This is a genomic window from Tabrizicola soli (assembly GCF_015999335.1).
Lineage (GTDB): Bacteria > Pseudomonadota > Alphaproteobacteria > Rhodobacterales > Rhodobacteraceae > Tabrizicola > Tabrizicola soli.
Genome location: NZ_JAEACP010000006.1, coordinates 1 through 210,069 on the forward strand (window position 1 = coordinate 1; position 210,069 = coordinate 210,069).

Here is a 210,069-nt window from a genome sequence, read left to right on the forward strand (position 1 = left end):
GGCCGGCTGAAGGACTGGAGACGCGTTGCCACCCGATACGACAGATGCCCGGAAACCTTCTTCTCCGCTATCGCCCTCGCAGCAACCGTCATGTTCTGGCTCTGAAACTCAATGAGTCTGGAGCCTAACAAAGTTACGCAGGTTACAGGATTTTCAGATATAGACAGAAAGAGGGAGGCAGAATTTAGGGTGTGGGCGGCTACATATCTTGATGCCGCCCAGCGCTGGCAGGTCACCGTTTCCGATGCAGCGGCACTACTTCCGCACCGCCCTCCGGGCCTTTCAGGTGCGAGGCCAGGACACCCCCGACCTGATCCGCGGCCACCCGCAAGGGGTCTGTCGCGAGATGGGCATAGCGGGCGGTTGTCTTGACGTCCCGATGCCCCAGAAGCGCCCCGATCACCGGCAGGGACGCACCGCCCGCCACCATCACAGACGCGAAGGAATGGCGAAGGTCATGCGGGCGCACATCGGCCAACCCTGCCGCTTTGCGGATGATCCCCCAGGGGTCTTTCAAGTTCACCAGCGGGACTTCGGGGTCGCTGTAGTCCCCGCCTCGGATCACAAAGCCCTTGCCCGAGTCCGGACGCTCTAGCCCTTCCAGGACTTCCAGCGCGGCCGGGGGCAGCATAAGCGGCTTCCGGCCCGTCTTGCTGTCTGGCAGGTTGGCCCGTCCGGCCTGCCAGTCGATCCACTCCCACCGCAACCCGAGGATTTCACCGCGGCGGGCACCCGTGAAGATCAGAAGGCGGATAGCCGCCACGGCCCATTTGCTTACGCGTACGGGCTTCACCTTCCCGTCCTCGATCAGCACCAGCTCAGCCCGGTCAGCCGCGCCCAGCGCCTCGCCCAGCGCTGCAAACTCGGCCGGGGAAAGAAAGCGCTCACGTGGGGTTTCCCGGTACTTCTCGACTTCCCCGCACGGATTGGAATGCTTTTCCCGGTAGCCCCAGGTTTCGGCCAGGGTAAAGGCCTTGGACAGGGCGGCGCGGGCGCGGTTCGCCGTGGTCGGCTTGCTGGCCAAGCGCGCATGAAAGCGGGCAATGTCCGCCTCGGCCACGTCAGACACTTTCAGCTTGGCCAGAGGGTCCTTGCAGATGATCCGCTGCACCAGGTCAGACACATAGGCAACCGTGCTGGGCTTGTTCCGCACCTTCACATGGCTTTTCAGGTACTCGCCCATCAACTCAGCCACGGTCAGGGACTTGCGCTTGACGATCTTCTCCCCCGCAGGATCGCCACCGGCTGCCACCTCGGCCGCCCAGCGCTGGGCAACCTCGCGAGCCTGATCTGGGGTAAGCGCTCCGTGCTGCCCGATCACGCCCCAGCGGACCCGTCCAGCTCGGCCACCGCCAACCCGATACTTCAAGACATAGGTCTTTCCGCCTGTCGTTCCGACCCGAATCCCGAAGCCGGGCAGGTCTGTATCCCAGGCCACATAGCGGATGCCCGAGGGTTTCAGGGCGTCAACCGTCCGTTTCCCGATCTTGATGCTCTCGGCCATTGCTTCCCTCTGGCTACCACCGGGCTACCACGGGGCTACCACCGAAGGTGAAATCTGATGCAACCCCATGCAAGATAGATGGGCTCTAATCGTAGGTTTTGCAAGGCAAAATGCAACTCGGTGCAGTATGCGGCAAGACGGCGAAAGACTGTAACCCTAAGATTGTGGATCTGGGGGTCCCCCGTTCGAGCCGGGGAGGCGGTACCATCCGAAACAGGGCCCGGGCAACTCGCCCGGGCCCTTTTCCTTTGTCGGTCCGCGGCGGATATGCTCATCTGGCCAAGGCAGAGCGGGGGCCTTGCATGAATGCACAGGGGCAGGATTGGGACGACCTTCGGCTCTTCCTCGCCGTGGCGCGGGCCGGATCGCTTTCGGGCGCGGCGCGGGCCCTGGGGGTTACTCATTCCACCGTCTTCCGCCGCATCGGCGCCTTCGAGGAGCGGCTGGGCGTGCGGCTCTTCGACCGGCTGCAGGGCGGCTATGACCTGACCGCCGCTGGCGAGGAGATGCGCGAGTCGGTCCTGCGCATCGAGGAGGAGATCGCCGCGCTGGCGCTCAAGGTCACCGGGCAGGACCAGCGGCCGACGGGGACGATCCGCATCACCGCCACGGATTTCCTGGCCCAGGCGCTGCTGCCGGCGCATGTCGCGGCGTTCCGGGCCGAACGGCCGGGGATCGAGATCGAGGCCATCGTCTCGGACACGGTGCTGGACCTGACCCGGCGCGAGGCGGATATCGCGCTGCGGATCGGCAATCCGGGGCAGGAGGCGCTGGTCGGGCGGCGGATCGGGCAGCTGGCCTTTGCGGTCTATGCCGCAAGGGGCAGGGCGGGCGATCCCGGGACCGGGGACTGGGTGGGCTATGGCGCCTCGCACGGGCCGCTCAGCCGCGCGATGGCGCGGTGGTGGCCGGGAATGCGGCAGGTCTACCGGACCAATTCGATCACGGCGGCGCAGGCGGCGGCACGGGCGGGGATCGGCATGGCCGCCCTGCCTTGCGTGCTGGCCGACCGGGATCCGGGCCTTGTCCGCCTCTGTCCCTTGCCCGAGCCCTTTGCCCTGGACCTGTGGCTCCTGACGCATGAGGACCTGCGCCATACCGCGCGGATCCGCATGTTCCTGGATTTCATGGGCACGGCGGTTCAGGCCGAGGCCGACCTCCTGGAGGGCCGCCGCCCCCTGGGGCAGGTGCCGGCCGTGGATTGACGGCCGGCGCTTGCGATCACTCCAGCGCCTGCCAGTCGGGGTGTTCGAAATGCTCGCCATAGGCGTTCAGCGCCTGGACGATCGTCACTGCGCCGGGCTCGATCTCGCCGGCTTCCAGCGCCGAGGTGCCGACGGCCATCTCGGCCAGCACGCCGTGGAACTGCTCGTCCACTGCCGGGTCCAGCTTGCAGTTCTCGATCATGAAATCGACCTGGGTCTGCACATCGGCGGCAAGGGTCCTGGCGGCCTCGGGCGTGAGCGAACCGCCATGGATCGCCTCGAGGTTCGCGGCCATCGCGCCGCGGATCGCGCTCATGCCCTTCACCATGTTCTCGTCGCCCTGCCATTTCGCGCCGTTGTTCAGCACGAGCTCAAGGGACGAGGCCGAATGGCCTTCGTGGCCGGCGGTCTGCGCCGTGGTGAGGCCGGGGGCGGCCAGCGACAGCGCAAGGGCGGTGGCCAGGGCGGCAAGGGATCTTCCGGGTTTCATGGGTCTCTCCTCAGGGATGCAGCGGATTTGCTGCATGAGAGGAAGATAACCTGTCCGTCCGCGCACAGGGATTGGCCAATGCCGCAAGTGGTCTTTGCAGGAATGTTCAGGAAACGGCGAGCCGCCCGGTCAATCCGGGCGGTCCTTTGCCGCGTCATGCGGCCTTTTGCAGAAGGCGTCGCGCAACACGGTGACGATCAGCGCCGCCTCCTCGCGCGCGAGGTGATAGATCACGCTTTTCCCCTCGCGGCGGGTGTTGACGATGCCTTCCGCGCGCAGCCGCATCAGCTGTTGCGAGACGCTGACCGGGCTGGCCCCCAGCGCCTCGGCCAGTTGGGTGACGTTGCGCTCGCCATCGACGAGCAGGCAGAGGATCTGCAGGCGCCCCTCGTGCGAAAGCGACTTCAGAAGCGCCACTGCCCGCGACGCCTGTTCGGCCGTGCCGCCGAAGCCTTCCAGGATCTCTGCCATGCTCATTCCACCTTATTCGAAAGCGCAGCCCTTCTTCAGCCCGAACGCCCGGAAGACCATCGCCGCGGGGCAGAAGCGGGTGAAGGAGGATTGCAGCAGGTTCAACCCGATGAAGACGGTGAACCAGACGAAGTAGGGCGAGACATAGGTCGTCAGCACGACGCTGAGAAGGACCATGACTCCGGCGAAACGCAGAACTGCAGCATCAAGCGACATTTTCGGACCTCATCCTTTGGTGGTTGCTTTCAGTTTGTCGATCCCCAGCGCCTTCAGCGCCAGGTGTTCGTAGAAGGGTTCCGACTGGCCCTTGCGGAGTTTGTGAATGAAGTATTTCTCGAACCCCGCCTTGGCCAGGTGGACCCATTTGCCCGACGAGGACCAGTTGACGTTCCTCGGCGGAATCTGCGGCTGCGCGACGAAGGCGATGCCCCCGTCGCCGAAATCGGCCAGGCAGACGGCATTCCAGGTGCCGATGCTGTCGGGCTCCTTCCCACGCACCAGGTTGCCGATGTTGTGCGCGGTGGCGGTGACCATGCTTTCGATCATGAAGCCGGTCTTCGGCACGCCGACCGGAACCGGAGTCGGACCCATGGGCGGGATCGCGACGCAGACGCCGACGGCGAAGATGTTCTTGAACTTCGGGTTCTGCTGGTGCTTGTCGACGATGGTGAAGCCGCGCGGGTTCGACAGTCCGTCGATCCCCGAGACCGCCTTGATGCCCCGGAAGGCCGGCAGCATCATCGAGAAGGCGAAGGGCAGGTCCTTCTCGGCCTTGACGGCGCCGTCCTCGCCCACTTCCTCGACGAACATGTGGCCGTCCTCGACCCGCTTGACGCGGGTGTTGGTCATCCACTTGACATGCTTCTCGCGCATCTCGGATTCCAGGAGGCCCTTGGTGTCGCCGACCCCGTCAAGGCCGAGGTGGCCGATATAGGGCTCGGGCGTGACATAGGTCATCTGCACCCGGTCGCGGACGCGGGCCTTGCGCAGCGCGGTTTCCAGGATGAACAGGAATTCGTAGGCCGGGCCAAAGCAGCTGGCGCCCTGGGCCGCGCCGATGATCACCGGGCCGGGGTTCTCGACCAGTTTCTCGAACACCGATTTCGCCGCCTCGGCATGGTCGATGTGGCAGACCGACTGGGTGAAGCCGCCATGCGGGCCGAAGCCGGGGATCTCGTCGAAGGCCAGTTCCGGCCCGGTGGCGATCACCAGGAAATCGTAGGAGACGGATTTGCCGTCCACCAGTTCGATCCGGTTCTCCTCGGGGTGCAGGCGCTCGGCCGCGACGGGGATGAAGTCGATCCCGCGCTTCGACATCGCGGGGCCGAGGTCGACGGTGATGTCGGCCCGGTCGCGCCAGCCGACGGCGATCCAGGGGTTCGAGGGCACGAAGTGGTACTTCGGGTCCTTGGTGACGACCGTCACCTTGTCCTCGGGCCTGAGCTGGTCCTTCAGCTCGTAGGCCATGATGGCGCCGCCAAGTCCGGCCCCCAAAACAACGACATGTGCCATTTCAGTCTCCTCGCTGATGGTTCATGAGCATAATCATCGGTCTGAATGGACTGGCCGTCCTTGATCCCGCGCATTTCCTCATGTCCGGAACACGCGATAGATGGCCGGGATGACCAGGACGGTCAGCAGGGTCGAGGTGAGCAGCCCGAAGAACAGCGACAGCGCGAGCCCCTGGAAGATCGGGTCGGCCAGGATCACCACCGCGCCGATCATGGCGGCGATGGCGGTCAGGAGGATCGGCTTGAAGCGGATCGCCCCGGCCTCGATCAGGAGGTCTACGGTCACCGGCTCGCCACCGGGCTTGCCGTGGCGGATGAAGTCCACCAGCAGGATCGAGTTGCGCACGATGATCCCGGCCAGCGCGATGAAACCGATCATCGAGGGGGCCGAGAAGGGCGCGGCGAACAGCCAGTGCCCGGCCATGATCCCCAGGAAGGTCAGCGGGATCGGGGTCAGGATCACCAGGGGCAGCTTGAACGAGCCGAACTGCGCCACGACCAGGATGTAGATGCCCAGCAGCGCGATGGCAAAGGCAGCGCCCATGTCGCGGAAGGTGACGAAGGTCACTTCCCATTCGCCATCCCAGAGCAGGGTGACGACATCCTCGTTCTCGGGCTGGCCGTTCAGGGCGATCACCGGCTTCTGGCCTTCGGGCCAGTCCATCTTCTCGATCTCGTCCGCGACGGCCAGCATCCCGTAAAGCGGCGCCTCGAAATCCCCGGCCAGTTCGGCCGTGACCATCTCGGCGTTGCGGCCGTTGTGGCGGAAGACGGGGAAGCTGGCGGCTTCCTCCTCGATGCGGATCACGTCGCCCAGCTCCACCACCCCCCGTGCGCCGGGCAGGGCGTTGGCGGGAATGGGCGTGGTCAGGAAGCGTTCGTCCAGCACCCGGTCGGCGGCATCGCGCTGCACGACCAGCGGGATCGGCAGGCGGCCTTCGCCGCGGTGGGAATAGCCGACCGTCTGCCCGCCGTTCAGCAGCGCCAGCGTGTCGAACACGTCCTGCTCCTGCACGCCATAGAAATCCAGGTTGTCGGTCGAGATCGTCGCCCGCAGCCGCCGGGCCTGGGTGCCGAAGCTGTCGTCCACGTCGACGACGAAGGGCACGGCCTGGAAGGCCTCGCGGATCTTCGCGGCGGCTGCGCGGCGGGTCTCGGCGTCGGGGCCATAGACCTCGGCCAGCAGGGTGGAGATCACCGGCGGGCCCGGCGGGGGCTCGACCACCTTCAGGCTGGTGCCTTCGGGCACGGAAAGCGCGGCCAGCCGCTGCCGCAGATCCAGCGCGATGTCGTGGCTTTCGCGGTCGCGGTCGCCCTTGGGGGTGAGGTTGATCGCGACCTCGCCCAGCTGCGGCTCGCTGCGGATGTAGTAGTGCCGCACGAGGCCGTTGAAGTTGAAGGGCGCGGGCGTGCCGGCATAGGTCTGCACGCTGGTCACTTCCGGCAGGCCCAGCACCACATCCGCCACGTCGCGCGCCACGCGGTCGGTCGCCTCGACCGAGGCGCCCTCGGGCAGGTCGATCACGACGCTGAGCTCCGACTTGTTGTCGAAGGGGAGGAGCTTGACCGTCACGTCGCGGGTGTAAAGCGCCGCGAGCGAGCCGAAGGAGAGGGCGGCCGTGACCAGGAGGAAGGTCAGGCTGCGGGCCTTCGAGGCCAGGATCGGCCGGGCGACGCGGGTATAGCTGCGCGCCAGCCAGCCGCCGTGGTGGTGGCCCGCAGCCGCCGCCATCTCGCCATGGGCGGGGCCGTGGTCGACCCGGCCCGCGATCTTGACCATCAGCCAGGGGGTGATGATCACCGCCACGAAGAAGGAGAAGATCATCGCCGCCGAGGCATTGGCCGGGATCGGCGACATGTAGGGGCCCATCAGGCCGGAAACGAACAGCATCGGCAACAGCGCCGCGACCACGGTCAGGGTGGCGACGATGGTCGGGTTGCCGACCTCGGCCACCGCCTCGATGGCGGCCTGCAGGCGGGGCTTCCTGCGGTCGAGGCCCCAGTGGCGGTCGATGTTCTCGATCACCACGATGGCGTCGTCGACCAGGATGCCGATACTGAAGATCAGCGCGAAGAGCGACACCCGGTTCAGCGTGTAGCCCATGATCCAGGCGGCAAACAGCGTCAGCAGGATCGTTACCGGGATCACGATGGCGACCACGACGGATTCACGCCAGCCGATCGCGAACAGGACCAGCGCGATGATCGAGACGGTGGCGAGGCCGAGGTGGAACAGAAGCTCGTTCGCCTTCTCGTTCGCGGTCTCGCCATAGTCGCGGGTGACGGTGACGGTCACGCCCTCGGGGATCAGCTTCGGTTCCAGCGCATGGACCCGGTGCAGCACCTCCTCGGCCACGACCACGGCGTTGGCTCCGGCGCGCTTGGCGATGGCCAGCGTCACGGCGGGGCCCCCCGTGGTGGCGCCGTCCACGGACGTCAGATGCGAGACGATGGTGTCCCTGGTGTTCTCCACATAGCGCACCGTCGCCACGTCCGAGACATAGACCGGCCGCCCGTCGCGGGTGGTCAGGAGGAGGTTCGCCACTTCCGCCGGCGCGGTCAGCGTCTCGCCGGCGACGAGGTCGATCATCTGGCCCTGGTCGCGCAGCTTGCCGGTGTTCAGCGTCCGGTTCGCCTGCGCCACCTTGCCCGCCAGCTGTTGCAGCGTCACGCCGTAAAGCGCCAGCCGGTCCGGGTCGGGTTCGATCCGGATCGCGTCCTGGGCGTCACCGACCAGGTAGGTCAGGCCGACATTCCCGGTCTTGGCGACCTCGGTCTGCAGGGTGCGGGCGATACGGGTCAGCTCGTTCGCGGTCAGATCCTCGGCCGACAGCGTCAGCGTCAGGATCGCCACGTCGTCGATGCCGCGGCCGACGATCAGCGGTTCGGGGATGCCGACCGGAATCCGGTCGATGTTGGCGCGCACCTTGTCATGCACCCGCAGGATCGCGTCCTCGGACCGGGTGCCGACCTCGAAGCGGGCGGTCACCATCGCGGAATCGTCGCGGGTCGAGGAATAGACATGCTCGACGTCGTTGATGCCCTTGACGATGACCTCAAGCGGTTCCGTCACCAGCTTGACCGCATCCTCGGCCTTCAGGCCCTGGGCCATGACGTGGATGTCGACCATCGGCACCGAGATCTGCGGCTCTTCCTCGCGCGGCAGCGAGATCAGCGCCACCAGCCCCGCCGCCAGCGCGGCCAAGATGAACAGCGGCGTCAGGGCCGAGTTGATGAAGGCGCGGGTCAGGCCGCCCGCGATGCCCAGGGGGTGCTTCCCTTCAGTCATGGGAGACCTCGGCGGCCGGAACCACATCGTCACCGGCGACAAGGCCGCTGATCACCTCGACCATGGCCACGCCGTCCACTTCGTGGGCCTCGCCGGGGATGATGGCACGAAGCGCGGTGCCCCCGGCGGTGCGCAGGCCGACGAAATCCAGCCCGGCGCGGGTGCTGATCGCCGAGGCCGGGACCAGAAGCGCCTCGCGCTCGCCCACCGGCAGGCGGACCAGCATGCGCGCGCCGATATGGGTGTCGGGCAGGCCCTCGACCTCGACATCGGCGACGACACGGCCGCCCTCGATCAGCGGATAGACGCGGGCCAGGGTGCCCTCGCGGTCGCCCATCCCGTTCGAGAGCCGGATCCTGTCGCCTTCGGCCAGCGAGGCGGCGTGCCGCTCGGGCACCGCGATGCGCAGGTAGGTGCCGCCGCCGCCGACGACGGCCACGACCTCACCCGGCATGGCGACCGCGCCTTCGGTCACCGGCACGTCCAGCACACGGCCCGCGACCGGGGCCAGCACCACGCCTTCGCGGCTTTGCTGGTCGATCACCTGCGACTGGGCGTCCAGTGCGGCGATCTGGCCCTTCAGCACGTCGACCTGGGTGCGCAGCGCGTCGACGCGCTGGGTGGTGGTGACGCCGTTCGCCAGAAGCTCCTCGCCCCGCTTCAGATCCGACTCGGCATTGGCAAGCTGGGCCGAAAGCGCCTTGCTCTGGGCGGCAAGAGCCGCGCGCTGGAAGTCGAGCTTGTCGTCCACGATCCGCGCCAGTTCCTGCCCGGCCGTCACCTCGTCGCCCTCGGTGACCGAAAGTTCGACCAGCGTGCCGCCAAGGCGGGCGCGGGCCGGAATGCGGTCGCGCGCCTCGACCGTGCCGTAGACGGCCTTCCATTCGGTGATGGTCGTCGGGGCAACGGGTTCGGCCAAGGCGGGCAGGGCGAATGTGGTAAGGAGGAGGGCGCGGAGAAGAGGCATGCGACTCGGGTCCTGATCTGTGTCTTGTCACTTATAAAGCTTTGAAGATGATAAAATCAAGAGCCTTGCCCGCGGATGGCCGGACAAGATGGTTGACAGTTTTTGGATCGTTCCATATCAAGTTTTGGAACGATCCAGAATCGATGGGGGAAAGATGCGCTGGGGATTGGTCGGGGCAAGCACGATTGCGGCCGAACATGTGATCGGCGCCCTGCGCGCAGCCGGGCAGCAGGTTTCGGCGCTGCACAGCGGCAATCCGGCCCATGCGCGGGACTATGCGGCGGCGCAGGGGATCGCGGCGGTCCACGACCGGCTGGAGGATCTGCTGGCCGATCCGGGGATCGGGGCGGTCTACATCTCCTCGACCAATGAAAAGCACCGGGATCAGGCGCTGGCTGCGGTCGCGGCTGGCAAGCATGTGCTGTGCGAGAAGCCCCTGGCGATGACGGTGGCCGAAGCGGCCGGGATGGTGCGCGCGGCCGAGGCGGCCGGACTGGTCTTCGCCACCAACCACCACCTGCGCTGTTCCGGCTCGCACCGGGCGGTGCGCGACCTGATCCGCGCGGGGCGCATCGGTCGGGTACTGTCGCTGCGCCTGTTCCACGCCGTACATCTGCCGCCGCATCTGCGGGGCTGGCGGATCAACGACGCGGGCGCGGGCGGCGGGGTGATCCCGGACATCACGGTGCATGACGCCGACGTGGCGCGGTTCCTGCTGGGCGAGGATCCGGTGGCCGTGGTGGCGCAGATGGGGGCCTCCGGCATGGGGCAGGGGGTCGAGGATTCGGCGATGTCGGTCTGGACCATGCCCTCGGGCGCGATGGTGCAAAGCCATGAAAGCTTCACCCATCCTTTCGCCGGCTCGGGCTTCGAGGTGCATGGAGCCGAGGGGTCGATCTTCGCGCGGGGGGTGATGACGCAGCTCCCGCTGGGCGAGGTTGAACTGGTGACGGCCTCGGGCCGCGCGGCGGTGCCGTTCCCGGCGCACAACCTCTACGTCCAGGGGATCACGGATTTCCTCTCGGCCGTCGCAGGCGGCGGCCAGCCCGCCGCGACCGGCAGGGACGGGGTCGCCTCGCTGGCCGTGGCGCTGGCGGTGCGCGAAGCGGCGCGGACCGGGGTCCGGCAGCTGGTGGATTACGGGAGGTCTGCATGAGCAAGGTCGTTTCAGCGTCCGAGGCCGCGGCGCGCATCGCGGATGGCGCGGTGGTGACGGTGTCCTCCTCCTCGGCCCTGGGCTGTCCCGACCTGGTGCTGCAGGCGCTGGGCGAAAGGTTCCGCGCCGAAGGCCATCCGAAGGCGATCACCACGCTGCATCCCATCGCGGCGGGGGACATGTATGGCGTCAAGGGCATGGACTGGATCGCGCAGGACGGCCTCCTGGCCCGGGTTCTGGCGGGGTCCTACCCCTCGGGATCGTCGAACCTGCCGATGCCCGAGATCTGGAAGATGATCGTCGAGGACCGGGTGGCGGCCTACAACGTGCCCTCCGGCATCCTGTTCGACATGCACCGCGAGGCCGCCGCCCGCCGTCCGGGCGTGCTGACCAAGGTGGGCATGGAGACCTTCGCCGATCCGGTCCGCGAGGGTTGCGCGATGAACCCCCGTGGCATGGCGGCGCCCATCGTGAAACGGGTGGAGTTCGGCGGCGAGACCTGGCTGCACTTCCCCAACATCCAGCCCGACGTCTGCATCCTGCGCGCCACCACGGCGGACGAGAACGGCAATCTCACCTACGAACACGAGGGGGCCTATCTCGGCGGCCTCGAACAGGCCATCGCGGCGCGGAACAACCGGGGGCTGGTCATTGCGCAGGTCTCGCGCCTGACCGCTGCCGGGTCGCTGCGCCCGCATGACGTGCGGGTGCCGGGGCATCTGGTGGACCTGATCGTGCTCGACCCCGACCAGAAGCAGACCTGCGAGACGCCCTACGACCCGGCGATCTCGGGCCAGATCATGCGGCCCTGGTCCAGCTTCCATCTGGCCGAGCATGGCGTCGAAAAGGTCATCGCCCGCCGCGCCGCGCAGGAGCTGGAGGGCGGGATGACGGCGAACCTCGGCTTCGGGATCTCGGCGATGGTGCCGCGCATCCTGCTGGAGGAGGGCCACCCCGAGGCCGTGACCTGGGCCATCGAACAGGGCGCGGTGGGCGGGATGCCCCTGACCGGCTTCGCCTTCGGCTGCGCGTCCAACGCCTGGGGCTACATCCCCTCGCCGCAGCAGTTCATCTACTTCCAGGGCGCGGGCTTCGACCTGTCGTTCCTGTCCTTCCTCGAGATCGACGTCGAGGGCAACGTCAACGTCTCGAAGCTGGGCAAGAAGCCCTATCTGACCGCCGGCTGCGGCGGTTTCGTGGACATCACGGCCCATGCGCGGAAGATCGTGTTCTCCGGCTGGTTCGAGGCCGGCGCGGATGTGCGCCTTGGGGCAGGGGGGCTGACCGTCGCGAGCCCCGGCAAGTTCTGCAAGATGGTGGAGAGGGTCGAGCATGTCACCTTCTCGGGCAGCCGCGCGCGGGAACAGGGGCAGGAGGTGCTCTACGTCACCGAACGCTGCGTGATCCGGCTGACGGACAAGGGGCTGGTGGCGACCGAGATCATGCCGGGCATCGACCCGGCCCGGGATATCGTCGCCGCCTCGCAGGGCCGTGTCATGGTGGCCGAGAACGCCGTCACCATGCCGCTCAAGCTGCTGGCCGAAGGTCCGATGGGGTGGCGGCCATGACCGGCGTCCGCCTGCATATCGCCGGGGGCCTGGCCGAGCTGCGGCTGGACAACCCGGCCAAGCTCAACTGCTTCACGGTCGGGATGCTGGGCCAGCTCGCCAGCCATCTGGAGGTCATCGAGGGCCGCCCGGAAGTGCGCGCCGTGATCGTGACGGGCGAGGGCGAGAAAGCTTTCTGCTCCGGCGCCGACATCAATGCCTGGGGCGGGCTTTCCCCCGCCGACTTCGCCCGGAACTGGGTGCGCGGCGGGCATCGGATCTTCGACCGGCTGGCGCGGCTGGCCAAGCCGACCATCGCGGCGCTGAACGGCCATGCCTTCGGCGGCGGGCTGGAACTGGCCGCCGCCTGCGACGTCCGGGTGATCACGCCGAAAGCCACCATCGCCCTGCCCGAGGCCGGGGTGGGGATCGTGCCGGGCTGGTCCGGCTCGCAGCGGCTGGCGCGGTTGATCCCTGAGGGGATGGTCAAGGAAATGGCCCTCTTCGGTCGCCGCATCGGGGCGGAGCGGCTTTTGTCCTGCGGCTTCGTCGCCGAGGTGGCCGAGGACGCCCGCGCCGCCGCGCAGGAGATCGCCGAAAAGGCCGCCACCCTGTCGCCCCGTGCGACCGAGATCACCAAGGCGATGATCCACGCCGGGCAGGGCGAGGACAGCGCCGCGCTGATCGAGGCGCTGGGTTCGGCCGCCATCGCCGCCAGCGCCGACCGGCAGGAGGGCGTCGCCGCCTTCCAACAGAAACGCAAAGCCGAATTTCCGGGAACCTGAGATGCTCGACCTGACCGTTATCCCTTCCACCGGCGCGACGCTTCCCGAGGTCCGGGTCAACCGGCACTGGATCAACGGCGCGTTTGCCCCGGAAGAGGCGGCAGGCTGGACCGAACGGGTCTCTCCCTCGCATGGGGTGGCGGTCAGCCGCTCGCAGCGCGGGACCGCGGAAGATGCCGAAGCCGCCATCGCCGCGGCCCGCGCCGCCTTCGACGACGGGCGCTGGAGCGGGCTGTCCGGCAAGGCCCGTGCAACCGTCCTCCTCAAGGTCGCCGAGCTGATCGAGGCCAACGTGGACCGGATGGCCCTGATCGAGACGCTGGAATCCGGCAAGCCGATCACCCAAGCGCGGGGCGAGGTTTCGGGGGCGGCCGACCTCTGGCGCTACGCCGCTTCCCTTGCGCGCACATTGCACGGCGACAGCCACAACTCCCTTGGCCAGGACATGCTGGCGGTGGTGCTGAAGGAGCCCATCGGCGTGGTCTCGATCATCACGCCCTGGAATTTCCCGTTCTGGATTCTCTCCCAGAAGCTGCCCTTCGCGCTGGCGGCGGGCTGCACCTGCGTGGTCAAGCCCTCGGAACTGACGCCCTCGACCACGGTGATCCTCGGCGAACTCCTGGCCGAGGCGGGCCTGCCAGCGGGCGTGGTCAACATCGTCCTCGGCTACGGCCAGCCGGTCGGCGCGACCCTGGCCAGCGATCCGCGCGTCGACATGGTGACCTTCACCGGCTCCACCGCCGTGGGCAAGGGGATCGCGGCGGCGGCCTCGGGCACACTGAAGAAGGTCGCGCTGGAGCTTGGCGGCAAGAACCCGCAGGTGATCTTCCCCGACGCGGATCTTGAAGGCGCCGCCGATGCCGTGGTCTTCGGCGTCTATTTCAACACCGGCCAGTGCTGCAACTCGGGCAGCCGGATCATCCTGCACGAGGACATCGCCGAGGCCTTCACCGCCCGCGTGGTGGAACTGTCGAAGCAGGTGGCTTTCGGCGATCCGCTCGACCCCGCGACGCAGGTCGGCGCCATCGTGACCCCCGAGCATGGCGCGAAGATCGACGCCCATGTCTCTGCCGCCCGCAAGGCCGGGGCGCGGGTCGAGATCGGCGGCGCGGGCCTGGCGGTGCCGGGGTTGGGTGCGCAGTTCTACCAGCCCACGGTGGTCACCAATGTTACCCCCGACATGGCCATCGCGCGGGAAGAGGTGTTCGGCCCGGTCCTCACCGTCCTCAACTTCCGCACGCTTGACGAGGCGCTGACCCTTGTGAACGATGCCGACTACGGCCTGAGCGCGGGCGTCTGGAGCGAGAATGTCCACACCTGCCTGAGCTTTGCGAGAGGAGCGCAGGCGGGCACGGTCTGGACCAACACCTGGATGGACGGCTTCCCCGAAGTCACCTTCGGCGGCGTCAAGCAATCGGGCCTTGGCCGCGAGATCGGCCGTTTCGGCCTGGACGAGTTCATGGAGATCAAGTCGCTGGTGATGCGGATCGGCCGCACGCGCGCGCCTTGGGTAAGACCCCGCTGACCGCGGGCAAGACATGCGCATCATAAGGGAGGAACCAACAATGCGCCTTTTCGGAAAGACCCTTACCGCTGCGGCGGCCCTGGCCCTGACTACCTCGGTCGCGCTGGCCGAGGATGTGGAAGTCCTGCACTGGTGGACCTCGGGCGGCGAAGCCGCTGCGCTGAACGTGCTGAAGGAGAACCTGGCCGCGGGCGGGACCGGCTGGGTCGACATGCCGGTCGCGGGCGGCGGCGGCGAGGCGGCGATGACCGCGCTCCGTGCCCGCGTCACCGCAGGCGACCCGCCCACCGCGGTGCAGATGCTGGGCTTCGACATCCTCGACTGGGCCGCCGAGGGCGCGCTGGCCGACCTGACCGCCACCGCGCAGGCCGAGGGCTGGGACAAGGTCGTCCCCGCCGCGCTGCAGGGCTTCTCGACCCATGACGGCAAATGGGTCGCCGCCCCGGTCAACGTCCACTCGACCAACTGGGTCTGGATCAACAAGGCCGCGCTCGACGCCACCGGCCTGGGCGAGCCGACCACCTGGGAGGAACTGGTCGCCGTTCTCGACAAGATGAAGGAAAACGGGATCACGCCCCTTGGCCACGGCGGCCAGCCCTGGCAGGAAGCCACCGTCTTCGACGGCATCGTCCTCGGCATGGGCGGCGATCTCTACAGGAAGGCCTTCATCGACCTCGACCCCGCTGCCCTGGGTGGGCCGGAGATGGCGGAGGCCTTCAACCGTCTGATCAAGCTGCGCACTTACGTCGACGACAACTTCTCGGGCCGCGACTGGAACCTGGCCTCGGCCATGGTGATCAACGGCGAGGCCGGGATGCAGATGATGGGCGACTGGGCCAAGGGCGAGTTCCTGAAGGCTGGCAAGGTGCCGGGCACCGACTTCGTCTGCATCCGCTTCCCCGGCACGCAGGGCTCGGTCACGTTCAACTCCGACCAGTTCGCGATGTTCAACCAGGCGGATGCCGCCAAGCAGGAAGCGCAGATCGCCATGGCCAAGGCGATCATGGACCCGGCCTTCCAGTCGGCCTTCAACGTGGTCAAGGGTTCGGTCCCGGCGCGGACGGACGTGCCGAACGACGCCTTCGACGACTGCGGCAAGAAGGGCATGGCCGACCTGGCCGAGGCCAATACCAACGGCACGCTCTACGGCTCGATGGCGCATGGCCATGCCGCGCCTGCGGCGGTGAAGAACGCGACCTATGACGTGATCACCGCGGCCTTCAACGGCGAATATGCCGATGGCGCCACCGCTGCCGCGGCGCTGGCCGAAGCCGTCGCCGCCGCGCAGTAATCGCACAAAGGGGGCGGCCCCGGTCGCCCCCCGCAAATTCCTTCGAAGGAATTTGGCAAAAGTTTTCGAAAACTTTTGGCCCCTGGATCAACGGGAGGGACCCATGGCCGCTACCGAGGCCGATTTCCGCACGAAGTTGCAGGACTGGCTGCCGAAGCTCGTCCTTGCACCCTCCTTCGCCGTGACGCTGCTCTTCGTCTACGGCTTCATCCTCTTCACCGTCGTCCTGTCCTTCACCGGCTCGAAGATGCTGCCGCGCTACGACTGGGTCGGCTTCGAGAACTACCAGAAGCTCTTCGCGCTGCCCGCGTGGAACACCGCGCTGGTCAACATCGCCATCTTCGCCACGCTCTATATCGTCATCTGTACCCTGATCGGCCTGATGCTGGCGATCTTCCTCGACCAGAAGATCCGGGGCGAGGGGATGCTGCGGCCGATCTACCTCTACCCGATGGCGCTGAGCTTCATCGTCACCGGCACGGCCTGGAAATGGTTCCTCGACCCCGGCATCGGGCTGCAGCGGATCATGCAGCAATGGGGCTGGGAAAGCTTCACCTTCACCTGGATCAAGGACGGCGAGATGGCGCTCTACACCATCGTCATCGCCGCCGTCTGGCAGACGAGCGGTTTCGTGATGGCGATGTTCCTCGCCGGCCTGCGCGGCATCGACAACGAGATCCTGAAGGCTGCCCAGATCGATGGCGCCTCGAACTGGCAGCTCTATCGCCGGATCGTGATCCCGCTCCTGCGCCCCGCCTTCCTGTCGGCCTTCGTCATCCTCAGCCACCTCGCGATCAAGTCCTATGACCTCGTCATCGCGCTGACCGGCGGGGGCCCGGGCCGGGCGACCGAGATGCCCGCGACCTTCATGTATTCCTACACCTTCACACGGAACCAGATGGGCATCGGCGCCTCCTCTGCCGTGATCATGCTGATGACCATCGCGGCGATCATGGTGCCCTACCTCTATGCCGAGCTGAAGGAGAAGAAGGCATGAGCGCCGTCACCCAGGACACCGCCGTCTCCACCGGCCGCGCGACACGGGTCTTCCTCTACCTGATCCTGATCCTTTTCGCGCTCTTCTACCTCCTGCCGCTCTACGTCATGGGGGTGAACTCGCTGAAACCCCTGCCCGAGATCACCGGCGGCAACATGATGGCGCTGCCCCAGACCTGGACACTGGACCCCTGGCGTTCCGCCTGGTCCACCGCCCAGATCGGGGTGGAGCCCACCGGCCTTCGTCCCTATTTCCTGAACTCGATCCTGATGGTCGTCCCCGCGGTCGCCATCTCCACCATCGTCGGCGCGCTGAACGGCTATGTCCTGACCAAATGGCGCTTCCGGGGCGACACCTGGGTCTTCGGGCTGATGCTCTTCTCCTGCTTCATCCCGTTCCAGATCATCCTCATCCCGATGGCCGTGGTCCTTGGCAAACTCGGCCTCGCAGGCTCGGTCCCCGGCCTGATCCTCGTCCATGTCGTCTACGGGATCGGCTTCACCACGCTCTACTTCCGCAACTACTATGCCTCCTTCCCGACCGAGCTGATCCGCGCCGCGCAGATCGACGGGGCCGGGTTCTTCCGCATCTTCTGGCGCATCCTCTTGCCCGTCTCCGGCCCCATCGCCGTGGTCAGCGTGATCTGGCAATTCACCAACATCTGGAACGACTTCCTCTTCGGCGTCTCCTTCGGCGGCACTTCGCAGCCGATGACGGTGGCGCTCAACAACCTCGTGCAATCCTCCACCGGCGTGAAGGAATACAACGTCCACTTCGCCGGCGCGATCCTTGCCGCGCTTCCCACCCTCTTCGTCTACATCGTCGCAGGCCGCTACTTCGTGCGCGGGCTGATGGCGGGCTCTGTCAAAGGATAACGCCATGGGCTTTCTCGACATCCGCAACGTCACCAAGTCCTACGGCCAGGTCGAGGTGCTGCACCGCGTCGACATCGCGGTCGAGGAGGGCGAGTTCCTGGTCCTCGTCGGCCCCTCCGGCTGCGGGAAATCCACGCTTCTGAACATGATCGCCGGGCTGGAGGCCATCACCGGCGGCGAGATTGCCATCAAGGACCGAGTGATCAACGGCGTCCACCCGTCGAAACGCAACATCGCCATGGTGTTCCAGAGCTACGCGCTCTACCCCAACATGACCGTGGGCCAGAACATGACCTTCGGGCTCGAAATGCACGGCGTCCCGAAGCCCGAGCGCGACAAGGCCCTCGTCTCGGTCGCGAAGCTCCTCCAGATCGACCACCTTCTCGACCGCAAGCCCGGCCAGCTCTCCGGCGGCCAGCGCCAGCGCGTCGCCATGGGCCGGGCGCTGGTCAGGAACCCCGATGTCTTCCTCTTCGACGAACCGCTCTCCAACCTCGACGCCAAGCTCCGCGTCGACATGCGGACCGAGATCAAGAAGCTGCACCACAACCTCAAGACCACCATCGTCTATGTCACCCATGACCAGATCGAGGCGATGACGCTGTCCACCCGCATCGCGGTGATGAACAAGGGCCATGTCCAGCAGCTCGGCACCCCGAAGGAGATCTACGACACCCCGGCCAACGTCTTCGTCGCGACCTTCATGGGCTCGCCCGCGATGAACATCGTCCCGGCCACCCTGGTCATCGAAGGCGGCCGGCCCCAAGCCGCCGTCACCGATGCCGAAGGCCAGGTCCGGCACCTCCGCTTCAGCCAGCCCGGTCTCGCGGCCTGGGAGGGCAAGCCGATCCTCCTCGGCATCCGCCCCGAGGCGATCACCGACCCCGAGGGCGCGGACCGCAAGTCCGGCAACATCGTCGCGCTGAGGAACCGCGTCACCGTCACCGAACCCGCCGGGGCCGACACCTTCGTCACCATGACTCTGTCGGGCAAGGATGCCATCGCCCGGATGCGCGCCGACGCCAATGTCGTGGCGGGGCAAGCCTTCGACTTCGCGGTGAACATGGAAAAGGCCGTCGCCTTCGACCCCGCGACCGAGGAGCGCATCGCCTGATGCAGCCTGACGTGATCATCATCGGCTCCGGCATGGGGGGGGCCACGCTGGCCGCCGCGCTCGCCCCCACCGGCCGCCGCATCCTGATCCTGGAACGCGGCGAGCGGCTGAAGGATTCGCCCGAGGCCCGCGACCCCGCCGCCATCTTCCAGCGCGGGCATTTCAAGCCGAACGAGACCTGGCGCGACATCTCCGGCGCGCCCCTGCATCCCGGCAACTACGCCTATGTCGGCGGCAACACCAAGTTCTACGGTGCGGTCCTCCTGCGCTACCGGGCCGAGGATTTCGCGCCGCTCCGCCACATCGACGGCACCACCCCCGGCTGGCCGATCGGTTACGCCGACCTCGAACCCTTCTACTCGAAGGCCGAAACCCTCTACCGCGTCCGGGGCGACGTCGCAGGCGACCCGACCGAGCCGCCGCATTCCGCCCTCTATCCCTTCCCGCCGGTCCCGGACGAGCCCGACATCGCCGCTCTCCGTGCAGCCTTCGCCGCCCAGGGCTTCCACGTCTCCGCGCTCCCCCTCGGGGTCGACATCGACGCATGGCTGAAACGCGCCCCCACCGGCTGGGACGCCTTCCCCTGCACCACCGGCGCCAAGTCCGACGCCGAAAGCTGCGGACTGGCCGAGGCGCTGAAACACCCGAACGTCACCCTGCAGACCGGCACCAAGGTCATCCGCATCCTGTCGCAAGGCCGCCGCGTGACCGGCGTGGAAGTCGAAAGGGCAGGGGCCCGCGAGACCCTTGCGGCCCCCCTCGTCGTCCTCTCCGCCGGGGCGATCCTCTCCTCCGCCCTTCTCCTCGCCAGCATGAACGACGACCACCCGAGCGGCCTCGCCAACCGTTCCGACCAGGTCGGCCGCAACTTCATGAACCACAACCTGACCGGCATGGTCGCCCTGAACCCCTTCCGCCGCAACCGCACCACCTATGAAAAGACCATCCAGGTCAACGACTTCTACCTGACCGGCGGCCCCAACGGCGAACCCTTGGGCAACATCCAGATGCTCGGCCGCATCACCGGCCCGATCCTTGCGGGGGAATCCGGCCTGCCGCTCTGGCTCTCCCGCCTGATGGCCGACCGCTCGATCCACATCATGGCCATGTCCGAGGACCTGCCCGACCCGAACTCGCGCGTGCTGTGGAAGAACGGCGAAGTCGTGCTGGACTGGAAGAAGACCAACACCCGCGCCCATGACCTGCTGGTGAGCCGCCTGAAACAGGCGATGCGCAAGGCGGGCTGGCCGATCACACTCGCCCGGGGCTTCCCGAAATCCAAGCCCAGCCACCAATGCGGCACCAACCGCATGGGCGCTGACCCCGCAACCTCGGTCGTGGACCCCAACCTCAAGGCGCACGACCTCGACAACCTCTGGATCGTGGACGCATCGGTCCTGCCCACCTCCGCCGCCGTCAACCCCTCGCTCACCATCGCCGCCCTCGCGCTCCGCGCCGGCCACCACATCGCGAGGATCGCATGAGCCCCCTCGCCCTCGTCACCGGCGGCCAGCAAGGCATCGGCCTCGGCATCGCCCAGGCCCTCCGCGCCCAAGGCTTCCGCCTCGCCATCGCCTCGCTCCCCTCGCCGGACCAAGCCGCCGAGGCGATGCGGACCCTCGGCCCCGAGGCGCGCTACTACCGGCACGACCTTGCCGATCTTGCCGCCATCCCCGCGCTGCTCGACCGGATCGCGGCCGAACAGGGCCCCGTCGACGCGCTGATCCAGAACGCCGGAGTGGCCGCCAGAATCCGTGGCGACATGCTGGAAATCACACCGGAAAATTTCGACTGGATCATGGGCATCAATCTGAAGGGCGGCTTCTTCCTCGCCCAACAGGTCGCCAAACGGATGCTGGCCAGCACCAGCCCGCACTACCGCTCGATCACCTTCGTCACCTCCGTCTCGGCCCGGATGGCCAGTCCCGAGCGCGCCGACTACTGCATCTCCAAGGCCGCCGCCTCGATGGCTGCGCAATCGCTGGCGCTGCGGCTTGCCCCGCACAACATCGGTGTCTTCGAGCTGCGCCCCGGAATCATCGCCACCGGCATGACCGAGGCCGTGCGGGACAAATACGACGCCCGCATCGCCGGCGGTCTCGTCCCCGCAGGTCGCTGGGGCCAGCCGTCCGACATCGGCCAGGCGCTGATCCCGCTGGTCACCGGCCGGCTCGCCTTCGCCACCGGCGCGGTGATCCCCGTCGACGGCGGCCTCTCCATCGAAAGGCTATGAGAATGCAATCCGCCCGACATCCCTCGCGCCGGACGGCACGAAGCGCCTCCCTCCCCCCACCGTGGGGGAGGGCCGGGGTGGGGGGGCCCCGCCACCGGCCACCGGGAGCCCGACATCCAACGGGGACCCCCCATCCCCTCCCCACGGGGGGGAGGGAAGGCGCTCCATCGAAACCCGGCGCCGGACGGCACACGGCGAGGGCGACATGACCTACGACTACATCATCATCGGCGGCGGCTCTGCCGGCTGCGTCCTCGCCGCCCGGCTGACCGAGGATCCCGCCGCAAGGGTGCTGCTGCTGGAAGCCGGGGGCCGTGACCGCCATCCCTTCTACCACCTGCCCGCCGGTTTCGCGAAGATGACCAAGGGCATCGGCTCCTGGGGCTGGCAGACCGTGCCGCAGCGCCACATGCGGGGAATGCAGATCCGCTACACCCAGGCCAGGGTCATCGGCGGCGGCTCCTCGATCAACGCCCAGCTCTACACCCGCGGCAATGCGCTCGACTACGAGGACTGGCGCCAGATGGGCTGCATCGGCTGGGGCTATGAGGACGTGCTGCCCTGGTTCCGCAAGTCCGAGTTCAACGACACCCACGCCGACCGCTACCATGGGCAGGACGGCCCGCTCGGCGTCAGCCAGCCCCGCGCACCCCTGCCGATCTGCGAGGCCTTCTTCGCCGCCGGGGCCGAAATCGGCATCCCGCGCAACCGCGACTTCACCGGCGCGGCGCAGGACGGGCTCGGCTACTACCAGCTCACCCAGCGCTGGTACCGCCGCTCCTCCACCGCCACCGCCTTCCTGAAACCGGCGCTGAAGCGTCCGAACCTCGCGCTGAAGACCGGCGCGCAGGTGCTGCGCATCGTCACCGAGAAGGGCAGGGCCACCGGCGTCGAGACCCCCGAGGGCATCCTCCGCGCCACGACCGAGGTGATCCTCGCCTCCGGCGCCATCGGCTCGCCGCGCCTCCTGCAACTCTCCGGCATCGGCCCAGCCGACGACCTGCGACGCCTCGGCATCCCCGTGGTCCTCGACCGCCCGCAGGTGGGCAGCAATCTTCAGGACCACCTCGACCTCTTCGTCATCGCCGAATGCACCGGCCCGCACACCTACGACCGCTACGCGAAACCCCACTGGTCGGCGCTCGCGGGTCTGCAATACCTGCTGACGCGCAAGGGCCCCGTCGCCTCCTCGCTTTTCGAGACCGGCGGCTTCTGGTACGCCGACCGCTCCGCGCGCAGCCCCGACATCCAGTTCCACCTCGGCCTCGGCTCCGGGATCGAGGCAGGGGTCGCCGCCATGCCGCAGGGTGGTGTCACCCTCAACTCGGCCTTCCTGCGCCCAAGGTCGCGCGGCACCGTCCGCCTCGCCTCCGCCGACCCGAAGGCCGCCCCCCTGATCGACCCGAACTACTGGCAAGACCCCTACGACCGCGAGATGTCGATCAAGGGCCTCAAGCTCGCACAAGAGATCATGCGCCAGCCCGCCCTGAAACCCTTCGTCCTCGCCGAACGCCTGCCGGGGCCGGAGGTCCGCAGCGACGAGGACTACATCGCCTACGCCTGCCGCAACGCCAAGACCGACCACCACCCCGCCGGCACCTGCCGCATGGGCAGCGATCCGGAGGCCGTGGTCGACCCGCACCTCCGCTTCAACGGCATCGACAACCTCCGCATCGCCGATGCCTCGATCATGCCCACCGTCGTCTCCTCCAACACCAACGCCCCGACGATCATGATCGCCGAAAAGGCCGCCGACATGATCAAGGAAGCCCGCAGATGATCCGCCACATCGTCCTGATGAAAGCCCGCCCCGAGGTCAGCGAAGCCCACATCGCCGCCATCTTCGCCGACCTCCATGGCCTGAAGCTCCCCGGCATCCTCGCCATCCACTCCGGCCGCAGCCATAGCCCCGAGAGGATCGAACGCGGCTACCTGCACGGCTTCACCGTCGACTTCGCCGACTGGGACGCGCTGGCCGCCTACCAGGCCCACCCCGACCACCGGCGCGTCGGTGCCGCCCTCGTCGCCGCGGCGCAAGGCGGGCTCGACGGCATCCTCGTCTTCGACCTGCCTGTGGCCGGGACCGGACCATGACCTTCCTCTTGGCCGAAATACTCGCGGGGGGTCTGGGGGGCGAAGCGCCCCCAGCGTCCGAGCCGGTTGCGCGCCCTTCGCGCGCAGAGGCGAGACAACGGCCTTGCGCGCCAGCGCCCATTCCGAAACCCGTCCGAGGAGCACCCAGATGCTGACCCTCCCCACCGCCGAGGCGCGGCTGGAACCCTACCGCCTCACCGGCGCCCCCCTGCTTCCGCGCGCGCCCCGCATCCCGCTCACCCGCACCGCCTTCGCCGCCGCCCATGTCGTCTCCGACCCCCTGCGCGAGCGCAACCCCTGGGACAGCCGCCCCGCCGTGGACTGGGAGACGACGCTGGCCTTCCGCAGCCGGCTCTGGGACCAGGGCCTGCACCTGGCCGAGGCGATGGACACCGCCCAACGCGGCATGGGGGTCGACTGGGCCACGGCGCTGGAGCTGATCCGGCGCACCCTGCGCGCGGCGAAAGACCATCCGATGCGCCCCCGCGTGGCCTGCGGCGTCGGGACGGATCACAAGACGGGCCTCGCCACCCCCGAGGCCATCCTCGCGGCCTACACCGACCAGGCCGAGGCGATCGAGGCGGCGGGCGGCCAGCTCATCCTCATGGCCTCGCGCGCCTTCACCGCCATCGGGGCCGGGCCCGCCACCTACCGCCAGGTCTACCGCCGCCTGATCGACCAGGCCGCGCAGCCGGTGATCCTGCACTGGCTCGGCGCGATGTTCGACCCCGCGCTCACCGGCTACTGGGGCAGCGCGGACCTGGCCCAGGCCTCCGATTTCGTCCTCCAGCTCATCGCCGAGAACCCGGCCAAGGTGGACGGCATCAAGATTTCCCTGCTGGATCGGCGGCATGAGGAACAGTTCCGCGCCCGCCTTCCCGAGGGCGTCCGGCTCTACACCGGCGACGACTTCAACTACGCCCCCCTGATCGAGGGCGACGGAACCCGCCATTCCCACGCGCTTCTCGGCATCTTCGCCGCCATCGCCCCCGCCGCCAGCCAGGCCCTCGAAGCCCTCGCGCAAGGCGACAGCGCGACCTACCACCGCCTTCTCGCCCCGACCGTCCCCCTCAGCCGCGAGATCTTCCGCGCGCCCACCCGGTTCTACAAGGCCGGGATCGCGTTTCTTGCGTGGCTGAACGGCCACCAGCGGCATTTCATCATGCCGGCGGGCTTTCAATCCAGCCGCGACATCACCCATTATGCCCAGGTGTTCCGCCTGGCCGACCAGGCGGGCCTGCTTGCCCGTCCCGACCTGGCCGAAACCCGGATGAAGACCCTTCTCGCCCTGCACGGCATCGATTCCTGAGCCATGGAAAAGCGGCCGACGATCATCGACGTGGCGACCCGGGCCGGGGTGTCGAAATCGACCGTAAGCCTGGTGCTGCAGAACAGCCCGCTGGTGCGCGAGGAGACGCGGCAGGACGTGCGCCGCGCGATGGCCGAGCTCGGCTATGTCTACAACCGCGCCGCCGCCACGCTGCGCCAGGCCAATGCCGGGCTGATCGGGCTGGTGATCAACGACCTGCGCAACCCGTTCTTCACCGAATTCGCCACCTCGCTGCAGATGGCGCTTTCGGCGGCGGGCTATGCCACCGTCATCGCCAACACCGACGAGGACCCCGCGCTTCAGGCCCAGGTGGTGGGGGCGATGCTGGAACATGGCGTCTCGGCCCTGATCGTCTCGCCCGCCTATGGCGACGAGGACCGGACCTTCGACGCCATCGCCCGTGCCAATGTCCCCGCGCTGCAGGTCCTGCGCCAGGTGGTCCCCACCGGCCGCTTCCCCTTCGCCGCGCCGGACTATCCCGCCGGCAGCCGCCTTGCGACCGAGCATCTTCTGGCCCAGGGCGCGCGGCGGATCGCCTTCGTCGGCGGGATCGCGGGCCGCGCCGTCACCGACTTGCGCATGTCGGGCTACCTCGCCGCCCTGGCCGGGTGCGGCCTGCCACCCCTGCACCTGCCCGGCCGCCCGGGCCGCGCCTTCGGCCGCGAGGCCGCGCGCCAGCTGGCGGCCCGGCATCCCTCCGTCGATGCCGTCCTCTGCTTCAACGATCTCACCGCGCTCGGCCTGCTCACCGGCTGCGCCGAGCTTGGCCGCCCGGTCGGTCAGGAACTGAAGATCGTCGGCTTCGACGACATCGAGGATTGCGCGCAAAGCTTTCCTGCGCTCAGCTCGGTACGCTGCGACATTGCGGGATTCGGTCGGGAAATGGCGAAAACGGTGCTGACCTGGCTGGAAAAGGACCAGCGCCCGCCGCCGGAAACCATTACACCCGTGACCCTGATCCCCCGCGCCTCCAGCCAGGTTCCATGATCCCAGATCCCGCCGCCTTTCTTCGCCAGCTCTTCGACCGCGCGGTCGAGGTCGCCGATCCGATGCGTTCGCTGGCCGGTTTCCTGCCGGAAAAGCCCAAGGGCCGTGTGCTGGTCATCGGCGCGGGCAAGGCCTCGGCCCGCATGGCCGAGGCGGTCGAGGCCGCCTGGGGCCCCTGCGAGGGGCTGGTGATCACCCGCTACGGCTACGGCCGTCCCTGCCGGGGGATCGAGATCGTCGAGGCTGCCCATCCCGTCCCCGACGCGGCGGGGGTGGCGGCGACGGCGCGGATGCTGGCGCTCCTGAGGGGGCTGGAGGAGGGGGATTTCGTCCTCGCCCTGATCTCCGGCGGGGCCTCCGCGCTGCTCTGCGCCCCGGCCGAGGGGCTGACGCTAGCGGAAAAACAGCAGGTCAATGCCGCCCTCCTGGCCTCCGGGGCGCCGATCTCGGCGATGAATACCCTGCGCAAGCACCTCTCGCGGGTCAAGGGCGGCCAGCTTGCCGTGGCCGCCTGGCCCGCAAGGATGCTGGCGCTGATGATCTCGGACGTGCCGGGGGACGATCCGGCCTTGATCGGCTCGGGTCCGACGGTGGGCGATGCCACGACGCCGCAGGATGCCGCCGCCGTGCTGGACCGCTGGCATGTCCCGCTGCCCGAAGCCGCCCGCGCGGCGCTGGCGCGCTCGGGCGTCGTCGCGCCGGACGACCCGCGCCTTGCCCGCACCCGGAACGTGATCTACGCCGCCCCGGCGCAATCCCTCGCCGCCGCCGCCGACCTCGCCCGCGCCTCCTGCGAGGTGCGCCTTCTCGGCGACCGGCTCGAGGGCGAGGCGCGCGAGGTGGCGGCGGGGCAGGCCGCCATGGCCCTTGCGCTGGCCGGGGGGATGCGGCCGGGCGACCGGCCGGTCCTGCTCCTGTCCGGCGGCGAGCTGACCGTGACCCGCACCGGCGACGGGGTCGGGGGGCCGAACGCGGAATTCTGCCTCGCGCTCGCCCTGGCGCTGCGGGGGCATCCGCAGGTCCATGCCCTCGCCTGCGACACCGACGGCGTCGATGGCGCGGCCGAGGTGGCGGGCGCGCTGGTCGGACCCGCGACCCTTTCCACGCCGGGCGCGGCCGGGTCGCTGGCGCGGAACGACGCGCATGGCTTCTTCGCCCGTGCCGGGACGCAGGTCGTGACCGGGCCGACGCTGACCAATGTCAACGACTTCCGCGCCATCCTGATCCAGCCGCCGGTCTAAAGGACGCGGGGCAGGGTGAAGCGGGCCTCGAACCCCTGACCGCTGCCCCCGCGCGGCGAGGCCAGGTCCAGGCGGCCGCCGGACCGTTCGGCGATCGCGGCGACGATCGCGAGGCCCAGGCCGCTGCCGTCGGCGGTCGCGCCCGCGCGCTCGAAACGGTCGGTCAGGCGGGCCAGCGCCTCGGGCGGGACGGTCGGGCCGTCATTTGCGACGATCACCATGCCATCCCCCAGCGCGACATCGACCATTCCCTCGCCATGCCGCAGCGCGTTTTCCACCAGGTTGCGGAACAGGATCGCGAAAGTATCGGGGTCGAGGTCCGACAGCACCGGCGCCTCGGCCAGCACCAGCCGGATCCGGCCCGAGGCGCGCGAGAGGTCATCGGCCAGGAGCTGCGCCACCGGCCGCAGGTCGGCGGCCGCATCCCGCCGCAGCCGCCCGCCCTCGGCCCGGGCCAGCTGCATCAGCCGCTCCGACAGCCGCGTCAGCCGCTTCAGTCCCGCCTCGATCTCGCCCGCGCGGCTGCGGGCCGCAGGATCCGCCGTCTCGGCCTTCAGCCGCTGGACCTGCGCCAGGGCCCCGGCCAGCGGCGTGCGCAACTCGTGCGCGGCATTGGCGGCAAAGCTGCGCTCGGCCTCGAAGGCGGCGGAGAGCCGCGCGAGAAGTCCGTTCATCGCCTCGGCGACCGGCGCGATCTCGATCGGCAGGCCCCCGGCCGCCACCGGCCCCAGGTCGCGCGGCCCCCGCGCCGCCAGCCCCTCGCGGAAATGGCGCAGCGGCGCCAGGCTGGTGCGCAGCGCCAGCACGATGGCCAGGAAGGCCAGCGGCAGGACGATCAGCAGCGGCAGGCCCAGCCCCATCAGCAATTCCCGCGCGACGGCGGCGCGCTGGTCCAGCGGCTCGGCCACGGTGATGCGGATCGTGCCGCGCACCGCCTCGTCGCTGTAGAAGCGGTGCGTGGCGGACTGGGCAAAGCCGGTGCCCGTCCAGGCGGGGAACAGGGCGGGGTCGGCGGCGTGGGATTGCAGCAGGATCCGGCCCTGCTCGTCGCTGACGACATAGGTGAAATGCTCGCCATGTTCGCGGATCGCGGCGATCCGCTGGGTCAGCCCCTCGTTCTCGCGCTCCAGGATGTCGACCACGGCCAGCGGCAAAAGGCGCTGCGCAGTCTCCTGCAGGGCGGAATCGAAGACCTCCTCCATCTCCTGCCGGGCGGTGAAGGCGGTCAGGCTGGCTGCGGCAAGCCAGATCAGCCCCAGCGCCAGCCCCAGCCAGAGGCCCAGCCGCCCCTGCAGGCTCCGCGGTCCCCTCATCCCCGGCCCAGCCGGTAGCCGAGGCCGCGCTCGGTCTCGATCACCCCGGGGCCCAGCTTCTTGCGCAACCGGCTGACATGGACCTCGATCGTGTTGCTCTCGACTTCGGCCCCGAAGGCGTAGAGCTTGTCCTCGAGCTGCGCCTTCGACAGAAGCTGGCCGGGGCGGGAGAGGAAAGCCTCGAACAGCGCCCATTCCCGCGCGGTCAGGGTGACGGGGCGGCCCTCGCGGTGGACGCTGCGCGCGGCCAGGTCGATCTCCAGCGCGCCATGGCTGACGATCGGATTCGGATTGCCCGCATAGCGCCGTGCGACCGAGCCGATGCGGGCCGAAAGCTCGGCCAGGTCGAAGGGCTTGACCAGATAGTCGTCCGCGCCCGCGTTCAGCCCGTCGATCCGGTCGCTGACCTGGTCCAGCGCGGTCAGGATGATCACCGGCGTCACGTCGCCCTGCGCCCGCAGCCGGCGCAGGAAGGTCAGGCCCAGCCCGTCCGGCAGCATCAGGTCCAGCAGCACCAGGTCATAGCCCGTACCGCCAAGCGCGTCCGAGGCCGCATCCAGCCGCCGCACCCAGTCGACCGACTGGCCATCGGCCGCGATCTGGTCGCGCACGGCCGCGCCCAGGACGGTATCATCCTCGATCAGCAGGATCCGCATCGCGCTTGCCGTTCTCCCGTTCCTGGCCCATCCTTCGCCTGTCCCCCTGACGCGGAACTGAAGCCCCGCACTCCCGGCCTTCAGGCTGGCGTCAGCTTCGGGGCGCATCCGGGCCGGGTGGTCGTGGCGTGGAGTGTGCCGCATGCGAAAGACACTGACAATTCTTGCCTTTGCCGCAGCCCTTCCGGCCGGGACGGCGCTGGCCGACGATGACTGCTTCGTGCCGATGGCCGACTGGCAGCCGCGCTCGGCGGTCGAGGCCCTGGCGCTCGAGAAGGGCTGGACGGTGCGCCGGATCAAGATCGACGACGGCTGCTACGAGGTCGACGGCACCGATGCCGCCGGCAAGGCGATCGAGGTGAAGCTGCATCCAGGGACGCTTCAGCCCGTAGAATTCGAATACGAGGAGGAGAAGGAGCACGGGAAGGGCCGGGACAGGAAACCCGAAAGCGACTGACCCGTCCCGCATCCCCCGATACAGCCCCGCCCCGCCCGGCGGGGCTTTTTGCTTCCTGACGGCAAGCTGAAGCGGAAAGACCCGCCCCGTCAGGAACCGCTCAGGTCCGCAGGCCAGACCGCTGGCACCTGAACAGCGGAGATCCTGCGATGAAGCCCCGTCTTGCCTTTCTCATCACCACCAGCGCCCTGACGCTGGCACTCGGCCTGCCCACGCTGGCCGCGATCCGTGCGGCCGAAGGCTGCGCCCCCGCCCTCTGCGCGGCCCCCGCCGACGGGACTGCTGCCCCCCTGATCCAGGTCGATGACGATCACAAGCGCGGCTGGATCCGCCTCTGGCGCGGCGGGCACGACGATGACGATGACGATGACGATGACGATGACGATGACGATGACGATGACGATTGCGACGACGACGATGACGACGACGATTGCCGCCGCGGCCGGGGCGGCAAGGGCAATCCCGCGCCCGCAGGCACCGTCGCCCCGCCCGCGAACGGGCTTTTCGGCAATGGCACGCCGCCCAAGGCCGTGACGAACTGAGGCCCCGAAGAAAGGAAGACCCGATGAAATCCCTGCTCTCTGCCCTTGCGCTGACCACCGCCCTGACCGTTCCCGGCCTTGCCCTGGCCCGGCCGGTGACGCTCAGCACCACGCTGACCGGCTATGGCGGCGACGGCGCCTATCTCGCGCTTTACGTCACCGATGCCTCGGGTGCCTATGTCGGCAGCCTCTGGATGGCTGGCGGCAAGTCGAAATACTATACCCATCTCAGCGACTGGTACGCCGCGACCGGCGGCGATCCGGCGCAGATCGACGGCATCACCGGCGCCAGCGTCGGCGCGGGCCGGACGCTGGAGATCACGCTCGACCTTGCCGATGCGCTGTTCGATGCGGGCTACACGCTCCACATCGACGCCGCGGTCGAGGAGATGCGCGACAGCCCGAACGAGATCGCCGTCCCCCTGACCACCGCGGGCATGGGCCAGCCGGTCAAGGGCCGGCGCTACATCGCCAGCTTCACCTACAAGTAAGGGGGGTCGCATGATCCGCGCGGCGCATCGCTGGCCGGGGCTCGCGGCCCTGGTCCTCGTCCTTCTCCTCGCGCTCAGCGGGGCGGCGCTTTCGGTCTTTCCGGCGGCCGAGCGCCTGGCCTCGCCCCAGGCCCCGGCCGGGCAGAGCGTGGCCGAACTGGCCGCGCTGGTGGCCGCCAGCCATCCCGGACTGGAGCAGATCCGCCGCGCGCCTTCCGGCAGGATCACCGCCTGGTGGTTCGACGACGGCACCCCCGGATCGGCCGTGATCGACCCCGCGACCGGGGCGGATGTGGCGCTTGCCGATCCCAACCGGGTCGAGCGGTGGCTGACCGGGCTGCACCGCTCGCTTTTCCTGGGCGATGCCGGGCGGCTGGCGATGGCGGCGGGGGCGGCGGCGCTTCTGGTGCTGGCGGGCTCCGGCGCGGCGCTGGTCGCGCGGCGCACGGGCGGCTGGCGGCGCTGGTTCGCCCCGCTGCGCGGCCCCTTCGCCGGGCGCCTGCATGTCGAGATCGCGCGCCTTGCGATGCCGGGCCTCGTCCTCTCGGCGCTGACGGCGCTGTGGATGACGGCCTCGACCTTCGGCCTCCTGCCCGACGGCGTGGTGGAGCCGGCCCGGACCACCGCCGCCAGCGGGCTGACCGGCCTGCCGCTGACCGAAATGGAGGCGCTGCGCCAGACCCCCGTCACCAGCCTGCGCGACCTCGGCTTCCCCCTGGCCGGTGATCCGCAGGACGTCTTCACCCTGCACAGCGACCAGGGCAGCGCCGTGATCGACCAGGGCACCGGCGCGGTGCTGGGCTGGTCCAGGCCCGGCGCCTGGCAGCAGGCCTCGGGGATCATCGCCATGCTGCATACCGGCCGGGGGGCGGCGGTGCTGGGGCTCATCCTCGGCCTGATGGCGCTGGCGGTGCCGGTCCTGGGTGCGACCGGAACCCTCATCTGGGCTTCGGGACGGCGCGGACGGGTCCGGGGCAACGACCCCGCCGCGCGCGCCGCGACCGTGATCCTCGTCGGCTCGGAGGGAGGCAGCACCTGGGGCTTCGCCGCCACCCTGGCGCAGACCCTGCGCGCGGCCGGGGAAAGCGTCCACGTCGCCCCCATGTCCGGCTTCGACCCCGCCCGCCATGCCAGGGCCCTGCGCTACCTGATCCTGGCCGCCACCTATGGCGAAGGCGGCGCCCCCGCCTCGGCGCGCGGCTTCCTCGACCGGCTCGCCCGGCTGAAATCGGCCCCGAAGGCCCCCTTCGCGCTTCTCGGCTTCGGCGACCGCAGCTTTCCGGCCTATTGCGCCTATTCCGACGCGATCGAGGCCGCCGCGCGCGCGAAGGGTTGGGCGATGCTCCTGCCCTCCGACACCGTGGACCGCCAGTCGCCGCAGGATTTCGCCCGCTGGGGCGCCGCTCTGGGCGCGGCGCTGGGCCTGCCCCTGACGCTGGCCCACCAGCCGCAGCCGCCGAAGGCCGATGCGCTGACCCTGCTGCAACGCCGCGACCACGGGGCCGAGGTTCAGGCCCCGACCGCGATCCTGCGCTTTGCCCTGCCGCGCGCCGGCCTCTGGGCGCGGCTGACCGGGCAGGGCTTCGCGCGCTTTCAGGCCGGCGACCTCCTCGGCATCCTGCCCGAAGGCTCGGACGTGCCACGCTTCTACTCGCTGGCCTCCGGCGCGCGGGACGGCTTTGTCGAGATCGTGGTACGCAAATATCCCGGCGGCCTCGCCTCGGGCCAGCTTCTGGCGCTGCACCCCGGCGAGAAGGTCCAGGCCTTCCTGCGCCGCAATCCCGGCTTCCACCCCGCGCGCGACCGGGCCGGGCTGATCCTGATCGGGGCCGGAACCGGCATCGGCCCGCTGGCCGGTTTCATCCGCGCCAACGGCCGCCGCCGTCCGATCCACCTCGTCTTCGGTTTCCGCCATCCCGACAGCGACTTCCTCTACCGGGACGAGCTTGCCGGCTGGCAGCGCGAGGGCCGGCTTTCCCGCCTCACCACCGCCGTCTCGCGCGGGGCAAGGCCGCACTACGTCCAGGACGCGCTGCGCCTCCAGGCCGCCGAACTGGCCGATTCCATCGCCAGGGGCGCGCGGATCATGGTCTGCGGCGGGCGCGAAATGGCCCGTGGCGTGGCCGAGGCACTGGAGGAGATCCTGGCCCCCGTGGGCCTCAGCCCCGCGCTCCTGAAGGCAGAGGGACGCTATGCCGAAGACGTCTATTGACCCCGGCCTCGCCCGCCACGCGCTGAACGGTCCGACCATGGGCACCCGCTGGTCGGCGCTGTTCTTCGCGCCGCCCGGCCTCGACCCCGCGCCGGTGCGGAAGGCGCTTCAGGCGGCGGTGGGGGCGGTGGATGCGCAGATGTCCACCTGGCGGTCCGACAGCGACCTGATGCGCCTGAACCGGATGCCGGTCGGGGAATGGGCAAGCCTCGCCCCCGACCTGGCGCGCGTCCTGGCGCTGGGGCTGGCCATCGGCCGGGCCTCGGGCGGGGCCTTCGACATCGGCCAGGGCGACGCGGTCCGCGCCTGGGGCTTCGGCCCCGACCCGGCCGACCCGCGGGCGATCCGCGCCGCCCTCGCCGTCCCCCGCACCCCCGCGCATGAGCGGCTGGAGCTTGACGGCAGCCGCCTGCGCAAGACCGCTCCGATCGCGCTCGATCTCAATGGCATCGCCAAGGGCCACGGCACCGACCGGCTGGCCGAGGTGCTGCTTGCCCATGGCATCACCGACGCGCTCGTCGGCATCGACGGCGAGATGCGCGCTCTCGGGCTGCGCCCCGACGGCCAGCCCTGGATCCTCGCGGTCGAGGCGCCGGACCCGGAACGCCGCGCGCCGCAGTCGGTCCTCGCGCTGCAGGACGCGGCGGCTGCGACCTCGGGCGACTACCGGCATTGGGTCACGGTCGGCGATCGCCGCCTGTCGCATACGATGGACCCCGCCCGCGGCGCACCGCTGCCCGCCCCGCCCGCCTCGGTCACCGTGGTCGCCCCCACCTGCGCCGAGGCCGACGCCTGGGCCACCGCGCTGATGGTCGCGGGCCCCCAGGTCGGCGCCGACCTCGCCGCCAGGGCCGGGCTCGACGCACTCTACCTCCTGCGCGGGCCGGACGGCGCGATTCGGCCGCTGCCCCTCGGCCGCCTCTTTGCGGCCTGACCGCCCCCTGCGACGATCTGTCCATCGACACTCCCCGCCATCCATGTTCCGATTTCGCCGACGATTGATCCGAGGGATGCCCATGTCCTCACGCGAACACCTGCCCCTGGTCTATTCCTGCTCCGGCTGCTCGAGCGCGGCGCAGATGGCGAACCATCTCGCCATCGCGCTGGACCGGCGCGGCCTGGCCGAGATGTCCTGCATCGCCGGTGTCGGCGGCGACGTGCCGAAACTGGTGCGCCTGGCCAAGTCCGGCCGCCGCATCATCGGCATCGACGGCTGCGCGCTGGCCTGCGTGCGCAACTGCCTGGCCCGGCACGGCGTCCAGCCCGACGACTACCACCTGCTGTCCGACCACGGCGTGCGCAAGCGTTACCAGTCCGATTTCGACACCGCCGAGGCCGAGCGCGTCCTCTCCGAAATGGCCGCCGCGCTGCAACCCGCGCCCGCCGCCGCAAGCTGACCGCGCCCTCGCATCGCGCCGCCTCCTGCGCCATATCCGGCGCTTCCCGCGCCTCCGGCGCGGCAGGACTGGGTCGGGGGCAGGAATGCGGGCTGAAACCGGAATGGGGAAGGATCAGGTCGCATCGCCTGTCCGTGGCGCCATGATGGACTGTGTGTTGACGGACACCGTGTGCAGCGGGTGTTCATGATTTGATGCAATGTCTCGCGCTCCTCAGCCCACCGTCGGCTCCCGGACCAGGACGAGCCGAACCACTCGGAGATCGGCTCCGCTTCTCGGTCAATTTTGGATCGCTACTTGGGCAAGCGGGGATGGATTTGCCACTGCCTTTGGTCTAGTTTCCGATCCATGAAGCGGCTGGAACGCAAGAATGTCCTGATCACTGGCGGGGCCAAGGGGGCCGGCGCGGCCAGTGTGCGGCTCTTCGCGCAGGAAGGCGCGCGGATCATGATCGCCGACCGCGACGGCGAGGCGGCGCGGCAGCTGGCCGAGGAACTGGTCGAGGCCGGGCACGAGGTCGATTGGGTCCATGCCGATGTCTCGCTGGTCGAGGGCGCCCGCAGCGCCTTTCAGGCCGCGAGCGACCGGCTGGGCCGGATCGACGTGCTGTTCAACCATGCGGGCATCATCCTGGTGAAACCCTTCCTCGACTGCACGCTCGAGGAATGGGACGAGCTGATGGACAACAACGCCAAGTCGGCCTTCCTGATGACCCGCCTCGTGCTGCCGCAGATGCTGGAACGCGGCAAGGGCACCCTGGTCTTCACCTCCACCACCGGGGTGCGGGCGGCGACGCATCTCGAGGCGCTTTACTGTGCGTCCAAGGCGGCGATGCATCAGCTGGCCCGGGCGCTGGCGGTGGAATACCGCGACCAGGGCATCCGCTGCAACCTGATCTGCCCCAGCTTCGTGCGCACCCGGCATGGCGAGCACGAGATCGCGCAACTGCGCAGCTATGGGGTGCTGGCCTCGGAAAGCGATGTGAACGTGATGCAGGGCCGGATCTGCGAACCCGAGGAAGTGGCCGAGGTGGCGCTGTTCCTGGCCTCCGACGCGTCAAGCTTCGTCAACGGGGCCGAGATCTTCGTCGACAACACCTTCACGGCGGTCTAGGCCGTGCTCTGGGGCCTGCGTCCGCTTGAACCCAAGGCCGCGCACGGCCTTGCCGTGGACCTGCTGCAACGCCAGATCCATTCCGGCCTGCTCTTGCCGGACGAACGCCTGCCCGCCGAACGCCAGCTGTCCGACCAGTTCGGCATCAGCCGCGTCACCCTGCGCGAGGCGCTGCGGGTGCTGGAGACGAACCGCTACATCTCTGTGCGTCGCGGGGCGCAGGGCGGGGCCTTCGTCTCGGATGCCGACCGGCTGGGCCAGATGGCGCGGCGGCGCATCGCGCGCGCGCCCGCGGCCTCGATGCGGGTGGTGGAATATCTGGTGGTGAACCAGAGCGCCGCCGCCCGCTTTGCCGCCCTGCGCCGCGGCCCGGCCGACCTGAAGAAGATGCGCGAGGCGCTGGCCCTGATGCGCGATGCGCCCGATGCCGCCCGCCGCAAGCAGGCCGAGACGCTGTTCCTGCTGGCCGTGGCCGATAGCGCGCAGAATCCGCTGCTGTCGCGCGGGGTAGAGGACGCCATTGCCGAACTGTTCCTGCCCTTCGAGACCGCACCCGAGGACGGGTCGGTCACGGCTGCCCTTGCCGCCTACCAGGCCCTGCTGGCGGCGCTGGAGGCCGAAAGCCCCGGAGATGCCGACCGGGCGATGGAGATGGTGAACGCCCGGTTCTGGGGCGCCATCCGCCAGATCACCCGTTCCGCCGCCTGAAACGCCATTCCCCCGCACGGAAATGCCTTGACAGACTCGGTCTCGCCCTATTGGTATGAAGGACATACCATTAAACCAATGGGGCCGGAATGAACATTGATGCCAAAGCCCTGACCCGGGCACCGCTGGCGGGACGGCTGGACGGACGCACCGCGATCATCACCGGGGGCGCGAACGGCATGGGCCTCGCCGCCGTGCGCATGTTCGCCGAGGCGGGCGCCAAGGTCGCCATCCTCGACATCGCCGCCACGGCGGGGCGGGCCGCCGAGGCGGAGCTGACCGCCCAGGGCCACAAGGTCATGTTCATCGAGACCGACGTCACCCGCTCCGAGGCCGTGCGCGCCGCGCTGGCGCAGGTCAACGCCAAATGGGGGCCGGTGGACACGCTCTTCAGCCATGCCGGCACCATCATCGTGAAGCCGCTGCATGACTCCACCGACGAGGACTACGACCGGCTGATGGCGATCAACGTCCGGTCCTCCTTCATCGTCTGCCGCGAGGTGGTGGCCCAGATGCGCCAGAACGGCGGCGGCTCCATCGTCATCACCTCCTCCATCGGCGGCGAGAAGGGCTTCGCGCTGGAAAGCATCTACTGCATGTCGAAGGGCGCGGTGCTGCAACTCGCGCGCTCCATCGCCATCGAATACCGCGACCAGGGCATCCGCGCCAACGCGGTCTGCCCGGCCTTCGTCAAGACCGCCCACGGCCTGCGCGAGATCGAGGAACTCGACGGGCTGGGGCAGAACTGGAACGAGGCCGACCTGCACGCCGTGCAGGGCCGGCTGTGCGAGCCGGAAGAGGTGGCCGCCGCCGCGCTGTGGCTGGCCTCGGACGAGGCGAGCTTCGTCAACGGAACCGCGCTTTACGTCGACAACGGCTGGTATGCCAAGGGCTGAGGCCCCGGGCGCCAGAAACAAGAGGGAGGAAGACCATGAAGACCATTCTCGCCACGGCCGCGGCCGCCGGTGTCGCGCTGAGCGCCCCGGCCATGGCCTTCGAGCCGGAATCGGACCAGACCATCAAGCTGATGCAGGCCGACTGGACCTCGATGCTGGTCAATACCGAGATTCTGAACATCATCCTGTCGACCTACGGCTATGACGTCGAGAAGGTTATCGCCGACGACAGCGCCCGCTATCCGGGGTTCGAGACCGGCGACCTGACCATGGCGGTCGAGACCTGGCAGACCACGCAGGACAAGGCCTTCAACGCCTCGGTCGGCACCGGCAAGGTGCTGGACATGGGCGAGCTTGGCCCCCATGCCCGCGAGGACTGGTGGTATCCGGCCTATATGGCCGACCTCTGCCCCGGCCTGCCGAACTGGGAGGCACTGAAATCCTGCGCCGAGGCCTTCTCCGCCCCCGAGACCGCGCCGAAGGGCCGCTATCTGGGCGCGCCGGTCAGCTGGGGCGGCTTCGACGAGGAGCGGATCGAGGCGCTGGACCTGCCGTTCGAGGTGGTCCATGCTGGCACCGACGCCGCGATGTTCGCCGAACTGCAATCGGCCTACGAGCGCAAGGCGCCGATCCTGCTCTGGGTCTACACGCCGCATTGGGCCCCCTCGGTCTTCGAAGGCTCCTTCGTCGAATTCCCGGCCTATGAAGAGGCCTGCTACAGCGATCCGGCCTGGGGCCTGAACCCCGACAAGGCCTATGATTGCGGCAAGCCGCAGGGCTGGATCAAGAAGATGGCCTGGGCGGAGGGCGAGAAGGTCTGGCCCTGCGCCTATGAGATCCTGCGCAACTTCACCATGGACGGGGATGAGGTCGGCAACCTGGTCTACAAGGTCGATGTCGAGGGCCAGACGGTCGAGGACGTGGCCATGGCCTGGGCGACCGAGAACGAGGCCAGGTGGCGCGAATGGGCGACCTGCGCCGCCAACTGACGCAACCTGGCCGGGGAGGGGCCGGAGTCCGGCCCTTCCCGCAGCGGAAGGCTGACCATGGCTGATGTTTCCCCCGCCGCCCGGCAGGGCGCGCCCGCCGCCCGCCCCTGGTTCGGCCTGCTGGTCGCGGCCGGCGTGCTTCTGCTGCTGATCGCCGCGCCACTGCTGCCGGCCGTCTGGCGCGAGGTGCCCGCCGCACTGCGCCTGCCGCTGTCGGACTGGATCGAGGGCGGCATGAACTGGCTTGCCCGCGATGCCGCCATCGGCGGGCTGGCTTTCTCCGACGTGACCCGGGCGCTGGCCGCCGCCGCGCAATGGCCGATCGAGGCCCTGCAGGTGCTGCTGGCCGAGGGCTGGATCCATGGCGCGGGCTTCAACAAGGTGCAACTGGTCCCGCCGCTCAGCTGGCTGGGGATCACGCTCGCCACCGCGCTGCTGGCCTGGCGCATCTCGGGGCGCGGGCTGGCGGTCATGACGCTGGTCGCCGGGCTCTATCTGGCGCTCTTCGGCCTCTGGACCTCGGCGATGACCACGCTGGCCTCAGTGCTGATCTGCGTCGTCGCCGCTTTGGTCCTCGGCTTGGCCATCGGCATCCGCGCCCACCGCTCGCCCGGCATGGAACCCGCCGTGCGCGCGGTGATGAACGTCATGCAGACGGTGCCGATCTTCTCCTACCTGCTGCCGACGCTCCTTCTCTTCGGCTACGGCCCCAGTGCGGCGCTGTTCGCCACCGTGGTCTATGCCCTGCCGCCGATGGTCCATGCCACCGTGCTGGCGCTGCGCTCGGTCCCGCCCGAGACGCTGGAACTGGCGCGGATGACCGGCTGTTCGCGCCGCCAGACGCTGTGGCAGGTGGAACTGCCGGTGGCGCTGCCGCGCCTTGCCATCGGCCTGAACCAGGTGGTGATGATGACGCTGAACATGGTCATTATCGCCTCGATGATCGGGGCGGGAGGCTTGGGCTACGACGTGCTGCGCGCGCTGCGCCGGCTGGATTTCGGCGCCGGATTCGAGGCCGGGATGGGTATCGTCGCCCTGGCCGTGGTGCTGGACCGGCTGACCCAGGCCGCCGCGCGCAACCAGTCCATCGGCCGCCGCCGGCTCTGGAGCCGCCGCGACAGCCTGATCGCGCTGGCCCTCCTGGCGGTGCCGACCGCGCTCAGCTACCTCCTGCCCGCGCTGGCGGTCTGGCCGAAGGGGTTGAGCCTGACCTCCGCCCCGTTCTGGAACGCCGCCGTCAGCTTCATCAACCAGAACTTCTTCGACCCGCTGGAGGCGATCCGCACCTTCATGCTGCTGAACGTGATGAACCCGTTCCGCGATGCGCTGGCGGCGCTGCCCTGGTCTGCCGCTGTCGCGCTTCTGGCGCTGGCCGGGTGGCGGCTCGGCGGCTGGCGCGTCGGCGGAGGGATCGCCGCCATGGCGATGTTCATCGTGATCACCGGCTACTGGCTGCCGGCGACCGGCTCGGTCTACCTGACGCTGCTCGCGGTCGCGGGTGCGCTGGCGGTGGGGATGCCCTTCGGCATCTGGGTCAGCGCCCGCCCGCGCTGGCACCAGCCGGTGCAACTGCTGCTCGACACGTTGCAGACCCTGCCGACGCTGGTCTACCTCTTGCCCGCCGTCATGCTGTTCCGCAACGGCGACTTCTCGGCGCTGATCGCGATCTCCAGCTATGCCGTCGCCCCCGCCATCCGCTATGGCATCGCGGGCATGGCCCATGTGCCTTCGGAGCGGGTCGAGGCCGCCGCCATGTCCGGGTGCAGCAAATGGCAGACCTTCGTCCATATCCGCCTGCCCGCCGCGCTGCCGACGCTGCTCCTCGGCGTCAACCAGACGGTGATGATGGCGCTGTCGATGCTGGTCATCGCCGCGCTGGTCGGCACCCGCGAACTGGGACAGGAGGTGTTCACCGCCCTGTCGCAGGGCCTGCCGGGGCCGGGGATCACCGCCGGTCTCTGCGTCGCCTGCATCGCGCTGATCGCCGACGCGCTGTTGAAATCCGGCGCGGCCCGTGCCGCCAGACATCAGGGAGAGGCCCATGCCTGACACCCCCGTTTCCCGTCCCGTCGCCATCTCGGCCGAAGGGGTCTGGAAGGTCTTCGGCCCTGACGCCGCCGGATTCCGCGCCCGCCCCGCAGGCGAACGCAGCCCCGAGGCCATGGCCCGCGACCATCTGATCGGCGCCGTCCGCGACGCCGGGTTCCAGATCGGCCGGGGCGAGGTCTTCGTCATCATGGGCCTGTCCGGCTCGGGCAAATCCACGCTCCTGCGCTGCCTGACCCGGCTGATCGAACCCTCCGAGGGCCGCATCCTGTTCGACGGGCAGGACATCCTGACCCTCGGGGAAAAGCCGCTGGCCGAGCTGCGCCGCAAGCGCATGGGCATGGTGTTCCAGCATTTCGCCCTGCTGCCCAACCGCACCGTGCTGGGCAACATCGCCTTCCCGCTGGAGATGCAGGGCATGGACCGCGACCGTGCCGAGGCCCGCGCCCGCGAACTGGCCGAGGTCGTGGGCCTCACGGGGCGCGAGCACCGCTTCCCGGCCGAACTCTCGGGCGGCCAGCAGCAGCGCGTCGGCATCGCCCGCTCCCTGACCACCGACCCGGAATTCTGGTTCCTGGACGAGCCCTTCTCGGCGCTGGATCCGCTGATCCGCGCCGACCTGCAGGCCGAGGTGCAGCGGCTGCAGCAGGAACACACCCGCACCACGATCTTCGTCACCCACGACCTGGACGAGGCGATCCGGCTGGCCGACCGGGTGGCGATCATGGAGAACGGCCGGATCGTCCAGATCGGCACCCCCGAGGAACTGGTCACCCGGCCCGCCACCGACTATGTCCGCCGCTTCGTCGCCAAGGTGCCGCCCGCGCGGGTGATCCGGGTCTCCTCGCTGATGACGCCCGCCGAGGGAGACATGGCGGGCGAGCCGGTCAGCGCCGACGCCACCATCGCCGAGATCGCGCCCCGGATCGTCGCCCCCGGCGGTCCGCTGCGCGTGCTGGACGGACAGGGCCGCCCGGTCGGCGCGCTGGACCGGCAGAGCGCGCTGCAAACGCTGGCCTCGGGGATCTGACGCCTCTCGTTGACAATGTCTGCTGTGTGATACCTTTGTATTCCGGCCGGAAGCGATGTTCGCGACCTCACGTTTCTCAGCTAGCTTGGGTCGGGGCACACCCAGCTAGCCTCCGCGATGGGCTGATCTGACGCTGACCGGCGCGCTCTGGATGGCGGCATCGCTGTAGTCGGGCCGCCGACCCCGCGCAACCGCCCAAACCATCGCTGGGGCGAACCAGATCGTCAGCGAACCACGGCGCTTGAGTGCGTTGTCGTACTGGCTCGGTTCCGAGCCATGTAATCGGCGGGGGGCATTGCGCCAGATCGCGTCGGGGGGCAGTGGGACGGCACAGGTCGACCTGCCGCCCCCCCACGATCAGGACGACGGAAGGGGGAACTCCATCCATTGGGAATAGTTGGTCCGCACCTCTTGCAGGGTGATCTTTCCGGCCTGGAGATCGGCATCTATTGCCGAGAGGGCGCGTTCTTCGGGCTTGCCGTAGCCGCCTGCGCCGGGCGTCTCGATCACCGCGCAGGTGTCCTCGCAAAGCGCGATCCGGGTGGCCTTCGACGACAGTGGCGTGCGTTCCCCGTCGGATGCCAGAAGGTAGAAGCGCCCGCTCGCGCCCGGGGCGCCGCCGAAGAGACCCCAGGGGGCATGATGGAACCGCTCGCCCACGCCGTTGAACTCGCAGGTATGTGCGACGGGGCGGATCACCCGGCGGATCCCCATGCCGCCGCGCTGGCGGCCGGCGCCGCCGGTATCGGGGATCAGCGAATATTCCTCGACCCGCAGCGGGTATTCCAGCTCGATCGCCTCGACCGGCAGGTTGGAGGTGTTGGTGATATGCACCTGTACCCCATCCTTGCCATCGCGGGCGTAGCGCGCGCCCATGCCGCCGCCGAGGGTTTCGAGATAGACATACATCTTGCCGGTGGCGGGATCCGTGCCGGTGAACACGGCCGAGGTATTGGCCCCGTTCGCGGCGGCCACGACCTGGGTCGGCACCACGGGGGCCAGCGCGCCCAGTACGCAATCGACCACCCGCTGGCAGGAGTTCGCGCGCATCGCCACCGCGGCCGGCGCGACGCAGTTCACGAAGCTGCCCGCCGGCGCGATGATGCGGATCGCGTCGAAGATGCCCTGGTTGGTGGGAATCTCGGCATCCAGCAGGGCCTTGAGCGAATAGCAGATCGCCGATTGCGTGGCGTTCCATGTCAGGTTGAAGTTGCCTTTCACCTGCGGGTCGGTGCCGGTGAAATCGAAGGTGATCTCTTCGCCCGACTTGGTGATGGCCAGGACGATACGGATGTCGCGGGTCCCCGCGCCGTCATCGTCCATCATGTCCTCGAAGCGGTAGGTGCCGTCGGGAAGCGAGGCGATGGCCTTGCGCATCCGCAACTGCGTCCGCTCGATCACGGCGTCGAAGATCGCATCCATCCGCGCGGCGCCATGCACCTTCAGCAGGTCCTGCAACCGGCCCTCGCCCAGGCGGCAGGCGGCGATCTGCGCGTTCAGGTCGCCCCGGCGTTCGTCGGGCAGGCGCATGTTCAGCAGCAGGAGCCGCAGCAGATCCTCATCGCACTTGCCGCGCCGGTAAAGACGCATCAACGGGATCCGCAGGCCTTCCTTGTAGATCTCGTCCAGCCCGCCGGACATGGAGCCGACAGCCGCCCCGCCTACGTCGGCGTGATGGATGATGTTGGCGATGAAGCCCACCAGCCGGTCCCCCTCGAAGACCGGGGCGGCCATGTTGATGTCGGGCAGGTGGGTGCCTCCCGCGACATGGGGATCGTTGGCGATGAAGATGTCGCCGGGACCGATGTCACCGGCATAGAGGGCGAGCAGTTCCTTCATCATGCCGCCCATCGAGGCGAGGTGCACCGGCAGCGCCATTTCCGCCTGCACCACCAGACGCCCGCGGGCGTCGGCAATCGCGGTGGAGTGGTCGTGGCGTTCCTTCACGTTCGAGGAGAAGGCGCTGCGCATGATGGCGGTGAAACATTCGTCAGCGATGGATTTCAGGCCGTTCCAGGCGATTTCCAGGCTGATCGGGTCGATCCCGTCCTCAGACATCGGCAAGCTCCATGATCATGTTGAGGGCTCCGTCCACGCGGACGGTCGCGTCGGGCGGGACCACCGTCGTGCTGTCGAGCTGGGTGATGATGGCAGGCCCCGGCAGGACGGTCCCCGCGGGCAGATGCGCGCGCGCCAGGATCGGGGTCTGCGCCGGGCCGGTCCGGTCGAACCAGACCGGGACGAATTGCCGCTCCGCGACGGAGGTGGCCTGCGGGGCGCCCTTGGCGGCGCTCTGGGTCAGCCGGGCGGTGGCGCGCAGGCGGAGGTTGACGGTTTCCACCGTCCCATCGGGGTCGCAGTGACCATAGCTTCGCCGATACTCGGCCAGGAACGCCTCCCTCAGCGTGGCGGCGTCGGGACAGGTGATGGTTCCGGTGCCGCTGGCCACCGGAACGGCCAGTTCGTAGTTCTGGCCGAAATACCGCATGTCGAAGCTGAGGTGCATGGTCTGCGCGGCATCGCCCACGGCCTCCTGGGCAAGCCAGTCCAGCGCCCGATCCACCAACCCGGCGCATTCCGCGCGAAGCTGCGGGATGGCCGCTTCGGTGACGATGCTGCGGCAGTTGGCGACGAAATCCTCCTGCAGATCGGCCATGATCAGCCCCTCGGCGCAGAGGATGCCGGGGGTGAGCGGCACGATGATCCGCTTCATGCCCAGGGATTTCGCCACATCGGCCGCATGGAGGCCGCCCGCCCCGCCGAAGGGCATCAGGGTGAAGAGCCGCGGGTCATAGCCCTTTTCGATGGAAACCACCCGGATCGCGCGCGACATGTTGGCATTGGCGATCCCGACGATGCCCAGGGCCGCCTCTTCCAGCGAGACGCCGAGTTGCTGCGCGACCGGCTCCACCGCCCGGACCGCCAGATCGCGGTCGATGGTCAGGCCGCCACCGGCCAGTTGGATGGGCAGGCGTCCGAGGATCACGTTGGCGTCCGACACCGTGGGCAGCGTGCCGCCCTTGCCGTAGCAGGCCGGTCCGGGCACGGCGCCGGCGCTTTCGGGGCCGACCTTCATCAGCCCGTCGCCGCCGATCTGCGCGATCGAGCCGCCGCCCGCGCCCACGGTATGGATGTCGACCATCGGCAGCCGGATGCGGAAGCCGGAAATGTCTCGCGTGCTGGCCAGCGCGGTCTTGCCGTCGCGGATCAGGCAGACATCGGTGCTGGTGCCGCCGATATCCAGGGTGATCACGTCGCCGATCCCGGAGCTCGCGCCCGAACCGGCCGCGCCCACGGCCCCGGCCGCCGGTCCCGACAGCGCGGTGCGCACCGGGAACTGGCCGGCCCGTTGCACCGACATCAGCCCGCCGCTGGACTGGAAGATGCCGAATTCCGCTTCCGGCGCCACCGTCTTCACCTCGGCCTCGAGCCGGGCCATGTAGCCGCTGACCTCGGGCTGGAGGAAGGCGTTGATCAGCGTGGTGGAGAAGCGCTCGAACTCGCGGAACTCGGGCTGGACGTCGGAGGAGACCGACACGAAGACCTGCGGCAAGGCTGCGCGGATCGCCTCCGCGATGCGCCGCTCGTGGTCGGGATTGATGAAGGCGAAGATCAGGCAGACCGCGACCGCGGTCACATCGGGCTGGGCGCGGATCGCCTCGATCAGCGCGTCGATATCCGCGTCATGGAGCGGGCGCAGCACCTCGCCCCTCGGGCCGATGCGCTCGTCGATCTCGAAGCGCAGGTGGCGCGGGGCAAGGGGGGCGGGCGCGTCGACCTGAAGGTCGTAGATCAGCGGCCGGGCCTGGCGGCCGATCTCCAAGAGGTCGCGGAACCCGCGCGTGGTGACCAGCGCCACCCCGGCACCCTTGCGCTGCAAGAGCGCGTTGGTCGCAACCGTGGTGCCATGGGCGAAACGGCCGATGGCGGCCGGGTCGATGTCGTGCAGCTGCGCCAGTTCCTTCAGGCCGTTCAGCACCGCGCGCGAGGGATCGTCGGGCGTCGAGGGGCGCTTGTGGATCACGGTCCGGCCGCTGGCCATCTCGCGCGCGCAGAAGTCCGTGAAGGTCCCGCCCACATCGCAGCCGACAATCCAGTTCTCCATGATCCCGTCCCCATCGATGGTGGTGAGTCTTCGTCTCCCCTAGATAAAATACATCGTGTATAAAAAGCAAGGGCAAAGTTGACAGGGCTCTGAAGGGTGCTGCCTCGGCCGGAAATTGTAGCGCTGCACGAGGCGTCGCGGAGCGCGGCCACCACTTTCACGGACCATGGAACGGAAGGGGCGCAAGCGTCGAATCACCGGCGGAGTCGCCGCCGTCCCGGCCAGGCCCCACCGGAAGGGCGCCGCCACGGAAGCGGGGCGCGACCCGCGTTGGCTTGAACGCGGGGCCGGCGCATGGAAACCGTGTTGGCATGGTCAGATAGCCCGGCCGCGCATGGCGCCAGCGTCGCGGGGCGAGGCCGGGTTCGCGGCGGAATGCGGTCCGAAAAACGTTCTTGCCTCAAAGAATACACCGTGTATAAAATTAATCCGCAGACTGGAGCATCACGTCGGCCCGCAGGAAAGGCGCTGGAATGACCCGCATCGCGCATCAGCCGCAGGATCTTCCTTCCTCCGCAGGGGCCTTGCAGCGGGCTGCCGCAGTCACCGACAAGGCCGGCACGCCCCAAGGCGCAGCCGCCGAAGAAAGCAACAGGGAAGCCAGCCATGAGCCAACTTGCGGAAGTGCCGTCGCAGCCTGAGCACCGGGAGTTCGACACCATCCTGGACGCCGTGCGCTTCTGGGCCGGCACCACGCCCGCCGCGCTTGCCGTCGAGACGCGGGACCACGGCCGGCTGAGCTATGCCGAGCTTCTGGACGATGCCGAAGCGCTGGCGCGCGGCTTCGCCTCGCTGGGGCTCAAGGCAGGCGACCGGGTGGCGATCCAGCTTCCCTCGATGCCCGAGTTCCTGACCACCTATGTCGCCTGCAACATCGCCGGATGCGTGCTGACCACCCTGCACATGCCCTATCGCCAGGAAGAACTGCGCCCGCTGATGGCCTTCGCGGCGCCGCGCGCGGTGGTCACGGCGCGCGTCGGCAGCTACGACGCCCCCGCCACCATGGCGGCGCTGGCGCGTGACATTGCGGCCCTCGACCACGTGATCGTGGTGGGCGACACCACCGGGCCGGGGCAGCTCTCGCTCTCTGCGCTGGTCGCGGCGCATCGGCAGGGCGTATTGCCGCCCCGCCCCGGCTCGGATTCTGACGCGGCGCTCTGCTTCACCTCCGGCACCTCGGCGGCGCCGAAGGGCGTGCTGCGCTCGCAACGCTGCTTTGCCCGCAACGCCGCGATCTTCGCCGGGATGCTGGACCTGACGCAGGACGACCGGGTGATGATCGCCCCGCCGCTGACCCATGTCTTCGGCCTGTCCTGCGCCGGCAACGCCCTGCATTCGGGGGCGACCGTGGTCCCGATCCCGGTCTTCAGCCCGGAAGTCTATGCCGAATACCTGTTCGGGATGCGCCCGACCGTGATCTATTCCGCCCCGGCCCACCTTGCGGCCACGCTCAAGAGCGGCGAGATGGACCGCCGGTCGGCCGATACGGTGCGCGACGTGATCGTCGGCGGCGCGATCTGCCCGCCCGAAGTCGCCGCCCGCTTCGAGGAAAAGCTGCCCAACGGCCGCGTCGGCTGCCTGTTCGGGATGACGGAGACGACGCTCAGCACCCAGACCGATCCGCGCTCGTCGGCGGCGGTGCGGCACGGGACGGTGGGCAAGCTGGCCTCGGGCCTTTCGGTCAGGATCGTCGACCGCGACACGGGCGAGCCGCTTCCCGCCGGGGCGGAGGGCGAAATGCAGCTTTCCGGCTATTCGGTGCTGGACCGCTATGTCGGCGAGCACGAGGCGAACCGCACCGCCTTCACCCCGGACGGCTGGTTCCGCACCGGCGACATCGCCTCGCTGGACGCCGAGGGCAACATCATGATCACCGGCCGGGTCAAGGACGTGATCAACCGGGGCGGGATCAAGATCAATCCGTCCGACATCGAAAGCCTGCTCGACGCCCACGAGGCGATCATCCAGTCGGCCGTGGTGCCGATGCCGGACGATATCCTTGGCGAACGCCTCTGCGCCTATGCGGTGCTGCGGCCCGGCACCGAACTGACGCTGGACGGTCTCTGCGCCTATCTGGCCGACCGCCAGGTCGCCAAGATGCGCTGGCCCGAACGGCTGGAGGTCATCGACGCCATGCCGATGACGCCGACCCGCAAGATCATCAAGCCCGTCCTGATCGCCGACATCCGAAAGAAGCTCGGCCACGACTGACCGCCGCCTGAAGCCGTTTTCCCGAAAGAGACACGCAATGCACGGATATCTCCTGACCGCCTACGGCCCGCCCACCTCGCACCGGATGAGCGAGATGCCCGATCTGAAACCCGCTCCGGGTCATGTGCTGATCCGCAACGAGGCGATCGGCCTCAACTATCCCGATGCGCTGATGGTGCAGGGCAAATACCAGAAACGCCCTGAGCCGCCCTTCGTCCCCGGGCGCGATTGCGCCGGGACGGTGATCGCCGCGGGCGAGGGGGTGGAGGGGTTCAATCCGGGGGACAGGGTGGTCGCCCAGGTGTTCACCGGCGCCTTCGCCGAGCAGGTCCAGGCGCCGCTGAACCGCGTCTTCGCCCGCCCGGCGGCGGTATCCTCGGCAGATGCGGCGGGTGCGATGACCGTGTTCAACACGGCTTATGTCGCCGTGGTGATCCGGGCCGGCGTCAAGGCCGGCGACCGGGTGGTGGTCACCGGGGCGGCGGGCGGCGTGGGCGCGGCGGCGGTGCAGCTTGCCGCCAATCTCGGCGCGCATGTCGTGGGCATCGTCTCCTCCGAGGAGAAGGCGGAACTCGCGCGGCAGTCCGGTGCCGAGAAGGCGCTGATCCTCACCGACCGCGAGGAAGAACCGCTGAAGGCGGCCTTCAAGGACCAGGTCCGCCGGGCCTGGGGCGACGACCGGGGCGCGCAGGTGGTGATCGACACCGTGGGCGGCGCGATGTTCCAGGCCGGCCTCCGCGCGCTCGGCTTTGCGGGCAAGCTGGTGATCGTCGGCTTCGCCTCGGGCGAGATTCCGGCGGCCAAGGCCAACTACCTGCTCTACAACAACCTTTGCGTCATGGGGGCGCCGCTCGACATCCATTTCGACGAGGCGCTGGACCAGATCCGCGCCGGCACCGCCTGGTGGCTGGGCCTGCTGGCCGAGGGCAAGGCGCGCGCCAACGTGACCGCGACCCTGCCGTTCGACAGGCTGATGCAGGGGCTTCAGGACATTCTCGACCGCAGGGTCACCGGCAAGCTTGTCGTCGATGTCGGTGCCCGCGCGTGACCCCGGCGCCCGATTTCGCCACGCTGGAATTCCAGCCCTTCCGCGGGGATGATCCGCTTCTTGCCGCACTTGGCGAGGTGCGGGTGGCACGCCCGGAGGGGGGGCTGGTGCTGCGGCTCGACTGCGGCCCGGCGGCGGCGAATCCGGGCGGCGTCATCCATGGCGGAACGCTCGCCACCCTCTTCGACGTGGCCTTCTACGAGGCGACGCGCGACGGCCGCTCCCCGCCGGCCGTCACCTCGGCGCTGGAGCTGAAGTTCCTTTCGCCCGGTCGGCCGGGCCTGCCGGTCGAGGTCGCGGTCGAGGTGCTGCGCGCGGGGCGCAGCACGGTGTTCCTGACCGGCTCGGCCTGGCAGCAGGGCCGCCGCATCGCCTTTGCCACCGGGCAGTTCAGCCGGATCGCACCGGCCGGGGCCGCCCCCACTCCAGACCGGGGGCCCGCATCATGACTGCCCTGATCCTCGAACAACTGCTGAACGGGTTGCAGCTTGGCGTGCTGCTGTTTCTCATCGCCGCCGGCCTGACGCTGATCTTCGGCGTCATGGACTTCATCAACCTCAGCCACGGCTCGCTTTTCATGCTGGGCGCCTATTTCGCCGTGCTGTTCCAGGGCCTGACCGGATCGTTCTTCCTTGCGGTCACGCTTGCCGGGCTGGGCGTCTGCGTCGTGGGGCTGATCTTCGAACTCCTGCTGGTGCGCAGGCTTTATCACCGCAGCCACCTCGACCATGTGCTGGTGACCTACGGCCTGATCCTCGTCGCCAATGAATCGGTCGCCATCCTCTGGGGGGCGACGCCGATCTTCTCGGGCCTGCCGGAGAGCCTCTCGACCCTCGTCGCACTGCCCTTCGGCATCTCCTATCCGGTCTACCGGCTCTTGGTGATCGGTGTGGGGATCGTGGTCGCGGCGGTGCTGTTCTGGCTGGTGAAATACACCCGCATCGGGATGCGCGTCCGCGCCGGGGCCACCAACCGCGCCGTCGTCTCGGTGATGGGCGTCAACATCAGCCTGCTCTTCACGCTGGTCTTCGGCTTCGGCGCCTTCCTCGCCGGACTCGCGGGCGCGCTCGCTGGACCGCTGCTCTCGGTGCAGCCGGGGATGGGCGAGACGGTGCTGATCCTCTCCTTCGTGGTGGTGGTGATCGGTGGGCTCGGCTCGATCAAGGGGGCGCTCCTGGCGGCCATCATCGTCGGGCTGATCGACACGATGGGCCGGGCCTTCCTGCGCGACTTCCTGTCGGCCTTCCTCTCGGCCCGGGTCGCGAGCGAAGCGGGGCCGGCGCTCGCCTCGATGCTGGTCTACATCCTGATGGCGCTGATCCTGTTCTTCCGACCCGAGGGCCTCTTGCCCATGCAGAAGCGGAGCTGAGCCATGCGGTCACCCTCTGCCCCCGCCCTCGTCCTTGCGCTTTTCGCGGTCGGCATCGGCCCGCTGGCCGCGCTCCTGGCCGATGATCCCTACCTGCTGTCGATCTTCGAGCGTTTCCTGATCTTCGCCGTCGCGGCGAGCAGCCTGAACCTGATCCTGGGATATGGCGGCATGGTCAGCTTCGGCCATGCGGTCTACCTGGGCGTCGGCGCCTATGCCACCGGCCTCCTCGCCAACTCCGGCTACGAGGCGCTGTGGCTTCAGGTGCCGGTGGTGGTCGTGGTCTCGGCCATCGCGGCCTTCCTGATCGGCAAGATCGCGCTGCGCACCACCGGCGTGCATTTCATCATGATCACGCTGGCGCTGGCGCAGATCCTTTACTACCTCGCCCAGTCCTCCTCGGCCTTCGGCGGCGACGACGGCATGGTGATCAGCGCCCGCAGCGCGCTCTGGCCGGGGTTCGATGCCTACGACCCCTGGCAGTTCTACGCCTTCGTCGCCGTGACCGCGCTGGTCCTGCTGGGGCTGGTCGACCTCGTGGCGCGGTCGGACTTCGGCCGGCGCCTGGTCGCCACGCGCGAGAATGCCCAGCGGGCCAATGCGCTGGGGTTCGATGTGACCGGCACGCGGCTGGTGGCCTTCGTCATCGCCGGGGCGGTCTGCGGCCTGGCGGGAATGCTTCTGGCCAACCAGAGCGAATTCGCCACGCCCGGCTACGCCGACTGGCGGCGTTCGGGCGAGCTGCTGGCCATCGTGATCCTCGGCGGCGTCGGCACCCGCTCGGGGCCGATCCTCGGCGCGATGGTCTTCGTCGTCGTCGAACACTACCTCGTTTCGGTTACCCCGCACTGGCCGATCCTGTTCGGCCCGCTGCTGATCCTGGTCGTCCTCTTCTTCCATTCCGGCCTCGCCGGGCTGGTGAAGGCGCTGGGCGGCAGGTTCCTTGCTCCCACGGCGGAGGACGGCCGATGACCCCCGCATCCGCAACCTCCGCGCTCGAGATGCGCGACATCACCGTGCGCTTCGGCGGGATCGTCGCACTGAACGGGGTCAGCCTCACGCTCGGGGCCGGCAGCGTCCATGCGCTGATCGGGCCGAACGGGGCGGGAAAGACCACGCTGGTCAGCGTCCTGTCGGGCGAGCGCCGCCCCAATACCGGCACGGTGCGGATGAACGGCACCGACATCAGCACCCTCAGCGCGCTGCGCCGCGCCCGGCTGGGGCTGACCCGGACCTATCAGCTGACCGCGCTGTTCCAGGGCCTGACCCTGCGCGAGAACCTGCTCCTGAGCCTCGTCGCCCGCGACCGGCCCGCGCTTTCGCCCGCCGACATCTTCCGCCGGCGCGACCGGACCCGCCATGCCGATGAGGTTGAAGACCTTCTCGACCGCTTCGCCCTGCGCGGCAAGGCAGGCGAGAAGCCGGCGGCGCTGTCGCATGGCGACCGCCGTCGGCTGGAGATCGCCATGGCGCTGGCCACCGGGCCCGAGGTGCTGCTTCTGGACGAGCCGCTGGCCGGCCTGTCCACCGCCGACGCCGAGGCGCTGGTGCGGTCCATCGAGGAGGGGATCAAGGGGCGGATCCCGATCCTGCTGATCGAGCACGACATGGACGCGGTCTTCTACCTGTCCGACGCGATCACCGTGATGGTCAACGGCACGGTCCTGGCCAGCGGCGCCCCCGAGGCGATCCGCGCCTCTCCCGAGGTCCAGGCGGCCTACCTCTCCGAGGAGGACGATTTCTGATGCTGATCTTCGACAAGGTCTCGGCCGGCTACGGGCAAAGCCCGGTCCTGTTCTCGCTGAACCTCGACCTGCCCTCGGGGGCGGTCTCGACGCTTCTGGGCAAGAACGGCATGGGCAAGACGACGACGGTGCGCACGATATTCGGCCTGACCAGCCGCATCACCGGCGACATCGTGCTGAACGGGCGGCGGATCAACGGACTGGCGCCGCACCAGATCGCGCGGATGGGCGTGGCCGTGGTGCCGGAGGGGCGGCAGGTCTTTCCCACCCTGACCGTGGTCGAGAACCTGATCGCCACCTCGCGCGACGAGACGGCGCGGGCGCGGTCGGCCGCGGTGCAGGCCATCTTCGAGATGTTTCCTCGGCTGGAGGAACGCAAGCGGTCCTACGCCAACCTCCTGTCCGGGGGCGAGCAGCAGATGCTCGCCATCGGCCGCGCGCTGATGACCCGGCCGCGGTTCCTGATCCTCGACGAGGCGACCGAGGGCCTTGCCCCCACCATCCGCCGCGAGATCTGGGCCGCGCTGCGCCGGCTGAAGGAGGAACACTACACGATCCTCGTGATCGACAAGAGCCTGAAGCCGCTGAGCAAGCTGGGCGACCGGCACAACATCATCCGCAAGGGCGAGCTGGCCTGGAGCGGCACCTCGGACGAGCTGATGCGGCCCGACGGCGAGGCGATGCGCCTGCTGGGCGTCTGAGGTCGAAGAATTCCCGGTCCCGGCAGGTGCCGGGTCCGGGCGCGCCGCCGGCGCATGCAGACCGGCTGCGATCGAACGAAGAAACCAAGAGGGAGATACACCATGCGGAAGACACTTGCGACACTCGCGCTCGGCACGGCGCTGACCACGGGTTTCAGCGCGCAGGCCGAGACGGTCGATGTCGGGCTGATCCTGTCGCTTTCGGGCTCGGGCGCCGTGCTCGGCACCGAGATGCAGAAGGGCGCCGATCTGGCGCTGGAAATGTCGGGCGGCAAGCTCGGCGGGCTGGAGGGGCACTTCCTCTACGAGGACGACCAGCGCAAACCCGACGTGGGCAAGACCGCGGCCGAAAAACTCATCCGCTCGGAGAAGGTCGATTTCGTCATCGGGCCGAGCTATTCCAACGTGATGATGGCGGTGCAGGCGCCGATCGTGCGGACCGGAACCATCCTGATCTCGCCCAACCCCGCGCCGGCCGAGCTGGCCGGGGCAAACTGCGATGCGAACTACTTTTCGATCCCGTTCCAGAACGACCAGCCCGCCGAGGCGCTCGGCCTGCATATGAACGAGAAGGGCATCAAGAAGGTTTTCGTGGTCGTGCCCAACTATCAGGCCGGCAAGGACGTGGTCGAGGGCTTCAAGCGCACCTTCAAGGGCGAGATCGTCTCGGAAATCTACACGCCGCTGGAACAGAACGACTTCTCGGCCGAGATGACCGAGATCAAGACCGCCGATCCCGAGGCGGTGCTGGCCTTCATGCCGGGTGGGCTGGGGGTGCAGTTCGTCAAGCAGTACGACCAGGCCGGGCTGAAGCCGATGGCCGACCTCTACACCGTCTTCACCGTGTTCAACGGCGTCTCGCTCGATGCCATCGGCGCGGCGGCCGAGGGGGTCTATTCGGTGGACCAGTGGACCTATGACCTGGACAACCCCGCCAACAAGGAATTCGTCGCGGCCTACAGCACGAAATACGGCACCCTGCCGTCGAACTTCGCCGCGATGGCCTTCGACGCGGTGCGCCTGATCGACGGTGCAATCACCGCGGCGGGCGGCGTCGAGGACAAGGAGGCGGTGCGCGCGGCGATGAAGGCGGCGAGCTTCCAGTCGGTGCGCGGCGACTTTGCCTTCAACACCAACCAGCATCCGATCCACGCGATGTATATCGCCCGCGTCTCAAAGGACGAGGCCACCGGCGCGCTTGCCGTGCGCAACGAGGGGATGATCGTCGACAAGATGGCCGATTCCTACGCGGCGGAATGCACGCTGGAGTGATCGTCCGCCCCGGAGGCCGCCGCAATGCGGCCTCCGGCCGGCGACGCCACTGGATTGCGGCACCACGGCAGGGTAGGACTGCGGCAGACCAGCGGGAAGGCCGATGATGGATATCGCCGACAAGACCGAAGCCGGACGCGGCAAGCGCGGCCGCCCGAAGGGCCAGGCGACGCAAGGCGTCTACAGCAAGCTGCGCGGCGAAATCCTGACGCTGGAACTGAAGCCGGGCCAGTATCTCGAGGAAACCGCGCTGGAGAAGCGCTTCGGCGTCTCGCGCACGCCGATCCGCGAGGCCCTGATCCGGTTGCAGGCGGATCGCCTGGTGCGGTTCTCTCCCAACCGGGGCCACTATGTCGAGACGGTGAGCTTCAACGACGTGCCCCGCATCCTCGAGGCGCTGGACCTGCAGCAGGGCGCGGTGCTGCAACTGGCGGCGGCGCGGCACGATGCGGCCGATCTGGCGGAACTGCGGAAGATCAACGAAGCCTATCGCGCGGCCGGCGAACGCGACGATCACAAGGCGATGGCGGAACTGAACCACGACTTCCACCTCGCCATCGCCGAGGCGGCGGGCAACTCCTTCCTGGCCGAATTCTACGGCACCATGCTGAATTTCAGCATCCGCCTGAGCTATCTCATGTTCCAGAGCGCGGCCCGGAACCGCGAGGATTTCGAGGGCTATTATATGCGGGTCTATGAGGAACATGCCGAGATGATCGAGATGATCCGCAAGGGGGACGGCGCGGGGCTGCATGTACTCAGCCGCAAGCATACCCAGCTTTTCACCAGCCGGGCAGTACGTTTCATGTCCGAATGGGCCGAGATCGATTCGTTCGTGGCAAGCTTCGAACCCCTGCCGCAGTGATCCGGTCGGAATACGCGCGGGTCAGGTCCCCGGCGTGTCCGGGGCGACCAGCCCGGCGCAGGTTTCCGGATGCTCCAGCTGCATGAAATGGGTGGCCAGAGGCAGCTCGACCGCCGAGAAACCGAAATCGCGCACCAGCGCGCGGCCGGCATCGAGCAGGACGTGCGCGTAGTGGATGCTCTCGTCGCCCAGCACCAGACGGACCGGGCAGTCGACCCGCCCGAGTCCGGGGCGCAGCGCCACGATCTCGTCGATGCGGAAGGTCGCGGCCTCGAACTCGGGCGGGCAGGACAGCTCCCACCCGCCCTGCGGCGCGGGGCGAAGCGTCGCCCGGGCCAGCCGCTCGAGGTCGGCGTCGGGGACGAGGCGGAACAGCGAGGACCGCCGCATCGAGGCGAACAGCGCGTCCGGCGTATCGAACTGCGCACGGCGGCGGCCGGCGCGCTCGCTGAGGTTCCTATGGTAGTCCAGGAAGACGGCGTGGGCCGGATCGTCGGCATTCGGCGGGACCGGGGGCTCGAACAGGGTCAGCGACCGCCAGGGATAGGGGGTTTCGGCCTGTGTCAGCAGGCAGACGGCGGAACTCAGGGAATGGAACGCGCCATGCGCCGGTTTTTCGCCGAATGCCGTGTCGATGCCGCGCAGGATTTGCGGCAGGTCGGCGATGAACCGCCGCCAGTTCGATCCCGCGGCCGGGTGGCGGGGATTGCGGCCATGGTTGCGCATGTCGAAGGCCACCACCTCGAACCCCCGTGCCGTCAGGGCACCGGCGAACCGCGCGAACCCGTCGATGGCCAGCCCGTTGCCATGCGAGATGACGACGCGCTCGGCGGCCGGAGGGCCCTGCCGGCGCAACAGGATCGTGGCGCCATCGTCCATCGTGGCCAGCGCCTCGGCGTGATCGTTATCCTGCATGGGTCACCCTCGTTGCACTGCCGGCAGAGCCGCTGGATGCCCGCAAAACCGGGCCATTGACATTGGAAGTGATTTTTATACAGGATGTATATAAATACAAGAGGGAGATTCGCCCATGGTGGGAGCCGCCGCTCACGCAGATGAGGACAAGTATGTCGGCAGGCGCATGTTGCGGGTCGAGGACCAGACCCTGCTGCGCGGCCGCGGCAAGTTCATGGACGACCTGCCCGTCGCCAAGGGCACGCTGCATGCCGCCTTCCTGCGCTCGCCCCATCCCCATGCGCGGATCGTCAGCATCGACGTCAGCGAGGCGCTGAAGCAGAAGGGCGTCAAGGCCGTGGTCACGGGCGAGGACATCCGTCCCTATACCAAGCCGCTGATCGTCGGCTTCGAGAACCCGATGGACTATCGCGGCATCGCGCTGAACAAGGTGCGCTATGTCGGCGAGCCGGTGGCCGTGGTCTGCGCCACCGACCGCTACCGCGCCGAGGATGCGCTGAAATACATCCGGGTCGAATACGAACCCCTCGCCGCTATCGTCGATCCGGTGGCAGCCTGCGCCGATGACGCGCCGGTGTTGCATGACGAGGTCGGCTCCAACCGCGTGTCGCGCCGGGTCTTCACCCATGGCGAGCCGGAAGCGGCCTTTGCCGCCTCGGACCGACAGACGGAAATCACCATCCGCTATCCGCGCAACTCCATCACCCCGATGGAGACCTACGGCATCGTCGCCGAATACCAGCCCGATACCGGCGGCTATGACGTCACCTCGAACTTCCAGGGGCCGTTCTCGGTCCATGCCGTGATGGCCATCGCGCTGAAGGTGCCGGGGGCCAAGCTGCGCCACCGCAGCCCGCCCAATTCCGGCGGCAGCTTCGGCGCCAAGCTGACGATGTTCCCCTATATCGTGGTGCTGTCGGTCTGCGCCCGTCTGGCCGGCCGGCCGGTCAAGTGGATCGAGGACCGGCTGGAGCATCTCTCCTCCTCCTCGGTCGCGCCGAACCGGGTGACGCGCATCCGCGCCGCCTATGACGCGGACGGCACGATCAATGCGCTCCGGATGGAGCATTTCGACGATCACGGTGCCTATCTGCGCGCGCCGATGCCGGCGCCGATCTACCGGATGCACGGGCTCTCGACCAACTGCTACCGCATCCCGAATGTCGAGGTCATCAACAACATCTGCATGACCAACAAATGCCCGACCGGCGCGGTGCGCGGCTTCGGCGGCCCGCAACTCTATTTCGCCATCGAGCGGGTGATCGCGCAGGTGGCCAAGGACCTGGGGCGCGACCCGCTCGACCTGATGCGGCAGAACCTGATCCAGGCCGACCAGTTTCCCTATCGGGCCCCCGCCGGCGCGCTGATCGATTCCGGCAACTACCAGCAGGTCGTCGCCGATACCGTCGATCAGGGCGGGCTCGAGGAGCTGAAGGCCCGCCGCGACGCCGCGCGCGCCGAGGGCAGGCTCTACGGCATCGGCTACGCCATGGCGGTGGAGCCCTCGCAGTCGAACATGGGCTACATCTCCACCCTCAAGACCAAGGAAGAGCGCGAGAAGGCCGGGCCCAAGGACGGCGCCGTCGCCTCCTGCACCATCAGCGTCGATCCGCTCGGCTCGGTCAGCGTGGTCGGGGATTCGACGCCGCAGGGGCAGGGGCACCAGACCACCCTGGCGCAGATCGTCGCCGACGAGCTGGGCGTGCCCTTCGAGATGGTCACGGTCAACCTCGAGACCGACACCCAGAAGGACAACTGGTCGATCGCCGCCGGCAACTATTCCTGCCGCTTCTCGCCCGCCTCGACCAGCGCGGCCAAGACCGCGGCGGAACGTGTGCGCCGCAAGATGGCACTGATCGCCAGCCGGTTCATGAACGTCCCGCCCGAGGACCTGCTGTTCAAGGACGGCTGGATCGCGGCCCAGTCCAACCCCGAGAACCGGATGGAATTCCGCCGCGTCGGCGGCCTGGCGCACTGGTCGCCCTCCAGCCTGCCCGAGGGCATGGATCCCGGCATCCGCGAGGTCGCCTACTGGAACGCGCCGGAACTGACGCCGACCACCGCCAAGGACGAGATCAACACCTCGCTCGCCTACGGCTTCGCCTTCGACTTCTGCGGGGTCGAGGTCGACCGCGACACCGGCGAATTGCGCATCGACCGCTACGTCACCGCGCATGACTGCGGCACGATCCTGAACCCCGGCCTTGCCGAGGGCCAGATCCGCGGCTCCTTCGCCTCGGCCCTGGGGGCGAGCCTTTATGAGGAATTCGTCTACAAGAGCGACGGCACCTTCCTGTCGGGCACCTTCGCCGACTACCTGATCGCCACCGCGCACGAGGCGATCGATCCGGTGATGGTCGATACCGTTGCCACGCCCTCGCCCTTCACCCGGCTGGGCGCCAAGGGGATCGCCGAGGGCAACCAGTACACCACGCCGGTCTGCCTGGCGAATGCCGTGGCCGATGCGATCGGGCGGCAGGACATCACAGTTCCCCTGACGCCGGCGAAGGTCTTCGAATGGGTGAACGGCGAGGAAGAGCCCGCGCCCCAGGCCGCGGCGGAGGACGAGGCCGAGGACCTGATCGACTATTCCGGCGACGCGCTGCGCGGGCAGGGGTCGACCTTCGTTCCCGCCTCGGCCGAACAGGTCTGGCAGACGCTGATGGACCCGGCCGAGATGGCCGCCATCATCCCCGGCTGCAAGTCGCTGGACAAGCAGGCCGACGACCATTTCACCGGCGTGGTGTCGATGGGCGTCGGCCCGGTCAAGGGCACGTTCGAGGCCGACATCCGGCTGGAGAACCTGAAGAAGCCGCGCAGCGCCGACATCACCGGCTCGCTGATCGGCGCGCTCGGCACCTCGCGCGGTCGGGGGCGGGTCACGCTGGTCGAAGGCGAGGGCGGCGTCACGGTCAGCTACGAATATTCCATCCACCTCAGCGGCACCGTCGCCTCGGTCGGCGGGCGGCTTTTGTCGGGGGCGGCGCGGGCGCTCGTCAACCAGTTCTTCCGCGCCCTCGTCCGCCGTGCCGCACCCGAGGCGAAATCCGAAGGCGGGGGCCTGATGCGGCGGCTCCGCGCCCGTCTGGGAGGCAAGAAATGAAACCCGCGCCCTTCGATCTCTGCATCGCCGAAACCGTCGAGGATGTGACCGGCGCCCTGGCCAGCCATGGCGAGACCGCGCGCGTCATCGCCGGCGGCCAGTCGCTGATGGCCATGCTCAACATGCGGCTGACCGAGCCGGACCTCCTCATCGACATCTCGCGCATTCCGGGGCTGGACCGGATCACGGTGGACCAGACCGGCGTGACCGTCGGCGCGACCGTCCGCCAGGCCGAGCTTGCGGCGCATGCCGAGGCGCGCGAGGCCGTGCCGCTCCTGGCCGAGGCGCTGTCGCATGTCGGGCATATCCAGACCCGCAACCGCGGCACGGTCTGCGGCTCGCTGGCCCATGCCGACCCCAGCGCGGAACTGCCGCTGATGCTGGTCCTGCTGGGGGGCAGCGTGACGCTGGCCTCGGCGCAGGGCCGCCGCACCGTCGCGGCCGAGGATTTCCTGACCGGCACGCTGACGACGTCGCGCCGCCCCGACGAGATGATCGTCTCGGCGCATTTCCCGCGGCCGCCGGCCGGGGCGAAGACCGCCTTCCGCGAGATCGCCCGGCGGCACGGCGACTTTGCCATCGTCTCGCTGGCCTGCATCGCGCAGGGCCGCAACCTGCGGCTTGCCGTGGGCGGCGTGGCGGACGCGCCGGTCGCGGTCGATCTGGCGGATGTGTCGGCCGAGACGCTGCCGGCGCAACTCAACGCGCTGGCCTGGCGGCTGCGCGGCTACGACGACATCCACGCGACGGCGCGCTACCGGCGCGAGATGATCCGGCGTCTGGGTCTGGACATGATCATGGAGGCGATGGCGTGAAAATCCTCAAGGACGGCAGCAAGACCCAGGTGAGCTTCACCCTCAACGGCACCGAGGTCGACGGCTATGCCGAGCCGCGCACGCTGCTGAGCGACTTCCTGCGGCACGAGATCGGCGCCTCGGGCACCCATGTCGCCTGCGAGCATGGCGTCTGCGGCGCCTGCACGGTGGTGGTGGACGGCAAGGCGGTGCGGTCTTGCCTGATGCTGGCCGCGCAGGCCGAGGGCAAGGAAATCCGCACCATCGAGGGGCTGGCCGCCAGCGACGATTCCTTCAACAAGCTTCAGGACGCGTTCCACAAGCGCTTTGCCCTGCAATGCGGCTTCTGCACGCCGGGCATCCTGATGACGCTGTCCTCGCTTCAGGACAGCGGCCGGCGCTATACCGAGCCCGAAATCCGCGAGGCGCTGAGCGGCAACATCTGCCGCTGCACCGGCTACCGCGAGATCGTCGACGCCGCGCTCGATGTGCTGGGAGACCGCGTTGTCGCCTGACCGTGGAGCAAAGCTTCCTTGACTTGCAATCTGCGGTCAGGAAAGGCCAGGCGCCGCGAATGGCGGTGATCGGTGCGGCCCGCCCGTCCGGGGACGGAAGCGCCAGTCGGGAGGGAGGCCGGAATGCCGGAAACGACCGGGGTCGAGAGCGCGACCCAGAGAGGCGGAACGGTGGAACGGATCGACCAGGCGACGGTGCGGGCTTCGGATCTGCCGCTGGCGCAGATCGCCGACCCGGCCGCCCTTGCGCTGATCCGCCGGACTGAGGGGCCGTCCTACCGGCCGCCGGGCGCCGCCATGGTGTTCGGCCGCGATGGCAGCGTCGCGGGCCATCTGTCCTCGGGCTGTATCGACGCCGATATCGCGCTCCACGCTGGCGCGGTGATTGCGGGCGCCGCCCCCCGGGCACTGCGCTATGGCAGGGGATCGCCGTTTCCCGACCTGATCCTGCCCTGCGGCGGCGGGCTGGACATCCGGATCCTGCCGGTCACGGAAGGCGCGGGGATCGCGGCTCTGCGCGCGCAGATCGCATCTCGCCGGCCTGCCGATCTCTGGGTCTCGACTACGGGGACCGGCGCCGCGCCTTTTCCGGGCGCCGATCTGCGCCTGCGCATCCTGCCCGACATCCGCTTCATCGTCTTCGGCAAGGGGCCAGAGGCGGTGGCCTTCAGCCGGATGACCGCCGGGGCGGGCTATGAGACTTTCCTTTCCTCGCCCGATCCGGAGACGCTGGAACTTGCGGGAGGCGGGCCGATCCTGCCTTTGCCCTTCCCGCTCCGCGGCCGACCGGCCGACCTTCCGGCCGACCGGCATACGGCCGTGGTGCTGTTCTTCCACGATCACGACCACGAGCCCGCGATCCTGCTCGGAGCACTGGCGACCGAGGCGTTCTACATCGGCGCCCAAGGCAGCCGCCGCACGGCAGAGAACCGGCGGGAGGGCCTCAGGCGGATGGGCGTCGACGAGGCGGGGCTGGCGCGGCTGCACGGGCCGATGGGGCTCATCCCCTCCACCCGCGATCCGCGGATGCTGGCGGTCTCGGTGCTGGCCGCTGTGTTGGCGGAAGCCGGGGCAAACTGAGGGCGCATCCGATGCATCACTGGCAGCTTGCAATCAAGCCGGATCGAGACTGACCTGCGGGTCAGCGGTCTCTTGGCGCTTGCCTGGGTGGATTCTGCGCTGCATGGCGCCTGCCATCCCGACGAGGGGCCGCTGCGCGTGGCCGAGATGGGCGACCCTGATGCTGCCCCAAGGGCGGCCAGATTTTGACACTCGGATGCGTCGCAACTGCCCCGCAGCACTCTGCAACCGGAGGCAGCCCGTCATCACCCTCCCGTCGGTCCGACGTGCGGCTCTGCAAAAGCAGAAAAATCATACGCGCCGACATAGTCGCGGAAGGCCAGTTGGGCACGGGAGGGGTTCTCCCGGCTGGGAAAGATCATCGACATCTCGTAGGCGGCCGGGGTCCAGTCCGGAAGGAGGCGGACCAGTGCTCCGGTCGCGAGGAAAGCCTGGCAGATATAGGCGGGCAGGAGCGCGATGCCGCCGCCGAGGAGGACCGATTGCAGCAGGAAGCCCATCGAATCCGAGGAGAGCGCGGCAGGCGGGCGCAGGGTCAGCCGTTCCCCGGCGGTGAAGGTCCAGTCGGGCTGGGTGTCGTGGATCAGGCAGCGGTGCTGCGCGAGATCGCTGGGGCGCATCGGCGCGCGGCAGGTCTCCAGATAGGCCGGGGCCGTGACCAGAACCCGGCGGATCGCCGAGATCCGGCGCAGGATCATGTCCTGCCCCTGGGGTGCGCCGACCCGGAAGGCGAAGTCGATCCGCTCGCGCAGCAGGTCGAGATGCCGGTTGGTGGCGATCAGCTCGACCGTGATCCCGGGATGGGCAGAGGCAAAGCCGCCCAGGAAGCCGGGCATGAAATGGCTGGCGGTGATCTCGGGGCAGGTGATCCGCAGATGGCCTTCCGGTTGCGTCTTCAGATGCCCCATCGCTGCGGCCGCATTCCGGGCCTCGTCCCTGACCCGGCGGCAATAGTCCAGATAGACCTGCCCCGCCGCCGTCAGAGTGACCTGCCGGGTCGAGCGGTTCAGGAGGCGCAGGCCCAGCCGTGCCTCCAACTGGGCGATGCGCTGGCTGACGGTCGATTTCGGCATGCCGAGGCGCTGGCCGCCCTTGGTGAAGCTGCCGGTCTCGGCAACCTCGGCCAGGAGGATCATGTCATCGAGACTGTCCATTGCTCCACCCGCAGTGTCCGGCGCCCGGAACAATATCCCGGCGTGGTCCGAGCTTTGCAACGGGTCGCATCCCGAGGGGTCAGACCTTCACCAGTTGCTTGCCGAAGTTCTCGCCCTTCAGCATCCGGATGAAGGCATGGGGCGCCGCCTCGATCCCCTCGGCCACATCCTCGCGCGCCTCCAGAAGCCCCTCCCGATACCACCGGGTCAACTGGCTGCGGGCTTCGGCATATTGCGCCTCGAAATCATCCAGCAGGAATCCCTCGATCCGGGCACGGGCCACCAGGATCCGGCGCAGGAAACGCGGGCCGATATCGGGCTGGTCGAACCTGTCCGCCAGCGCGACGGTGCCGACGACCACGATGCGGCCGAAGGTGTTGAGGTTCAGCATCGCCGCGTCATGGATCGGGCCGGCGGTGTTGTCCATGAACACATCGACGCCCGAGGGGCAGGCCCTCGCGATCGCTTCGATCAGGTCGCCTGCGGTCCGGTGATTGATCCCGGTCCGGTAGCCGATGCTCCTGCACCAGTCGATCTTCGCATCGGAGCCAGCGACCGCGACGGGATCGAACCCCTTGATCCGGGCGATCTGGCCCGCGATCTGGCCGACCGCGCCGGAGGCGGCCGAGATCAGAACCGTCTCGCCTTCCTTCGGCCGGCCGACATGCAGCAGCGCGAAATAGGCGCTGAGGCCCGGCATCCCGAGGCATCCGAGCGAGGTCTGCACCGGGGCCGAGGCCGGATCGAGCCGGATGGCCGTCTTCGCCGCGACCGTCGTGACGGGCTGCCAGCCGAAGTCGTCGGCCTGGATGATGTCGCCCGGCTGGAACAGCGGCGATTCCGAGGCGACGACCTCGCCCACCCCGCCGCCCCGCATCATCTCGCCGATCTTCTGGCCTGCGGCATAGTTCTTTGCCGGGCTCAGCCGGGCACGCATGTAGGGGTCGACCGAGAGCCAGAGCGTCCGGACCACAAGTTCGCCGGGCTTGGCCACAGGGGGGTCTCGATGTTCAAGGCTGAAGTCATCGGGACCGGGCATACCCTCCGGAAAGCGTTTGAGGACCCAGGTGGGATTCGACGTCATGGCATGGCCCCGCAAATTGAATGCTGGCGGGAGATTAGTCTGCGTCAGGGTGCTGACATAGATCCCTGATCAGAACTCAGTGTTCGGGTGACCGGACAGTGGGGGCATTGGACCAGATATCATGCTGCAGCCGATGAGCGGTGGGGATGGGCGGGCGCAATCGGGTCGCCGGTCGTTCGGATGGATCGGTATCCTGACCGATCCTTCCGTTCCGTATCCTCAACCGGCCGCGCCCCGCACCGTGTGCGGCTATGTCAATCGGGCCGCGAAGACCGCATCCGCCGCGCCGCTGGCCGAGCGGGACGGGGTGCCGCTCGAGCACCCTCATATTGTTCGGAGACAAGTCTCTTGGATCACCGTCGAAGCATCCGATCGGAGACCATGGCGAGAAGGGCAATGGCAACACCGGAGACAAGTCCGAGCCCGAGGTTTGCCTTGCCTAGCGCTATGAAGACCTGTTGGCCGAGGTCGCGAGTGCCAACAAGCGCGGCGATCACGAGCATCGACAGGGCGGCCATGATCGTCTGGTTGATGCCAAGCCTGATCACCGGCGCTGCGAGGGGGAGCTTGACCTGCCAGAGCATCTGCATCCGTGTTACGCCCATCTGCTGCGCCGCCTCGACCAGATGAGCGGGCACGGTGCGCAATCCCTGTTCGACATAGCGGACAGGCGGCACGATGGCGTAGAGCATGATGGCAATCAGTGCGGTGAACTCGCCTACGCGGAACAGCATCAGGGCGGGGATAAGGAACACGAATTGCGGCATGGTCTGCAAGGCGTCGTTGATCGGCCGCAGGATTCGCGACACGGTATCGCTTTCTGCGGCAAGAACCCCGAAGGCTCCGCCGATGGTGACGCAGAGAAGGACGGCAAGCCCGGTCAAATACAATGACTGTGTGAACGGCATCCACATTCCCGACAGCAGGATGAGGGCCATTGCTCCCGCAGTCAGGAGAAACAATCGCCCGCCGCCCAGAGCGAAGGACAGCAGCAGTCCCAGGGCGACGAAACAGGGCCAGGGAAACCGCGTAACCCCCGTGGCGAGAAACAGCGTGCCGAACAGCAGAGCTATCGCCCATTTCCAGTTGCGCCGCGCCAGAAAGGCCGCCGCTGCAAGCGTCACGATCACATAGAGCGCGACCATCCAGCCCTGCAGCGCGAAGCCCCAGACGGCAGGTGTCGCAGCGCTCTGCAATCCGATCCTGAGCGGGATCATCAGCCCGTAGTTCAAGCCATCGCGCAAAGCGGAGAACAGGTTTCCGGTCGCACCGACGAATTGCAGCAGTGTGGCATCGATGGATCTGGCAAGAGAACGTCCCAGCGTATCGGGTTGGAAGTCGACTTCCGGCACCAGAAGACGAAAGGCGATGCCCGAGATCAGGGCGGCCGCGACGATGGTCCAGAATGCGTTGCGCCCGATGGGACGCGCCTGTCCCGCGACCGTGGTCGCAAAGCCGAAGGTGATACGGTCAAGAAGGATCGCCATTGCGACGATGACCAGTCCCGACAGCAGGCTTCTGCCGAGTTCCGCCCCGCGCATCGCTGACAGGACTTCCCATCCGATGTCGTTGAACCCGCCGATCACCGCCACGATGATGACCATGCTGAGGGACGCCATCGTGGTCTGGTTCACCCCGACCAGGATTTGCGACTTGGCCACGGGAACCCGGGCCTGCCAGAAGAGCTGGAAGGGGGTCGCGCCACACATCAGGGCCGACTCCACCACGGCATCCGGCACGCGCTGCAGCCCGAGCATGGTGTTCCGCACCATCGGCGGGATCGAGAAGATGACGCCGGCGATCAGGCCCGCGGCCGGTCCAAAGCCGAAGAGGATCAGCAGTGGGATCAGATAGGCGAAGGCCGGGAAGGTCTGCATCGCGTCCAGCATGGCGACGACGCGCGTCTCCAGCCGGGGCCAGCGCGTCGCCGCAGCGCCAAGTGCAAATCCTATGGCGATCGCCGGAGGCAGGGACATCAGCACGATCGCCAGGGTGTTCATGGAGTGCGGCCAGTAGCCTACCAGGACGATATAGACCTGCGCCAGGACGGCCAGCGCCGCGAGACCCCAGCGGGACGCCCTCAGCGCCAGGGCCACGACGACGACAGCGACGAAGGGCCAGGGAAGCCAGGTCAAGGCTTCTCGCAGCGCACGCAGAGGGGTCTCCAATCCGACCGCGAAAAGGCGGCTGAGCGGTTGCACCCACTCCAGCGCCGGCTGGAGGGTCGCGTTGATCCATGTCTCGAGGGGAAGCGTCCATTTTGCCGGATAGGCACCGAGCCATGGCACCGATGGCGAGATCACGGCGGCAAGGATGCAAAACAGGAGAAGCGCGGCCCAGACACGAGGGTCGCGGGCGCGGTCCTGAAGGGTATGCGTCTGGGCCATATCAGACGATCCCCTGACTGGCGGCAGGGCGGGCAGGGTGACCGGAATGTCCGAGGATCTGCAGAATTCGCGCCGCCTCGAGCCGGCCGCCGCTGTAGCGGCCCGAGGGGCGGACAGTAAAGCACTGAGCACCTGCACCGATCCCGGCCAACAACGCCTCGATAGGCTGGTCCGCGTCGACTTCCGGATGTCCAGTGTCGGCGATACCAGGTTGCGCCATGTCGCCCGCGCGGATGACCCGGCCGAGCGATACCTCGGAAGTGAATTCCGCAACATAGGCGTCGGCAGGGTTCAGAAGGATTTCGGCCGGCGTGCCGATCTGGATGATCCGGCCGTTCCGCATCAGGGCGATGCGGTCGGCCAAACGGCAGGCCTCCATGATATCATGCGTGACGAAAATGATGGTCTTGTGGAGCTGCTGTTGCAACCGCAGGAATTCGTCCTGCATCTGGCGGCGGATCAACGGATCCAGCGCTGAGAATGGCTCGTCCAGAAACCACAATTCCGGTCCGACGGCGAGGCTACGGGCGATGCCGACACGCTGTTGCTGCCCGCCGGAAAGCTGATGCGGATAGGACTCCTCTCGCCCCTCCAACCCGACGAGGTTGATCATCTCGCGTGCCTTTTCCTCCCGCGCGGTCCGGTCGATTCCCTGCAGCTTCAGGGGGAAGGCGGTGTTCTCCAGGACGGTCAGATGCGGCAGCAACCCGAAGCTCTGGAACACCATCCCCATCTTGTGGCGCCGAATTTCGATGAGCTCTTTCGGCGTTGCGGCGAGAAGATCCTGCCCGTCGAGGCGGATCTGTCCATGGTTCGCGCCGATAAGTCGGGAGAGGCAGCGGATCAACGTGGACTTGCCCGAACCGGACAGGCCCATGACCATGAAAATCTCACCTTCGTGTACGTCGAAGGTGGCGTCGATCAGCGCCGGGATATGGTCCTCGGCCGCCATCCGCTCTGCCAGTTGATCGGGCTCGATCGTATAGCCCTTGGAATCGAAGTAGAAATCCGGACGCCGCCCGTAGACTTTCCATACATTGCGGCATTCCAGTTTCACCTTGCGATCCGACCTGGATTGCCGAAGATCGCATCCTCGGCGGCAATCGTCACGTCGCAGGCCATGGCCAGCTCGAACCCGCCGCCCAGAACATAGCCCTGAACGGCGGAAATCGTCGGCTTCGGGCTGTTCCAGAACCGCAGGATCACGTCGAAATCGGCCTGAAGCATCGCGCGCGTCGCCTCGCGGTCGGGTTCCTCCTCCATGGAGCCGAGGTCGAAACCGGCCGAAAAGGGCTTGCCGGCGCCCGAGATCAGGATCACCCGCACCTCGGGGTCGGTCTCGGCCCGGTCCATGGCACGGTGCAGGCCCTCGACCATCTCGATGGTGATCGAATTCAGCTTGTCGGGCCGGTTCAGCGTGATCTGCGCCACCGGGCCGGAGCGGGCGTATAGGATGGTGTCATTCTGCATTGTCGTCAGTTCTGCGATGCGTCGCGCAGTTACCTCGCGGTCAATCGGCACCATTGCAAGCTGGCTGTCTTTCAGCACCTCGATCCAGATGCCGCCGAAGGCCACCATGACGAAGCTGCCGAACTGCGGGTCGCGCACCAGGCCGAAGGCCATCTCGGCCTGGCCACGAGCCATGCCGCTGATCAGGACACGCGGGCCAAGGCGTGCCGCGATGTCCTCGTAAGCGGCGGCGACGCTTTCCTCGTCCTGGAGGCCCAGCTTCACACCGCCGACATCGCTCTTGGTCGATCAGCTTGTGGCGAGGTGTCCGATCTTCTCCCTGCCGAGATCATCCTTCAGAGTTGCGAGGGTGGCCGCCTTGCTCCTGCGGGGTGGTTTCCCTACGGCGCACATATCGGCTATATGAAGGTCGACCAGGTCACCGAAGGTGTGCAGGCAGGCTAGGGACGATCGGTTGGGCGGCAACCCCTGATCGACCAGGGTTTCGGCTTGACGGGCCCATTCGCGGGCGTCGTCGCGGCGCAGGAATGTCTCGCTTGCGCAGCGGCCCTTTCGTCCGATCTGGACCCGGTAGGCACCGGAGGGGAGGCGGGTGATCGAGGCCGTTTTCGTGTGCGCTATGTATGCAGTGAGTCGTCGCAGAAGGGGAAATTCGGGGATATCAGGGCGTAGTCCGGCAAAGGGGCAGGCTTGGTCAACGGATTGAAGATACTATAAAAATGCAGGAAAATCAATCATATAGACTGTCCGTGGCGCCGATGATGGACTGGACCGACAGGCATTGTCGCGTCTTTCACCGGCTGATGACCCGGCGCGCGATGCTTTACACCGAGATGGTCACCGCCCCCGCCATCGTCCACGGGCCGAGGCCGCGTCTCCTCGACTATTCCGGTATCGAACATCCCGTCGCCCTGCAGCTCGGCGGCTCGGACCCGGCGGAACTGGCCGAAGCCACCCGCATCGCCGATGCCTGGGCCTATGACGAGATCAACCTGAACTGCGGCTGCCCCTCGGACCGGGTGCAATCGGGCTGTTTCGGTGCCGTGCTGATGGAGCGCCCCGCCCTCGTCGCCGATTGTCTCCGCGCCATGCAGGCGGAAACCGACGCGCCCGTCACCGTGAAATGCCGCATCGGCGTCGACCAGCAGGACCCCGAGACCGTCCTGCCCGCCTTCATCGAGACCCTGGCCGGGGCAGGGGTGCGCCACATCATCGTCCACGCCCGCAAGGCCTGGCTCCAGGGCCTGTCGCCCAGGGAAAACCGCGAGATCCCGCCGCTGGAGCACGACCTCGTGGTCCGCATGAAGCGGCGCTTCCCCGAACTGACGATCTGCATCAACGGCGGGATCACCTCGCTGGAGCAGGCGCAGGACCTGCTGGCGCAGGGGCTGGACGGGGTGATGATCGGGCGGGCCGCCTATCACGATCCGGCGCATAGCCTGATCGGGGCCGATGCGCTCTGGGGCGACGCCTATGCGCCCGATGCCTTCGCCGTCGTCGATGCGATGCGGCCCTATATCGCGGCGCATCTCGACGGGGGCGGGCGGCTTCACCAGATCACCCGCCACATGCTCGGCCTCTTCACCGGCCGCCCCGGCGCGCGCGGCTGGCGCCGGGTGCTCTCCGAGAACGGCACGCGGCCCGGCGCCGGGCTCGACACCCTCGACCGCGCCCTGGCCGAGGTTCAGGTCGCCGCCGCCTGACGCGCCCGGACCAGCCGCGACAGCGCCAGCACCAGCACGCCGCACAGCGCGATCGCGCCCAGCATCGGGGTCGCCGTCCCGTCGAAGAACGGCCCCACCGCCGCGATCATCGCGCCGCCCGCCAGCATCTGCAGCGTGCCGCCCAGCGAGGAGGCGAGCCCCGCGATGTCGCCATGCTCGTCTAGCGCCATCACCATCGCGGTCGGGATGATCAGCCCCAGGCAGGCATTGGCCAGGAACAGCCCGGCGACGCAGAGCCACAGGTTCACCGCCCCCGCCAGCGCCAGCAGGAACAGCACCAGGGTGAAGGCCGCGAACCCGGCCGAGGCCCAGGCCATCACCCGTGGCGCGCCATGCCGCAGTCCCAGCGGCGCGGCCATCTGCGAGGCGCTGAAGAAGCCGATCGCATTGACGGCAAAGGCCAGCGAGAATCCGGTCGGCGACAGGCCGAAGGCCCCGGTATAGACGAAGCTCGCGCTGGCGATGAAGACGAAGAAGCTCGCCATGCCGAAGCCGCCCAGGAAGGTCAGGCCCATGAACAGCGGATCGGCGAGCAGCACCGCCGTCCCCCGCCGCATCGCGCCCAGGTTGAAGGGCTGGCGGTCCGCCTGCCGCAGCGTCTCGGGCTGGAGCAGGGTCAGGATCGCCAGGCTGATCCCCGCCGCGACGACCAGCGCCCCGAAGATCGCCCGCCAGCCCGCCACCGCCATCAAGCCCGAGCCCGCCAGCGGCGCCAGCATCGGCGAGACCGAGATCACCATCATCACCGCCGCCATCAGCCGCGTCGCCGCCGGCCCGGTGTAAAGGTCGCGGATGATCGCCCGCGGCACCACCATCAGCGCCGCCCCGCCCAGGCCCTGGATCGCCCGGCCGACGATCAGCCATTCGACCGTTGGCGCCAGCGTGCAGAAGACCGAGCCCAGGATGAAGACCGCGATCCCGGCATAGAGCGGCGGCTTCCTGCCGAAGCGGTCGGCCCAGGGGCCATAGACCAGCTGCGCCAGGCCGAAGGCGATGAAATAGGCCACGATCGTGCCCTGCATCGCCGCGACTCCCGTCCCCAGCGCCGTGGCGATCTCGGGCATGGCGGGCAGGTACATGTCGATGGCGAAGGGGCCGATGCAGGACAAAAGGCCCAGGACAAGCGCCGGGCGCAGGATATGGTCGGACATGACGGGGCTTTCGGACAGGGGCAGGGGGCGAAACGGCTGCGGCGCAACGCGGGAGGGGCGGCATATCATCCGGCCTCCGGCCTGGCCAGCCCTTTCGCCACTGGCCTTGCCCCGATCGGCGGGCTATGTCGCAAGGGTCAGACGAGGTGCGCACCCCATGCCCGAGCTTTCCCTTCTCCTGCCGATGCTGGCCGCGCTCCTCTTGATCGGCGCCTTCGCCGGGGTTGTCGGCGGCCTTCTCGGCGTCGGCGGCGGGATCGTGCTGGTCCCGGCCTTCTTCTACGCCTTCGGCGCGCTCGGCTATGGCGGGGGGCAGCTGATGCAGGTCTGCGTCGCGACCTCGATGGCGACCATCGTCGTCACTTCGCTCCGCTCGGTCTCGTCGCACAACAAGAAGGGCGCGGTGGACTGGACGGTGCTCTGGACCTGGGGTCCGACGCTGGCGATTGCCGCGGCCATCGGCACCTTCACCGCCTCGCGCGTCTCCTCCACCACGCTGCAGGCGGTCTTCGGGGTGCTGGCCGGTCTGGCCGGGCTCTGGATGGCCTTCGGGCGCGACAGCTGGCGGCTCGGCGACCAGATGCCCGGCCAGCCGGTGCGCAGCCTCCTGGCCGGGGCGGTGGGCTTCTTCTCGGCGATGATGGGGATCGGCGGCGGCACCTTCGGCGTGCCCCTCATGACGCTCTACGCCATGCCGATCCACCGCGCCGTCGCCACCGCCTCGGGCTTCGGCGTGGTGATCGCGGTCCCGGCGGTGCTGGGCTTCCTGCTGCTGCCGGTGGCCGAGGCCCCGCCCTGGACCCTGGGGGCGATCAACCTGCCGGCCTTCCTGGTGGTGATCGGCACCACGCTGATGACCACGCCGCTCGGCGTGCGGCTGGCGCATGCGATGAACCCCAGGCCCCTGAAACGCGCCTTCGCCCTGTTCCTGACCCTGGTCGCGCTGAACATGCTGCGCAAGGTCCTGGGATGGTAGACCCCGGCTGGAGGCGAATCGGCCCCGATCCAGCGATCCGCGCCTGGGCCGACAGCGCCCGCGCCGCCGCCCTCCGGAGTCTCGCCACCAGCGATGAGGCCTGGCGCTGCGGCGGCACCTGGTTCGTCGGCGTCGACGCCCTGCCGAACACCCAGGACGGCGCGATCCAGGGCGCCGCCTTCCCCTGGGGCGCCCTGCCGCTCCGGCCCGAACCCCTGCACCGCGCGCAGCTCTCCGTCATCCGCCCCGGCTATCCCCGGCCCTCGCCCGACGAGACCCCCGCCGCCTTCGCCTTCCGCCGCGACCGCGACGCCGCCCATCTCGACGGCCTCCTGCCCATCGGCCCCGACAAGCGCCGCATGGTGAAGGAGCCGCATGCCTGGATCCTCGGCCTGCCGCTCAACCGGGCCACCGCCTCGCCGCTCACCGTCTGGGAAGGCAGCCACGAGATCCTGCGCGCGGCCCTCCTGAAGGCCCTCGCCCCGCACCCGCCGGACCGCTGGGGCGACATCGACATCACCCAAGCCTACCAGCAGGCCCGCCGCGAAGCCTTCGTCCGCTGCCGCCGCCTGGAACTCGCCGCGGGTCCGGGAGAGGCCACGCTCCTCCACCGCCTCACCCTGCACGGCGTCGCCGCCTGGAAACCGGGCGACGCCGCGCCGCCGGAGGGCCGGATGATCGCCTACCTGCGCCCCGAGCTGCCCTCGGTCGAGGCCTGGCTGAAACGCCCCTGACTTCCTCTTGGTCAAATACTCTGGGGGTTTGGGGGTGAAACCCCCAAGACTTCAGCGGTCCAGCCGTGCCATCCGCCCGCCGCGGCGCTTGCCCAGCCGGGGCGCGCGGCCGGGAAGCTCCTCGATCACCGCCGCGCGTTCCTCATGCGTCATCCGCGACCAGCCCGAGATCTCGTCGATCGAGCGATGGCAGCCGACGCAGATCCGCTCCTCGGGATGGATCACGCACAGCCTCACGCAGGGGCTGGCGATCTCGTCGCGTTTCCAGACGTCGTCCTTCACTTCGTCATTCCCGCTCAAGATGCCCAATCCGGTCCAGCGCCCCTTGCAGGATATATCCGGCGGCCACCTGGTCGATTACCTCTTTCCGACGCTTTCGTGACGTATCCGCCTCCAGCAGCGCCCGCTCCGCCGCGACGGTCGACAGCCGCTCGTCCCAATAGCAGATCGGCAGCGCGGTCAGCTTCTCCAGGTTGCGCGCAAAGGCCTGGGTCGCCTGCACTCTCGGGCCCATGCTGCCGTCCATGTTCAACGGCAGCCCCAGCACGATCCCCGCGGCGCCCCGCGCCTCCAGAAGCGCCAGCAGACGCCCCGCGTCGATGGTGAACTTCTCGCGCCGGATCACCTCCAGCGGCGTCGCCACCTGGCGGCGCAGGTCCGACAGCGCCACCCCGATGGTCTTGTCGCCAAGGTCCAGCCCGGCGATCGCCCGGTTCGGGGGCAGGGCGGCCACGAATTCCTCGACGCCGGCGCAGATCATGGGTTCAGCCCGGCCTCGACCGCCGCCTGGCGCAGGAAGGACAGCTCGGCCGGCTGGCCCTGGAACTCTGCCACGGCCGCGTCATAGGCCTTCTGCGCCTCCTCCAGCCGCTCCAGCATCGCCTGCGAGCGGATCAGCCGCGCCCAGTCCTCGACCCCGCCGCCCTCCGAGGCGAGGCGATCCGAAAGCTGCGTCACCATCCCCTCGATCATCGCCTGCCGTTCCTCTTCCGACATCTCGGCCGCGGCCGCCATGTCCCCGGCCGTGGGGCCCGTCACCTCGGGCAGGCGATAGTTCACCCCGGCCCGCCAGGCGACCTCCTCGATCTGCGCGCGCAGGGGCTCGGTCCAGGGCGCATCCGGCCCGCTTTCCTCCAGCAGGCCGCTCCAGAGCGCGAAGCCCCGGTCATAGCGCCCGCCCTGCACGAACATCAGCCCCGCGTAATAGCGCGCCAGCCCGTCCTTCGGATCCAGGCTCAGCGCCGCGGTCAGCTCGGCCTCGGCCTCGGGCGAGACATAGCCGCCCGCCGCTGCGATCAGGATCTCGGCCAGCGCCGAATGGTCCGCCGCCGCGACGGTCCCGCCCTTGACCGCGATCAGGTGGCGCTGGGCCGCCTCGGCATCGGCGAAATTGCCAAGCGCGGTCTCGTTGCGGGCCAGCAGCTCCAGCCCGACCGGATCGTCGGGGCGCCTGGCGACCGTCTCGCGCAGCTTCTCGATCAGCTGCATCGTCTCGGCGGGAACCTCCGGCGGCGCAAGCTTCGGCGCGGCCGCCACCGCCTCGGCCTGCGCGGGCCGTCCGGCCATGCGGTCGTCCGCCATCGCGATCCGGCGCTCGATCGGCAGGTCGGGATAGCCGGGGCTGCCCAGATAGCGGTAGGCCCCGAGACCGCCGCCCAGCACCACCAGCGCGACCAGCGCCGCGACCGGCGTCGCCGGGGCGGCGCTTGCCGCGGCCCCCGGCGCGCGCTGGCGGTCCAGGTCCAGCAGCCTGCGCCCGACCTCGGCCCGCAGCCGCTTCGCCTCCTCGGCGCTGATCGTCCCGCGCGCAAGGTCGCGCTCGACCTCGGCCATCTGGTCCTTGTAGACCGCCATGTCGGCCTCGGCCGCCGCCGCCTCGCCCCGGCCCCGGCCAAGGGCGCGGACCAGAAGTGCCGCAACCACCGCCGCGATCAGCGCCGCCGCCGCCCAGAAGCCCCAATCCGCCATCGCCGCCGCCTGTCCTGGCCCTTGTTTCCGCCCCCATCTAGTCCTTCGGGCGGGGTCCCGAAAGGGGCAAACGGCCGCATCCGCCGCGGCCCCTGTCGCCTCTGCCCGGCAAATGTCGCAAATTTCCCGATCGTGCCGCTGTAGTCCCCGGCCATGACCCGGCTTCCTTCATAGAACGCTCCTGACGGACCGAGGTCCGACTTTCCCTGACGAGGCTCCGATGAAGCGCTATTCGGTCTTTGCCATCGCCCGCGAGGCTTTGCGGTACCACATGGGGTGGGAACGCGCCTGGGCTTCGCCCGAACCGAAAGCGTCCTATGACGCGATCATCGTGGGCGCCGGGGGCCACGGCCTCGCCACCGCCTATTATCTCGGCAAGAACCACGGCATCACCAATGTCGCGGTGATCGAGAAGGGCTGGCTCGGCGGCGGCAACACCGGCCGCAACACCACGATCATCCGCTCGAACTACCTGCAGGACCCCTCCGCCGCGATCTACGAAAAGGCCCGCAGCCTCTACGAGACGCTGAGCCAGGACCTGAACTACAACGTCATGTTCAGCCCGCGCGGCCTTCTGATGCTGGCGCAGACCCACCACGAGGTGCGGGGCTACCTGCGCACGGTCCATGCCAACACGCTGCAGGGCGTGCAGACCGAATGGATCTCGCCGCAGCGCGTCAAGGAAATCGTGCCGATCATGAACATCGACGGGCCGCGCTATCCGGTCCTCGGCGCGCTCTACCAGGCGCGCGGCGGCACCGCCCGGCACGACGCCGTGGCCTGGGGCTATGCCCGCGCCTGCTCGGCGATGGGGATGGACATCATCCAGAACTGCGAAGTGAAGGGCGTGCGGTCGGAAAACGGCCGCGTCACCGGCGTCGACACCACCAAGGGCTTCATCGGCACGAAGAAGCTCGGCATGGTCGTCGCCGGCCATTCCGGCCAGCTGGCCGAGATGGCGGGCTTCCGCCTGCCGATCGAGGCGGTGGCGCTGCAGGCCCTCGTCTCCGAACCGATCAAGCCCTGCATGGACGTGGTCGTCATGGCCAACACCGTGCACGGCTACATGTCGCAATCCGACAAGGGCGAGATGGTGATCGGCGGCGGCACCGACGGGTTCAACAACTACACCCAGCGCGGCAGCTTCCACCACATCGAGGAAACCCTCCGCGCCCTGGTCGAGACCTTCCCGATGATCAGCCGCCTCAAGATGCTGCGGCAATGGGGCGGCATCGTCGACATGACCGGCGACCGCTCGCCCCTCATCTCCAAGACCCCGCTCGGCAACTGCTTCATCAACTGCGGCTGGGGCACCGGCGGCTTCAAGGCGATCCCCGGCTCGGGCTGGGCCATGGCCGAGCTGATGGCCAAGGGCGAACCCGGCCCGCTGGCGGCCGAGTTCAACATGTGGCGCTTCAAGGAAGGCCAGTTCATCGACGAATCCGTCGCCGCCGGGGTGGCACACTGATGACGCGGCTGCGGCACATTCCCGCCGATGTGTCCGCGCGCCGGAACCCCCAGGCCGGGGACCGGGTTTCCATGCCAATTCAACATTGCATGGAGACCCTCCAATGGCTGACGAAAACTACAAGACCTATGTCCGCGAGACCCGCACGACCGAAGGCTCGGGTGCCAGCATGGCGCTCATCGTCGGCGGTCTCGTCGTCGCGGTCGGCTTCATCCTCTGGCTCGTCTTCGGCGGTCCCGACTCGGTCGTCGACACTGCCCCTGCGGGCAGCGACACCAATGTCACGATCGAGCCGCCGGCTGCTCCGGTCGACAACTCGACCAATGTCACCGTCGAGCCTGCCGCTCCCGAAGCCGCCGCTCCCGAAGCTCCCGCGCCCGATGCCACGGCCCCGGCCGGCGATGCGGCTCCCGCTGACGGCGGCACGGCCGAGCCCGCGGCTCCCTGACCCCTGCGGCGGGCGCCCCTGCGCGCCCGCCCTCCAGCCGCAGGGAGAGTGAGCCATGCTCCGCCCCCTCGGCCCCCTCAGGATGCCTCGCCCCGCGCGGCTTGAAGCCCCGACCCCCATCCTGACCGCGAGAGACCGCCCACAGCGCCCGCCGGAAACCGGCCGGGGCGCGCCATGCCGCCCGCTCTCTCCATCCCCGACCTTCTTCGACCGCCGCCTCGCGACCGGGGTCGAACAACCCGCGAACCACCTGGGAACACCCTCATGCTGATCCTTGAATGCCCCTACTGCGGCGTGAAGGCCGAAGAAACCGAACTCGCCCCCGGCTACGAGGCGCATCTGAAGCGTTTCGGCCCCGGCTCCTCGCCCGAGGAGTTCGAGGATTACATGTTCGCCCGCAAGAACCCCAAGGGCGTGCATTTCGAACGCTGGCGCCATGCCTATGGCTGCGGCAAGTGGTTCCTCGCCGCCCGCTGCACCGCCACGCTCGAGGTCTTCGGCACCTATCCCGCCCAGACCTCCGAACCCCCCGCCGACATCATCGCGAAAATCCAGGCCCGCCGTCCCGACTGGCAGCCTGACTGGAAGGGCACCAAATGAGCACGCGCCTCGCCAAGGGCGGCCGGTTGATCAACCGCACCGCGCCCGTCGAATTCTCCTTCAACGGCAAGCGTTTCAAGGGCTTCCAGGGCGATACCCTGGCGGCGGGCCTTCTGGCCAACGACCAGCTGATGGTCGGCCGCAGCTTCAAGTATCACCGCCCGCGCGGCATCGTCGCCTCCGGGCCGGAGGAGCCAAACGCGCTCGTCAACCTTGGCAAGGGTTCGCGGCTGGAACCGAACCAGCGCACCACCACGACCGAGCTTTTCGACGGGCTGGAATCCACCAGCCAGAACCACTGGCCCAGCCTCGAATTCGACGTGGGCGTGGTGAACAACTACGTCGCGCGCTTCCTGCCCGCGGGCTTCTACTACAAGACCTTCATGCATCCGCGTCCGCTGTGGAAGCATGTGTTCGAGCCGATCATCCGCCAGTCGGCCGGTCTCGGCAAGGCGCCGAAGGACGTGGACGCCGACCGCTACGAATACGCCTACGAATTCTGCGACGTCCTCGTGATCGGGGCCGGGGTCGCGGGCCTTCTCGCCGCGAAATCCGCCGCCGATGCCGGCGCCCGCGTGATCCTGCTGGAACAGGCCCCGACGCTCGGCGGCCGGGCCCCGGTCGACGAGACCGAGGTGGACGGCACCCCGGTCGAGGCCTGGCTTTCCGCCATCGAGGCCGACCTGAAGGCGCGCGACAACGTCACGGTCCGCGTCCGCACCTGCGCCATCGGCGTCTATGACCACGGCTATGTCCTTGCCGACGAACGCGTCGCCGACCATACCCCCGGCGACGGGCGGCCGAAGCACCGGCTCTGGCGGATCCGGACGGGCCGGATCATCAGCGCCACCGGCGCGATCGAGCGTCCGCTCAGCTTCTACGGCAACGACATCCCCGGCGTGATGCTGGCCAGCGCGATGCGCGACTATGTCGTGAACTATGCCGTCTCGCCGGGCGACCGCACCGTGGTCGTCACCAACAACGATTCTGCCTACCGGACCGCGCTCGCGCTCAAGGCGGCGGGGCTCGAGGTCCCGGCGATCCTCGACGCCCGCGACCGGGCCACCGGCGCGCTGCCCGAGGCCGCGCGTGCCGCGGGCATCCGCGTGCTGACCGGCAAGGCCATCGCCAAGGTCAAGGGCGGCAAGCGCGTGACCGGCGTCACCGTCTGCGCCCAGGCGGGCGAGGGTTCCGTCCAGGAAGAGATCGCCTGCGAGGCCGTCGCCATGTCCGGCGGCTGGTCGCCCGTCGTCCACCTCTGGAGCCATTGCGGCGGCAAGCTGACCTGGGACGAGGGCATCTCCGCCTTCACCCCCGACCCGACCCGTCCGCCGCTGAACCATGACGGCAGCGCCCTGGTGGCGGTCGTCGGGGCCGCCGCGGGCTGCCTGTCGCTGGCCAATATCCTGGCCGAGTTCGGCGCCGGGTCGGGCAAGGCTGCCATACGCCTGCCAGACGCAAGCCAGACGCCGGATGGCAGCGTCGCGATCCCGCCGGTCTGGGTCATGCCGCAGGGCGCGCCGATCGCGATGCGCAACAAGATGTGGCTGGACTACCAGAACGACGTGAAGGTCTCGGACGTCCAGCTGGCCGCGCGCGAAGGCTATCGCAGCGTCGAGCATACCAAGCGGTACACCACGCTCGGCATGGCGACGGATCAGGGAAAGCTCAGCAACATCAACGGTCTCGCCACGCTTGCGAATGCGCTGGGTGAAGAGATCCCGCAGGTCGGCACCACCACATTCCGCCCGCCCTACACGCCGGTCACCATCGGCGCGCTGGCAGGCGAGTCGCGGGGCGAGATCTTCCAGCCGCTCCGCCGCACCCCGATGCATGAAGCGCATGAGAAATCAAACGCTTACTTCGAACCTGTCGGCCTCTGGCGCCGCCCCTACTGCTTCCCCCGCGCCGGCGAGACCCACGACCAGGCCGTCCACCGCGAGGTGGTGAACACCCGCCAGAACCTCGGCCTCCTCGACGCCTCGACGCTCGGCAAGATCATCGTCAAGGGCCCGGATGCCGGGAAGTTCCTCGACATGTTGTATACCGGCGTGATGAGTACGCTACCCGTGGGCAAGTGCCGCTATGGCCTGATGTGCAACGAACAGGGCTTCCTCTCCGACGACGGCGTCGTCGCCCGGATCGACGAGGACACCTGGCTTTGCCACACGACATCCGGTGGTGCCGACCGCATCCACGGCTGGATGGAAGACTGGCTGCAGTGCGAATGGTGGGATTGGCAGGTCTACACCGCGAACGTCACCGAACAGTACGCCCAGGTGGCCGTCGTCGGTCCGAACGCGAGGAAGCTTCTGCAAGTCCTTGGCGGCATGGATGTTTCCAAGGAGGCGCTGCCCTTCATGCAATGGGCGGACGGCACCCTTGGCGGCTTCCCGGTCCGGGTCTACCGGATCAGTTTCTCGGGCGAACTCAGCTACGAGATCGCCGTCCCCGCCAGCCACGGCGCGGCCTTCTGGGCTGCGTGCCAGGAAGCCGGAAAGTCTTTGGGTGCAATGCCTTACGGGACGGAGTGCCTGCACGTCATGCGGGCCGAGAAGGGCTTCATCATGATCGGGGACGAGACCGACGGGACCGTGATCCCGCAGGACCTCTGCCTCGACTGGGCGATCTCGAAGAAGAAGGCCGATTTCCTCGGCAAGCGCGGGCAGGAGCGGACCTATCTCGCCAGCCCGGACCGCTGGAAACTGGTCGGATTCGAGACGCTGGACGGCTCGGTGGTCCCCGATGGGTCCTACATCATCGCCGACGGCGTCAACGCCAACGGCCAGCGCAACGTGCAGGGCCGGGTGACCTCGACCTACTATTCGCCGACCCTGAAACGCGGCATCGCCATGGGCCTGCTGAAGCAGGGGCCGAACCGCATGGGCGAGGTGGTGGAATTCAACACGGTCACGGGCGGAACGGTGAAGGCGCGGGTGCGCGATACGGTGTTCTTCGACAAGGACGGGGAGAAGCAGAATGTCTGAGCCGGTTTCCGCGCTGGGGGGCACCAGCTTCCAGGGCTTCGCGACCATCCGCGAGATCGGCCCGCTGGGCATGATAACCTTGCGTGCCAAGGGACTGAAATCGCTGGACAAGGCGATCAAGGCCGCCGTCGGGACCAAGGTCCCGGCGCAACGGCGGATCGAGGTCAACGGCGAACGCGCCTGCGGCTGGATGAGCCCGGACGAATATCTCCTCGTCCTGCCCTATGCCGAGGTCGCGGCCGCTCTTGCCGCCATCGCCAGGGAACTGGCGGGCGAGCATCACCTCGCCGTCGACGTCTCGGACGCGCGGGCCATCTTCCGCATCGAGGGCGCGAAGGCGACCCAGGTGCTGCAGAAGCTCTCGCCGGTGGATTTCGCCACGCTCGAGCCGGGCGAGCTGCGCCGCAGCCGCGCGGCCCAGGTCGCGGCGGCCTTCTGGGCGCAGGACGGCGGCTATACGCTGGTCTGCTTCCGCTCGGTCGCGGGCTATGTGATGGGCCTTCTGACCCATTCCGCGCAGCCGGGCTCCGAGCTGGACTGAGAGCGTCGCTTGACGGGAAAAACCGGGAAGGGCAGGGTGAAAGTCCTGTCCTTCAAAGGTGTTGCATGGTTCTCCTCCGCTTTCTTGCCGCTGTTTTCGCGCTGTCGGTTTCCTCCGTTCCCGCTGCTGCATCGACCCTGGAATGCAAGCTTCCCGTCACCGGCGCGGGGGGCGGTTACATCACCGGGCTATACTACGTCCAGCATGAGGAAGGCAGCGCCGAGGCCATCGTCTCGGACGAGGTGATCATGTATTACAACGACGAGCAGCCGATCACCGCCAGGGTCTCGGACGATACCGACGCAAAGCTGGTGCTCACCTGGAACATCCAGATGACGAACTCGGGCCAGATGACCAAGATGCAGTACCGCGCGGCCTGGTTCCGCAAGAGCGGCCTCCTGACCATCCGGGCCAAGCCGGGCGGCTATTCCAACAGCTTCGAGGGCCGCGGAACCTGCCGGGCGCTGCCGGAGGATCGGTCAAAAGCTGCCGGGCGGCCTTGACCTTCCGGACGCAAGGCCACTTATTCCTTGCAACGACATCTGCAAGAACAGGAGAGACCCATGGCCTTCACCCTTCCCGACCTTCCCTATGCCCATGACGCGCTTGCGCCGCTCGGTATGTCGAAGGAGACGCTGGAATATCACCACGACCTGCACCACAAGGCCTATGTCGACAACGGCAACAAGCTGATCGCCGGGACCGAGTGGGAATCGAAATCGCTGGAGGACATCGTCCGCGGCACCTACCAGGCCGGCGCGGTGGCGCAGAACGGCATCTTCAACAACGCCAGCCAGCACTGGAACCACAACCTCTTCTGGGAGGTGATGGGACCGGGCGAGGGCAAGAAGATCCCCGGCACGCTGGAAAAGGCGCTGACCGAGGCTTTCGGCTCGGTCCAGAAGTTCAAGGACGACTTCGCCACCGCCGGTGCGGGGCAGTTCGGCTCGGGCTGGGCCTGGCTGGTCAAGGACAAGGACGGCAGCCTCAAGGTCACCAAGACCGAGAACGGGGTGAACCCGCTCTGCTTCGGCCAGACCGCCCTTCTGGGCTGCGATGTGTGGGAGCACAGCTACTACATCGACTTCCGCAACAAGCGCCCGGCCTATCTGACCAACTTCCTGGAAAAGCTGGTCAACTGGGACGCCGTCGCCGCCCGGATGTAAGGCGCGCCGGATCAGGACGGGGGCCCGCCGCGCGATCGGCGGGCCTTTTCCGTTCACGAACCTGGCAGGGCGCCCCGCAGCGCGATCTCCAGCGCAGAAACGTCAGGCACCGGGCGGAACAGGCCGCGAAGCGAGGGGGCGGCGAAACCCTCGGCGATGATATGGTCGACCAGCGCCAGCAGCGGCTGCCAGTAGCCCGCCACGTCCAGAAGCAGGATCGGCTTGGCATGCAGGCCGATCTGCGCCCAGGTCAGCACCTCGAAGAATTCGTCCAGCGTTCCGGCCCCGCCCGGCAGCACCACCACCGCGTCCGAGTTCATGAACATCACCTTCTTGCGCTCGTGCATGTCCTCGGTCACCACGGTGCCGGCCATGTCGCGGCCGTTCCGCTCGCGCCCCAGAAGATGCACCGGGATCACCCCCAGCGCCGTCGCCCCCTGCGCCAGCGCGGCCGTCGCGACCTGGCCCATGAGGCCGACGTCCCCCGCCCCGAAGACCAGCCGCCAGCCGTTGCGGGCGATCATCGCGCCGGTCTCGCGCGCGGCCTCGGCATAGCCGGCCCTGGCGCCGGGGCGCGAGCCGCAGAAGAGGCAGATCGATGGCTTGGTCATCATGGGGCCTGAAAACGGTTGCACTGTGCGAGATATAGAGATTCCATACCCCAAGGAAAGCGCCGGGGGGAATGGCATGTCGGCATGGGCGGGGACGGCTCCGGGGACACGGGCGCTGATCCTGGGGGGTGGTGGGCTGCTTCTGGCGGGGGCCGGTTACCTGGGCTGGCAGGCGCTGCGCCCCGATCCCGCGCCCGCGCCTGCCGCGGTCGAGATCGCCGCCGCGCCGACCCCGCCGCCGGTGGCCGAGCCCGCTCCGGCGCCGGCCCTGCCGAAGATCGACGTCTGGCGGGTGGCGCCGGATGGTGGGGCGGTGGTCTCGGGGCTGGCGTTGGCGGGCGCGAAGGTCGAGGTGATCGTGGACGGTGTCGCCATGGCCGAGGGGACGGCCGGCGCCTCGGGCGAGTTCGCGCTGGTCTTCACCCTGCCGCCCAATCCCGCCCCCAGCCTGATGTGGCTGTCGATGACGCCCGAGGGCAGCGCGGCCGTCGCCTCGCCGCAAATGGTGGCGCTGGGGCCGATCGCGGGCCCGGCCGCGCCGCCGGCCGCGCCCGACGCCGCCCGGGCCGAGCCGGAAGCGGCAAGCCTGCCAGGGACTGCGGTCGAGACCCCGGTCGAGACGGCGGCAGGGACGGTGCCCGAGACAGTGCCAGGGACGCCTGCGCCCGAGCCCGCGGCCGAGGCGGGGCCGCCCGCGCTCCTCCTGTCGCAGGACGGGGCGGTGGTCCTGCAGGACCCCTCCGGCGCACCGGCGGCGGGCGGCGAGGTGATGATCGACACGATCACCTATACCCCCTCGGGCGAGGTGCGGGTCGGCGGCCGTGCGGCGCCCGGCGCGCAGCTTCGGATCTATCTGGACAATGCCTTGCAGGCCGAGCTGGCCACGCCCGGCACCGGGCTCTGGCTGGCCGACCTGCCGGGCGCCGCGCCGGGCATCTATACCCTGCGGGTCGATCAGCTGGACGCCACGGGCAAGGTCGCCTCGCGCTTCGAGACCCCGTTCAAGCGCGAGACGCTGGAGGCCCTGGCCGCCGTCGCGGCCCCGCCCGCACCTCCGGTCGAGGCCCCGGCCGGGGTGACCGCCGAAACCCCGCCCGCCGAAAGCCCGCCCGCCGAGCCCCAGCCCGCCGAAACTCTGGTCGCCGAGCCCCCACCCGCCGAAATCCCCTCCGCCGAAGCTGTGCCGTTGCCCGAGCCTGCCGAACCCGCGGCCGCGACGATGACTGCCGAGGCGGTTCCGGTGACGGTCACCGTCCAGCCCGGCTTCACCCTCTGGGGCATCGCGCAGGAACGCTATGGCGATGGTGTGCTGTACGTGCAGGTGTTCGAGGCCAATCGGGACAAGATCCGCGATCCCGACCTGATCTATCCCGGTCAGGTCTTCTCGGTCCCCGACGCCGCCGTCTCGCCCTGACGGCCATGGCTGCAGGCCGCCAGCACCTCGGGGTGGTCGCAGCAGCAATCGTTCAGAAGATACGAGATCGTGCGCCCCAGCCCCGTCGCATTTACGCTGTAGATCACGTTGCGCGCCGCCCGGCGCGAGCGGATCAGCCCGGCCTGCTCCAGCGCGGAAAGATGGAAGGACAGGCGCGGCGCGGAAAGGCCGAGCGCCTGCGCGATCTCGCCCGCGGCCATGCCCTGGTCGCCCCGCTGCACCAGCAGGCGGATCAGGCTGAGACGGGAATCGTTCGCCAGGGCGGCGAGGGCGGCGAGGGCTTTACTTCTATCCATCGTTCAACTATTCAAGAACGGTTTAAATGACCATAGCCGAACCCGGCCTGCGCCGCAATGGCCGGGACGCCAGAGAATCAGGACCATGCGCCGCACCACCTCGACCGCAACTTCCGCCGACATGCCGGCAACTCCCGCCTCGGGCTGGCACACCCTGCGCCGGGTCGCCCCCTATCTCTGGCCCAAGGACCACCCCTGGGTGAAGCGCCGCGTGGTGGCCGCGCTGGTGCTGCTTCTGATGGCCAAGCTGGTTTCGGTCTCGACGCCCTGGTTCTACAAGCTGGCGGTGGACAACCTGTCCGGCACGACCTCGGACAAGGGGATGATGCTGGGCCTGGGCGCGGTCGGGCTGGTGGTGGCCTATGGCTTGGCCCGACTGGGCGCGGTCGCCTTTGCCGAATTGCGCGACGCGGTCTTTGTCCGCGTCGGCCAGCGTGCGATCCGGCGGCTGGCGATCGAGACCTTCACCCATATCCACCGCCTCAGCTTGCGCTATCACATCACGCGCAAGACCGGCGGGTTGAGCCGGATCATCGAGCGGGGGGTGAAGGGCGTCGATTTCCTGCTGCGCTTCATGCTGTTCTCGATCGGGCCGCTGATCCTGGAACTGACCATGGTCGCGGCCATCTTCGCCTGGTTCTTCGGCTGGCAATATGCCGCCGTGGTGATCGCCACCATCGCGCTTTACGTCTGGTTCACCTTCAAGGTCACCGAATGGCGGGTGAAGCTGCGGCGCGAGATGAACGACCAGGACACCGACGCCAACCAGAAGGCGATCGACAGCCTGCTGAACTTCGAGACCGTCAAGTATTTCAACGCCGAACTGCGCGAGGCCGAGCGCTATGACGGCGCGATGCGGCAATACGAATCGGCCGCCGTCCGCACCGGCCTGTCGCTTTCGTTCCTGAACGCGGGCCAGTCCTTCCTGATCACCTCGGGCCTGGTCATCGTCATGGCGATGAGCGCGCTTGGCGTGCGGGCGGGCACCCTGACCGTCGGCGATTTCGTCATGGTCAACGCCTACATGATCCAGATCACCATGCCGCTGAACTTCCTCGGCACCGTCTACCGCGAGATCCGGCAGGCGCTGGTCGACATGGGCGAGATGTTCGGCCTCCTGGCCCAGCCGGCCGAGGTCACCGATGCCCCGGATGCCAGGGCGCTGGAGGTCACGGGCGGCGAGATCACCTTCACCGACGTCCGCTTCCACTATGAGGCCGAGCGCGAGATCCTGAAGGGCATCAGCTTCCGCATCGCCCCCGGCGAGCGTCTGGCGCTGGTCGGCACCTCGGGCTCGGGCAAGTCCACCATCGGGCGGCTTCTGTTCCGCTTCTACGACATCCAGGGCGGCGCGATCCGCATCGACGGCCAGGACATCCGCGAGGTGACGCAGACCTCGCTGCACCAGGCGATCGGGGTGGTGCCGCAGGATACGGTGCTGTTCAACGACACCATCCGCTACAACATCGCCTATGGCCGCGCCGGCGCCACCGAGGCCGAGATCGAGGCGGCGGCCAGGGCGGCGCGGATCCACGATTTCGTCATGCGCCTGCCGCAGGGCTATGACACCGTGGTGGGCGAGCGCGGGCTGAAGCTTTCCGGCGGCGAGAAGCAGCGGGTGGGGATCGCCCGGACGCTGCTGAAGAACCCGCCGATCCTGATCCTGGACGAGGCGACCAGCGCGCTGGACACCCAGACCGAGCGTTCGATCCAGGAATCCCTGCGCGACATGGGGCAGGGCCGCAGCGTGATCACCATCGCGCACCGGCTCTCGACCATCGCCGATGCCGACCAGATCCTGGTGCTGGACGACGGGCGGGTCGTCGAACAGGGCCGGCACGAGCAGCTTCTGGCGCGGCGGGGCCGCTATGCCCGGATGTGGGAGCGTCAGTCGGCCGAGGAGGCGACCGAAGCCGCCACCGAGCCCGCCGAGGGCGAGGCCGCCTGACCGCCGCGAGGTGACAGGGTTTTTCCTTTGACCAGCCGGTCGGGCTTGCCCATTCTCTGCCCATCGCGGAGAGGGCGGGCGATGGCGTGGCGGGTGGTTCTGGCGGTGGTGCTCTGGCTGGGCCTTGCGGTCGCGGCCCTGGCCGAGCGTCGCGTGGCCCTGATCCTTGCGGTGGACGACTACCGCAGCATCCGGCCGCTCACCAACCCGTCGAACGACGCCCGGGTGATGGAGGGGCTGCTCGAGAAGCTGGATTTCGAGGTCGTCGTCGAGACCAACCGCGACCTGCGCCGCACCCGCCGCGCGCTTGAGGATTTCCAGGCCGATGCGAAAGGCGCGGATGTGGCGCTCATGTTCTTCGCCGGGCATGGGGTGGCGATCGACGGGGTGAACTACCTCCTGCCGACCGACACCGATGCCAGCTCGGCCGAGCGTCTGGCGGCGACCGCTCTGCCCATGGCCGAGGCGCAGGCGGCGCTGCAGGCGGTGGCGCCGGTGGTGATCATGCTGCTGGACGCATGCCGCGACGATCCTTTCGCCGGGGGCGGGGCCGAGGGGCGCGGGGCCGCCGCTCTGGCCGACGATCCGCCGGTGGTGGCGCAGGGCCAGCCCGCGCCGGGGCTGGGCCGGATGGGGCGGGCGGATGGCGTCCTCTTTGCCTTCGCCGCCGCCCCGAACGAGACCGCCGCCGATGGCGAGGGCGACAATTCCCCCTTCACCTCGGCCCTCTCGCGCCATCTCGGGACCGCGGGGGTGGAGTTGCGGACCGCGCTGACGCTGGTGCAGCAGGACGTCTACGACCGCAGCCGGGGCCGGCAGCTGCCCTATATCGAAAGCGGCCTGCCCGAACTGGTGTTCATCACCGGGCAGGGCGCGCTTCCGGAACGCGACCAGCTGCTGATCGCCATGGCCGACCTGACCCCCGAGTTGCGCGCCGAGGTCGAGACGCTGGCCGCGACCCGCAACCTGCCGCTCGCCCCGCTTTACGCGGCCCTGCTCTCGGCCGATCTGGAGGCGCAATCGCCCGAGGAACGCGCCCGCCTGCTGCTGGAGGCCGCGCAGTCCTACGAGCAGTTCCAGACCGAATTGCAACGCTTCCGCTCGGACGACCCGCGCGTGGCCGACCTGCGCGGCCAGGCCGACGAGGCGCTGACGCTGGGGGCCTTCGACACCGCCCGCGCGCTGCTGACCGAGGCGGCCGAGATCGACGCCACCGCCCGCAGCACGATCCGCGAGACCTATCTGTCGCGCACCCTCTCGGAAGCCGCGACCCATCTTCTGAACGCCAACGCCGCCCGCACCGACCTGCGCTATGACCTGGCGATCTCGGACCTTGGCAAGGCGGTGGCGCTTTACGCCGAGGTCGAGGACGAGGACCTGGACCGCGAGACCCAGTTCAACTACACGGCCGCGCTGGCCGATCTGGGCGACCTGCAGCTGGTGGCGGGCAATACCCAGGGCGCGCTGGCCGCCTACAGCCGCCGCAGCGACTATGCCCAGGCGCGGATCGCGGCCGACCCGACCGACGTGTACTGGGTGCGCGAGCTGATCTGGTCGCTGAACAGCATGGGCGACGTGCTGGAGCAGCAGGGCTATCTGCGCGAGGCCGAGACCGCCTATGCCAGCGCGCTGGAATTCTCGCAATGGCAGGCCGACCAGATGCCGGACGATCCCGACCTGATGCGCGACCGCCAGGTGGCCCGCAACAAGCTGGGCGAGATCCGCCTGGCCCGCAACGACTTTGCCGGCGCGCTGGAGGCCCACCGCGAGGCGCTGGCGCTGGCCGAGGCGCTGCTGGCGACGGACCCGGCCAGCCCGACCTACCGCCGCGATATCTCGTTCACGCAGGAGCGGCTGGGCGACGTGCTGGCGGCGATGGGCGACAAGGCCGGGGCCCGCGCGGCCTTCGGCATCTCTCTGGAGGTGACCGAGGCGCTGGCGGCGGAATATCCCGGCGACGAGGAGATCCGCCGCGATCTTTCGGTCAGCTATGAACGCATCGGCGACACGCTGGTCGAGGACGGCGATTTCGAGGCGGGCCTCGAGACCTACGGCAAGGCGCTGGCGATCCGCGAGGAACTGGCCGCGCTCGACCCCGGCAACACCTTGCGCCAGCGCGACCTTGCCGTCACCTTCGAGCGGATCGGCGACATCAACAACCGGCGCGGCGACCAGGACTCGGCGCTGCTGGCGCATCAGGCGGCGCTGGCGATCCGCGAGCGGCTGGCCGCGCTCGACCCGACCAACATGCTCTGGCAGCGCGACCTTTCGGTCAGCCACGAGCGGGTGGGGGACATCCTTTACGACCAGAACGACCTGGTGGCGGCGCTGGCGGCGCAGGAACGCTCGCTGGAGCTGCGGCAGGGGATCGTGATGCTCGACCCCGAGAACCTGCCCCGGCAGCGCGACCTGGGCATCGCGCTGGAAAAGATCGGCGACCTGCAGCAGGCGATGGGCGATCTGGCGGGCGCGACCGCCAGCCATGACGAGGCGCTGGCCCTGCGCCGCGCGATGGTCGCCGCCGACCCGGCCGTGGTGCAATACCGCCGCGACCTGACCTTCTCGCTGCTGCGGGTGGCGGATATGCGGATCGCCGGGGGCGACGGTCCCGCGGCCGAGCCGCTGCTGGCCGAGACGGTGGAACTGCGCCAGGACCTCGCCGGGGCGGCGCCGGAATCGACCTTCGATCTTTACGATCTGGCGCTGGCGCAGAACCAGCACAGCTCGCTTCTGCTGGACCTTGGCCGCGGCAGCGAGGCGCTGGTGGTGGCGCAGGGCGGGATGGCGACCGCGGACCGCCTGCTCCAGCTTGCCCCGGAAGAGCCCGACCATGTCCACAACCGCCTTGTCGCGCTGAACCGGCTGGGCGACGCGCAGGATCTTTTGGGCGATTCCCGCGCTGCCGTCGCCACCTTCCGCGACATGGTGGCGATGGGCAGCCGCCTGATCGACCTCGACGCCTACAACACCTCCTGGGCCAGCGATCTGGCCGTGGGGCTGGAGCGGCTGGGCAATGCGCAGGAAAAGGCGGGCGATCCGGCCGGCGCGCTGAAAGCCCACCGCGAGAGCCTTGCCTTGCGCGAATGGCTGGTCGGCCGCGACAGCAGCGAGCCGGGCTGGTATCGCGACCTTGCCGTCAGCTACGAACGGGTGGCGTCGATGCTGGCGGCGACGGGCGACATGGACCAGGCGCTGTCGCATCAGGACACCAGCCTGTCGATGATGCGCAACCTTGCGGCAACCTATCCGGACGATCCCTGGTACCGGCTGGACGTGGTCCGGGCGCTGGACCTGCGCGGCACGCTTCTGCAGGACCCCGCCGCCGAGAACCGCGAGGCCCTGGCGATCCTGGAGGAGATGCAGGCCGATGGCAGCCTGCCGCAGGGCTATGAGGACTGGATCGCCGGATTCCGCCGCGCCCTGGGCCTGCCCACGGAATTCTGACCGCCGACCCCGGCGGGGCGGGGCTTGGCAACGCTTGGCCTTTCCCTGTAAGACGATGCAAAGCGAAGGCAGGGCCTGAAGCACAGGCAAGGGGCGGCGTGTGAGCAATCCGGACAGCTTCATCGAGGAAGTCACCGAAGAGGTCCGCCGTGACCGCCTGTTCGGCCTGTTCCGCAAATACGGCTGGATCGGTGTCCTTCTGGTCCTTGGCATCGTCGGCGGCGCGGCCTGGAACGAATGGTCGAAATCCCGGGCCGAGGCGCGGGCCGAGGCTTTCGGCGACGCGCTGATCGACGCGCTCGATCTCGGCTCGCCCGAGGAGCGCCGCGCCGCGCTGGCCGCGATCCCGGCCGATGGCCAGCAGGGCGCGATCCTGAACCTGATCCTGGCCTCGGACCCCAAGGCCGACCAGCCCGCCACCCTTGCCGCGCTGGATGCGATCATCGCCGACGCCTCGCTGCCCGTCAGCTACCGCGACCTGGCCACGCTGCGCCGGGTGCTTGTGGCCGGGGCCGGGATGGAGCTGGCCGACCGCCGCAGCGCGCTGCAGGCCATCGCCGCGCCGGGGCGCCCCTATCGCACCCTGGCCGAGGAACAGCTTGCCTATCTCCTGATCGAGGAAGGCCAGACCGAGGCCGCGATCACCGCGCTGCAGGCGCTGATGCAGGACCAGGAAGCCTCGGGCGCCCTGAAGGCGCGGGCGGGGCAGGTGGTGACGGCGCTTGGCGGCACGCCGCCCGAGGCCTCGTCCGGCTGATGGCGAAGGACATGACGGAAGGAAGCTTGCAGGTGGCTGGCATGACGATCAGGCTGATGACGGGCGCGGCCCTGCTGGCGCTTCTGGCGGCCTGCGGGCCGAAGGAGCTGGTCCTTCCGGGCGAGCGTTTCCCGGTCCGCGCCGACCTTGACGCCTCGCGCCCGGTCGAGGGCGAGCCCGCCCCGACCGCCCCGGCCGAGCCCGGCAATACCAGCCTGGCGATCGCGCTGCCGGGGCAGAGCAACACCGGCGAATGGACCCATCGCGGCGGCAATGCCCGCCACCTGATGCCGCATGCCGCCCTCTCGCCCACGCCGCAGCGGGTGTGGAGCGCGAATATCGGCGCGGGCTCCAGCCGCAGGGCCCGCATCGCGGCGGCCCCGGTCGTCTCGGGCGGACGGGTGTTCACGATGGACGCGGGCTCGGTCGTGACCGCGACCTCGACGGGGGGCGGCACGCTGTGGTCGGCCGACCTGACCGCCAGCTTCGACAAGGGCGGCGGCGTCTCGGGCGGCGGGCTGGCGGCGGGCGAGGGGCGGCTTTACGCCACCACCACCTATGGCGAGGTGGTGGCGCTGGACGCGGCCTCGGGCCAGGTGATCTGGCGCCAGCGCGTGGATGCCCCGGTGACCGGCGCGCCGGCGACGGATGGCAGCGCGGTCTATGTCAGCGCCCGCGACGGCTCGGCCTGGGCGATCGACGCGAGGGACGGCAAGGTCCTCTGGCAGGTCGTCGGCACCCCCGGGGCGTCCGGCTATCTCGGCAGCGCGGCCCCCACGGTCGGCGACCGCGCGGTGATCTTCCCCTCGTCCGGGGGCGATCTGATGGCGGTGCTGAAGATCGGCGGCGGCAACAAGATCTGGCAATCCTCGCTGGCCGGCAAGCGGCTGGGCGCGGCCTATGCCCTGACCCCGGACGTGACGGCCGATGCGGTGATCGACGGCGGCACGCTCTATGCCGGCACCGGCTCGGGCCGGACGGTGGCGATGTCCTCCGCCTCGGGCGAGAAGATCTGGTCGGCGGGCGAGGGCGCGCTGGGCCCGGTCGCGGTGGCGGGCGGCTCGGTCTTCCTGGTCAACGACGAGGCCGAGCTGGTGCGCCTGGACGCCGCCACCGGCGCGGTGATCTGGTCGGTGCCGATGCCCTATTACACCAAGGAAAAGATCAGGAAGCGCAAGGGCATCTTCGCCCATTACGGCCCGGTCCTCGCGGGCGGGCGGGTGATGGTGGTGTCCTCCGACGGGTTGTTGCGCGCCTTCGATCCGGCCGACGGTTCGCTCACCTACACCGCCGAAATCCCCGGCGGGGCGGCCGCGCAGCCGGCCGTGGCGGGCGGCACGCTCTATGTCGTCGGCGGCAACGGGCAACTTCACGCTTTCCGATAGGGGCGAAGCCGTGTATCTGGGCGGCTTCGCGAAGCCTGGACGCAAGACATGACCTTCACCCTCGCCATCGTGGGCCGCCCGAATGTGGGCAAGTCGACGCTCTTCAACCGCCTCGTCGGCCGCAAGCTTGCGCTGGTCGACGACCAGCCCGGCGTGACCCGCGACCTGCGCGAGGGCGATGCGAAGCTTTTCGACCTGCGCTTCACCGTAATCGACACCGCGGGGCTGGAGGAGGTGACGGACGACAGCCTGCAAGGCCGGATGCGGCGGTTGACCGAGCGTGCCGTCGACATGGCCGATGTCTGCCTGTTCCTGATCGACGGCCGCGCCGGCGTCACCCCTTCGGACGAGGTCTTCGCCGACATCCTGCGCAAGAAGGCCGCCCGCGTCCTCCTCGGCGTGAACAAGGCCGAGGGCAAGGCGGGCGATTCCGGCGCGCTGGAGGCCTATTCGCTGGGCCTTGGCGAGCCGATCCGCCTCTCCGCCGAGCATGGCGAGGGGATGGACGATCTCTACCGCGCGCTGAAGCCCTTCGAGGAGGAATTCGCCCCCCGGGAAGCCGAGATGCTGCCGGAGACCGACACCGACATTTCGGAAGACGAGGCCGAGCTAGAGGCGGACGATCAGGCCCACAAGCCCACCGCCGCCAAGCCCCTGCAGATCGCCGTCATCGGCCGTCCCAACGCCGGAAAATCCACCCTGATCAACAAGATCCTCGGCACCGACCGGATGCTGACAGGGCCGGAGGCCGGGATCACCCGCGACGCGATCTCGGTCCGCGCCGACTGGCAGGGCACGCCGATCAGGATCTGGGACACCGCCGGGATGCGCAAGAAGGCCAAGGTGGTGGAGAAGCTGGAAAAGCTCTCCGTCGCCGACGGCCTGCGCGCCGTGCGCTTCGCGGAAGTAGTGGTCGTCCTGCTCGACGTGGAAATCCCCTTCGAGGTGCAGGACCTGCGCATCGCCGACTTCGCCGAAACCGAAGGCCGGGCGGTGGTGGTCGCAGTCAACAAATGGGACCTCGAGGACGACAAGCAGGAAAAGCTGGCCGAGCTGAAGGAGATGTTCGAGCGTCTGCTTCCCCAGCTTCGCGGTGCGCCGCTGGTTACGGTCAGTGCCAAGACGGGCAGGGGCCTTGACCGCCTGCACGACGCGATCCTGAAGGCGCATGACGTCTGGAACCGCCGCGTCCCCACGGCCAAGCTCAACTCCTGGCTCGGCGCGATGACCGAGGCGCATCCCCCGCCCGCCCCCGGTGGTCACCGGATCAAGCTGCGTTACATGACCCAGGCCAAGACCCGTCCGCCGGGCTTCGTGATCAAATGCTCGCGGCCCGACGAGCTGCCGGAGAGCTACAAGCGCTATCTGGTCAACGGGTTGCGCGACCATTTCGACATGCCGGGCACGCCGATCCGGCTGTTCCTGCGCTCACAGGGCGACCAGAACCCCTGGAAGGAACGCAAGTTCCACACACCCTCGCGGCTGCGCAAGCACAAGGAAAAGAATACCGGACAATGAACCTGTAGGGTGGGCAATCTGCCCACCACCCCGTCCTCACCCCATGTAACCTGAGCAGATTGCCCACCCTACCGGCGCCGGGCCACTACCGTAACCGCCCCCAGCATCACGACCGCGCCAGCCAGCGCCAGCCAGGCCACGGTCGCGTTCAGCCCCCAGTTCGCCACCGTGATCCCGACCAGCGCCCAGACCACCGCCGCGCCATATTCCGGCACCCGGCCCAGCCGCAGCTGCATCCCCGCCGCCAGAAGCAGAACCCCCAGAATACAGACCACCGCGCTCGCCGTGTCGGTCAGCCAGCCCAGCCCCGCCAGCGTAACGCCCGAGGCCGCTCCCGCCGCTGCCGTGACCCAGCCTGCCAGAAGCGCAATCGGCGGCATCAGCCAAAGCCGGTCCTCGCGCCCGGTTCGCAGCACGGCGGTCAGGGCCGCCCCCAGCATGATCAGGATCGTCACCGTCGCCGCCACCGGCTGATCCTCGGCCAGCGCAACCCATGTGATCCCCAGGACCAGCGCCGCCATCAGCGGCAGTCGCGGCCGGTCCCAGGCCGGAGCGTCGGCCCGGCGCAGCAAGCCATAACCCGCATGCAGGATCAGCCCGACATAGATCACCAGCCAGATCGAGAAGGCATAGCCCGCCGGCTGCACCGAGGGTCGCAGCACCTCTACCGGAAAATCCTCGGGGTCATAGCCGTCGAAGCTGGGCAGCATCAGCGGCGTCAGCGCGAAGAGGATCGCCAGGCACAGCAGGAAAACGGCACGCACGCGCATCGGGTCTCTCCTCGAAGGTCGGGCGAAAACGCCTGCCGCCTCAACGGGTTCCCGTCAGGCGAGCTGGCCCTCCGCCGTGATCCGGCCCTTGCCGCCAAGATAGGGCACCAGCGCCGAAGGCAAGGTCACGCTGCCATCCGCCTCCTGCCCGTTCTCCAGCACCGCGATCAGGCAGCGCCCCACGGCGAGGCCCGATCCGTTCAGCGTCGCCACGAACTCCGGCTTGCCGCCCGCCGGACGATAGCGCGCGTTCATCCGCCGCGCCTGGAACTGGCCGCAGGTCGAGACGCTGGAAATCTCGCGGAAGGTGTTCTGCCCCGGCAGCCAGACCTCCAGGTCATGCGTCTTCTGCGCGCCGAATCCCATGTCGCCGGTGCAGAGGACGATGGTCCGGTAGGGCAGGCCCAGCCGCTGCAGCACCGCCTCGGCGCAGCCGGTCATTCTTTCGTGTTCGGCCAGCGCGGTTTCCGGGGTGCAGATCGTCACCATCTCGACCTTCTCGAACTGGTGCTGCCGCAGCATCCCCGTGGTGTCCTTGCCTGCCGACCCGGCCTCGGACCGGAAGCAATGCGTGTGCGCGGTCAGCCGCAGGGGCAGGGCGGCCTCGTCCAGGATCTCGCCCGCGACCGAGTTGGTCAGCGTCACTTCCGAGGTCGGGATCAGCCACCAGCCGTTGGTGGTCTGATAGCTGTCCTCGGCGAATTTCGGCAGCTGGTTGGTGCCGTACATCGCCTCTTCCTTCACCAGGACCGGGGTCCAGGTCTCGGCGAGGCCATGCTCGCCGGTGTGCAGGTCCAGCATGAACTGCGCTAGCGCCCGATGGACGCGGGCCACCGCGCCGCGCAGGACGACGAAGCGGCTGCCCGAGAGCTTTGCAGCGGTGGCGAAGTCCAGGCCCCGCGCCGCGGGAATGTCGAAATGTTCCAACGGCTTGAACGCCATCTCGCGCGGCGTGCCCCAGCGGCGGATCTCGACGTTCGCGGTCTCGTCCGGCCCTTCGGGCACCTCGTCCAGCGCCATGTTCGGGATCCGCATCAGCGCGTCGCGCAGCATTGCGTCAAGCTTGTTGGCATTGTCGGTCAACTTGATCGCATCGTTCTTCCGCAACGTCACCAGATCGCGCAGGCGGTTGAACTCCGCTTCATCGCCACTTGCCTTGGCGACGCCTGCCGCTTTCGATGCGGTATTTTGCTCGGCAGCGGCGGTTTCGGCTGCCCGGATTTCGATGCGACGGCCCTCATCCATATCGAGAAGCTCCGCCGACATGGGCGCCAGCCCACGCCGCGCCAGCGCCGCGTCGAAGGCGGCGGGGTTTTCGCGGATGAAGCGGATATCGTGCATGGTCTGGCCCTCTGGAACGCTTACGCCGGCGCTTATGCCCGATTGCGGGGGCGGTGGGAAGGTGTCGGCAGAGGCCCCCGGAGCGCGCGCGCCCTCTGGCAATGGGGCGCGAAAGGCCTTACATGGGCGACAATCGAACGGGCCGCCCCATGCAGGGCCGCCCGCCCCGCAGGAAAGGATGCCCATGTTCGTCACTCCCGCCTTCGCCCAGGCCGCAGGTGCCCCCTCGTCCGGGGCCGCAATCGCGCAGTTCCTGCCGATCGTGCTGATCTTCGTGATCTTCTACTTCCTGCTCATCCGTCCGCAGCAGAAGAAGATGAAGGACCACCGCGCCATGGTCGAGGCGCTGCGGCGGGGCGACCAGGTCGTGACCTCTGGCGGGATCGTCGGCAAGGTCTCGAAGGTGCAGGAAGACGGCATGGTCGAGGTCGAGATCGCCGACGGCGTCAAGGTCAAGGTGATCCGGCACACGATCAGCCAGGTCCTGAACAAGACCGAACCGGCGGCGAGCTGAACCATGTCATCCACGGCGCTGTGGAAGCGCGGCCTGATCCTGATGATCTGCGCCTGGGGTATCCTGGCCGCAGTGCCGAACCTGTTCTATACGCGGGTCGAGCAGCATAACGACGCCGCGGCGGCCATCGCGGCCGCGGGCGGCACCGCGACCCCGGACCAGGCAGCGGCGCTGGCCGAATGGCCCGGCGTCCTGCCCTCGGCGCTGATGAACCTCGGCCTCGACCTGCGTGGCGGCGCGCATCTTCTGGCCGAGGTCCGGGTCGAGGACGTCTACAAGAGCCGGATCGACGCGCTCTGGCCCGAGGTGCGCGATGCCCTGCGCGGCTTGCGCGACCAGGTCGGCAACGTCCGCCGCGCGCCCTCGCCCGAGGGGGTGCTGCGGGTCACGATCGAGAATCCCGCAGGCATGGCCGCCGCGCTGGAGGCGGTGCGCGGCCTCGGCAGCAGCGTGGTCACCCTGACCGGCGTCGGCCAGAGCACGCTGGACGTCACCTCGCAGGACAGCGACATCATCGTCCAGCTCTCCGAGGCCGAGAAGCGCGCCACCGACGAGCGCACGATCCAGCAGTCGCTGGAGATCATCCGCCGCCGCGTCGACCAGGCCGGCACGCGCGAGCCGACGATCCAGCGCCAGGGCCAGGACCGGATCCTGATCCAGGTGCCCGGCATCGGCTCGGCGCAGGAGCTGAAGGACCTGATCGGCACCACGGCGAAGCTGACCTTCAACGCGGTCGTCAGCCGCACCACCGATGCCGGGGCGAAACCGGGGCCGCGCAACCTTCTTCTGCCTTCGGTGGACGAGAAGGGGGTCTACTACATCGTCGAGGAAAGCCCGGTCGTCTCGGGCGAGGACCTCGTGGATGCGCAACCCTCGTTCGACCAGAACAACAAGCCCTCGGTCAGCTTCCGCTTCGACACCACCGGCGCGCGCAAGTTCGGCGACTATACTGCCGCCAACATCGGCGCCCCCTTCGCCATCGTGCTGGACAACGAGGTGATCTCGGCCCCGGTGATCCAGAGCCACATTCCCGGCGGCTCGGGCATCATCACCGGCAGCTTCACGGTCGAGGAATCGACCAACCTCGCCATCCTTCTGCGCGCGGGGGCCCTGCCGGCCGAGATGAACTTCCTGGAAGAACGCACCATCGGGCCGGAACTCGGCCAGGATTCGATCGACGCAGGCAAGGCTGCGGGCCTGGTCGGCATGGTCGCGGTCGCGGTCTACATGATCGCCTCCTATGGCTGGTTCGGGATGATGGCGAACATCGCGCTCACCATCAACATCGCGCTGATCATGGCGGTGCTCTCGACCATCGGCGCGACGCTGACCCTGCCGGGGATCGCCGGGATCGTGCTGACCATGGGCATGGCGGTCGACGCCAACGTGCTGATCTACGAGAGGATGCGCGAAGAGCTGCGCGACGGCGGCAATCCGCGCCGCGCCATCGAGATGGGCTTCGAACGGGCCTTCTCGGCGATCATGGACTCGAACGTGACCGGGCTTCTGACGGCCGTCATCATGTTCTGGCTCGGCTCGGGCCCGGTGCGCGGCTTCGCCGTCACGCTGGGGCTGGGGATCCTGACATCCATGTTCACCGCCGTCTATGTGACGCGCTTCATCGTCGAGCTGTGGTTCGACCTGAGGCGGCCCAAGGCGATCGTGGTCTGACCGGAGGTATGTGAAAAATGGCCTGGCGCCTGCGGCTCGTCCCCGAAAAGACCAACATCGACTTCTTCAAGATCCAGTGGCTGACCTTCGGCTCCTCCATCGCGGCCATGGTCGCCTCGGTGGTGATCATTCTGGTCATGGGGCTGAACTTCGGCATCGACTTCCGGGGCGGCACCACGATCCGCACCGAATCGACCACCCCGGTGGATGTGGGCGCCTATCGCGAGGCGCTCTCGACCCTCGGCCTGGGCGATGTCTCGATCTCCGAGGTCTTCGACCCCGCCTTCCGCCCCGACCAGCATGTCTCGATGATCCGCATCTCGGCCCGTGAGGGCGAGGAGGCCGTCACCCCGGCCGTGATCGCCGAGGTCGAGACCGCACTGAAGACGGTCGATCCGGCGATCCTGTTTCCGGCCGTGGAATCGGTCGGGCCCAAGGTCTCGGAGGAGCTGATCACCTCGGCGCTGCTGTCGGTGCTGGCGGGCGCGGCGGGGATCCTGTTCTACGTCTGGGTCCGCTTCGAATGGCAGTTCGCTGTCGGCACCGTGGCGGCCCTGGTCCATGACGTGCTGGTGACGGTCGGGATCTTCTCGCTGTTCCAGATCAAGTTCGACCTGACCATCGTCGCGGCGCTGCTGACCATCCTCGGCTATTCGGTCAACGACACGGTGGTGATCTTCGACCGCCTGCGCGAGAACCTGGCGAAATACAAGCAGATGCCCCTGCGCGACCTGATGAACCTGACCACCAACGAGACGCTGTCGCGCACGATCATGACCGCGAGCACCACGCTGATCTCGCTGATCGTGCTGGTCTTCTTCGGCGGCGACGTGATCCGGGGCTTCGTCTTCGCGATGATCCTGGGCGTCATCCTGGGCAGCTATTCGACGCTCTACATGGCGAAGAACATCGTGCTGATGCTGGGGGTCGACCGGGGCGACAAGCCGAAGAAGTCGAACAAGGGCGAATTCGCCGACGTGGACGCCTGAGGGGGCCCGATGCGGCTGACCGAAGTCACCTATGGCAGCGCGATGCCGATCGAGGGCTACGGTCCCGGCTTCTTCCGCGTAGGCGGTCATGTCCTGCGCGGGCCCTGCCTGATCACCCCCTGGGACGCAGGCCCCTGGGGCGGGCTGGAGGATACGGCGGCCCCCCTGTCGCTGGCGGGCCGGATCGACGTGCTCTTCGTCGGCACCGGAGCGACGATCGCCCATGTGCCGCCGGACTTCCGCGCGGCGCTGGAGGGGCAGGGGATCGGGGTGGAGATCATGGCCTCGCCCACTGCCTGCCGCACCTACAACGTGCTTCTGGGCGAGGGGCGGCGGGTGGCGGTGGCGCTGCTGCCGGTGTGAGGCCAAAAGTTTTCGAAAACTTTTGCAAATTCCTTCGAAGGAATTTGGCCCCCGTCACCAATGTTGCGCCACATGCTGCCGGGCCTGGACCTTCCCCGGACACCGAACAACTGCGCGCGCCGACTTGACCATTCCCCTTTTCGCCCCGCCTTCCATGCGCTAGGCCTTGCCGCATGATACTGGAGACCACCGATCTTTCCGTCGCGCGCGGCGGGGTGACCGTCCTGGCCGGGCTGGGCTTTGCGGTCGGCGCCGGGCAGGCGCTGGTCCTGCGCGGGCCGAACGGTTCGGGCAAGACGACGCTTCTGCGCACGCTGGCGGGGCTGCAGCCGCCGGTCGCGGGGCGGGTCATGCTCTCGCCCGATGCCGTCGCCTATGCCGCCCATGCCGACGGGCTGAAATCCACCCTGACCGTGGCCGAGAACCTGGCTTTCTGGGCCAGCATCTACGGCGGCCCCCCGCCCGAGCGCGCCATCGCGGCGCTGGACCTTGCCGGCCTGATCCGCCGCCGGGCGGGCGAGCTTTCCGCCGGCCAGAAGCGCCGCCTCGGCCTGGCGCGTCTGCTGGTCACCGGCCGTCCGCTCTGGCTGCTGGACGAGCCGACGGTCAGCCTCGACGTGGCCTCGGTCGCGCTGTTCGCGGCGGTGGTGCGCGAGCATCTGCGGCAGGGCGGGGCGGCGGTCATCGCGACGCATGTCGACCTCGGCCTGCCCGAGGCGCGGATCCTCGACCTCGACCCCTATCGCACCCGGGTCCTGGCCCGCGACGGTTTCGACGAGGCTTTCGCATGATCCGTGGCACCTGTGTCCGCTGCCGGAGCCTTCGGCGGGAGTATCTGGAAAAAGCGCAAGGGGGCAGGGCATGAGGGCGCTTCTCATCCGCGACCTGCGGCTGGCCCTGCGTTCCGGCGGGGGCTTCGGGCTGGGGCTGGCCTTCTTCCTGATCCTTGCGGTCCTGGTGCCGCTGGGCGTCGGGGCCGAAGGCGGGACGCTGGGCCGGATCGCGCCCGGCATCCTCTGGGTCGGGGCGCTTCTGGCCTGCCTCCTGTCCCTGGACCGGATCTTCGCGCTGGACCACGAGGACGGCTCGCTCGATCTTCTCGCCACCTCGCCCCTGCCGCTGGAAGGGGCTGTGGCGATGAAGGCGCTGGCGCATTGGCTGGTGACGGGACTGCCGTTGACGCTGCTCGCCCCCGGCCTCGGCGTCCTGCTGAACCTTGCGCCCCCGGCCTATGGCTGGCTGGCCCTGAGCCTTGTTCTCGGCACGCCCACCCTGTCGATGGTCGGGGCCTTCGGCGCGGCGCTGACCGTGGGCCTGCGGCGCGGCGGGCTCCTCCTCAGCCTCCTCGTCCTGCCGCTTTACGTCCCGACCCTGATCTTCGGGGCCGAGGTCGTGCGCCGCGGCGCGGAGGGCATGGCGCTGGGCACGCCGCTTGCCCTGCTGGCCGCGATCAGCCTCGGTGCGGCCGCGCTGCTGCCCTTTGCCGCCGCGGCGGCGCTGCGCGTCAATTTGCGCTAGGTTTTCGCGCGATGGTGAGTTGAGAGATACCGGGGAACAGGATAGGCGGAGCCCATGTCGATCTGGGAATATGCGAACCCGAAGAAGTTCATGCAGACCTCGGCCTGGGCCTTGCCCTGGGCGGTGGCGCTGACCGTGGCGCTGCTCGTCACCGGCCTTGTCTGGGGCTTCTTCTTCACGCCCGACGATTACAAGCAGGGCTCGACCGTCAAGATCATCTACCTGCATGTGCCCTCGGCGATGATGGCGATCAATGCCTGGGCGATGATGCTGGTCGCCTCGATGATCTGGATCGTCCGCCGCCACCATGTTTCGGCGCTTGCCGCCAAGGCGGCCGCGCCGGTGGGGCTGACCTTCACCCTGATCGCGCTGGTCACCGGCGCGCTCTGGGGCCAGCCGATGTGGGGGACATGGTGGGCCTGGGATCCGAGGCTGACCTCGTTCCTGATCCTGTGCCTGTTCTACCTGGGCTATATCGCGCTCTGGTCCGCGATCGAGAACCCGGACACCGCCGCCGACCTGACCTCGATCCTCTGCCTCGTCGGTTCGGTCTTCGCGCTGCTCTCCCGCTATGCGGTGAACTTCTGGAACCAGGGGCTGCACCAGGGGGCCTCGCTGTCGCTGGACAAGGAGGAGAACGTGGCCGACGTGTTCTGGCTGCCGCTCCTGGTCTGCATCGCGGGCTTCATCCTGCTGTTCATCACCATGGTCCTGATGCGCACCAGGACCGAGATCCGCCAGCGCCGCCTGCAGGCGCTTCTGGCGCGCGAGAGGGTGGCGTGATGCCGGAACTGGGGAAATACGCGGGCGCGGTGATCGGCTCCTATGTGCTGGCGGCGCTGTTGATCGCGGCGCTGGTGGGGCTGTCGCTCTGGCAGGCGGCGCGGGTCAAGCGCGCGCTGGCCGAGGTCGAGGCGCGGCAGGGGGAGAAGTGATGCTTAGGTGGCTTCTGATGCTGCCGCTGGTGCTGTTCTTCGGCATGGCGGGGCTGTTCTATTTCGGCATGTATCGCGACAATCCGGGCGAGCTGCGTTCCGTCCTGATCGGGCGCGAGGCCCCGGCGCTGCCTGCCACCGGCCTGCCGGAGGTGCCGGTCCTGACCGATGCCGACCTGCGCACGGGCGAGGTGACGGTGCTGAACTTCTGGGCCACCTGGTGCCCGCCCTGCCGGGCCGAGCATCCGGTCCTGCTGGAGATGGCCGGTCGCGGGATCCGCGTGGCCGGGGTCAACATGATGGATGACGACGCCAAGGCCACCGCCTATCTGGCCGAGGAGGGCAATCCCTTCCTGGGCGTCGCCACCGATCCGAACGGTCGCAACCGGGTGGAATGGGGCGTCACCGCCCCGCCCGAGACCTTCATCATCGACGGTGAGGGCAAGGTCCTGTTCCGCTTCGTCGGGCCGCTGGTCGGGACGGACTACGAGGCGCGCTTCGTGCCCGAGCTGGAAAAGGCGCTCGCCGGTCGGGGCTGAGCTTGTGCCCAACCGGAAAGAAAAACCCCGGCCCTCGGGCCGGGGTTTCTCGTTTCACGGGCGAAGCCTTCACTGCGCCGCGAGGTTGCGCAGGACGTAGTGCAGCACGCCGCCGTTCTCGACGTATTCGACCTCGATCTCGGTGTCGATCCGGCACTTGATCTGGATCGTCTTCTCGGTCCCGTCGGCATAGCGGATGGTGCAGGGCACGAGGCTGAGCGGCTTCAGGTCGCCCTCCAGCCCGCCGATCGACACCACCTCGTCGCCCTTCAGGCCCAGCGTCTTGCGAGTCTCTCCGGGCAGGAACTCGAACGGGATCACACCCATGCCGACGAGGTTGGAGCGGTGGATGCGCTCGAAGGATTCGGCGATCACCGCCTTCACGCCGAGGAGCGCGGTGCCCTTGGCCGCCCAGTCGCGGCTGGAGCCGGCGCCGTATTCGATGCCCCCGAAGATCACCAGCGGCGTGCCGGCCGCCTGATAGGCCATCGAGGCGTCGTAGATCGAGGTCTGCGCCCCGTCCGGGCCCTTGGTATAGCCGCCTTCCACGCCGTCCAGCATCTCGTTGCGGATGCGGATGTTGGCGAAGGTGCCGCGCATCATCACCTCGTGGTTGCCGCGCCGGGCGCCGTAGGAGTTGAACTCGGACACCGGCACCTGGCGGTCGGTCAGGTATTTCCCGGCCGGGGTGGTGGCCTTGAAGCTGCCTGCGGGCGAGATGTGGTCGGTGGTGATCATGTCGCCCAAGAGCGCCAGCACCCGTGCCCCGGTGATGTTGCTGATCACCCCCGGCGCTTTCGACATGCCCTGGAAATAGGGCGGGTTCTGGATATAGGTCGAACTTGCGGGCCAGTCGTAGGTCTCGGCCTCGGTGATCTCGACGCCCTGCCATTTGGCGTCGCCCTTGAAGACATCGGCGTATTTCTTCTGGAACGCCTCGCGCGTGACGACCGCATGGACGATGTCGGCGATCTCCTTGTTCGACGGCCAGATGTCCTTGAGGAACACGTCCTTGCCGTCCGGGGTCTGGCCGATCGGGTCGCGGGTCAGGTTGATGTTCAGATCCCCGGCGATGGCATAGGCCACGACCAGGGGCGGCGAGGCGAGGTAGTTCGCCCGCACGTCGGGCGAGATCCGGCCCTCGAAGTTGCGGTTGCCCGACAGGACGGCGGTCGCCACCAGATCGCCCCCGGCGATGGCGGCGGAGATCTCGGGTTGCAGCGGGCCCGAGTTGCCGATGCAGGTGGTGCAGCCATAGCCGACGAGGTTGAAGCCGACGGCGTCCAGATCCGCCTGCAGGCCCGCGGCGTCAAGGTATTCGCTGACGACCTGCGACCCGGGGGCGAGCGAGGTCTTGACCCAGGGCTTGCTGGTCAGGCCGAGCGCGCGCGCCTTGCGCGCCACCAGGCCGGCGCCGATCATCACATAGGGGTTCGAGGTGTTGGTGCAGGAGGTGATCGCCGCGATCACCACCGAGCCGTCGGTCAGGGTGAAGTCCCGGCCCTCGACGCTGACGACCCGGCGCGGGTCCTTTGCGGGCGGCACCGGGGCAGGGCCTTCGGCGGCCATGGCCTGCGCGGCGGGGGTCACGTCGATGCCGCGATAATCCGCCACGGTCTTGTAGAAGGCGCGGGCGGCATCGGTCAGCGGCAGATAGTCCTGCGGCCGCTTCGGGCCCGAGATCGCCGGGACGATCTCGCCCATGTCGAGATGCAGCGTCGAGGTGTAGATCGGATCGTAATCCTCGCCGCGCCACATGCCGTTGGCCTTGGCATAGGCCTCGACCAGCGCGATGCGGGCCTCGTCCCGGCCGGTGTTGCGCAGGTAGCGCAGGGTCTCGTTGTCGATCGGGAAGAAGCCGCAGGTCGCGCCATATTCCGGGGCCATGTTGGCGATGGTCGCCCGGTCGGCCAGCGGCAGGCGGTCCAGCCCCTCGCCGTAGAATTCGACGAACTTGTTCACCACGCCATGCTTGCGCAGCATCTGCACGACCTTGAGCACGAGGTCGGTCGCGGTGGTGCCCTCGACCATCTCGCCGGTCAGCTTGAAGCCCACGACCTCGGGGATCAGCATCGAGACCGGCTGGCCCAGCATCGCCGCCTCGGCCTCGATCCCGCCGACGCCCCAGCCCAGGACGGCAAGGCCGTTGACCATGGTGGTGTGGCTGTCGGTGCCGACGAGGGTGTCGGGATAGGCCACCGGCTCGCCGTTCTGGTCGGTGTCGGTCCAGACCGTCTGCGCCAGGTATTCAAGGTTCACCTGGTGGCAGATGCCGGTGCCGGGCGGCACGACGCGGAAGTTGTCGAACGCCTTCTGGCCCCATTTCAGGAAGACGTAACGCTCCATGTTCCGCTCGTATTCGCGGTCCACGTTCATCTGGAAGGCGCGGGGATGGCCGAATTCGTCGATCATCACCGAATGGTCGATGACCAGGTCCACCGGCGACAGCGGGTTGATCTTCTGGGCATCGCCGCCGAGGCCCTTGATCCCGTCGCGCATCGCGGCGAGGTCGACGACCGCCGGCACGCCGGTGAAATCCTGCATCAGCACGCGCGCCGGGCGATAGGCGATCTCGATCGGATTCCTGCCCGCGTTCTTGCCCCAGTCCGAAAAGGCCTTGATGTCATCGACGGTGACCGTCTTGCCGTCCTCGAAGCGCAGCATGTTCTCCAGCACCACCTTCAGGCTGGCGGGGAGTTTCGAGAATTCGCCCAGACCCGCAGCCTCGGCGGCGGGGATCGAATAGTAGTTGACGCTCTGCCCGCCCGCGGTCAGGGTCTTGCGGGTGCGGCTCTGGTCGTGTCCGACGGTGACGGTCATGGTGGCTCCTTTAAGCGAAGGCGGCTGCTGCGCGTCATTGTATGCAATTGTATGCCGAATATCCAGCCCCGGATTTCATCACGGTGACGAACTCTCGCAAAACCTTGATTGGCTCGGGCCCATGGGCATCCTTATAACGGCACAGGGGTTCACGGGATCAGGATAGGCGACATGCGACATTACGTCAGCGCCGTTTGCGGCCTCTGGCTGGCGGCGGTGGCCCCCGTCCAGGCAGAGCCGGTGGTGGTGGTCGAGCTTTTCACCTCCCAGGGATGTTCCGCCTGCCCTCCGGCCGACGAATTCGTGGCGATGCTGGCCTCGGACCCCCGGATCCTGCCCCTGGCGCTGCATGTCGATTACTGGGACTATATCGGCTGGGCCGACAAGTTCGCGCATCCGAAATTCACCGACCGGCAGCGGGCCTATGCCAGGGCGGCGGGCTCGCGCACGATCTACACGCCGCAGCTGATCATCGGCGGCCGGGACCGGATCGAGGGATTCGCGCCGGAAGAGACGGCCGACCGGCTGCGCGCGCATCTGGCCGAAGGTTCGCCGGTGCGGTTGAGCGTGACGCGCCAGGGCGATCTTCTGGTGATCCATGCCGAGGCCGACCCGCCCCTGACCGAGCCGGTGCGGGTGCAGCTTGTCCGCTACAAGCCGGCCGAGACGGTGACGATCGAGCGCGGCGAGAATGCCGGGCGGACGATCACCTACACCAATATCGTGACCTCCTGGGAGGGCCTGGGCGACTGGGGCGGGCAGGAACCGCTGGAGTTGACGGCGGCCTTCGCCGGTCAGGAGCCGGGCGCCGTGATCGTCCAGGGCGCGGGACCGGCGACGATCCTGGCCGCTGCCCGGGTGGAGTGAGGCGGACGGCCAGGGTGGGTGAATCACCCACCCTACACCCGCGCCCTGCCTTTCCAGCGGCGGTGGATCCAGAACCATTGCCCCGGATGGGCGCGCACCCGCTCCTCCAGCGCGGCCGTCACCTGCCGCATCATCGTCTCGGGATCGCCGTGCGGGACGGGGGCGTCCAGCTCGACCCGGAAGTCCAGCCCGCCCGGCTGGCGGATCGCGAAGAAGGGGATCAGCTCCGCCTTGAGCCGCAGCGCCAGTTCCGCCGCCGACAGCGCCGTGCGCGCCGGCCGGCCGAGGAAGGGCAGCGCCGCCCCCGTCGGCACGTCCTGATCGAAGAGCAGCACCAGCTGCCCCCCCGTCTTCAGGTGGCGCACGAACCCGGCCGTTCCGGCGCGGCCCTGCGGAAAGACCGGGCCGCCGAAGGCCTCCATCGTGCGCACATAATGTGCGTTGAAATAGCGGTTGCGCAGGTTGCGGTAGAGGCCGCCGATCTCGAACCCACGCGCCACCAGCGAGGCCCGCGCCGCCTCGTAATTGCCGAAATGGCCCGAGACCAGGATCACCGGCCGCCCCTCGTCGCGCGCGGCGATCAGGGCGGCATAGCCCGGCCCCTGCGGCTCGGTCGCGGCGGCGCGGGCCTGGAAGGCGGTGGTGGAGTAGTTCTCGATCAGCGTGCGGCCGGCATTGTCCAGGGAGGCATCCGCGATGGCGTTGCGCTCGGCCTCGGGCCGGTCGGGCCAGATCAGCGCGAGATTCGCCCGCGCCCGCTCGCGGTAGCCGGCCAGCGGACCCACCACCCGCCGCACCAGCCAGCCGCCGAAGCCCACCCGCCAGCGGTAGGGCAGCGCCAGCGCCAGCCCGATCAGCCCGCGGGCGGCGAGGTTCACCAGGAAATGGTCAAGCCGGAATGGCGGGCGGTCGTCAGCTTCGGTCGACATCGGGGCCTGGGGCGCGCGCGCCTCTCGTTTCGCGGTGCCAGACATAAAGTCCCGCGCCCACGATCACAAGCGCGCCGATCACCGTCCAGCGGTCGGGCCACTGGTCGAAGAGGACCACGCCCCAGAAGGCCGCGAAGACGATGCCGAGATAGGCGAAGGGGGCAACCACGCTCGCCTCGGTGATCGAGAAGCTGCGGATGATGCAAAGCTGCGCCCCGGTGCCGAGGCAGGCGATCAGCCCGAAGCGCCACAGGTCGGTGGCGGCGATCGGTTGCCAGACGAGGGGCAGCGCCGCCCCGGCAACGATGGTGCCGAACAGCGCGGCATAGACCATCGAGGCCCAGACGCTTTCCTGCGCGCCGATCTTCCGGGTCAGAAGCGCCGAGGTGGCATAGGACAGGGCGCAGCAGACCGGCAGCAGCGCCCACCAGGTGAAGACGCCCGCCCCCGGCCGGATCACGATCATCGCGCCGGCCAGCGCCACGACGACGCCCGCGATGCGGCGCGGACCCAGCCGCTCGCCCAGGAAGAGCGCGGCGCCCAGCGTGATCAGCACCGGGTTCAGGTCGGCGATCGCCGTGGCCTCGGCCAGGCCGACATGGGGCAGCGAGAGGAAGAAGAAGGTCGTCGCCCCGAACTGCGAGGCCGAGCGCCAGAAATGCAGCGCCGGGAACCGCGTGCGCAGGACCGGCCCGAGCCGCGGCCCGAGGATCGCCAGCACCAGCGCCAGTTGCCCGGCAAAGCGCACCCAGATCACCTGCGGCGCGGGATAGCGCCCGATCAGGCCCTTGGCGGTGGCATCCATCGCGGTGAACAAGAGGATCGCCGCGATCATCAGCGCCACGCCGCGCGAGACGGAGGAGGGGGGGAGAGGGTGCATCCGGCGGAGGCTAGGGGCGGCGCGCGGCGATGGAAAGGGGGAAAGTGCCCGTGTCGTTTCGGTCACGAGCTGCGGAATTCGCATATGTCCATTCGGCGGACGCCTCGGCAACGGGGAACCGGAGGTGTATTCAAATGTCATGATTGCCACCCGAAGGGATAGGACAGCCATGAAACATACCGTCATGATCGCGGCCCTTGCCGCGCTTGCAAGCCCGGCCGTCGCCGGCGGTATCGCCGAGCCGGTCGTCGAAGCGCCGGTCGAAGTCGCGGCGGCTCCGGCCCCCGGCATGGATTGGACAGGCTTCTACGCAGGTCTGTCGGTTCTGCGGGGGACAGCCAGCGATGACGGCGGCGTGACCGAAACCGACACTGAGGGGTTCGGTGCCCAGATCGGCTATCTGCGCGATCTCGGGACTTTCGTGGTTGGCGGCGAACTTGCCCATGTCAGCGGCGATTTCGACGCGTTCCTGTCGGACGACTGGACCTCGACGCGCCTCAAGCTGATCGGCGGCTATGATGCCGGCCGGCTGCTGCCCTATGCCTTTGTCGGCCTGTCGCAGTACGAGGTCGACTCCGTGACCGATTATTCCGATACCGTGACCATCTATGGTCTGGGCGCGAAGATCGCCCTGACCGACAAATTCCATGCCGGTCTGGAATATGTGGTCGAGAACAAGGACAATTACGACGACAGCGGCATCGACGCCGAAAACGCCGACCTGTCGCTGCGTCTCGACTACCGCTTCTGATCCGGAGGGGGCCGTCACCGGCGGCCCCTTACTCCTCTTCCTGCTGGATCAGGGCGATCTCGCCCGAGGCTTCCAGCCCGCGGATCGCGTTGACGATGGCGTTCATCGCCTCCTCGGCCTCCTTGTCCTTGATCTTGCCGCGTGCCCCCATCTCCTCGCGCAGGCCCTGGGCCAGGCGTTGCGAGATATTGGCCAGGATGAACTCGGCCGCCGCCTCAAGTTCGGGCTTGCCCTGGGCGCCCGCGAAGGCGGTGACCAGTTGGGCCTGCTCGACCAGCCGGGTGATCTTCGGCACGTCGCGCGGCGGGACGCGGTCGGGGATGTGGACGAAGGTGAAGATCGCCTTGCGCACCTCGGCGGCGAAGGCGGCATCCTCGGCCTCCAGCCCCTGCAGAACGTCGTCCCGGGTCAGCGCGGGCGAGACGTTCAGGATCGCCCCCACCCGCTGCACCGGCGCGGTCTCGAAGGCGCGGGAGGGCTGGTTGTCAAGCTCGGCCAGAAGCGCATGGCCGATGCGGCGCACGGTCTCGGGGTCGACGTTGCCGGTCATCGACACCGCATAGGCCACCCGCCGCGCCCGGTCGCCGGGCAGCTTGCCCAGGAGGTCCGCCGCCCGCGCCACCGGCAGTTTCGAGAGCATCACCGCCCCCACTTCCACCGCCTCGTCGGTCAGGATCGGCAGCAGCCGCTCCACCGGCAGGGTCACGATCCGCTCCCAAGGGTCGCCCTTCGCGGTTGCCCCCGCCATCCGCCGCAGCCGCGTCGCCGCCGATTGCGAGATATGGCCGTCCATCATGTTCAGCGCCCCCTCGATCCCGCCGGGGAAGGCGAGGCCGACCGATTCCAGTTCGGACAGGAACTCCCCCACCACCCCGTCCAGGGTGGTGCGGTCGACCAGGCGCATCTGGCCCATCTGTTCGGCAAGGGCGGCCTGCATCTGCTCGGGCAGCGAGGCGAGCGGCAATGCGGCGCCTTCTGTCAGAAGGTAGCGCACGATGATCGCCGCCTTGGCCCGCGGCGTCAGCATCCGGCGTGCGTCGGGGCCGGTGATCGACAGCGCCCGGCGCGCAGGCGCGATGCGGGCGAGGGGGACAAGGTCCTGGGTCATGCGGGGCGGCTCCGAATCTCTCCGGTCCAGCCTCGCAGCCGCGGGTTAACGCGGGCTTATCCGCCTCAGCTCGACGTTGCCGCCGTGCAGGTCGCGGTCGCCGCATCCCAGACATAGCCCGGCATGCAGGAGGCCGCGGTCTCCTCCTTCACCTTGTCATGGCAGCCGTTGGCAAAGGCCGGCGCCACCGAGAGGGCCAGCGCGGTGAGGGTCACTGCGATCTTCATGGTCGTCCTCCTGTCGGTATTGCTTACCGAAAGGTAGCACGGGCCGCGCGCAATCAAGCGTGAAATCTCGCGGCCCGGCGGAGTCACTTCCCGAAGACGCGGGCGAAGATCGTGTCGACGTGCTTGGTATGGTAGCCGAGGTCGAACTTCTCCTCGATCTCGGCCGGCGAGAGGGCCGCCGTGACCTCGGGATCGGCCAGAAGCTCGGTCTTGAAGTCGGCGCCCTTCTCCCAGACTTTCATCGCGTTGCGCTGCACCAGGCGGTAGCTGTCCTCGCGGCTGACGCCGGCCTGCGTCAGCGCCAGCAGCACGCGCTGCGACATGACCAGCCCCTTGAACTTGTTCATGTTCTTCAACATGTTCTCGGGGTAGACCACCAGCTTTTCGACCACGCCCGCCAGCCGGTGCAGCGCGAAGTCCAGCGTGATCGTGGCATCCGGCCCGATCATCCGCTCGACGCTGGAATGGCTGATGTCGCGCTCATGCCAGAGGGCCACGTTCTCCAGCGCCGGGACCACGGCCATGCGGACCAGCCGCGCAAGCCCGGTCAGGTTCTCGGTCAGCACCGGGTTGCGCTTGTGCGGCATCGCGGAGGAGCCTTTCTGGCCGGGCGAGAAGAACTCCTCGGCCTCCAGCACCTCGGTGCGCTGCATGTGGCGGATCTCGATCGCCACGTTCTCGATGCTCGAGGCGATCACCCCCAGCGTCGCGAAGAACATCGCATGCCGGTCGCGCGGGATCACCTGGGTGCTGATCGGCTCGGGCGAAAGGCCCAGCATCTTGCAGACATGCTCCTCGACCGCCGGGTCGATGTTGGCGAAGGTGCCGACCGCGCCAGAGATCGCGCCGGTCGCCACCTCGGCCCGCGCCGCGACCAGCCGCGCGCGGTTGCGCGCCATCTCGGCGTAGAAGCGGGCGAAGGTCAGGCCCATCGTGGTCGGCTCGGCATGGATGCCGTGGCTGCGGCCGATCCGCAGCGTGTCCTTGTGCTCGAAGGCGCGCGCCTTCAGCGCCGCCAGCACCCGGTCGACGCCCTTCAGGAGAAGGTCCGCCGCCCGCACCAGCTGGATGTTCAGCGTGGTGTCCAGCACGTCCGAGGAAGTCATCCCCTGATGCACGAAGCGCGCGTCCTCGGCGCCGACATGCTCGGCCAGATGGGTCAGGAAGGCGATCACGTCATGCTTGGTCACGGTCTCGATCTCGTCGATCCGGGCCACGTCGAAGGTCACGTCCTTCGCCCGCCAGACCGCCTCGGCATTGGCCTTGGGGATCACGCCGAGGGCGGCCTGGGCGTCGCAGGCGTGGGCCTCGATCTCGAACCAGATCCTGAAGCGGGTTTCCGGGGACCAGATCGCCACCATCTCGGGGCGGGAATAGCGCGGGATCATCGGGGACCTCTGGACTGGGAAAGTTGCCGCCCCTTACGCCGCAGGGCCAGGGGGCGCAAGCCGAAGGCGCGCAAAACCCTGCCTGGCCCCTTGATGCCGCCGCAGTCGCGGGGTTGAAGGGCGGGCGCAGGGCCTCTAACAGGGGCCGCCCGGCCGGGGCAGGCCGGGACCGGGCGAGAGTGGGTGGCGACATGGGGAACGAACATCCGATCTGGACCGCGCTGGTCAGGATCGCACTGGTGCTGACGATCATCCCGCTGGCGGCGGGCTATCTGGGCTGGCTGCATCCCCTGGGCGATTCGCTGGCCGTGGGCCGGGGCTATGCCGCCGGGGCGCTGGCGCTGCTGGCGCTGGTCGCGGGACTGTCCGGGCTGCAGATGGCGGCCTTCGGCTCTACCCTGCTGGCGCTGGTGACCGGCGCGCAGGTGGCGCTTGCCTTCCTCTGGCCGGGTCCGCCGGGGGTGTTCCTGCTTTACCAGAAGAACGTGTGGCAGGCGAATGCCGAACTGACCGCGCTGGCCGACGACATCGGCGCCACCCGGCCGCTGGCGGTGACGCTGCAGGAGGTGACGGAGCCCAACCTCGCGCTCCTGCAGGCGCTGAAGGCCGATTATCCGGGCCAGCTCTATTGTCCGGAGGGCGGCAGCGGCGGCAATGCGGTGCTGACGCGCCTGCCGGTGGTGCCGGGCAGCGAGACCTGCGCCCCCGGCCTCGCCGCGCTGCGGATCGAATTCGCCGAGCGCGAGGTCTGGATCGTCTCGATCCACCTGTCCTGGCCCTGGCCGAGCGACCAGGCGGGCCATGTGGCGCAGCTTCTGCCGGTGCTGGCCGGGCTCGACGGGCCGGTCCTGATGGCGGGGGATTTCAACATGGTGGGCTGGGCCAATGCGGTGCGGCGCCTGGCGGCGGCGGCAGGGGTCGTGCAGGCCGGCCCGACCGGCGGCACCTACCTCGGGTTCGGCCGGCTGATGCACCTGCCGATCGACCATGCCTTCGCCCCGGACGGCGGCCGGATCACCCTGCGCCCGGCCTTCGGTTCCGACCACCTGGGCCTGCTGGCCGAACTCGAGCCCTGACGCGGTCGGACTGCGGGAGCAGGCTCGTCGATGACTTCGTCACTCCTCGCGGGCGTCTTCGACGAGGAGACGAAGTCGAACGAGGAGGAGGTCCCGCAAGCCCCTCCCACGCCTGCCACAGGCGCGGGGGCAGCCGGAGCATCCTTTCCGGAAGATTGACGCCCGAAGGCAACATATCGATATTCCAGCGCCTTGATCTTCGATCCACCGTGGACAGCGACGGAAAAGGGCGCCCGAAGGCGCCCTTTCGCATCCCTGGCCCCAGGGCTCAGCAGGAGTAGTACATCTGGTACTCGACCGGGTGGGGGGTATGCTCGTAGGCGTAGACCTCCTCCCATTTCAGCGCCATGTAGCTTTCCAGCTGGTCGCGGGTGAAGACGTCGCCCGCCAGCAGGAAGTCCATGTCCTTCTCCAGCTCCTCCAGCGCCTCGCGCAAGGAGCCGCAGACGGTCGGGATCTCGGCCAGCTCTTCGGGCGGCAGGTCGTAGAGATCCTTGTCCGAAGCCGGGCCGGGGTCGATCTTGTTGCGGATGCCGTCAAGGCCGGCCATCAGCAGCGCCGCGAAGCACAGGTAGGGGTTGGCCGACGGATCGGGGAAGCGGGCCTCGACGCGCTTGGCCTTCGGGCTCTCCGTCCACGGGATCCGCACGCAGCCCGAGCGGTTGCGGGCCGAGTAGGCGCGCAGGACCGGGGCCTCGAAGCCGGGGATCAGGCGCTTGTAGCTGTTGGTGCCGGGGTTGGTCAGCGCGTTCAGCGCCTTGGCATGCTTCAGGATGCCGCCGATGAACCACAGGGCCTCCTGGCTCAGGTCGGCATATTTGTCGCCCGAGAACAGGGGCTTGCCGTTCTTCCAGATCGACATGTTGACGTGCATGCCGCTGCCGTTGTCGCCCTTCATCGGCTTTGGCATGAAGGTCACGGTCTTGCCGTAGGCATGCGCCACGTTGTGGATCACGTACTTGTACTTCTGCATGTTGTCGGCCTGCTCGACCAGACCGCCGAAGATCATGCCGAGTTCGTGCTGGCAGGTCGCGACCTCGTGGTGGTGCTTGTCGACGCGCATCCCCATCCGCTTCATGGTCGAGAGCATCTCGCCGCGGATGTCCTGGGCCTCGTCGATCGGGTTCACCGGGAAGTAACCGCCCTTGTGGCCCGCGCGGTGGCCATAGTTGCCGCCCTCGGTCACGGTGTCGGTGTTCCAGGCGGCGGCCTCGGCGTCGATCTCGTAGGCCACCTTGCGCGGCGTGACCGAGTAGCGGACGTCGTCGAACAGGAAGAACTCGGCCTCCGGCCCGCAGTAGAAGGCATCGCCGATGCCGGAGGACTTGAGGTAGGCCTCGGCCTTCAGCGCGATCTGGCGCGGGCAGCGCGAATACGCCTCGCCGGTGTCGGGCTCGACCACGTTGCAATGCACGGCCAGGGTCTTTTCCGCGTAGAACGGGTCGATGTAGACCGAGGTCGCATCCGGCATCAGCTTCATGTCGGACTGGTCGATCGACTTCCAGCCCGCGATCGACGAGCCGTCGAACATGAAGCCTTCCTCGAAGAAATCCTCGTCGATCAGGTCGACGATCATGGTCACATGCTGGAGCTTGCCCTTGGGGTCGGTAAAGCGGACATCGACATATTCGATCTCCTCGTCCTTGATCAGTTGCAGTGCCTTGGCAACGGCGCTCATCTGACGGCCTTTCGGTTTGGGGGTTGATGGGTGGCCTTGGGGCCGGGGTTCGGACAAGCCCAAAATTTTTCTAGAAAAATTTTGGGCCTGGGTCAGACGGCATCGTCGCCGGTCTCGCCGGTGCGGATGCGGATGGCCTGTTCCACGGGGGTGACGAAGATCTTGCCGTCGCCGATCTTGTCGGTGCGCGCGGCCGAGACGATCGCCTGGATGGCGGCGTCGACCATGTCATCGGTCAGCACGACCTCGATCTTCACCTTGGGCAGGAAATCGACGACATATTCGGCGCCGCGATAAAGCTCGGTATGGCCCTTCTGGCGGCCGAAGCCCTTGACCTCGGTGACCGAGAGGCCCTGGATCCCGGCCTCCTGAAGCGCCTCCTTCACCTCGTCCAGCTTGAACGGCTTGATGATCGCTTCGACTTTCTTCATGGGCCGGCTCCCGCGGTTTTCGTCTTTGCCTCTCTCACCACTTCCCCGCAGGGGGGACAATGTGACAGGCTCTCGCCATGCGCTTCGCCGGAGGGATTCCTGCGGATGCGCCCAAAATTTGTGCAACGCGCCTGCAGGGCGGGCGATCTGGGAACTGTGGTGCCGGCGAAATGACCGAACTCCTGACCGCGGCGCAGATGCGGGCCGTCGAGGCGGCGGCGATTGCCGGTGGCGAGGTCACCGGCCTGGAGCTGATGGAACGCGCCGGGCGGGGGGTGGTCGAGGCGATCTTCGAGGAATGGCCGGAGCTGCGCGCGACCTCGCACCGGGCGGTGGTCCTCTGCGGACCGGGCAACAACGGCGGCGACGGGTTCGTGGTGGCGCGGCTGCTGAGGGAATGGGGCTGGGAGGTGGAGGTCTTCCTCTACGGCGACCCTTCGAGGCTGCCGCCCGATGCAAGGGTGAACTATGAGCGGTGGCGGGGGATGGGAGAGGTGGGGGAGCTGACCGAGCGGTCGTTTCGTGCCCCGCATCCCGTTCACGGCAACGCCTGCGCCGACCTCTACGTCGATGCTATCTTCGGCACCGGGCTGACGCGCCCGCCAGAGGGCGATCTGGCGAGTTTTCTGCGCCATCTTGGAGGCTATGGGGGCGAGCACTATCCTCGGCTTGTCGCAATAGATGCGCCGTCTGGCCTTTGTCTCGACAGCGGGAAGATGTTGATCGCGGGTTGGGCTCGACCATCCGCCGCCCTCACCGTCACGTTCGACTGCCTCCGAGCCGGTCATTTCCTCAATGAAGGGCCTGATCACTGTGGCCGCGTTGTCGTCAAAGACATTGGCGTCGGCCCCTGGAGGCGCATGCAAGATCCCGTAAGGATGCGTGGGCACTGGATCGGCTCTCTGCGCCGCGTGACGCTTTCGCTGGTGGGTCCGGTAAAGTCGAGCGGCGCTGCTTTCGAATACCAACCCGGCGCACTGCCTACGTATATCCTGGGCAAGAAGGGCTGGGTCGAAGCGCGGAACGCCCACAAATACTCCCACGGCCACGCCCTCATCCTCTCCGGCCCCTCCGGCCGCGGTGGGGCGGCGCGGCTTTCGGCGCGAGGGGCCTTGCGGATCGGGGCGGGGGTGGTGACGGTGGGCTGTCCGCCGGAAGCCATCGCGGAGAACGCCGCCCGCCTGGACGCGGTGATGCTGCGGGGGGTGGCGGATGACGACGCCCTCGCCGGGGTGCTGGAGGATGGGCGGATCAACGCGCTCTGTCTGGGGCCGGGGATGGGGACCGGGGAGCGGGAGGCGGGATTGGTGGCCGTGGCGTTGGGGAGTCGGGGGGGGGGGGGGGGCGGGGCGGGGGGGGGGGGGGGGGCCCCCCCCGACTCGTCCTCGACGCCGATGCGCTGACGATCCTCTCGCAAACCCCCGACCTTTTCGCCGCCCTGCATGAAGGATGCGTCCTCACCCCCCACGCCGGGGAGTTCGCGCGCCTCTTCCCCGACATCGCGGCGAAACTCGCCGCCCCCGCCACCAAAGGCCCCGCCTATTCCAAGGTCGACGCCACCCGCGAGGCCGCCGCCCGTGCAGGCTGCGTGGTCCTCTACAAGGGCCCGGACACGGTGATCGCCGACCCCGCGGGGCGCTGTGCGATCAACTCCGCCCACTACGAGCGCGCTGCGCCCTGGCTTGCCACCGCCGGATCCGGCGACGTGCTGGCGGGGTTCATCGCCGGGCTTCTGGCGCGCGGGTTCAGCCCCTTCGATGCCGCCTGCACCGGGGCCTGGCTGCATGTGGAATGCGCGCTGTCCTTCGGGCCGGGGCTGATCGCGGAGGACTTGGCCGAGGAATTGCCGAAGGTGTTCCGGGCGTTGGGCGTGTAGCGGTGCGCTGTAGCGCACCCCACAGGCGCCCGTAGGGTGCGCTACGGCGCACCTCGCCCGATATATTCCCGCAGCACCGCCGCCGTGCCCTGCGCCCGCAGCGCCTCCAGCGCCCGGGTGAAGGCGGCGACGAAGCGTGGGTCCTCGACCAGATCGCCATAGATCGGCTTCATCTGCAGCCAGACGCGTGGAATCTCGTTCGCGGCGCGGGCCTGCGCCTGCAGGTAATCCCAGTTCGGATCGTTCGGCGCGATCGCCGCCCCGCTGTCCGTCATCCCCTGGCAATAGCGGCACCAGAGCGCCGAGACCAGCGCGAGGCCCTCGATCCTGCCGCCCGCCGCCAGCGCGTCGCGGATCGAGGGGATGATGAACTTCGGCTGCCGGTTCGAGCCGTCGAGGCAGAGCCGCCGCTCGGTATCCGCCACCTCGGGATTGCTGAACCGCTCGACGATCAGCTTGTAGTAGTCGGAGATGTCCGTGTCGGGGACGGGGGGGACATAAGGGATGATCTCCTCGCGCTCCACCCTGTCGAGGAAGCCCCGGATCAGCGGATGCGCCATCGCCTCGTGGACAAATTCGATGTCCATCAGCCCGCCGGGATAGGCGATGGTGGCATGGCCGCCGTTCAGGATGCGGATCTTCATCATCTCGAAGGCATGGACATGCGGGGTCAGGGTCACGCCCGCTTGCTCGAAGGCGGGCCGTCCGGCGGGAAAGTCGTCCTCCAGCACCCATTGCCGGAAGGGCTCGCAGGTCACGGGGACCGGGTCGTCCAGCCCGAAGGCGCGGGCCATCTCGCGTTCGCGCGGGCCGGTAGCGGGGGTGATGCGGTCGACCATGCCGTTCGGGAAGGCGACCTGGGTCTCGATCCAGCCGGCAAGCGCGGGATCGGAGAGGCGGGCGGTTCCGACCACGGCGGCCCGCGTCACCGCGCCGTTGCCCGGCAGGTTGTCGCAGCTCATCACCGTGAAGGGCTGCACCCCGGCCGCCCGCCGCGCCTTCAAGGCCGCGACGATGGCGCCGAAGGCGGTGCCGGGCCGGTCCGGGTTCGCGCCGTCATGGGCGATCTCGGGGGCGCGGGGGTCGAAGCGGCCGGTGGCCGGGTCGATGAAATAGCCGCCCTCGGTGACGGTCAGGCTGACGATGCGGATCTCGGGCCGCGCCATCGCGGCGATCAGGGCGGCGTTGTCGGCCTCGACCGGCAGGAAGTCGATCATGCTGCCGATGCGGCGCGCCGACTTGCCCTTCGGGTCGAGCTCGATCACGGTCGAGAGGCAATCCTGCGCCTTCAGCGCCGCGCGCATCCTTGCGTCGCCTTCGCGCACCCCGGCGCCAAGGATCGCCCAGTCGTGGCAAAGCCCCTTGGCGAAGAGATCGTCCAGGTAGACGGCCATATGGGCGCGGTGGAAGTTGCCCAGCCCGATATGGACGATGCCGGGGGTGAGTCTGCTGCGGTCGTAAGTGGGGAGCTGCGGTTGCATGATCATGCCATCCAGTTGCCGCCGTCCACGCCGAAGCACTGGGCGACGATGTATTTCGCTTCGGGCGTGGCGAGGAAGATCGCCATTCCGGTCAGATCCTGTGCGGTGCCCATCCGGCCGAAGGGCACGGCGGCGCCGACCTCGCGCTTCTTCTGGCCGGGGACCTTGCCCTCGTAGCGGGCGAAGAAGGCGTCGACCCCGTCCCAATGCTCGCCGTCCACCACGCCCGGGGCGATGGCGTTGACGTTGATGCCGTGCTTGATCAGGTTCAGCCCCGCCGACTGGGTGAGCGAGATCACCGCCGCCTTGGTCGCGCAATAGACCGCGACCAGGCTTTCGCCGCGACGGCCCGCCTGGCTGGCCATGTTGATGATCGTGCCCTCGCCGCGCGGGATCATGTGGCGGGCGGCGGCCTGCAGGCAGAAGAGGGTGCCCGCGACATTGACCGCGAAGAGCCGGTCATAGTCCTTTCGCGTGATCTCGGCGACGGGAGCGGCGCTGAACAGCGCGGCGTTGTTGATCAGGATGTCGAGCTTGCCCATCCGGCGGATCGCCTCGGCAAAGCCTGCGTCGATGCTGGCCTGGTCGGTCACGTCCATCGTCACGGCATGGGCCTTGGGCCCGAGGTCGCGCGCGGCGGCCGCCACGGCCTCGGCGTTGACATCGGCGAGGGCGACCTCGGCCCCCTCGGCGAGATAGGCGCGGGCGAATTCCAGCCCGATGCCGCGCGCGGCGCCGGTGATCAGCGCGGTCTTGCCTTGCAGCCTCATAGCGCCAGCCCCTGTGCGTCGAAGCGGTGGATCTTGCCCGCCGGGGCCAGCCGGATCCGGTCGCCGTGGTGGGCGTGGATCTCGCCCGGTGCGCGGACGGTGAGGGTGCCGATCCCCTCGACCGCGACCTTCAGGAAGCTGTCCGAGCCGAGGTGCTCCGACAGGCCGACCACGCCCTCCCAGGGGCCGTCGCCGACGGTGATGTGCTCGGGCCGGATGCCGATGCTATGGGCGTTGTGCTTCGCGGCTTCGGCGCCTTCGATGACGTTCATCTTCGGGCTGCCGATGAAACAGGCGACGAAGAGGTTGCGGGGGTGGTTGTAAAGCTCCAGCGGCGCGCCGACCTGTTCGATCCGGCCGGCATTCAGCACCACGATCTTGTCGGCCATGGTCATGGCCTCGACCTGGTCGTGCGTCACATAGATCATCGTCGTCTTCAGCGACTGGTGCAACTCGCTGATCTCCTGCCGCATCCCGACCCGCAGGGCCGCATCGAGGTTCGACAGCGGCTCGTCGAAGAGAAACGCTGCCGGTTCCCGCACGATGGCGCGGCCGATGGCGACGCGCTGGCGCTGGCCGCCGGAGAGCTGGCCCGGGCGGCGGTCGAGGTAGGTCGCGAGGTTCAGCACCTTGGCGGCGCGTTCCACCCGGCGGTCCTGCTCGGCCTGGTCCATTCCCGCCATCTTCAGCGGGAAGGCGATGTTCTTCCGCACCGTCATGTGCGGATAGAGTGCATAGGACTGGAACACCATCGCCAGCCCCCGTTTCGCGGGCGGCAGGTTCGTCGCGTCCTTGCCGTCGATCTCGATGGTGCCGGAGGTCGTGTCCTCCAGCCCCGCGATCAGGCGCAGGAGGGTGGATTTCCCGCAGCCCGAGGGGCCGACGAAGACGACGAACTCGCCGTTCTCGATGGTCAGGTCGATGCCGGGGATGACATCGACATCGCCGAAGCTCTTGCGGACCTTGGTCAGTTCGATCTTGCCCATCGTTTCCTCACTTCACCGCGCCGAAGGTCAGGCCGCGCACGAGTTGCTTCTGGCTGAACCAGCCAAGGATCAGGATCGGCAGGATCGCCATCGCGCTGGCTGCCGAGAGTTTTGCGTAAAAGAGGCCCTGCGGCGCCGAGAAGCTGGCGATGAAGGCCGAGAGGGGCGCCGCCTTGGTGGTGGTCAGGACGATGGTCCAGAATGCCTCGTTCCAGGCGAGGATGATGTTCAAAAGCATGGTCGAGGCGATGCCGGGCAGCGCCATCGGGGTCAGCACATGGACGATCTCGTTCCACAAGGACGCCCCGTCCATCCGCGCGGCCTCCAGGATCTCGCCGGGGATTTCCTTGAAATAGGTGTAGAGCATCCAGACGATGATCGGCAGGTTCATCAGCATCAGCGCAATCACCAGGCCGAACTTGGTGTCGATCAGGCCAAGCCTTTGAAACAGGAGGTAAAGCGGGATCATCACCGCCACCGCCGGCATCATCTTGGTCGAGAGCATCCACATCAGGAGGTCCTTGGTCCGCCTGCCGGGAACGAAGGCCATGGCCCAGGCGGCGGGGACTGCAACGACAAGGCCGAGGAGGGTGGAGCCGACCGAGATCACCACCGAGTTCCAGAAGAAGCGCGGATAGTCCGACCGCGCCCAGACCTCGGCGTAGTTCTCCAGCGTCCAGTCGGCCGAGAGGAACTCGGGCGGCATGGCGACGGCCGAGGGTTCGGTCTTGAAGCTGGTCAGGATCATCCAGAGCACGGGGAAGAAGATGAGCAGCGCGACGCTCCAGGCGGCGATTGTGGTGATCAGTTGGCGGCGGGGGGAGAGGGCGCGGGCCATTTCAGTTCTCCAGGTTCCGGCCAAGGCCGCGCATCAGGAAATAGGCGACGATGTTCGCCAGGATCACCGCGATGATCCCGCCGGCGGCGGCGCGGCCGATGTCCTTGGCGGCGATGGCCTGCTTGAAGATCATGTAGGGCAGGGTGGTGCTGGCCGATCCGGGGCCGCCCTGGGTGGTCGTGAAGATCTCGCCGAAGATGCCCAGAAGGAAGATCGTCTGGATCAGGATCACCACGGTGATGGCGCGTGTCATGTGCGGCAGGATGATGTAGCGGAAGCGGCTGAAGGCCGAGGCGCCGTCCATCTCGGCGGCTTCCAGTTGTTCCGAGGACAGCGATTGCAGCGCGGTCAAGAGGATCAGCGTGGCGAAGGGCAGCCATTCCCAGCTGACGATGCCGATGACCGAGAGCATCGGATACTGCTCCAGGAACAGGATCGGCTGCGCCCCGAAACCCCGCGCCACGGCGGCGAAGAGGCCGTTCTGGGGGTGCATGAACAGGTTTTCCCAGATCGAGGCGGCGACCGGCGGCATCACGAAGAAGGGCGCGATCACCAGGATGCGCAGGAGGCCCTGGCCCTTCACCGGCTGGTCGATCAGCAGGGCGATCAGGATGCCCAGGGTGACGGTGATGACCAGCACGCCGCCGACCAGCGCCAGCGTGTTCCACAGGGCCAGCCAGAAATCCGGCGAGTTGAAGAACCACAGGTAGTTGGTGAAGCCGGTCCAGCCGGTGCGGTCCGGCGACAGCAGGCGGTAGAAGCGGAAGGAGTAATACAGCGTCATCGCCAGCGGCACGATCATCCAGATCAGGAGGAGCACCACGGAGGGCGCCACCATCATGCGGGCGGCAAGGCGGCTGGATTGCGTGGACATGGGCGGGCCTCCCGGAATCAGCGACCGATGCATGAAGGATGCGACGCCAGGGGCACCGCGCAGGCGAAGAAGCAGGCTTTCTTTACGGGCGGCGGCTTGCAGGCGAGGACGCCCGCAAGCCGAAGGTGATCCCGGGGGCCGGGGAGACCGCCCCCGGGATCGCTGTCATTGGATGTAGCCTGCGGCCTTCATCTCGTCCGTGACCAGCGTCTGGGCTTCCGCCAGCGCCTCGTCCGCCGTCTTCTGGCCGGCCAGCGCCGCCGAGAAGATCTCGCCCACGCTCGTCCCCAGGCCCTGGAACTCGGGGATGGCGACGAACTGGACGCCGACATAAGGCACCGGCTTCACGGTCGGGGCATTCGGGTCGGCCGAGTTGATGCTGTCGATCGTCATCTTGGCGAAAGGCACCTTGGCATATTCCTCGTTCGAGTAGAGCGAGGTCCGCGTGCCCGGAGGAACGTTGGCCCAGCCTTCCTTCGACGCGACGAGGGCGAGGTAATCCTTGTTGGTCGCCCAGTCGATGAAGACCTTGGCCGCGTCCTTGGCGTCCGAGGAGGACGGGATCGCGAGGCTCCAGGCCCAGAGCCAGTTGCCGCGCTTGCCGAGGCCGTTGTCGGGGGCGAGGGCGAAGCCGACCTTGTCGGCCACGGTCGAGTCCTTGCCGGTCACGAAGGACGCCGCCACGGTGGCGTCGATCCACATGCCGCACTTGCCCTGCTGGAACAGCGTCAGGTTCTCGTTGAAGCCGTTGTTCGAGGCGCCGGGGGGGCCATACTGGTTCATCAGGTTCAGGTAGAAGTCCAGCGTCGCCTTCCATTCCGGCTGGTCGAACTGCGGCACCCAGTTCTCGTCGAACCAGCGCGCGCCGAAGCTGTTGGACATGGCGGTCAGGAAGGCCATGTTCTCGCCCCAGCCGGCCTTGCCGCGCAGGCACACGCCATACTGTTCCTTGGACTTGTCGGTCATCGCGGCCGCGGCCTTCTCGATGTCGGCCCAGGTCGGCGCGTCGGGCATGGTCAGCCCGGCGGCTTCCATCAGGTCCTTGCGATACATCACCATCGAGGATTCGCCATAGAACGGCGCGGCGTAGAGGTTGCCGTCCACGGTCAGGCCGCCGCGGATCGCGGGCAAGAGGTCGTCCACGTCATATTCCGCCGGCAGGTCGTTCAGGCTTTCGAGCCAGCCCTGCTTGCCCCAGATCGGAACCTCGTAGGTGCCGATGGTGATCACGTCGTACTGGCCGCCGCCGGTGGCGATGTCGGTCGTCACGTTCTGGCGCAGGACGTTCTCTTCCAGCGTCACCCATTCGACCTTGATGTCGGGATGCTTGGCGTTGAAGTCGTCCATCAGGCCCTGCATGCGGACCATGTCGCCGTTGTTCACGGTGGCGACGGTGATGGTGGTCTCGGCCATGGCCGCGCCCGACAGCGCAACCAGAGCCGTCGCGCCGAGAAGCGCGCGTAGCGTCGTGGTCATGGTTCCCTCCCTGGGTCAGCGTATGAGCAAATCATCGCCTTATGGGTAAATGCTCATACATCGACCAGAGTCGTCAAGCCCCCACTTCCGCCGCGATTGCGAAGGTCAGGCGCGGGACAGGAGCGCGCGGGCGGTCGGCTCGTCGGTGACCAGCCCGTTGATGATGCGCGATTTCAGGGCGGCGAGGATCGCGGGGACCTTGGATGCGCCCGCAGCAATCCCGATCGAGGGCCGCGCCAGCCCCGGCGCGACCCGCACCCCGCCGGTGCGCCGGTTGGTCCCCAGGTCCAGGTAGCGCCCTTCCGAGTCGAAGACCCAGCCGGCCACCTCGCCCGAGGCACCGGCCGTCTGCATCTCGTCCAGTTCGGCCCGGGTGACGAAGCCGTCGGCCAGCAGGGGGGCGTCGTTCGACATCTGGCCGACGCCGACGAAGACCACGTCTGCCGCCTCGGCCAGCGCCACCACCTTGCGGACCGGGGGCAGGCGGTGGAAGGCCTCGTTCTCCTCGGGCGTGGGGCTGATCACCGGGACCGGCATCGGGTAATGCGGCGCGCGCACCTTGTCGGCGATCCGCATGACCACGTCGAAGAAGGAGGCCGAGCCATCGGGGGCGATGTTGCCGATCAGGGAGACCAGGCGATGCTGCGGCGAGTCGATCTCGACCATCGCGTCGACCATGCCGCGCAGGGCGCGTCCCGTCCCCAGTGCCACCACCAGCGGCTCCGGCATCCGCAGGAAACGCTCCAGTTCGGCCGCCGCGGCCGGGGCAATCGCGCGCACCGGGTCGGCCCCGGCGCCAAGACCGGGCGCGACCCGCACCCGGTCCAGTCCGAAACGGTCGCGCAGGGCGGCCTCCAGGTCGAGGCAGGCGCCGATCCGGTGGTTCAACCGGACCTGGATCAGCCCTTCGGCCATGGCGCGGCTGACCAGGCGCTGGGCGCGCTGGCGGCTGATGCCGAGTTCGGCGGCGATCTGGTCCTGGGTCATGCCGCCGACGTAATACAGCCAACCCGCCCGGGCGGCGTCGTCATGCAGGCTGGGTTCGGCGTCGGGGCGGCTCATCCGGGTCTCCGCAGGGCAGGGGCAGGCGTGAAGAAATCGGCAAAGTCATCGAAACGCCGGTCGGGCGGCGGATCCGGCAGCGGATCGGGCGCGGCGCCGCCGACGCGAAAATGGCTGCCGCCGGTGAACTGCCAGACCGCCATCCCGGCCGCCTGCGCGGCACGCAGGCCGGTCAGGCTGTCCTCGATCACCAGGCTGCGGGCAGGCTCTGCCCCCATCCGCGCGGCCGCAAACAGGAACAGGTCCGGCGCGGGCTTGCCGTTCCGCACCTGGCTTGCCGTGTATAGTCGTCCGCCCACCCGTTCCGTCAAGCCGGTCAGCGCCAGCGACATCCCGACCCGGCGCGGCGAGGAGGAGGTGGCGACACACCAGGGAACCCCCAGCGCATCCAGCACCGAAATCACCCCCGGCATGATCCGCAGGCCCTGGCGGAAGCCCTCCAGCAGCCGTTCGCGATAATCCTCCTCGAACGAGGACGGCAGGTCCAGTCCGAAGTCCTGCCGGATCGTGGCCATGACGGTGGGGTAGCTGCGGCCCAGGAAATGCCGTGCGACATAGGCAAGGTCGATGCGCACCCCAAGCCGGGCCAGTTCCTGCACCAGCATCCGCGCCGAGATGATCTCGCTGTCGATCAGCACGCCGTCGCAGTCGAAGATGACCAGGTCGAACGCCTTCGGGCCGGATCCTGCTGCGGGCGCGGGCATGAGTCAGCCCAGGAACCAGAAGAAAAGGAACGCCGCGCCGACAAACAGGCCAGCCAAAGCGGTCAGGAAGAAGCCGAGGAAATAGCCGGGCGTATTGGCAAGGAAGCGGTCGAGCTTCTCGGAGATGTCCGGCTGCAGCGATCGCTGGGGGTCGAGCATCAGGCTCGGCTCGGGCAGGTGCTGAGCGGGGGCGGCCGCTCCCCTCTCGCCCTTGCGGATCAGTTCCAGCCAGTCGGCGGCGGTGCCGATGCGGTCCCTGGGCAGGACGCTCACGGCCTTGTCGATGCTCTCGAGAAAGCCGGGTGGATAGCCCGCGTAGCGTCCGGCAAGCGGAGCGTAGGGATCGCCGATGCCCTCGGCCACACGGGCCAGGCGGCGCTGGCTGTCGGGCGGGGGCTGGCCGGCGATCAGCATGTGAAAGGTCGCGCCCAGGGCATAAAGGTCGCTCCACGGGCCCTGTTCGGCGCCGGTCAGGTAGAATTCCTGCGGCGAGTAGCCCTCCTTGACCACGCGCCGTCCGGTCAGGACCCTGGTCGCGCGTGTGGTCTGCTCGCTGGCCGCGCCGAAGTCGATCAGGATCGGGTTGCCCTGCGGGTCGATCAGGATGTTGTCGGGCGAGATGTCGCGGTGCAGCATCCCCGTCTGGTGGATGAATTCGACCGCGCTCAGCATCTTCTTCAGCATGGTCACGATCTGGCCCGGTGCGAAGGCCCGGTCCGTCGTCTCCATGATCGCCTGCAGGTCGCGTCCGTCGATGAAATCCAGCACCATGTAGGCGGTATCGTTGTCCTCGAACACCTGGTGCACGCCGACGATGTTCGGATGGACCAGCCGGGCCAGGCTGCGGGCCTCGGCGACGAAATTCTCGACGAAGCTGCGCAGCTCGCCCTGGTGCTTGCGCGACCTTGCCCGCACCACCGAGGTCGAGCGGCGGCAGAGCGTGTTCGGAAAGCACTCCTTGATCACCACCGTCCGGTCGAGCGAATCCTTCGCCAGATAGGTGATCCCGAAGCCGCCGCTGTTGAGAAAGCCCAGGATCGTGTAATGGCCATCCAGAAGCGTCGTCCCCGGCTTCAGGTCGTCGGCGAAGACGTCGCCGTCAGGCGGCAGGTCATCGGGGTCGCGGGACGCGTGTTGCATGGAAGGCTTTTCCGGTCTCGGTCTTGCGGGCAGAGTTCAGCGGATCAGGCGGAAGGAATCGCATGTCCCCGGGACGGGGGCATGTTGGACATGGCGAGGGCGGATCGCAAGGGCGACCCCGCACAGAGGGGGACAAGCTCTCGCAGGATGGTGGCGCAAATGTGGCGTGGCATGGGTCAGCCCGGTTGCCAGCCTTCGGGCGGCCGGTCGGGGCGCAGGATGTGAAAGCCGCCCGCGGGCAGGTTCTGCCAGTCGCCCGCGCGGCCGTCGGGCCAGATCACCCGCAGCTCGGCCGCCGTCTGCGCCCCAAGGCCGAAATGCCGCCAGCCGGCCGCGCCCGAGGCATGGCCGCCCCCCGCCGCGATCTCGTGCCGCTCGACCGCTGCACCGCGCCGGATCTCGACCACCGCGCCGATCGCGTCGCGGTTCGCGCCGTCCTGCCGCAGCCGGATCTGCAGCCAGTTGCCTGAAAGCGGGCCGGTCTGCCGCCAGAGCTCGGCCCGGGCCCAGCGGTTGACCACCACCAGATCCAGCGCCCCGTCCAGGTTCAGGTCCACCAGCTGCGCCCCCCGCGCGACGCCCATGCTGGCCACGCCCGCGCGGTCGCCGACTTCCAGGAAGGTGCCGTCCTCCTGCCCGAGAAGCAGGTTGTTCGGGTCCTGCGCCGCGAAATCCGGCATCTCGGCGACGTTGCCCTTGGCCACGAACAGGTCCAGCCGGCCGTCGTTGTTCACATCGGCGAATTGCGGGTGCCAGGCGGTCGAGGGCCGCGTGTCGCCGCCGGTATAGGGCCGGTGTGCGGTGATGCCGGACTTGAAGGCCAGGTCGGCGTAATCCGGCCGGGCCGAGCCGGTGTCCTTCAGCACCTGCAGCTTGTTGTCGGCCATGCTGGTCAGGAAATAATCGGGCCAGCCGTCGCGGTTTAGGTCCGCGCCGGCGATGCCCATCCCCCAGATGCGCAACCGTTTCCAGCCCTCGGCCTCGGTGTAGAGGCGCGGCGGCTGGCCCGGTTCCAGATGCCAGAGCTGCTCCTGCCCGCCCTTGTAGTATTCCCGGTCGTTCGACACCCGCAGGCTTGGCGTCCCCGATCGGTTCCAGTCGGTGAAGAGCATGGACAATGCGCAGAAGGAAGGAGTCAACGGGACCGGCGGCGCGAAGCCCTGCCCCATGGGCCGGTGCAGCCAGTTGTCGGTGCACGAGCCCCAGGGAAAGGCCTCCTCCTGCCGGTCGATGTAATTGCCGACGGCCAGGGTCGGCCAGTTTTCTCCGCGCTCCCAGATCGCCGCGAAGGCGGTGGACCAGGCGTCGCCGCCGTCGAAGCCCCAGGCCGCGTTCGCCCCTTCGAAGCGGCAGTCGCCGAGGCCGCGCAGCAGCCGGTTCTCGCCCTGCCGCAGCAGAACCAGATCCATGAGCCCGTCGCTGTCCACATCCAGCGGCCAGGCCCCGAGCACCGCCTCCTCGGCCAGCGCATCGGTCTTCTCGAAGGCCAGAGGACCGCCCTGCCGGCTGCGGTTCAGGTAAAGCGCCGAGGGTGCGCTGCCGCCGGACAGGAAGAGTTCGGGGAAGCCGTCACCCGAACAGTCGAAGGCCGCGACCCCGCCGCCGACCATATAGTCCCAGTCGCCCTGATAGGCCGTGTCGATTCCCGCCGCGGCGCCCTCCTCGGTGAAACGGGGCAGTTCCGGCTCGGCCAGCGCCGGGCCGGCGAGTGCGAGGAGCAGTCCCAGCGCGGGCCTCATGCGGTGATCCGCAGCGCAAGCGCATGGGCGCCCACGCAGCGACCCTGGTCCAGGCCCCTTTCGACGGCGAAGCGGTAGTGGATGCCGCCGTAAAGCCGCGAGATCGCGGCCTCCTCGGCGGCGGCCCAGAAGCCCGGGAAGGACCGCACCGGCAGGCCGTCGTCGGCATGGGTTGTGTCGACGAAGGCGAAATCCTCGCCGAAGAGCGCGGTCAGGACGGTGGCCGCCGCGCCCGACTGGCTGGAATGGCCCGAGGGATATTCCGGGAAGGGCGGCGTGATCAGCAAAGGCTCCCAATCGGGCTGGATCACCCGGCGGATATAGGTGACGGGGCGCAGGAGGTTGATCTCGAACTTGGTCTGCCAGCAGGCGATGAACCCATCCGCCACCGCCACCCCCAGAAGCGCCAGCGCCCCGGCCAGACGCTCGGCCGAGAGCCCGTCGCGCGCGGCGATCTCCAGCAGGATCGCGATCCAGTGCCCCGGCGGCGTTGGCGAGAGCATCGGATCGTCCGACCAGAAGCGGGCGATCAGCCGCTGCTCCTCGGTCAGGCCCGCGACCGCATCCCGCACCTCGAGCGCCGCCCGGTAGAAATCGGAGTCGGGGGCTTCGGAATAGGGCGGGGGCGGAGGCAGGGCGCAGGCATCGCCCGCGGGCATGGCGAAGGGCCGGACCTTGCCCCAGTCGGGCAGGAGCGGGGCCTGCTGCTGGCGGACGAGGCTGGTCGGAACCCAGTCCTGCGGCGCGGCGCCGGGGGTGTAGTCCTGCGGAAAGCCCATGTTCGCGACCACGGCCCCGCCATCGGCCGCGGCCCAGGCGAGGAGATGCCGGGCCAGCGCCGCGCCATGGGCGGCGCTGCGCGCCGCCACCGCCTCCGGGAGGCCCGTCGCCGTCGCTGCCGCCTGTTTCCGCGCCATGGCCGCCATGGCCCGCTGTCCGGTCGGGCCGGTATTGCCGAAGAGGGCCGGCACCGCCTCGGCCAGGGCCGCCTGCATCACCGCCGCCGCGTCGAACGCGCCTTCGCCACGCGGGGGCAGGGGGGCAAGACCGTTCAACTGCCCCGCCAGGCTGACCAGGGCCGGATCGCCGGAGGCCAGCACCTCATGCGCCGCCACCCCGAGATAGGCAAAGGCCCGGCTGGCTACGGGGGGCGAATAGGTCGCGGTGTGGCGGACCAGTTCCAGGATCAGCCGGTGCCAGTCGATCAGCACCTCGCAGCACAGCTGCCCCCGGTCCGCCGCCAGCGCGGGCCGGGCGGCCAAGGCCAGCGACAGCGCGATGAAACCCCGGCGGTTCAGCTGCATCGGTTCCTCCCAAGGACGTCCGCGCTGCCGGTTATGGCAGGCGTCGACATTCCGGGCAAGCGTGCCGTCTCAGCTGCGTCCGGTCAGCCAGTTGCCGAGTGCGGCCAGCCTTGAGGGGCCCGCGCCGGGACGCGCTTCGCGGCGGTCGGCGGCGCTCAGGAGGGCATACATGCCCTGCACCCCGAGCCAGCGGAAGGGTTCCCCCTCCCATGCCTTCACCCGGCGGTTGACCCAGGGCAGATGCACCAGGTCGCTGTCCCGCCCCAGCACCAGATCGGCCAGCGTCCGCCCGGCAAGGTTCGCGGTCGAGACCCCCACGCCGACATAGCCCCCCGCCCAGCCGAGACCCGTCGCCGGGTCCAGCCCCACCGTCGCGCACCAGTCGCGCGGCACGCCGAGGACGCCGCACCAGGCATGGTCGATCCGCGCGCCTGCCGCAGCGGGGAAATGCCGGCGCAGGATCGCCTCCAGCCGCCGGATGGTCTCGGCGTCCGGCGCGCCGTTCACATCCAGCGCCGAGCCGAAGCGGTAGGGCACGCCGCGCCCGCCCACCGCGATCCGCCCCTCGCGCGTGCGCTGGCAGTAGCAATAGGCGTTGGCCATGTCGCCGACGATCTCCTGCCCCTCCCAGCCGATCCGGTCCCAGACTTCGCGGGGCAGCGGCTCGGTCACGATCTGGGCCGAGTTCAGCGGCAGCCATTCGCGCCCGTGGCCCGGCAGGCCGGCGGTGAAGCCCTCGGTGCAGCGCAGGATCACCGGCGCACGCACGAGGCCCCGGTCGGTGGTGACCAGGCCCTTCTCATAGCCGATGACCGCGGTCCCCTCGACCAGGCGCACCCCCAGCCGGTCCACGGCCCGCGCCAGGCCCCGGACCAGTTTCGCGGGCTGGATACGGGCGACATTGCCGACCACCATCGCCCCCAGCGCGCCGGGAATGTGGATCCGGCCGGAAAGCTCCTCGGCCCCGATCTCGTGGACCCGCTCCTCCTCGCCCCAATGCCGGCGTTCGGCGATCTCGGCCCGCATCCGGGCCAGCTGTGCCGGATTGGTCGCGACCAGCAGCTCGTCGGTGCGCTGGATGTCGGCCTCGATCCCCTCGGCCCCGGCGACGCGGATCACCTCGTCCACCGTGCCGCCCATCGCCTCGACCATGGCGCGGACGGCGTGTTCCGAGGAACCCTCCAGATAGCGCCGGTGGTTCCAGGCGAAGCCGCCGCTCAGCCAGCCGCCATTGCGCCCCGAGGCCCCGAAGCCTGCGAAATCCTTCTCGATCACCAGCACGTCGAGGCCGGGATTCGCCCGCTTCAGGTAATAGGCCGCCCAGAGCCCGGTATAGCCCGCCCCGATGAGCGCCACATCCGCCGTCGCATCCCCCGCGAGGCAAGCGCGCGGGTAGGGCAGGCCGATGTCGGCATACCAGAACGAGACATCGCCGATCTTCGTCTGTCCCATGTCAATCAACCGTCAATTCTGCTCATGTCCCTGCATAAGGCTTCAAATAATATAAACAAAGCCGATAACTGGTCCGATCTCTGCCTGCCCCGCATCGCAGCCCGTTCCGCATGGGCAGGGGCGTGATCCATTGCCGAAATCCGGGCCGCCCTCTATCAGCGTCCGATGGACCGGGCGCAAGGAGGTCGCGGCCTTGGAGACGGACGGAATCCCGCCGCTGAAATCGCTGATCGCGTTCCAGATGGTCGCACGCTGCGGCAGTTTCTCGGATGCGGCAGCCGTTCTGGGCCTGACGCAAAGCGGGATCAGCCGGCGCATCCTGCGGCTGGAGGAGGATGTGGGCGTCGAGCTGTTCGAAAGGACCGCCTCGGGTGTCGTGCTGACCCGGATCGGCGCCGAATACGCGCAGGAGGTGGCGGCGGCGCTGGATGTGCTGACCAACCTCGGCGACAGGTCGCTGAAGCGGCAGGCCCAGGGGCGGCTGACGCTCTCGTGCTCGCGCGCGGTGGGCGAGCTCTGGCTGGTGCCGCGCCTGTCCGCCCTGAGCGCGGAATTCCCCAATCTGGAACTGAAGCTGCGCGTCGACGACAATTCGGTCCTGCGGCGCGGCGACGACTACGACCTTGCCATCGCCTTCCTGCCAAGCCCGCTGCCCGACCGCACCCTGGGCCAGCTGGGACGCGAGGAGATGGTGCCGGTGATCGCGCCCACGCTGGAACCGCTGGCCCGGCAGACGCAGCCGGTCATCCTGGCGATCGAGGAGACGCTGAAGGAATGGACGGACTGGGGCAACTGGCTGTCCGAAGCGGGCGTCACCCTGCCCGAGACCGTGCGGCGCTGGAAGCTTTCCGATTACGACATGGCGATCCGGGCCGCGCGTGACGGGCTGGGGGTGGCGATGGGCTGGACCTGGCTGATCCGCGACGAGCTGGCGGCGGGGCGGCTGGTGCAGGCGCATCCGCATGTCCTGCTGGGCCGGGGCGGCTATTACCTTTTGCGGCCGGCCGAACGCCACATGCGCCAGCTTGCGCGGCGGGTGGCGGACTGGCTGATCGCCAGCAACCGCTGAACGGTTTCAGACAGTTGGACCGGGGGGCATGTGGCCATGACTATTTGTCATTTGCACTCCGAAATTATGACAAGTTAGCCTTCCCCCCGAGGTCCCCTGGCGAGTCTGGCCGGGAGGAAAAGAGGGGGTGACGACATGACAAGCAATTCCAAGGGGCTGATCCTTGACCGCAGAAGCCTGATCGCCGGCGCCTCGGCGCTGGGCCTTGCGGGCATGTTCGGACGCCCGACCTGGGCGCAGGAAACCCCGGTGCGGGGCGGCGTCTTCATCATGGGGATCGGCGGCGGCTCGACCACCGACGATTTCGACCTGCGCAAGCTGACCGACTGGGTGCCGGTGAACCAGGCCTACATGGTGATGAACGGCCTCGTCGAGATCGACAAGGACAACGTGGCGCAGCCCGAGCTGTTCGAAAGCTGGACCGCCGCGGAAGGTGCTGTGGACTGGACCTTCAAGGTGCGCCAGGGCGTGACCTTCCACAACGGCAAGACGCTGACCGCCGATGACATCGTCTATTCGCTGAACATCCACCGCGGCGCCGACACGACCTCGGCCGCGCGGTCGGTCGCGGCGGCGTTCAAGGACGTGGCCAAGGTTTCCGACAGCGAGGTGAAGATCACGCTGGAAAGCGGCAATGCCGACCTCCCCTATGTCCTGTCCGACTATCACTTCCTGGTGGTGCCCGAGGGGTTCCAGGACTGGTCGAACCCGATCGGCACCGGCCCCTTCACCCTTGAAAGCTTCGAGCCGGGGGTGCGGGCGCGTTTTGTGCGCAACGAAAGCTACTGGAAGCCGGGCTGCGCCAATGTGGACGCGGTCGAGGTCATCGTGATCAACGACATCGCCGCGCGGACCAATGCGCTGATGTCGGGGCAGGTCCATGCCATGAACGGGGTCGATTTCAAGACCGTCGACCTTCTGTCGCGGGCCCCCAACCTTCAGATCGTGCGTTCGGCCGGCGGGCAGCATTTCACCTTCCTGATGGATTGCACCCAGGCGCCCTTCACCGACAACAACATCCGCATGGCGATCAAACATTCGATCGACCGCGAGCAGCTGTTGCAGACCGCCCTTCTGGGCAATGGCCGGCTGGGCAACGACCACCCGATCCCCAGCACCGACCGCTTCTACAACAGCGAGCTGCCGCAGCGCCCCTACGACCCGGAGAAGGCGAAGTTCTACCTGAAGGAGGCCGGGCTCGACGCGTTGAAAGTCACCCTGTCCTCCTCGGACGCGGCCTTCACGGGGGCGGTGGATGCGGCGGCGATCTACCGCACGGCCGCCGCGGCGGCCGGGATCGAGGTCGAGGTGAAGCGCGAGCCCGCCGACGGCTACTGGGATAACGTCTGGATGAAGGCGCCGTTCTGCATGTCCTTCTGGGGCGGCCGTCCCACGGCGGACCAGATGCTGACCATCGCCTACCAGTCGGCCTCGGCGCAGAACGACACCCGCTGGGCGAACGAGGAGTTCGACAAGCTTCTGGTCGAGGCGCGCGCGCTGCTGGACGACACCCGCCGCCGCGAGATCTATTGGCGCCTGCAGGAGCTGATCAGCAACGAGGGCGGCGCGATGATCCCGATGTTCGGCGACTACCTCGACGCCGTCTCGACCAAGGTGAAGGGCGTCGGGCCGCATCCGATGTTCAACCTGATGGGCGCCCGGATGGCCGAGAAGATCTGGCTGGAAGCCTGATGACCCGCGTCGTCCTCGTGCGGCTGGGATGGGGCCTCCTGACCCTGTGGATCGTCTCCGTCCTGGTGTTCGCCGGGACGGAGATCCTTCCCGGTGACGTCGCCGCAGCGATCCTTGGCCAGAACGCCACCCCGGAATCCCTTGCCGCGCTGCGCGAGACGCTTGGCCTCGATGTTCCGGCGGTCCAGCGGTATTTCAGCTGGCTTGCGAATTTCGTCCGGGGCGACCTCGGCCAGTCGCTGACCAACCGCCAGCCGGTTGCCGATCTGCTCTGGCCGCGGTTCTGGAACACCATGGCGCTGGCGGCCTATGCGGCGGCGGTCTCGCTGCCCCTGGCGGTGACGCTGGGCATCCTTTCCGCCGTCTGGCGCGGATCGGTCTTCGACCGCGCGGCGAATGTGGTGGCGCTGGCGACGGTGTCGCTGCCGGAGTATTTCCTTGGCCTTCTCCTGATCCTGCTCCTGTCGGTCCATACCGGGCTGCTGCCCAGTCTTGCCGACACCTATGACGGCATGGGCTTCCTGGCCTGGCTGAAGGCCACCACGCTGCCGATGATCGTGCTGACGCTGGTGACGGTGGCGCAGGTCATGCGGATGACGCGGACGGCGGTGCTGGCGGTGATGGACCAGCCCTATATCGAGATGAACTATCTCAAGGGCCTGCCGAACAGCCGCGTCGTGCTGCGCCATGCGGTGCCGAACGCAGCCGCGCCGATCATCAACGTCGTCGCCTTCAACATCGCCTATCTGATCACCGGCGTCGTGCTGGTCGAGGCGGTCTTCAACTACAACGGCCTGGGCCGGTTCATGGTGGATGCGGTCTCCAAGCGCGACCTGCCGATGGTGCAGGGGGCCGCGATGGTCTTTGCCGCCGCCTATATCCTGCTGAACATGATGGCCGACATCGGCGCCATCGCGCTGAACCCGCGCCTGCGCCATCCCCGGATCTCGGAAAGCTGAACCATGGCCGGCACAACCCGCAAATTCACGCTGACCAGCTGGATCGGCCTGGCGCTGATCGCCGCCAACCTGGTCATCTTCCTGGCCGGTCCGCTTCTGGCCCCCTACGGGCTGGAGGAGACGCTGGGCACCCCCTTCGCCGCCCCTTCGGCCGAGCATCCGCTGGGCCTGGACCAGAACGGCCGCGACATGCTTTCGCGGATGCTTTACGGCGCGCAGCTGTCGATCGGCGTCTCGCTTCTGGCGGTGGGCCTCTCGTTCTCCATCGGCGTGCCGCTGGGCGTGCTGGCGGCGATCCGGGGCGGGGTGACGGACATCGCCATGTCGCGGACCGTCGACGCGATCATGAGCGTGCCGGTCCTGATCTCGGCGCTGGTGGTGCTGCAGGCGCTGGGCTCCAGTCTGCCGGTCCTGATCATCACCATCGGCCTTCTGGATTCCACCCGCGTCTTCCGCCTGGCGCGCATCCTGGCCCAGGGCATCAACGCCATGGAATATGCCGAGGTCGCCCGGCTGCGGGGTGAGGGCCTGGTCTGGATGATCCGCAAGGAGATCCTGCCCAACGCCATGCCGCCCCTGGTGGCCGAGTTCGGGCTGCGCTTCTGCTTCACCTTCCTGTTCGTCGCCGGCCTGTCCTATCTGGGCCTTGGCGTGCAGCCGCCCTTCGCCGACTGGGGCGGCATGGTGCGCGACAACCAGCAGGGCATCCTTTACGGCCTTTACGCCCCGCTGTTCCCCGCCGCCGCCATCGCGCTGCTGACCATCGGCGTGAACCTTGTCGTCGACTGGCTTCTGGCCGGGCGGACCACCGTTCAGGGAGAGAACCGTTGACCGAAGTCGCAGACCGCGTGCTGTCCATCCGCGACCTGCGCGTCGTGGCCCCGAACGGCGCCGTGCTGGTCGATGGCATCTCGCTGGACCTGAAACGGGGCGAGGTGCTGGGCCTGATCGGCGAATCCGGGGCGGGCAAATCGACCATCGGGCTTGCGGCCATGGGCTATGGCCGGGGCGGTTGCCGGATCGCGGGCGGACAGATCACCCTGACCGGGACCGAGCTGACGCAGTCCGGCAAATCCGTGCGCGAGGCCATGCGCGGCGCGCGCATCGCCTATGTCGCGCAAAGTGCCGCCGCGGCCTTCGACCCGTCGATGCGGCTGGACCGGCAGATCATCGAGGCGCCGGTCCAGCATGGGGTGATGACCGCGCCCGAGGCCCGCGCCTGGATGCTGGAGCTGTTCCGCGCCCTGCAATTGCCGAACCCCGAAAGCTTCGGCCTGCGCTATCCGCATCAGGTCTCGGGCGGGCAGCTGCAACGCGCGATGATGGCGATGGCCATGGCCGCCAAGCCCGACGTCCTGGTCCTGGACGAGCCGACGACCGCGCTGGACGTGACCACCCAGATCGAGGTCCTGGCCCTTCTGCGCGACACGATGCGGCGCTATGGCACCTCGGCGCTGTACATCACCCACGACCTTGCCGTGGTCGCCCAGATCGCCGACCGTCTGATGGTCCTGCGCCACGGCAAGGAAGTCGAGACCGGCGCGACCGGCGAGGTCCTGCAGGCCCCGAAAGCGGATTATACCCGGCGGCTTGTGGCGGAGCGGGAAGGGTCGCTTCGGCCTGCGCGCGGCAGCCAGAAGGCCGGGGGTGAGGTGCTGCTGGCGCTGGACCGCGTTTCGGCGGGCTATTCCGGGCTGACGATCCTGAACGACGTTTCCCTTTCGCTGCGGCGGGGCGAGACCTTGGCCGTGGTGGGCGAATCCGGTTCGGGCAAGTCGACGCTGGCGCGGCTGGTCGCGGGGCTGCTGTCGCCCGCCGCGGGCCGGGTGACCTTTGCCGGGCGGGCGCTGGAGGGCAGCTACCGCAAGCGCGGCATCGCCGACCTGAAGGCGATCCAGATGATCTATCAGCTGCCCGACGTGGCGCTGAACCCGCGCCAGTCGGTCGGCGAGACGATCGCGCGCCCGCTGACCTTCTACCGCGGCCTGAAGGGCACGGCGCTGCGTGACGAGCTGCGGCAGCTTCTGGCCCTGATCGGCCTGCCGGACGACTTTGCCGACCGCCTGCCCGGCGCGCTTTCGGGTGGCCAGAAGCAGCGCGTCTGCATCGCCCGCGCGCTTGCGGCCCAGCCGGACCTTCTGATCTGCGACGAGGTGACCTCGGCGCTGGACCCGCTGATCGCCGAGGACATCCTGAACCTTCTGCGCAAGTTGCAGGACGAACTGGGCATGACCTACCTCTTCATCACCCATGACCTCTCGGTCGTCCGCCGCCTGGCCGAGCGGACGGTGGTGATGCAGAAGGGCCGGATCGTCGAGGACCGCCCGACCGCTGACCTCTTCCAGACCCCCCAGGCGGCCTATACCCGCACGCTGCTCGAATCCGTGCCGGAGCTGCGGCAGGACTGGCTGGACGACATCATGGCCCGCCGCGCGCGGTGAGGCCACCCAAGCTGAATTTCCAGGAAGGACCGAGATGAAACCTGAAGTGATCGAGCATGTCTGGATCCCGATGCGCGATGGCTGCCGGCTGAGCGCCCGGCTCTGGCTTCCCGGCGGGCTGTCCGGGGCCAAGGCGCCCGCGGTGCTGGAATACATCCCCTACCGCAAGCGCGACGGAACCCGTGGCCGGGACGAGCCGATGCATGGCTTCTTCGCCGAGAACGGCTTCGCCGCGATCCGCGTCGACATGCGCGGCAGCGGCGAGTCCGAGGGCCTGATGGCCGACGAATACCTGGCGCAGGAGCAGGAGGATGCGCTGGACGTGATCGCCTGGATCGCGGCGCAGCCCTGGTGCTCGGGCGCGGTGGGGATGATGGGCAAAAGCTGGGGCGGGTTCAACAGCCTGCAGGTGGCCGCCCGCCGCCCGCCGGCGCTGAAGGCGATCATCACCGTCTATTCCACCGACGACCGCTTCCGCGACGACATCCACTACATGGGCGGCTGCCTGCTGACCGACAACCTGTGGTGGGGCAGCATCATGCAGGCCTATCAGGCCCGCCCGCTGGATCCCGCCGTGGTGGGCGAGGGCTGGCGGCAGGACTGGCTGAAGCGGCTGGACGCGATGCCCTTCTTTCCGGCCGTCTGGACCGGGCACCAGAGCTATGACGCCTACTGGCGCCATGGGTCCGTGCAGGAGGACTGGTCGGCGATCCAGTGCCCGGTCCTTGCGGTCGGCGGCTGGGCCGACAGTTATACAAACGCGGTTCCGCGCCTCTTGCAGAACCTGCGGGTGCCGCGCCGGGGGATCATCGGCCCCTGGGGCCATGTCTACCCGCAGGATGGCGTGCCCGGCCCCGCCATCGGCTTCCTGCAGGAGGCGCTGCGCTGGTGGCGGCACTGGCTGGCGGGCGAAGAGACCGGCGTGATGGACGAGCCCATGCTGCGCGCCTATGTGAACGACGCGGTTCCGCCCGTCGGCTCGCGCCCCCACCAGCCCGGCCGCTGGGTGGCCGAGGCCGAATGGCCCAGCCCGGAGATCGGCTTCCGGGACCTGCGCCTTGGCAGCTCCGGCGAACTGGCGCCCGCGCCGGGGACCGGGGCGAAGTTGGCGATCCGCTCGCCGCTCTGGCATGGCACCGCCTCGGGCGAGTGGATGGCCACCGGCTGCCCCGGCGAGATGCCGATCGACCAGCGCGTCGATGACGGCGCGGCGCTTCTGTTCGAGACCGCCCCGCTGACCGAGCCGCTCGAGGTGCTTGGCGCGCCGGAGATCGAATTGCTGCTGGCCGCCGATGCCCCCGTGGCGCAAGTGGTGGTGCGGCTGTGCGACGTGCTGCCCACGGGCGAGGTGCTGCGGGTCAGCTTCCAGGTCCTGAACCTGACCCACCGCAACGGCCATGCCCGGCCCGAACCGCTGGTTCCCGGCCGGTTCGAGACGGTGAAGGTCACGCTGAACGCCTGCGGCCACCGCTTCGCGCCCGGCCACCGGATCCGCGTCGCGGTCGCCACCAGCTACTGGCCGCTGATCTGGCCCGCGCCGACCCTGGCCACCCTGACGCTGGACACGGCGGGCTCGGTCCTGCGGCTGCCCTGCCGCAGGGGCGGGGACGGCCCGGTCGCGATGCTGCCCGCCGTCCACGGCACCGATGCGCCGACGACCCGGGTCGATCCCGGCCGCATCGCCCGCTGGTCGCGGATCGACCACCTGACCGGCGAATCCGTCTATGTCACCGAGGGCGAGGGCGGCCTGTTCGGCGAAGGCATCCTGCGCTTCGACGAGATCGACACCACCCTCTCGCACAGCCTGCGCCGCGAGTTCCGCATCCGGCCCGACGACCCGCTCTCGGCCAGCTACCGGCTGACTCAAAGCTACGAGATGGGCCGAGAGGGTTGGCGCAGCCGGACCGAGACCGAGACCCTGATGACGGCCGGGGCCGGGAGCTTCACCCTGACCTGCAAGATGAAAGTGCAGGAAAACGGTGAGACCATCTGGACGCGCGACTGGTCCGAGACGGTGCCGCGCGTTCTGATCTGACCCGCGGGCACCCTTCCCCGGCGGCAGGTGCGCCGGGGAAGGGTGCGGCCGGAAGGGCCGGATCCCGTGCTCCGAAAGGGGGCAGGGGGCGAACCGGCGCCGGGCGGTTGCCTTTTCCGCCCGCCGGCCTAGGATTGCGCGGCATCCGCGTCGGGATGTCCTTTTCGGACGGGCTGGGACATGACTGCACTTTCCAATCTCCCGGCCCTCTTTCCCCTGCTGGTCGGCTTCAGGGCAAACAATGTCTGAGGGTTGCCGGATCGCCTGAGGCGCATGGCAACCCCGATCCGACCCGAGCCCTTGATTGCCCCTGCGCCACCCTGCGGGGGTGCGTGCTTTCCTGCAGGATCCGACATGACCTTATGGACCACCCTTGCCCGCGCCGGGACGGCGTCGGGAGATGACATCCTCTTGCGCCAGCGCGGCCCGATCTTCGAGATCCGCTACAACGGGATCGAGCTGATGTCGAACCTCAACCACCAGTCAGAGGACCAGCTGGCCCTGCGCAGCCTGCGCCGGATGGACTTTCGGGCGCAACGCATCCTGATCGGGGGGCTGGGGCTTGGCTTCACCCTGCGCGCGGTGCTGGACCTTGCGCCCGCCGCTGCCCGCGTCACCGTCTGCGAGCTGATCCCCGAGGTCGCGCAATGGGTCCGTGGCCCGCTCGCGCATCTGGCCGGGAATCCGCTGGACGATCCGCGCACCGACCTGCTGGTCCAGGATGTGCAGGCCCATCTGGCGCACAGCCGGGCCGCCTATGACCTGATCCTGCTGGACACCGACAACGGCCCGGACTGCCTTGTCCGCAGCGGGAACACCGGGCTCTACAGCGACTCCGGCCTGGCGATGGTCGCCGATGCCCTGACCGAGGGCGGGCTGGCGGTCTTCTGGTCCGCCACCGCCTCGCCGGGGTTCGAGCGCAGGCTCTCGGCCCGTCCCTGGGCCTGGCTGCGCGAGGAGGTCGCGCTCGTGCCGGGGCGGGTGGATGCGATGCATCACATCTACAGCTGCAGCCGCGACGCGGGTCTCCTGGGGCTGCGCAAGGCTGCCTGAAACCTGCCTGAACCTGTCGGCACCGGCAGGTCAGCGCACATCCATTGCGACAGGGGGGCGTTGCGCGCAGGGTCCCCCCGTCGACTTGCCTTCGACCGGGGCGTAGAGCACCGGCACCGGGCGCGGCGGCAGGGCCGTCCCGGACTCGCGCAGCGCCGCGTCGACCTCGCGCCAGACCGCATCGCGGCAGTCGAATTCCTGGTCGAACCGGCCGACCCAGTAGCGCAGCGCATAGCGGACGCCATCGGGCTCGATCGCCTGGATCCGCACGTCGGGCGGGGGCGATTGCCGGATCAGCGGCGCGTTCCGCAGCGCCTTGCGCAAGAGATCCGCGCCCTCGGCCACCGGCGTGGCATGGCCCAGCGTGATCTCCACCTGCACCCGGAACTCCGGGCTGGGTGCGCTGTAATTGACGATCCGCTGCCGCGAGATCTGGCTGTTGGGCAGGATCACATAGGTGGAATCGCGCGTCAGAAGCCGCGTCGTCCGCCAGCCGATCTCGATCACCCGTCCCCGCGCCAGCCCCTCGATATCGACCCAGTCGCCGATCCTGAACGGCGCCTCGAGGCCCAGCGCGATCCCCGACAGCGTGTCCGCAACCACGTTGCGGATGGCAAAGCCGAACAGCGCCAGCGCCACGCCCGAGCCCGCCAGCGCGCTTCCGGCGCTGTGGCCCAGCATCAGCAGGATCCCCGACACGATCGCGGTCAGGTACAGCAAGGCCGAGACGAGATCGCGCAAGAGCTTGGGCACCGGCCGGTTGCGCGGGCGCAGCCGGGTGAAGAGCAGGTTCGCAAACCGGCTGAAGAGCCAGGCGACGCCGACATAGGCCGCCATCTGCAGGGCATTCTGTCCCTGGGGGCCAAAGGGCGCGACGTCGAACCGCCTGCCCGCCTCGGCCGCCGCAAAGCTCAGCCCGGCGATGCCGAGCAGGCTGAGCGCGGGCGCGATCAGGGGGCGCAGCTTCTTCATGGCTCGCTCGGGGGCGGGCGCAGTATGGCGTCGCCCTCGTCGCGGCAGGTGGGACGGGGCGGCATCCCGCGACCGGGGGACATGACCCCGGCCCCGGCAGGTCCGAACCGGGCCCGGCAGGAGGGGCAGCGCCCGGCGGCGGCGCGGGGAACGGCGGCGCCACATTCGGCGCAGTGGGAGGGGATCAACCGATGCAGCACGGCATATTCCTTATGGTTCCGGGCCAGCGGTCGCATGGGCGACCCGCAGGAGCATGAGGGGGGAGACGCGGATGGCGCGGGAACGCTCAGCCGGATGCAGGCCCGGCCGTGGCGCTGTCGGGCCCGACCGCCAGCACCCGGATCTCGCCCGCGACGCCGCTGCCGTCGAGCAGACGCATCCGCTGCCCGACCCGCATCCCGATCAGCGTGACGCCGGCAAAGGTGCCGACATGCAACTGGTTGCGCCGGCGGTCGGCATAGTCGAAGTGATAGAGGATCCGCGTTTCCGGCCGCCGTTGCCCGATGGCGAAGGTCACGCAAGACGTTCCCGTCACGACATCGGGCGGCAGCTGGTCCGGGTCCAGGATGGCGGCATCCAGCATCTTCGCGCGGATCAGACGCGCCAGCCGCATGAGCAGCGGGCTGCCCAGGCTCTCGGCGCGGCGGCGGTGTTCGTTCAGCCGCCAATAGTCCGTGCGACCCAGGATCGAGCGGATCGGACGCAGCGCGGCGACCTCGTCCGCCGCGGCGGCCGGGTGGCAATCAGGAAGATTGCCCGCGCCGGACGGCTGCGGGACTTCGGGACGGCAATGCATGACGACTCCTCGCGGACCCTGTCCGCCGGCTGACCTCGACCTGGATGGAAGGTGCCCCCGGGGAGAGGCGTCAGCAGGCGACGGCCTCTGCCCGGGGCAAGGTATGGTTCAGCAGCGAACCGGAGAGGATCCGGAACCTGACCAGAGGAACGCTCGTCAACATGGCTTCAAGGTAGGCTTCCGGCGGGGCGAAAACAAGGCTGCCGGCCGGAACGGGGGAATAGACCGGGACTGTCGCCTTTCCGGCACAGCCCCGGGCGATCAAAACCCGTATTGCTCGCGCGCATAGCCGCCGAGGCCCACGGCATCCAGCCGCGACAGGGGGGCGAGGAACGTCACCTGGATCACCCCCGGCGCGCGGCCGATCTCGATCGCGCCGTTGACCGTGGCGCGGTTGCGCACCTCGGGCACCGTCATGCCCAGGAGTTTCGCGGCGCGCTCCAGCCCGTTGGCAATCGCGTCGTTCAGGTTCGCCGCCGTGCCGATGACGCTGACCGGGGCCATGGGTTCAAGCGCGCCCACCCCCCATTTCTCGGCCAGCCGTGCCCCCTTGGCGCGTTCGGCCGCGGTGAAGGGGCGGGCCATCGGCGGCAGGTCCTCCTCCAGCGGGAACAGCACCGGGCCGTCGAGCGGGTAGTTCTTCACCACCTCGACCTGCAGCGTCACGCTGCCCGCCACATCCATCGTGTGGCCCGCGATCTCGCCATCGCCCTGGCCGGCGTGCATGTCGCCCATGTAGACGCCCGCGCCGCGCACCTTGACCGGGCAGATCAGGATCGCGCCGGGGCGCACGGCGTCGATATCCATGTGGCCATCGGTCTTGTGCTGCGCCAGCTGCTCGGCGGTGATGCCATAGGCATGCGGCGCGCCGACCAGGAAGGCGCCGAAGTCGCCGGCGTTGTGGCTGTCGGGCATGGCCATCGAGGGGCAGGTGCCGAGCTGGCCCAGAAAGGGCCGCATCCGCACCAGCGTGCCCGGCATGTCCGAGGGCGCGAAAGTCAGGATCGAATGCTGGCGGCTGCCGTCGGGCAGGGCGGCATAGTGGTTGGCGTCATGCGCGATGGTCTCGGCCGCGGCCCTGGGCAGGGTCAGGCCCACGGCGCGGGTGTCGTCGAAGGTCACGGTATAGCCGTGGACGATTTCGAACGGCTTCACCGCATTGCCGCATCTGTCGCATTTCACCGCGTCCTGGCCGATGCCCTCGACATGGGTCTCGGGCCAGACCGTGTCGCAGACCGGGCAGCGCGCGGCGACATAGGGGTCGCCCAGGCAGAACCCCTCGGGCGAGCTGTCGTGGCCGGATGCGGTGGCGATCGAGGTCACGGTGATGTCGCGGATGCGGATGGCGATGCCGTCGCCGGGTTCGGCCCCGTTGACGAAGACGGGGGTGGTGACCTCGTGCCCGCCGCGCAGGCGCGGGGTGATCATCGGGCCCCAGCAGCCCGGCGCGGTATTGGCGATGATCGTGCCGCCGTTCTCCACCGGCCCCAGCATCGGCGCGGCGGGGTCAAGGACGCTGTTGGTGAATTCGGATACGACGACGCTGCGGCGCGGCGCTGCGGTGCTTCCATCCGGCATGACATCCTCCTGGTTTCGACCTGCGGTCCGAGAGTAGACCAGGGAGGCAGAGATGCAACCCCGTCGCCAAAGGGGTCCGCGCCTCCCGGTGCCCTTGTCAGGGTCTCGTCAGCGTCTCGCGGTAGCGGTGCCGCCGCCCGGCCTCGGCGCGGGCGATCTGCACCGCCTCGGCCGGAGAGACCGCCGTGAAGCGCAAGAGGTCGCGCGGGCGCAGCTGCACCATGGCGTCAAGGTCGCAGTCCAGCACGGTGGCGATCTTGGGATAGCCCCCGGTCGTCTGGTGGTCGGCCAGAAGGACCGAGGCCACGCCATCCCCCGCCACCTGCACGGACCCGCGCAGGATCGGTTCCGACAGCATGTCGAGTGCGGCTTCCGGGGCGATCTGCGGCCCCGCCAGCCGGACGCCCATCCGGTCCCAGGCCTCGGTGATCCGCCAGGGGGCGTGCAGGAAGGTGTCGATCGTCCCCGGCGTGAAGAAGCGGTCCTGCGGGCCGATCGTCACGCGCAGGTCGTGCCTTGGCCGTGCGAAGACGGGACAGGGAAAGGCGCCCTCGCGCGTCGCCCGCGTCCCGGCGACCGTCCAGACCTGTCCGGCCGCCAGCCTGCCGCCGCCGAAACCGGACAGGGCATGCGTCGCGGCATGTCCCAGCCAGAGCGGGCTTTGCAGGGCGCCTGCGAAGGCCAGATAGCACCAGCTGCCCCAGTGGCCGGGGCGGATCGCCAGCTTCTCGCCGGCCCGCAGCGTGGCGATGGTCCAGGAGCCGCGCTTCTGCGCGGCGTGGTCGAGGATGAAGCCGCCGCCGGCGACGGCGAAGCCGACCTCGCCCGACCGGCAGGTCAGGACGAGGCCGCCGAGCGAGACCTCGATGGCCGGGGCGTCCGGCGGGTTGCCGAGCGCCAGATTCGCCGCAGCGAAAGCCTGCCGGTCCAGCGGCCCCGAGGCCGGCACGCCAAAGCGCATCAGGCCGGGGCGGCCGGCATCCTGCACCGAGACATGCGGGCCGGCGAACAGGACCTCCAGCACGGCGTCAGTCATTTCGTCCGGCCTCATACTCCGCCCGCGAGATGCGCCGGAACCGCACCGGATCACCGACATCGAACAGGAAGGGCCGGGCGGGATCGCGGGTCAGGATGCGGGTCGGCGAACGGCCGATGATCCACCAGCCGGTCGGCATCGTGATCGTCGAGACCAGGCATTGCGGCCCCGCGATCAGCACGCTTCCCGCCGGCACGCCGCGCAAAGCCGCCGCCTTGCGCGGCATGTGCAGGGCCTCGGGCACGCCTGCGAGATAGGCATAGCCCGGCGCGAAGCCGTACATGTAGACCTCGTAGCGTCCCGCAAGATGCGCGGCGATGACCGCTTCGGGGGACAGCCCGGTCGCCCTGGCCACCTCGGCCAGATCGGGGGAAAGGTCGGCGTCATAGCAGACCTCGACCTCGCGCGGGGTCGGGCTCCGGGGGGCAAGGGGTTGATCCAGCAGCGTTCTCGTATGCGCCTCGACGGCGGGATGGTCGGTCGTCAGCGGGTCGAAGCGGATCAGAAGGCTGGCATAGGCCGGGACCGCCTCGCGAAAGCCCGCCGAAGGCGCCGCGGCGAGTGCCGTGTCGAGCGCGAGGACGCGGGCGTGGACATCCCGGTCGATCCTTTCGCCGAACTCGACCAGAAGGCTGTGCTCGGCCACCGGCGTGAAACAGGGGAAGGCCCGGTGCATCAGGTCAGGAAGGGCGCCAGGGACACGCCGGCCGCCTGCAACCGCGCGCGGATCGCCTGCGCCATGTGCAGCGCGCCGGGGCTGTCGCCATGGACGCAGATCGACTGTGCGGCCAGGGGGATCGGCTCGCCGCCGATGACCGGCATCAGCCCGGTTTCCAGAAAGCCGATCAGCCGCTCGGCCGCTTCGTCGGCGTCGTGCAGCACCGCGCCGGGGCACGCGCGCGGCGCCAGCCGGCCGTTCGGCAGATAGGCGCGGTCGGCGAAGATTTCCGAACAGACCTCGATCCCCGCCGCCCTTGCCGCCCGCTCCAGTTCCGTGCCCGAGATCGCCAGGACCGCCATTCCCTTCGGCACCGCCGTCAGGATCGCCTCGGCCACGGCGCGGTCGTCGGCGGCCAGATTGCCCAGGGCCCCATGCGGCTTGACATAGCGCACCCGCGCCCCCGCGAGCCCCGCCACCCCCGCCAGCGTGCCGATCTGCGCCGCGACCATGCGCGAGATCTCGGGCGGGGACATCGGGATGACGCGCCGCCCGAAGCCGATCGGATCGGCATAGCCCGGATGGGCGCCGATGGTGACACCCCTCTCCGCCGCAAGGCGCAGGGTCGCGAACATCGTCTCGGGATCGCCGGCGTGGCCGCCGCAGGCGATGTTGGCCGAGGTGACGACATCCAGCATCGCCGCATCGTCGCCCATCTCCCAGGGTCCGAAGCCCTCGCCCAGGTCGGAGTTCAGGTCGATCCGCATCATGTCTCCGGCTTGTTGGTGGCGCGGGTCAGAAGGACGATACCCGCGTCGCTGCGGGTCATGATAGGTGAATCCGCTGCGGTTGACACGACGTTCCTTCATCAGGACCGGCAATCCCATGGCGGCTTCGCTATGGGGCTTCGAAGCCCTGCGCATCTCCTGGACTGGATGTATCGCGGCGAGATCGAGGCCGCGATCCTTTGTGATCCGCAATCGGCGCGCAGGCCGCGGGCGCGGCCGCTTCCGGAAGAGGTGCTGTTGCTGATCGGCCCGCCGGGGATTGCGGCCTTGCGCGCCATGTTCCGGGCGAGGCCGACAGCTATTCACCCTGGAATCGCGGATTGGAAGCGGGCATGGCTCGACCATCCTGCCACTGGCGCCGATCCACGGGGGTCTGGTGACGATGCCGATGCGACCGCTTGTCCTGTCCTATTCCACGGTGCCCCGCCTCGCCCGATTCGGGAGCCAGATGATCACCTGCAATGTCGCCCTGATGGCGAGGCAGGGGTCTGGCCGCTCTGCTGTCGAGGACCGGAAAGGATAACTTGCCTTGCCCTGCCTGCACCCTGGCCCCGGTGACGGGGCGCGGAGAGATGCCCTAGCGGAACCCATGGCATTCGGCGCGAGAACGTGGTTGATCAGGCAGGTCCGGGTCCCGCGGGTGGCTGGTGACCGGGACCTTGCGTCTGCTGCTGATCAGGATTGACAGGACATGAGCGACTTCGATACCGCGCTGCGCGATTTCTCGGCCGTCAGCGCCACCGCAATCACCAAGGCGGAACATGCCGGCCGGCTGGACCGGCTTGCGGCGGCGATGCGGCAGGGCGGGGTGGATGCCGTCTGGCTGGATGCGGCCTCGTCGCTGACCTATTTCACCGGGCTGTCCCTGCATCCGTCCGAGCGGATCCATGGCGCGCTGGTCCGCAGCGACGCGTCGCTGGTCTACATCACCCCGAATTTCGAGCGCCCGAAGCTGGAAAGCATGTTGCGCCTGCCCGGCGGCATCGCGGTCTGGGAGGAGCACGAGGATCCCTTCGCCCTTTTTGCGGCGCAGGTGAAGGGCCGGCTGGCGCTGGACCCCGAAACGCCGTTCCGCTTTGCCGATCGCATCGCCGCGCAGCCGGGTCTGTCGGTCACGGGGGCCGAGCAGATGATCTCGGCCCAGCGGCGGGTCAAGTCGGCGGCCGAGCTGGCGATCATCCAGACGGCGATGGATGCCAGCTACCGTGTGCAGAAGGCGGTCCATGCCGGGCTGCGCCCCGGCATGAAGGCCAGCGAAGTGGCCGATTTCATCGCCGCCGCCCATGTCGCGCTGGGGATGAGCCCGGTTTTCGCGGCGGTCCAGTTCGGCGAGGCCACCGCCTATCCGCACGGCGTGCCGCATGACCAGGTGCTCGCCGGCGGCGACATGGTGCTGGTGGACATGGGCGCGCGCCTGCATGGCTATCATTCCGACATCACCCGCACCTATGTCTTCGGCCCCTCGACCGCCCGCCAGCGCCATCTGTGGGATTGCGAGCGGCGGGCCCAGCTGGCCGCCTTCGCCGCCGCCCGGCCCGGAACCCCCTGCGAGACGGTGGACAAGGCGGCCCGCGACGTGCTGGAAGCGGCAGGTTTCGGGCCGGGCTATGCCGTGCCGGGGCTGCCGCACCGGACGGGGCATGGCCTCGGCCTGAACATCCACGAGGCGCCCTGGATCGTGCAGGGCGACAAGACGCCGCTGGCTCCGGGCATGTGCTTCTCGATCGAACCGATGCTCTGCGTCTATGGCGAATGTGGCGTGAGGCTCGAGGACATCGCCTATATCACCGAATCCGGCCCGCGCTGGTTCTGTCCCCCCGCCGAGCGTCCCGACGCGCCGTGACGCCCATGTCTGCGCAAGCTGCCCTCGCGGCCTCCGTCCGGCCTGAAAGGTCCGGATCGGGCTTAAAAATTTTACCGAGAGCAAAAACATGTTGTAGGGGTGCGCGATATGCACTTGTATGCCGCCGCGACCAAGGGGGTGGGCGAGACGTGAATGGCGGCATGACGAAAAGGCGCTCTGCGATGCCGGTCGCCCTGGGCCAGCGGATCCGCAAGCGGCGCCAGCAGATGTCGATGACCCTGCAGGAGCTGAGCCGCGCCTGCGGTGTCTCGGCCAGCTATCTCAGCCAGGTCGAGCGCGACAATGCCGTGCCCACGTTGGGCACCCTGGCCGAGGTCGCCGCCGCGCTGGATGTCGGCATCGACCATTTCATCGCGACGCCGCGGCAGGTGGACAGCGTGACCCGCGCCGACGAGCGGCCGCGTTTCTCGGTCGCCGGGAACTCGGTCGTCTACGAGCGAATCGGCGCCGACTTTCCGGCGCACGAACTGTCGTCCTTCGTGCTGAACATTCCGCCGCACTACCGCTCCGAGACCGTCCAGCATTCGGGCGAGGAGATCATCTTCGTCCTCGAGGGCGAGATCCTGCAGATGGTCGACGGTCAGAGCTTCCTGCTGCGCACCGGCGACAGCATGCATTATCTGGGCCAGCAACCCCATTCCTATTCCAATCCGGGCGACGGGCCGGCACGGCTTCTCTGGATGGGAAAAATGGCGCATCCTGCGACTCCGACGACTTTCGCACCGTTGCAGGGCAGGGGCGTGCAAGGCACCGATTCCGAAACCGGCCCGCCCGACAGCGCGCTGGCCTGGTAACCATCCAAGATGGCTGTACGATTTCCAAACCACCAAAAGGGAGCACCCAACGTGAAACGACTTTTCATTTTTGCCTCGGCGCTGGCGATGAGCGCCGCCATGGCCGAAGCCAAGACCTTCGTCTATTGCTCGGAGGCGTCGCCCGAGGGCTTCGATCCCGCTCCCTACACCGCCGGCGGCACCTTCGATGCCTCGGCCCATCCGGTGTTCAACCGCCTGACCGAGTTCAAGAAGGGCACGACCGAGGTCGAGCCCGGCCTGGCCGAAAGCTGGGAAGTGTCGGAGGACGGCACCGTCTACACCTTCAAGCTGCGCCAGGGCGTGAAGTGGCAGTCGAACGAGAAGTTCACCCCGACGCGCGACTTCAACGCCGATGACGTGATCTTCTCCTACGAACGCCAGGCCAAGGCCGACCATCCCTGGCACCAGTATATCCCCGGCATCACCTACGAGTATTACACCTCGATGGCGATGCCCGAGCTGATCAAGTCGATCGAGAAGATCGACGACTACACGGTGAAGTTCACCCTGAACCAGCCCGAGGCGCCGTTCCTGGCCAACATCGCCATGCCCTTCGCCTCGATCGTGTCGCAGGAATATGCCGATGCGCTGATGGCCGCCGGCACGCCCGAGGACATGAACAACCTGCCGATCGGCACCGGCCCGTTCAAGTTCGTGGCCTATCAGAAGGACGCGGTGATCCGCTTCCAGAAGAACCCCGACTACTGGGGCACCCCGGCCATCGTCGATGACCTGGTCTTCGCGATCACCCCGGATGCCGCCGTGCGCCTGCAGAAGCTGAAGGCCGGCGAATGCCACCTGATGCCCTATCCGGCCCCGGCCGACATCGAGGCGATCAAGGCCGACCCGACCCTGAAGCTGGACGAGCAGGCCGGCCTGAACGTCGGCTACCTGGCCTACAACACCACCATGGCGCCCTTCGACAATCCGGCGGTCCGCAAGGCGCTGAACATGGCGATCAACAAGCAGGCCATCGTGGATGCGGTGTTCCAGGGCGCGGCGGTGCCGGCCAAGAACCCGATCCCGCCGACCATGTGGTCCTACAACGACTCGATCCAGGACGACCCCTACGATCCGGAAGCCGCCAAGAAGATGCTGGAAGAGGCGGGCGTCAAGGATCTGTCGATGAAGATCTGGGCGATGCCGGTGCAGCGTCCCTACATGCCGAACGCCCGCCGCACGGCGGAACTGATGCAGGAAGACCTGTCCAAGATCGGCGTCTCGGTCGAGATCGTCAGCTACGAATGGGGCGAATACCTGGCCAAGTCGATGGAAGCGGGCCGCGACGGCGCGGTGATCCTGGGCTGGACCGGCGACAACGGCGACCCGGACAACTTCCTGTCGGTGCTGCTGTCCTGCGATTCGGCCGGCGAAGGTGGCGCGAACCGTGCCTTCTGGTGCAACGAGGACTTCTCGAAGCTTCTGAAGGATGCCAAGGTCACCGCCGACCCGGCCGAGCGCACCGCGCTTTACGAACAGGCACAGGTGATCTTCAAGGAGCAGGCGCCCTGGTTCACCATCGCGCACTCGACCCAGTATGTGCCGATGTCGGCCAAGGTGTCGGGCTTCGTGATGAGCCCGCTGGGCGACTTCACCTTCGAGACGGTGGACATCGCCGAGTGATCGGCCCATCCAGTTGAAACCTGACGCGCGGGGGCCTCTGTCCCCGCGCGTTCTGCAAGGGCAAGGGCCTATGCTCCGCTTCATCCTTTCAAAGCTTCTGTATCTGGTCCCGACCTTCCTGGGGATCACGATCATCGCCTTCAGCTTCGTGCGCATCCTGCCGGGCGATCCCGTCCTGCTGATGGCGGGCGAGCGGGGCGTGACCCCCGAACGCCATGCCGAGCTTTCGGCGCAGCTGGGCTATGACAAGCCCCTGGTGCTGCAGTATTTCGACTTTCTCGGCCGGTTGTTGCAGGGCGATTTCGGCAACTCGCTGGTGACGAAGAAGCCGGTGCTGACCGAATTCCTCAGCCTGTTCCCGGCCACGGTCGAGCTGGGGCTTTGCGCCATCCTGATCGCCACGCTGATCGGCGTGCCGGTGGGCGTGCTGGCCGCCATCCGCCGCGGCAGCTGGTTCGACCAGGTCTCGATGACGGCGGCGCTGGTCGGCTTCTCGATGCCGATCTTCTGGTGGGGCCTTCTGCTGATCATCTTCTTCTCGGGGATGCTGGGCTGGACGCCGGTCTCGGGCCGCATCAGCCTGCTGTATTTCTTCCCCAACGTGACCGGCTTCATGCTGATCGACAGCCTCCTGTCCGGGCAGGAGGGGGCCTTCGCCTCGGCGCTCAGCCACCTGATCCTGCCCTCGGTCGTGCTGGCCACCATTCCGCTGGCGGTCATCGCGCGCCAGACCCGCTCGGCCATGCTGGAGGTGATGGGCGAGGATTACGTCCGCACCGCCCGCGCCAAGGGCATGCCGCCCTACCGCGTGATCGGCATCCATGCCCTGCGCAACGCCATGATCCCGGTGATCACCACGATCGGCCTGCAGATCGGCGTGCTGATGGCCGGGGCGATCCTGACCGAGACGATCTTTTCCTGGCCCGGCATCGGCAAATGGATGATCGATTCCATCGCGCGCCGGGATTACCCGGTGGTGCAATCGGGCCTCCTGCTGATTGCCGCGCTGGTGATGATCGTGAACCTGCTGGTCGATCTGACCTATGGCCTCATCAACCCGAGGATCCGCGTCAAATGACCGATATCCCCCCCACCGCCGCGCCGGTCAGACTGTCGGACGCTGCAATCCGCCGCCGGATGATCGCCGAGTTCTGGTTCTACTTCAGCCAGAACCGCGGCGCCGTGATCGGCCTCGTCGTCTTCCTTCTCCTGGTGGCCGTCGCGGTCTTCGCCTCGCTGCTGGCGCCGCATGACCCGACTGTGCAGAACCGGGCGGCCCTCCTGGTCCCGCCGGTCTGGCAGGAGGGCGGCAGCGCCTCCTACCTCCTCGGCACCGATGCGGTGGGCCGCGACATCCTTTCGCGCCTGATCTTCGGCGCGCAGTATTCGCTGTTCATCGGCGTCGTCGTCGTGTCGATCGCGCTGGTCGGAGGCATCGTCATCGGCCTGCTGGCCGGCTTCTTCGGCGGCTGGGTCGACAGCGTCATCATGCGGGTGATGGACGTGATCCTGGCCTTCCCGTCGCTCTTGCTGGCGCTGGTGCTGGTCGCGGTCCTGGGGCCCGGCCTGACCAATGCGATGATCGCCATCGCCATCGTCTACCAGCCGCATTTCGCCCGCCTGACCCGGGCCGCCGTCATGTCCGAGATGCAGCGCGAATATGTCACCGCCGCCCGCGTGGCGGGGGCCGGCAACCTGCGGCTGATGTTCAAGACGATCCTGCCGAACTGCCTGGCGCCCCTGATCGTGCAGGCCACGCTCTCCTTCTCCTCGGCCGTGCTCGATTCCGCCGCGCTGGGCTTTCTTGGCATGGGGGCGCAGCCGCCCGCGCCGGAATGGGGCACCATGCTGGCCGAGGCGCGCGAGTTCATCCTGCGCGCCTGGTGGGTCGTCACCTTCCCCGGCCTTGCCATCCTGATCTCGGTGCTGGCGATCAACCTGATGGGCGACGGGTTGCGCGATGCGCTCGACCCCAAGCTGAAGCGGAGCTGACATCATGGCGCTTCTGAACATCCGCAACCTCACGGTGAAATTCGCCACGGCCACCGGCAGCTTCACAGCCGTCGACGGGATCGACGTGCATGTCGACCGGGGCGAGGTGCTGGCCATCGTCGGCGAAAGCGGCTCGGGCAAGTCGGTGTCGATGCTGGCGGTCATGGGACTTCTGCCCGACACCGCCACGATCACGGCGGACGAGATGACCTATGATGGGCGCGACATCTCGAAACTGTCCAAGGCCGAACGCCGGCGGCTGATCGGCCGCGAGATCACCATGATCTTCCAGGAACCCATCGCCTCGTTGAACCCGTCGTTCACCGTCGGTTTCCAGATCGAGGAGGTGCTGCGGCTGAACCTGGGCCTGGGGCGGAAGGAAGCACATGCCCGCGCGCTGGAACTGTTCCGCGCCGTCGGCATTCCCGAGCCCGAGGTCAAGATCAGGGCCTATCCGCACCAGCTCTCGGGCGGCCAGTGCCAGCGCGTGATGATCGCCATCGCCATCGCCTCGAATCCTCGGCTGCTGATTGCGGACGAGCCGACCACGGCGCTGGACGTGACGATCCAGAAGCAGATCCTCGATCTGTTGATGAAGCTGCAGGAAGACTACGGCATGGCCCTGATCCTGATCACGCATGACATGGGCGTGGTGGCCGAAACCGCCGACCGGGTGGTGGTGCAGTACAAGGGCAAGAAGATGGAGGAAGCCGAGGTGCTCAACCTCTTCGAGGCCCCGCAGCATCCCTATACCCGCGCGCTGCTCTCGGCCCTGCCGGAACATGCCACGGGCGACCGGCTGCCCACCGTTTCAGATTTCTTCCAGCAGGCAGGCGCATGATGGGACAGGACATTCCGGTCGTCGAAGGCCGGGCAATCGTGCGCGACTACCATGTACCGGGCAGCATTTTCGCCCGGGGCAGGGACGTGCGGGCCCTGAAGGGCATCGACTTCAGGGTCGACAAGGGCAAGACGCTGGCCATTGTCGGCGAAAGCGGTTCGGGCAAGTCGACGCTGGCGCGGATCATCGCGCTGATCGACGCGCCGACCGGGGGCGAGCTGCGCATCGCGGGCGAGGCGGTCGATATCCATCGCCGCCGTCCCGGCCCGGCGCTGCGCTCCAAGGTGCAGATGGTGTTCCAGAACCCCTATGGCAGCCTGAACCCGCGCCAGAAGGTCGGCGACGTGCTGATGGAACCCCTGGTCATCAACACCTCCATTCCGGCCACGGAACGGCGCGACCGGGCCGAGGCGATGCTGAAGAAGGTCGGCCTGCAGCCCGAGCATTTCAACCGTTATCCGCACATGTTCTCGGGCGGGCAGCGGCAGCGCATCGCGATCGCGCGGGCGTTGATGCTGAACCCGTCGCTGCTGGTGCTGGACGAGCCCGTCTCGGCGCTGGACCTTTCGGTCCAGGCGCAGGTGCTGAACCTGCTGGCCGACCTGCAGGACGAGTTCGAGCTGACCTATGTCTTCGTCAGCCATGACCTCTCGGTCGTGCGCTATATTGCGGACGACGTCATGGTGATCTCGAAGGGCGAGGCGGTGGAACAGGGCAGCCGCGAGGCGCTCTTCGCAAATCCGCAGCATCCCTATACGCAGTCGCTGTTCGCCGCGACCCCGGTCACGGATGTCGAGGCGATCCGAACCCGCGTCGCCCGCCGCAAGGCCGCCCGCGCCGCCGTCGCCGGCTGAAGACCGCCGCGCCACCGTAAACGGGAAGCATGCCCCGCGGAGGTTTCCGGGGCATGCATCCTTTCGACCCGGCGTCACGCCGGCGCAAGCACGGGGGGCGATGGGTCTGCCACGGGCCGCGGCCCGCGCGGCGACAAAGCTGCGGGCGGCGTCCCGGAGTCCATGTCAGCCCCGCTCGACGGCGATGGACAGCGCCTCGCCGCCGCCGATGCAGATCGAGGCGATCCCGCGCTCCAGGCCCCGCTCTTCCAGCGCGTGGAGCAGCGTCACCACGATCCGCGCGCCCGAAGCCCCGATCGGATGGCCAAGCGCGCAGGCGCCGCCGTTCACGTTCACCCGCTCCTCGGGCAAGGAAAGCTCACGCACAAAGGCCAGCGCGACGACGGCGAAGGCCTCGTTCACCTCCCACAGATCAACATCGTCCACCTGCCAGCCCAGCCGGTCCATCAGCTTGCGCGTGGCCGCAACCGGCGCGGTGCTGAACCATGCCGGTTCCTGCGCATGGGACGCCGCGCCGACGATCCAGCCGCGCGGGCCGAATCCTCCCGACCGCAGGATCTCGCCCGAGGCCAGCACCAGCGCAGCCGCCCCATCGGAGATCGAGGAGGAACTGGCGGCCGTCACCGTTCCATCCGCACGGAAGGCGGGTTTCAGCAGCGCGATCCGGTCGGGCCGGACAAGTCCGGGCTGTTCGTCTTCCGTGACGATGACCGTCCCCTTGCGCCCCGCCACCGTCACCGGCGCGATCTCGCGCGCAAAGGCCCCCCGGGCCTGCGCCGCCCGCGCTCGTTCCAGCGAGCGGATGGCCCAACCGTCCTGCTCGGCGCGGGTGAAGCCGAAGGTCGCGGCGCACAGCTCGGCGAACTGGCCCATCAGGGCGCCTGTGTCATAGGCGTCCTCCAGCCCGTCGACGAACATGTGATCGACCAGCCGCCCATGCCCCAGCCGCTGCCCACGGCGTGAGGCGGGGATCAGATGCGGCGCATTGGTCATGCTCTCCATGCCGCCGGCCAGCATGACCTGGGCCTCCCCGGACCGGATGCGCAGCGCCGCGTCTAGGATCGCCTGCATGCCCGACCCGCAGACCTTGTTGATGGTCGTGCAGGGGATGGCCCGCGGCAGATCGGCCATGAGCACCGCCTGCCGCGCCGGGGCCTGGCCCACGCCCGCCGCCAGCACCAGACCGATCCGCGCCTCCTCGATCCGCTCGGGCGAAAACCCTGAATCCGCGACCGCGGCCCGCACCGCGACCGCCGCGAGCCGGGGGGCGGAAAGATCGCCGAGCGCGCCCTGGAACGCCCCGATGGGCGTGCGCCGCGCCGATATGATGGCGACAGGTTGCATGAACGACCCTCCCTCCCGCGCACCTCCGGCGACGCGCCCGGTGCGAAGACCGGATCATAGCCGATTCCGGCCCGACCCCCTCGTTCAACTGTTGCCGTTTCCGGCCCTCTGCGCATGATCCAGCCAGGAATGCGCCACGGACCGAGATGGCCGCGCCGGCCCTGCAAACACCCTGTGGGGTCCTGGCTGCCCCGAATCCTAGAGTTCAAGGAATTCCCGCCAGCGGCGGGCGAGATAGTTGTGTTCGGGCATGACGGTACTCCAGGCGGTGATCCTTGCCACCCGGTTCAGGTAGTTGCCCCCTTCGCGCGTTTCTCCCCGGCGCACCGCGATGGTGGAGGCCAGGCCCGGCAAGTCCTCGCTGGCGGGCTTGCCTTCATACCAATAATCCCATTCCGCCTGGCTCAGCGTCTCGCGCAGGGTGTCGACCACCGAAACATAATAGCCCTGGCGCGCCATGATCGCGCCCGGCGTGCCGTCCAGCCACCAGTTCAGATAGGCATAGGCGGCATCGCGCATCGCGCCTGTGACGTTGGCCGACAGGCACAGGCCACTGTGCCACCCGCGATAGCCTTCGCGGGGCGCGCCGTGGATGATGTCGCGACCCATGCCGCGCAGCGCGTAATAGGCCGGCGACCAAAGCGAGCCGATGACCGCGTTCGCCCCGGCCATCAGGGCGACGGAATCCTCTGAAGTGCCCCAGAAACGGGTGAAATGCCCCCGCCGCTTGAGCGACAGCAGCACCTGGAACAGGGCGTCGATCTCCTCGATGGTCAGATTGCCGGGATCCCGCACGTCCACCAGCCCCGCCGCGCGGGCGGCCAGCGCCAGTTCCACCGCGCTGCCCGCGGGGTCGAGGCTGAGGGTGCAACGCCCGTGCCAGCGGTCATCCAGCAGCCAGGCCCAGCTCTCGGTCTCGTCGGGGGCGAGCTCGGAGAGAAGCTCGCGGGCGTAGCCGAAACTGTCGGCGTTGTAGGTGGTGGGAAGCATGCCGATGCGCGGCGGCGCGTGGTCGTCGGGGCGCTCGGCAAGGGTGCCGTCATGGCGGACGAAAAGCTGCGCGGACGGGGCGCCGACCTGCTTGGCTGCGGATCCGGGGATCTGCCCGGCAATGCGGACCTGGGGCCAGCGGCGGATGCGGGTGGTGTCGATGGCCTGGATCGCCCCGGCGGTCCAGAGCACGTCCAGCGAGTAGAACCATTGGTCATAGACGTCATAGCTCTCGGGCTTCAGGACCCCGCGACGCATGCAGGACGGGCCGTCGAGGATCTCGAACTCGATCGGGAAGGGCAGGTCCTGGCGTGCTGCGCGGCAGAGCTCGGCCGTCAGGGTGGAGCTGGTGCCGATGATGCGAAGGGGCGGGGGGCTCATGCGGGGGCTCAATGCACGGCGATCATGTAGGGCTGCGTCGCCGGGGGCGGCAGGATCGACAGCACGCGAAGCCGCGCCAGCACCAGCGGCTCGGAGCGTTCGATCTGGGTGCGCAGCAGGATCTGCGCCGCCTCCAGCGCCTCGGCGCAGAGGAGGCGCACGATCTGGCCATAGGCGACCAGCGACGGCAGGTCGTCCCGCACCGGGAAATGCCGGCGGAACAGGCGCGGCACGATCAGCGCCACCTGGTTGCGGCGGATCGAGCCGAGCATCCTCGTATTGCGCAGCCCGGCGTACATCGTGCCGAACATGTCCTTCTCGATCGCGTCGATCTCGGCCGCGCCGCAGGCGGGAAAGCGCGCGACGGCCGCCTCGATGCGGCGCGCGAGGTCCTCGAGCCAGGACCGCTCCAGCAGGGGGGCCACATTGGCCAGGGCCTGCGGCTCCAGCACCCGGCGCATCTCAAGCGTGTCGCGCACCACGCGCGCGGTCATCTGCGCGGCGATCCAGTGCGACTTGCGGTCCTTCTCGATCAGGCGCACATCCATCAGCCGCCAGAGCACTTCGCGCGCCACCGTGCGGCTGACGGCGTGGTGGTCGCCCAGTTCCGCCTCCTGGATGCGGTAGGTTCCGAACGGCAGGAGGGCGGTGACCTCGCCCGAGACCCGGCTGAAGATGCGTTCCCAGGTGGCGCTGCGGCTGATGTCCTCGGTGGCCTCGGCCAGGATGTCGTGCAGTTCGCGCGCCGAGAGCGGCCGGGGAATGGCCTCGCCCACGACATAGCCCTGGCCGTCGGCCGGGCGCAGCAGCCCGCGCTCGGCCAGCATGGCCAGCGCCCGGCGCACCGGCGCCCGACTGACGTTCAGGTGAATGGCAACGGCCGCCTCCTTCAGCACGGCGCCCGTCGGCATGGCGCCCGAGGCGATCTTCCGCTGCAGCAGGCCGAAAACGGATTCGTACAGGAAGGCGGATGCCCCGATTCGGGGCGGATCCTCCAGCTCCGAGGCGAGTTCGTTGCGTTCTGGTATCCGTGTCTCGGCCATGCTGTATGTCTATCGCATACAATAAGTTTGCGATAGCGACCCCGAGCGCATTTTTTCCGGGTCTATCCCGGACAAAGCCAGAAATATTTGTGCATTGCATCCGAAGGACGTTCCGGCTTAGGCTTTCCGGGTAGATTCCGTTGAAGAAGCCGCACCTGACTGCGGCCAGAGCAGACCTAGTCCTCGACGTTCAACAGGGAGACCGAAATGTCGGAAAAGATGGCTTCGAAAGCTGCGGCGCAGGGCGTCACGCGGCGCGAGCTTCTGAAGGGAACCGCGGCGCTGACCGGCGCGGCGGTGGGTTCGGGTGTCATCGGCGCGCCGATGATCTGGGCGCAGAACCTCAAGGACGTGACGCTGAACCAGGTCGGCCCGTCCTATTCCGTGATCGCCGACATCGCCGAGAAGGCAAGCGCGGACCTGGGCTTCAAGATCGTGCCGCAGACCTCCGAGACGACGCAGCTGATGGCCAAGGTGGTGAACCAGCCCGAGACCATCGACATCGCCGACCTGGAATTCTGGGGCCTGCAGAAGGTCTACCGCTCGGGCAACCTGCAGCCGGTCGACATCACGAAGATCAAGATGTGGGGCGACATCACCCCGCTGATGCGCGACGGCAAGAGCTTCGACGGCTCCGACATGGCGCGCCAGGGCACCCTGCCGGTGAAGGTGCTCTACACCGACAGCGCCGAGTCCACCGAATTCGCGGCGGCGCCCACCGGCCTCGCGACCGCCATGCCCACGATCTACAACGCCGACACCCTGGGTATCCGCCCCGACCTCGTCGGCCGCGAGATCAGCAGCTGGGTCGAGCTGTTCAATCCCGAATTCAAGGGCAAGACCGCGCTGGTCAACATCCCCTCGATCGGGATCATGGACGCCGCGATGGCGCTGGAGGCCCGGGGCGACCTGAAATACGTCGACAAGGGCAACATGACCAAGGAGGAGATCGACAAGACGATCGACGCCCTGATCGCGCTGAAGAAGGACGGCCAGTTCCGTGCCTTCTGGTCGACCTTCGACGAAAGCGTCAACCTGATGGCGGCGGGAGAGGTGGTGATCCAGTCGATGTGGTCGCCCGCCGTGACCGCGGTGAAATCGCGCAACATCCCCTGCGTCTACCAGGGCCTGAAGGAAGGCTATCGCGGCTGGGGCGTGGGCATGGGCCTGATGCGCCATCTGGAAGGGATCAAGCTGGAGGCCGCCTACGAATACCTGAACTGGTATCTCACGGGCTGGCAGGGCGCCTTCATCGCGCGGCAGGGCTACTATTCCTCGGTTCCCGAAACCGCCAAGGCCAATCTCTCGGAGAACGAGCGCGGCTACTGGTACGAAGGCAAGGCGGCGACCGAGGATATCAAGGATCCCTACGGCAACATCATGGACAAGGCCGGATCCTCGCGCGATGGCGGCAGCTTCGAGCAGCGCATGGGCAACATCGCCTGCTGGAACGCGGTGATGGACGAGGACCGCTACATGATCCAGCGCTGGAACGAGTTCGTCTCGTCGTAAGTCCACTTCGGCGACCCGGCGTCCAGTGCCGGGTCGCTTTCCTCAAGATGCCTGCCACCAACAAGGATGGTTCCATGTCCGGGAGGTCCTCTCCGTCCGGCAGCCGGCTTGCACCCTATCTTCAGGTTGCGCCGCTGGCTTTCCTGATGCTGACCATGGTCGGCATCCCGCTGGTCACCGTGGTCATGCTCAGCTTTTGGGAGTTCGACGGCATCGCCGTCTATCCCGCCTTCACCTGGGCGAACTATGCCGAGGTCCTCGGCTCTCCCGTCACGCTGAAGCTGTTCCTCGCCACGCTGAAATACGCGCTGCTGACGCTGGTGGCGACGACGGTCATCGGCTTCACCTGTTCGTATTTCCTGGTCTTCCACGTGCGCAGCCTCAAGCTGCAGATCGGGCTGTTCCTGCTGTGCACGATCCCGTTCTGGACCTCGAACGTGATCCGCATGGTCAGCTGGATCCCCTTCCTGGGCCGCGAGGGGCTGTTCAACAGCATGCTCATCCAGGCGGGCCTGATCGACCGGCCGCTGGACATCCTGCTCTACTCGGATTTCGCGGTGGTGCTGACCTACATCCACCTCTTCACGCTGTTCATGATCGTGCCGATCTTCAACAGCATGGCCAAGATCGACTCGAACCTGATCGAGGCCGCCCGCGACGCCGGGGCGACGCCGGCGCAGATCCTGTGGAACGTGATCATCCCGCTGTCGAAGACCGGGATCGCGCTGGGCTCGATCTTCGTCGTCACCCTGGTGATGGGCGATTTCTTCGTGGTCAGGGTGATGAGCGGCGGGCAAAGCGCCTCGGTCGTCTCGGCGATGAAGAACAACATCGACCAGCTTTATTACCCGGTCGCCTCGGCGATGGCGGTGCTTCTGGTGGCGGTGGTGCTGCTGATGGTCACGGCAATCCTGCGGGTGGTGGACATCCGCTCGGAACTGGCGAGGTAGAGGCGATGACGCAGACGACCACCTCTCGCCGCGGCCTGGCCTTCTATCTTCTGGCCGGGTTCTTCGGCCTCTTCGTCGTCTTCCTCTACGGTCCGATGCTGATGATCTTCATCCTCAGCTTCCAGGGTCCCGGCGGCGGGCTGACCTTCCCGATGCGGGGCGTCTCGACCCACTGGTTCGCGGACCTGTGGTCCTCCAGCCGCTATGGCGATCTCGGCGGGGCCTTCCGCCGCTCGCTGGCCCTGGGCGGGCTGTCGCTGGTGATCACGGCAGTGGTCTGCCTGTTCGCGGGCCTTGCCTTCCGCCGCCGGTTCTGGGGGGCGGGGCCGATCTTCTACCTCTCGATCGTCAGCCTGGTCGTGCCGGGCATCCTTCTGGGCCTCGGGATCAGCCAGCTGTTCCAGCTGCTCGGCTTCAGGCTCGGCTGGTGGCTCTCGGGCCTCGGGGCGCATCTGTCCTGGACGCTGCCCTTCGGCCTTCTGATCATGTTCGCCGTGCTGAACCGCTTCGACGGGTCCTGGGAGGAAGCCGCTCGCGACGCCGGGGCCCGGCCCTGGCAGGTGCTGGCCTATGTCACCGTGCCGATCCTCTTTCCCGGCCTGATCGCGGTGGCGCTGTTCGGCTTCACGCTGTCCTACGACGAGATGCCCCGGTCGCTGCTGACCGTCGGCGGCAGCAACACGCTGCCGATCGAGATTTCCAACATGACGACCAACGTCACCACGCCGGCGCTCTATGCCATCGGCACGGTGACCTCGGCCGTCAGCTTTCTGGTGATCGCCGCCGCCTTCCTGGCCATCGCCATCGTGCAGAAAAGGCGCGCCCGCGCCAAACAGGGATAGGGCCGAATGAACGAGCAGAGCCGGATCGACATCCGCGGCGTCACCAAGCTGTATGGCCCCGTGCGCGCGGTGAACAATGTGGACCTGACCATCGAGGGCGGCGCCTATTGCTGCATGATCGGCCCTTCGGGCTGCGGCAAGACCACACTCCTGCGCATGATCGCGGGGCACGAGACCCCGACCTCGGGCACGATCTCCATCGGCGGCGAGGATGTGACGCACGCGCGGACCGGAAGCCGGGGCACGGCACTGATGTTCCAGAACTATGCGCTGTTCCCGCATCTGTCGCTGACCGACAACGTGGGCTTCAGCCTGAAGGTCCGGGGCGTTCCGTCCGCCGAGAGGCGTGACACTGCGCGCGAGATGCTGGGCCGCGTGCAGCTGCTGCACCTTGCCGACCGGGTGCCGTCCGAGCTTTCGGGCGGGCAGCAGCAGCGCGTGGCCCTGGCGCGGGCCCTGATCACCAAGCCCAAGGTCCTGCTCCTGGACGAACCCCTGTCGGCGCTGGATGAATTCCTGCGGCTTCGGATGCGGGTGGAACTGAAGCGCCTGCAGAACCAGCTCGGCATCACCTTCATCCACGTCACCCATACCCAGCCCGAGGCCATCGCCCTTGCCGACCAGGTCGTGGTGATGGACCACGGCGTGATCGACCAGGCCGCCAGCCCGCGCGAAGTCTACAACCATCCGCACAGCCCCTATGTCGCGCGGTTCATGGGCGGGCAGAACGTCCTGACCGGCACGGTGGATGCCGTCGATGCCGGGCAGACCGTGGTCCGCAGCAAGGACGGAACCCTGTACGACCTCCCCGCGGTGGCGGGTGCCGGGCCAGGCGATACGGTCAACTTCTCGGTCCGGCGCGACCGGATCCACCTTGCGTCCGACCTCGGCGGCGGGCGCAACTGCACCGAGGGCACCGTCGCCAACATCGAATACCAGGGGACTTTCGTGAAGGTCGCGCTGGATACCGGCTCGCGCGAGGAATTCGTGGCCTATCTGGACGTCGACAGGTACTACGCCGCGCCGAACGAGGTGGGCCAGAGGGTCCGCGCCTCGTGGGAGGCGCGGTTCAACCATGTCCTGCCGGGTCAGAACAATTCGACCGGCACCCCCCACGAGGACTGAGATGGAAGCCTGGATCGAGGTCATCGCCCTGGGCGGCACCATCGCCAGCACCCCACGCCCCGACGGGAATGGCGTGGTTCCGGAACTGACGGCCGAGGACCTGATCGCCGCCGTGCCCGGGCTGAAGGACCTGGCCCCGATCCGGGCGCGCACGCTCGCGCGGGTGCCCAGCGTCGAGATCGGCCTTGCCGACCTGCGCGACCTGGCGGGGCTGATCCGCCGGGTCGAGGCCGAGGGCGCGGCGGGCGTGGTGGTCACGCAAGGCACCGACACCATCGAGGAGACCTCCTACGCCCTCGACCTGCTGCACGATGGCCGGATCCCGGTCGTCGTGACCGGGGCGATGCGGCATCCCTCGCTTCCCGGACCGGATGGTCCGGCCAACCTGGCCGCCGCCGTGGCCTGCGCCGCCGATCCTGCCTGCCGCGACCAGGGGGTGCTGGTGGTCTTCGACGATACGATCCATGCCGCCCCCTGGGTGCAGAAGCGCGACACCACCGCGACCGGCGCCTTCTGGTCGCCCGCGCCGCTAGGCTGGCTGGCCGAGGGTCGTCCCGCGCTGCGCTGCCGCCGCCCGCGCCCGCCCGCGCTGGCGCTCATCGGCGACGGGATGCCCTTCGTGCCGATCCTCAAGCCCGGCCTGGACGAGCCGCCGCGCCTTCTCGACGCCGCCCTGCGGGCCGGCGCGGCGGGGCTGGTGGTGGAACTGTCCGGCGGCGGCCATGCCGCGGCCTCCTGGGCCGAGGCGCTGGGCGAGGCCGCCCGTCGCGTGCCGGTGGTGTTTGCCAGCCGCACACGGGGCGGCCGCGTCCTGACCCGCACCTATGGCCAGCCGGGGGCCGAGATCGACCTGATCCGCCGCGGCCTTGTCCCTGCCGGAGATCTGGATGCGCTGAAGGCGCGGCTCCTGCTCGCCTTCCTCGTCCTCGCCGGCCAGCCCCACCGCTTTGCCGAGCTTTCCCTGCTTTCCTGGAGGATCGAAGCATGACCACCGTCGTCAAGGGGGGAACCCTCGTCACCGCCGACCGCAGCTATGAGGCTGACATCCTGATCGAGGGCGAGAAGATCGCCGCGATCGGCGCGGACCTGAAGGGCGACAAGGTGGTGGATGCCTCGGGGGCCTATGTCATTCCCGGCGGGATCGACCCGCACACCCATCTGGAAATGCCCTTCATGGGCACCACCACCGCCGAGACCTTCGAATCCGGTACCGCCGCCGCCGCATCGGGCGGCACGACGATGATCGTGGACTTCGTGCTGCCGGGGCCGGACGGCTCGCTGGTGAATGCGCTCCGGGACTGGCACCGCAAGGCCGACGGCAGGATCTGCATCGACGTCGGCTGGCATGTCGCCGTCACCGGCTGGAACGAGACGATCTGGCGCGAGATGGCCGAGGTCGTGAAGCTGGGCGTCAATACGTTCAAGCACTTCATGGCCTACAAGGGCGCGCTGATGGTCGAGGACGACGAGATGTATGCCTCGTTCAGTCGCTGCGCCGAACTGGGCGCGCTGCCGCTGGTCCATGCCGAGAACGGCGACATCATCGCCGAATTGCAGAAGAAGTTCATGGCCCAGGGCAAGACCGGCCCGGAAGGCCACGCCCATTCCCGCCCCCCCGAGGTCGAGGGCGAGGCGACCAACCGCGCCATCATGATCGCCGATGCCGCGGGCGTGCCGCTGTACGTGGTCCATGTCAGCTGCGAAGAGGCGCACGAGGCCATCCGCCGCGCCCGCCAGAAGGGGATGCGCGTCTGGGGCGAGCCGCTGGTGCAGCACCTGACGCTGGACGAAGGCGAATACTTCGACAAGGACTGGGACCATGCCGCCCGCCGCGTGATGTCGCCGCCCTTCCGCGACCGCAAGCACCAGGACAGCCTCTGGGCGGGGCTGGCCGCGGGCAGCCTGCAGGTGGTGGCGACCGATCACTGCGCCTTCACGACCGCCCAGAAGCGCATGGGGTTGAAAGGCTTTCCGTCGATCCCGAACGGCACCGGCGGGCTTGAGGACCGGCTGGCCGTCCTCTGGACCAGGGGGGTCGAGACCGGCCGCCTGACGCCCGAGGAATTCGTCGCCGTCACCTCGACCAACATCGCGCGGATCCTGAACATCTATCCACGCAAGGGGGCACTGGTGCCGGGGGCCGACGCCGACATCGTCGTCTGGGACCCCAAGCTGAAGAAGACCATCCGCGCCGCCGACCAGTTGTCGATCATCGACTACAACGTCTTCGAGGGCGTCGAGGTCACGGCGCAGGCCCGCCACACGATCTCGCGCGGGACGGTGGTCTGGTCGCACGGCCAGAACACCCGCCCCAGCGCCGGGCACGGCATCTATATCCCGCGCCCCGCCTTCCCCGCCGCCAGCAAGGCGCTTTCGGTCTGGAAAGAACTGAACTCGCCCCGCTTCATCCACCGCGATCCGCAGAACATTCCCAGCGGCGTCTGACCGCCGCTATCCAAACAGGAGGAACGACATGGCCAAGAAGATCTATTGCGCGTTCGGCACCGACATCGACTCGGTCGCCGGCTGGATCGGCTCTTACGGCGGGGGCGACAGCCCGTCGGACATCCAGCGCGGCATCTTCGCGACCGAAGTCGGCATCCCGCGCCTGCTGCGGCTGTTCAAGAAATACGACCTGCAGACCTCGTTCTTCATCCCCGGCCACTCGCTCGAGACTTTCCCGAAGGAGATGAAGCTGATCGTCGATGCCGGCCACGAGGTCGGGGCGCACGGCTATCTGCACGAAAATCCCATCGCGATGACGCCGCAGCAGGAAGAGGACGTGCTGGTCAAGTCGATCGAACTGATCGACAAGCTGACCGGCAAGCCGCCCACCGGCTATGTCGCGCCCTGGTGGGAAATGTCGGCCAACACTGCGGCCCTGCTGAAGAAATACAACTTCTCCTATGACCACAGCCAGGGCTACCGCGACTTCCAGCCCTTCTACGCCCGCGTCGGCGACAGCTGGAACGTGATCGACTACACCAAGCAGGCCAGGGACTGGATGCATCCCCTGAAGCATGGCACGGAAATCGACCTCGTCGATATCGCGGCCAACTGGTATGTCGACGACCTGCCGCCGATGATGTTCATGAAGAAATCGCCGAACAGCCATGGCTTCGTGAACCCACGCCATATCGAGGAGATGTGGCGCGATCAGTTCGACTGGGTCTACCGCGAGATGGATTATGCCGTCTTCGCCTTCACCATCCACCCCGACGTCGCCGGCCGCCCGCAGGTGCTCTTGATGCTGGAGCGGCTGATCGAGCACATCAACGGCCATGATGGCATCGAATGGGCGACCTTCGACACCATCGCCGCCGATTTCCGCAGGCGCTATCCCTTTGCCAGCGGCAAGCGGCCCGAGGTGATCTGAGAGATGTGCAACGCCTGCGGCTTTCCGGCCGCGCCGGGCCACTGGACCGATGCCGGGGCCTCCAGCCCCGGCGACCGGCTGCGCCTGCGCTTCACCCGGCTGGCGGTCGTAAACCGCCTGCTGGCGCGCTATGGGCTGACGGCGCGCGACGATGGCGTGACGCCGGGGTTGCAGCTGTTCGCGCCCGGCGGCGAATGGGTGCTGGTGCCGGACCTCGAGGCCCTCTGGCGCGAGGCCGCGCGGCTGGCCGGCGGCCCGATCGACCCGCTTTCGGACCGGGCGCTGGGTCTTGGCTGACGTCCGCTCGGATGGCCGGCTGCCCCTGACCATCGTCGGGGGCTTCCTCGGGGCGGGCAAGAGCAGCTGGCTGCGCCACCAGCTTTACACCCGCCGGTTCGGCCGGGTGCATGTCCTGGTGAACGAGGCCGCCGAACTGCCGGTGGACGATCTGCTTCTGGGGCGGGCCGACCGGCTGGAGGTGCTGGCGGGGGGCTGCGCCTGCTGCACCGGGCGCGCCGCCCTGATCGCCGCGCTGCGCCGGATCTGCGACGATGCCACCGGGGCGGGGGCCGGGGCGATCGACGCGCTCGTGCTGGAAACCAGCGGCCTGGCCGATCCGGCCGCCATCGCCGGCGCCTTGCAGGAGGATCCGGTGCTGGTCCGCCGCATCGTCCTGGCCCGGACGATCGTGCTGGTCGATGCCGGCGCCGCCATGGAGCAGCTGGCCGGGGAACATCTGGCCCGCAGGCAGATCGAGGCGGCCGACGAGATCGTGGTCACCAAGGCGGCCGGAACCGACCTGCCGCAGCGGTCGCGGCTGGTCGCCACTCTCCGGCTTCTTGCCCCCGGCGCGGCGGTCTCCTGGGCCGAATTCGGCGTCGAGGCGCCGCGGGAGACCGATCCCGCCGCGGCGCCCTTCGACCTGCCGGAGCCTGAGGCGGCGGCCCCGATCCTTGCCCATCGCCTGGATGCCCGCGAGGCAGGCGGGTGGTGGGCCCTGTCCGCCTGGCTGTCGGCGCTGCTGCATGCCCGCGGCGACCGCATCGTGCGCATCAAGGGCGTGATCACGACTCCGGCGGGGCGGCTGTTGCTGCAATCCGTCCGGCACCACGTGCAGCCGCCCGAGATCCTGCCCGATGCCCCGCAGGGCGCCGGGGATCCCGATTTCATCGCCCTCATCGGCCGCGACATCGACGAACAGCGCCTTCTGCGGTCCTGGGACACCTTCGTCCGGGCGCTTTAGGATCGCTCGCATCCCGAATCCGGGCGGGTTCCGCAAGGTCGGGACTTCGGGCGGTGTTCCTCGGGCGGTGGACCCGGCCGGGGTCGCGGCGCGCAACGGCGGGCCCGGCAGATTGGCATGATCCGGAAGTTGCCGTATCCCTCATGGCGGCACGGATCTTCCTTCTCTGCGTTGCGCGCGCCTCAAAGGCAATGGACCCATGGATACACGATTTCTGGAGACTTTCATCGTCATCGCGGACTGCGGGTCGATTGCCGAGGCCGCGCGCCGCCTGAATCTCAGTTCTGCCGCCTTGGCGCAGAGACTGCGGGCGCTCGAGGCCGATCTTGGCCATTCGCTGGTCGTCCGCGCCGGGCGGACGGTCCAGCCCACGGAAGAAGGGCTTGCGATCCTCGAACATGCCCGAAACCTGGTTCAGGGCGCGCGCGACCTGCGGGCGATTGCCGCGGGCAGCGTTCCTTCGGGACAGCTGCGGCTGGGGGCGACGGCGACCTCGCTCGTGGGGCACCTTCCCCGCATCATCGCGGGCCTGGGACAGCGCCACCCGGAGGTGGAATATTTCATCGAGCCCGGCTCCTCGGTCGATCTCTATCACCGGGTGATCGGCGAAGAGCTGGACGCCGCCCTGATGATCCGCCCGCGGTTCGTCATTCCGAAGTCGGCCGACTGGCTGACCTTCCGCAAGGAGCCGCTGGTCCTCTTGGCGCCGCCGGGCTCCGAAGGCGAGGATCCGGGCAAGCTCCTCGCGACCCACAGGTTCATCCGCTACGACCGCAGCCAGTGGGGTGGGCAGATCGTCGACAAATACCTGCGCGACAACGCACTCGAAGTGCGGGAATGGCTGGAGCTCGACGCCCTGGATGCCATCGCCGCGATGGTGGACCGGGGCCTGGGCGTGGCGATCGTGCCGGACTGGCAGCCGCCCTGGCCCGAGGGTCTGTGCCTGCGCAAGCTGCCGCTGGCGCGGACGGAAGTCCGGGAAGTCGGCGTCCTCTGGCGCACCTCGGGGGCGAGGCTGCCGGCGGTGCGGGCCTTCGTCGCCGAATGCCGCAGCCTTGCCGACGATCCGGCCGGCGGGCCCGTTCCGCAGGACGAAGGCCTTTCCTGACGCTAGATCGACGTCCCGGCCGCGGCACTGGCAAGCAGCGCCCGGACATCCGCCTCGGCCAGCACCCCCTGCGCAATGGCCTCCTGCACAAGGCCCCGGCCGGATTGCTGCCCGGCCTTGACCAGCCCGGTCACGCGCTCGTAGCCGTAACGGTGCAAAAAGACGCTGGAGATCGCGGAGGAGCGGATCAGGTTTTCATGCGACCGCTCGGCATCCACGTGCAAGCCCTCGATGCAGCGCGCGCGGAAACCCGTGCAGGCCGTGCCGAGGATCGCGATGGAGTCGAACAGGGCATGGGCGATGATCGGTTCGAAATGGTTGATCTCCATCTGGCCATGCAGCGCCGCGACCGAGACGATCGCATCCAGCCCGTGCACCAGGAAGGCCGCCTGCTGCACCATCATCGGGATCACCGGATTCACCTTGCCGGCCATGATCGAAGATCCCGGCTGCACGGCGGGCAGAAGGATTTCCCCGATCCCGGCGCCGCCGTCCGAGCTGAGGATCACCAGATCGGCCGCGACCTTGCCAAGCGCCTCGCCCAGGATCTTCAACTCGGACGAGAAGCGGACGAAACCGTCCGCGGCCTGCATCGCGTCGAAGGGATCGGCGGGCAGCGTGACGGGGAAGCCGAAGACCGCGGTCATCTCGTCGGCGATACGGTCGCGGTAGCCGGGCAGGGTGCCCAGCCCGGTGCCGATGGCGGTGCCGCCCATCGGCACCACGGTCAGCCGCCGCGCCCGGGCCGCGACTGCCTCGGCCGAGCGGTCGATCAGGGCGGCGTAGCCGTCGAACAGCTGGCCATAGGTCATCGGCTGTGCGGCCTGCATGCAGGTCCGGCCCACGCGCAGGACCTCGCGGTTGGCGTCCGCCCGGTCCCGGAATGCCCCGGCCAGCGCCCTGACCGCGGCGACCAGGTCGGCCGAGGCCAGCACGCAGGCCAGCTTGACCGCCGAAGGCACGACATCGTTGGTGGACTGGCCCAGGTTCACATGGTCGTTCGGATGCACGCGGGCGAAGCGGCCAGGCGCGCCGCCCAGGATCTGGCCGGCCCGGTTGGCGATGACCTCGTTGAAGTTCATGTTGGTGGAGGTGCCGCCAGAACCCTCCGCCACCGGGATGACGAAGGCGTCATGGTGCTGGCCGTCCAGGATCTCGTCGCAGGCCCGGACGATGGCGGCGGCGGTCTCGGCCGAAAGCCCGCCGCAGGCCGCATTCGCCAGGGCGGCGGCCTTCTTCAGCCGGGCAAGGGCGCCGACGTAATGCGGATAGTCCGCGATCCGCCGCCCCATGCCGGCGAAATTGGCCGCGCCGCGCGCCGTTCCGGCCGAATAGAGCGCCTGTTCCGGCAGTTGCACCGGGCCGAGGCTGTCCTTGTCTGTCCGCATCATGTCACCTAGAGCACCTGGCTGAGGAAGGCGCGCGTCCTGGGGTCCTTCGGGTGCTCGAAGAATTCGCGCGGGGGGGCGTGTTCGACGATCACGCCCCGGTCGGTGAAATAGACATGGTCGGCGATCTCGCGCGCAAAGCCCATCTCGTGCGTGACCAGCACGCAGGTCATCCCCTCGGCGGCAAGGTCGCGGATGGTGACCAGCACCTCCTTCACCGTCTCCGGGTCCAGGGCCGCGGTCACCTCGTCGAAAAGCATCACGTCGGGGTTCATCGCCAGGCTGCGGGCGATGGCGACGCGCTGCTGCTGACCGCCGGACAATTCACCGGGATAGCTGTTCTCCTTGCCCTCCAGGCGCACCTTGCGCAGCAGGGCGCGCGCCCGGGCCTCGACCTCGGCCTTGGGCTGGCGCAACACCTTCACCGGCGCCATCATCACGTTCTGCAGCGCGGTCTTGTGCGGAAAGAGATTGTATTGCTGGAACACCATCCCGACCTTCTTGCGCAGCTCCAGCTTGTCCAGCTTCGGGTCGTGGACTTCCTGCCCTTCGACCGTGATCGAGCCGGACTGGATGTCGTTCAGCGCGTTGATGCAGCGGATCAGGGTGGATTTCCCCGAGCCGGACGGGCCGATGATGCAGATCACCTCGCCCTTCATGACGTCAAGACTGACGCCTTTCAGCACCTCGACGGCGCCGAAGGATTTCCGCACGTCCTTGATTGATATGATCGGCTTGTCGGGCGTCCAGGTCATCGTCGTCGCTTCCATGTCAGACAATTGCGGGCAGGGCGGGCTTCAGAGCTTTACCGCGTATTTCCGTTCCAGACGGCGGGTCAGCCGCGAGATCGGGTAGCAGTAGAGGAAGAACCAACCGAGGATATAAAGGTACATCGGGATCAGCAGATCGGTCCGCGATTCCGAGGACAGCGCCGCCCGGGTCAGGGCCATGACCTCGTTCACCCCCACGATCGAGACGATTGGCGTCGCCATGGTCAGCACGGCATAGAGGTTCATCCACGAGGGCAGGACACGGGTCACCGTCTGCGGCAGGATCACCTCGATCATGGTCTGGCGCCGCGTGAACCCCAGCGAGGCGGCACTTTCCCACTGGCCGGAGGGGATCGACTGGATCGCGCCGCGCATGAACTCGGACATGTAGGCCATCACCGGCAGCGAAAGCCCGATCACCGCCTTGATCCAGCCGGGGAAGGGCACGGTCGTGCCAAGGATCTCCAGCTCGAACGGGATCAGCAGGATGCAGTAGAACAGCAGCACCAGCCAGGGCGAGTTGCGGAAGAACTGCGTGACCACCCAGGCCAGCCGCGCCAGCAGCCGGTTCGGCGAGACCTGCAGCACGCCCAGGCCGACGCCCAGCACGGTGCCGGCCAGCATCGACAGGATCGAGATCAGGATATTGAAGGCAAAGCCTTCGGCCAGGACCGGCGTCCACTTCAGCAAAAGCAGCGCGACCGGCGTGCGCGTCTCGCCCGCGGCCTGCGCCACCACCGGGCCGACGGAGAACCAGGCCAGGAGAACCAGCAGCAGAAGCGCCGTTCCGGGCGTGAACAGTTCGGCCGCCGTGACGGGCCGGGGCGGGCGCACCGGCAGCAGGACCGGCAGGTGTCCCTTGATCGCCGGCATGGCAGGGTCCGCCGGGCGGGGGTGAAGGAGTTCCGTCATGTTCCGAATCCGGGGATACGCATGGATTTCTCCCAGCGGTGCAGGCCCCAGACTAGGACGGCCACCAGGACGATGTAGGTCAGCAGGACGACATTCATCATCTCGCGCACGTTCAGCTGGTCCGACCAGATCTGCGCCGAGACATACAGGACCTCGGGAACCGCTATGGCATAGGCCAGCGAGGTGGTCTTGACGAGGTTGACCAGATTGGTCCCGAGCGACGGCAGCGAGATCCGCAGCGCCAGGGGAAGGACCACATGAAGATAGGTCTGCAACCGATTGAATCCGAGTGCACTCGCCGCCTCGACCGTCGCGCGCGGCACGGCTTCGATTCCCGACCGGAAGATCTCGACGTTCAGCGAGCCGGCGAACAGCGACAGCGAGATGACCGCCCAGCCGAAGCCGGAGACCAGCGGCTGCGGAAGTCCGTTCTCGCCGGTATGGCGCAGGACCGTGCCGACGGCGAAGTAGAAGAAGTACAGCTGCACCAGCGGCGGGGTATTGCGGAAGAAGGCGATGAAGGCACCGACCAGCCCGCGCATCAGCGCCGAGGGCGAACCCTGTATCCAGGCGCCAAGCGCGCCGATCACCAGCGAGAACAGGACCGACAGGACCGACAGCTTCACCGTCATCCAGATCCCGGCCAGGAACAGGCCGCGATCATAGCTGTCGTAGCCGATGGTCAGGTTGATCCCCTGCTCCTGGTAAAGCCAGGTGAAGAACTGTTCCAAGCGCGGGCCCCCGCCTTTCTGCGCGAAAACACCCGGCCCGCGGCAATGCGGACCGGGCCGATGGCCTTGCGGCCTACTGAAGCTTGTCGTGCTGTTCCTGCAGGAAGGGGTTCGGCGCGATGCCGTTCGCGGCGTTGCGCTCGATCAGGAAGCCGGACTTGTGCCATTCGGTCGAAACGTCGTGCATGAACGTCCCGTAGGGTCCCTCAAGGTCTTCCAGCGGGACTGCGATGGCCCAGGGGGTCAGCTGTTCGGTCGGCAGCGGCATGTGGTATTCGGCCCATTGCGGATCCGAGGCGACCTGGCTTTCGATCCAGGTGTTGTCGTACAGGAAGCCCAGGCAGGACCCGTTGGCCAGCGCGGCGGTGGCCTCGGGCACGCCCGCGAAGGCGACCAGGTTGGCGCCATAGTCCTGCTGGACCTTCTTGTTGTAATACGATCCCTGCAGCGCGCAGATGTCCTTGCCCGACAGGTCCTGCCAGGTCGCGACGCCCGCGGCCTTCGGCAACAGCACGTTCGCGCCGCTGGCGTAATAGTTCGGCTCGATCATGCCGACGACCTTGCGGCGCTCTTCGGTGTCGCCGAGCGTCGCGATGATCAGGTCGATCTTGCCCTGCTGCAGGAACTCCATCCGGTTCGAGGCGACGACCGGCACCAGCTCCAGCTCGACGCCAAGGCGGGTGGCCACATCCTGCGCCAGGTCGATCTCGAAGCCGATGGTCTTGCCGCTGGCGTCCAGATAGCCCCAGGGGCGGTAATCCTGCTTCACGCCGACGACGATCTTGCCGGCGGACTTGATGTCTTCCAGCGTATCGGCCGCGGCAAGTCCGGCGGCCATCAGCGCGACCAGCGCGGTCGCGGCCGTAAGGGCGGTCTTCATGGGTATCCTCCTGTCAATTCTTCACGATCACCGCAGGCCGGTTTCGCCGGTGCGAAGGCGCCTGCCGCAGGTGGCGCCGACGCTATGGGAAAGGGGCAAACTGCGGAAACGCGTTTTTGCCGCTTCAGAAGAAGGAAAACATGGGGTGTTTGCGGCTTGACCGCCTGGGTTTCCCATGCGGATGCGCGTTCGACGGGATGAAAGGTTTTCCTATCTTTGAAAAAACAAGGCGCAGTTTTGCCATCCTTGTTCCCGGCGGTAAGAAGGTGGGGATAACGGCATTCCAAGGAAAACCAGATGTCGATCCAGGACAAATTCGCCCGACTTGCCAATGACAATGCCCCGGGGCAGGAGGTGCGCCAGACCGACGAGGGTCTGGCCGGGGTGCTGCGGGGCGACCGGCTTGACGGCCGGCCGGTCGATTTCTCGCATGGCGATGTGGACGCGCATCCGCCCTCGCCCGGCAGCTTCGATCTCTTCGCGGCCGGCGTGGCCCTCGGCGGCGCGCAGGCCTACACCGAATATCGCGGCGACATGGGCATCCGCGAGGCGGCGGCGGCGCGGCTGGTGGCGTTCACCGGAGCCCCCGTCGATGCGCGCGACGGGCTGATCCTGACGCCGGGCACGCAGGGCGCGCTGTTCCTCGCCGTGGCCGCGACGGTGACGCGCGGCGACAAGGTGGCCATCGTGCAGCCCGACTATTTCGCCAACCGCAAGCTGGTGGAGTTCCTGGAGGCCGAGATGCTGCCGGTGCAGATGCACCACGCATCCGCCGCGCCGGGCGAGGCGGGGCTGGACCTTGCCGGGCTCGAGGCCGCCTTCCGGGCCGGGGCCAGGACCTTCCTGTTCTCGAACCCGAACAACCCGGCCGGGACGGTCTATTCCCCGGCCGAGATCGCCCGGATCGCCGCCCTGGCGGCGGAATACGGGGCGACGGTGATCGTGGACCAGCTTTATTCGCGGCTTCTCTACAGCGGCTGCGCCTATACCCATCTGCGCGCGGCGATGCCGGGGTCGGACAACCTGGTCACCATCCTGGGCCCATCCAAGACCGAATCGCTCAGCGGCTACCGGCTGGGCGTGGCCTTCGGCGCGCCGCAGATCGTGTCGCGGATGGAGAAGCTGCAGGCCATCGTCTCGCTGCGGGCGCCGGGCTATTCGCAGGCGGTGTTGCGCGGCTGGTTCGCCGAGCCCGAGGGCTGGATGGCCGAGCGGATCGCCCGGCACCAGGCGATCCGCGACGACCTCGTGGCCCGCTTCGCCGCGATCCCCGGCTGCAGCGTCCGCGCGCCCGAGGCCGGAAGCTACCTCTTCCCGCGCCTGCCCGCGCTGACCATCACGCCGGCGCAGTTCGTCCGCGCGCTGCGGCTGCAGGCCGGGGTGACCGTGACGCCGGGGACCGAGTTCAGCCCGCACTGCGCCGACAGCATCCGGCTGAACTTCTCGCAGGACCACGCGGCGGCCGTCGCGGCGGTGGAGCGGCTGGCCGCGCTGGTCGAGAGGTATCGCCGATGACCGATGCGCCGCCGGTCCCGCAAGGCGACTACGTCCCGGCCACCCGCCATGGCGACCTGATCACCACTGCCGGGATGACCCCCCGGCAAGCGGGTCAGCTGATGTTCATCGGGCCAGCCCGTGCCGATGCGCCGGTCGGGGATTACCGCGAACCCGTGGTCCTGGCCTGCCGCAACGCGCTGACCGCGACGCGTGCCCTACTGGCGCCGGGGGAAGCGATTGCCCAGGTCCTGAGCATGACGGTCTACATCGCCACCGGGCCGGGCTTCACCGCCCATTCCCGGCTTGCCGACTTCGCCTCGGCCGTTCTGCGCGAGGAACTGGGCGAGCGCGGCCGCTGCGCCCGTGCGGCCATCGGGGTCGCCAGCCTGCCGGGGGATGCCCCGGTCGAGATTCAGCTGGTCGTCGCCGCAGGTCGCTGAACCTCCTGACAGCGCCCGCGACAGGAAACCTGTCGCGGGCGCTGGTCCTATTGCCGGACGTTCGGGCAACGGTCGCCCATTGCGGCCTGGAAATACTCGGCCGCGGCGATGTCGACGAAGATGTCCACCGCAGGCCCGGCCTCGCCCGAGACGAGCACCAGCACCGCATCCAGTCCGGCCAGCCGGGTCTGCACCACGCTTCCGGCCGGGCTGACGGCGGGGCGCAGATCGGCCGAAGTCATCGCCGAGAGCGCGGCCAGGGTGCCCGCACCCTCCAGCCGGAACCAGGCCCAGGTCTCCTCGCGGTGGCCGTCATAGGCCGCCGCAACCGCGGGCGCGGGCCGGGGCAGCCCGGTGTCGCCCGCCGGGGCCAGGACCAGAAGCTCGGTCCGGCCCAGCCGCGCCACCCGGACGCCGCCGGCCGTCGCCACGGTATTGACGGCCTCCGGGAAGGGCAGGCCGGCGGCGGCGCACCAACCGGCCGTGGCCGGCCCGCGCAGGCCCAGCCGGGGCCAGCCGGTCCGGTCGTGCAGGGTGGCGTCGAAGTCCCCGGTCCGGGGAAGTGCCGTCACATGTGCGGCCATGATCATACCTCCTGGCGCTTGTTGTCCGGGTCGTAGAAGGCATGGGCGACGACTTTCGCCGCGCGCTCCACTCCCTTGCGGTCGCGCAGGCGGATCGTGCCGCCCGCGACGGCATCCTCGGGATGGGCATAGGCAAGGCCGATCACCTGTCCCAGCGTCGGCGACCGCGCGACCGAGGTCACGAAGCCCACCGGCTGGCCCTGGCGCAGCACCAGCGAGGATTCCCCCACCGCGCGGCCTGCCTCGACCGGCAGGACGAAGCGGCAGAGACGGCGCGTCAGCCCGATCTCCCGGCGCTTGTCCAGGGCGGGCTTGCCCAGGAAATATGGCTTCTTCTTCGACAGCGCCCAGCCCATGTCCAGCTCCTCGGGCGTGGTCAGCGCATCCGTATCCTGCCCGATGATGATATGGCCCTTCTCCAGCCGCAGGATGCGCGACGCCTCCAACCCATAGGGCCGCAGGCCGACGGCTGCGCCCGCCTCCAGGAGCGCCTGCCACAGCGCCAGCCCATGCGAGCGCGGGGTGTGCAGCTCATAGCTGACCTCGCCCGAAAAGCCGATGCGCATGATCCGCACCGGGTGGCCGCCGATGCTGCCCGAGCGCCCCTCGAGAAAGCCGAAATCCGCCGCGCCCACCGCGATGTCGCCGCCCAGCCGCTCCAGGACCGCGCGCGCCTTCGGGCCGGTCAGGTTGATCGCCGCGAAGGCCGAGGTGACATTCTGGATGTCGACCTGCATCCGCCATTGCGTGTTGAGCAAGCTCATCTCGGTGAAGACGCGGTCGACGGCGCCGGTGGTGGCGGTGACGTAGAAGTCATCCCCGGCCATGCGCCAGGCCACGCCGTCGTCGATGACCGAGCCCATGTCGTTCAGCATCAGGCAATAGCGCACCCGGCCGACCGGCTGGGCGGCATGGGCCATGGTGTAGATCCGGTCGAGGAAGGCCCCGGCATCGGGGCCGCGCACCGCCAGCTTGCCAAGGGTCGAGACGTCCAGCATCCCCGCGCCCTCGCGCACTAGCCGCACCTCGTCGGCGATGGCGGCCTGCGGGTCGGCGGCCTTGCCGGCATAGTGCAGCGGCCGCCACCAGTTGCCCGCCGCGACCATCGCCGCGCCAGCCTTCCGGTGCCAGTCATGCATCGCCGTCAGCCGGTAGGGTTCGCGCAGCGGCCCGGCCAGAAGGCCCAGCTTCTCGGGCCCGAACGGCGGGCGCGCGGTGGTGATGCCGATGTCGCCCACCTGACGCCCGGTTTCCCGCGCCACGATCCGCGCCGTGGCAAGGGCCGAATGCCGCCCCTGCGACGGACCCATGCCGACGGTGGAGTAGCGTTTCACCAGTTCCAGCTCGCGGTAGCCGTCCGCGACGGCATTGGCGATGTCCTTCACCTGCAGATCCTCGTCGAAATCGACGAAATCGCGCCCGGCCTTGCTGGCGGCAGGAACCGGATAGGTGCGGTGCCAGGCGGCCTCGGGGTCGGGCAGGGAGGACAGGGCAGGGGCCTCGTGTCCCAGGGCGCGGGCCGCTTCTGCACCGGCGATCTCGCCGCTGCGGACGACGCTGGCCGGGGTGTGGTGCCCCGCGACCGATCCGGCAAGGCGCAGCCCCTCGGGCAGGTTCGACAGGGTGAAGGACTGGCGCGCATCGTCGAAGCCCAGCTTCGCTCCGGCATGCAGCGCCAGCTGGTAGCCGGGCGTCGCGCCCGCGTCGATCACCGCCAGGTCGCACTCGAAAGTCTCGCGCCCCTCGGGGCTTTCCGCTACCAGCCCGCTCAGGTGTCGCTTGCCCCGCGCCTCGGTCACATGGGCCTCGGTCAGCACGCGCAATCCGCGCCCGGTCAGCCTGGCGCGCAACTCGGCGGGCAGGCTGGCCTCGGGCGGGATCAGCACGGCGGCGATGGCCACCCCGGCCTCGGCCAGGTCCTCGGCCGCGTCCACGCCATGCGGGGTGCCCGCGACGACCACGGCTCTGCGGCCGGGGCGCACGGCATGGTGCCGCATCAGCCGCTGCACCCCCGAGGCGGTGACGATCCCCGGCAGGTCGTTGTTGCGGAAGACCAGCGGCTGGTCCTGCGTCCCGGTCGCCAGGATCACCTGCGCCGCCCGCAGGCGCCAGAGCGTGCTGCCCTGCAGGACCGGCAGGAAGTTGTCGGCATACCAGCCGTTGCAGGTCGCCCCGGTCAGCACACGCACCCCGCTCGCCTCCAGCGCCGCCCGCGCCTGGGCAAGCGCCTGTTGCCCGTTCCGGCCGTAGGTCAGCGCACCGCCGGTCTCGGGATCGGCCTCGACCAGCACCACCTCGGCCCCGGCGGCGGCGGCGCTGGTGGCGGCGGCCATTCCGGCGGGCCCCGCGCCGACGACCAGCACGTCGCAGGCCAGGTTGCGCCTGGCATAGGAAGCCGGCGGTTGCCCCGGGTCGATCTGCCCCAGCCCCGCCGATTTGCGGATGATCGGCTCCCACAGCTTCAGCCAGCTGTTCTTCCCAGGGCCGAAGAAGCTGCGGTAATAGAACCCCACCGGCATGAAGCGGCCGAAGAGACCCAGCAGGCTGTTCAGGTCGCGCTCGGCGCTGTGCGAGGTGTTCTGTGCGCTCACCTCCATGCCCGGTTCCAGCGCGCGCAGGTCGGCGCGGACGTTGGGTTCGGGGCCGATCTGGACCAGCGTGTTCGCATCCGTCCCGGCAAAGGTCATCGGCCCGCGCGGGCGATGATACTTGAACGACCGCGACAGCACCCATCGGCCCTGGGCGACAAGTGCGCTGGCCACGGTATCTCCGGGATGGCCCGAAAAGGACCGGCCGTCGAAGCGGAAGTCCAGCTGCCGCGCGCGGTCGATCCGGCTACCCCAGGGGGCGGGAAGGCGTTGGGTGTCAGGCATTCTGCGTCTCCGATCCGTCGGGCAGCCAGGTGCGGATGATCCGGTCCGTGCCGGTATGGCGTTCGGCCAGGAACACCGTGTTCGAGGGGCGGTGCCGCCACCATTCCACCAGCGGGCCGATCGGGTTCCCGGCGTAAAAGAGGTGTCGGGTGACGGCGGACGGGTCCTCGGCTCGGGTGGACCGCAGGGGGCCGAGATACTGGAACTCGGTGATGTCGCGCGGCCCGTTCATCGGGCAGGTCAGGCGTTTCATGCTTGCTCCTCAGTGGCTGGCGGCCGTGGCGCCCATCTCGTTCAGAAGGGCGAAACGGTCGAAGCGGTCCAGGGCGAAAGGCGCGATGATGTCGGGGACGCGGCCGGTGGCGATGGTCTCGGCCATGTATTTTCCGGCCACCGGGGTCGCCTTGAACCCCCAGGTGCCCCAGCCGGCGTCCAGCCAGTAGTTCGCCAGCGGCGAGGCGCCCATGATCGGGCTGTAGTCCGGCGTCATGTCGGTGATTCCGGCCCATTGCCGCAAGAGCCGGACGTTGTGCAGGAAGGGGAACAGGTGCAGCGCGCCCTGGGCCAGGGCCTCCTTCTGGTCGAAGGTGGAACGGGTCGAGGCCAGCTGATAGGGGTCGGACCCCCCGCCGATCACGATTTCCCCGCGCGAGGACTGCACCAGATAGGTGTGCAGGTTGGCCGAGGAGACCAGCGTGTGCAGGAAGGGTTTCAGCGGCTGGGTGACCATCGCCTGCAGCGGAAAGCAGCGGATCGGCAGCGGGAAACCGGCCAGTTCGGCGATCTGCCCGTTCAGCCCTCCGGCCGCCTGCAGGACCTGTCCCGCCCGGATCGTGCCGCGGTCGGTCACGATCTCGGTCACGCGGTCGCCCTGGCTGCGGATGGCGGTGACGGTCGTGCGCTGGTGGATCTCCACTCCCTTTTCGGCGGCGCGCTTGGCATAGCCCCAGGCCACCGCATCATGCCGCGCGGTGCCGCCGTCCTTGTGCCACAGGCCGCCCAGGACCTCGTGCTGGCCACCCTCGTCCATGTTCAGGTGCGGGCAAAGCTCGCGCACTGTCCGGGCGTCGACCACCTCGACCCCGGTGCCCGCGTGCTTGCCCATCTCGGCGCGCAGGTGGAAGCTGCGCATCGTCGCCTCGGAATGCGCCAGCGTCAGCTGCCCGCGCTGCGAGAACATGACGTTGAACCCCAGGTCCTGCGACATGGTCCCGAACAGCGAGACCGCTTCCCGGTAGAAGCGGATCGAGGCCTGCGTCAGGTAGTTCGAGCGGATCGTGGTGGTGTTGCGCGCGGTGTTGCCGCCCGCGAGATAGCCCTTTTCCAGTACCGCCACCGACCGGATGCCGTGGTGGTGCGACAGGTAATAGGCCGCCGCCAGCCCGTGGCCGCCGCCGCCGATGATCGCCACGTCATAGCTTTGCCGCAGCGGCGGGGTCGGCGGGATGTCGTCGAATGGCCGGTGCGCGCGGCGCAGGCCGTAGCGAAGCAGGGCGAAGGGCATCGGGGGAACTCCTCGGGTTTGCGCCAGATGGCGCGCCGCGGGCCTCTGTCGCAAGAAAGCGATACTGGCGCTCAGACGTCGATTTCGTTATGGGGTCCAAAAACAGGATCGAGTCATGCGCGAGCTTCCCCATCTCGTCTGCCTCCAGGCCTTCGAGGCCGCGGCCCGCCATCTCAGCTTCACCCGTGCCGCGGCCGAGCTGAACTGCACCCAGGCGGCGATCAGTCAGCGGGTGCGGGCGCTGGAACGGTATTTCGGCCGCCCGCTGTTCCATCGCCACGCCAACGGGCTCGACCTCTCCTCGGCCGGAAAGGCCTATCTGCCGGGCGTGACCCAGGCGCTGGACATGGCCGAGGCGGTGACGCGCGGCCTCACCGGGCGGCGCCTGCACCAGAGCCTGACGGTCTCGGGCCCGATCTCCTTCCTGAACCTGTGGCTGGCGCCGCGCCTCGCGGGCTTCGTTTCCGGCCATGCCGGGGTGGCGGTGCAGCTGAACAGCTCGATCTGGACCGACCCGAACCTGGAACTGGCCGATGTCAGCATCGCGATCCTGGACGAGGCGCAGCGTCCGGCCGAGGCGATCGTGCTGGGCCGCGAGCGGCTGGTCCTGGTCGGCAGCGCGGCTGACGCGGCGCATCTGCGCGCGGGCGGGGCGCTGGACGACCTGCCGCAGATCGAGGTGCTGGGCCGCTATGCCTTCTGGGACCTCTGGGCCGACGGGGCGGGCCGGACGCGCGCGCCGCGGATGCCGGCCCTGCGCGCCGACAATGCCTCCACCGCGCTCGCGCTTGCGGCCGGAGGGGCGGGGGTGACGGTGGTCTATTCCACCTATGCCGAATCCTTCATCGCCTCCGGCAGCCTTCATCCCTTGGCGGGACCGGGGGTCGCGACCTCGCATGTGCTGACGCTGGGCCGGAACCCCGCGCGCAAGACCGGCAGCGCGGCGCGGGATTTCATCGACTGGATGGCGGCCGGGTTCGCCGGGTCAGGCGCGGTCCCAGCTGTCGAGTGACAGGTTGCCCGTCCCGGCAAGCGCAGGGGGCACCTTCATGATCCGCTGCCTGGCCCGCACCTGGTGATCGACGGCAAGCCGGGACGCTTGTCTTGCAGAGCGAATCTTCGCCGGTCGCCTTTTGCAGCACCGTGAACGCACAGCCCTGCCTCTCGTTCTGGCGCAACAGCGCGCTGTCGGGAACGGGATCGTCCACGAACCGGACGCAGTCCAATTTCCTGACAAGATTCTTCCGCAAATTTTCTCAGACTGGCCATGCTTTGCGCAACCCTGAGGGTTACGCGGACATCGAGGTGCCATCTGGGGGAGAGAAATGGGCCGTCTGGAAACATTGATGTCCTGGCTGTACCGCGTGGGACGCGGCGAGGATCCTGCGCTTCGCCGCCTCGAGAGGCTCGGGATGAGACGGAGCGATGCGCCAGGCGCAGCCGTTCCGCTGTTCTTTGCCAGAAGAAAAATTCCCGGCCGCGCCATCTGAGGCGCCGCGCGTCGTGGTCAGCCCACTCCGTTGGCTCGCGCCACGAAATCCGAGAGATGCGGGACGAAGTCGGCCGGACCGCTGCCGCCGGTTGCCATCGCCAGCGCGAAGGAATTCTTGACCGCGCTGGCCATGGGCGTCGCCATGGTCGCCGCATTCGCCATCGCCTCGACATAGCGCATGTCCTTGTAGGCGTTGCCGATGGTGAACCTGTGCGCCTCGCGGTTGCCCTCCAGCGCATAGCCCATGAAGGTCTGGTAGAAGCCGCAATCCATCCGGCCGCCGCGGATCACCTTGTCGAACTCGGCCACCGGAATGCCCACCTTGCGCGACAGGGCCAGCGCCTCGGAATAGAGCGCGGCATAGCCGAGCGACAGGAAGTTGTTCAGCAGCTTCATCTTGTGGCCGTCGCCGATCCCGCCGATATGGACGATCTTGGCCGCCCAGGTGGCGATCACGGGCTGGATGCGGGCAAAGATCTCGGGCGTGGCGCCCACCATGCAATCCAGCGTGCCCTCCCAGGCCTCCTTCGGGGTGCGGCTGAGGGGGGCATCGGCGAAATCGACGCCGATCTCGGCCAGTTCGGCGGCAAGGCGCAGGGTGACGGTCGGGTCCGAGGTCGAGCAGTCGACGACCACCGTGCCCCGGGCCAGCCCCGGCTTCAGCGCCGCCACCGCCGCCGCCACCTCGGGAGAGCCGGTGAGACAGAGGAAGACGATCGACGAACCGCGCGCCAGGTCCGCCAGCGAGGCGGCCTCGGTCGCGCCGCGCGCGACCAGATCCTCGACCGGGGCGCGGTTGCGATGCGCGGTGACGGTCAGGGGATAGCCCTTCTCGACGATGTTCTTCGCCATGCCATGGCCCATCAGGCCGGTTCCGACAAAGCCGATCTTCTCTTTCGCAGCGGTCATTCTTGGTCTCCGGTCTCAGGTCAGATTGAAGCGCCTGCGCAGGTCTGCCACCTGATCCGGTGTCAACGTCCGCAGGGCATGATTTTGCAGCATGAGGAACAGCTTGGCGGTCTCTTCCAGTTCTTCCGTGGCATGTTGCGCATTGGCAAGCGAGGTGCCGGCGACGACCGGGCCGTGGTTGGCCAGCAGGACCGCATGATGCCGGCTGGCCAGTGCCTTGACGGCATGGGCCAGGTCGGGATCGCCCGGCGCGAAGTAGGGGACCAGCGGCAGGCGGCCCACCCGCATGACGTAATAGGCGGTCAGCGCGGGCAGCACGTCCTGCGGGTCGACGTCGCGCAGGATGCTGACGGCGGTGGCATGGCTGGAGTGCAGGTGCACGACGGCCGCCGCATCGGCGCGCTCGCCATACATCGAGAAATGCAGGAACGCCTCCTTCGTCGGCGCGTCGCCGGACAGAAGGCACCCCTTGGCGTCGAAGCGCGACAGGCGGGCGGGGTCGAGCGCGCCCATCGAGACATCGGTCGGCGTCATCAGCCAGCCGCCATCCTCCAGCCGGACCGAGATGTTGCCCGAGGACCCCGCCGTCAGGCCCCGGTCGAAGAGCGAGGCCCCGACGCGGCAGATCTCGTCGCGGGCGCGGGTTTCGTCAGACATCTTCGGGCTCCAGCAGGTCCCAGGCCCGCAGGAAGAAGTCGGGCCCGCCGAAATTGCCGGACTTGAGCGCAAGCGCAAGCTCCGGGCGGGTCGCGCTGCGGGTCCAGGGTACGCCGGGCGCGATCTCGGGGCCGATGTGCAGCATGGTCACGTCCAGCGCCGCAACCACCGCGCCCGACGTCTCGCCCCCGGCGATCAGGAAACGCGAAAACCCCGCGTCGCGCAAACGGCGGGCGGTTTCGGCCAGGACGGCCTCGATCAGGCTGCCCGCCTGGTGCCGGCCCAGACGGTCCTGCACGGTCCGCAGGGTATCCGGGGCGGCACTGGAGTATATCACCGGCGGGTGGTCCGCCGGCTGCGCGATGGCCCAGGCGGCGATATCCGCCGGGGTCTGCCGCCCTTCCGCCAGGGCCTCTGGGTCCAGCGCCAGCAGCGGGAGACCGGCGCTGCGGGCCGCCTCGATCTGGCCCAGCGTCGCCGCCGAGCACGAGCCCGCCAGCACCACCGGACGACCCGTCGGGGCCCGCATCCGGCGCGCGATCGGCTGCGGCCTGACCTTGCCGCTGCGAATGAAATTCGCCGCCAGCCCCAGCCCGATCCCCGAGCCGCCGGTCACCAGGGCCATGTCCTCGCAGGCCGCGCCGATGGTGCGAAGGTCGTCGTCGCTCAGAGTGTCCACGATCAGGATGCGCTCGCCCGCCGCCTGCCGCGCGGCGAACTCCTCGCGCAGCGCCGCGACCCCGCGCCGGATGGTGGCGATCTGCACCAGGCCGATTGGCAGCGCTGTCTGTCTTTGCAACACCCGGACCAGGTTCGAGTCCCGCATCGGGTTCAGCGGATGATCCTTCAGCGGGCTGTCGGACAAGAGTGTATCGCCGACGAAAAGGTGGCCCTTGTAGGTCGTCCGCCCCGCCGCCGGGAAGGCGGGGCAGGCGATGGTCAGCGGGCATCCGGTCAGATCCATCAGGGCTGCCGCCACCGGGCCGATGTTGCCCTGATCCGTCGAATCGAAGGTCGAACAGTACTTGAACAGGATCTGTTCCGCCCCCGCCGCGCGCAGGGCATCGGCGGCCGAGCAAGACATTCCGACCGCCTCGGACGCGGGAATAGACCGAGATTTCAAGGCGATGACCACGGCATCGGCATCCGGCAGGCGGGTGCCCGGCTGCGGGATGCCCATTACCTGGACCGTGCGCAAGCCTTCGCGCGCCAGCATCAGGCACAGGTCCGTCGCCCCGGTGATGTCGTCTGCCACAGCCCCGATCCGCACGCCGCCGTCCTTCCCCTTGTCCGGGGCTGCAGCCAGCCTCTCGCGGCCCGCCCCCATCGCACCCTGTCCCGCCCGGATGAACGTGGCCCTTGCCATGGCCTCGATTCCTGCGCTAACGATAGCAATGACAACGCTATCATTGATGCCCTGTCAAGGGACCACGCGCCTTGGGGATTTGAGGGAACACCATGAACGCCACTACTGACCTGCGGATCTGCGTCCTGGGCCTGGGGTCGATGGGCCTGGGCATGGCGGCATCCTTGCGGAAGCGCGGCTTCGCCGTGACCGGCTACGACCCGAATGCCGAGGCGCTGAAACGCTTTGCCGAAGCGGGGGGGCAAGGGGCCGCGAGCCCGGCCGAGGCTGCGCGGGGCGCGGATGTCGTGCTTTCCGTGGTCGTCAACGCGGCGCAGACCGAAACGGCGCTCTTCGGGCCGGACGGGGCCGCACCCGCCCTGGCCAGGGGGGGAATCGTGGTCTCCAGCGCCACCATGTCCCCCGAAGCGGCGCGGGCGCTTGCGGCGCGCTGCGCGGAACTGGGCCTTGGCTACCTGGACGCGCCGATCAGCGGCGGCGCGGTGCGCGCGGCGGCGGGCGAGCTGACGATCATGGCCTCGGGTCCGGCCGGGGTGTTCCAGCGCCTGCGCCCGGTGCTGGATGCGATCGCCGCCAAGGTCTACGAGCTGGGCGATGACGCGGGAACCGGCGCGGCCTTCAAGATCGTGAACCAGCTTCTGGCCGGCGTCCATATCGCCGCCGCCTGCGAGGCGATCACCTTCGCCAAGGCGATGAACCTCGACATTGCAAAGGTTTACGAGGTCATCACCGCCTCGGCCGGCAATTCCTGGATGTTCGAGAACCGGGTGCCGCACATCCTGGACGGCGATTATGCGCCCCGCAGCGCGGTCGAGATCTTCACCAAGGATCTGGGCATCGTCTCGGACATCGGCCGGGGGCTGAAGTTCCCGACGCCGATCGCCGCCATGGCGCTGCAGATGTTCGTGATGACAGCCGCCGCCGGGATGGGGCGTGACGACGATGCCTCGGTCGCGCGGATGATCGCCGGGCTTGTGGGGCTGGAGCTTCCGGGGATGGGGGCCTGACCATGCCGAGGTTCGCCGCCAACCTGACCATGATGTTCGGCGAGCATCCCTTCGTGGATCGTTTCGCAGCGGCAGCCCGCGCCGGATTCGACGCGGTGGAATACCTGTTTCCCTATGACTTCGATCCCGCCGCCATTGCCGGGGCCTTGCAGGACAACGGCCTGACGCAGGCGCTGTTCAACCTGCCGCCGGGCGACTGGGCGGGCGGAGATCGCGGGCTTGCGGCGCTGGCGGACCGGCGGGAGGAATTCCGCGCCTCGGTCCGGACCGCCCTGGCCTATGCCCGCGCGACGGGGGCGAAGCGCGTCCACGCGATGAGCGGGCTTGCCGACCGGACCGACGGTCGGGCGATGGCGGCCTATCGCGACGCGCTGGCCCATCTGTGCGACCGGGCGGGCGCCGAGGGGCTGGAGGTGATGATCGAGCCGATCAACCCCCGCGACATGCCAGGGTATTTCCTCAACGATTTCAACATGGCAGCCGATCTGATCGCCGATCTGGGCCTGCCGAACCTGCGGTTGCAGTTCGACATCTATCACCGCCAGATCATCCATGGCGACGTGCTGACGGGCCTGCGCCAGCTTATGCCGGTCATCGGCCATGTCCAGATCGCCGCCGTCCCCCTGCGCCATGAGCCGGGCACGGGCGAGCTGGCGGATGCGGTCATCCTGGCCGAGCTGGACCGGCTGGACTATGCGGGTTTCGTCGGCTGCGAATACCGCCCGGCGGGCGATACCGTGGCCGGGCTGGGCTGGATGGCGGCCTTCCGCCAGGGGTGACGCGCCCAGTAGACCCGGGCGCGCCAAAGGGTCATTCGTCTGCGTAGTCGCGGTGCAGCGCCCAGTCCGCCTCGCAGAAGCGGTCGGTCGCGAAATTGCGCTGGTGCCAGTAGGGATAGATCAGCGGCACGCGGCTGACGGCGTTGAGGCGGGCCATTTCCTCGGCGGTCAGGCGCAGCGACACCGCGCCGAAATTGTCCAGGAACTGCGCCTCGTTGCGGCCGCCCACCACCAGCGAGGACACGCCCGGACGCGTCAGCAGCCAGGCCAGCGCGATCTGCGCCGCCGAGACGCCGCGCACCTCGCCGATCTCGACCAGCACATCCACGATCGACCAGAGTTTCTCCTCGTCCCGGATCGGCGGTTCGGTCCAGCCGGCGAATTGGCGCGAGCCCTCGGGCGTCGGCTGGCCCCGGCGATGCTTGCCGGTCAGCAGCCCTGCGGCCAGCGGGCTCCAGACCAGGACGCCCAGGCCCTGATCGACCGAGATCGGCAGCAGCTCAAACTCGGCCTCGCGCGCTTCCAGCGTGTAGTGGATCTGCTGGGTCACGAACCGCGGCCGCCGGTCGCGGTCCGAGGCCATCAGCGACTTCATGATGTGCCAGCCGGAATAGTTCGAGCAGCCGACGTAGCGGACCTTGCCCTGCTGCATCAGCGTGTCGAGCGCGGCCATCTTCTCTTCGACCGGGGTCGTGCCGTCCCATTCGTGCATGTAGTAGATGTCGATATGGTCGGTCCGCAGGCGCTTCAGGCTGCGCTCGCATTCCCGGATCAGGTGGTGGCGGCTGACGCCCTCGTCGTTCGGACCGTCGCCGATGCGCATCCGGGCCTTCGAGGTGACCAGGACCCGCTCGCGCCGGCCGTCCAGCACCTCGCCCAGGATTTCCTCGGACAGGCCGGTCGAATACATGTTGGCGGTGTCGAAAACGTTCACGCCATTGTCGATGCACAGGTCGACCAGCCGCCGCGCCTCGGGCACGCCGTGCTGGCCGACCATGCCGAAGGCCCCCTTGCCGCCGAAGGTGAAGGTTCCCATCGTAATGACCGATACCTTCAGGCCCGAGCGGCCCAATATCCTGTATTCCATGATGTTCTCCGTGATTGGCAGGGGTCAGCCTGCAAGGATTGCGGCGATATGGGCCATGCCCGGCTCGGGGCTGGTAAGGACGTGCAGGGGGCCGAGCCGGTCCTTGACCGCCTCCAGCGCCCGCGCCATCGAGGCCTGGGCAAGGACGATCACGTCCACTTCTGGCGCAAGCCCGGTCAGCGCCTCGGCGACCAGCCGGTCGTGGCCCTGGGTATCGCCACCCGACAAGAGCGCGAAGGCGTCGTCGGCCAGGCGGCTGGTCAGTGCGCAGGTCTGGCCCGAGGCTTCGGCGGTGCGGCGGATCAGGTCGGCAGTCGGGTCCAGCGTGGTGGACAGCGTCGCCAGCACGCCGATGCGCGGCCCGCGCTGCACCGCTTCCGCCGCCATGCCCTGGTCGATGCGGAACAGGGGCACCGGACACAGCGGCCGCGCGGCCTCGACCGCCGGTCCCAGCGAGGAGCATGTCACGACCACGGCCTCGGCCCCGGCGTCGACGGCCGACCAGACCATGGCGGTCAGCCGCCGCATGGTCGCAAGCGACAGCCGCCCGTCGCGGATGGTGTTGCGCAGCAGGCTTTCGTCCAGCATGGCGAAAGGGGTCCAGCCCGGCAGATGCCGCCGGGCGAGGGCGTCGAAGGGGCCGATCAGCCCGGAGACGGTGTGAATCAGGGCCAGACTGCGTGGCTCGGCCGGTTGGGGGTCGGTCATCTTGCGGTGTCCATAGGTTTCCATCCGCCGGTCATCTCCATCGAACGGGGGCGATTATGACAGCGTTGCCAATGCTGCGCCGGCCGCTGTGCGACTTGCAAGCGCGGATTGCTGGTTTTCCAAGGAAACAAGGCCAACTCGCGGCATGCGGGGAGGGGTGATGCCATTTCCGGCATGGCGTTATGCCGGGAATGGCAATTGACGTGCCCTTCTCCGACGGCAAAAAATGACAGCGTTGCCATACGGGCCATGGTCCTTCCGCAAAGGGCGTGCCGCCTGTCCGTGAGACGCGCCAGGCAGGAATGCGCCTGCGCAGCAGACGGTCCCCGGAGGCCGCGTGAAGATCGGGAAAGAGGAGCCTGAATGTCCGTGTCTGGCCAGAAAACCACCGAAGCGACACCGGCGTCGTCCAGCCTGTGGCGCGAACTGGCGCAATTGCGCCATGTCCGCGAAATCAACGTGCTGGCGGCGATGCTGATCGTCGGCGCGCTGATCAGCTTCTACACGCCCTATTTCCTGACCACCAACAACCTGATGGGGGTGTTCCGGGCCTTCTCGCTGACCGCGATCATGAGCATCGGCATGGTCATGGTGATCATCACCGGCGGTATCGACCTCTCGGTCGGCTCTGCCATGGGGCTGGCCTCGCTGGTCACGGCGCTGTGCTTCGATGCCGGATACGGCACCGGCTTCAGCATCGCCGCCGGGCTGGGGGTGGGCGTGACCTTCGGCCTGGTCAACGGGCTTCTGATCACCGCGATCGGCCTGCCGCCCTTCATCGCGACACTGGGCACGCTCAGCATCGGGCGCGGCCTGATGTACATGATCACCCACGGCGTCCCGGTCACGCCGGACACGCCCGAGGTCTTCTCGGTCCTGGGGCAGGGCTATGTCGGCCCGGTCCCGGTGCCGGTGGTGATCATGCTGGTGCTGATGGTGGTCTTCGCGCTGGTGATGCGGCGCACCCGCTTTGGCCGGCACGTCTATGCCACGGGCGGCAACGAGCATGCGGCCCGGCTGAGCGGCGTGAAGACCGGCCGGGTCAAGCTGGCGGTCTATGTGCTGTCCTCGACCATCGCCTCGCTGGCCGGGATCATCGGCTTCTCGCGCTATCTGTCGGCGGAACCGGCCTCGGGCTTCGGGTCCGAGCTGGACGTGATCGCCGCGGCCGCCATCGGCGGGGCGAGTCTCGCCGGCGGCGTCGGCAGCGTCACCGGCGCGGTGATCGGCGCGGCGCTTGTGGGCGTGATCGCGAACGGCGTCGTGCTTTTGAACATCAACACCTACGCGCAGCAGGCCATCACCGGGGGCGTGATCCTGATCGCGGTCAGCCTCGATGTGCTGCGCAGCAAGCTGACGGGAGGAAACGGCTGACGCCCGGCAAGCGACAGATCCTGCAAAAGACCAAGACAACCAGGGAGCCCGGACCCGAACCGGGAGTGGAGGAAAGACGATGAAGACGCTTATCAAGACCGCCCGCGCCGCGATGGTGACCATGGCCCTGACGGCCGGCACCGCGGCCCTTGCCCAGGACATCACCATCGCCGTGGTGCCGAAAGTGGCCGTGCCGTTCTTCGACGACTGCAACACCGGCGCGCAGGAAGCCGCGGACCGGCTTGGCGTAGGCTACCAGTGGGTGGTGCCGCAGAACACCCAGGGCGCGACCCAAGTCAAGATCATGGAGGACCTGATCGCCCGCAACGTCACCGGCATCGCGATCTCGGTCAACGAGCCGAAGTCGGTCGAAGGCGTGATCAAGCAGGCGATGGACGCGGGCATCAAGGTCGTGACCTTCGACAGCGACAGCGCCAATTCCGGCCGCAGCATGTATATCGGCACGATCAACACCGAAGCCGGCGTCACCATGGGCAATTCCATGGCCGAGGCTCTGGGCGGCAAGGGCAAGGTGGCGATCGTCACCGGCCAGCTGGGCGCCTCGAACCTGAACGAGCGCATCGACGGCGTGAAGAAGGCCCTGGAAGCCTATCCGGAGATCGAGATCGTCGCGGTGGAAGGCACCGAGGACGACCTGGCCAAGGCGGTCTCGGTGACCGAGGCGCTGCTGCGCGCCAACCCCGACCTCGCGGGCATCTTCGGCATGAGCCAGGTCGGCGGCCCGGCCGTGGCCAAGGTGCTGGCCCAGAAAGAGTTCGCGGACCGCAAGGGCGCGCTGAAGGTCTTCGCCTTCGACGACCTGCCCGACACCGTGCAGGGCGTGAAGGACGGCTTCATCGACGGCATCATGGTGCAGCGCCCGGTCACGATGGGCCGTCTGGCCGTCGAGAGCCTGGTCGCCCAGATCAAGGGCGAGGCGGGCGAGGTCAAGGACATCGACACCGGCGTGACCGTGGTGAACGCGGGCAACCTGGACAGCTACACCAAGTGATCCTGCCCGGCGGAGGCGCGCGAAAACTCGCGCCTCCGCTTCCCTTTCAGCCCTGCGCGAGGCCCGAATGACGCCCTTTCTCGAAATGCACGGCATCTCGAAGACCTTTCCAGGGGTCAAGGCCCTCAACCGGGTCGACCTGCGCCTGCGGCCGGGCGAAGTGCATGTCCTTGCCGGTGAGAACGGCGCCGGGAAAAGCACGCTGATGAAGATCATGACCGGGGTCTACAAGGCAGACCCAGGCGGCGTGATCCGGGTCGACGGGCAGGACACCGTGATCCGCGATCCGGTCCATGCCCGGGCCCTGGGCATCAGCATCATCTATCAGGAACTGGCGGTCGTGAACAACATGACCGTGGCCGAGAACATCTACCTTGCCCGCGAGCCGCTGACCGCGACCGGACTGATCGACCGCCGCCGGATGAACGCCGACGCCCGCGCCGTGCTGGCCGAGCTGGACATCTCGATCGATCCCGATACCAAGGTGGGCAGCCTCAGCATCGGCCAGAAGCAGATGGTCGAGATCGCCCGCGCGATCTCCTACAGCTCGCGGCTGATCATCATGGACGAACCCACCGCCTCGCTCAGCCACCACGAGGCGACGGTGCTGACCCGCATGGTCAGGAAGCTGGCGGCGCAGAATATCGGCATCGTCTACATCTCGCACCGGATGGACGAGATCTTCGAGATCGCCGACCGGATCACCGTGCTGCGCGACGGCGAGACCGTCGACAGCCGCCCGGCCAGCGAGATGACGCGCGACCTGCTGGTGCGCAAGATGGTGGACCGGGACCTGTCGCAGCTGTTCGGCGAGCATCTCTCGCATGCCACCGACCAGGTGCTGATGTCGGTGCGCGGCCTGGGGCTTAAGCGCCCGACCGCGCAGGGCGCGCGGGTCGGCGACGTCTCGTTCGAGCTGCACAAGGGCGAGATCCTGGGCTTCTTCGGCCTGGTCGGGGCCGGCCGGACCGAAGTGATGGAGATGATCTTCGGCAGCCGCGCCCATGTCGGCCACATCGCCATCGACGGGCGCGAGGTGCGGATCGAAAGCCCCTCGGACGCCATCGCGCAGGGCATCGGCTTCGTGACCGAGGACCGCAAGGAACAGGGCCTCGTCCTGGGCATGTCGGTGCGCGAGAATTTCAGCCTGACCCATCTGGCCGATTACTGCCGCCTCGACGTGGTGAACCGCCGGCGCGAGGCCGAGGCCTGCCGCGGCTATGTGCGCAGCCTGGGGATCAAGACGCCCTCGACCGAACAGAAGGTGCTGAACCTGTCGGGCGGCAACCAGCAGAAGGTGGTGATCGCGAAATGGGTGGCGCGGCGGCCGCGCATCCTGATCGTGGACGAACCGACCCGCGGCATCGACATCGGCGCCAAGGCCGAGGTCCACGCGCTCCTCAACCGGCTGGCCTCCGAGGGCATGTCGATCATCGTGGTCTCCTCGGACCTGCCCGAGATCCTTGCGATCAGCGACCGGGTGGTCGTCTTGAAGGAGGGCCGGATAAGCGGCATCCTCGGCCGCCACGATGCGACGCAGGAACGGGTGATGCTGGCGGCGACGGGCTGAGACGACTTGGAAGAAACGGAGAACGACAATGACCAGACGCATCATCTTCACCGGCGGGACCGGCAAGGCCGGGCGGCACATGCTGCCCTATCTGCTGGAAAAGGGCTATTCGATCCTGAACCTCGACCTGAAGCCCTTCGACCATCCCGGGATGAACACGCTGATCACCGACATCACCGACAGCGGGCAGGTGTTCAACGCGCTGACCACCCATTTCGGCTTTGGCGGCTATGACGAGGGCGCGCCGCCCCAGGCCCCCGACGCGGTGGTGCATTTCGCCGCCGTTCCCCGGGTGATGATCCAGCCCGACAACACCACCTTCGCCGCCAATACCGTGGGCACCTACAACGTCATCGAAGCGGCGATGAAGCTGGGCGTGCGCAAGGTCATTGTTGCCAGCTCCGAAACGACCTATGGCGTCTGCTTCGCCGAGGGTGACAAGGATTACCACTCCTTCCCGCTGGAAGAGGATTACGACAGCGACCCGATGGACAGCTACGGCCTGTCCAAGGTGGTGAACGAAAAGACCGCCCGCGCCTTCGCGATGCGCTACGGCGCCGACATCTATGCCCTGCGCATCGGCAATGTGATCGAACCGCACGAATACGCCAATTTCCCCGGCTACCTGGCCAATCCGATGTCGCGCAAGCGCAACGCCTGGAGCTATATCGACGCGCGCGACCTTGGCGAGATCGTGCATCTCTGCATCCAGAAGGATGGCCTCGGCTATCAGGTGTTCAACGCGGTGAACGACACGATCACGGCCGATCTGCCGACCGAGGAGTTCCTGAAGAAATACGCGCCCGACACACCGATCCGCCGCCCGATGGGCCCGCGCGAGGCGCCGCTCTCGAACCGCAAGATCCGCGAGGTCCTGGGCTTCAAGGAAGCGCATGACTGGCGCAACCATGTGAAGCGCTGAATAATCCCTGGTGCGGCCGCTGCGGCCGCGCCATCCGAAAGGGGAAGTCGAGTGACGAAGACCAAGCTGCGGCTACCCGACCGGAAGGTCAAGGTCACCCTGCGCGACGTGGCCCTGCGGGCCGATGTCAGCGAATCCACCGTCTCGCGCATCATGCGCAACGAGGGGCTGGTGGCCGAGGCGACCCGCGAGAAGGTGATGGAAAGCGTCCGCGCGCTTGGCTATGTGCCGAACCGCATCGCCGGATCGCTCGCCTCGCTGGAGACGCATCTGCTGGGCGTGGTGGTGCCGTCCCTGTCCAACATCGTCTTTCCCGAGGTGCTGCAGGGCATCAATGCCGGGCTGCGCGGCAGCCGCTACCAGGCCGTGATCAGCGTCAGCGACTACGAGATGGACCACGAGGAAACCCTGGTGCGCGGCATCCTCGCCTGGCAGCCCAAGGCGATCCTGATCACCGGCTTCGACCATACGCTGGCGACGCGGCGGATGCTGGATCAAAGCGGCGTGCGCGTGGTCGAGATGATGGAAATCGACAGCGCCCCCATCGACATCGCCGTCGGCATGTCGCACCGCAGGGCGGGTTACGCCGCCGGCCGCCACCTGGTCGAACGGGGCTACCGGCGCTTCGGCTATGTCGGGCACGACTGGACGTCCGACCGCCGGGCGCGCCAGCGCTACGACGGCCTGTCCGAGGCGCTGTCCGAGGCGGGGCTGTCCATCGTCGCCCATGCCATCGCCGACGGCTCCAGCGCGATCGGCGCGGGCAAGCGGCAGACGGCTTTGCTGCGGTCGATGGCCGAGGTGGACGTGGCGGTATATTCCAACGACGACATGGCGGTGGGCGGCATCTTCCACTGCATGGAGGCGGGGATCGCGGTTCCCGACCAGCTTGCGATCTTCGGCTTCAACGGGCTGGAGATCGGGCGCGACCTGCCAAGGCCGCTGTCCACGATCCGCTCGAACCGCTTCCTGATCGGCCAGAAGTCGATCGAGGCCATCCTGCAGGCCCCCGAACGCCCCGCGACCAAGACCACCATCGATACCGGCTTCGAGATCTTCGCCGGCGCCACCGCCTGACCGCGCCCTGGCCCGGGGGGAGCGACATGACCAGGACCTGCTGCCTGCCGATGGTCCGACGGACAGCCGAGACGAGCAAGGTTACCTGCCTGCGCCCTCAGGGCGAGCGGGGTAGAAACGAGTTCTTGCGCCATTCAGAAGGCGTCTGCCCGAACTTGGCCCTGAAAAGCCGCGAGAACTGGGCCTGATCGCAGAAGCCGAAGCGGTACGAGATTTCCGCCATGGAAAGAGTATGGGACGAGGCAATCAGATCCCTCGACGCAACCAGCCGCTCGTCCCTTATGAACTGCGACACGGTCTGGTTCGTGTCTCCGAACAGCTCATGCAGGTATCGCTTGGAGATTCCACAAGCCTCGGCCACGAATTCGGGCGACAGGGCCGGATTTGAAAGATTTTTCCGGATCACCTGTTCGGCGCGCCGCAGATGGCCCGCCCGTACCGACGTGCGGACGTGGTCGTCGCTCCCCGCGTTCTCGTCCAGGGCAAGGGCCAGCACTTCGACCATTTGCCGGCCCAGGACCTCGGCCGCGCGCCCTGCGGAGAGCGGCAGCGCATGAAGCTGGTGCATCATCGAAGTGAAAAGCGCGGGCAACCCGCCCCTGCAGTCGATCGTGCGGGCGCAAAAGCTGTCGGGGTCTCGCACCTTTTCCGCCAGCGAACGCTTGCTGATTTTCAGGACGCTCAGCTCATTCGCCGTGTCGTAGGAGAACCGATAAGGCTCATCCCCGCGTTCCAGGATGAACCCGCCCGGGTCGCAGCGGACTTCGCGGCCCATTTGCCTGAACTCGACCGGGCTCAGCCGGGGAACGGTGATGAGATACTCTTCCTCGCGGGTGTGCGAGATATGTGTGGGCCTGCGTTCGTATTGCAGCGGCTCGGTCGCGAGCCGCGAAAGTGACACGCTTCCCATCTGCCTGCGTTCCAGCGTTCCGGAAAAGGTCGACGCCTCGCGAAAGGTCAGCTGCAACGGGAAGTAGGTTTCGGAGATCACACGGTTCCAGTGCGCAGCGCGCTGGTTCGGCCGGATTTCGCTGGTGCTGTGTGCGGCTATGTCCATGCGCCCTCTCCCCAAAGCGCTATTCGAGAATCGGTAGGCCTCATGCCGCTTGTTTTCAAGCATATTCGGGCCGCGCCGAAAGCCTGTGCGCCCAGCAACAAGGCTTTGCGCGCCCAGGATCAAACCGGCCGTCGGCCTGCGCGCATGCGCAAATCATCATGCCCTCTGCTTCAAGAACGACGGGCCGAATTCGGTCAGTCTGGCGTCACGACGAGAGGCTGGAAAACGGCCCGGACGCACAGGGAGAACGAGCCACGCTCCTTCCGAAGGCATGCCGACCCGTTTTCCCATCCGGGAGGATCAATGAATGGCTAAACGCAATGTGGACCCGATCACGCTATCGGTCGTCCGGGGCGTGCTTGAAACCACCCAGCGCGAGATGACGCTGACGCTGGAACAGACGGCACGGTCTTCTGTGTTCAATCTGGCGCACGACTATTCTACGGCGCTTTTCAACCATAGCCCGGAGATGATCCTCCAGGGACAGGACATCCCGATCCACCTGGGCAGCCTGATCCCCGCCATGAAGTCGGTCGCCAGATTCTTCGAAGGCGACATCCACGAAGGCGACCTGATCCTTCACAACGATCCAGCCTATGGCGGCAGCCACATCATCGATACCTGCATGTACATGCCCGTCTTCTATGAAGGCGAACTGGTCTTCTGGACGGTATGCAAAGGCCATCTGACCGACATCGGCGGCCCCGTGCCTGCGGGCTACAACCCGAACGCGACCGAGATCTTTGCCGAAGGCCTGCGCATCCCGCCCGTCAAGCTGTGGGATCGTGGCAGGCCGCGCAAGGACGTGATGAACCTGCTGCTGACCAACATGCGGGCCCGCCGCGACCAGGAAGGTGATTTCAACGCGCTTATCGGGGCCTGCCAGGTGGGCGCGCGCAACCTGGTCAACCTGATGAAGAAATACGGCAAGGATGTCGTGCAGGACTGCATCGCGGAACTGCTCGACATGGCCGAGGCGCATATGCGCAAGCTGATTTCCGAGGTTCCGGACGGCACCTATACCGGCACCGCCATCCTTGAAGACGCGGGCCACGGCTACGGCGACTTCGAGATCACCGCCACCGTCACGGTCAAGGGCGATGGCTGCCACATCGCCATCTCCTCGCCGCCGCAGATCCCGTATTTCATCAACAGCTACGAAGGCAACAGCCACTCCGGCGTCTATCTCGGCCTGATGATGTTCGCGCAACTGCCCCCGCCCTACAACGAAGGGCTCTACAGATGTGTCACGACCGACATGGGTCCGAAGGGCACGCTGTGCAATGCGAAGTCGCCCGCGCCGCACATGAACTGCACCACGACCCCGATGGAGACGCTGACCGATGCGGTGCGTCTGGCCTTCGAACAGGCTGCGCCGCACAAGGTCTCGGCCAGCTGGGGCCATGCCAACGGCTGCAACATCGCCGGCTGGGACAATCGCCACGACGAGGAATATGTGACGATGGTGCTGGCCTCGATCATCTCGGGCGCCGGGGCCACGGCGCAGGCCGACGGCTGGCACGCGGTCGGACCCGAGTGCTGCTTCGGCGCGCTCACCTCGGGTGACATCGAGATGCTGGAGCACAGCTATCCGATCATCATCCACCGCTACTCGCTGATGGAAGACAGCGGCGGCGCCGGCCGGAACCGTGGCGGGTCGGGCACCTGCTGGGAGGTGGAGCCGCTCGATACGCCGATGACCCTGATCACCTTCGGCGAGGGGCGCCGCATCCCGGCCATGGGCGCGGCAGGGGCGAAGTCCACTCTCGTCTCGTCCAAGGTGGGCCGTCTGGAAGTCACCCGCAACGGCGAACGGAAGATCATCACCGACAATGTGATCGAGACGATCCAGCCCGGCGAGCGCGCGGCAAACAAGAACCCCGGCGGCGGCGGCTATGGCAACCCGTTCGAACGCGATGTCCAGAAAGTGGTCGAGGATGTCCGCAACGGTCTCGTCAGTCTCGAGGGGGCGCGGCTCGACTACGGCGTGGTCATCGCCGACCGCGACAGCCTGACTGTCGACCACGACGCGACGGCGCGCCTGCGCGCGGCCTGATCCCATCCATCGCTCCACCGGCTTCCGGTCGCGGGGACAAGGTCCCCGCCCGGTCACGGCCACCCTGAAAGGACCCTTCCCATGCAGAACCAGTATCGTCTCGGCATCGACGCGGGCGGCACCTTCACCGATTTCATCCTCGCGGACCGCAAGGGCGGGGTGCGCATCTTCAAGGCGCTGTCGACCCCCAATGACCCGACCGCCGCGATCCGCAACGGCCTGAACCTTATCCACGAGGAAACCGGCCTTACGCCCGGGCAGATCGTGTCGAATTCCGATCTGTGCATCAACGGCACCACGGTCGGCCTGAACGCGCTGATCACGCACAATGGGGCCAAGACCGGCCTGATCGCCACCCGCGGGCATGAGGACAGTATCGAGATCCGCCTCGGCCACAAGGAAGATGGCTACCGCTACGATCCGGAATATCCGCCTGCGACGATGCTGGTTCCGCGTTACCTGCGGCGTGGCGTGGCCGAGCGGGTTCTGTCCAACGGCAAGGTCCACACGCCCCTGGACGAAGAGGATGTGCGCGACGCCTGCCGCCATTTCCTCCGTGAGGACGTTGAATCCGTGGCGATCAGCTTCGTCTGGTCCGTTCTTCACCCCGAGCACGAAGCACGCGCCGCCGAGATCGTCCGCGAGATGATGCCGAATGTCCGCCTGACCGTGGGCAGCCAGCTCTACCCGCAGGTGCGCGAATACACCCGCACCTCGACCGCCATCGTCAATGCCTATCTCGCCCCGATCCTGCAACGCTATGTCGAAGCGGTGGATGCCTATTTCCAGTCGCTCGGCGCGCGGCATCCGGTGCGGTACTTCCAGTCGAACGGCGGCCTGGCGCTTGGGCATGTGGTCAGCGACCAGTCGGTCTATGCCATCAATTCGGGTCCCGCCTCGGCCCCGCAGGCCGCGCTCTGGCTGGGCGAGCCGTGGGGGATGAAGGACATCATCACCGTCGACATGGGCGGCACCTCCTTCGACATCACCCTGACCCGCGACGGGCGGGCCAATGTCTCGAAGAACATCGACTTCCTGCGGTACCGGATCGGTATCCCGATGATCCAGGTGGAAACGCTGGGCGCGGGCGGCGGGTCGATCGGCTGGATCGACAGCATGGGGCTGATGCAGATGGGCCCGCAGTCGGCCGGCTCGGAACCCGGCCCGGCCTGCTATGACCAGGGCGGCGAGAAGCCCACCACCACCGATGCGAACCTTGTGCTGGGCTACCTCAACCCCGATGGCCTTGTCGGCGGGCGCTTGCCGCTGAACGTGGAAAAGGCCCGCCGCGCGATCAAGACCCATCTCGCCGACCCGCTGGGGATCAGTGTGGAAAAGGCCGCCTACGGCATGTTCACCATCGTCAACAACAACATGGTCAACGCCATCCGCCGCGTCTCGGTGGAACGCGGCTATGACCCGCGCGACTTCGTGCTGAACTGCGCGGGCGGGGCGACGGCGGCGCATATCACGGCGCTGGCGCGCGAGATGGGCATCCGCAAGGTGCTGATCTCCAAGCTTGCCTCGGGTCTCTGCGCCTTTGGCCAGATCCTGTCGGACGTCAAGTACAACTACATGGCTCCGGTCGCGGCGCGGCTGGAAGGGGCCGAGGCTGCCAGCCGCCTGAACCGCCTCTTCGGAGAACTCGAGGGGCGCGGGCGCGCCGACCTGATGGCCGACGGCTTCACCGAGGGGCGCATCTCGGTCCGCCGCAGCCTCGACATGCGCTATGTGGGGCAGGTGCATGAATGCACTGTTGACATCGATCCCTTCGAAATCACCGAAGCCGCACTGGAACGGCTCAGGGCCGCGTTCCATGCGCGCCACGAGGAACTTTACACCTATTCCGAACCGCACAGCGCGGTCGAGGTGGTGAACGTCGAGAGCGCGATCACTGGCGCGGTCGACAGGCCCGGCCGCATGTCCGCCTCGCCCGGCAAAGGAGCGCATGCCGCTCTCAAGGGCACGCGTGAGATGTTCTTCGACGCCGACGGCGTTCCGCGCGAGACGCCGGTCTACGACGGCGCCCTTCTGGGCGCAGGCGACCGCATTACCGGACCCGCCGTCATCCAGGAGGTGACGACGACCATCGTGATCGAGCCCGGCTGGCTGGCCGAACTTGATGCCTCTGCGGTCTATGTCGTGACGATGGCTGCCGATAACGCCGCCCGGCAGCATGTCGCCCGCGCGGTCGAGGTGGCCTGAGATGGCGCTGGCGCTGGAACAGGTGGGGGTCGCCTTCGGCGGCTTCCGCGCGCTTGCGGACGTGTCTCTGTCGGTTCCGCCGGGAGAGGTCGTGGGGCTGATCGGCCCGAACGGGGCGGGCAAGACGACCTGCGTGAATGTCCTGACGGGGTTCCAGCGCCCATCGACCGGGCGGGTGTTGCTGGACGGACGTGACGTTTCGGCGCTGCCTGCCCATCGGCTGCGCCGCGCCGGCGTGGCGCGGACCTTTCAGGCGGGGCGTCTCTTCACCGGACTGGACGTGCTGGACAATCTGGCCTGCGCCGGTATCGGCCTGGGCCTCGGCCGGGCCGAGGCCGAGCATCAGGCGAGCGACCTGTTGCGCTGGATGGGGATCGAGACGCTGGAAAGCCGCGCCGCCGCCGGTCTGCCCTACACCGATGAACGCCGTGTGGCGATCGCCCGCGCGCTGATGGGCGGGCCTTCCTATCTGCTGCTGGACGAACCCGCCGCCGGCATGTCGGAGGCCGAGTCGGCCGATCTGGCAGCCCTGATCCGCCGCATCGCCCACGACCGCGGCATCGGGTGCCTCTTGATCGAACACAATGTGGGTCTTGTCCTGTCCATCTGTTCGGATGTCGTCGTGCTTGATGGCGGCCGGGTCATCGAAAGGGGGGACCGCAAGGTGATCCTCGGGTCGAGCGTCGTCCGCGAAGCCTATCTTGGCGCCCATGCGGAGGCCGCATGATGGCAAAGCTGGGCGTCTATGATCTTGCGGTGCGCTACGGCAAGCTGACCGCCATATCCGACCTGTCCCTTGCGGTGGCCGAGGGGGAGCGCGTCTTCGTCTCGGGGCCGAACGGGGCCGGAAAATCGTCGCTCCTGTCGGCCATAGCCGGCGCGGTGCGCGCGGCGCATGGCCGGATCGAGATGGACGGGGAAATCCTTTCCGGCCTTGGCGCCGAGGCCATCGCGCGCCGCGGCCTGTCGATGGTGCCCGAAGGACGGCGCATCTTTCCGGGTCTGACCGTGCTGGAAAACCTGTCGGTCGGCACCGGCATGCGGCGCGACCGCAGCGCCGTTGCCGATGATCTTGAAACCGTCTTTACCGCCTTTCCCATACTGCGCGAGCGGGCACGCTCCGCTGCCGGCGCGCTTTCGGGGGGGCAGCAGCAGATGCTGGCCATCGCCCGCGCGCTGATGACGAACCCCAAGGTCATGATGGTGGACGAGCCTTCGCTTGGGCTCGCCCCGAAAGTGGTGGACGAAGTCTATGACCGTCTCTGCCAGCTTCAGGCCCTTCGCGGGCTTACGCTGGTGATCGTCGAGCAATCCTCCGCCCGCGCGGCGCGTGTCGGGGGGAGGATGCTTCTGATGCGGGGCGGGCGGATCGTGGCCGATGGCGACGCCACCGAATTCGCCGCCCGCGACCTTCTTGCCGAAGCCTATTTCGGAGGTGCGGCATGAGCCTGCAACTGGTGTTCGACGCGCTGGCGCTGGGCGGCATCTATGCCGTTGCCGCGCTGGGCATCGCGCTGATCTTTGGCGTGATGCGGCTGGTCAACTTCGCGCACGGCCAATTCATCGCCTGCGCCGTATTCGCCCTGATCGTACCTTCGACGGATGCGCTGGCCGTTCTGGGGCTGGGCGCGCTGCCTGCGCCTGTGCTGGTCCCGCTCATCCTGCTGATCGGCGCGGGACTGGCGGTTCTGGCCGAGGCGCTGGTGTTCCGGCCGATGCGGAACGCTTCGCCGGTGGCGCTGATGGTGGGCAGCTTTGCCCTGGGTGTTGCGCTGCAGAACCTGCTTCTGGCGCTTTATGGCGGTCGGCCCAAGGCCGTCAGCCTGTGGGCGGAACTGGGCCAGCCGGTCCAGATCGCAAGCGCATCGGTCCCGCTGCTTCAGCTGATCGTCATCGCGGCGGTGGCCGTGATCCTGGCCGGCCTTGCGCTGATGCTGCGCAAGAGCCGTCTCGGACTTGAGATGCGTGCCGCCGCCGAGGATTTCACCATGGCGCGGATGCTGGGCGTGCGCTCCAACCGGGTGATTTCCGGCGCCTTCGCGCTCTCGGGCGGTTTGGCGGCCGTGGTTGCGCTCGTGCTGGTCGCACAGACCGGCGTGGCCGATGTTCGCATGGGCGGACAGATCATGCTGGTCGCCTTCATCGCGACCGTCGTGGGCGGCATGGGCAGCCTGTCCGGCGCCGTTGCGGCCGGGCTGGGCATCGGGGCCGCTTCTGCGCTGTTGCAGGCGGGCCTGCCCGCAGACGCGCGACCGTTCCGCGACGCCTTCCTCTACGGCGGCGTCATCCTTGTCCTTCTGTTCCGGCCGCAGGGCCTTTTCGCCCCGGTCGGGGCCAAGCCGAGGGTGTGACCATGACCAGCCAGCACAGGATCCGCCGTCGCATGACGGCCACGACGCCGGTCGTTCTGTCACTCCTCCTTCTGCTCTTCGTGCTCGCGGCTCTCTCGCTCGGAGACCGTGCCATGGCCCGCATGGCCGCCGAAACCCTGATCCGCGTCACCTTCGTTGTCGGGTTCTGGGTCTTTGTCGGGAATTCCGGGGTGGTAAGCTTCGGTCACGCGGCGTTCGGTTGCATCGGGGCCTATGTCTCGGCATGGCTGACGCTGCGGCCCGAAATGAAGGCCACGCTGCTGCCGGGCCTGCCCGAAGTGATCGCGGCAGCCGACTGGCACGTTCTTCCGGCGGCGGTGGCGGGCGGCGGCGTCGCCGCACTGGTGGCGCTGCTCACGGGGGCCGCGATCCTGCGCCTTTCCGGAATCGCGGCCTCGATCGCCACTTTCGCCTTCCTTGCGATGGTGAACACGATCTGGGCGAACTGGACCTCCGTCACGGGGGGAACCTCCTCGGTCGTGGGGCTGGAGCGCTACGTGACCCCTTGGGTCGCGCTGGGATGGGCGGTCGCGGCCATTCTGGTCGCCGCGCTTCACGCGGCATCGGCTTCGGGGCTGGCGCTGAGGGCCGCCCGCGAGGACGAGGTGGCCGCCGCGGCCTCGGGGATCGATCGGTACCGCCACCGGCTTCTGGCCTACACGCTTTCGGCTTTCTTCTGCGGGTCGGGGGGCGCGCTGATGGGGCATTTCATCGGCGTGATCAACCCCGACGGCTTCTACCTCGGCCTCACCTTCCTGATGCTTGCCATGGTGGTCATCGGCGGTGTGGGGTCGCTGTCCGGTGCCGTGGTCGGCGTGCTTGCCCTGTCCATCGCGGTCGAAGGTCTCGTCCGTCTGGAAAAGGGCATTTCGGTCGGTGCGGTCACCTTTGCGCTGCCCCCCGGCAGCCAGGAGATCATCCTCGCCGTGGCCATGATCCTGATCCTGATCTTCCGCCCCGCAGGCCTGATGGCCGGGCGCGAGGTGATGCTGCCCGCCCGCTGGGTCGCGGGACGGGCATCGCGCGAAACCTGACAGACCCGATCAACAGGAGAGAAAGAGAATGAAAGGACTTTTCCGCCCCATCCTGGCCCTGGCGGCGCTTTCCGCGCCCGCCTTTGCCGAGGACGACCTGACCATCGGCTTCGCCATTGCGAAGTCCGGCTGGATGGAAGCCTATGACACGCCCGCCGCCACTGCCGCCATGATCCGCATTGAAGAGATCAACGCCGCCGGTGGCCTGCTCGGCCGGCAGATCAGGGTTGTCGAGGCCGACACCCGCACCGACCGCGCCGAAAGCGCCAAGGCCGGTCTGGACGTCCTGGATCAGGGCGCCGAGATGATGGTCGTCTCGTGTGATTACGACTTCGGCGCCCCGGCGGCCCTGGTTGCCGAGGGCGAGGGAATGAACAGCTTCTTCCTGTGTGCCGAGGACGCGAAGGCCGGCATCCAGGGCGTCGGCCCGAACAGCTTCTCCTCCTCCGTGCTTGCGCCGGTCCAGGGTGCGACGATGGCGGAATGGGCGCATGCCAGACGCGAAGCGCGCACGGCCTATGTGCTGGAAGACACGTTCATCGAGTACAACAAGGGCATCTGCACCGGGTTCAACTGGATGTTCCCGCAGCTCGAGGGCGCGCAGATCGTCGGCAGCGACACGTTCAAGAACGATGACGCCTCGATCGCCAGCCAGATCACGCGCATCAAGGAACTGCCCGACCAGCCGGATGTGATCATGCTTTGCTCCGTCATGCCGGGTGCCGCTGCGGCGGTGCGCCAGCTTCGCGCGGCGGGGATCAATTCGCTGATCCTGAACGGATCGGCCGTGGACGGGTCCTACTGGCTCGAGGCGACGCCGGACCTGTCGGGCTTCGTCGTCCCGGTGCAAGGGTCGATCTATGGCGACGACCCGCGTCCCGAGGTCGAGGCGTTCAACAAGGCCTACGAGGCCAAAACCGGCAGCCGCCCGGCCAGCCAGTATGCCTATCCGGGCTATGTGCTGATCGATCTCTGGGCCAAGGCGGTAGAACGCGCGGGCACGGTTGACGGTGCTGCCGTCACGGCCGAACTGGAAAAGATGCGCGACGAACCGACGGCCTTCGGCCCGCGTAGCTTTACCGCCGATCTGCACCACCAGAACACCGCGCTGATGCAGATCATCGAGATCACGGGCGGAAAGCCGGCGCGAGCGGACGAATGGCGCGTCTCGCAGCCGGTGCCGCTGGACGTGCTGATGAAGAAGTGACCTTTCCAGGGGTTGGACAGGGGGGCGCGGTTCGTTCGGACCGCGCCCTTTCGCATCATAGATAGGGCGGCGTGCAGGCCGAAACGACGACTGCCTCGCGGTCTCCGATATTGCGGAACCGATGCGGAAGGGTGGAATCGAACAGATAGCTGTCGCCGGCTTTCAGCACCGCGCACTGGTCGCCGACCGTCACCTCGATCTCGCCCGCGACGACGATGCCACCTTCATGCGAGACATGTTCCAGCATCTGCGCGCCGGTGTCCGCCCCGGGTTCGTACCGCTCATGCAGGATCTGCAGGTTGTGCGCTTTGGCGTCCCCGACTTGCTGGAACATGATCTTCCCGCGCGGGTCGTCCAGCGTCGAGTAGAGCCGGGTGGTCAGGTCCCGCAACTCATGAGGTTTGAAAAAGACCGACTGGCTTGCAGGCGTGTCGGGTTCGAAAAATTCCGACATCGTTACGGACAAGCCGCCCAGAATCTTGCGCAAAGATGCGACGGACGGGCTGGAGCGGCTGGTCTCGATCATCGAAATCTGACCATGTGGCACACCCGAGGCTTCGGCAAGCTGCCGTTGGGATATCCCCGCATTCTGCCGCATCTGTCGCAGCCGGTCTCCGACACTGAAGTCATTCATGAGGCGATCCTGGCGTTTTCCGAAGCATATGCCTTGGTTCCGCAGCGCACAATCTTTTGTCAGGAGGTGCGCAATAAATCAAAACATCTTGCTCAATAAAATGAGCGATCTTACGGTCAACCCAGCCATAGCCCGCCCAGGAGTATCCGATGACCGAAACATCCCGGCTTTCTGCCCGCAAATCCGCCGCCGTTGCCCGTGGTGTTGCCACCCGCGGCATCTACGCCACCCGTGCAGAGAATGCCGAACTCTGGGACGCCGAGGGGCGCCGCTTCATCGACTTCGCGGCCGGCATCGCCGTGAACAACACCGGCCACCGTCACCCGCGCGTGATGGCCGCCGTCGCGGAACAGGCGCAGGCCTTTACCCACACCTGTTTCCATGTGGCCCCCTACGAGAGCTACATCGCCCTGGCCGAGCGTTTGAATGCGGTCACGCCGGGTGACTTTGCGAAAAAGACCATGCTTGTCACCACCGGCGCCGAGGCGGTCGAAAATGCCATCAAGATGGCGCGCGCCCATACCGGCCGGTCCGGCGTCATTTCCTTCTCCGGGTCGTTCCACGGGCGCACGCTGCTGGGCATGGCCCTGACCGGAAAGGTCGCGCCCTACAAGAAGGGCTTCGGCGCGATGCCCCCCGAAATCATGCATTCCCCGTTTCCGAACGGCTTCCACGGCGTGACCGAGGCCGAGGCGCTTGGCCAGCTCGAACGGCTTTTCGCCTCTTCCGTCGATCCCGAGCGGGTTGCCGCCATCATCATCGAACCCGTACAGGGAGAAGGTGGCTTCAACATCGCGCCGGTCAGCTTCCTGCGCGCGTTGCGCGAAATCTGCGACCGCCACGGCATCGTGCTGATCGCGGACGAGGTGCAGGCGGGCATGGCGCGGACGGGCCGGATGTTCGGCTTCGACCATTCCGCTGTGGTGCCCGACCTGGTGACGATGGCCAAGGGTCTGGCGGGCGGTTTCCCGCTCTCGGCCGTGACCGGGCGGGCCGAGATCGTGGATGCGCCCAATCCGGGCGGCGTGGGGGGAACCTATGCCGGCAACCCCTTGGCGGTTGCGGCCGCTCATGCGGTCCTGGACGTCATCCGCGACGAGGATCTTTGCGCCCGCGCCGCCGAAATCGGCGAGGTGATCCGCACCCGACTGACGCAGATCGCGGCACGGCAGGGCATGGAATGCATCGGCGACGTCCGCGGGCTCGGTGCGATGAACGCCATCGAACTGGTGTCCGACCGCTCCAGCAATGCACCCGATGCCGCCCTGACCGCCGCCGTGGTGGCCGAGGCCGAGGCGCGCGGGCTGATCCTTCTGTCCTGCGGCACGCGCTACAACGTCATCCGCATGCTGCCCCCCCTGACCATTCCCATGGAGCAGCTGGCCGAGGCGCTCGACATCCTCGAGGCGGCGCTCGAGGCCGCGGTGATGAAACAGGCCGCCTGATCCGGCCCCATGCCGGCAAACCACTTCCTGCCCGTCCCGGGCAGGGGGCCATCCCGTGCTGGCCGAAGGAGTGCCCGCCATGACAGACGCGCATCTGAACCTGATCGACGGCAACTGGCTGCCGGGCGATCACCTGACCGAGAATCGCAATCCGTCCGACCTGTCTGACCTGATCGGCCACTATGCCGCGGCCACGGTCGAGGATGTGGACCGCGCCGCGCGCGCCGCGCAGGCCGCCCTGCCGGCATGGCAGGCCAGGGGGCCGCTGGCGCGGGCGGACCTGCTCGATCGCATCGCCCGACGCATCGACGCCGAAGCCGAGTCCATCGGCCATATGCTGGCCCGCGAAGAAGGCAAGATCCTGTCCGAGGCCATCGCCGAAGTGCGCCGCGCCGCCCAGATCTTCCGCTTCTACGGCGGCGAGGCGCTGCGCATCGCCGGCGATGCCATCGCCTCGGTGCGTCCGGGCGTCGACATCGAGGTGACGCGCGAACCCCTCGGGGTTGTCGGCCTGATCACGCCCTGGAACTTCCCCGCTGCGATACCTGCGTGGAAGGTCGCGCCCGCCTTGGCCTTTGGCAACGCGGTTCTGCTGAAACCGGCCGACCTCGTCCCCGGCACGGCGCATCTTCTGGCGCGCATCATCCACGAGCAGGGTTGTCCCGCGGGCATCTTCAACCTTCTGATGGGGCCGGGTTCGGTGGTGGGCCGCGCCCTGGTGGACCACCCGCTGGTATCCGCCATCTCGTTCACGGGATCGGTCGCCACGGGGCGGGCGATTGCCCGCGGCGCCGCCGAGGGGATGAAGAAGCTCCAGCTCGAGATGGGCGGCAAGAACCCGATGGTCGTGCTCGACGATGCCGACCTCGAGATCGCTGTCGCGGCCTGCCTGAACGGGGCGTTCTTTTCCACGGGACAGCGTTGCACCGCATCGTCGCGGCTGATCGTGCAGGCGGGCATCCATGATGCATTCGTCACCCGCTTGGCCGAGGCGATGCAGGCCCTGCGGGTCGGACCTGCCCTCGATCCGTCCAGCCAGATCGGCCCTGTCGTCTCGCCCGCGCAGTTGCGGGGCAATCTGGATTACGTCGCTCTGGCCGCCGCCGAAGGCTGCGAGGTGGTCGGCGGGAGCTTGGCGGATGGCCCCACAGAAGGCTTCTTCCAGCGTCCGGCACTGTTCCTGAAGGCCCGCAACACAATGCGCGTCGCCAGCGAGGAGATCTTCGGCCCTTGCGCCGCCGTGATCCGGGTTGAGGATTTCGACGAGGCGCTCGCGGTCGCGAATGACAGCGATTACGGCCTCTCGGCTGGCATCTGCACCGGATCGCTCAGACATGCGCGTGCTTTCCGTCACCGGGTCCGCGCGGGCATGGTCATGGTGAACCTGCCGACCGCGGGCGTGGATTTCCACGTTCCCTTCGGCGGGACCAGGGGCAGTTCGCATGGCTCGCGCGAGCAGGGCCGTCAGGCGGTCGAGTTCTACACGACCGTCAAGACATCCTACAGCTTCGGGGGCTGACCGTGCCGAAGTCGCTCATCCTGACGATCAACCCCGGCACCACCACCACGCGCATCGGCCTGTTCCTGCCGCAGGGGGCCGAGGTTCTGCCCGTGCTGGACGAGACGATCGACCATGACGAGACGGTCATGGCCGGCTTCGAGAGCATCGCCGCGCAACTTCCCTTCCGCGCGGCGGCGGTCCGGTCCTTTCTGGAGGCGATCCCCGGAGGGGTGAGGCTGGCTGCGGTCGTGGGGCGGGGCGGCATGCTGTCGCCTGTGCCGGCAGGCGTCATCGCGGTGGATGACGGGCTGGTGGATTTCGCCTTGCACCGGCCCGTGCACCAGCATGCATCGAACCTTGGCGCGCCGCTCGCGCAGCGCATCGCCAGGGCGGCGGGCTGTGCGGCCTTTGTCGTCGATCCGGTGTCGGTCGATGAACTGCCCCCGGTCGCCCGCGTGTCGGGCTGTCCGGACATCCCGCGCTTTTCCTTTGTCCACGCGCTGAACATCCGTGCCTGCGGGCGCCGTTTGGCGGCCCGCCTGGGCAAGCCTTTCGCGGAGCTCGACGCCGTGGTCGCGCATATGGGGGCGGGTATCTCGGTCGCCGCGATCCGCAAGGGGCGGATCGCCGACGGCACGAACCGCATGGAGAACTCGCCGTTCTCTCCCGAACGGGCCGGGGGGCTTCCGCCCATGTCGCTGATCGACCTGTGCTATTCGGGCCGCTTCACCAAGGACGGGCTGAAGCGCAGGCTTTACGGACAGGGCGGGGTCTTCGCCTATCTTGGCACCAAGGACATGCGTCGGGTCGAGGCCATGATCGACGCGGGCGACGGCAAGGCGCGTCTGGTCTGGGAGGCGATGGTCTACCAGATCGGCAAGGCCATCGGGAGCATGGCCGCCGTTCTGGATTTCCGGCCCGATGGGGTCGTTCTCACCGGGGGGATGGCCCATTCGCTGCGCCTGACGGCCGCGTTGACCGACAGGATCGGTCGCCTCGCACCCGTGACCTGCTATCCCGGCAGCCAGGAAAGCGAGGCGCTGGCCGCGGGGGCCGCGCGCGTGCTGGCCGGGACCGAGGCCGCCCGCCACTGGCCCGTCGCCCCGGATGTGGAGCCGATGCCATGGTGATCCGGAGCTTCGCCGCGCTGGAGGCCGCGCTCCGGGGGCGTCCGCCGCTGCATCCCGCCGTGGCGGGGGCCGATGACGTGGCAACGCTGGCGGCGCTGGCCACCGCGCTGGCCGATGGGATCATCGGCGGGGCGGTCCTGGCCGGTGACCCCGGGCGGATCGCCGCCGTCCTGCCGCCTGCGCTTGCACCGCACGTCACCCTCCTTCCCGCCGCGACCGCGGCCGAGGCGGCTGCGACTGCCGTGGCCGCGATCCGGGACGGCGCGGCGGATGTGCTGGTCAAGGGCAGCGTGGACAGCGCCGCCTATCTGCGGGCGGTGGTGGCGCGCGCGACGGGCCTGCGCGCATCGGAGGTGTTGTCGAACATCACCCTGGCCGAGATGCCTTCGGTTCCGCGCCTTCTCGGGGCGACGGACAACGGGATCGTGGTCCTGCCGACGCTCGGGCAGAAACGCGCCATCCTGCGGAACGCCGTGCCGCTGTTCCGCGGCCTGGGCGTTTCCCCCTTGCGCGTTGCGGCCATTGCCGCCTCGGAAAAGCTCCATCCTTCGCAACCCGCGACCACAGACGCCGCCGCCCTGCGCGAGGAATGGGCATCGGGCGACGGGACGGTTCTGGTGGACGGCCCCTTCGGTTATGACGTGGCCCTGTCGCCCGCGGCAGCGGAAAAGAAGGGATTCGCCGCCTCGCTCGTGGCCGGGCAGGCCGATCTGATCCTCTTCCCGTCGATCGAGGCCGGAAATGCCACGGTGAAGGCATGGAAGCTGCACGGTCAGGCCCGAACCGCCAGTATCGTCATGGGGGCGCGTGTCCCCGTGCTGCTGAACTCGCGGGCCGACGGGGCCGACCAGCGGCGGCTCGGACTGCTGCTCGCGGCGGCCGTGAGGATCGGGCAGGGGGCTGCGCCATGACCGTCCAAAGCGCCGGCGTCGTGGGCGCCGGGCGGAAGGGGAACGGGGCGCCCATGCCTTCGCGCCGGCGGGCCACGAGGCGATGATCAACGGATATGGCGCGCCGTTCGGCGTGGCGGGGCTGGGCAGCCGATTCCGCAAGTGGGGGATGAGGCAGGGCTGCTGCCATGCTGGCAGGGCAGGGGGCTACAAGCACCGAAACCGACGTGCTTCTCGGGCATGAAATGGGCAGCCCGGAGACGCGGGTTTACGTCCGTTCGGCAGAGCCATGCGCGGCTCGCTGAATCGGTCATCAGCCGGCTTGACGCGATGGTGACCGTTCCACGGGGTGCCCCCGACTGCCCCATGCCATGATAACGCATTGATGCGCAAGGAAACCACAAGGGCGATGGTAGGCCCGGAGGGACTCGAACCCCCAACCAAGGCGTTATGAGCGCCCTGCTCTGACCATTGAGCTACAGGCCCGTAGCGCACTTTGCCTAGCAGACCCTCGGCCCGGGTCAAGCCAGAGCGAACAGCCGCGGTTGCCGCAGCGCGCCAGTTGGTGTAGCGGACGGGCGAGACAGCGGCAGGGGATCGGGATGGCCATGGACCACAAGGGGCTCACCTATGCGGATGCGGGCGTGGACATCGACGCCGGCAATGCGCTGGTCGACCGGATCAAGCCCGCGGCCAGGGCGACCGGCCGGCCCGGCACCATGGGCGGCCTCGGCGGCTTCGGCGCGCTCTTCGACCTCAAGGCCGCCGGCTACCGGGACCCCGTCCTCGTCGCCGCGACCGACGGCGTCGGCACCAAGCTCCGGATCGCCATCGACACCGGCCATGTCGACAGCATCGGCATCGACCTCGTCGCCATGTGCGTCAACGACCTCGTCTGCCAGGGGGCGGAACCGCTGTTCTTCCTCGACTATTTCGCCACCGGCAAGCTCGAGATCGAGCAAGCCACCCGCATCATCACCGGCATCGCCAGGGGCTGCGCCGATTCGGGCTGCGCGCTGATCGGCGGCGAGACGGCCGAGATGCCGGGCATGTACCACGGGGGCGATTTCGACCTGGCCGGCTTCGCCGTCGGCGCGATGGAGCGCGGGCAGGACCTGCCGAAGGGCGTGGCCCGGGGCGACGTCCTCCTCGGCCTCGCCTCCTCGGGCGTCCATTCCAACGGCTACAGCTTCGTGCGCAAGGTGGTGGAACTCAGCGGCCTCGGCTGGGACGCGCCTTCGCCGTTCGGCACGGGCACCTTGGGCGAGGCGCTCCTCACCCCCACCCGCCTTTACGTCAGGCAGGCCCTCGCCGCCGTCCGCGCGGGCGGCGTGCACGGCCTCGCCCATATCACCGGCGGCGGCCTGACCGAGAACCCGCCGCGCGTCCTGCCGGAAGGCCTGGCCTGCGAGATCGACCTTGGCGCCTGGCAGCTTCCGCCGGTCTTCCGCTGGCTCGCCACCACCGCCAACATGTCGGAACCCGAACTCCTCAAGACCTTCAACTGCGGCATCGGCATGATCCTCGTCGTCGCCGAGGACCGGGCCGAGGCCCTCGCCGCGCTCCTGACCCAGGAAGGCGAGACCGTCACCCGCTTGGGGACCGTCGTGGAAGGGCAGGGGGTCGTCTACCGGGGCAAGCTTCTGTGAAGCGCGTCGCCATCCTGATTTCCGGGGGTGGCTCGAACATGCTGGCGCTCCTCCGCGACATGGCGGGCGACCATCCGGCGCGGCCCGTCCTCGTTGCCTCGAACGATCCGGAGGCCGGGGGGCTGGCGAAGGCCGCCGCCCTCGGCATCGCCACCGCCGCGCTCGACCATCGCGCCTGGCCCGACCGCGAGAGCTTCGAGGCCGCGCTGGCCGAAGCGATCGACGCCAGCGGCGCCGATCTGATCTGCCTCGCCGGCTTCATGCGCATCCTGACCCCCGGCTTCATCCGCCGCTACCAGGGCAGGATGCTGAACATCCACCCCTCGCTCCTGCCGAAATATCCGGGGCTGCACACCCACGCCCGCGCCCTTGCCGCCGGCGACGCCGAGGCCGGCTGCACCGTCCATGAGGTCACTGCCGACCTGGACGCCGGCCCGATCCTCGGCCAGGCCCGCGTGCCGATCCTGCCCGGCGATACCGAGGACAGCCTCGCCGCCCGCGTCCTGACCATGGAGCACCGGCTCTACCCGGCCGTCCTGCGCCGCTTCGCCGCGGGCGACCGCAGCCCCCTCTCGCTACCCTGACGGCCCGTCCGGCCGCGTCAGGACGAAGGCGCAGCCCGCCGCGATCAGCACGCCCTGCGGCAGCAGCACCTTCCAGCCCAGCCCCAGCCAGAGCGACACCACCAGCACCGCCGCCATCGTCCCCACCGCCAGCCGCTTGGCCGGGCGCGAGATCGCGCCGTTGTCCTCCCAGTTGCGGATCGGCGGCCCGAACAGCGGATGGGTCAGCAGCCAGCCGTGCAGCCGGGGCGAGGATTTCGCGAAGGACCCCGCCGCCAGCAGCAGGAAGGGCGTGGTCGGCACCACCGGCAGCGCCACGCCCAGAAGGCCGATCCCAAGGAAGAACAGGCCCACCGCCAGCCACAGGGTTCGCATCATCGACTCCGATCCGCCACAGAAACGCATGGCCCGCTCCCGGCCGCAAGCCCGGCCCTTTTCTTTTCGCCTCATGCCGCCTATAGGCCGAAAGGCGGGATGACCCCGCGACGAAAGGCCGCCGATGCGCACGATCACCTCGACCGAAGACCTCGCCGCCTTCTGCGCGCTGTGCAAGACCCAGCCCTACGTCACCATCGACACCGAATTCCTGCGCGAACGCACCTACTGGTCCAGGCTCTGCCTGATCCAGATGGCGATGCCCGGCGCGGGCGAGGCGGTCCTGATCGACCCGATCGAAGGGCCGGAAATGTCGATGGAACCGCTCTACGACCTCTTCCGGCACGAGGCGACGGTCAAGGTCTTCCACGCCGCAAGGCAGGACCTGGAGATCTTCTTCGTCGAGGGCGATGTCTTCCCCAGGCCCCTGTTCGACACCCAGATCGCCGCCATGGTCTGCGGCTTCGGCGAGCAGGTGGGCTACGAGACCCTGGTCAAGCGCATCGCCAAGGCCAATCTCGACAAGACCTCGCGCTTCACCGACTGGTCGCGCCGCCCGCTCTCCGAGGCGCAGAAGGATTACGCCATCGCCGATGTCACCCATCTGCGGGTGATCTACGAATTCCTGGCGGCGCAGCTGAACAAGAACGGCCGCGCCTCCTGGGTGGCCGAGGAACTGGCGCTGCTCACCGATCCCGCGACCTATACCACCGACCCGGACGATGCCTGGCAGCGGATCAAGACCCGCACCACCTCGGGCCGTTTCCTGGCCGTGGTCAAGGCGCTGGCCCGCTTCCGCGAGACCTATGCCCAGGCCCAGAACGTGCCGCGCAGCCGGGTGATGAAGGATGACGCGCTCCTGGAACTGGCCTCCACCCGCCCCGCCTCGGTCGAGGAGCTGGGCCGCTCGCGCCTCTTGCTGCGCGAGGGGAGGAAGCCCGAGATCGCCGAGGGCATCCTCGCCGCCGTGCAGGAGGGGCTGGAAATGCGGCCCGAGGACATTCCCCGGATCGAGAACGGCCGCGACCAGCTGCAGGTGAACCCCGCGCTGGCCGACCTTCTGCGCGTGCTGCTCAAGGCCAAGTCCGAAAGCCTCGGCGTCGCCCCGCGCCTGATCGCCTCCTCCGCGGAACTGGACCAGATCGCCGCCGGCGAACGCGACGTCGCGGCGCTGACCGGCTGGCGGCATGAAGCTTTCGGCGAGGATGCGCTGCGCCTCTGCAAGGGCGAGATCGCGCTGTCCGCCAAGAGCAACGAGGTGCGCGTGGTCCGCCTCTGACCCGCCCCGCTCGTCGATGACTTCGTCACTCCTCGCCGTCGTCCGCGAGGAGGAGACGCAGTCGAACGACGAGCCGCCGCGAAGACCCTAGCTGTGAGTTCTTACGAGGTCGTTCACCTTTGAGAGGGGAGGCGTTCGGTTGAGTGCGGAGTGTGGTCTTGATCGGTTGAACCAGTCAAGCCAGCGCGGCAGATCGGCGTTTCTCGCGTCGGATGTGGG

At 68.4% G+C, this 210,069-nt stretch carries 190 protein-coding genes, 1 tRNA gene and 4 pseudogenes; 120 read left to right on the forward strand and 75 right to left on the reverse strand.

Annotation, left to right across the window (positions count from 1 at the left end; genetic code table 11):
* Positions 1–105: pseudogene (locus tag I7S92_RS06475) on the forward strand (IS5/IS1182 family transposase); the annotation flags it as partial.
* Positions 106–232: 127 nt separating this feature from the next.
* Here the strand turns inward: I7S92_RS06475 and I7S92_RS06480 are convergent.
* Positions 233–1,504 carry a site-specific integrase gene (locus I7S92_RS06480; RefSeq protein ID WP_197642680.1) on the reverse strand — a complete coding sequence of 424 codons (1,272 nt, stop codon included), beginning with the start codon at positions 1,502–1,504 and terminating at the stop codon, positions 233–235.
* 302 nt (positions 1,505–1,806) lie between these two features.
* On the opposite strand from I7S92_RS06480, the gene I7S92_RS06485 reads away from it, so the two are divergent.
* Entirely contained in the window at positions 1,807–2,709 is a 903-nt protein-coding gene (locus tag I7S92_RS06485) for a LysR family transcriptional regulator (RefSeq protein ID WP_197642681.1), read from the forward strand.
* A 16-nt stretch (positions 2,710–2,725) separates the two neighbouring features.
* Here the strand turns inward: I7S92_RS06485 and I7S92_RS06490 are convergent, their stop codons facing one another.
* The 6 genes from I7S92_RS06490 to I7S92_RS06515 form a co-directional block, all read right to left on the reverse strand.
* On the reverse strand, positions 2,726–3,199 hold the full coding sequence (locus I7S92_RS06490; RefSeq protein WP_197642682.1) for a hypothetical protein: 474 nt from the start codon (positions 3,197–3,199) through the stop codon (positions 2,726–2,728).
* Between the two features lie 129 nt (positions 3,200–3,328).
* A complete protein-coding gene (locus I7S92_RS06495) occupies positions 3,329–3,670 on the reverse strand; it encodes an ArsR/SmtB family transcription factor (protein WP_242070096.1) in 342 nt (113 codons plus the stop codon).
* Positions 3,671–3,682: 12 nt separating this feature from the next.
* Positions 3,683–3,886, reverse strand: coding sequence for a YgaP family membrane protein (locus I7S92_RS06500; protein WP_197642684.1), 204 nt, complete (start codon positions 3,884–3,886; stop codon positions 3,683–3,685).
* A 9-nt stretch (positions 3,887–3,895) separates the two neighbouring features.
* Complete coding sequence (locus I7S92_RS06505; RefSeq protein WP_197642685.1) at positions 3,896–5,182, reverse strand: NAD(P)/FAD-dependent oxidoreductase; 1,287 nt, start codon at positions 5,180–5,182, stop codon at positions 3,896–3,898.
* Positions 5,183–5,260: 78 nt separating this feature from the next.
* The gene (locus I7S92_RS06510) at positions 5,261–8,470 is read right to left on the reverse strand and encodes an efflux RND transporter permease subunit (RefSeq protein WP_197642686.1); all 3,210 of its coding nucleotides are present in this window, start codon (positions 8,468–8,470) and stop codon (positions 5,261–5,263) included.
* Complete coding sequence (locus I7S92_RS06515) at positions 8,463–9,437, reverse strand: efflux RND transporter periplasmic adaptor subunit (RefSeq protein ID WP_197642687.1); 975 nt, start codon at positions 9,435–9,437, stop codon at positions 8,463–8,465. Before I7S92_RS06515 ends, I7S92_RS06510 begins: the two co-directional genes overlap by 8 nt.
* 154 nt (positions 9,438–9,591) lie before the next feature.
* Between I7S92_RS06515 and I7S92_RS06520 the strand changes: the two genes are divergently transcribed.
* From I7S92_RS06520 to I7S92_RS06590, 15 genes are all read left to right on the forward strand, one after another.
* Positions 9,592–10,593, forward strand: a complete 1,002-nt coding sequence (locus I7S92_RS06520) for a Gfo/Idh/MocA family protein (RefSeq protein WP_197642688.1) — start codon at positions 9,592–9,594, stop codon at positions 10,591–10,593.
* Positions 10,590–12,161 carry an acyl CoA:acetate/3-ketoacid CoA transferase gene (locus tag I7S92_RS06525; protein ID WP_197642689.1) on the forward strand — a complete coding sequence of 524 codons (1,572 nt, stop codon included), beginning with the start codon at positions 10,590–10,592 and terminating at the stop codon, positions 12,159–12,161. Before I7S92_RS06520 ends, I7S92_RS06525 begins: the two co-directional genes overlap by 4 nt.
* Positions 12,158–12,925, forward strand: coding sequence for an enoyl-CoA hydratase/isomerase family protein (locus I7S92_RS06530; RefSeq protein WP_197642690.1), 768 nt, complete (start codon positions 12,158–12,160; stop codon positions 12,923–12,925). Before I7S92_RS06525 ends, I7S92_RS06530 begins: the two co-directional genes overlap by 4 nt.
* Position 12,926: 1 nt before the next feature.
* Positions 12,927–14,450 (forward strand): aldehyde dehydrogenase family protein, encoded by a 1,524-nt coding sequence (locus I7S92_RS06535; protein WP_197642691.1) that lies wholly within the window; start codon positions 12,927–12,929, stop codon positions 14,448–14,450.
* A 40-nt stretch (positions 14,451–14,490) separates the two neighbouring features.
* Positions 14,491–15,741, forward strand: coding sequence for an ABC transporter substrate-binding protein (locus I7S92_RS06540; RefSeq protein WP_197642692.1), 1,251 nt, complete (start codon positions 14,491–14,493; stop codon positions 15,739–15,741).
* 103 nt (positions 15,742–15,844) lie between these two features.
* Complete coding sequence (locus tag I7S92_RS06545; RefSeq protein ID WP_197642693.1) at positions 15,845–16,738, forward strand: carbohydrate ABC transporter permease; 894 nt, start codon at positions 15,845–15,847, stop codon at positions 16,736–16,738.
* Positions 16,735–17,613 (forward strand): carbohydrate ABC transporter permease, encoded by an 879-nt coding sequence (locus I7S92_RS06550; protein ID WP_197642694.1) that lies wholly within the window; start codon positions 16,735–16,737, stop codon positions 17,611–17,613. Before I7S92_RS06545 ends, I7S92_RS06550 begins: the two co-directional genes overlap by 4 nt.
* A gap of 4 nt (positions 17,614–17,617) precedes the next feature.
* Complete coding sequence (locus I7S92_RS06555; RefSeq protein ID WP_197642695.1) at positions 17,618–18,727, forward strand: ABC transporter ATP-binding protein; 1,110 nt, start codon at positions 17,618–17,620, stop codon at positions 18,725–18,727.
* Positions 18,727–20,211 (forward strand): FAD-dependent oxidoreductase, encoded by a 1,485-nt coding sequence (locus I7S92_RS06560; RefSeq protein ID WP_197642696.1) that lies wholly within the window; start codon positions 18,727–18,729, stop codon positions 20,209–20,211. Before I7S92_RS06555 ends, I7S92_RS06560 begins: the two co-directional genes overlap by 1 nt.
* On the forward strand, positions 20,208–20,960 hold the full coding sequence (locus tag I7S92_RS06565) for a 3-ketoacyl-ACP reductase (protein ID WP_197642697.1): 753 nt from the start codon (positions 20,208–20,210) through the stop codon (positions 20,958–20,960). Before I7S92_RS06560 ends, I7S92_RS06565 begins: the two co-directional genes overlap by 4 nt.
* Positions 20,961–21,165: 205 nt before the next feature.
* Positions 21,166–22,740, forward strand: coding sequence for a GMC family oxidoreductase (locus I7S92_RS06570; RefSeq protein WP_197642698.1), 1,575 nt, complete (start codon positions 21,166–21,168; stop codon positions 22,738–22,740).
* On the forward strand, positions 22,737–23,054 hold the full coding sequence (locus tag I7S92_RS06575; protein ID WP_197642699.1) for a Dabb family protein: 318 nt from the start codon (positions 22,737–22,739) through the stop codon (positions 23,052–23,054). Before I7S92_RS06570 ends, I7S92_RS06575 begins: the two co-directional genes overlap by 4 nt.
* Before the next feature lie 148 nt (positions 23,055–23,202).
* Positions 23,203–24,363, forward strand: coding sequence for a dihydrodipicolinate synthase family protein (locus I7S92_RS06580; RefSeq protein WP_197642700.1), 1,161 nt, complete (start codon positions 23,203–23,205; stop codon positions 24,361–24,363).
* A gap of 3 nt (positions 24,364–24,366) precedes the next feature.
* Positions 24,367–25,371, forward strand: coding sequence for a LacI family DNA-binding transcriptional regulator (locus I7S92_RS06585; protein ID WP_197642701.1), 1,005 nt, complete (start codon positions 24,367–24,369; stop codon positions 25,369–25,371).
* Positions 25,368–26,612, forward strand: coding sequence for a glycerate kinase type-2 family protein (locus I7S92_RS06590; RefSeq protein ID WP_197642702.1), 1,245 nt, complete (start codon positions 25,368–25,370; stop codon positions 26,610–26,612). Before I7S92_RS06585 ends, I7S92_RS06590 begins: the two co-directional genes overlap by 4 nt.
* Here I7S92_RS06590 and I7S92_RS06595 read toward each other — a convergent pair.
* Together I7S92_RS06595 and I7S92_RS06600 are read right to left on the reverse strand one after the other, a co-directional pair.
* Positions 26,609–27,925 carry an ATP-binding protein gene (locus I7S92_RS06595; RefSeq protein WP_197642703.1) on the reverse strand — a complete coding sequence of 439 codons (1,317 nt, stop codon included), beginning with the start codon at positions 27,923–27,925 and terminating at the stop codon, positions 26,609–26,611. The genes I7S92_RS06590 and I7S92_RS06595 overlap by 4 nt on opposite strands.
* Positions 27,922–28,581, reverse strand: a complete 660-nt coding sequence (locus I7S92_RS06600) for a response regulator transcription factor (RefSeq protein ID WP_197642704.1) — start codon at positions 28,579–28,581, stop codon at positions 27,922–27,924. The genes I7S92_RS06595 and I7S92_RS06600 overlap by 4 nt, the downstream gene beginning before the upstream one ends.
* 142 nt (positions 28,582–28,723) lie before the next feature.
* On the opposite strand from I7S92_RS06600, the gene I7S92_RS06605 reads away from it, so the two are divergent.
* The 12 genes from I7S92_RS06605 to I7S92_RS06660 all read left to right on the forward strand — a co-directional run bounded on the left by I7S92_RS06605 (position 28,724) and on the right by I7S92_RS06660 (position 40,462).
* Positions 28,724–29,038, forward strand: coding sequence for a PepSY domain-containing protein (locus I7S92_RS06605; protein WP_197642705.1), 315 nt, complete (start codon positions 28,724–28,726; stop codon positions 29,036–29,038).
* A 149-nt stretch (positions 29,039–29,187) separates the two neighbouring features.
* A complete protein-coding gene (locus I7S92_RS06610; RefSeq protein WP_197642706.1) occupies positions 29,188–29,580 on the forward strand; it encodes a hypothetical protein in 393 nt (130 codons plus the stop codon).
* 23 nt (positions 29,581–29,603) lie between these two features.
* Positions 29,604–30,071, forward strand: a complete 468-nt coding sequence (locus I7S92_RS06615) for a DUF2271 domain-containing protein (protein ID WP_197642707.1) — start codon at positions 29,604–29,606, stop codon at positions 30,069–30,071.
* A gap of 10 nt (positions 30,072–30,081) precedes the next feature.
* Positions 30,082–32,283: a PepSY domain-containing protein gene (locus I7S92_RS06620; protein ID WP_197642708.1), complete on the forward strand. Its 2,202-nt coding sequence runs from the start codon at positions 30,082–30,084 to the stop codon at positions 32,281–32,283.
* On the forward strand, positions 32,264–33,217 hold the full coding sequence (locus I7S92_RS06625; RefSeq protein ID WP_197642709.1) for an FAD:protein FMN transferase: 954 nt from the start codon (positions 32,264–32,266) through the stop codon (positions 33,215–33,217). The genes I7S92_RS06620 and I7S92_RS06625 overlap by 20 nt, the downstream gene beginning before the upstream one ends.
* 82 nt (positions 33,218–33,299) lie before the next feature.
* On the forward strand, positions 33,300–33,680 hold the full coding sequence (locus I7S92_RS06630; RefSeq protein ID WP_197642710.1) for a putative zinc-binding protein: 381 nt from the start codon (positions 33,300–33,302) through the stop codon (positions 33,678–33,680).
* Positions 33,681–34,028: 348 nt separating this feature from the next.
* On the forward strand, positions 34,029–34,793 hold the full coding sequence (locus I7S92_RS06635; protein WP_197642711.1) for an SDR family NAD(P)-dependent oxidoreductase: 765 nt from the start codon (positions 34,029–34,031) through the stop codon (positions 34,791–34,793).
* 3 nt (positions 34,794–34,796) lie between these two features.
* Positions 34,797–35,501 (forward strand): FadR/GntR family transcriptional regulator, encoded by a 705-nt coding sequence (locus I7S92_RS06640; RefSeq protein WP_197642712.1) that lies wholly within the window; start codon positions 34,797–34,799, stop codon positions 35,499–35,501.
* A gap of 89 nt (positions 35,502–35,590) precedes the next feature.
* Entirely contained in the window at positions 35,591–36,397 is an 807-nt protein-coding gene (locus tag I7S92_RS06645) for an SDR family NAD(P)-dependent oxidoreductase (RefSeq protein WP_197642713.1), read from the forward strand.
* A gap of 35 nt (positions 36,398–36,432) precedes the next feature.
* Positions 36,433–37,386 (forward strand): ABC transporter substrate-binding protein, encoded by a 954-nt coding sequence (locus tag I7S92_RS06650; RefSeq protein ID WP_197642714.1) that lies wholly within the window; start codon positions 36,433–36,435, stop codon positions 37,384–37,386.
* A 57-nt stretch (positions 37,387–37,443) separates the two neighbouring features.
* Positions 37,444–39,435, forward strand: a complete 1,992-nt coding sequence (locus tag I7S92_RS06655; protein WP_197642715.1) for an ABC transporter permease — start codon at positions 37,444–37,446, stop codon at positions 39,433–39,435.
* The gene (locus I7S92_RS06660) at positions 39,428–40,462 is read left to right on the forward strand and encodes a quaternary amine ABC transporter ATP-binding protein (protein WP_197642716.1); all 1,035 of its coding nucleotides are present in this window, start codon (positions 39,428–39,430) and stop codon (positions 40,460–40,462) included. Before I7S92_RS06655 ends, I7S92_RS06660 begins: the two co-directional genes overlap by 8 nt.
* 144 nt (positions 40,463–40,606) lie before the next feature.
* On the opposite strand, the pseudogene I7S92_RS23455 reads toward I7S92_RS06660, so the two are convergent.
* From I7S92_RS23455 to I7S92_RS06675, 3 genes and pseudogenes are all read right to left on the reverse strand, one after another.
* A pseudogene (locus tag I7S92_RS23455) lies at positions 40,607–40,768 on the reverse strand (IS5/IS1182 family transposase); the annotation flags it as partial.
* Between the two features lie 51 nt (positions 40,769–40,819).
* The gene (locus I7S92_RS06670; RefSeq protein ID WP_197642717.1) at positions 40,820–42,520 is read right to left on the reverse strand and encodes a hydantoinase B/oxoprolinase family protein; all 1,701 of its coding nucleotides are present in this window, start codon (positions 42,518–42,520) and stop codon (positions 40,820–40,822) included.
* Positions 42,513–44,567, reverse strand: coding sequence for a hydantoinase/oxoprolinase family protein (locus tag I7S92_RS06675; protein WP_206761018.1), 2,055 nt, complete (start codon positions 44,565–44,567; stop codon positions 42,513–42,515). The genes I7S92_RS06670 and I7S92_RS06675 overlap by 8 nt, the downstream gene beginning before the upstream one ends.
* Positions 44,568–45,173: 606 nt before the next feature.
* Here I7S92_RS06675 and I7S92_RS06680 point away from each other — a divergent pair.
* The 9 genes from I7S92_RS06680 (at position 45,174) to I7S92_RS06720 (ending at position 53,778) form a co-directional block, all read left to right on the forward strand.
* Positions 45,174–46,778, forward strand: coding sequence for a class I adenylate-forming enzyme family protein (locus I7S92_RS06680; protein ID WP_197642718.1), 1,605 nt, complete (start codon positions 45,174–45,176; stop codon positions 46,776–46,778).
* 37 nt (positions 46,779–46,815) lie between these two features.
* Positions 46,816–47,826, forward strand: a complete 1,011-nt coding sequence (locus tag I7S92_RS06685) for an NADPH:quinone oxidoreductase family protein (protein WP_197642719.1) — start codon at positions 46,816–46,818, stop codon at positions 47,824–47,826.
* The gene (locus tag I7S92_RS06690; RefSeq protein ID WP_197642720.1) at positions 47,823–48,275 is read left to right on the forward strand and encodes a PaaI family thioesterase; all 453 of its coding nucleotides are present in this window, start codon (positions 47,823–47,825) and stop codon (positions 48,273–48,275) included. Before I7S92_RS06685 ends, I7S92_RS06690 begins: the two co-directional genes overlap by 4 nt.
* Complete coding sequence (locus tag I7S92_RS06695; protein ID WP_197642721.1) at positions 48,272–49,195, forward strand: branched-chain amino acid ABC transporter permease; 924 nt, start codon at positions 48,272–48,274, stop codon at positions 49,193–49,195. The genes I7S92_RS06690 and I7S92_RS06695 overlap by 4 nt, the downstream gene beginning before the upstream one ends.
* Positions 49,196–49,198: 3 nt before the next feature.
* Positions 49,199–50,167, forward strand: coding sequence for a branched-chain amino acid ABC transporter permease (locus I7S92_RS06700; protein WP_197642722.1), 969 nt, complete (start codon positions 49,199–49,201; stop codon positions 50,165–50,167).
* Positions 50,164–50,940 (forward strand): ABC transporter ATP-binding protein, encoded by a 777-nt coding sequence (locus I7S92_RS06705; RefSeq protein WP_197642852.1) that lies wholly within the window; start codon positions 50,164–50,166, stop codon positions 50,938–50,940. The genes I7S92_RS06700 and I7S92_RS06705 overlap by 4 nt, the downstream gene beginning before the upstream one ends.
* A complete protein-coding gene (locus tag I7S92_RS06710; RefSeq protein WP_197642723.1) occupies positions 50,940–51,641 on the forward strand; it encodes an ABC transporter ATP-binding protein in 702 nt (233 codons plus the stop codon). Before I7S92_RS06705 ends, I7S92_RS06710 begins: the two co-directional genes overlap by 1 nt.
* 102 nt (positions 51,642–51,743) lie before the next feature.
* Positions 51,744–52,913: an ABC transporter substrate-binding protein gene (locus tag I7S92_RS06715; protein WP_197642724.1), complete on the forward strand. Its 1,170-nt coding sequence runs from the start codon at positions 51,744–51,746 to the stop codon at positions 52,911–52,913.
* A gap of 103 nt (positions 52,914–53,016) precedes the next feature.
* A complete protein-coding gene (locus I7S92_RS06720; RefSeq protein ID WP_197642725.1) occupies positions 53,017–53,778 on the forward strand; it encodes a GntR family transcriptional regulator in 762 nt (253 codons plus the stop codon).
* A gap of 21 nt (positions 53,779–53,799) precedes the next feature.
* Here the strand turns inward: I7S92_RS06720 and I7S92_RS06725 are convergent, their stop codons facing one another.
* Positions 53,800–54,693 carry an alpha/beta hydrolase gene (locus I7S92_RS06725; RefSeq protein WP_197642726.1) on the reverse strand — a complete coding sequence of 298 codons (894 nt, stop codon included), beginning with the start codon at positions 54,691–54,693 and terminating at the stop codon, positions 53,800–53,802.
* Between the two features lie 115 nt (positions 54,694–54,808).
* On the opposite strand from I7S92_RS06725, the gene I7S92_RS06730 reads away from it, so the two are divergent.
* From I7S92_RS06730 to I7S92_RS06745, 4 genes are all read left to right on the forward strand, one after another.
* On the forward strand, positions 54,809–57,796 hold the full coding sequence (locus tag I7S92_RS06730) for a xanthine dehydrogenase family protein molybdopterin-binding subunit (RefSeq protein WP_197642727.1): 2,988 nt from the start codon (positions 54,809–54,811) through the stop codon (positions 57,794–57,796).
* Positions 57,793–58,611, forward strand: a complete 819-nt coding sequence (locus I7S92_RS06735) for an FAD binding domain-containing protein (protein WP_197642728.1) — start codon at positions 57,793–57,795, stop codon at positions 58,609–58,611. The genes I7S92_RS06730 and I7S92_RS06735 overlap by 4 nt, the downstream gene beginning before the upstream one ends.
* A complete protein-coding gene (locus tag I7S92_RS06740; RefSeq protein WP_354001310.1) occupies positions 58,608–59,105 on the forward strand; it encodes a (2Fe-2S)-binding protein in 498 nt (165 codons plus the stop codon). Before I7S92_RS06735 ends, I7S92_RS06740 begins: the two co-directional genes overlap by 4 nt.
* A 123-nt stretch (positions 59,106–59,228) precedes the next feature.
* On the forward strand, positions 59,229–60,185 hold the full coding sequence (locus I7S92_RS06745; protein ID WP_197642729.1) for an XdhC family protein: 957 nt from the start codon (positions 59,229–59,231) through the stop codon (positions 60,183–60,185).
* A 245-nt stretch (positions 60,186–60,430) separates the two neighbouring features.
* Here the strand turns inward: I7S92_RS06745 and I7S92_RS06750 are convergent, their stop codons facing one another.
* From I7S92_RS06750 to I7S92_RS23335, 6 genes and pseudogenes are all read right to left on the reverse strand, one after another.
* Positions 60,431–61,339, reverse strand: coding sequence for a LysR family transcriptional regulator (locus tag I7S92_RS06750; RefSeq protein ID WP_197642730.1), 909 nt, complete (start codon positions 61,337–61,339; stop codon positions 60,431–60,433).
* Between the two features lie 79 nt (positions 61,340–61,418).
* Positions 61,419–62,423 (reverse strand): NADP-dependent oxidoreductase, encoded by a 1,005-nt coding sequence (locus tag I7S92_RS06755; protein WP_197642731.1) that lies wholly within the window; start codon positions 62,421–62,423, stop codon positions 61,419–61,421.
* A gap of 353 nt (positions 62,424–62,776) precedes the next feature.
* Positions 62,777–64,726: an ABC transporter permease gene (locus I7S92_RS06760; RefSeq protein WP_197642732.1), complete on the reverse strand. Its 1,950-nt coding sequence runs from the start codon at positions 64,724–64,726 to the stop codon at positions 62,777–62,779.
* 85 nt (positions 64,727–64,811) lie between these two features.
* Positions 64,812–65,867, reverse strand: coding sequence for a quaternary amine ABC transporter ATP-binding protein (locus I7S92_RS06765; protein ID WP_354001311.1), 1,056 nt, complete (start codon positions 65,865–65,867; stop codon positions 64,812–64,814).
* Positions 65,864–66,280: an enoyl-CoA hydratase/isomerase family protein gene (locus tag I7S92_RS23330; protein WP_277922950.1), complete on the reverse strand. Its 417-nt coding sequence runs from the start codon at positions 66,278–66,280 to the stop codon at positions 65,864–65,866. The genes I7S92_RS06765 and I7S92_RS23330 overlap by 4 nt, the downstream gene beginning before the upstream one ends.
* Before the next feature lie 12 nt (positions 66,281–66,292).
* Positions 66,293–66,553, reverse strand: a pseudogene (locus tag I7S92_RS23335) (acetate--CoA ligase family protein); the annotation flags it as partial.
* A gap of 446 nt (positions 66,554–66,999) precedes the next feature.
* On the opposite strand from I7S92_RS23335, the gene dusA reads away from it, so the two are divergent.
* The gene (dusA, locus tag I7S92_RS06775; protein WP_197642734.1) at positions 67,000–67,983 is read left to right on the forward strand and encodes a tRNA dihydrouridine(20/20a) synthase DusA; all 984 of its coding nucleotides are present in this window, start codon (positions 67,000–67,002) and stop codon (positions 67,981–67,983) included.
* Here the strand turns inward: dusA and I7S92_RS06780 are convergent.
* Complete coding sequence (locus I7S92_RS06780; protein ID WP_197642735.1) at positions 67,965–69,155, reverse strand: multidrug effflux MFS transporter; 1,191 nt, start codon at positions 69,153–69,155, stop codon at positions 67,965–67,967. The two genes, dusA and I7S92_RS06780, sit on opposite strands and share 19 nt — an antisense overlap.
* Positions 69,156–69,312: 157 nt before the next feature.
* Between I7S92_RS06780 and I7S92_RS06785 the strand changes: the two genes are divergently transcribed.
* Positions 69,313–70,131 carry a sulfite exporter TauE/SafE family protein gene (locus I7S92_RS06785; protein ID WP_197642736.1) on the forward strand — a complete coding sequence of 273 codons (819 nt, stop codon included), beginning with the start codon at positions 69,313–69,315 and terminating at the stop codon, positions 70,129–70,131.
* Positions 70,125–70,865 carry a hypothetical protein gene (locus I7S92_RS06790; RefSeq protein WP_197642737.1) on the forward strand — a complete coding sequence of 247 codons (741 nt, stop codon included), beginning with the start codon at positions 70,125–70,127 and terminating at the stop codon, positions 70,863–70,865. Before I7S92_RS06785 ends, I7S92_RS06790 begins: the two co-directional genes overlap by 7 nt.
* Before the next feature lie 51 nt (positions 70,866–70,916).
* Here the strand turns inward: I7S92_RS06790 and I7S92_RS06795 are convergent, their stop codons facing one another.
* Genes I7S92_RS06795 through ccmI form a run of 3 tightly spaced genes read right to left on the reverse strand, consistent with a single transcriptional unit; the run spans position 70,917 to position 72,833 of the window.
* Positions 70,917–71,147: a DUF1289 domain-containing protein gene (locus I7S92_RS06795; protein WP_197642738.1), complete on the reverse strand. Its 231-nt coding sequence runs from the start codon at positions 71,145–71,147 to the stop codon at positions 70,917–70,919.
* 4 nt (positions 71,148–71,151) lie between these two features.
* Entirely contained in the window at positions 71,152–71,625 is a 474-nt protein-coding gene (gene ruvX / locus I7S92_RS06800; RefSeq protein WP_197642739.1) for a Holliday junction resolvase RuvX, read from the reverse strand.
* A complete protein-coding gene (ccmI, locus tag I7S92_RS06805) occupies positions 71,622–72,833 on the reverse strand; it encodes a c-type cytochrome biogenesis protein CcmI (protein ID WP_197642740.1) in 1,212 nt (403 codons plus the stop codon). Before ccmI ends, ruvX begins: the two co-directional genes overlap by 4 nt.
* Before the next feature lie 220 nt (positions 72,834–73,053).
* Here ccmI and I7S92_RS06810 point away from each other — a divergent pair, with 220 nt between their 5' ends.
* The 7 genes from I7S92_RS06810 (at position 73,054) to I7S92_RS06840 (ending at position 80,043) form a co-directional block, all read left to right on the forward strand.
* Positions 73,054–74,301 (forward strand): sarcosine oxidase subunit beta family protein, encoded by a 1,248-nt coding sequence (locus I7S92_RS06810; protein ID WP_197642741.1) that lies wholly within the window; start codon positions 73,054–73,056, stop codon positions 74,299–74,301.
* A gap of 103 nt (positions 74,302–74,404) precedes the next feature.
* The gene (locus I7S92_RS06815; protein WP_197642742.1) at positions 74,405–74,749 is read left to right on the forward strand and encodes a hypothetical protein; all 345 of its coding nucleotides are present in this window, start codon (positions 74,405–74,407) and stop codon (positions 74,747–74,749) included.
* Between the two features lie 264 nt (positions 74,750–75,013).
* On the forward strand, positions 75,014–75,349 hold the full coding sequence (locus tag I7S92_RS06820) for a sarcosine oxidase subunit delta (RefSeq protein WP_197642743.1): 336 nt from the start codon (positions 75,014–75,016) through the stop codon (positions 75,347–75,349).
* On the forward strand, positions 75,346–78,336 hold the full coding sequence (locus tag I7S92_RS06825; RefSeq protein WP_197642744.1) for a sarcosine oxidase subunit alpha family protein: 2,991 nt from the start codon (positions 75,346–75,348) through the stop codon (positions 78,334–78,336). Before I7S92_RS06820 ends, I7S92_RS06825 begins: the two co-directional genes overlap by 4 nt.
* Entirely contained in the window at positions 78,329–78,877 is a 549-nt protein-coding gene (locus I7S92_RS06830; RefSeq protein WP_197642745.1) for a sarcosine oxidase subunit gamma, read from the forward strand. The genes I7S92_RS06825 and I7S92_RS06830 overlap by 8 nt, the downstream gene beginning before the upstream one ends.
* Positions 78,878–78,942: 65 nt before the next feature.
* Positions 78,943–79,380 carry a hypothetical protein gene (locus tag I7S92_RS06835; RefSeq protein WP_197642746.1) on the forward strand — a complete coding sequence of 146 codons (438 nt, stop codon included), beginning with the start codon at positions 78,943–78,945 and terminating at the stop codon, positions 79,378–79,380.
* Positions 79,381–79,440: 60 nt separating this feature from the next.
* Positions 79,441–80,043: a superoxide dismutase gene (locus I7S92_RS06840; RefSeq protein WP_197642747.1), complete on the forward strand. Its 603-nt coding sequence runs from the start codon at positions 79,441–79,443 to the stop codon at positions 80,041–80,043.
* A gap of 53 nt (positions 80,044–80,096) precedes the next feature.
* On the opposite strand, the gene I7S92_RS06845 is transcribed toward I7S92_RS06840, so the two are convergent.
* Positions 80,097–80,654, reverse strand: coding sequence for an LOG family protein (locus tag I7S92_RS06845; RefSeq protein ID WP_197642855.1), 558 nt, complete (start codon positions 80,652–80,654; stop codon positions 80,097–80,099).
* A 76-nt stretch (positions 80,655–80,730) separates the two neighbouring features.
* Between I7S92_RS06845 and I7S92_RS23155 the strand changes: the two genes are divergently transcribed.
* The gene (locus I7S92_RS23155) at positions 80,731–82,068 is read left to right on the forward strand and encodes a LysM peptidoglycan-binding domain-containing protein (RefSeq protein ID WP_242070098.1); all 1,338 of its coding nucleotides are present in this window, start codon (positions 80,731–80,733) and stop codon (positions 82,066–82,068) included.
* Here the strand turns inward: I7S92_RS23155 and I7S92_RS06855 are convergent.
* Positions 82,029–82,385, reverse strand: coding sequence for an ArsR/SmtB family transcription factor (locus I7S92_RS06855; RefSeq protein WP_197642748.1), 357 nt, complete (start codon positions 82,383–82,385; stop codon positions 82,029–82,031). The two genes, I7S92_RS23155 and I7S92_RS06855, sit on opposite strands and share 40 nt — an antisense overlap.
* 85 nt (positions 82,386–82,470) lie before the next feature.
* Here I7S92_RS06855 and I7S92_RS06860 point away from each other — a divergent pair, with 85 nt between their 5' ends.
* From I7S92_RS06860 to der, 5 genes are all read left to right on the forward strand, one after another.
* On the forward strand, positions 82,471–84,333 hold the full coding sequence (locus I7S92_RS06860; protein WP_197642749.1) for an ABCB family ABC transporter ATP-binding protein/permease: 1,863 nt from the start codon (positions 82,471–82,473) through the stop codon (positions 84,331–84,333).
* An 81-nt stretch (positions 84,334–84,414) separates the two neighbouring features.
* Positions 84,415–87,777, forward strand: a complete 3,363-nt coding sequence (locus tag I7S92_RS06865; RefSeq protein WP_197642750.1) for a caspase family protein — start codon at positions 84,415–84,417, stop codon at positions 87,775–87,777.
* Positions 87,778–87,877: 100 nt separating this feature from the next.
* On the forward strand, positions 87,878–88,534 hold the full coding sequence (locus I7S92_RS06870; RefSeq protein WP_197642751.1) for a hypothetical protein: 657 nt from the start codon (positions 87,878–87,880) through the stop codon (positions 88,532–88,534).
* A 41-nt stretch (positions 88,535–88,575) separates the two neighbouring features.
* The gene (locus tag I7S92_RS06875) at positions 88,576–89,919 is read left to right on the forward strand and encodes an outer membrane protein assembly factor BamB family protein (protein ID WP_197642752.1); all 1,344 of its coding nucleotides are present in this window, start codon (positions 88,576–88,578) and stop codon (positions 89,917–89,919) included.
* 48 nt (positions 89,920–89,967) lie between these two features.
* A complete protein-coding gene (der, locus tag I7S92_RS06880) occupies positions 89,968–91,437 on the forward strand; it encodes a ribosome biogenesis GTPase Der (RefSeq protein ID WP_197642753.1) in 1,470 nt (489 codons plus the stop codon).
* A gap of 68 nt (positions 91,438–91,505) precedes the next feature.
* On the opposite strand, the gene I7S92_RS06885 is transcribed toward der, so the two are convergent.
* Positions 91,506–92,207: a TspO-related membrane protein gene (locus tag I7S92_RS06885; RefSeq protein ID WP_197642754.1), complete on the reverse strand. Its 702-nt coding sequence runs from the start codon at positions 92,205–92,207 to the stop codon at positions 91,506–91,508.
* Positions 92,208–92,261: 54 nt separating this feature from the next.
* A complete protein-coding gene (serS, locus tag I7S92_RS06890; protein ID WP_197642755.1) occupies positions 92,262–93,548 on the reverse strand; it encodes a serine--tRNA ligase in 1,287 nt (428 codons plus the stop codon).
* 184 nt (positions 93,549–93,732) lie between these two features.
* On the opposite strand from serS, the gene yajC reads away from it, so the two are divergent.
* The 9 genes from yajC (at position 93,733) to I7S92_RS06935 (ending at position 100,077) form a co-directional block, all read left to right on the forward strand.
* Positions 93,733–94,062, forward strand: coding sequence for a preprotein translocase subunit YajC (gene yajC, locus I7S92_RS06895; protein WP_197642756.1), 330 nt, complete (start codon positions 93,733–93,735; stop codon positions 94,060–94,062).
* Between the two features lie 3 nt (positions 94,063–94,065).
* Positions 94,066–95,733 (forward strand): protein translocase subunit SecD, encoded by a 1,668-nt coding sequence (gene secD / locus I7S92_RS06900; RefSeq protein ID WP_197642757.1) that lies wholly within the window; start codon positions 94,066–94,068, stop codon positions 95,731–95,733.
* 17 nt (positions 95,734–95,750) lie between these two features.
* On the forward strand, positions 95,751–96,722 hold the full coding sequence (secF, locus tag I7S92_RS06905; protein WP_197642758.1) for a protein translocase subunit SecF: 972 nt from the start codon (positions 95,751–95,753) through the stop codon (positions 96,720–96,722).
* Between the two features lie 9 nt (positions 96,723–96,731).
* Positions 96,732–97,085 (forward strand): Mth938-like domain-containing protein, encoded by a 354-nt coding sequence (locus I7S92_RS06910; RefSeq protein WP_197642759.1) that lies wholly within the window; start codon positions 96,732–96,734, stop codon positions 97,083–97,085.
* A 173-nt stretch (positions 97,086–97,258) separates the two neighbouring features.
* A complete protein-coding gene (gene ccmA / locus I7S92_RS06915; RefSeq protein WP_197642760.1) occupies positions 97,259–97,876 on the forward strand; it encodes a heme ABC exporter ATP-binding protein CcmA in 618 nt (205 codons plus the stop codon).
* A 70-nt stretch (positions 97,877–97,946) separates the two neighbouring features.
* On the forward strand, positions 97,947–98,603 hold the full coding sequence (gene ccmB, locus I7S92_RS06920; RefSeq protein ID WP_197642761.1) for a heme exporter protein CcmB: 657 nt from the start codon (positions 97,947–97,949) through the stop codon (positions 98,601–98,603).
* Between the two features lie 54 nt (positions 98,604–98,657).
* The gene (locus I7S92_RS06925) at positions 98,658–99,386 is read left to right on the forward strand and encodes a heme ABC transporter permease (protein WP_197642762.1); all 729 of its coding nucleotides are present in this window, start codon (positions 98,658–98,660) and stop codon (positions 99,384–99,386) included.
* Entirely contained in the window at positions 99,386–99,538 is a 153-nt protein-coding gene (ccmD, locus tag I7S92_RS06930; protein ID WP_206761020.1) for a heme exporter protein CcmD, read from the forward strand. The genes I7S92_RS06925 and ccmD overlap by 1 nt, the downstream gene beginning before the upstream one ends.
* Positions 99,538–100,077, forward strand: a complete 540-nt coding sequence (locus tag I7S92_RS06935; RefSeq protein ID WP_197642764.1) for a DsbE family thiol:disulfide interchange protein — start codon at positions 99,538–99,540, stop codon at positions 100,075–100,077. Before ccmD ends, I7S92_RS06935 begins: the two co-directional genes overlap by 1 nt.
* A gap of 69 nt (positions 100,078–100,146) precedes the next feature.
* Here I7S92_RS06935 and acnA read toward each other — a convergent pair whose 3' ends face one another.
* The gene (gene acnA, locus I7S92_RS06940; RefSeq protein ID WP_197642765.1) at positions 100,147–102,897 is read right to left on the reverse strand and encodes an aconitate hydratase AcnA; all 2,751 of its coding nucleotides are present in this window, start codon (positions 102,895–102,897) and stop codon (positions 100,147–100,149) included.
* A gap of 171 nt (positions 102,898–103,068) precedes the next feature.
* Here acnA and I7S92_RS06945 point away from each other — a divergent pair, with 171 nt between their 5' ends.
* Positions 103,069–103,764, forward strand: coding sequence for a DUF1223 domain-containing protein (locus tag I7S92_RS06945; protein WP_197642766.1), 696 nt, complete (start codon positions 103,069–103,071; stop codon positions 103,762–103,764).
* 32 nt (positions 103,765–103,796) lie between these two features.
* Here I7S92_RS06945 and I7S92_RS06950 read toward each other — a convergent pair whose 3' ends face one another.
* Both I7S92_RS06950 and I7S92_RS06955 read right to left on the reverse strand, forming a co-directional pair.
* The gene (locus tag I7S92_RS06950) at positions 103,797–104,693 is read right to left on the reverse strand and encodes a lysophospholipid acyltransferase family protein (RefSeq protein WP_197642767.1); all 897 of its coding nucleotides are present in this window, start codon (positions 104,691–104,693) and stop codon (positions 103,797–103,799) included.
* The gene (locus I7S92_RS06955; protein WP_197642768.1) at positions 104,677–105,573 is read right to left on the reverse strand and encodes a DMT family transporter; all 897 of its coding nucleotides are present in this window, start codon (positions 105,571–105,573) and stop codon (positions 104,677–104,679) included. Before I7S92_RS06955 ends, I7S92_RS06950 begins: the two co-directional genes overlap by 17 nt.
* A gap of 184 nt (positions 105,574–105,757) precedes the next feature.
* On the opposite strand from I7S92_RS06955, the gene I7S92_RS06960 reads away from it, so the two are divergent.
* Positions 105,758–106,324, forward strand: coding sequence for an outer membrane protein (locus I7S92_RS06960; RefSeq protein ID WP_197642769.1), 567 nt, complete (start codon positions 105,758–105,760; stop codon positions 106,322–106,324).
* Positions 106,325–106,352: 28 nt separating this feature from the next.
* On the opposite strand, the gene I7S92_RS06965 is transcribed toward I7S92_RS06960, so the two are convergent.
* The 3 genes from I7S92_RS06965 to purB form a co-directional block, all read right to left on the reverse strand.
* A complete protein-coding gene (locus I7S92_RS06965; RefSeq protein ID WP_197642770.1) occupies positions 106,353–107,432 on the reverse strand; it encodes a flagellar motor switch protein FliG in 1,080 nt (359 codons plus the stop codon).
* Positions 107,433–107,497: 65 nt separating this feature from the next.
* Positions 107,498–107,659 (reverse strand): hypothetical protein, encoded by a 162-nt coding sequence (locus tag I7S92_RS06970; RefSeq protein WP_197642771.1) that lies wholly within the window; start codon positions 107,657–107,659, stop codon positions 107,498–107,500.
* An 83-nt stretch (positions 107,660–107,742) separates the two neighbouring features.
* Complete coding sequence (purB, locus tag I7S92_RS06975) at positions 107,743–109,047, reverse strand: adenylosuccinate lyase (RefSeq protein WP_197642772.1); 1,305 nt, start codon at positions 109,045–109,047, stop codon at positions 107,743–107,745.
* Between the two features lie 191 nt (positions 109,048–109,238).
* On the opposite strand from purB, the gene I7S92_RS06980 reads away from it, so the two are divergent.
* A complete protein-coding gene (locus I7S92_RS06980; RefSeq protein WP_197642773.1) occupies positions 109,239–110,123 on the forward strand; it encodes an endonuclease/exonuclease/phosphatase family protein in 885 nt (294 codons plus the stop codon).
* Between the two features lie 268 nt (positions 110,124–110,391).
* Here I7S92_RS06980 and glnA read toward each other — a convergent pair whose 3' ends face one another.
* Together glnA and I7S92_RS06990 are read right to left on the reverse strand one after the other, a co-directional pair.
* Positions 110,392–111,801 (reverse strand): type I glutamate--ammonia ligase, encoded by a 1,410-nt coding sequence (gene glnA / locus I7S92_RS06985; RefSeq protein WP_197642774.1) that lies wholly within the window; start codon positions 111,799–111,801, stop codon positions 110,392–110,394.
* Between the two features lie 92 nt (positions 111,802–111,893).
* Complete coding sequence (locus I7S92_RS06990) at positions 111,894–112,232, reverse strand: P-II family nitrogen regulator (RefSeq protein ID WP_197642775.1); 339 nt, start codon at positions 112,230–112,232, stop codon at positions 111,894–111,896.
* A 170-nt stretch (positions 112,233–112,402) separates the two neighbouring features.
* Between I7S92_RS06990 and I7S92_RS06995 the strand changes: the two are divergent.
* A pseudogene (locus tag I7S92_RS06995) lies at positions 112,403–114,108 on the forward strand (NAD(P)H-hydrate dehydratase).
* Between the two features lie 41 nt (positions 114,109–114,149).
* Here the strand turns inward: I7S92_RS06995 and I7S92_RS07000 are convergent.
* The 12 genes from I7S92_RS07000 to I7S92_RS07055 form a co-directional block, all read right to left on the reverse strand.
* Positions 114,150–115,595, reverse strand: a complete 1,446-nt coding sequence (locus I7S92_RS07000; RefSeq protein WP_197642776.1) for a mannitol dehydrogenase family protein — start codon at positions 115,593–115,595, stop codon at positions 114,150–114,152.
* Entirely contained in the window at positions 115,592–116,359 is a 768-nt protein-coding gene (locus I7S92_RS07005) for an L-iditol 2-dehydrogenase (protein WP_197642777.1), read from the reverse strand. Before I7S92_RS07005 ends, I7S92_RS07000 begins: the two co-directional genes overlap by 4 nt.
* Positions 116,356–117,345 carry an ABC transporter ATP-binding protein gene (locus I7S92_RS07010; RefSeq protein ID WP_197642778.1) on the reverse strand — a complete coding sequence of 330 codons (990 nt, stop codon included), beginning with the start codon at positions 117,343–117,345 and terminating at the stop codon, positions 116,356–116,358. Before I7S92_RS07010 ends, I7S92_RS07005 begins: the two co-directional genes overlap by 4 nt.
* 7 nt (positions 117,346–117,352) lie before the next feature.
* On the reverse strand, positions 117,353–118,183 hold the full coding sequence (locus tag I7S92_RS07015) for a carbohydrate ABC transporter permease (RefSeq protein ID WP_197642779.1): 831 nt from the start codon (positions 118,181–118,183) through the stop codon (positions 117,353–117,355).
* 1 nt (position 118,184) lies between these two features.
* Positions 118,185–119,057 (reverse strand): carbohydrate ABC transporter permease, encoded by an 873-nt coding sequence (locus I7S92_RS07020; protein WP_197642780.1) that lies wholly within the window; start codon positions 119,055–119,057, stop codon positions 118,185–118,187.
* A gap of 165 nt (positions 119,058–119,222) precedes the next feature.
* A complete protein-coding gene (locus I7S92_RS07025; RefSeq protein ID WP_197642781.1) occupies positions 119,223–120,533 on the reverse strand; it encodes an ABC transporter substrate-binding protein in 1,311 nt (436 codons plus the stop codon).
* Positions 120,534–120,638: 105 nt separating this feature from the next.
* Positions 120,639–121,595 (reverse strand): sugar-binding transcriptional regulator, encoded by a 957-nt coding sequence (locus I7S92_RS07030; RefSeq protein ID WP_197642782.1) that lies wholly within the window; start codon positions 121,593–121,595, stop codon positions 120,639–120,641.
* Positions 121,592–122,299: an HAD family hydrolase gene (locus tag I7S92_RS07035; protein WP_197642783.1), complete on the reverse strand. Its 708-nt coding sequence runs from the start codon at positions 122,297–122,299 to the stop codon at positions 121,592–121,594. Before I7S92_RS07035 ends, I7S92_RS07030 begins: the two co-directional genes overlap by 4 nt.
* Positions 122,300–122,302: 3 nt before the next feature.
* Positions 122,303–123,439 carry a serine/threonine-protein kinase gene (locus I7S92_RS07040; RefSeq protein WP_197642784.1) on the reverse strand — a complete coding sequence of 379 codons (1,137 nt, stop codon included), beginning with the start codon at positions 123,437–123,439 and terminating at the stop codon, positions 122,303–122,305.
* A 176-nt stretch (positions 123,440–123,615) separates the two neighbouring features.
* Positions 123,616–125,178 carry a CRTAC1 family protein gene (locus I7S92_RS07045; RefSeq protein ID WP_197642785.1) on the reverse strand — a complete coding sequence of 521 codons (1,563 nt, stop codon included), beginning with the start codon at positions 125,176–125,178 and terminating at the stop codon, positions 123,616–123,618.
* Positions 125,175–126,482: a vanadium-dependent haloperoxidase gene (locus I7S92_RS07050; RefSeq protein ID WP_197642786.1), complete on the reverse strand. Its 1,308-nt coding sequence runs from the start codon at positions 126,480–126,482 to the stop codon at positions 125,175–125,177. The genes I7S92_RS07045 and I7S92_RS07050 overlap by 4 nt, the downstream gene beginning before the upstream one ends.
* Before the next feature lie 69 nt (positions 126,483–126,551).
* Positions 126,552–127,934, reverse strand: a complete 1,383-nt coding sequence (locus I7S92_RS07055; protein WP_197642787.1) for an NAD(P)/FAD-dependent oxidoreductase — start codon at positions 127,932–127,934, stop codon at positions 126,552–126,554.
* Positions 127,935–128,127: 193 nt separating this feature from the next.
* Here I7S92_RS07055 and I7S92_RS07060 point away from each other — a divergent pair, with 193 nt between their 5' ends.
* The 7 genes from I7S92_RS07060 to I7S92_RS07090 all read left to right on the forward strand — a co-directional run bounded on the left by I7S92_RS07060 (position 128,128) and on the right by I7S92_RS07090 (position 137,183).
* Complete coding sequence (locus tag I7S92_RS07060) at positions 128,128–129,003, forward strand: LysR family transcriptional regulator (RefSeq protein ID WP_242070100.1); 876 nt, start codon at positions 128,128–128,130, stop codon at positions 129,001–129,003.
* Between the two features lie 135 nt (positions 129,004–129,138).
* Positions 129,139–130,695, forward strand: a complete 1,557-nt coding sequence (locus I7S92_RS07065; protein ID WP_197642788.1) for an ABC transporter substrate-binding protein — start codon at positions 129,139–129,141, stop codon at positions 130,693–130,695.
* Entirely contained in the window at positions 130,695–131,654 is a 960-nt protein-coding gene (locus tag I7S92_RS07070) for an ABC transporter permease (RefSeq protein WP_197642789.1), read from the forward strand. The genes I7S92_RS07065 and I7S92_RS07070 overlap by 1 nt, the downstream gene beginning before the upstream one ends.
* 3 nt (positions 131,655–131,657) lie before the next feature.
* Entirely contained in the window at positions 131,658–132,485 is an 828-nt protein-coding gene (locus tag I7S92_RS07075; RefSeq protein WP_197642790.1) for an ABC transporter permease, read from the forward strand.
* Positions 132,482–134,095 (forward strand): ABC transporter ATP-binding protein, encoded by a 1,614-nt coding sequence (locus tag I7S92_RS07080; protein WP_197642791.1) that lies wholly within the window; start codon positions 132,482–132,484, stop codon positions 134,093–134,095. Before I7S92_RS07075 ends, I7S92_RS07080 begins: the two co-directional genes overlap by 4 nt.
* 34 nt (positions 134,096–134,129) lie before the next feature.
* Positions 134,130–136,130, forward strand: coding sequence for a CocE/NonD family hydrolase (locus I7S92_RS07085; protein ID WP_197642792.1), 2,001 nt, complete (start codon positions 134,130–134,132; stop codon positions 136,128–136,130).
* A 354-nt stretch (positions 136,131–136,484) separates the two neighbouring features.
* Positions 136,485–137,183: a spermidine synthase gene (locus I7S92_RS07090; RefSeq protein ID WP_197642793.1), complete on the forward strand. Its 699-nt coding sequence runs from the start codon at positions 136,485–136,487 to the stop codon at positions 137,181–137,183.
* A 30-nt stretch (positions 137,184–137,213) separates the two neighbouring features.
* Here I7S92_RS07090 and I7S92_RS07095 read toward each other — a convergent pair whose 3' ends face one another.
* The 6 genes from I7S92_RS07095 to I7S92_RS07120 form a co-directional block, all read right to left on the reverse strand.
* Positions 137,214–138,155: a mechanosensitive ion channel family protein gene (locus I7S92_RS07095; protein ID WP_197642794.1), complete on the reverse strand. Its 942-nt coding sequence runs from the start codon at positions 138,153–138,155 to the stop codon at positions 137,214–137,216.
* Positions 138,156–138,441: 286 nt separating this feature from the next.
* Positions 138,442–138,951, reverse strand: a complete 510-nt coding sequence (locus I7S92_RS07100; protein ID WP_197642795.1) for a GreA/GreB family elongation factor — start codon at positions 138,949–138,951, stop codon at positions 138,442–138,444.
* Positions 138,952–139,212: 261 nt separating this feature from the next.
* Positions 139,213–140,529: an acetamidase/formamidase family protein gene (locus I7S92_RS07105; protein WP_197642796.1), complete on the reverse strand. Its 1,317-nt coding sequence runs from the start codon at positions 140,527–140,529 to the stop codon at positions 139,213–139,215.
* Positions 140,530–140,626: 97 nt separating this feature from the next.
* Positions 140,627–141,565 carry a 5-oxoprolinase subunit C family protein gene (locus I7S92_RS07110; protein WP_197642797.1) on the reverse strand — a complete coding sequence of 313 codons (939 nt, stop codon included), beginning with the start codon at positions 141,563–141,565 and terminating at the stop codon, positions 140,627–140,629.
* Positions 141,558–142,241, reverse strand: coding sequence for a 5-oxoprolinase subunit B family protein (locus tag I7S92_RS07115; RefSeq protein WP_197642798.1), 684 nt, complete (start codon positions 142,239–142,241; stop codon positions 141,558–141,560). The genes I7S92_RS07110 and I7S92_RS07115 overlap by 8 nt, the downstream gene beginning before the upstream one ends.
* Entirely contained in the window at positions 142,241–142,993 is a 753-nt protein-coding gene (locus I7S92_RS07120; protein WP_197642799.1) for a LamB/YcsF family protein, read from the reverse strand. The genes I7S92_RS07115 and I7S92_RS07120 overlap by 1 nt, the downstream gene beginning before the upstream one ends.
* Positions 142,994–143,702: 709 nt before the next feature.
* On the opposite strand from I7S92_RS07120, the gene I7S92_RS07125 reads away from it, so the two are divergent.
* From I7S92_RS07125 to I7S92_RS07155, 7 genes are all read left to right on the forward strand, one after another.
* Positions 143,703–144,854 (forward strand): M24 family metallopeptidase, encoded by a 1,152-nt coding sequence (locus I7S92_RS07125; RefSeq protein ID WP_197642800.1) that lies wholly within the window; start codon positions 143,703–143,705, stop codon positions 144,852–144,854.
* A gap of 182 nt (positions 144,855–145,036) precedes the next feature.
* Positions 145,037–145,669 (forward strand): cupin domain-containing protein, encoded by a 633-nt coding sequence (locus I7S92_RS07130; protein ID WP_242070101.1) that lies wholly within the window; start codon positions 145,037–145,039, stop codon positions 145,667–145,669.
* A gap of 99 nt (positions 145,670–145,768) precedes the next feature.
* Positions 145,769–147,313 (forward strand): ABC transporter substrate-binding protein, encoded by a 1,545-nt coding sequence (locus I7S92_RS07135; protein ID WP_277922951.1) that lies wholly within the window; start codon positions 145,769–145,771, stop codon positions 147,311–147,313.
* Positions 147,314–147,383: 70 nt separating this feature from the next.
* Positions 147,384–148,391, forward strand: coding sequence for an ABC transporter permease subunit (locus tag I7S92_RS07140; RefSeq protein ID WP_197642802.1), 1,008 nt, complete (start codon positions 147,384–147,386; stop codon positions 148,389–148,391).
* A complete protein-coding gene (locus I7S92_RS07145; RefSeq protein ID WP_197642803.1) occupies positions 148,388–149,305 on the forward strand; it encodes an ABC transporter permease subunit in 918 nt (305 codons plus the stop codon). The genes I7S92_RS07140 and I7S92_RS07145 overlap by 4 nt, the downstream gene beginning before the upstream one ends.
* A gap of 4 nt (positions 149,306–149,309) precedes the next feature.
* Positions 149,310–150,146 carry an ABC transporter ATP-binding protein gene (locus I7S92_RS07150; protein ID WP_197642804.1) on the forward strand — a complete coding sequence of 279 codons (837 nt, stop codon included), beginning with the start codon at positions 149,310–149,312 and terminating at the stop codon, positions 150,144–150,146.
* Positions 150,146–151,000 carry an ATP-binding cassette domain-containing protein gene (locus I7S92_RS07155; RefSeq protein WP_197642805.1) on the forward strand — a complete coding sequence of 285 codons (855 nt, stop codon included), beginning with the start codon at positions 150,146–150,148 and terminating at the stop codon, positions 150,998–151,000. Before I7S92_RS07150 ends, I7S92_RS07155 begins: the two co-directional genes overlap by 1 nt.
* Before the next feature lie 165 nt (positions 151,001–151,165).
* Here I7S92_RS07155 and I7S92_RS07160 read toward each other — a convergent pair whose 3' ends face one another.
* The 3 genes from I7S92_RS07160 to I7S92_RS07170 form a co-directional block, all read right to left on the reverse strand.
* Positions 151,166–152,344, reverse strand: coding sequence for a thiolase family protein (locus I7S92_RS07160; protein ID WP_197642806.1), 1,179 nt, complete (start codon positions 152,342–152,344; stop codon positions 151,166–151,168).
* A gap of 198 nt (positions 152,345–152,542) precedes the next feature.
* Complete coding sequence (locus tag I7S92_RS07165) at positions 152,543–153,715, reverse strand: ABC transporter substrate-binding protein (protein ID WP_197642807.1); 1,173 nt, start codon at positions 153,713–153,715, stop codon at positions 152,543–152,545.
* Positions 153,716–153,723: 8 nt separating this feature from the next.
* A complete protein-coding gene (locus tag I7S92_RS07170; protein ID WP_197642808.1) occupies positions 153,724–154,758 on the reverse strand; it encodes a GntR family transcriptional regulator in 1,035 nt (344 codons plus the stop codon).
* A gap of 207 nt (positions 154,759–154,965) precedes the next feature.
* On the opposite strand from I7S92_RS07170, the gene I7S92_RS07175 reads away from it, so the two are divergent.
* The 10 genes from I7S92_RS07175 to I7S92_RS07220 all read left to right on the forward strand — a co-directional run bounded on the left by I7S92_RS07175 (position 154,966) and on the right by I7S92_RS07220 (position 164,914).
* Positions 154,966–156,270: an ABC transporter substrate-binding protein gene (locus tag I7S92_RS07175; RefSeq protein WP_242070103.1), complete on the forward strand. Its 1,305-nt coding sequence runs from the start codon at positions 154,966–154,968 to the stop codon at positions 156,268–156,270.
* Positions 156,271–156,344: 74 nt separating this feature from the next.
* On the forward strand, positions 156,345–157,220 hold the full coding sequence (locus I7S92_RS07180) for an ABC transporter permease (RefSeq protein WP_197642809.1): 876 nt from the start codon (positions 156,345–156,347) through the stop codon (positions 157,218–157,220).
* Between the two features lie 5 nt (positions 157,221–157,225).
* The gene (locus I7S92_RS07185) at positions 157,226–158,062 is read left to right on the forward strand and encodes an ABC transporter permease (protein WP_197642810.1); all 837 of its coding nucleotides are present in this window, start codon (positions 157,226–157,228) and stop codon (positions 158,060–158,062) included.
* Positions 158,063–158,068: 6 nt separating this feature from the next.
* Positions 158,069–159,187: an ABC transporter ATP-binding protein gene (locus I7S92_RS07190; protein ID WP_197642811.1), complete on the forward strand. Its 1,119-nt coding sequence runs from the start codon at positions 158,069–158,071 to the stop codon at positions 159,185–159,187.
* Between the two features lies 1 nt (position 159,188).
* Positions 159,189–160,175, forward strand: coding sequence for an asparaginase (locus I7S92_RS07195; RefSeq protein WP_197642812.1), 987 nt, complete (start codon positions 159,189–159,191; stop codon positions 160,173–160,175).
* Positions 160,172–161,632, forward strand: coding sequence for a dihydropyrimidinase (gene hydA / locus I7S92_RS07200; RefSeq protein ID WP_197642813.1), 1,461 nt, complete (start codon positions 160,172–160,174; stop codon positions 161,630–161,632). The genes I7S92_RS07195 and hydA overlap by 4 nt, the downstream gene beginning before the upstream one ends.
* Before the next feature lie 28 nt (positions 161,633–161,660).
* Entirely contained in the window at positions 161,661–162,563 is a 903-nt protein-coding gene (locus I7S92_RS07205; RefSeq protein ID WP_197642814.1) for a polysaccharide deacetylase family protein, read from the forward strand.
* A gap of 3 nt (positions 162,564–162,566) precedes the next feature.
* Positions 162,567–162,860 carry a hypothetical protein gene (locus tag I7S92_RS07210; protein ID WP_197642815.1) on the forward strand — a complete coding sequence of 98 codons (294 nt, stop codon included), beginning with the start codon at positions 162,567–162,569 and terminating at the stop codon, positions 162,858–162,860.
* Positions 162,853–163,806 (forward strand): CobW family GTP-binding protein, encoded by a 954-nt coding sequence (locus I7S92_RS07215; protein WP_197642816.1) that lies wholly within the window; start codon positions 162,853–162,855, stop codon positions 163,804–163,806. The genes I7S92_RS07210 and I7S92_RS07215 overlap by 8 nt, the downstream gene beginning before the upstream one ends.
* Positions 163,807–164,005: 199 nt before the next feature.
* A complete protein-coding gene (locus tag I7S92_RS07220) occupies positions 164,006–164,914 on the forward strand; it encodes a LysR family transcriptional regulator (RefSeq protein WP_197642817.1) in 909 nt (302 codons plus the stop codon).
* 2 nt (positions 164,915–164,916) lie between these two features.
* Here the strand turns inward: I7S92_RS07220 and I7S92_RS07225 are convergent, their stop codons facing one another.
* The 5 genes from I7S92_RS07225 to I7S92_RS07245 form a co-directional block, all read right to left on the reverse strand.
* Complete coding sequence (locus tag I7S92_RS07225) at positions 164,917–166,305, reverse strand: lyase family protein (RefSeq protein WP_242070104.1); 1,389 nt, start codon at positions 166,303–166,305, stop codon at positions 164,917–164,919.
* Positions 166,306–166,310: 5 nt separating this feature from the next.
* Positions 166,311–167,057 (reverse strand): amino acid ABC transporter ATP-binding protein, encoded by a 747-nt coding sequence (locus tag I7S92_RS07230; protein WP_206761021.1) that lies wholly within the window; start codon positions 167,055–167,057, stop codon positions 166,311–166,313.
* A 42-nt stretch (positions 167,058–167,099) separates the two neighbouring features.
* A complete protein-coding gene (locus I7S92_RS07235; RefSeq protein WP_242070105.1) occupies positions 167,100–167,984 on the reverse strand; it encodes an amino acid ABC transporter permease in 885 nt (294 codons plus the stop codon).
* A complete protein-coding gene (locus tag I7S92_RS07240; RefSeq protein WP_242070106.1) occupies positions 167,981–168,715 on the reverse strand; it encodes an amino acid ABC transporter permease in 735 nt (244 codons plus the stop codon). The genes I7S92_RS07235 and I7S92_RS07240 overlap by 4 nt, the downstream gene beginning before the upstream one ends.
* A 73-nt stretch (positions 168,716–168,788) precedes the next feature.
* On the reverse strand, positions 168,789–169,595 hold the full coding sequence (locus I7S92_RS07245) for a transporter substrate-binding domain-containing protein (protein ID WP_197642818.1): 807 nt from the start codon (positions 169,593–169,595) through the stop codon (positions 168,789–168,791).
* Between the two features lie 297 nt (positions 169,596–169,892).
* Here I7S92_RS07245 and I7S92_RS07250 point away from each other — a divergent pair, with 297 nt between their 5' ends.
* Both I7S92_RS07250 and I7S92_RS07255 read left to right on the forward strand, forming a co-directional pair.
* On the forward strand, positions 169,893–171,110 hold the full coding sequence (locus I7S92_RS07250; RefSeq protein ID WP_197642819.1) for a pyridoxal phosphate-dependent aminotransferase: 1,218 nt from the start codon (positions 169,893–169,895) through the stop codon (positions 171,108–171,110).
* Positions 171,107–171,532, forward strand: a complete 426-nt coding sequence (locus I7S92_RS07255) for a RidA family protein (RefSeq protein WP_197642820.1) — start codon at positions 171,107–171,109, stop codon at positions 171,530–171,532. The genes I7S92_RS07250 and I7S92_RS07255 overlap by 4 nt, the downstream gene beginning before the upstream one ends.
* Positions 171,533–171,579: 47 nt before the next feature.
* On the opposite strand, the gene I7S92_RS07260 is transcribed toward I7S92_RS07255, so the two are convergent.
* Genes I7S92_RS07260 through I7S92_RS07275 form a run of 4 tightly spaced genes read right to left on the reverse strand, consistent with a single transcriptional unit; the run spans position 171,580 to position 176,493 of the window.
* A complete protein-coding gene (locus I7S92_RS07260; protein ID WP_197642821.1) occupies positions 171,580–172,116 on the reverse strand; it encodes an aminomethyltransferase family protein in 537 nt (178 codons plus the stop codon).
* Between the two features lie 2 nt (positions 172,117–172,118).
* The gene (locus tag I7S92_RS07265; protein ID WP_197642822.1) at positions 172,119–174,989 is read right to left on the reverse strand and encodes a 2Fe-2S iron-sulfur cluster-binding protein; all 2,871 of its coding nucleotides are present in this window, start codon (positions 174,987–174,989) and stop codon (positions 172,119–172,121) included.
* A complete protein-coding gene (locus I7S92_RS07270; protein ID WP_197642823.1) occupies positions 174,982–175,242 on the reverse strand; it encodes a sarcosine oxidase subunit delta in 261 nt (86 codons plus the stop codon). The genes I7S92_RS07265 and I7S92_RS07270 overlap by 8 nt, the downstream gene beginning before the upstream one ends.
* 9 nt (positions 175,243–175,251) lie before the next feature.
* Complete coding sequence (locus I7S92_RS07275) at positions 175,252–176,493, reverse strand: FAD-dependent oxidoreductase (RefSeq protein WP_206761022.1); 1,242 nt, start codon at positions 176,491–176,493, stop codon at positions 175,252–175,254.
* Positions 176,494–176,608: 115 nt separating this feature from the next.
* Between I7S92_RS07275 and I7S92_RS07280 the strand changes: the two genes are divergently transcribed.
* Positions 176,609–177,505: a LysR family transcriptional regulator gene (locus tag I7S92_RS07280; RefSeq protein ID WP_197642824.1), complete on the forward strand. Its 897-nt coding sequence runs from the start codon at positions 176,609–176,611 to the stop codon at positions 177,503–177,505.
* Positions 177,506–178,000: 495 nt separating this feature from the next.
* On the opposite strand, the gene I7S92_RS07285 is transcribed toward I7S92_RS07280, so the two are convergent.
* The 3 genes from I7S92_RS07285 to otnK are packed head-to-tail and all read right to left on the reverse strand — an operon-like array spanning position 178,001 to position 180,917.
* Positions 178,001–178,894: an NAD(P)-dependent oxidoreductase gene (locus tag I7S92_RS07285; RefSeq protein WP_197642825.1), complete on the reverse strand. Its 894-nt coding sequence runs from the start codon at positions 178,892–178,894 to the stop codon at positions 178,001–178,003.
* Between the two features lie 15 nt (positions 178,895–178,909).
* Positions 178,910–179,551, reverse strand: a complete 642-nt coding sequence (gene otnC / locus I7S92_RS07290; protein ID WP_197642826.1) for a 3-oxo-tetronate 4-phosphate decarboxylase — start codon at positions 179,549–179,551, stop codon at positions 178,910–178,912.
* A complete protein-coding gene (gene otnK / locus I7S92_RS07295; protein ID WP_242070107.1) occupies positions 179,544–180,917 on the reverse strand; it encodes a 3-oxo-tetronate kinase in 1,374 nt (457 codons plus the stop codon). Before otnK ends, otnC begins: the two co-directional genes overlap by 8 nt.
* 92 nt (positions 180,918–181,009) lie before the next feature.
* Here otnK and ltnD point away from each other — a divergent pair, with 92 nt between their 5' ends.
* Positions 181,010–181,924, forward strand: coding sequence for an L-threonate dehydrogenase (gene ltnD / locus I7S92_RS07300; RefSeq protein ID WP_197642827.1), 915 nt, complete (start codon positions 181,010–181,012; stop codon positions 181,922–181,924).
* A 2-nt stretch (positions 181,925–181,926) separates the two neighbouring features.
* Entirely contained in the window at positions 181,927–182,703 is a 777-nt protein-coding gene (gene otnI / locus I7S92_RS07305; RefSeq protein WP_197642828.1) for a 2-oxo-tetronate isomerase, read from the forward strand.
* A 31-nt stretch (positions 182,704–182,734) separates the two neighbouring features.
* Here otnI and I7S92_RS07310 read toward each other — a convergent pair whose 3' ends face one another.
* Both I7S92_RS07310 and I7S92_RS07315 read right to left on the reverse strand, forming a co-directional pair.
* Positions 182,735–183,790, reverse strand: a complete 1,056-nt coding sequence (locus I7S92_RS07310) for an aldo/keto reductase (RefSeq protein ID WP_197642829.1) — start codon at positions 183,788–183,790, stop codon at positions 182,735–182,737.
* Positions 183,791–183,814: 24 nt separating this feature from the next.
* A complete protein-coding gene (locus tag I7S92_RS07315) occupies positions 183,815–184,498 on the reverse strand; it encodes an aspartate/glutamate racemase family protein (RefSeq protein WP_197642830.1) in 684 nt (227 codons plus the stop codon).
* Positions 184,499–184,867: 369 nt separating this feature from the next.
* Between I7S92_RS07315 and I7S92_RS07320 the strand changes: the two genes are divergently transcribed.
* The 5 genes from I7S92_RS07320 to I7S92_RS07340 all read left to right on the forward strand — a co-directional run bounded on the left by I7S92_RS07320 (position 184,868) and on the right by I7S92_RS07340 (position 190,453).
* Positions 184,868–185,872 carry an ABC transporter permease gene (locus I7S92_RS07320; RefSeq protein ID WP_197642831.1) on the forward strand — a complete coding sequence of 335 codons (1,005 nt, stop codon included), beginning with the start codon at positions 184,868–184,870 and terminating at the stop codon, positions 185,870–185,872.
* A gap of 79 nt (positions 185,873–185,951) precedes the next feature.
* Positions 185,952–186,884 (forward strand): sugar-binding protein, encoded by a 933-nt coding sequence (locus tag I7S92_RS07325; RefSeq protein WP_197642832.1) that lies wholly within the window; start codon positions 185,952–185,954, stop codon positions 186,882–186,884.
* Between the two features lie 67 nt (positions 186,885–186,951).
* Positions 186,952–188,454, forward strand: a complete 1,503-nt coding sequence (locus I7S92_RS07330; RefSeq protein ID WP_197642833.1) for a sugar ABC transporter ATP-binding protein — start codon at positions 186,952–186,954, stop codon at positions 188,452–188,454.
* A gap of 28 nt (positions 188,455–188,482) precedes the next feature.
* Complete coding sequence (locus I7S92_RS07335; RefSeq protein ID WP_197642834.1) at positions 188,483–189,376, forward strand: NAD-dependent epimerase/dehydratase family protein; 894 nt, start codon at positions 188,483–188,485, stop codon at positions 189,374–189,376.
* A 51-nt stretch (positions 189,377–189,427) separates the two neighbouring features.
* The gene (locus I7S92_RS07340; protein WP_197642835.1) at positions 189,428–190,453 is read left to right on the forward strand and encodes a LacI family DNA-binding transcriptional regulator; all 1,026 of its coding nucleotides are present in this window, start codon (positions 189,428–189,430) and stop codon (positions 190,451–190,453) included.
* Positions 190,454–190,550: 97 nt separating this feature from the next.
* On the opposite strand, the gene I7S92_RS07345 is transcribed toward I7S92_RS07340, so the two are convergent.
* Complete coding sequence (locus tag I7S92_RS07345; RefSeq protein ID WP_197642836.1) at positions 190,551–191,510, reverse strand: AraC-like ligand-binding domain-containing protein; 960 nt, start codon at positions 191,508–191,510, stop codon at positions 190,551–190,553.
* Positions 191,511–191,817: 307 nt separating this feature from the next.
* Here I7S92_RS07345 and capB point away from each other — a divergent pair, with 307 nt between their 5' ends.
* The 7 genes from capB (at position 191,818) to I7S92_RS07380 (ending at position 200,384) form a co-directional block, all read left to right on the forward strand.
* Complete coding sequence (gene capB, locus I7S92_RS07350) at positions 191,818–193,566, forward strand: caprolactamase subunit beta (RefSeq protein ID WP_197642837.1); 1,749 nt, start codon at positions 191,818–191,820, stop codon at positions 193,564–193,566.
* An 81-nt stretch (positions 193,567–193,647) separates the two neighbouring features.
* Positions 193,648–195,771, forward strand: a complete 2,124-nt coding sequence (gene capA / locus I7S92_RS07355) for a caprolactamase subunit alpha (protein ID WP_197642838.1) — start codon at positions 193,648–193,650, stop codon at positions 195,769–195,771.
* Between the two features lies 1 nt (position 195,772).
* Positions 195,773–196,498 (forward strand): ABC transporter ATP-binding protein, encoded by a 726-nt coding sequence (locus I7S92_RS07360; protein ID WP_197642839.1) that lies wholly within the window; start codon positions 195,773–195,775, stop codon positions 196,496–196,498.
* Positions 196,495–197,217, forward strand: coding sequence for an ABC transporter ATP-binding protein (locus tag I7S92_RS07365; RefSeq protein WP_242070108.1), 723 nt, complete (start codon positions 196,495–196,497; stop codon positions 197,215–197,217). Before I7S92_RS07360 ends, I7S92_RS07365 begins: the two co-directional genes overlap by 4 nt.
* Positions 197,214–198,122: a branched-chain amino acid ABC transporter permease gene (locus tag I7S92_RS07370; protein WP_197642840.1), complete on the forward strand. Its 909-nt coding sequence runs from the start codon at positions 197,214–197,216 to the stop codon at positions 198,120–198,122. Before I7S92_RS07365 ends, I7S92_RS07370 begins: the two co-directional genes overlap by 4 nt.
* A 2-nt stretch (positions 198,123–198,124) precedes the next feature.
* The gene (locus I7S92_RS07375; RefSeq protein WP_197642841.1) at positions 198,125–199,177 is read left to right on the forward strand and encodes a branched-chain amino acid ABC transporter permease; all 1,053 of its coding nucleotides are present in this window, start codon (positions 198,125–198,127) and stop codon (positions 199,175–199,177) included.
* A gap of 28 nt (positions 199,178–199,205) precedes the next feature.
* Positions 199,206–200,384, forward strand: coding sequence for an ABC transporter substrate-binding protein (locus I7S92_RS07380; protein ID WP_197642842.1), 1,179 nt, complete (start codon positions 199,206–199,208; stop codon positions 200,382–200,384).
* Positions 200,385–200,439: 55 nt separating this feature from the next.
* Here the strand turns inward: I7S92_RS07380 and I7S92_RS07385 are convergent, their stop codons facing one another.
* A complete protein-coding gene (locus tag I7S92_RS07385) occupies positions 200,440–200,982 on the reverse strand; it encodes a cupin domain-containing protein (protein WP_242070118.1) in 543 nt (180 codons plus the stop codon).
* On the opposite strand from I7S92_RS07385, the gene I7S92_RS07390 reads away from it, so the two are divergent.
* From I7S92_RS07390 to I7S92_RS07410, 5 genes are all read left to right on the forward strand, one after another.
* Positions 200,923–201,117, forward strand: a complete 195-nt coding sequence (locus I7S92_RS07390; protein ID WP_197642868.1) for a hypothetical protein — start codon at positions 200,923–200,925, stop codon at positions 201,115–201,117. The two genes, I7S92_RS07385 and I7S92_RS07390, sit on opposite strands and share 60 nt — an antisense overlap.
* Before the next feature lie 50 nt (positions 201,118–201,167).
* Positions 201,168–202,463: a 4-aminobutyrate--2-oxoglutarate transaminase gene (gene gabT, locus I7S92_RS07395; protein WP_197642844.1), complete on the forward strand. Its 1,296-nt coding sequence runs from the start codon at positions 201,168–201,170 to the stop codon at positions 202,461–202,463.
* A gap of 79 nt (positions 202,464–202,542) precedes the next feature.
* The gene (locus I7S92_RS07400) at positions 202,543–203,982 is read left to right on the forward strand and encodes an aldehyde dehydrogenase family protein (RefSeq protein WP_197642845.1); all 1,440 of its coding nucleotides are present in this window, start codon (positions 202,543–202,545) and stop codon (positions 203,980–203,982) included.
* Positions 203,983–203,984: 2 nt separating this feature from the next.
* The gene (gene buk, locus I7S92_RS07405) at positions 203,985–205,094 is read left to right on the forward strand and encodes a butyrate kinase (RefSeq protein ID WP_197642846.1); all 1,110 of its coding nucleotides are present in this window, start codon (positions 203,985–203,987) and stop codon (positions 205,092–205,094) included.
* The gene (locus I7S92_RS07410) at positions 205,088–206,005 is read left to right on the forward strand and encodes a phosphate acyltransferase (RefSeq protein ID WP_197642847.1); all 918 of its coding nucleotides are present in this window, start codon (positions 205,088–205,090) and stop codon (positions 206,003–206,005) included. Before buk ends, I7S92_RS07410 begins: the two co-directional genes overlap by 7 nt.
* Positions 206,006–206,394: 389 nt before the next feature.
* On the opposite strand, the gene I7S92_RS07415 is transcribed toward I7S92_RS07410, so the two are convergent.
* Positions 206,395–206,470, reverse strand: a tRNA-Ile gene (locus I7S92_RS07415).
* A 116-nt stretch (positions 206,471–206,586) separates the two neighbouring features.
* On the opposite strand from I7S92_RS07415, the gene purM reads away from it, so the two are divergent.
* Positions 206,587–207,633 (forward strand): phosphoribosylformylglycinamidine cyclo-ligase, encoded by a 1,047-nt coding sequence (gene purM, locus I7S92_RS07420; protein ID WP_197642848.1) that lies wholly within the window; start codon positions 206,587–206,589, stop codon positions 207,631–207,633.
* Positions 207,630–208,217, forward strand: a complete 588-nt coding sequence (gene purN, locus I7S92_RS07425) for a phosphoribosylglycinamide formyltransferase (protein WP_197642849.1) — start codon at positions 207,630–207,632, stop codon at positions 208,215–208,217. Before purM ends, purN begins: the two co-directional genes overlap by 4 nt.
* Here the strand turns inward: purN and I7S92_RS07430 are convergent.
* Entirely contained in the window at positions 208,209–208,574 is a 366-nt protein-coding gene (locus I7S92_RS07430) for a YbaN family protein (RefSeq protein WP_242070109.1), read from the reverse strand. The genes purN and I7S92_RS07430 overlap by 9 nt on opposite strands.
* A gap of 121 nt (positions 208,575–208,695) precedes the next feature.
* Between I7S92_RS07430 and rnd the strand changes: the two genes are divergently transcribed.
* Positions 208,696–209,850, forward strand: a complete 1,155-nt coding sequence (gene rnd, locus I7S92_RS07435; RefSeq protein ID WP_197642850.1) for a ribonuclease D — start codon at positions 208,696–208,698, stop codon at positions 209,848–209,850.
* Positions 209,851–209,937: 87 nt separating this feature from the next.
* On the opposite strand, the gene I7S92_RS23460 is transcribed toward rnd, so the two are convergent.
* Positions 209,938–210,069: integrase core domain-containing protein (locus tag I7S92_RS23460; protein ID WP_197641424.1), on the reverse strand; the 132-nt coding region annotated here is incomplete at its 5' end.

Coding starts and splice junctions, on each gene's coding strand:
- I7S92_RS06480 (WP_197642680.1), bottom strand. CDS start 1,504: ATGGCCGAGAGCATCAAGATCGGGAAACGGACGGTTGACGCCCTGAAA.
- I7S92_RS06485 (WP_197642681.1), top strand. CDS start 1,807: ATGAATGCACAGGGGCAGGATTGGGACGACCTTCGGCTCTTCCTCGCC.
- I7S92_RS06490 (WP_197642682.1), bottom strand. CDS start 3,199: ATGAAACCCGGAAGATCCCTTGCCGCCCTGGCCACCGCCCTTGCGCTG.
- I7S92_RS06495 (WP_242070096.1), bottom strand. CDS start 3,670: ATGGCAGAGATCCTGGAAGGCTTCGGCGGCACGGCCGAACAGGCGTCG.
- I7S92_RS06500 (WP_197642684.1), bottom strand. CDS start 3,886: ATGTCGCTTGATGCTGCAGTTCTGCGTTTCGCCGGAGTCATGGTCCTT.
- I7S92_RS06505 (WP_197642685.1), bottom strand. CDS start 5,182: ATGGCACATGTCGTTGTTTTGGGGGCCGGACTTGGCGGCGCCATCATG.
- I7S92_RS06510 (WP_197642686.1), bottom strand. CDS start 8,470: ATGACTGAAGGGAAGCACCCCCTGGGCATCGCGGGCGGCCTGACCCGC.
- I7S92_RS06515 (WP_197642687.1), bottom strand. CDS start 9,437: ATGCCTCTTCTCCGCGCCCTCCTCCTTACCACATTCGCCCTGCCCGCC.
- I7S92_RS06520 (WP_197642688.1), top strand. CDS start 9,592: ATGCGCTGGGGATTGGTCGGGGCAAGCACGATTGCGGCCGAACATGTG.
- I7S92_RS06525 (WP_197642689.1), top strand. CDS start 10,590: ATGAGCAAGGTCGTTTCAGCGTCCGAGGCCGCGGCGCGCATCGCGGAT.
- I7S92_RS06530 (WP_197642690.1), top strand. CDS start 12,158: ATGACCGGCGTCCGCCTGCATATCGCCGGGGGCCTGGCCGAGCTGCGG.
- I7S92_RS06535 (WP_197642691.1), top strand. CDS start 12,927: ATGCTCGACCTGACCGTTATCCCTTCCACCGGCGCGACGCTTCCCGAG.
- I7S92_RS06540 (WP_197642692.1), top strand. CDS start 14,491: ATGCGCCTTTTCGGAAAGACCCTTACCGCTGCGGCGGCCCTGGCCCTG.
- I7S92_RS06545 (WP_197642693.1), top strand. CDS start 15,845: ATGGCCGCTACCGAGGCCGATTTCCGCACGAAGTTGCAGGACTGGCTG.
- I7S92_RS06550 (WP_197642694.1), top strand. CDS start 16,735: ATGAGCGCCGTCACCCAGGACACCGCCGTCTCCACCGGCCGCGCGACA.
- I7S92_RS06555 (WP_197642695.1), top strand. CDS start 17,618: ATGGGCTTTCTCGACATCCGCAACGTCACCAAGTCCTACGGCCAGGTC.
- I7S92_RS06560 (WP_197642696.1), top strand. CDS start 18,727: ATGCAGCCTGACGTGATCATCATCGGCTCCGGCATGGGGGGGGCCACG.
- I7S92_RS06565 (WP_197642697.1), top strand. CDS start 20,208: ATGAGCCCCCTCGCCCTCGTCACCGGCGGCCAGCAAGGCATCGGCCTC.
- I7S92_RS06570 (WP_197642698.1), top strand. CDS start 21,166: ATGACCTACGACTACATCATCATCGGCGGCGGCTCTGCCGGCTGCGTC.
- I7S92_RS06575 (WP_197642699.1), top strand. CDS start 22,737: ATGATCCGCCACATCGTCCTGATGAAAGCCCGCCCCGAGGTCAGCGAA.
- I7S92_RS06580 (WP_197642700.1), top strand. CDS start 23,203: ATGCTGACCCTCCCCACCGCCGAGGCGCGGCTGGAACCCTACCGCCTC.
- I7S92_RS06585 (WP_197642701.1), top strand. CDS start 24,367: ATGGAAAAGCGGCCGACGATCATCGACGTGGCGACCCGGGCCGGGGTG.
- I7S92_RS06590 (WP_197642702.1), top strand. CDS start 25,368: ATGATCCCAGATCCCGCCGCCTTTCTTCGCCAGCTCTTCGACCGCGCG.
- I7S92_RS06595 (WP_197642703.1), bottom strand. CDS start 27,925: ATGAGGGGACCGCGGAGCCTGCAGGGGCGGCTGGGCCTCTGGCTGGGG.
- I7S92_RS06600 (WP_197642704.1), bottom strand. CDS start 28,581: ATGCGGATCCTGCTGATCGAGGATGATACCGTCCTGGGCGCGGCCGTG.
- I7S92_RS06605 (WP_197642705.1), top strand. CDS start 28,724: ATGCGAAAGACACTGACAATTCTTGCCTTTGCCGCAGCCCTTCCGGCC.
- I7S92_RS06610 (WP_197642706.1), top strand. CDS start 29,188: ATGAAGCCCCGTCTTGCCTTTCTCATCACCACCAGCGCCCTGACGCTG.
- I7S92_RS06615 (WP_197642707.1), top strand. CDS start 29,604: ATGAAATCCCTGCTCTCTGCCCTTGCGCTGACCACCGCCCTGACCGTT.
- I7S92_RS06620 (WP_197642708.1), top strand. CDS start 30,082: ATGATCCGCGCGGCGCATCGCTGGCCGGGGCTCGCGGCCCTGGTCCTC.
- I7S92_RS06625 (WP_197642709.1), top strand. CDS start 32,264: ATGCCGAAGACGTCTATTGACCCCGGCCTCGCCCGCCACGCGCTGAAC.
- I7S92_RS06630 (WP_197642710.1), top strand. CDS start 33,300: ATGTCCTCACGCGAACACCTGCCCCTGGTCTATTCCTGCTCCGGCTGC.
- I7S92_RS06635 (WP_197642711.1), top strand. CDS start 34,029: ATGAAGCGGCTGGAACGCAAGAATGTCCTGATCACTGGCGGGGCCAAG.
- I7S92_RS06645 (WP_197642713.1), top strand. CDS start 35,591: ATGAACATTGATGCCAAAGCCCTGACCCGGGCACCGCTGGCGGGACGG.
- I7S92_RS06650 (WP_197642714.1), top strand. CDS start 36,433: ATGAAGACCATTCTCGCCACGGCCGCGGCCGCCGGTGTCGCGCTGAGC.
- I7S92_RS06655 (WP_197642715.1), top strand. CDS start 37,444: ATGGCTGATGTTTCCCCCGCCGCCCGGCAGGGCGCGCCCGCCGCCCGC.
- I7S92_RS06660 (WP_197642716.1), top strand. CDS start 39,428: ATGCCTGACACCCCCGTTTCCCGTCCCGTCGCCATCTCGGCCGAAGGG.
- I7S92_RS06670 (WP_197642717.1), bottom strand. CDS start 42,520: ATGTCTGAGGACGGGATCGACCCGATCAGCCTGGAAATCGCCTGGAAC.
- I7S92_RS06675 (WP_206761018.1), bottom strand. CDS start 44,567: ATGGAGAACTGGATTGTCGGCTGCGATGTGGGCGGGACCTTCACGGAC.
- I7S92_RS06680 (WP_197642718.1), top strand. CDS start 45,174: ATGAGCCAACTTGCGGAAGTGCCGTCGCAGCCTGAGCACCGGGAGTTC.
- I7S92_RS06685 (WP_197642719.1), top strand. CDS start 46,816: ATGCACGGATATCTCCTGACCGCCTACGGCCCGCCCACCTCGCACCGG.
- I7S92_RS06695 (WP_197642721.1), top strand. CDS start 48,272: ATGACTGCCCTGATCCTCGAACAACTGCTGAACGGGTTGCAGCTTGGC.
- I7S92_RS06700 (WP_197642722.1), top strand. CDS start 49,199: ATGCGGTCACCCTCTGCCCCCGCCCTCGTCCTTGCGCTTTTCGCGGTC.
- I7S92_RS06705 (WP_197642852.1), top strand. CDS start 50,164: ATGACCCCCGCATCCGCAACCTCCGCGCTCGAGATGCGCGACATCACC.
- I7S92_RS06710 (WP_197642723.1), top strand. CDS start 50,940: ATGCTGATCTTCGACAAGGTCTCGGCCGGCTACGGGCAAAGCCCGGTC.
- I7S92_RS06715 (WP_197642724.1), top strand. CDS start 51,744: ATGCGGAAGACACTTGCGACACTCGCGCTCGGCACGGCGCTGACCACG.
- I7S92_RS06720 (WP_197642725.1), top strand. CDS start 53,017: ATGATGGATATCGCCGACAAGACCGAAGCCGGACGCGGCAAGCGCGGC.
- I7S92_RS06725 (WP_197642726.1), bottom strand. CDS start 54,693: ATGCAGGATAACGATCACGCCGAGGCGCTGGCCACGATGGACGATGGC.
- I7S92_RS06730 (WP_197642727.1), top strand. CDS start 54,809: ATGGTGGGAGCCGCCGCTCACGCAGATGAGGACAAGTATGTCGGCAGG.
- I7S92_RS06735 (WP_197642728.1), top strand. CDS start 57,793: ATGAAACCCGCGCCCTTCGATCTCTGCATCGCCGAAACCGTCGAGGAT.
- I7S92_RS06745 (WP_197642729.1), top strand. CDS start 59,229: ATGCCGGAAACGACCGGGGTCGAGAGCGCGACCCAGAGAGGCGGAACG.
- I7S92_RS06750 (WP_197642730.1), bottom strand. CDS start 61,339: ATGGACAGTCTCGATGACATGATCCTCCTGGCCGAGGTTGCCGAGACC.
- I7S92_RS06755 (WP_197642731.1), bottom strand. CDS start 62,423: ATGACGTCGAATCCCACCTGGGTCCTCAAACGCTTTCCGGAGGGTATG.
- I7S92_RS23330 (WP_277922950.1), bottom strand. CDS start 66,280: ATGCAGAATGACACCATCCTATACGCCCGCTCCGGCCCGGTGGCGCAG.
- dusA (WP_197642734.1), top strand. CDS start 67,000: ATGCAGGAAAATCAATCATATAGACTGTCCGTGGCGCCGATGATGGAC.
- I7S92_RS06780 (WP_197642735.1), bottom strand. CDS start 69,155: ATGTCCGACCATATCCTGCGCCCGGCGCTTGTCCTGGGCCTTTTGTCC.
- I7S92_RS06785 (WP_197642736.1), top strand. CDS start 69,313: ATGCCCGAGCTTTCCCTTCTCCTGCCGATGCTGGCCGCGCTCCTCTTG.
- I7S92_RS06790 (WP_197642737.1), top strand. CDS start 70,125: ATGGTAGACCCCGGCTGGAGGCGAATCGGCCCCGATCCAGCGATCCGC.
- ruvX (WP_197642739.1), bottom strand. CDS start 71,625: ATGATCTGCGCCGGCGTCGAGGAATTCGTGGCCGCCCTGCCCCCGAAC.
- ccmI (WP_197642740.1), bottom strand. CDS start 72,833: ATGGCGGATTGGGGCTTCTGGGCGGCGGCGGCGCTGATCGCGGCGGTG.
- I7S92_RS06810 (WP_197642741.1), top strand. CDS start 73,054: ATGAAGCGCTATTCGGTCTTTGCCATCGCCCGCGAGGCTTTGCGGTAC.
- I7S92_RS06815 (WP_197642742.1), top strand. CDS start 74,405: ATGGCTGACGAAAACTACAAGACCTATGTCCGCGAGACCCGCACGACC.
- I7S92_RS06820 (WP_197642743.1), top strand. CDS start 75,014: ATGCTGATCCTTGAATGCCCCTACTGCGGCGTGAAGGCCGAAGAAACC.
- I7S92_RS06825 (WP_197642744.1), top strand. CDS start 75,346: ATGAGCACGCGCCTCGCCAAGGGCGGCCGGTTGATCAACCGCACCGCG.
- I7S92_RS06830 (WP_197642745.1), top strand. CDS start 78,329: ATGTCTGAGCCGGTTTCCGCGCTGGGGGGCACCAGCTTCCAGGGCTTC.
- I7S92_RS06835 (WP_197642746.1), top strand. CDS start 78,943: ATGGTTCTCCTCCGCTTTCTTGCCGCTGTTTTCGCGCTGTCGGTTTCC.
- I7S92_RS06840 (WP_197642747.1), top strand. CDS start 79,441: ATGGCCTTCACCCTTCCCGACCTTCCCTATGCCCATGACGCGCTTGCG.
- I7S92_RS06845 (WP_197642855.1), bottom strand. CDS start 80,654: ATGACCAAGCCATCGATCTGCCTCTTCTGCGGCTCGCGCCCCGGCGCC.
- I7S92_RS23155 (WP_242070098.1), top strand. CDS start 80,731: ATGTCGGCATGGGCGGGGACGGCTCCGGGGACACGGGCGCTGATCCTG.
- I7S92_RS06855 (WP_197642748.1), bottom strand. CDS start 82,385: ATGGATAGAAGTAAAGCCCTCGCCGCCCTCGCCGCCCTGGCGAACGAT.
- I7S92_RS06860 (WP_197642749.1), top strand. CDS start 82,471: ATGCGCCGCACCACCTCGACCGCAACTTCCGCCGACATGCCGGCAACT.
- I7S92_RS06865 (WP_197642750.1), top strand. CDS start 84,415: ATGGCGTGGCGGGTGGTTCTGGCGGTGGTGCTCTGGCTGGGCCTTGCG.
- I7S92_RS06875 (WP_197642752.1), top strand. CDS start 88,576: ATGACGATCAGGCTGATGACGGGCGCGGCCCTGCTGGCGCTTCTGGCG.
- der (WP_197642753.1), top strand. CDS start 89,968: ATGACCTTCACCCTCGCCATCGTGGGCCGCCCGAATGTGGGCAAGTCG.
- I7S92_RS06885 (WP_197642754.1), bottom strand. CDS start 92,207: ATGCGCGTGCGTGCCGTTTTCCTGCTGTGCCTGGCGATCCTCTTCGCG.
- serS (WP_197642755.1), bottom strand. CDS start 93,548: ATGCACGATATCCGCTTCATCCGCGAAAACCCCGCCGCCTTCGACGCG.
- yajC (WP_197642756.1), top strand. CDS start 93,733: ATGTTCGTCACTCCCGCCTTCGCCCAGGCCGCAGGTGCCCCCTCGTCC.
- secD (WP_197642757.1), top strand. CDS start 94,066: ATGTCATCCACGGCGCTGTGGAAGCGCGGCCTGATCCTGATGATCTGC.
- secF (WP_197642758.1), top strand. CDS start 95,751: ATGGCCTGGCGCCTGCGGCTCGTCCCCGAAAAGACCAACATCGACTTC.
- I7S92_RS06910 (WP_197642759.1), top strand. CDS start 96,732: ATGCGGCTGACCGAAGTCACCTATGGCAGCGCGATGCCGATCGAGGGC.
- ccmA (WP_197642760.1), top strand. CDS start 97,259: ATGATACTGGAGACCACCGATCTTTCCGTCGCGCGCGGCGGGGTGACC.
- ccmB (WP_197642761.1), top strand. CDS start 97,947: ATGAGGGCGCTTCTCATCCGCGACCTGCGGCTGGCCCTGCGTTCCGGC.
- I7S92_RS06925 (WP_197642762.1), top strand. CDS start 98,658: ATGTCGATCTGGGAATATGCGAACCCGAAGAAGTTCATGCAGACCTCG.
- ccmD (WP_206761020.1), top strand. CDS start 99,386: ATGCCGGAACTGGGGAAATACGCGGGCGCGGTGATCGGCTCCTATGTG.
- I7S92_RS06935 (WP_197642764.1), top strand. CDS start 99,538: ATGCTTAGGTGGCTTCTGATGCTGCCGCTGGTGCTGTTCTTCGGCATG.
- acnA (WP_197642765.1), bottom strand. CDS start 102,897: ATGACCGTCACCGTCGGACACGACCAGAGCCGCACCCGCAAGACCCTG.
- I7S92_RS06945 (WP_197642766.1), top strand. CDS start 103,069: ATGCGACATTACGTCAGCGCCGTTTGCGGCCTCTGGCTGGCGGCGGTG.
- I7S92_RS06950 (WP_197642767.1), bottom strand. CDS start 104,693: ATGTCGACCGAAGCTGACGACCGCCCGCCATTCCGGCTTGACCATTTC.
- I7S92_RS06955 (WP_197642768.1), bottom strand. CDS start 105,573: ATGCACCCTCTCCCCCCCTCCTCCGTCTCGCGCGGCGTGGCGCTGATG.
- I7S92_RS06960 (WP_197642769.1), top strand. CDS start 105,758: ATGATCGCGGCCCTTGCCGCGCTTGCAAGCCCGGCCGTCGCCGGCGGT.
- I7S92_RS06965 (WP_197642770.1), bottom strand. CDS start 107,432: ATGACCCAGGACCTTGTCCCCCTCGCCCGCATCGCGCCTGCGCGCCGG.
- I7S92_RS06970 (WP_197642771.1), bottom strand. CDS start 107,659: ATGAAGATCGCAGTGACCCTCACCGCGCTGGCCCTCTCGGTGGCGCCG.
- purB (WP_197642772.1), bottom strand. CDS start 109,047: ATGATCCCGCGCTATTCCCGCCCCGAGATGGTGGCGATCTGGTCCCCG.
- I7S92_RS06980 (WP_197642773.1), top strand. CDS start 109,239: ATGGGGAACGAACATCCGATCTGGACCGCGCTGGTCAGGATCGCACTG.
- glnA (WP_197642774.1), bottom strand. CDS start 111,801: ATGAGCGCCGTTGCCAAGGCACTGCAACTGATCAAGGACGAGGAGATC.
- I7S92_RS06990 (WP_197642775.1), bottom strand. CDS start 112,232: ATGAAGAAAGTCGAAGCGATCATCAAGCCGTTCAAGCTGGACGAGGTG.
- I7S92_RS07000 (WP_197642776.1), bottom strand. CDS start 115,595: ATGATCATGCAACCGCAGCTCCCCACTTACGACCGCAGCAGACTCACC.
- I7S92_RS07005 (WP_197642777.1), bottom strand. CDS start 116,359: ATGAGGCTGCAAGGCAAGACCGCGCTGATCACCGGCGCCGCGCGCGGC.
- I7S92_RS07010 (WP_197642778.1), bottom strand. CDS start 117,345: ATGGGCAAGATCGAACTGACCAAGGTCCGCAAGAGCTTCGGCGATGTC.
- I7S92_RS07015 (WP_197642779.1), bottom strand. CDS start 118,183: ATGGCCCGCGCCCTCTCCCCCCGCCGCCAACTGATCACCACAATCGCC.
- I7S92_RS07020 (WP_197642780.1), bottom strand. CDS start 119,057: ATGTCCACGCAATCCAGCCGCCTTGCCGCCCGCATGATGGTGGCGCCC.
- I7S92_RS07025 (WP_197642781.1), bottom strand. CDS start 120,533: ATGACCACGACGCTACGCGCGCTTCTCGGCGCGACGGCTCTGGTTGCG.
- I7S92_RS07030 (WP_197642782.1), bottom strand. CDS start 121,595: ATGAGCCGCCCCGACGCCGAACCCAGCCTGCATGACGACGCCGCCCGG.
- I7S92_RS07035 (WP_197642783.1), bottom strand. CDS start 122,299: ATGCCCGCGCCCGCAGCAGGATCCGGCCCGAAGGCGTTCGACCTGGTC.
- I7S92_RS07040 (WP_197642784.1), bottom strand. CDS start 123,439: ATGCAACACGCGTCCCGCGACCCCGATGACCTGCCGCCTGACGGCGAC.
- I7S92_RS07045 (WP_197642785.1), bottom strand. CDS start 125,178: ATGAGGCCCGCGCTGGGACTGCTCCTCGCACTCGCCGGCCCGGCGCTG.
- I7S92_RS07050 (WP_197642786.1), bottom strand. CDS start 126,482: ATGCAGCTGAACCGCCGGGGTTTCATCGCGCTGTCGCTGGCCTTGGCC.
- I7S92_RS07055 (WP_197642787.1), bottom strand. CDS start 127,934: ATGGGACAGACGAAGATCGGCGATGTCTCGTTCTGGTATGCCGACATC.
- I7S92_RS07065 (WP_197642788.1), top strand. CDS start 129,139: ATGACAAGCAATTCCAAGGGGCTGATCCTTGACCGCAGAAGCCTGATC.
- I7S92_RS07070 (WP_197642789.1), top strand. CDS start 130,695: ATGACCCGCGTCGTCCTCGTGCGGCTGGGATGGGGCCTCCTGACCCTG.
- I7S92_RS07075 (WP_197642790.1), top strand. CDS start 131,658: ATGGCCGGCACAACCCGCAAATTCACGCTGACCAGCTGGATCGGCCTG.
- I7S92_RS07085 (WP_197642792.1), top strand. CDS start 134,130: ATGAAACCTGAAGTGATCGAGCATGTCTGGATCCCGATGCGCGATGGC.
- I7S92_RS07090 (WP_197642793.1), top strand. CDS start 136,485: ATGACCTTATGGACCACCCTTGCCCGCGCCGGGACGGCGTCGGGAGAT.
- I7S92_RS07095 (WP_197642794.1), bottom strand. CDS start 138,155: ATGAAGAAGCTGCGCCCCCTGATCGCGCCCGCGCTCAGCCTGCTCGGC.
- I7S92_RS07100 (WP_197642795.1), bottom strand. CDS start 138,951: ATGCATTGCCGTCCCGAAGTCCCGCAGCCGTCCGGCGCGGGCAATCTT.
- I7S92_RS07105 (WP_197642796.1), bottom strand. CDS start 140,529: ATGCCGGATGGAAGCACCGCAGCGCCGCGCCGCAGCGTCGTCGTATCC.
- I7S92_RS07110 (WP_197642797.1), bottom strand. CDS start 141,565: ATGACTGACGCCGTGCTGGAGGTCCTGTTCGCCGGCCCGCATGTCTCG.
- I7S92_RS07115 (WP_197642798.1), bottom strand. CDS start 142,241: ATGCACCGGGCCTTCCCCTGTTTCACGCCGGTGGCCGAGCACAGCCTT.
- I7S92_RS07120 (WP_197642799.1), bottom strand. CDS start 142,993: ATGATGCGGATCGACCTGAACTCCGACCTGGGCGAGGGCTTCGGACCC.
- I7S92_RS07125 (WP_197642800.1), top strand. CDS start 143,703: ATGAGCGACTTCGATACCGCGCTGCGCGATTTCTCGGCCGTCAGCGCC.
- I7S92_RS07130 (WP_242070101.1), top strand. CDS start 145,037: ATGCCGGTCGCCCTGGGCCAGCGGATCCGCAAGCGGCGCCAGCAGATG.
- I7S92_RS07135 (WP_277922951.1), top strand. CDS start 145,769: ATGGCCGAAGCCAAGACCTTCGTCTATTGCTCGGAGGCGTCGCCCGAG.
- I7S92_RS07140 (WP_197642802.1), top strand. CDS start 147,384: ATGCTCCGCTTCATCCTTTCAAAGCTTCTGTATCTGGTCCCGACCTTC.
- I7S92_RS07145 (WP_197642803.1), top strand. CDS start 148,388: ATGACCGATATCCCCCCCACCGCCGCGCCGGTCAGACTGTCGGACGCT.
- I7S92_RS07150 (WP_197642804.1), top strand. CDS start 149,310: ATGGCGCTTCTGAACATCCGCAACCTCACGGTGAAATTCGCCACGGCC.
- I7S92_RS07155 (WP_197642805.1), top strand. CDS start 150,146: ATGGGACAGGACATTCCGGTCGTCGAAGGCCGGGCAATCGTGCGCGAC.
- I7S92_RS07160 (WP_197642806.1), bottom strand. CDS start 152,344: ATGCAACCTGTCGCCATCATATCGGCGCGGCGCACGCCCATCGGGGCG.
- I7S92_RS07165 (WP_197642807.1), bottom strand. CDS start 153,715: ATGAGCCCCCCGCCCCTTCGCATCATCGGCACCAGCTCCACCCTGACG.
- I7S92_RS07170 (WP_197642808.1), bottom strand. CDS start 154,758: ATGGCCGAGACACGGATACCAGAACGCAACGAACTCGCCTCGGAGCTG.
- I7S92_RS07175 (WP_242070103.1), top strand. CDS start 154,966: ATGTCGGAAAAGATGGCTTCGAAAGCTGCGGCGCAGGGCGTCACGCGG.
- I7S92_RS07180 (WP_197642809.1), top strand. CDS start 156,345: ATGTCCGGGAGGTCCTCTCCGTCCGGCAGCCGGCTTGCACCCTATCTT.
- I7S92_RS07185 (WP_197642810.1), top strand. CDS start 157,226: ATGACGCAGACGACCACCTCTCGCCGCGGCCTGGCCTTCTATCTTCTG.
- I7S92_RS07190 (WP_197642811.1), top strand. CDS start 158,069: ATGAACGAGCAGAGCCGGATCGACATCCGCGGCGTCACCAAGCTGTAT.
- I7S92_RS07195 (WP_197642812.1), top strand. CDS start 159,189: ATGGAAGCCTGGATCGAGGTCATCGCCCTGGGCGGCACCATCGCCAGC.
- hydA (WP_197642813.1), top strand. CDS start 160,172: ATGACCACCGTCGTCAAGGGGGGAACCCTCGTCACCGCCGACCGCAGC.
- I7S92_RS07205 (WP_197642814.1), top strand. CDS start 161,661: ATGGCCAAGAAGATCTATTGCGCGTTCGGCACCGACATCGACTCGGTC.
- I7S92_RS07210 (WP_197642815.1), top strand. CDS start 162,567: ATGTGCAACGCCTGCGGCTTTCCGGCCGCGCCGGGCCACTGGACCGAT.
- I7S92_RS07220 (WP_197642817.1), top strand. CDS start 164,006: ATGGATACACGATTTCTGGAGACTTTCATCGTCATCGCGGACTGCGGG.
- I7S92_RS07225 (WP_242070104.1), bottom strand. CDS start 166,305: ATGATGCGGACAGACAAGGACAGCCTCGGCCCGGTGCAACTGCCGGAA.
- I7S92_RS07230 (WP_206761021.1), bottom strand. CDS start 167,057: ATGACCTGGACGCCCGACAAGCCGATCATATCAATCAAGGACGTGCGG.
- I7S92_RS07235 (WP_242070105.1), bottom strand. CDS start 167,984: ATGACGGAACTCCTTCACCCCCGCCCGGCGGACCCTGCCATGCCGGCG.
- I7S92_RS07245 (WP_197642818.1), bottom strand. CDS start 169,595: ATGAAGACCGCCCTTACGGCCGCGACCGCGCTGGTCGCGCTGATGGCC.
- I7S92_RS07250 (WP_197642819.1), top strand. CDS start 169,893: ATGTCGATCCAGGACAAATTCGCCCGACTTGCCAATGACAATGCCCCG.
- I7S92_RS07255 (WP_197642820.1), top strand. CDS start 171,107: ATGACCGATGCGCCGCCGGTCCCGCAAGGCGACTACGTCCCGGCCACC.
- I7S92_RS07260 (WP_197642821.1), bottom strand. CDS start 172,116: ATGGCCGCACATGTGACGGCACTTCCCCGGACCGGGGACTTCGACGCC.
- I7S92_RS07265 (WP_197642822.1), bottom strand. CDS start 174,989: ATGCCTGACACCCAACGCCTTCCCGCCCCCTGGGGTAGCCGGATCGAC.
- I7S92_RS07270 (WP_197642823.1), bottom strand. CDS start 175,242: ATGAAACGCCTGACCTGCCCGATGAACGGGCCGCGCGACATCACCGAG.
- I7S92_RS07275 (WP_206761022.1), bottom strand. CDS start 176,493: ATGCCCTTCGCCCTGCTTCGCTACGGCCTGCGCCGCGCGCACCGGCCA.
- I7S92_RS07280 (WP_197642824.1), top strand. CDS start 176,609: ATGCGCGAGCTTCCCCATCTCGTCTGCCTCCAGGCCTTCGAGGCCGCG.
- I7S92_RS07285 (WP_197642825.1), bottom strand. CDS start 178,894: ATGACCGCTGCGAAAGAGAAGATCGGCTTTGTCGGAACCGGCCTGATG.
- otnC (WP_197642826.1), bottom strand. CDS start 179,551: ATGTCTGACGAAACCCGCGCCCGCGACGAGATCTGCCGCGTCGGGGCC.
- otnK (WP_242070107.1), bottom strand. CDS start 180,917: ATGGCAAGGGCCACGTTCATCCGGGCGGGACAGGGTGCGATGGGGGCG.
- ltnD (WP_197642827.1), top strand. CDS start 181,010: ATGAACGCCACTACTGACCTGCGGATCTGCGTCCTGGGCCTGGGGTCG.
- otnI (WP_197642828.1), top strand. CDS start 181,927: ATGCCGAGGTTCGCCGCCAACCTGACCATGATGTTCGGCGAGCATCCC.
- I7S92_RS07310 (WP_197642829.1), bottom strand. CDS start 183,790: ATGGAATACAGGATATTGGGCCGCTCGGGCCTGAAGGTATCGGTCATT.
- I7S92_RS07315 (WP_197642830.1), bottom strand. CDS start 184,498: ATGACCGACCCCCAACCGGCCGAGCCACGCAGTCTGGCCCTGATTCAC.
- I7S92_RS07325 (WP_197642832.1), top strand. CDS start 185,952: ATGAAGACGCTTATCAAGACCGCCCGCGCCGCGATGGTGACCATGGCC.
- I7S92_RS07330 (WP_197642833.1), top strand. CDS start 186,952: ATGACGCCCTTTCTCGAAATGCACGGCATCTCGAAGACCTTTCCAGGG.
- I7S92_RS07335 (WP_197642834.1), top strand. CDS start 188,483: ATGACCAGACGCATCATCTTCACCGGCGGGACCGGCAAGGCCGGGCGG.
- I7S92_RS07345 (WP_197642836.1), bottom strand. CDS start 191,510: ATGGACATAGCCGCACACAGCACCAGCGAAATCCGGCCGAACCAGCGC.
- capB (WP_197642837.1), top strand. CDS start 191,818: ATGGCTAAACGCAATGTGGACCCGATCACGCTATCGGTCGTCCGGGGC.
- capA (WP_197642838.1), top strand. CDS start 193,648: ATGCAGAACCAGTATCGTCTCGGCATCGACGCGGGCGGCACCTTCACC.
- I7S92_RS07360 (WP_197642839.1), top strand. CDS start 195,773: ATGGCGCTGGCGCTGGAACAGGTGGGGGTCGCCTTCGGCGGCTTCCGC.
- I7S92_RS07365 (WP_242070108.1), top strand. CDS start 196,495: ATGATGGCAAAGCTGGGCGTCTATGATCTTGCGGTGCGCTACGGCAAG.
- I7S92_RS07370 (WP_197642840.1), top strand. CDS start 197,214: ATGAGCCTGCAACTGGTGTTCGACGCGCTGGCGCTGGGCGGCATCTAT.
- I7S92_RS07375 (WP_197642841.1), top strand. CDS start 198,125: ATGACCAGCCAGCACAGGATCCGCCGTCGCATGACGGCCACGACGCCG.
- I7S92_RS07380 (WP_197642842.1), top strand. CDS start 199,206: ATGAAAGGACTTTTCCGCCCCATCCTGGCCCTGGCGGCGCTTTCCGCG.
- I7S92_RS07390 (WP_197642868.1), top strand. CDS start 200,923: ATGTGGCACACCCGAGGCTTCGGCAAGCTGCCGTTGGGATATCCCCGC.
- I7S92_RS07385 (WP_242070118.1), bottom strand. CDS start 200,982: ATGCGGCAGAATGCGGGGATATCCCAACGGCAGCTTGCCGAAGCCTCG.
- gabT (WP_197642844.1), top strand. CDS start 201,168: ATGACCGAAACATCCCGGCTTTCTGCCCGCAAATCCGCCGCCGTTGCC.
- I7S92_RS07400 (WP_197642845.1), top strand. CDS start 202,543: ATGACAGACGCGCATCTGAACCTGATCGACGGCAACTGGCTGCCGGGC.
- I7S92_RS07410 (WP_197642847.1), top strand. CDS start 205,088: ATGGTGATCCGGAGCTTCGCCGCGCTGGAGGCCGCGCTCCGGGGGCGT.
- purM (WP_197642848.1), top strand. CDS start 206,587: ATGGCCATGGACCACAAGGGGCTCACCTATGCGGATGCGGGCGTGGAC.
- I7S92_RS07430 (WP_242070109.1), bottom strand. CDS start 208,574: ATGATGCGAACCCTGTGGCTGGCGGTGGGCCTGTTCTTCCTTGGGATC.
- rnd (WP_197642850.1), top strand. CDS start 208,696: ATGCGCACGATCACCTCGACCGAAGACCTCGCCGCCTTCTGCGCGCTG.